Origin of the sequence: Thermoanaerobacterium sp. RBIITD (assembly GCF_900205865.1) — a bacterium.
In the GTDB taxonomy this organism is placed as follows: Bacteria; Bacillota; Thermoanaerobacteria; order Thermoanaerobacterales; family Thermoanaerobacteraceae; genus Thermoanaerobacterium.
In genome coordinates this window covers 2,191,515-2,422,200 of record NZ_LT906662.1, presented here as the reverse complement: position 1 = coordinate 2,422,200, position 230,686 = coordinate 2,191,515, and the positions used below count along the sequence as shown (strand labels likewise).

The following is a 230,686-nucleotide window of genomic DNA, read 5'->3' as shown; positions in this document are numbered from 1 at the left end:
TTTATAGGAAGCATCGTACATGCTGTAAAGTCTATGCCAATCCCCACAACATCATCTTTATTTATTCCAGACTTTATTATCACATCTGGAATTATCTTTTTCAAAACTTCTATATAATCATCAGGATGCTCTAATGCCCAATCCTGCGGCAATACTGTCCCGTCTGGAAGTCTCTCATCCATGACGCCATGCGGATAGTTCATCGTTGAAGAAGCTACTTCCTCTGCTGTATCAAGATTTAAAAGCAATGCCCTTGCGGATTCTGTGCCATAGTCAATACCTATTGAAAATTTTGCCATAATGTAACACTCCTCAAACAACATAATAAAAGTAATGTTCAATACTTCAAATGTAATTAATTATTCATATTATTACGCCATTCCATTACTTCCAAATAATAAAATCCGATTTTTTACTCTTTCTTTAATTACTTTATAAGAAGCATCAAGTATTTCCGGATATCCCACTATATTATCGTTATCATTTATTAACTCCCTTATTGCATATTTTGCGATCAATGATAATTCAGTAAAATAATTTATTTTACAAATTCCATTTTTAATACAATTTTTAAAATCATCATCAGTGAGTCTTGAACCTCCGTGTAAGACTAAAAGAATATCCACGACATTGTTAATTTTTTTCAATAAATTTATGTCTAAATTTGGCTTGCTTTTATATATTCCATGAGCAGAACCAAATGCAACCGCCATAAAGTCTATTCCAGTTTCTTTAGCAAATTTCGAAGCATCTTCAGGTGTTGTAAATAATTTCGATGTTTGAGGTAGATCGTACTCTACTCCTTCACCAACATGCCCTATCTCTCCTTCAACAGAATAACCCAATGAATGTGCAATATCTGTTACTTGTTTTGTCATCTTAACATTTTGTTCATATGGTAATGAAGAACCATCATACATAAATGAAGTAAAACCAAACTTTATCGCTTTTATAAAATTATTAAAATCTTTACAATGATCAAGGTGAAGTGCCACAGGAATCTCAACTCTATTAGCTATAGTAACAACTTCTTTTGCTATTAATTCAAAATCAGAATGCTTAAAATGTATTTCCGCAAACTCTAAAATTATTGGTGATTGTAGCTCAACAGCTGCATCTACCGTAGCTCTGATCATAACATCATTTATTACATTAAATGCCCCAACAGCATATTTATTCTTTTTTGCATCATTAAGAATATTTTTACCACTTACTAACATTTAATCATCCCTTCATAAAAATTTATTCCCCAATTTCTGGTATTCGTTTTATTCTTTTATCAGTAAATATATCCGATAAATCATCACTATGGGACGAAAATTCTGATACTATTGCTCCCTCTTCATCTGCTTGAAACCAGTGTAATGTATCGGGTTCAATTGTATACTGTTCCCCTGGATTTAATATAATTTCATGAAATGCTGTAAAACTATCCTTATATTTATCAGGAATTTTGCAATGCAAATTATTTGATTTAACACCTTCAACATATAAATATACCTTACCATACCTACAACGAAACGTTTCTTGTTTACCTAATTTACTATTAATATTTGGATGTTTATGTTCAGGACAAATTTGATTAGGAAATAGCACCATCTCTTTTGCACAATATCTATCATTATTTACATATACCACTAATTGAAGACCAATATTATTAATATCATTTAATCCGAAGTCAGCCACTTCAATTTCTCTTTTTTCTTTTTCTGTAAGAGCAATATTCGCTTTTTTAAAATAATCACAAGTTCTTTTACATATTTCCGTATACTCGTTTTTACTTATCATACAAATACCTCCATATCATTAAAAATTTAATTGAAAATTGTTACAACTAAAATAATCTTAAAATTTTTAAGACATATTTAAAATTTTATATATTTAATGTTCTACTTCTAAAGTAACGACTGACATTTTAGGCATTGAAACAATCAATTTACCGCCTATTATTTTAATTTCATCAAATTCTTCTGATACAACTTTATTAGGATTGTCAAAAGTATTGTGCGCATTCATTTCATCAGCAGTTAATATTGTACCTGTTGCTTTGTCTACATTTGTTCCTCTAAGTTCACATTCCACAGTAACTGATTCTTTAGGATTTAGGTTGCACAGAGAAATATGAATTCTTCCACTATCATCAGAAGAAACAGTTGCTGTTACTTGAGGAATACCATGTTCTGAATCACGCATATATTCTGGTGTATCAATATTAAAATCTAATAATTCTGCATCTTGATGAACTTTATACATGTCAAATACATGATATGTCGGTGTAAGTACCATTTTAGCTCCATCTGTAAGAATTACGGCTTGTAAAACATTTATAGTCTGTGCTATATTAGCCATCTTGACTCTATCGCAATGCTTATTAAATATGCTAAAGTGAATGCCTGCAACCAAAGCATCTCTCATTGTATTTTGTTGATACAAGAACCCCGGGTTTGTGCCTGGTTCTACATCATACCATGTACCCCATTCATCTACAACTAATGCAACTCTTTTTTCAGAATCATATTTATCCATTATCGTAGAGTGCTTTGTTATTAATTCATCCATGTACAACGCTTTCTTCATGGTGATAAACCATTCTTCTTCATCAAAATCTGTAGCTGAACCTTTTCTTTCCCATGTACCTGGTACTGTATAGTAATGCAAACTAAGACCATCCATTAGTCTTCCAGCTTCTCTCATCAACACTTCTGTCCAAGTATAATCGTCTGTATTAGGTCCGCAAGCAATTTTAAATATCTTATTGCTGCCAAAATTCCTGACATAGGTGGAATATCTTCTATATACATCAGCATAATATTCAGGACGCATATTACCTCCGCAGCCCCAGCTTTCATTACCAACACCAAAGTATTTAAGCTTCCACGGTTCTTTTCTCCCATTTGAGGCTCTCAAATTTGCCATTGGTGACTCTCCATCAAATGTCATGTACTCTATCCATTCCCTCATCTCTTGAACTGTACCACTTCCAACATTACCGCAAATATATGGCTCTGTATCCAAAAGATCACATAATTCAAAGAACTCATGTGTTCCAAAATGATTGTTTTCGATTACACCGCCCCAATGTACATTAATCATTTTTGGTCTTGATTCATAAGGTCCTATACCGTCTTTCCAATGGTATTCATCTGCAAAGCATCCACCAGGCCATCTCAATACAGGTATTTTAATTTTCTTCAACGCTTCAACAACGTCTTTCCGAATACCATCTATATTGGGTATTTCTGAATCTTTACCAACCCAAAAACCTTCATATATACACTTTCCTAAATGTTCAGCGAAGTGGCCATAGATATTTTTACTGATTTTGCCTTTTTTATTATCTGCATTGATAACGATTTTGGATAACATATAAATACTCCTTCATAATTAAAATTTATTTCATCATTACCAAATTCATACTTATATATACATTTAAAATAATATCTTGTATTTATACGTACATTTTATATTAATATATATTCTACATCTTTTTTAAAATTCCTTCTTTATTTTTAAATTTTTTTAAAATATTTTTATGCTTGATATCCTTCTCTTAGATTATCAACGATTATGAAGAAATTTCATCTACGTGCTTATAATTTATGTATAATTTTATTATTGTACGTACATCTTAATATAATATATTCGACGTCATTTTTAAAAATCCTTCTTAAATATAAAAATTTTTTAAAATTATTTTCTACATTAATTTTTTATTTTTTCCCGAATACTGAATAATTATTATAAATCTACTCATAAAAAAAATGCCCTCACTTTTGTAAAGGCAAAATAATAAACAAAACAATTAAAATTTATTCACTAAATCCATTATTTTTTGCTAACTCTTTAAACCAATATCCACTTTTCTTGATAGTCCTTTTTTGTGTAGCTAAATCCACAGAAACGAGTCCATAGCGGTTTTTATACGCATTTAAGAATGACCAGTTATCCATGAAAGACCACAGGTGGTATCCTTTTACGTTGCATCCTTCTTCTATTGCCTTATAAAGCCATTTTAAATGGCCTTTGATAAAGTCTATCCTGTAATCGTCTTGGATTATGCCGTCTTTTATGAAGCGCTCTTCTCCCTCTACACCCATGCCATTTTCGGAGATATATGACTCTATGTTTCCGTAGTTGTCCCTCACATTTATGAGTAGGTCATATATACCTTTTTCGTATATCTCCCATCCTCTATACGGATTCATTCTTCTTCCCGGCATGATGTACTCATCAAAGAACCAGTCAGGCGTAAATACGCCGTATGGATTGGGCATATTTTCTTTTGCTTTGACTCTTCTTGGCTGATAGTAATTTACTCCAAGATAGTCAACAGTATTGTTTTTTATAAGCTCAAGATCATCCTCAGTATACACCGGTAAATGATTGTAACTCTTTAGAAGCTCTACAAGTTTCTCAGGATATTCTCCTTTTACACATGGATCTAAAAAGCTTCTATTGAAGAGAAGATCAGCTATCTCTGCCGCCTTAAGATCTGCAGGATGATTGCTCCGAGGATATGATGGAGTAAGGTTTAATACAATTCCGATTTTTCCATCTTTTATATTTAATTTTCTGAATTCGTTTATTACCATTGCACTTGCTAAAACCGTATTGAAACACACCTGTATAGCTTTCTTAAAATCCACAATGTCTGGATAATGAAAGTTATAAAGGTATCCTCCTTCTGCTGGAACTATGGGCTCATTAAATGTAATCCACCTTTTCACTCTGTCTCCAAAAAGCTCAAAGCATGTCTTAGCATAGTTTTTGTAATTTTCCAAGACTTGACGGCTTTCAAAACCTCCAATGTGCTGCATTTCTATCGGCATATCGAAGTGAAACAAAGTAGCTATAGGCATAATACCATTTTCTAAAAGCTCATTTATTACATTATTGTAGAAATCTACCGCCTTCTTGTTTACTTCACCTACTCCACCTGGAATCAATCTTGACCACGATATTGAAAATCTAAATGAATTGTGCCCTATTTCTTTCATCAATCTTATGTCATCTTTATACCTGTGATAAAAATCGGATGTTACTTCAGGTCCAACACCATTAAAAAAGCGGTTTGGTACCTGTTTGTACCAATAATCCCATACATTCATACCTTTTCCATCTTCACTTGCAGCACCTTCTATTTGAGTTGCAGATGTGGCAGAGCCCCACCAAAAATTTTCTGGAAATTTATATTCTTTTGCCATTTTTCCTTCCTCCTCTTGTTTTGTTAGTCACATAATTTGCGATAAATTTTTCCCCACCTAGTGATATTAAAAAATAACCTATGGAAAATATTATCACTAATGGTCCAAAGAATTCTTCTAATACTACGCATATTGTCAATGCATGTGTTGCATAAACTATCAAATCGTAATAGCTTAATTCTTTTTGCTTTTTGAGAAGTGCCACAACATAAAAGACAAGTGATAGTACAAGTGACGATGCTATCAATCCAATATACAGAAATAGTAGTGAAGATACAATATTTTTAAATGATAGTTGTGAATAGCTATTTAAAAACACTGAAAAATTACCTGTAAATAGTGACATTATAAGTTTAATAAGTGTTAAATAAACTACACCAAAAATCGTCAAGATAAGATCAAACCTGAGAAGTTTGATTATAGATTCGCCTTTTAGTCTTTTGTAATTTTGAGGCATAAACAAGCTTATTTTTAGCTCTTCCAAAACACTCATAAATTTTATCTCCTTACACCTTTTAAAATGTTTAAAGCAATTAGACGATTACGACTGTAACCGCCTAATTGCAATGATATCAGCCTTTTTGGCTTTCAACAGCCATTGCTTGCTCTTGCTCAAGGTACTGCCTATCTACAACTCTTAAGAATGGCAAGTATATGAAGAATGAAATCACTAATTCAATTATCTGCCATACAGCACCACTAAAACCTGAGACCAAAAGTCCTCCGATAATAGGTGGTGTAGTCCATGGTATTACAACGCCTGTTGGATATCCAACCAAACCTATTGACATTACAATGTAAGTCAAAGTAGCTAAAATCATAGGTGTCAATATAAATGGTATAACCATTATAGGGTTCAAAACAATTGGCAAGCCAAATATTACCGGTTCATTGATGTTAAATAAACCTGGAACTATAGCAAGCTTTCCAACTGTCTTAACCTGTCTTGATTTTGAGAAGAAAAGCATAGCAAGTACAAGTCCTAATGTGCTTCCTGAACCACCTACTAGCATGTACATATCGTGGAACTGCTGTGTTATGATGTGTGGAACTGGGTGACCAGCTTGGAATGCCTGCAAGTTCTCGGCTGCAAGTGCTAACCATATTGGTCCCATAACAGATCCAACTACGTTTGCACCATGTATACCAAATGACCAGAAAAGTCCTTCGAAGAAGTTAGCAATCAACGTAGCAGGCAGTGTATCACCAAGTCTTGTCAAAGGTATCTGCAATACAGTGTAGATAAATTGATGTATTGTGCCATAAGATGTCATAGCAAACAGCATTCTTATTACATCAATGATGATAGCGACTATAGCCGCAGGTATCAATGCAGAGAAAGCCTTTTCAACTGCAGGTGGAACACCTTTTGGCATCTTTATTACCCAGCCTCTTTTTACGACAAACCTTACGATTTCCACTGACAAAATTGCTGTTAAAATACCAACAAATAAACCTTTTGAGCCCATCCAGTCAACTGGTATGCCGCCACTTACTTCAATTGCTTTTTTAGCGCCTTCAGGTGTATAATTAATTATAAACGGCGTAAATATCAAAAATGCAACAAGTGCAGTTGCAGCCGTGTTTAAACCATCAATTTTGTAATGCCCTGCGAGGCTGTATGCAATGCCAAATACTACAAATATGCTCATTATTGACATTGTAGCCTCAAAGGGCCTCATAAAGAATGTATTCCAGTTTGGTCCAAATGTCTTTGCCATAAAATCGGAGTAACCAGGTATAGGCAAAAACGCCAGCAACAAGAAAACTGCACCTATTGTGATAAGTGGAACAGCGAGCATAAAGCCATCACGAATTGATGTCAAGTACCTATTTTCAGAAATTTTACCTGCTATAGGCATCAATTTTTCTTCAAGCGAATCTGTAAACTTACTCATTTTTATAACACTCCTTATCTTAAATTTAGATTTTTGGTTTTAAAACTTATAAATGAGAGCTATTTATTAGCCATGCTTAAAGCTTGGTCTAATACTTTTTCTCCATCCATCATACCGTAGACGACTGGATTTATCACATCTACAGGTACACCTTTTTCACTGCATATTTTCTTTGCTTTTGGCAGTATGAATTTTACTTGCGGACCTAAGAGAACTACATCCGCTTCTTCAACGTATTTTTCCATCTGTGCTTCAGGGTATGCATCAACAGCGACCTCTATACCTCTTGCTTTTGCTGCCTCTTCAATTCTGCCAATTAACATGCTTGTCGATGAACCTGAAGAGCAAAAGAGAATAATCTTAAGCATTAACGTTTTCCCTCCTTTCAAAAAACTTTAGCTTGTAAAAGCAATTTTGCATTTTATCTTCAAGGATATCCCCACTTAAATAAATCACTACATACACTATTAAAACACTTCAAAAATGGGGAATCCCTTGAAACCAAAGAGATTCAATCTAAAAACACGTGTACCACCTCTTTTCCTATTCCTGTGGGAAATACCCTTCTTCTTCAGGTGATCCTATGGGTTGTCCTTGTGCCAATTTCACTGCAAATTTCGATATTTTTCTCAGAGAATCATTTAGTCCAATGCCTCCTCTATTTGGAGTCTCTATGATGTATATCTTTTTTCTAAATAATTCTGTACCTGTATTGTCCTTCGACATGGCAGCAAAAGCCGGAATGTCCAACTTTTCAATAACTGCTTCTGTCAAATATCCACAGCAATCACCGTATCTTTTGTAATTTAATGCAGGACCACATATAACTACGTCCGGATTAAATTGTTTTATCATGGTTAATATTTTTTCAATAGCTTCGTCTTTATTTTCAAGAAAATAGTTATCACCACATATTACGGTACCAATTATATCCCCACCGTTTCTCATCATGGTGTTTTTTAATAACATTCCCAATCCTATAGCACCAAATTGGGATTGAGGTTCCATATTCATTTTTTCATCTGTTCCGTATCCAGCCTGAACCTGGTTTAAGAATTGTACCGCTTTAATCATGTTACCCTCCTAAATTAGTTTTTAAATTTTTTATTTTGTCACACATGTATGAAGAACTGGTTCTAACATCTTCCTTAATTCAATGATCTCCGAGATAAGGTTTTTTTCTGATATAGCAGTCATAAGATGATCTTGTGAATGAACAAATAATATAGAAAATTCCAGTTTTTCACCTGATGCTTCCTTTTGCAACATGCTGGTCTGCACATTATGTGCTTTTTCGATAGCTTCATTGGCCTGTGACATAAGTTTTTCAGCTTCTTCAAATTCGCCTTCATACGCCTTTCTAAGCGCTTCGTGTGCATATGCCCTTGCTTCACCTGATTGTATAATGATTTCCATAACTATTTGCTGCAAATCCATATTATTTTCCTCCTTGAATTGGTTTTATCTATTTTGGGATTCACTAAATAATATATGCAAAAACCATGCCAAAACACTAAAACATGAAGAAACGCCGCATTTTACCCTATCAAAACATATTAAAATAAACAGCGTTTTTTAGTGTTTAATAAAAATCTGCATATTGTTTTATCAATTTTTCTTAGTGTTTTAATGTTTCGATAGTGTTTAATCCAGTAAATCACTATTGAAAAACTTGTCGCGAAATATATAATAGGATATAGGTATAGAAAGTTATTTATGGTAAAGGGGATCTTTAAGTTGAAAAGAAAAGACTTGATTTTAAAAAAATTAATAGAGTTAAGCAATGGGAACGGTATAGATGCTATGACATTAGCAAATGAGTTAAATATGTCTCGAGCAAACGTTAGTCATGAATTAAATCTTTTGTGCAAGGAAGGAAAAGTCATAAAGTCAGACGGCAGACCAGTACTTTTTTCACCTGTATTTAACAGCACCAACAGCAACTCAAATGACAGCAAATTGTACGAGCTGGATATGCTGATTAAAAATAATATCAGTTTGAAACAAGCTGGCGAGCAGGCAAAAGCTGCTATTTTGTATCCTCCCAAGGGAATCCACTGTTTAATATTAGGTGAAACAGGCGTAGGAAAATCTACTTTTGCGAGAATAATGCACAAGTATGCCATTGATATGGGAGTAAAAAAGCCTGACGCTCCTTTTATAGCCTTTAACTGTGCAGACTACAGCAACAACCCTCAGCTTTTGACGGCTCAACTTTTTGGGGTTAAAAAAGGAGCATATACAGGCGCTGATACAGACAAAGAAGGACTTATAGAAAAAGCAAATGGCGGAATCTTATTCCTCGATGAAGTACACCGTTTGCCACCTGAAGGACAAGAAATATTATTTACTTTTCTTGATACAGGGTATTTTAGAAGAGTCGGCGACGTAGAAAATCGGACATCTGATGTACTGATCATATCAGCTACGACTGAGGATCCTTCTTCATCCCTTTTAAATACATTTACAAGAAGAATACCGATGATAATTAAAATACCGCCACTTAGAGAAAGGACTTTAGAAGAAAGATTTTACCTTCTAAAAAGGTTTTTTAAACACGAAAGCATAAAATTAAACAGGGATATCTTTGTGTCGCTGAATTCCATGAGGGCATTTTGCTCCTATGACTGTCCAAACAACATCGGTCAATTAGAAAGCGATGTCAAGCTTATATGTGCAAAAGTCTATTCAGAATTTTTGACTAATAAGAAAAATGACATAAGGATCTGCAGTAGAGACTTGCCAGATTATATAAAGAAAGGACTATACACAGATAAACAGCATAGAATGCTGTGGAACGAAGTCATAGGTGACGATATAGAGTTTTTTAAATTTTCCCCTACAAATGAAACAGAGGAAATTCCAACCGCATCTAATGATAACAGCATTTACGAGATAATAAATGATAGATTGAGGCAGCTAAAAGCAAAAGGTATATCTGATATAGACATTGAATCAATTTTGGAAAAAGACATAGCAAAGTACTTTCACAAGCAGATATATGGTATAACTGAGGAGAAAAACAAACAGAATTTAATTCATATCTTAGGAGAAGACATAATAAACATTACAGACAGGATTGCTGAGCTCGTATCCGAACTTCTTGGGAAAGAGCTTAGCCAAAACAGCTATACTGCACTTGCTTTGCACTTAAACACGCTTATTGAAAGGGTCAACAAAAATAAGCCTATTGTAAATCCTCAACTGTCAAAAATTAAGCAATTATACCCAAAAGAATTTGAAGTAGCGATGCAATCTAAGAAAATCATCGAAAAGTATTTAAATACGTCAATACCGGAGGATGAAGCAGGATTTATAACTATATTTCTTATTTCTGACAAAGAATGCATCAGCAAACAGTTCGGAAAAGTTAAAGTTATAATAATTGCCCACGGCAATTCAACAGCGACATCAATGGCAGACGTTGCAAACAAATTATTAGGAGAAAATTATGCAATTGGAATTGACGCTCATTTAGACAAAAGTCCGCTAGAGGTTTTAGAAGCCCTCAAAAACTATGTAAAAAGCGACATGAATCAAGCAGGATATCTCTTGCTGGTAGATATGGGATCTCTTACGACTTTTGGTGAAACAATTGAAAAGGAATTTAACATACCTGTAAAAGTAATTCCGCTTATTTCAACTCTCCACGTTATAGAAGCAACAAGGAAAGCATTACTTGGTATGCCTCTTAACAATATATATATGAGTGTCCAAGCTATAAACTCGTATATAGAAAACAATATAGATTTTGCTCCACTAATAAGCGGCAAAAAGAAAATCGCAATTGTAACCGCATGCCTTACTGGTGAAGGTGCATCTGTTGCAATTAAAAGCTTTTTAAAGAACAATTTAAAATTTGATAAAGATCTCTTTGAAATTATTCCGATAAACTGCCTCGATAAGCATATAACCATGCAGAAAATAGAAGAAATACAGGAAAATATGGAAATTGCATTTATCGTATCATCATTCCCACTGGATACAAACATTAGGCAGTACAGCATGAATGACGTTTTAAGTTTAAAAGTCATTAAAGAATTACAAGAAATCGTAGATATCAAGACAACATTGCTTAAAATGGGGTATGTTCTAAAAGAAAATATAGACAACATTGACGGAGAAGAGCTGTACAGCGATATACAAAGTACCATCATGAAGCTGTGTGATACACTTTCCGTTTACTTCGATGATGACATGTTGCTGGGTATTATACTTCATTTTGCTTTCATGGTAAGCAGAATCAAAAAAGGCGAGAAAAGTATAGAATTTCTAGACAAAGAAGAATATATTAAAAACAATATATCTTTGTATAATGTTGTCAAGCAATCACTAAACTACCTAAATACTAAATATTCGATTAAAATTCCTGATGATGAAATATGCTATGTAATGAGATTTTTCCAGGAAAAAGATACATTATTTAATGTAATATAAGCCTTTATATTCGCTCTGCAACAAGATTATAATGTAAAAGTCATGAAAAATTTTTTAGTACTTATAAAATAAAGAGCATAATAACTTAATACTGTAAAAAAATAGGTATGTCAAGAGCAGATAATTCTTTTCAACAGAAATTATGATATTATACAAGTCCTGACCTACTTAAATTAGATGAATTAGGACTTAAGAAACTCAATCAAACAGTGTCGATGATTTCTATGAAATTATATCAAAAAGATATGAAAGAGGCTCAGTAATAATAACTTCGAATAAAGTTTTTGAAGAATGGGCTAAAATTTTTTATGATCTTGTATTAGCAACTGCAATACTTGATAGATTTGTTCATCACTGCCATTTTGTTGTGATTAAAAGTAAAAGCTACAGAATGAAACAACGAGAAGATGTTATTAAATCTATGTCAGAAGAAAACCCAAAAAAGAATTAAATTGATAAAATTTTTTTACCTTAAGTGAGGAATTTTTATTGACAATAACAGTTAATTTGGGTGTATTTCATATTCGACAGGGATTTCATTCAGCGTTTTTTTCCTCTTTTAAGACTTAAATAACAATCTTAGCTTTTTCTTCAGGCGTAAAATTTCTTTTCTTATTCATCTTATTCTAAATTGTTTTTCATGTTTTGTCTATTTTATTTTATGGTATTTTTATACATAATTGTTATATATTAAATCCATGCCATACTATTAGAAAAATAAAATTCATATATACATCTTCCAATATTCAACAGATTCCTTTAGTTCATCTAATACATCACTCTCTTTGTACTCAAAAGGATGTATTATTTCTAGCATAAGTATTACTTCATCTGCTCCAGATGCATTAATTGCTTCAATTACCAATTGAGGCATGATTATTCCCTTCTTATTATTTTCTTTTATGAAGGGTAAATGACTATCTGATTTTCCATCACACTGCTGAATATGTATTATAGGTGAGTAAGAACCTAATTTTTTAATCCAATTATATGGATTTCTATCATATTCAGAATTGTTATAAGAACACATATGACCAACATCTAAGTTAATATATATTGGAATATCAGATACTTCGTTAATTTCTTTATATAATTTTATTGTATCATCTATATTACTCAATATCTCCCTATCTACAGGCATGGGTTCCCATAATAAATATTTCAAGCCCTTTGATTTCGCTACATATGATAAATATTTTATATTACTAATCAAACTTTTAATAAGTAAATTTTTGCGAAATGGGTCAATAAAATCTTTCATACTCATTGCACCCATAAAACCACCTACTGCTTCGCAATTAAGCATTGATGCAAATTCAATTGCTTTTTCATACCATTTAACACTATAAGCTCGAATGTCTTCATCGGGATCTAATAAAAGATTATGGCTGTATTCACCTAATCCAGTAAAGCAACTTTGAATGTTCAGATTGTTTTTTGCCGATACATCATTGATTTTGTTGCATATTTTAAACATCGTTGATTTATCTATATTTAAATCAATTAGATCCAGTGAAAATTGAACTATATTTAATTCTAATTTATTAGCAACAATATCAACCCATGCTTCAGGCTCTGGCCATCTTTTAATCGCGAAACAATTATTAATTCCTAATTTAATTTTACTCATAATGTTTTTCCTCCGGAATATTATACCATTGTAACTTACGGCCAATTTTAGCTCTTATTTTCCACTTTAAGCTTTTAGGTACCTGTTCAATAGAAGTTTTAATTAATAATATCTTTTCTGTTATTGTCGTTATATCTTCTTTATTAAGTATATCTTTAGCCATAGAAACTGTTTTTTCAAGATTATCAAAAATAGTCGTATACCAACCCCAATCATTTTTTACTATATCGAGTATAGAATTAAGGTTTATAGTATTACAATCATTTTTATTCTCGACAGGATGATCAATGAGAATAGCAAGAATATCAAGTATGTCCTTATAGTTTATCTGAACTATTTGCAGCTTGGTAAGTAATAAATTAGCTAAACTTATCGTATAACCATTTTTTGATAAATCACCTTCAAGATTCAGCTCATGGCATTGTATAAACTTCCCTATAAACACATCAAGGTCAATATCATTTTTACTAAACAACATGCGAGTTTCTCCATGTAAAGCATTAAACCTTCGATCTGCTATAAACCCTTCTTCGTCTAAAGCTTTTTTTAAAGCTTTCACGTCATTATTTGAAACCACTATATCAATGTCATTTATATCCCTTGACAATGGCGCATATTCTGTACTAGGACATGTCAAATATACAGCAACGCCACCAAGTAATTTTGCTTTAATATTATTTTTTTCTATATGGTCCATCAACTTTTTTGCCATATCTATTATAACGGGCTTCTTTTCATATGCCATAAATAACACTCCTCATGCTAGAGATTTATTACTAACAAATTTATCTTCAACTTCTAAAAACATTTCATAGAGTTCATTATAAGTTGCATGAATTTTTAAATTCGGCAAAAATTCCTTACCATCACATACACAATTTTTAATTGCTTCTTGATAATCCTTAAAGACTCCTGAACCAATGCCTGCCAGCATAGCTGCACCAAGTTCAGCACCATCAACATCTTTTATTGCATACACCGGAACTCCAAAGATATTAGTTTTAATTTCATTCCATTCATCTAATAATGCACCACCACCAGAAATATAAATTGATTTAAATGAACAAGTCGACTTACTAAGTCTCTCAATCCTTTCTCTTATTGCGAATGCAACACCTTCTAATACTGCTTTAGCCATATCCCCAGCATTGTGATATAAATTTAAATTATAAAATCCACCCTTTAATAAGGGATTATCTCTTTCTCCTCCAGTTAGATAAGGGATAAATATTAATCCATCAGCTCCAACTTTAATTTTTTTTATATTTTCCTTAAGTAGATTATACCTATTAGAATCTTTCTTATATAAAATATTTGTCAACCATTCAAGATTTGCTCCAGTAGCATTTAATCCTATCTCTGTACACCATGCATTTGGTATAACATGCGTATAATTTCCTATATTTATATCATTAACAGGGTTTAAAACAGTACTATTTAAACATGGTGATGTACCCGACATTTCACTTAAAATCTCTGGTCTTACAGCACCAACTCCCAAACAGCAGCATTGACTATCTGCTGCTCCTATTACTATGGGTATTCCAGATGTTAAACCTACACTTTCTGCAATAGATTTTCGTAATTCGCCAACAATCTGCCACGGCATAAGCACTTTATTAGGAAATATGTTCGTATCTAAGTTTAATTCAGTCATTAATTTTTTATTCCATCTATGTTGTTTAAGCTCATATAATAAAGTAGCATTTGCATGTGTTTCATCCGTAGCTATCTGGCCAGTTAAATAGTACGCTATATAATCACGTGGCTGCAGTATATATGCAATATTTTTAAATAAACATGGTTGATTAGCTCTTTGCCATAATATTTTAGGAAGTATATAAAAAGCAAGTAATCGGTGACCTGTTATATCATGAATTAACCTGCTTCCATATTTTTTTTCGAGTTCAAATGTTTCATTTACTGCTCTGTTGTCTTGATATATAAATGCTCTTCCAACAGGATTAATATTTTTATCAACGGGTACATACGTAGGACATTGTCCAGTCAAACCGATGCCCATAATTTTATATGGTAACTTTAGATTTTCGACCATTTTTTTTAATGAAATTCTCGTTGCCATTTTCCAATCATTCGGATCTTGCTCAGCCCAACCAGGCTTATCATAATAAGTCTTATAAGTCTGTTTGCCAAAACTAATTAATTTTCCTTTAATCGTATAAGCAGATGCTCTAACTCCAGAAGATCCTATATCAATGCTTACAATCAAATCCATTTTATACCACCTATCCAGAAACCAATTGATAACTTAATAATCTATTTTTATCTAAAACAACCACAACTCCGTGTAAAACACCTTCACCATAATCACTGCCTGGATTAATACATACTGTTTTACCAATCTTTTTTATAGCATGTACTTCATGTATATGTCCATGAAGACTTAATAGGTATTGGTATTTTTTAATTGCATTTAAAACTGCTGTGCTTCCAGCAGGGGAAAATTGAACTTGCCCAAATTTAGATATTACTTGTAATGAATCTGTTAATTTTGGTGCATCATCAAGACCGGTACCATATGGTGGCACATGGGCACACAGTATTGAAGTATTGGGATTTGAAATTTCTGTCATCAATTTATCTATTTTTTCCGTTAACTCTTCCTCACTACACTCTCTTGGAGTATGCCATGGAGTAGGATTGCTTAAGCCTATAGAAATCATATCATGATAATCATCAATTGCTATAACCTTATCTTCTGGATCTATAACATAGCTTGATTGATTTATGATATTCTTAATTACTGGTGGATCATCATTGCCAATCATAATAAAACACCTTATTCCAGTATTTTTGAGTCTATTTTCGGCAATTTCCATCCATTCTGAAATTGTTTTTGACATTAATTTTATAAATAATTCATTCATTGCTTTATCATTCTTTAAATAAGTCTCTATTTCTCCTTTTTCTGCAATATATGGATAATAGCCATTTATCTTAACAAGCTTCACAAATTCATCTACTTCCGATATACTTTGAAATTTATAATGGTTCCCCATATATGTGCAATTATAATTGCCATTTTTGTCTTTTTCTATAAATATAATAGCTTTTCCGGTTATATCGCCACCCATTATTAAAACATTAACTCCATAGAACTTACCCGCGTTTATAAATTTATAAAAACATTTCTGAGAACCATGTATGTCAGCAGTAAAATATAGCTTTGTGCTTTTCTTCATTTTAATCACATCCTCTTAACTATGCTAAAATAATTATTCTACATTAAGTTAACTATTATATTTTAAATAAATAGCTAACTTTGAAATACAGCTTATATAAATATAATTTTAAACATTCTAAGTTCCTTTAAAAAATAAACAAGACCCCAACTATCATTATGTATTAATGATAGTTGGCATATTTACCGCAATTATTCAAATATTATTCTGGTGGTAATTCTTTATAAGCAAGATTAATATCTATTCCCTTTCTCTTTTGAATTATATATGAAGAATAATAAATTGCTAATCCAATTAAGATAACAGCAGCTACAAACTCTATAATTAGTTTTGGAGAACTAATACCTAATGCCGGATACATTACTAAAAGATATGTTAATAACCCCATAACCAGCAGCGATAATACTCCTGTTATTACTAAAACCGGAATACCAAATAAATTAACATTAGCCGGTGAAGATTTATACAAATCTTTTTGAACATAGGGAAACATAATTGCTGATATAGATACTATGCTTATTACTATAATCCCACATACTACGCCTAATGAAAGTAAAGTAAAAAATGACGAAGAGAACGTCGACCATGTAATTATGGCAACAACTAAAGTTGTAATAACAATTATTGCCGGAATAGGTGAATGGGTTTTTTCATTAACTTCTGAGAGTTTTTCAGGTAAAATACGATCAAATGACCATGCAAATAATGTTCTTATCGGCATAAATGTATTGCCAACCATTGCCGGAAGATTCCAAAATAAGAATGTAATTGCTATTAAAATATTTATAATTGAATTTTTAGTTATCATTCCAGCAAATAGGTTATAATATGGAGGTACAGGTAATGGATATTTTTTAGGTGCATTACTATACAAAAAATTTATTGATTGAACAAAATTATATCCTGCTACTCTAAACAAAAGCAATGCTCCTATTATTATAAAGCCTGCATCCCACAATAAAGCCGTAAGCATAATTGACAGCTGTCTTTTTCTATTACCGGCACTTTTCATTTCACCTGCAAGATATACTGACCAAAAATTCCATAACATAAAAGTCATTATACAACCAATTGTAGGCAATGTAGCTGAAAATGAATGTGAAGCCGTTAATGTAAGACCCGCAGCTTTTGCATTTTCAATTATCATTTTATATGAATTACTTGAATTAGTAAATTGTTGTGCAAAATGATTAAAATTACCTATAAAAGTAGTTTGATTGCCAAAAATAAATACTAAGAAAGCAAGTAGTGTACCGCCCATTGCAATAAAGAAACATATATTTTGAATTTTAAACATTTTTTTAGTACCTGCACTCAAAGATAATGCCAAAATTAATGTAAGAAAGATTGCAAAAAAGTATGTCCATCCAGATGTACCTGCGATTTTCCCTATATTTGCAAGGACTTTGTTATTTAATACATTGCCAAGTATAGTAAAAGATGGGCCAATACACATTGATGCCCAAACTCTTGCCCAATATGCCGCACCAATACATGCAGATAGGGCGGCAGCAAAATTACTAATAACCGCAATTGGTGGTGATATTATTCTACTAACCCATATATAGTCTCCACCAGTACGAGGCATACTTGATGCCATATATGCCATCATTATAAGAATTGGAATATCTAGTACAATACTCAATGCAGTTGCTAATACAATATCAGTACCAGGAAAGGCACCTAAAGCCCAAAATACACCAAATGCTAATGTAACACCAACTGGAGCAGAAAATGCAGCTGTGAATATTGCAGTATCTAAAAAAGATGCTTCTCTTACGAGACCTGTTGATTGCCTAACAAATATTGATGTATTTTTGTCCATTGATAAAACCCCCTCTTATTTTTTAATTTATGTTAATATTTATAATATCCTATATTTTATTAAAATGACGTCTAATTGTGTTAATAGTTCATAAGACTTTAATCCTCTATACAAAAAGTTATAATATAAGACATCAATTAAACTTTTCTCTTACTTTTTTAGCATGCTTCATAAAATTTTTAACCCGCTCTACATCAACAAAATTCTCAAATTTTCCTTCGTACTTAAAAGTAGTACCAACAATTGCTCCATCAGCAATAGTTAATTGCTGTTCTAAATTTTCTATATTAACTCCAGTGTTTGCAAATACAGTTGTCTCAGGAACTGCATTTTTTACTTTCTTGATTATTTCAATATCTGTTTCGCTACCTGCAGTCACTCCAGAAACACATAGTGCATCAGGTTTATTATTAAAAACAGTACTTTTAGCAATTTCTTCAATATCACGATTTGCTAAATATTTAGCAGCTTCAGGTACAATATTAAATAATAGTTTAACATTATCTGCATTAATTGAATACTGATGTCTAACAATTTCTCCGCAATTCGTATTCCATAATCCAAAATCACTTGCATAAACCCCAGTAAATACTTCACGTATAAATTTCGCACCCGTGGCAGCGGCTAAATCTAAAGATTTAATAGGATCCCACAGCACATTTACTCCAAAAGGAACAGTTATATCTTTGTATAGTTCACCAATTATTCTTGCCATACAAGCAACAGTTACTGTATGCACTTTAGTAAGATAAGGCATGCTGAATTCATTTGAAAACATTACCGCATCTACTCCACCATCTTGTAATGCTATTAAATCTTTACGAGCCTCATCAACAATCTTTTGCATGCCACCGTGCTTATCATAACCCGGATCTCCGGGCAGTGGTCTTAAATGACACATAGCAATAATAGGTTTATTAGTACCAAATAATTCTTTTACCCAATTCATTTCATCATTCCACCTTTTTAAAAGTCATCATTGACTTTAATTATTAATTCAGTAATACTATATAGTGATACACAATTTATTTATTAAGCCGTTAATAAAATTTACATTGTTTAATGTATGTTTTATTAAACTGGCTGTTTTTTTATAATCAACAATATATCTATATATTTATTTGAACTTCTATTAATAAAAGTGATTTTTAATAATATTTTAAGCTATAAGTATCTTAATATCCCTCTCTTTAAATAAATTTTTATAATTTTCTTGCATTTCATCAATAACAATCATATCTATATCATCTATCTTGCATATTGTAGCAAATACTTTTTTATCCAACTTACTATGATCGGCAACTAATATAACCTGATCAGCAGCTTTAATCATTGCTTTTTTTACAGCTACTTCCTCTAAAGTTCTATTTGTTATTCCATACTCTAAGCTTATTGCATCAGCACCTAAAAATAATTTATTAGCATGAATTTTAGATATAAATTCTACAGTATTCGAACCAATCGCTGTAAAAACGTATTTTTCGACTATACCGCCAGTAATAATTAGGGTTATATTTGGTTTACATGCAAGCTCTACTGCAATTTTTAAATCATTTGTTATCACCGTTATTCTTTTTTTCTCTATATGACGAGCTATTTCAAGAGTAGTTGATCCAGCATCCAAAATTATTACTTCATCATTTTTAATTAATTGGGCGGCAGCCATACCTATTTTCTTTTTTTCACTAATATAAAGTTCCGCTTTTTTTATGTATGGTATTTCAATGTTTATACCATTATCAATGGATAAGGCACCTCCATGTGTTTTATTAATTAGTCCTCTTAACTCCAGTTCATTTAAATCCCTCCTTATTGTAACTTTAGAAACTCCAAAGAAATCACTGAGCTCTTTTACTGTTACCTTTTTCTTTTCATTTACGTAATTTAATATTTGTTTTTGTCTCTCTGCTTGATATATATATTCATTATTATTTTGCTGCATATTTTACACCAACCAATCTAAACAATCCTTTCTTTTGTTTTTTTTACTTTCTTTTGATTTCTTTTAGTTTCTATATAATATTATTCTACATTACTTTTAAAATTCCTGCTTTATTTTTTAATTTTTTTAAAAAAATTTTTTTGAAGAAACAATTTATAAATTTTTTTAATATGCCATAATACTTTTCATTGATAAACATCCACAAAATAAAAGATGCTTTAAGGAATAAAATCCTCTTAAGCATCTCTACCTTCCTCATTTTCAATATTGTCCAAAAGTAATAGTCGAATGTATTAAAAAAAGGCTTGATTTAACTAGTACATTATAATAAATGTGTAGAAAATATATAAAAAAAATCCGGGATTCTTGATAGAAAGACAGCATATATATTTCTATACAAAACGGCTGATTAATAATCTAAATCATATATTCCACGGATTAAGATTAATAAATCCATACATAGACTTACCAAATGGTGAGAATAGCAATAAAGAAAAAGCAAGGAATGTTTTGGACATTTTAATCGGTTTAAAAATTTTGTTCCAACACTGGGTTTCCTTTGTAAAGCTTCTGTCTGAGAAAATAAAAAAATCCAGTGACGCTTATATTTCGATGCAAATGTGTGAATCTGTTCTCAGTAAACTCATTCTGTATTATGCAACATACCACGGTAAAAAACTCTCATCACAAAACGGTTTAAATCCCATTTTTAAATTTTTGTCTCTAAACTCTTGAAATTTATTTCATTTTCATTTAAATTTTATTCGAACATGAAAATCATCCTTTATTGTTTTATCTATTCAAATGAACATTACAACGGATGATTCATGCTTTGGGAAGGTATTTTTTGATACCTTCCTATTTTATTTTTTACCGCTTACAAAAATAAAATTATGCAATAAGTTATTTCATTTTCTTACAAATACACTCTTTCACCAGGATTTATCTTCATTGCTTCACCATCTACACCAATCCATACCGGTATGGAAGAAGGGTTAAATACAATCTTTCGATCAACACTGAATTTCAAGTTTCTCATAGCTACGACATAATCCATAATCTCAATATTTGTTGCGTACCAAACTGATTCATCATAAGCTACCATTTTGCAGAATTCCTCGATTTCACGCCAATTGTTATTTCTTTCAAATTCAAAGCTATGCCCCCAAACATAGAATAAAGGCATCTGCTCCCATTCACTTATATTTTTAAACTCCTTACATTTATCCAGTAAATTTTGATCATGATGGCATGTTGGATGCCACTCTAAAAAATTATTAGGTATCCTAAAGCTTTTAGTAGACTTAACCGTCCTAGAATACTCTATGCCAAATGATGTAAGACTATTTAGCACTATATCGTTGTAGTCCCCATATGGGTATGCCATGCCTCGCACATGATAGCCTACAAGTGATTCAAGGTTTTTCCTATCTTCCATTATTTGATAGACTAATTCTTCCGGAGGTATCAACGTCAAATACGGATGGTTTAATGAATGGACTGCTACTTCATGTCCTCTATATAGCTCTTTTATCTCTTCTTTAGATACATAAGGTTCTGTATCAAACTTACCTGAATTCAAATTGAATGTTCCTTTGATGCCGTATTTGTTGAATATCTCTACCAATCTTCTGTCAAATACCTGTCCATCGTCATAACTCATCGTCAAGGCTTTTCTCTTTCCATCATGATAATAGTCAAAACTTATATTCACTTCTATTATCTCCTTCTAAATCTTTATAATTTCAATACACCAATTCTCTTAAATCACCGGTAATTTCAAAAGTTTTCGACAACACTTTCCGTCCCATAAGCTCTTGGCTCATCTCATCTGGTTGGCTTTCGCCTTCATACACTGTAAATAATCCAGGTTCTAAGATGCACCTTCCATCATTGTCTATTAAAGCCATGTCTCTCGGCTTAAACTCAAACTTAACTGTCTTTTTCTCCCCCGGCAAAAGGTTAATCCTCTTGACTCCTCTAAGCTCATACTTCGGCACCTTTACAGATGATTCCGTATCTTTTAAATACAATTGTACAACTTCATCGCTTTTCACATGACCCACATTTTTAACATCTACATAAATATCTATGGCATCATCAACACTGATCTTTTCACTGCTTAACCAAAGATTATCGTATTCAAATTCAGCAAAGCTTAATCCAAAGCCAAATGGATACAACGGCTCTTTTTCCATATAGCGATATGTCCTGCCGCTCATGTTATAGTCCTCAAACGGCGGTATATCATCTAGTGATTTTACAAATGTTACAGGCAATCTGCCTGCCGGTGAATAATCGCCAAATATTATATCAGCAACAGCCGTGCCTCCTTCTTCACCGGGATACCAAGCTTCAATAATCGCCGGTATATTCTCTTTCGCCCAGTTTATTGTCAGTGGGCTGCCATTTAAAAGAACTAAAACTATCGGCTTACCTGTATCTTTCAATTCTTTAAGCAGATCTTTCTGGACACCCGGTAGATCAAGATTCAGTCTATCGCCGTCAGCATCCGAACCCTCTACATGTCCTTCTTCGCCTTCTAGTTTCGGAGATATGCCCATACATGCAATTACAACATCTGATTTCACTGCCGCTTCTATCGCATCTTTAAATCCTTCTTTGGATGAACCTGTAAGTTCACACCCTTTTGCGTACAATACTTCAGCGCTTACTTTATTTTTTATTCCATCAAGCATTGTGACATACTTTGATGGCGTGCCGTTGTAGTTTCCAAGAAGTACATCAAGCGAATCTGCGTTTGGCCCTATGACGGCAATCTTTTTGAGATTTTTCTGCAATGGAAGTAAATTATTCTCATTTTTCAAAAGCACTATTGATTCCAAAGCTGCTTTCAATGTCATTTTTCTGTGTTCATCGCTGTCATTTACACTATACGGTATATTTGCATATAGAACCATCTCAGGTGGATCAAACATTCCCAACCTAAACCTAGCCTCAAAAAGCTTTGTCACAGCTTTATCAATTGTCTCCTCAGAAACTAAACCTTCTTTAACTGCTGTAAGTAAGCTTTCATAGGTATTTCCACAATTCAATTCACATCCATTGTTTACAGCCATAGTAGCGGATTCTGCTGCATTTTTTGTAACCTTGTGGTGCATGTGAAAATCATCAATTGCTCCGCAGTCTGATACAACATACCCATCAAATCCCCACTCTTTTCTCAATATATCAATAAGCAATGTCTTACTTCCGCAGCAGGGTTCATCGTTTGTCCTGTTATATGCACCCATAATAGATGCTGCATGACCTTCCTTGACGCACTTTTTAAAAGCTGGAAGATACGTCTCTCTCAAGTCTTTATTATTTACAACAGCATTAAACTGGTGCCTCAACTTCTCCGGCCCACTGTGAACAGCATAGTGCTTCGGAGTCGCGACCAATTTTAGATATCTCTCATCATTTCCTTGAAGACCTTTTACAAATGCAACTCCTAATTCTCCGGTTAAAAATGGGTCTTCACCATATGTTTCCTGCCCACGGCCCCACCTTGGGTCTCTAAATATATTTACATTTGGGCTCCAAAATGTTAGACCTTTATATATGCCTCGATCATTATTGCGGACGAATTCATGATGCTTTGCACGTGCCTCATCAGATATAATTTCAGCGATTTGATATATCAGATCAGGATTAAATGTGGCACCTAAACCTATAGCCTGTGGAAAAACCGACGCGATGCCTGCTCTTGCTACACCATGCAGACACTCATTCCACCAATTATATTCAGGAATGCCAAGTCGCGGTATTGCCGGCGACTCATGTAGCATCTGAGATATCTTCTCACTTAGTGTCATCCGTGATACAAGATCTTTGACTCTTTCTTCGATAGGTAGATTTGAATTTTTATAAGGATACACCTCTGACAAAATAAACACCCCCTATTTTTAAAGTATTAAATTACCTTTTATTATTTTACCCCTTTACCGCTCCTACTACAAGGCTCTTTTGCACTTGTTCGCTAAGCAGAACATAAATTAAAATAGTAGGAATCGTAGCTATGACGAGTCCAGCACCAATTGGTCCCCAATCTGTTTGATATTGCCCTGACAATGACATGATACCAACTGTCAATGTTTTTATAGCATCATTATTTATAAAAGTATTCGCAAACATAAGCTCATTCCACGTCGACAAATACGTAAAAATCGCTATAGTCGCTAATGCCGGTCTTATAAGCGGCAATATAATGTAATAAAACGACTTGTATATGCTACATCCATCTAGAAATGCTGATTCTTCTAACTCCCTCGGTATAGTATACAGAAAACCTGTCAATATAAATATTCCCATAGGTATAGCAAAAGCAACATATGGTATTACCAGCGATGCGTACGTATTAAGCAAGTTCAAATTCTTCAAAATTATAAATAACGGAAGCAGCGTAGCATGTATCGGCACCATCATTCCGGTCAAAAATATCGTAAGGACAAGTTTGCTGTACTTCCATTTCATCCTTACAATCGCATATGCGCTTGTTGCCACCAAAATGCTGGATATGACAATAGTTAAAACAGTGACTATTGTACTATTTATAAAGTACCTACCTACATTACCGCTAGATAAAGCAACAGCATAGTTTGACCACTGCCAAATACGAGGAAATCCAAGAATATTTCCGCCGAAAATCTCAGTATTATTTTTTACAGAAAATAAAAATAGCCAAAATAAAGGATATAGCTGTATTATTGCCCAAATAACAAGCATAGCCTCCAACAAATAAAGTCCAATTTTTTTCATACCTCTTTTATTATTCTTATTTGCTATATTTTCCAATTTCCACACCACCTTTAATATGCTACATCTTTTCCGAATAATTTTTGGATAATGACTGTTCCAATTAAAGATTCTAAAATGATAAATATAGCCATTGCACTACCATAACCATATTGATATCTAAAGAATATCATGTTGTACATCAATGTTGACGGTACTTCGCTGGCATGTAATGGTCCGCCATTAGTCAAAACATAGATTAAATCAAATGCCTTAAAAGAACCGATGACGGCAAATATGACACAAACTTTCAATATAGGTTTCATAAGAGGTATTGTTATCCTGAATGCAATCTGAGATTCAGTAGCACCATCGATTTTAGCAGCTTCGTATATGTCCGTAGGTATTGACTTTGCAGACGCATACATCAACAACATGTGATAGCCAATGTACTGCCACAAAATCGGAACAAATACCGCGCCAAGTGCTGTCTTAGCATTTCCAAGCCATTGATTTGTAAGAGATTGTAAGCCAATCTTAGTCAGTATGAAATTTAATAGTCCATAATTTGGGTTGTATATCTTCATCCAAAGCTGACCTATAACAACTGTCGACAGAATAACAGGTATAAAATACACAGTTCTGTAAAATTTCTCACCTTTAATCCCTCTGGACAGTATTAAAGCAAGTAAAAGAGAAATAGGGAGTTGAATAAACACAGAAAGAACTGCCAATATAAACGAATTTTTGACAGAAATAATAAACCCATCTGTGTTATTAATAAATAAATTTTTATAGTTCTGCAGTCCAATAAAAACTCCTTTGCCAAAACCGTCCCACTTTAATAAACTGTAATAAAAAGAAAAAAATATCGGAAGCAATACAATAACCAAAAAAACTAAAAATGCAGGAAATACGAAGAGAAATATCGCTTTCTTATCGCTCAAAATTTTTTCCATAGAAAAACCTCCTAACAGAAATAGTGGAAACACATATACACTATCAATAGTAGTTATTTTTGCGCGCTGTTAAATAATTTCCTGCTAATTATCAAATAATTAGCAGGAAATTTATCAAATAATATTACTTACTTACCATTTATCTTCTGTTGCATTTGTTTTGCATAATCTTGTGGTGTAATTTGTTTTGCAAACAATTGAGCAACTAAATCCTTATGTGTCTGAGCATCATCACCCATTAAATACAGATCCCATGCAGGAACATTACCTTTCGCATTTGCAACTATATTGTTCATTATTTGTATTTGAAGCTGTGAAACTTGTGATTGATCTACATTATCGTATTTAAACATAGGTAATCCAGCACCAATCAGATACTCCATATCAGACAAATGCTTTGCAAGATATTTCGCAGCCTTAACAGCTTCATCTTTGTGCTTTGAATTTGCACTAACCATTAATGCACCTGCACCACCGCCAATGTACTCTGTTGGATCACCTTTACCACCTTCTATATTTGGGAATCTGACAGCTTCTATTTTTCCTTTTACAAGTGACGATGGATCTGAGTCAAATGCTGCAGCGTCGAAATTTCCTCCAAAGTACATAGCAGCTTTTCCTTGGTTGAATTCTGCTGTTGCTTCATCCCTCGTAAGCCCCATAAATCCAGCATCAAATGCACCTGCATCAACCATCTCTTGAAGTCTCTTTGCAGCGTCTACAAAGGCTTGATTGTCAAATGATGTTTTGCCATTTAATGCATCTCTAGTAAGCTGCACACCGCCTTCACGAAGTGCTATCATGTCGTAATACCACATGCCCGGCCATTCGTCTTTTTCACCAAGTGCAAATGGAGTTATTCCCTTTGATTTGAAAGTTTTTATTGCATCAATTAATTCACTAAATGTTGTAGGTATCTTAACATTATATTTATCAAAAAGTTCTTTATTTACGTATAGTACACTTGCCTGCTGATCATAAGTAATGCCATATATTTTCCCATTATACGTAACATTATCTAGTGCGCCTGGCAGCATCTGGTCTTTTGTACCGTCATTTAAGTAGCTGTCTAATTGAAGAACTTTACCAGCTTCAACGAATGGCTGTGAAAATCCTCCGGCCCATGTCTGAAATATATCAGGTGCTTCATTTGCAGCAATTGCAGTCTTAATCTTTGTCTTGTAAGCATCGTTTTCAGTAACGCTTTCAACAATCTGCACATTTGGATTTTCTTTATTCCACTGATCAATAATCTCCTTGACTTTTGTCTTTGCAGGTTCACCAGTGAAGATATTCCAATAGGTAAGCGTTATCTTTCCTGATGAATTTGAAGACTTCGATGAATTTGAAGCATTTGAGCTGTTTGAACCATTAGAACCACATGCTGATACACTGAGTACCAACAATAAAGATAGCACAATCAGCATCACTTTTTTGAATCTTTTCATTACTACACATCCTTTCTCAAATAATTTTAAAATTGTTTACATTTATATGATAAAATACTATACCATCATTATGAATATAAATTTTTTACTACAATCTTGAATATCTTTACCTATTTTAAACATATAAACTCTAATAAATTTGTTCAATTTAAATAATACTGCTTAATTCAATTAACTAGACTATTCAAATAATAATTACAATAATTGATGTTAATAGTTGACATCGTTTTAATATGATAGTAAATTGTACTTATAGATATTTAAATATTAAGTCTAGGGGGATTGATGAATGAATGTTAGCAGTAATGAATTAAGACATCGAAAAGGTACAAAAGCAATTAGATTAATGACTAAAGATGGCTTTCCAATTAAAAACAAAGAAGTTACAGTATCACAGACAAAACATAAATTTTTATTTGGTTGTGCAGAATTTGATTCTGTGCCGTTAGCCAACGGAGAACTAGAAGAAAAAGAAAGAATAAAAGCCGAAGAACGTTTTGAAAAATTTTTTGAACTTTTTAATTATGCTACACTTCCATTTTATTGGGGGAGATTTGAACCTAAAAAAGGCAAACCAGATACAGAAAGACTTAAAAAAGCTTCTGAATGGCTTGTTTCTAGAGGTTTGCTTATTAAAGGACATCCGCTTTGCTGGCATACCGTAACCGCGCCTTGGCTTTTAGATATGAGCAATGAAGAAATTTTGAAAGCACAGCTAAATCGCATAAAACGTGAAGTAAGCGGTTTTAAAGGATTAGTGGATATATGGGATGTAATCAATGAAGTCGTCATCATGCCTATTTTTGATAAGTATGACAATGGAATAACTAGGATATGCAAAGAATTAGGGCGCATTCACCTCGTAAAAGAAGTTTTTAATGAAGCAAAAAAGGCTAATCCTGAAGCAGTTCTCCTTATAAATGACTTTAATACATCAATTTCATACGAAATACTCATAGAAGGATGCCTTGAAGCTGGAATCCCTATTGATGCCATAGGAATTCAATCGCACATGCATCAAGGATATTGGGGCGTCGAAAAGACTTTAGAAGTACTTGAAAGATTTTCACATTTCAATATACCTTTGCATTTTACAGAAAACACATTATTATCAGGGCATTTGATGCCACCTGAAATAGAAGACCTAAATGACTACCAGATAAAAGAATGGCCGTCAACACCTGATGATGAAGAGCGACAAGCAATGGAAGTTATAAAACATTACAAAACTCTCTTTTCACATCCAATGGTAGAATCAATCACATGGTGGAATTTCTGCGATGAAAATGCATGGCTTGGAGCACCTGCAGGTCTTTTACGCCGTGACAATTCATGTAAACCTTCATACTATGAACTAAAAAAACTTATCAAAAAAGAGTGGTGGACTCATCCTACGCGTCTCGTTACAAACAATACCGGCGAGTTTGAATTTACAGGCTTCTTAGGCGAATACGAGTTAGCTATTGATAATATAAAATTACACTTTAACCTCGATAAAAACAGCACATTAATAGAAATCACAGTGTAAAATATTTAAAAGGCAGAAGGAGTGAATTCCCTCTGCCTCTTTATTTACAGATTATTTGATTTCTCTAATAAGCCGTATACTATAGCTGCTGCTTCTGCTCTTGTAGCTATTCCTTTAGGTGCAAACACGTTATTTGGCTCTCCATTTACTATTCCTAGTTTTGCTGCATTTGCTACTACATTCTTTGCCCAATCGCTTATATCCTTATCATCGTTAAATGTCGTATTTCCTATATTCTCTTCTTTATAGGATGTAAGCATATCGTATGCTCTCATGGCTATGGCTGTCATCTCTTCTCGTGTTATGCTGTCATTGGGCCTCATGTTTTTTCCGTCACCTTCTATTATTCCTGCGTTATACGCTGCTTCTATTGCATTTGCATACCAATCTCCACTCTTTACATCGCTAAATTCTCCACTGTATGGCTCTTCTTTTATGTTTAATAGCCTCAATATCATTGATGCAAATTCTGCTCTTGTGACTGTTTTATTCGGTGCATATTGGGTATCAGTCATTCCTTCTACTATGTGCCTTGATGTTAATACTTCTATGTTGTCTTTTGCCCAGCTATTTTTTATGTCATCAAATGTCTTTTCGTATTCTAATACAGCATACTGTGAGAAGTGGGTTGCGTTGAATGTTATTGTATTAGTTTCTTTATCTACTTTTCCTCCAACGTACTCCCATTGATTTGTTGTTGGATTGTAGTAGTACACTGCAACTTTTCTTGTATCGTTAGCTTTTGATATGTTTAATGTTACTTCTACTGGTTTTATTAATACTACATTTCCACTGTCTGATTTAATGCTGATGTCTAACGCATTAGAAAACGGTACGTAATTTGATACATTCGGCTTTCCATTGTCTTTGATGGATACATTGACTCCACTCGCTATCTGACTTTGATCCAAAGTATCTTTCGACAATACTATCGATGCGTTGTCAGATTTTATTACGATGTCTTTGTCACTAGTAGCACTAGCAGTCAAAATATCTTTTGGAATTTCAACAACTTTTTGTTGGCTTGTTCCAAGTGTTGTAAGGTCGAACACTACTTTCTTGTCTTTTGTATTGTTTATAAGGTCTTTCGCTTTTTGTACATCAAGAGTCAATGTAATGACATTTCCATTTTTATTGACTGTTCCAATTGCATTGTTTGTATTGCTGCTGTTACCGCTTGTAGTACTTATAGTTCCTGTATTGCTTGTAGTTCCTGTACTACCATTTGATGGCTTACCTGTAAGTAGCAAATTACCAAATCCTGAAGTATCTTGCCATGAATTGCCGCTGGGATCGCACCATGTAGCTATTCCTGTTCTTTGTCCATTATCATTTGCATCATTCACTTGCGCATCAAATCCGATTATAGCTCCATCTGATGGAACAATAACAGTAAAAGGAATAGCTTCTTCAACAATGTAACCATTCTGTGTAATGCTTGTTGCCGATTTAAATCCAGTGGAATTAGTACTTCCACCAAAGCTTTGTTCATTATCATAATTAACTCTATATTGACCATCGTCGCTTTCATAGAACGAAGTCTTATCATTATTTTGGTCAAGAAAAACTTCAACAGAATCTTGCTCGTAAGGATTTACACTAGACTTATTCAAATTACTATCTTTTACATCTGCTAATACATATAGATATTTATCATCCCACATGGCCTTAACAGTAGCCGTTGCTCCTGACGTACCTAAAACCCATGTATTGGTAGTAACCGCATCAGCCTTATTCCAGATATCATCTATTTTGCCATCTATATTTGGCGTTCCATAAATCGTATCAGCTATTTGAGCAGATTTTGAAAGTATTAGATCTCCATAATATGAAGTATTTGTATCTTGACTGTTGCTATAATCATTCCACACTGCTATAGAATCAATATTCTCAGTACCTTTATCATCATTAATCCTAATATCAAATCCTACACTTTTGCCAAGAGATGGATTTATGTCTGCAAACGGAATTGCAGCCTGTACAATATAACCATTAGCGTCAGAAGTCACATATTTCGTAATATAAGAACTCCCTGTACCATCCCTATTAATTATAAAATGTTTATCATCTGTCTGATAATTTATTGATTTATTGTCATTTTTGTCAATAAAGATTTCAATGCTATCATTGGCAGCTGGTGTATTATCTGTTACTTGTGCCAACAAATAAAGATTTTTAGAATCCCACGTTGTTTTTACACTAGCCGTTGCTCCATCAATACCTTTTACATAAGTATTTGCATATAAAGGTTTAACTAATTTCCAAGATTTATCGATATTCACACCGATTGCTGGTGAGCCTTTTAAAGCTTTTGAAGATTGAATATTTGGAGTAGCTTTACTAGGATCTACAATTGCCCAATATGCTGGTTTAGCTTGTAATTTTGAATCAAAAAGCAGCGGAGCATTTGGCTTACTAAGCCAAGTTACATCATCTGAAACTCCCCAAAAAACTACGGCAGTTATATACTGTTTCTCTGCTTTAAACAAGTCAAACAATTGTTTGTACAATCTAGCTTGCTTAAGCAATGCTTCATTTGATACATTGCCATTCATATTCATATCTAATTCAGTTACCTGTATTTTCACACCTAATGAAGCAAGTTTCTCTATAGAAGCTTTTATATTGTCTATATTAGAATTTATATTTATGTGCATCTGCATGCCTATTCCGTCTATCGGCACGCCTTCACTTTTTAATTTTTTCACTAAGTCATACATAGCTTGAGTTTTAACACCATTATTTTCAATGTTATAATCATTAATAAATAATTTCATAGATGGATCTGCATCATGTGCATATTTAAAAGCTTTTTCAATATAATCAGGCCCTATTATCTGCAACCACTTAGAATTCCTTAAATTGCCATTATCATCAAGAACCTCATTTACAACATCCCAGCCAATAATTGGATTTTGAGAAACGTATTTTGTTTTAAAATGGCCTAATACAGTTGTTATGTGTGTTTTTAATCTTTGAAGCAGTAAATCCCTTGAAGCAGGCTTAGACGGATCAGACGGGTCCTGGAAAAACCAATCTGGAACCTGATTATGCCAAAGCAAAGTATGCCCTCTCATCTTCATATTGTGTGCTATTGCATAATCAACAATCTTATCAGCATTATCAAAAGTAAAGTTTCCTTCTGTAGGCTGCAAGCTTTCTGGTTTCATAGCATTTTCTGCGACAAGCATATTAAAATGTTTAGCTGTCAATTGAGCATGTGGATCAGTATCACCTAATCTGCTTGGGTCAACCGCAACACCGATTGGAAAATAATCTTTAAATACTGAAGACAAATCCGGAATGTCATTTTGAATAGTAATTTGATTATTTGCAATTTCACCTATTACAGAGAAGTCATCAATATAAAACTCCAATGTTGGATTGGGTGACTCAACATAGATACTTATGGCACTATAATCTGCATCTGGTAAAGTGAAACTACCTTTTATTTCTGTCCATTCCCCTTTATTGACATTAGCTAAATTGTTAACTTGTATATAAGAAGTTCCTGTCGATGACGTCGCTCTAACTGTAGCTTTAAACTGTTCAGTATCATTCCCATCATTGTATTTGACCCAAAAACCCACGCTATATTGTTGACCTGCAACTATCTTACCAGTCAAATCATAACTTGGACCATTCCACCCGGCAGACCTTCCTGTTGTCAACATACTGTAACTTCCACTATGAAATTCCTGATAGACAGCTTTAACAACAGAAGTGCCAGTTCCAGTCCATCCAGTTGTATCTCCATTTTCAAATGTTCCATTGCTTATAACATTGCCTATTTCAGGTGCATTTTGAGGAGTAACTACCACATCATCAATATAGTATTCCAGCGTTGGATCGGGTGATTCCACGTACATATATAATGTTTTTAATGTTCCAGTATAATCCAATGTATAAGTCCCGTTTACAGTAGTCCATGAATTTTCAGAAACTTGTTTCTGGTAAACTATTGAATCATAATGCTGGCCATTGTCATCTTCTCTAAACATAGTCACAGTAATCAAAGGATTAGATGAATTTTGTCCAGAAACAAGTCTAACTTTAAGCGATACATTATATGATTCACCTTTCTGCATTTTTCCTAAAAAGCTATATGCAGGTCCTTCATATGTCTGTGTTCTACCCGTAACTTTCATACTGTATCGCCCAATTGCTTGCTCAGTCGTTACTGCTAATGTAGGATTACCTTGTTTAATCCAGCCATCAATTGTGCCTGTCTCAAAGTCCCCATTAGAAACCAGATTTATATTAGTGTCATCAGCAAATGCTCTTATGTGTGGAAAAAACAATGATGTTCCAAAAATCATTGTGAAAACTATAATAATAGATACAAACCTACTTACATTATTCTTCATCTTATTTCGTAAAGTTAATTATTGAAAAATTTTTATTTGCTATCACCGCACAGTCAAAAAGTCGTTCTCTAAAATAATAAATATTTTTTAATCCCCCCTTTCAACTTTAATACCAAAATTTAAAATCTTGAAAGAAATACTAACCCTTTACGCTGCCAATAGTTAAACCTTTTACGAAGTATTTTTGTAAGAACGGATAGACCATCATAATTGGTACTACCGCTACTATTGTCATTGATGCTCTTATACTTTCCGGGGTAACTGAATTAGAATTATTTCTTAGCCCCATATCAAAAGACGCTTGCTGTGTAAATTGTTGAGTTGATTGCAAAACTTTCTGCAATTCATACTGTAATGTGCTTAAATTTGGATTTGTTGAACAAAAAAGCATAGTATCAAACCACGAATTCCATTGTCCAACTGCAACAAAAAGCGTTATTGTTGCTAATACTGGCACACTAAGTGGAAATATGATAGAAAATATTATCCTTAGTTCGCTAGCGCCATCTAATTTCGCCGATTCAACGAGACTAGCTGGCAAACCATCAATATAACTTCTCACAACCATTATATTCCATGCACTTACTATCCCTGGCAATATGTAAACTAAAAAGTTATTCATAAGATGTAAATCCCTAATTAACAAATAATAAGGAATTAAACCACTTGTAAAATACATAGAATAAGTAAATATTTTTGAAACTATACCTCTTAACACAAAATCCCTTCTGCTTATGGCATATGCAACTATTATGCTTGCGATCACATTTAAAACAGAACCTATAACAGCTCTTAATGCAGAAATGATTGTCGCATTGTAAATTTCAGGATCGCTCAAAATTGAAACATAATTAAAAGTCGTAAATTTCCTTGGAAATAAATAAATTCCACCTCTCACTGTATCTATAGCATCATTAAATGAAATTGCTAATACATGTACAAATGGATACAGCGTGACTATTATTACAATCGTAAGAAGAATGTAATTAATTGTGTCAAATACAATATCTTCTGTGCTCAACCTAATTTTCTTATTTCTAGCCACTTTATAACCTCCTGAAATTTTGTAAATTAAATTAAAATGCACTTTCACCACTAAGTGCTTTCGATATCCTATTTGCTAGCGTAACCATTGCTAAAGAAACAACGGAATTAAATATACCTGCCGCTGTCGCAAATGAAAATCTACCCATTGGTATGCCATAATTGTATACATATAATTCCAATGTCTGTGAATAATCTATGACCATCGGATTTGATAATAGAAAAACTTGTTCAAAGCCCGCGTTCAATATCCAGCCTGCATTTAATATTAAAAGTATTTTTATAGTAGGTACTATTGACGGCAGAGTTATAGAGAAAATTCTTCTTATCCTACCGGCCCCATCAATACTTGCTGCCTCATACAACTCATTGTCTATGGCAGTCATCGCCGCCAGATAAATAATTGAATTCCAGCCTACTTCTTTCCATATATCGGAAAGTGCCATTAAAGGCCAGAAAAGATGTGGAACTCCTATGAAATTAATCGACTGCTTTATAATGTGAAATTTTAAAAGCAGTTGATTTATCACTCCATCTGGCGATAAAACATCAAGAACAATACTAGCTGCAACAACCCATGAAACGAAATGAGGCAAATATGAAATAGTCTGTACTGTTTTTTTAAACTTCATATTTCTAACTTCATTTATCAAAACTGCCAACGTTATTGAAGAAAAAAATCCAAGAAAATATTTTAAAATACTAATTCCTAACGTATTTCGTATTGACTGATAAAAAGTAGGATCTTCAAAAAGCATTTTGAAGTTTTCAAGTCCGACCCAAGGCGATTTGTTTATTCCAAAAGCAGGGTTAAAATTTTTAAATGCTATTATCCATCCCCACAACGGAACATAGCTAAATATAATCAGCAATACAAGAAACGGCAATACAATAAATACCAATTCTTTTTGTTGACCTAATTTCTTTAAAAATTTTTTTCTCTTATCTTTTTTATCATTTATCATTTTCCCTTCTGATAAAACTTCTACTCTAGCATCTGTAAAAGCCATGTTCAATCCTCCAAATAATATTTTAAGTGTAATGAAGTACGAATAATCGTACTTCATTACAAAAACACCGTAATTAGTTTACTTTGTTCCCCAATGCTGAATTCTCCAGTCTATTTGTTGCTGTATATAAGGCACTTCAAGGTCGTACTTGGCTTTCTGCATTTCAGATACGTATTCTTTCCAAATGCTTTCGAATTGATCAGGTTTTGCTGGAATCATCTGTGCCACATATTTTCTTGTGAGATCAGAAGCTTTTTGATTAGCAATCTTTATCTGTTGTTCGCTATCTGGTATGCTTATATCGTATACAAAACCGTAAGGTGTTTCAATTGGTGGTGCCATCATTTGTGACAAATTAGTTATATTATATGCTTTTAACACTTCTTGTTCATATGGTTTGTATGAACTTGCTATATATTCTGGACTATCTTGAGGTGATGCAAAATTGCCATCTGCAAGTTTTACACCGTCATTTGGATGTGGAAAATACCAATATTGTCCGATTCCTTCTTGTTTAGTATAATTGTTATCTTTATATTGAGCTAATTGTTCTGGTGTCATGTACATCTTTCCATCTTTTACTGTATAATCTTTACCTTCAATTCCCCAGTTTTCAAGCTTCAAAGCTTCATCACTGCACATTGCATCCAAAAATTTGAATGCAGCTACAGGGTCTTTACAACTCTTTGTTATACTAATACCTGCACTATTGCCTGTCATATTCATACTATTATAGTCTTCTTTTGTAACACCATCGAAGGTTACAGGCAAAGCAAATGGAACTCTGTCGTAAAGTTTTTGTTGCTCTAATGAATTGATCGCGTCTTGGATATCCCATCTCTGATCGTAAAATCCTAAAACTCTTCCAGAAGAAATTAAACTTAAGTATGAATCATAATTTCTAGTAAACATTTGCTTGTCAAGTATGCCTTTATTCCATTCCTCGTTTAATTTTTTATAATAGTCGTGTGCCCACTGGCTTATGGCAAATGGATGTGCTTTATTGTTATCGTCAACCCACACATCGCCTGTGTTTGCATTTCCTGCTAAGTAACTTGGTACACCAGTTAACGTGAATATCTTCCAACTATCAGTGAGAGCGGTAAATCCTATTACTGGCTGTCCATTATATGTCGGATGCTTTTTTACATAATCTTCAATTATGTTAAAATACTGATCAAGCGTTAATTTCTTAGGCCATCCAGCTTCTCTTAAAACCTCTAACGGAAGATAAAAACCAGAATATGGATATAAGTATAATGTTTTTCTTGCTGGTGTTAAATAATAAATATGTCCATCTTTCGCTCTCATCTTGTTTAAATCTTGTGGAGAATACCATCTTTTTATGTTTGTACCGTATTTGTCAATCAAATCATCAAGAGGTACCAGAACATTAGCCTCCCTAAAAAGTTCAAATGTTTCATTGCTCGTCTGAATTAAATCAGGCAATTCACCACCGCTAATCATAAGTGTCGCTTTTGATTTTTCATCTGTACCAACGAGATAACTTACTTGTAAATTAACGCCTGTCAATTCAGAGAGTTTTTTCCAGACAGGTGTTTTTGTGTAGTCATATGGTGTAGCAGTTGATGTGTTATAAAAAAGCGTGAATGTCTTCATTTGTTTAGTGCTGCTGTTATTACTTGATGTATTTTTACTTGTATTATTGCTGGTTGTTTTTGTAGTGCTACATCCTGCCAAAAGTGCCGAGATAACTATTACAATCGCCAGAATTAAAATTAAAACTTTTTTTCCTTTCATCGCTTTACCTCCTAACAAAATAAATTTTTCTTATCTAAAATTTTACTAAAACAACCACCTCTCTTTTTAATTAGTTTATCTGATTTGTGAGTAGATTTGATTAAACATTGTATTTAAATATTTTTATACAAAAATCTACTCACATAAATCAGTAAATAAACATTTTAACGTTTACTACTGTAAGCTTTTAGCATTAATCATGTTCTATAACTTCGAAATACAAAGAAATTAATCAAATCAAAATCAATAAGAAATTAACAAAATTGCAAAATAACTATATCTGTTTTTATTTTATGAGAAAATTATAGCTCAAAAATATTTTATTAAAATAGAATTTTTTTACGTAATTCTTTAATTTTTTTACTTTGTTTACCCAACAAATAAACTAGTTACATTTTCTTTTAATATGTGATAAAATATATGATAGATATTTTAATTTGTATAAATATCACAATAATAAAACTTAAAATATAGTTAAATTCATTATTTCATGTTTTTTGCAAGTAGATGTCATTAATTCTAAATTATTACTCCAAAGGAGTTAATATTATGTTGAAAAGGTTTATTAAAAAATTTAGTGATCTTAATATTTCAACTAAGATAATTTTATATTATATGTTTGTTTTAATAACTTCGATTTCTTTTCTTTCAATAGCATACAAAGAGATAAACAATAACATTACAAACAATAAAGTTATGCAGGTTTCAAACGAAATTGTTTCGAACATTAATTCTAATATTGAATCGTTAATCAATTCAGTTGATAACCAGTCAAAAATACTGATTTCGAGTCAAATACTGCAATCAGCTTTGTCAAACGGAAATGCAGGTAATTACGCTTCCTATATACAATCTATGAGCAAATATTTGGCTGATTTTTTAAACTTTAATGATTTTATTTCGTCTATATATATATTTGACAACAGAGGAAATGAATACTTTGTAGATAATGTTTCTTATAAAAATATTAATTTATCTGTGCTAAAATCAGCTGATTGGTACGATAAATTAATAAGTTTAAGAGGTGCTTATATATTAATAGCTAATAGTGGTAGTTTGATAAATGATAGCAAAGGAAACCAAGGATATGTATCTTTCATAAGAGTGATAAATGATGTAAATAGCCAAAAGCCAGCAGGATTTATGATAATAAATATTTCTGAATCTTACTTGTATAAGTATATATATAGCTCAATAAATACTTATACATCTGGTATCATAATAAAAGACGAGAATGGTAACAGTATAGTAGAGCCGACTAATATAAGCAAAAGTTTAAATAACGAGATATTCAATTATATAAAACCCAATAATTCCGCCATAAAAAAGATTGACGGAAAAGTGTACATTATTTCGGATCTTAAAAATGAATTCGGCTGGAGTATAATAAGCGTCACGCCATTTAACGAGCTTAATAGTCAATTTTTGATATACAATATAATACTTCTACTTGTTATAATAATAAATGTCATATTGCTTATTTTAGGGCTATTGTTTATATCGCTGTTTATCACACAGCCCATAGTAAAGCTGGTAAACTCCATGAAGGGAATAAAGGATGGAAAATTTGAAAAGGTAAATATTATAACCGGCAATGATGAGATAGGGATGCTAAAAGATGTTTATAACAAGATGATCGATGAAATCAAAAAATTAATTGGCGACATCATTAGCGAGCAAAAGATGAAAAGAAAATTGGAACTGGACATAATGCTATCACAAATTAAGCCGCATTTTCTATTTAATTCTTTTGACGCAATAAGCGCCCTTATATTGATGGGAGACACTAAAAATGCCAGCAAGATTGTCAAGGCATTGGGTAAATTTTATAGATCTTTTTTAATTAACGGCAATGAGGAAATCACTATAAAAGAAGAGCTTGACATAATAAACAATTATCTTACAATACAAAAAATAAGGTTTGGAGATAAGTTTAAAGTTGAAAGGGATATTGATGAGCAAACATTAAGCTATAGAATACCAAAACTTATATTGCAGCCATTAGTTGAAAATGCCTTAAACCACGGTATAAGATGTAAAGACGGTCAAGGAATCATTTCAATAAAAGCTTTATATGGTGATAATCAAATTATACTTATGGTGGAAGACAATGGAAAAGGCATGAGTGAAGAAAAGATAAGAGAAATCGAAAGTGGCATGTCTAAAGGTGTTGGCCTTAGATCGACAATTGAAAGGTTGAAGATATATTACAATTCTGCAGATATAGTAAAAATTTACAGCAAAATAGATGAAGGAACAAAGATTGAAATAACTATCCCGATAAAAAAGGAGGATCAGAATGATAAATGATAAGATAAAAGTGCTTTTTATTGATGATGAGTATCTTGAAAGAAATCTATTAAAAGGTTGTATTGATTGGAACATGCTTGGAATGGAAATAGCAGGCGAAGCATCAAATGCGGAGGAAGGATTTAAACTAATAGCTGAACTAAAACCAGATGTAATTTTCACAGATATAAAAATGCCAGGAATTGACGGCATAAAATTTAGCGAATCTATTTTACAAAAATATCCTACAATAAAGATTGTCATCCTAACTGGTTACAATGACTTTAATTATGCTCAAAAATCCGTAAAAATAGGTATATCTGATTTTTTGCTTAAACCGATAGATGAAGATGAAGTCTTAAATACTGCATCTAAGCTAAAAGCAGTCATAGAAAGTGAAAGGAAGGAAAAGAAAGAATTTGAAGAATTAAAAAGACAGCTTTACGATAATCTGCCTTATTTAAGAGAGCGGTTTTTAAATGAGCTTATTAGTGGCAATTTAGATGGCAATTTGATAAATGAAAAGTTAGAATTTTTCGATATATCTCTGGATGGCAGCATTTACCAAGTTGCCGCTTTAGAGATTATAAATTCAAATGATGTAAACGAAGAATCTCGTCTGATTCAAAATTTTAAAGTGACTAATTACGTAAAAAATTATTTTAAAGATTTGAAAAGGATCATTGTCTTCACTGACTCAATGAATAGAATTATCATCTTAAACAACGATGAAAAATTAGATCTATATAAAATCTGCATAAGGTTGAAAAATAAAATCATCAAAGATGTTGACTGCATTGTAAATATAGGCATAGGAAATATAAAAGGAGAGATAAGCGACATAAAAGTATCGTACATTGAAGCAATAGATGCATTAAACTACCACATAGCAGTTGGCAACAACAATGTCATACATTATAGAGATGTACAATTTACAGAAAGCAAAACTGGGCTTGACACTAATCATCTGTTAAACGAATTGAGATTTTACATGAAATCAGGCTTAGAAAACGATGCAATAAATATTGTAAAAGATGTGTTTTCTAATATAGATCTTAAAAGCGAAAATGTAATTAAGTTAATCCGCGTTACAGCATTAAACATTATATCAATTTGCTTCTCTGTGTCATTAGAGCTAAAAGAAAACTTTGATGATATATATTTGTCTGAGGTAGAGTCTTACAACAATATCATAAATATAGAGACGCTGCCTGACATGATTGAATATATATCAACAATTGTAAAAAGTACGATTAAGGCAGTAAACAAAGAGCAGATAAGCAATATCAATAATTTGATTGATAATGTTAAAAAATTTATAGAGGAAAATATCAGCGATAGCAATCTTTCGCTGTCGTACGTTGCTAAGCACTTTTACCTAAATCCCAGCTATTTAAGCAGGACATTTAAAAAGGAGACAGGCATAAACTTCATAGAATACCTTACAAATAAGCGAATGGAAAAAGCAATAAATTTGATAAAAGAAAAAAATATGAAATCATTTGAAATCGCCAATGCAGTCGGCATACAAGACCCAAATTACTTCTCATCGTGCTTTAAAAAGTATACAGGTTTAAATGTAAGTGAATACAAAAAATTGATAAAAAATATTGTATGAGGAGATCTGACTACATCAAATCTCCTCATACTTTTTTAATATTTAAAGCTCCAGTAAAAATTGCATAGCTAAATCATCAAATCCCCTCATAGGCTCATGTCCATAATCAGGATAAACTTTTATATCCTTCTGTGATTTTATATTGTTATACGCCGCAAAAACAGTCGATGGCGGGCAAACCTGGTCCATCAAGCCAACGCTCATTAGCACATCGCCTTTTATTCTCTTCGCTAGATTCTTAACATCTATATAACCAAGTTTAGTAAATACTTCATTTTCCCTTTCATGTCTAGGATCAAAAAGCCTAAAATAGTCTGTAATCTCTTGGTATGCGTTTTTTGCAAGGTCTAAATCCCATACCCTCTTATAATCAGATAAGAAAGGATACTCTGATACGACTTTGCGTATACGGGGTTCTAAGGAGGCGCACGCCAGTGACAGCCCTCCGCCCTGAGAAGGTCCCATTACACCTACTCTATCTTCATCAACTTCTGGCATATCCATGACTATTCCAGCCAATTGTGCAGTATCTAGAAAAATATGCCTGAATAGCAAGTTGTCTACATCATCGTCTAATCCTCTGATTATATGTCCATTAAGAGTATTTCCTTTTACACCGCCAACATCTTCAGATAGACCACCTTGGCCTCTTGCATCCATCGCCACAACTGTAAAACCTGCCGCCACGTAATTTAATTTATCATTCCAATCCCCTGAATTTGACGAATATCCATGAAATCTTATTAGTGCAGGATGCTTTCCATCTGTTTTAGGCTTTATATACTTTGCATGTATCCTTGCGCCCCGCACGCCGGTAAAGTACAAATCATAGCATTCTGCAAACGGCACTTGAAAGCTACTGGGATTAAGTTCAATTTTGGGATCAACTGACCTCATCTCATTTATAGCTCTATCCCAGTATTCATCAAAATCTTTCGGACATGGGTTTGTACCGGTGTATTCCCTAAGCTTTTCTAAAGGCATATCAAAAAGTCCCATTTTTATCCTCCTAAATTACAAAGTATACATCTTTATTAATATCCATTTATTTTGCTATCATCTAATCCTATATATGTGCTTGATTCATCTATTATTTCAGTCAATTCAAACAATGCCACAGCATTTTTCCCCAATTTAAATTTCAAATTGACATAGCCATCATTTGATGTAGCTCTACTTGTTTTGATTTCCGGCCTCGCAATATCTCTTAAAGTTCTAATTTGCTCTTTACTTGGAAATCTCGGCCTTCCCATGTGTATCCACGCACCCCAAGGATTGCCGTGTTCTTCATCAATCATCTGTTTCTTTATAAAAACATCTTTGAATCCTACAGGTATTTCCAGTTCATATTCCTTATCTGGATTTTCTGTTTTCTCCATTATCTCATTCCAGGCAATCAATGCAATCGACCCATCATCCCTTCTAGTTATAAGCATATGGTTATCCCTGTAAAGTACCTCTTCTCCTATAGAATTGAAAAATTTAAACATGTGAAAAGTCGGCTTTGGTATCTTATTCAATGCAACTAGTCCAAATCCTCCATGAAACTGCGATCTTGGAACATCCTTCTCCTCAAACACATCGCTGAATGTCCAATATGAAAATGAGTCAACGTAATCTCCGCCTTCACTTAAAATCCTCGCAAGATACGCGGCATTGAATGGCGTATCATGTACTGGATTAAGCGGACTATATGATGTATTATATTCCGTTATGTGGAATGGAAGATTAGGAAAAGGCGAATTTTTGATCATTTCCCTTACTTTCTTAAATTCATCAATCATATAAGTTGCCGGCATGATCTCTTGGTATATAAGATGCGGAGTGTACTCTCCCTGTTTGGATGTATACGCATGGCGGGACACAAAGTCAACAGGCACATTCTCCTCATTACAGAAATTCAAAAAGTCTTCTATCCAGTAGTCAGATCCGCCGCATATAGCTGGACCTCCAACTTGTAAATTTTCATTTACTTCCTTAATAGCCTTTGCAGTAACCTTGTAGAGCTTAAAATATTCCTTTTGATCTGCATCTTTCCAAAATTCTTTTAAGTTTGGTTCATTCCATATCTCAAATGGCCACTTCAAGACTTCTTCAATCCCATATCGAGAAATAAAGTGATTCACAACCGCTTTGACAAGGTTACTCCACTTATCATAATCTTTAGGAGGAGTAACATTCCCCTCCCAATAAAATACTGTCTGTGTGCCGGACGCTAATTTTTTAGGCATAAATCCGACTTCGACGAAAGGCCTTATCCCTAATTCCAAAAATGAATCAAAAATTCTATCTATATATGTGAAATTGTAAAACGGCCTTACGTCATTGCCTACTACGTCCTCACGATAAATACCTACATCGTCGCACAAAATTCCATGTCCACGGATGTATTTAAAATCGATGTTTTCTTTTACGTATTTTAATGTATCAATGTACTCTTTCTGTAGGGCCAGCCCTAGCCTCCCTGTACCTACGCAATATCTCCATCTATTTGTGAATTTTTTGACATCAGAATTTTTTGGTATCTTTATTTTTACCATGTTAAGACCCCCGATAGCAATTTTAAAAATTATTTCATCCACAGTATGCTTGTTACAAGCCTCGGATAGAGACGGCTTCCTCTAGGTGAACCTGTGTCGCTATTAACCTGGTCTGTAGCACAATCTTCACTGCAAGACACCTGTTGCCACATTGCGTGTACTCTATCCCACTCAATCTCTTTATCTCCAAAGTCTATATTAAGCACATCTTTTATGACATATTGACACAAGAATATCTTACTGTTCCATGTATTCTTGCTTGTTGAGGAAAGCTTCCAGCCACCAGATACTTCATCTATGCATATACCCGGTTTCATAATCGTCATAACATGCTTCTTCAATACCTTTATAAGCTCACCAAAAACTCCTACCTCGCTTACAAAGTCAGTATATCCTACAACATACGGATAAACCAACGCCTCAACAGCCGGTATTATCCTAGATGTATTTCCATTTTCAAATACCGCAGGGATATACTGATTTTCTGTATCAAACTTGCCAACAATTGTATTTGCAGCCTCTTTCGCCTTTTCTAGCGCTTTTTTCGCCTTTTCTTCCAATCCATTTTCTTTAAATAGTCCATGTAGTACTACATACGCTGCCCACGTCTTTACGCCAAGGTATAAATTATTTCTCGCCTGACCAAGGCTTTCATCAAGGCTGTCATAAGTAGTTATCTCTGAGCCATTTTGGCATCTTGAACTGTCCACATCCATTATCCCGTCGTTATTCTTATCCCTTGCAATGATGGAATCAAAGCATTCAGAAAAAACATCCATGTTCTTATTAAGCCATTCTTTGTCGTTCATTTTTATGGCATAAACAGAACCTGTCAGCACCCAGTTTAAAAGCTCCTCATGAGTCATATAACTGAAGCATCCTGTAAGGTTAGGAAGTTCATAAGAAGAATACCCTTTTTTAGAAAAACCATTTGCAACACCCATATCATGTGTAAATGCAAGACCTGCTTGATCCTTGTAGCTGTAATTTTCCACGTACAAGTCCAGTGTATTTGTAATAGTCCACGGGTGAAATCTCATTTCCCAGAAGACATGATCAACCGTCAAATCAAATGTGTTTATCATTATATATTCGCCTTCATTTACAACCCATAAAGGCGTACCATCGGTTCTTTTAAGAAGCTCAGTGCTGGCATAATAGCTGTGAGCAGCATGAGCTAGCAAAAACTGCCTGTATTCATTGAGTCCGCTTTTCCTAAGCTCTTCATCCCTTTCTCTAGCCAAATTTACATAATAATCAACATTGTCAAGACCAAACGCAAGGACATCCTCTAGCGACTTAAACACAGAAGTATAGTAAAACTCAGTATCAATTCCTGTCGTTATAATTCCACTTTGATAAGTTGCTAATGCAATAGTAAATGTTCTCTTGGCACCTGCAGGAACTTTAAATATCAAAGAAGGTGCTCTACCAAGACCGTGGTTTTGATAATTGCCATTGGCCCATGACGTCAAAATATCAAGTCTTGACAGTTCTCTTACATCATCGCTTTTTTTGATGGCAAAACCGTATTTTCTTTCAAAGGCACCACCTAAGTACTTTCCGTCTGTTAGCTCAGATAATATCCTTTTAGGCCCTTCAAAGCCAAATATCATCTCAGCGTCCTTATCACTGTCAGTGTTGTCCATCGTCAACTGCACAAATATAACAGGAGCCAGTGCGAGTTTTTTCTCATTTTCATCCATCACTGCAGGATCTTTGACGTATCCAAATGGAGTAAGTATTGAAAATCTAAAGTTTCCAGCAGTCCATGTGTCTGATGCCCATCCTAACTCTCTTTCTATTTCATCTTCTTTAAAAACTTTTATATTTTTTTCTTTTTTGTTTGTAGAGACTTCTCCTGTAAACTCTTCCTCAGCATTTTTTGTATCATCTTTAATAAATGGAAGTAGGTTTATCACTCCATCTATTTTGTATCCAATATAGACATTGTTCTCAGGCGGCCGCACATCATTTAGTACAACGCCACCGCCCTTACCGCATTTTCCAATCACAAAACTTGAAAAAGCTCCAAATGCGCTGTGATGCGCATAAAAAGATTTGTTTTCCAAATCACAACACTCCTTATCTATCGAGGTCCTACCAGCAGAAATATAGATAGGACCTCATTATTTTATTTATTCCACTTTTACAGCACTAGTCTGTGCATCTAATGCTAGCTCTATAGCTTTAAATATATGCTCTTGTGTCATGGCATTTTCTGTCCTGTTTAAGCAGTCCAGTATTAATTCACCAAAGAAAGGAAATCCGACTTTCCCCTTTACATCCATATGATATTCGCCATCTTTATTTGCCATGTAAACATGGTCTGTCGTATTTTCTCTAGCAACATCGATGTACTTTCTAAGCTCTATATATCCATCTGTTCCTAATATAAATAGTCTTCCGTCTCCCCATGTGCCAAGGCCATCTGGAGTAAACCAATCAAGCCTAAAATAGCCTGTTGCGCCATTGTCGCCAACTAGTGTCACATCGCCAAAGTCCTCAAAAGTGGGATACTGTTTATGATTGTAATTTGCTACTTTTGCTGATTGGACCTTAGCATCTTTTGCACCTGTAAAAAACAAAAACTGTTCTATTTGATGGCTTCCTATATCGCACAGTATTCCTCCAAATTTGTCCTTTTCGTAGAACCAGTCAGGCCTTCCCTTTCCTTCTCTATGTGGTCCCATGCCAATGACTTGTATTACTCGTCCTATTGCCCCTTTTTCTACTAATTGTCCTGCATAGACAGATGCTTCATTGTGAAGCCTTTCACCATAATAGACTGCATATTTTCTCTTCGTCTTTTTCACTTTCTCTTTAGCTTGCTCCAGTTGCTCTCTTGTTGTCATAGGCGGCTTGTCTGCAAAGTAGTCTTTGCCAGCATCCATAGCTTTTAAGCCTATAGCGCACCTTTCTGATGGTATGGCTGCACTTGCTACCAATTTAACTGAGTTATCCATCAGTATTTCATCTTCGTCTCTGGCCTTTTTGGCAGTAGGAAATGCTTTTATGAATCTTTCAACTTTCTCTGGGTCTTTGTCATATACCCATTTTACCTGTGCACCGGCTTCTATTAGTCCTTTTGTCATTCCATATATGTGCCCATGATCTAGTCCAATTGCTGCAAATTCAAAATCTCCTTCACTGAAGACTTTTTTAGCTTTGCTTTCTGGCATATAGTACATACCGTTTTCTCTGCTCATTTGGTATTCCTTCTTCCTAGATTTAAGCTACAATTTTAATACACATTTATAAGTTATATTGATTATCTAGCCTATGCTCATTTTTTAAACAAATCAAATTTCTCATAATTTTTCATATTAACCTTTTCCGTCTTCCTTCCCCAATTAACATTCATTTCGGAAAACAATTTTTTGTTTTCACTTGCGTATTCAATTATCTCTCTTATATTCTTGATATAAGTAAATTTTTTCCCATCCTCTATATTAACTTCAATAAACTCATCAGGAATATCAAAAATTTCTTTAGATGACTCAAAAGCTCCATTAGATGCAAGTACAAAATTTCTCGTAATTTCAACTGGACAATATAATTCTTTACCTTTAAATAAATGTTCTATCATGTTTTCATATATCTTAACAAATAAATCTTCTTTACCACCATCATATACTTCTTCATTCCCATCAAAATACTTTATACGAAATTTATTATCATAATTCCAATACACATTCGCTTTTTCAGCTTCAACAATTATATATGGTAACTCTTCTCGCTTATTACATAGTGTTGAATAATAATATACCTCTATTCCTTTTGTTGTTACTATTTTAACGCAAGCTGTATCCTCACCTTCAATCTTATGTCCATGATAGAGCTCTGAAATCACTTCTTTTGGTTCTCCACCTCCTTTTTCTGAGGACTCAGCTATAATTAATTCATTATTCAATAGATGAGCTAACGGATTATTAATTGACCCATCTAATACATAATTATTATTAATAACTAACTTACCTGCCCAATTGTTCCTTTGGTAATAACTATCATCTCTTTTCCAACAGCCAACACCTATAATTGTTTTAATCTTTCCTAATTTCCCTGATTTAATGTATTCGATAAGTTTTCTAAAAGCTGTACCAGAAGTATTTTGAAAATCAACTGCGCAAATCTTATTGTAATTTCTTTTTGCTTCAATTATTGCATTAATATCTTGAATTGTAACAGCAGGTGGTTTTTCTAACAATACATTAAATCCTTCCTTTATTGCGTCTATTGCCATTTGAGCATGAAAATGAATAGGTGTAGAAATAACCACAAAATCCAAATTTTTCATATCATTTAACATTTGTCTGTAGTCCTTAAAATATTTAACACCATTTAATGATAATTTATTTATTATATCTTTATTTTTCTCATAATTTACTTCCGTAATAGCTTTTAAATTAACCTTTTTCCCTTCTAAAAAATTTATTGACCTTAAATGAATACTACCAAATCCACTAATTCCTATTAACCCTATTCTTGCTATATTCAAAATTCTCGTCCTCCTAAAATTAATTCTAAGGTATCAATATAGATTTTACTGTATTTCTATTTGCCATATCCATTAAAGCTTGAGTAGCATCAGATAATTTATATTTATTTGTTATCATTTTCTTAAACAATTCCTTATTGTTTAATACTAAATTAGCTGCCATATAAAGATGTTTCGTATCACTTACCCAAATACCTTGATACCTTAAATTTTTCCTTGTTATATCATAATAACAGTCAATTGTCACTGTACCATTTGGATCGCCAAAGCCAAGCGACAAATAATTTCCTCCATTTCTAACCAACTTAATTCCTTCGCTAACCGCAGATGGATGACCTACCGCTTCAATTGCTAAGTCTACACCCTTTCCTTTTGTTATATCCATAATAATTTCTTTTCTTTGCTCTAATGTAGTTAAATTTCTATCAAGTACAATGGTTGCACCAAATTCCTTACACATATTTAATCTTTCTTTCGTACCGCCAATTACAACAATATTTTGTGCACCATATTCTTTAGCAAATAATATTGCATAAAGCCCAATAGGCCCTGGACCTTGGATTAAAACAGTATCACCAATATCATGTGAAATAGTATCAAATGCATGCGCACATGTTGCTCCTGAACATGATGCTGACACTAATATTTCGGGTTCTATATTATTATCTATTTTTAACACTTTGGTATTTTTATCAAGATATATATATTCAGAATAGCATCCTCTCAAATAAGGCGGTTGACTACACCCCACACTTATTCCATATGTCCATCTATCTTGGCATAAATAAGGTTCTTTTTTAACTGTACAATAATAACATTTGCCACAAGTTACGCCTCTATCCCAAATTATTAAATCTCCTTCTTTCAGCTCATAACCATACACATCTTTCCAATTCCCCGAAATTGTTTCAACCCGACCGACACCTTCATGACCAAGAATCATCGGTAATTTCGCTCTTGGATCGTTACCTTTGAATATATGTGCATCAGAACCACATACTCCAGCAGCTTCTATTTTAACTAAAAGTTCGCCATCTTCTGGTAATTTCAATTCAAATTCCCTCATAACAAGAGGTTTATTGAATTCTTCGAGGACCATTGCACGTGCTTTCATCTATATCGCCTCCAAATCTTGTGGCTTTATAGGTTCAATCCTATTTACTTCAATTTCGTTTTTTTTGTTATCAAGTTTGCAAACATGATAAAAATTATATTTTTCATTTCTTGGCTTCGGCAATAAATCATCAGATCTTTCAAACATAAGATGTGGTCCACGGCTTTCCTTACGCAATATACAACTTTTTACAATAGCTTCCGAAATCAAAAGCATATTTTCAAATTCTAAAATACCTGTATATTCAATTGGTTTTATTTGTTTTGCTTTTAATTCATTTATAAGACCTAATGCTTCTTGTAAGCCATCAGGATACCTTATTACGCTTGCATATAAATCCATTACATATCTAAGCTTTTCCTTTGCTTTTTCTAAATTTATTCCACTTTGGGATATAAAATCTTTATACCTTTCAAATATGTCACGTGCTTTAAGAAGTCCAACATCCTCGTCTAAATCTACACTTAAAGAAAATTCAAAAGCATTTTCCCCTGCAACTTTACCGAAAACCTGAGTATCCAAAAGTGAATTCCCGCCTGGTCTATTTGCTCCATGTTGCCCTCCTGCACATTCACCACATGCATATAAACCCGCAACATTTGTTTGAGCTTTCTGTCTTATTTTTACTCCACCTTGAAAATGTTGAATAGATGGCTTAATTTCTAATAAATCCTTTTTTAGATCAATTCCCCTTTCAGAAAACCACTTTATCGTTTGCGGATTTATTTCTTGTAATCTATCAATTGGAGTTAATCTACAACTTGTCAATTCTTTTATCTCATCATAATATTTCTTTTTCAAATCATCTCTTAAATATTCAAAATTAAATCCACTAGGGTTCTGTCCGAAATCTAGAAAAACCCTATTTCCCCTCATTATTTCCCTAAAAACAGCAACATCTATATTCCAAGTTTTGTGTTCAGCACTAATTGGCCATGTTGAACCTTTTTCAAATATGTCATTAAATGTTATACCATAATTAATTAAAAACTCTTCTCCTTTATCATTAACAAACCTTGGTATACATCTCATTATACTTCCAGAACATGCAATCTTCGTTTTTGGCGATGCTAAACCAATTTGGATGAATTCCATATTAACAAGCTCAGCACCTGCCCTTAATGCCATTGCATATCCATCACCTGTCATCCCAATTGGATAGACATTATTACCATAAATCTCCCCTGCCCCACCTGTTGCTAATATTACAGATTTTGCAAGAATAATTATTTCATGTTCATCTATAAACCCAACCGCACCAAAAATTTTATTATCTACCACAATTAAGTCACTTACCATTACATTTTCTAAAACTTCAATTTCTTTGATTTCACTAATTTTTCTCACAAGAGCCTTTTCTATTTGAACTGCAGTATCTGGTCCAGTAAAACAAGCTCGAGCATATATCGAACCATCAGTTACAAACTGAGACGGTATATCATTCTCTTTAACAAATGGTACTCCTAATCTTTCTAAATAATAATAAGCTTCTGCTGAATTTTTTGCTAAAATTTCAGCCAAGTCATAGTCGGAAACAAATCCGCCAATCTCATAAATATCTTTAGCGTGGTATTTCCAATTATCGTTTATTCGCGGACAAGTTGTAGGAAGTGTTACATGAAAAGCCATTCTATCGGAATATGCTAATGCAGTTGTACCACAAGCACCAAGTCTTCCTTTTACTGCAATAATTATTTTTATATTTTTATTTGAATTATGCGCTCTTTCATAGGCTGCAATTGCCGCTCTAAGTCCTGCGCCACCACCACCTATTACCAAAACGTCAGCTTTATATATCACTTTAATTTCTCTCCTTTTCAACCATTGAAATTGCATTAACAGGACAAACTTCAATGCATAATCCACACCCATCACAATTTTCTTTTATCATAAATTTTTCTTTATCGTTTTTAATTGCATCATATATACAAACATTAAAACACTTTCCACAACCAATACATTTATCCTTATTTATACTTGCAACTCCCCAATGTCTTCTATCAACTGATTCCATATCAAGAATTTTATCACAAACTTTGCCTTTAAAATCATTAATGGTGCGATATCCTTTCCTATCTAAATATTGTTCTAAATATTTATTTATTTGTTTTATTACTTCATAACCATTTAAAAAAACTGTTGTAACAATTTGAACAGCAGATGCCCCAGATAATATATATTTAATAGCATCTTCACCATTCATTACGCCTCCACTAGCACTTATACTACACTTTAATTTTGGCGATACAGCACTTATCCATCTCAACCCATACATAATAGCCCATGGTCCACCATGCCCTGCATATCCACCATGTAAAATTGGTATTTCTTTTTCTATATCTATATCAAGACCTGTAAATCTATTAAACATAACAAGTCCATCAGCTCCCGCTTGTTCTAGCCTCAATGCATCAGATCCTGGATTTGCAGATTGCGGTGTCATTTTGGGTATTACAGGTATCTTAACGTTATTTTTTACTATTTTCGTTGTATGCACCATTTCTTCAATAATGTTCATACCAGACATAATGTGTACTCCATGAGGGCATGAAAGATTAAGCTCTATTGCATCAGCTCCCGCTTCCTCCATTAATTTACTATATTCAATCCAAGCATCATCCGTATAGCAATTAATACTAGCGATAACAGGTATACTCAATTTTTGTTTTGCATTAAAAATAAATTCTGCATATTCTTGTGGATTCAATTCACTTGCCTGCTCATATGTGTAAAACGTAAATGTATTAGTATGTTTTACTATCTTAAATCGAGGTGTCGGTGATTTTCTAGAAATTTCCTTCTGAAATAAACTTTTAGTTACTACAGCACCTGCTCCACATTCTTCCGCTCTTTGCAACAATTCAATAGAACCAGTTATACCAGCAGAACCTACAATTATAGGCGTTTTAAGCTTTAAATTAGCATAAGTCGTAGATAAATTTAACATTTTTATTTCCCCCTCATAAGTATTTATAACTAAAAATAATAAAAATTAGTATACTATTCAGTTGGTGTAGAATACCTCTCTTGCTCTATAGAATTCTTTATTATTTTTCTTCCCTCTTTTAAATCTTTTATAAATCCCAAAGCCATAAGTTGGACTATCACGTTGCCATAGATTGACGCTTCTACAGGTCCTGTTACAACTATTTTACCCGTAGTATCCGCAGTTAACTTACACAGGAACTTATCCTGTATTCCTCCGCCAACCATATGGATAATATCTATTTCTCTTCCTACAATGTCTTCTAAATTGTTTAAGCAATTTTTGTATTGTTCAACTATACCATTGTAAGCAGCTCTCGCTATATCACCGATATCCTGAGGCAAACCCTGCCCCGTTTCTACACAATATTGCTTTATTGCTTCTGCCATATCATCGGGAGCTATAAACAATTTGTCATCGGGATTAATTATAAACTCTTCATGCTCAGCTTTAGATGCCATCTGGCTGATCTCTGGAAACTCTATTTTTATACCATTGATTTGAGTGTCATAAGTGACATTTTTTAAGCTACTAATAACAACTCTGCTTGGATTTTACCTGTTTTTGTAAGAATAAATTTGATTTCGATATTTTTATACAAACTCGCAGCCATCTCCGCTGCCATTTTTAGTACTTTTTTTGCGTTTATAGCTCCTATTTTGAATGAAAACCAGATTTTTGAGCGCACTAATCCCCTTACAGGTATCACATCTACATGATATTTTCGTCTTAGTATTGATGGTATACCCTCCACTCCATTTCTTATCTTTTGAAGTACACTGTATTTTTCTGTTGACATCTTTTTTAAATAGCTTGCTCTCTGTATTGTTTTCGCTGTTATTAATACATACGCTGATTTTTTCTGTAGCTTTGCTCCACATTTTTCTCTTAGTGGACAATGTTCACATGTTTTTTTATTAAAGGATGCTCTATATAATCCTGTTTTTTCATAGTATCTTGTTTTGTATGGTTTTTCTCCTTTTGGGCATTTGATTATTTCATGGGTTACTTCATCTAATTTAAATTCGCTTTGTATTTCATCTGGTAATTTCCCTATAAGAGCTGTTGTTATTAGTTCGATATTGTTTTTCTTTGCAAGTTCTATGTTTTCAATGCTGCTGTAAGCTCCATCTGCTATTATTGTTATTTCTTTTTCTTGTTTCCCAAGCTTTTCTATTGTTTCTTTGCAAAAGCTGCTATCGCTGTGTGTGTTTACATCATAGTCATAGCTGGTTATTATGGAGCCTTTTTCATCTATTGTTTCTACTATGTTAGCTACATAGCCTTTATGGTCTTTTCCTGCTTTTTTGCGGTATGTTGCATCTGGGTCGCTTGGGTTTTGGAGACTGTCAGGGCTTATTTTTTCTTTTTCTACTGGTACTATCTTGCCTTCTTCTGTTATTTCTGTTTGTTCTTTTAGTACACGCTGTAATAGCTGATATTCTGGTAACTCAGCGTATGCTTCTCCTAATTCTTTTATTAGCGTATAAGCATCTTCAATTATTTCTTGAAGTCTCTTTGTTATGTCTTCGTTTTTTCTATGATAGATTGTTTTGTTTCTGTCGTCTTCGTCTAAGTAGTGTTCCATGTTTTTGAGATACTCATATTCTCCTGTTTTGTATACTGCTTTGACCATATTTGCTACGCATGTGTATAGTATTTCTAATCTGGACATTTTTTTGCAACTGGATGATACCATAATGCTGTCCATTCTTTTTACTGATGGATTTATATCAAAGTATTTTACAAATACGTTTGCCATGGCTTCCATTTCTTCATGAAGAAGATCTCTTCCTGTTTCTAGATTGTAAAGATATAGCCTTTCACGGAAGCGGCTAAAAGTCCTATCACTGAAAGGTTGACTTTTGAAGCTTGTAGTGTGAAGGGCGTACTGGAAACGAACATCACATAGGATGCTTGCTAATAGTTCGTCGTCTGTAAGGTTAAACATTTCTTTTAGTATTAAGGCTCCAATTATTGCGTTTACAGGACTGTTTGGACGAGAAGCTGGATTGTCACTGTACAATACGGAAAAGCGCTTCTCGTTGATTGCTGGAAATATGATTTCAGCAAAATCTTTTGCCCATGAGTTTAAAACAAACTTTTTTGTTCTATCATCCAAGTTTAAGAATCTGTCCTCCATTGTGATTTGTTGATATTCGTTTGGTTTGAATGCCATGGCTATGTATCGCTCCTTCTATTTCCTTTTGTTTATATTTCTATTTTACCATATTTCATCTAAACTTGGATGAAAAAAATACTTTTGACACCTTAATCAAATTTTAAAGTATCAATATACTCTTTTTGCAGCGCAAGTCCCAATCTTCCTGTACCTACACAATATCTCCATCTACTGGTGAATTTTTTGCCATTAGAATTTTTTGGTATCTTTATTTTTACCATGTTAAGACCCCCGATAGCAATTTTAAAAATTATTTCATCCACAGTATGCTGGTTACAAGCCTCGGATAGAGACGGCTTCCTCTAGGTGAACCTGTGTCGCTATTAACCTGGTCTGTAGCACAATCTTCACTGCAAGACACCTGTTGCCACATTGCATGTACCCTATCCCACTCAACCTCTTTATCTCCAAAGTCTATATTAAGCACATCTTTTATGACATATTGACACAAGAATATCTTGCTGTTCCATGTATTCTTGCTTGTTGAGGAAAGCTTCCAGCCACCAGATACTTCATCTATGCATATATCCGGTTTCATAATCGTCATAACATGCTTCTTCAATACTTTAATCAGCTCGCTAAAAGTGCCTGTTTCGCTTACAAAGTCAGTATATCCTACAACGTACGGATAAACCAACGCCTCAACAGCCGGTATTATCCTAGATGTATTGCCATTTTCAAATACAGCAGGGATATACTGATTTTCTGTATCAAACTTGCCAACAATTGTATTTGCAGCCTCTTTCGCCTTTTCTAGCGCTTTTTTCGCCTTTTCTTCCAATCCATTTTCTTTAAATAGTCCATGTAGTACTACATACGCTGCCCACGTCTTTACGCCAAGGTATAAATTATTTCTTGCCTGACCAAGGCTTTCATCAAGGCTGTCATAAGTAGTTATCTCTGAGCCATTTTGGCATCTTGAACTGTCCACATCCATTATCCCGTCGTTATTCTTATCCCTTGCAATGATGGAATCAAAGCATTCAGAAAAAACATCCATGTTCTTATTAAGCCATTCTTTGTCGTTCATTTTTATGGCATAGACAGAACCTGTCAGCACCCAGTTTAAAAGCTCCTCATGAGTCATATAACTGAAGCATCCTGTAAGGTTAGGAAGTTCATAAGAAGAATACCCTTTTTTAGAAAAACCATTTGCAACACCCATATCATGTGTAAATGCAAGACCTGCTTGGTCCTTGTAGCTGTAATTTTCTACGTACAAGTCCAGTGTATTTGTAATAGTCCACGGGTGAAATCTCATTTCCCAGAAGACATGATCAACCGTCAAATCAAATGTGTTTATCATTATATATTCGCCTTCATTTACAACCCATAAAGGCGTACCATCGGTTCTTTTAAGAAGCTCAGTGCTGGCATAATAGCTGTGAGCAGCATGAGCTAGCAAAAACTGCCTGTATTCATTGAGTCCGCTTTTCCTAAGCTCTTCATCCCTTTCTCTAGCCAAATTTATATAATAATCAACATTGTCAAGACCAAACGCAAGGACATCCTCTAGCGACTTAAACACAGAAGTATAGTAAAACTCAGTATCAATTCCTGTCGTTATAATTCCACTTTGATAAGTTGCTAATGCAATAGTAAATGTTCTCTTGGCACCTGCAGTAACTTTAAATATCAAAGAAGGTGCTCTACCAAGACCGTGGTTTTGATAATTGCCATTTGCCCATGACGTCAAAATATCAAGTCTTGACAATTCTCTTACATCATCACTTTTTTTGATGGCAAAACCGTATTTTCTTTCAAAGGCACCACCTAAGTACTTTCCGTCTGTTAGCTCAGATAATATCCTTTTAGGTCCTTCAAAGCCAAATATCATCTCAGCATCCTTATCGCTGTCAGTGTTGTCCATCGTCAACTGCACAAATATGACAGGAGCCAGTGCGAGTTTTTTCTCATTTTCATCCATCACTGCAGGATTTTTGACGTATCCAAATGGAGTAAGTATTGAAAATCTAAGGTTTCCAGCAGTCCATGTGTCTGATGCCCATCCCATTTCCCTTTCTATTTCATCTTCTTTAAAAATCTTTATGTTTTTTTCTCCACTATTGTTAGAAACTTCTCCTGTAAATTCTTCCTCAGCATTTTTTGTATCATCTTTAATAAATGGAAGTAGGTTTATCACTCCATCTCTTTTGTATCCAATATAGACATTGTTATCAGGCGGCCGCACATCATTTAGTACAACGCCACCGCCTTTGCCGCATTTGCCAATCACAAAACTTGAAAAAGCTCCAAATGCGCTGTGATGCGCATAAAAAGATTTACTTATCATGTGAAACACCTCTTTTTAAGATTATAAATTTCATTCTACCTTTATTGCATTTGTTTGAGCCTCTAATGCTAGCTCTATAGCTTTAAATATATGCTCTTGGGTCATTGCATTTTCTGTCCTGTTTATTGAGTCCAGTATTAATTCACCAAAGAAGGGAAATCCGACTTTCCCCTTTACATCCATATGATATTCGCCATCTTTATTTGCCAGGTACACGTGGTCTGTCGTATTTTCTCTGGCAACATCGATGTACTTTCTAAGTTCTATATATCCATCTGTTCCTAATATAAATAGCCTTCCGTCTCCCCATGTGCCAAGGCCATCTGGAGTAAACCAGTCAAGCCTAAAATAGCCTGTGGCTCCATTATCGCCAATTAGCGTCACATCGCCAAAGTCCTCAAAAGTAGGATACTGTTTATGATTGTAATTTGCTACTTTTGCCGATTGGACCCTAGCATCTTTTGCACCTGTATAATACAAAAACTGTTCTATTTGATGGCTTCCTATATCGCAAAGTATTCCTCCAAATTTGTCTTTTTCGTAGAACCAGTCAGGCCTTCCCTTTCCTTCTCTATGTGGCCCCATGCCAATGACTTGTATTACTCTGCCTATTGCCCCTTTTTCTACTAATTGTCCTGCATAGACAGATGCTTCATTGTGAAGCCTTTCACCATAGTAGACTGCATATTTTCTCTTCGTCTTTTTCACTTTGTCTTTAGCCTGCTCCAGTTGCTCTCTGGTTGTCATAGGCGGCTTGTCTGCAAAGTAATCTTTGCCAGCATCCATGGCTTTTAAGCCTATAGCGCACCTTTCTGATGGTATTGCTGCACTTGCTACCAATTTAACTGAGTTATCCATCAGTATTTCATCTTCGTCTCTGGCCTTTTTTGCAGTAGGAAATGCTTTTATGAATCTTTCAACTTTCTCTGGGTCCTTGTCATACACCCATTTTACTTCAGCACCAGCTTCTATTAGTCCTTTTGTCATTCCATATATGTGCCCATGATCTAGTCCAATTGCTGCAAATTCAAAATCTCCTTCACTGCAGACTTTTTTAGCCCTGCTTTCAGGCATATAGTACATGCCGTTTTCTTTGCTCATTTGGTATTCCTCCCTATTTTTACTTAATATCTCTTCCAAATGTTATACGTTCGTCATTGAAATTTTCTACAAACGTTTTTTTCTCATAAAAATGAGGTACACTTGACATTATGCCATCTACTGTATAGAATGGATCATCTTTATTAAGTGGAAGCTTTACAACTTCCCTTGTTGTTGCTGCTTTGTAGATAGCCGTTATAAGCTCTAAGGCATTCCTTCCGTCGCTACCTTTTACCAAGATTTCATGTTCTGATTCTAATGCCTTTAATACATCATCTATTTGTGGAGTATGACCGCTGTACTTCGTTTCTTCCAAGCTGTCATAATAATCTTGTATCTTCTTTTCTAATTCTTCATCTCTGCCTGATGGAAAACCATTGCTTGATGCTGTAGATGCATATACTTTCCACGGTACAGATATCCTCGCCTTTTTCCCTTGAAGTATTATCTGCTGCTCCTCGCCGTGGTGCACAACTGAACTGGTTATTTGAGTTAACGCACCACTTTTATACTTAAGTATCGCTATCGATATGTCTTCAACTTCGGCGTTGTCATGTGCTACATTGTTCATGACAGCCTGTACTTCTTCAGGCATTCCTAAAAGCCATATAAGCATGTCTATATGGTGTATTGCGTGATTTAATGTGCATCCTCCACCTTCTTTTTCCCATGTACCTCTCCACCACAGATCGTAGTACGAATGACCTCTCCACCAAAATGAGTCTACTTGTGCATGTACTATATCACCTGCCAGGCCTGACTCAACGATCTTTTTTAATTTCATAAATTGAGTCCTGAAGCGATTCTGCGCTATTACCGACAAGAGTTTTTTGTTTTTCCTTGACGCTTCTATCATCCTGTCGCACTCTTCTAGTGATGCTGCCATTGGCTTTTCTACGATTACATTCTTTCTGGCATTTAAACTATCCACTGCAATGTCTGCATGTGTGTATGGCGGTGTACATATGTCAACAATGTCAACATCTTCCATCTCCAGTATCTTTTTGTAATCGTCATATACGATAGCATCATTTAAACCGAACCGCCTTTTCTTTTCTTCTGCCTTATCTCTGTAGATGTCTGATATTGCTACAATTTTGCACCTATCTTTAAACTCTAATAAGCCTTGTATGTGAGCAGAAGAAATATTGCCTGCGCCAATGATGGCTATATTAATCATAATAAACTTCCTCCAATCAATCAACTAACTTTATAATCCAAATTTTTAGATTTTTACCGTATTTCTATTGCAAGCTTTGCCTTAGACGGTTATTCATAAATTTTCCTTCCATGTTCATCTTTTATGCCTGTCTTTCTGTAAAAATAGGTATTTACAACATCTCTCCACTCTTTAGCATCAACAACCTGTATGTCTAATCTTTCTAACACGGCTTTAAATATCTCGTCGTCTATTTTCTCTTTTAGTTTCATCCAAGATTCTCTTAGCTTTTCTGCCCTTTCCACTCCTTCAAAATGGGTGTCGTAAATATGCTGTATTACAGTTTTCCCTGATTTCAATTTGTGGTCATAAGGCACATGATGGAAGAAAAGCAAAAGCTCATCAGGACACGTATCGATGTTTTCGTACATTTTCGCAACAGGCTCTTTGTACTGCGCCGTATAACCTGTCCCCGTTGCTACAGTGCGGTCAACGCCTATACCTCTAAAATCGGCGTAATGGTATGTTCCCCAATGTGAGTACTCGTATCCATCTACACTAGGTCCGTAATGATGGCCGGGGTTTACCATCCATCCTATCCCAAGAGGACTTGTATACTCCTCATATATCTCCCTAGATTCCAGCAGCATCGGTACAACCGTCTTCAAAACCTCTTCATCGCACCCAAATGTAAGTTTAACCCATTCCTCAGCAATCTCTCTTGACGAAAGGTCTGGATTCCATGAAAGCCTTCCGAAACCGAAGAGATTTGATTGTGCAAGAGGATGTCCTGTCCATGACTTACTATCGCCTATGTTTGCTACAGCGACAATTCCGCCGTATTTTGCTCCAAATAAGCTGCCATTTACCACTTTCTTTACAAAAGAGCCTTCGCCTTTCGCAAATGTATCAAAATCTAAAGCTTCCTTCCAAAGGGGCACAAGGTAGCATAAATGCTTCTGCTGTCCTGTGTACTCTTGAGTGATCTGAAACTCCATAAAAACATTTGTCTTCTCCATTGCGCCAAATAATGGCGTAATAGGTTCTCTTATCTGAAAATCCATCGGGCCATTTTTTATTTGCAAGACAACATTATCCATGAATTTTCCATCTAGCGGCTTGAAATTGTCATAAGCTGCTTTTGCTCTATCTGTAGAGCGGTCTCTCCAGTCTACCATGCAGTTATATACAAAAGTCCTCCAGATAACAATACCGCCATATGGCTTTAATGCTTCAGCCAGCATATTTGCACCATCTGCATGATTGCGTCCGTATGTGAATGGGCCAGGTCTAAACTCTGAATCTGCTTTTACTAAAAATCCTCCGAAGTCAGGAATGTAGCTGTATATTTTTGATGCTACATCTTTCCACCAATTCTTAACTTCATCGTCAAGCGGGTCTGCAGTAGAAAGACCACCTATCTCAACAGGGGAAGCAAAATTTATGCTTAGATATGTCTTTATACCGTAATCTCTAAAGACATCTGCGATCCTTTTTACATCAGGCAAAAATTCATCTGTAATAAGCTTAGTTTCTTGCTGATGGACGTTGACATTATTTATTACAACGCCATTTATTGCAATAGAAGCAAGTAGCCTTGCATAATCTTTTATCCTCGAAAGATCTTGGACTATGCGATTATCTTTAAAGAAGATAGATTTTCCCGCATATCCTCTTTCAATATTACCATCCATATTGTCCCAATGATTTAATATCCTAAAAGCATTTTGAGGATTATCAATGCACAATGTATCTTTCAGATTTTTACCACTAAATATAGACCTTATTAGGTGAAAAGCACCATATAGTACGCCTTTTTCACTTCCACCTATTACTGCCATTATTTTTCGATTATTTTTTTCTAATGTCTTTAAGGCAAAGCCTTCATTTTCAAGCTCATTTTCCAAATCAATATTAAATCCTTCTGCCTTAAAATCATCTGGAGTGCCTACAAAAATGCAATTAGACTCCGGCATGTTGCCGATAATTTCTATATCAGCATCTTTAATATTCGATAAAGCTTTTTTTAGCTCATTGGCCGCATTGCTAATAATCCTATCATTGCTTTTAACTACAATATAATTAAAATAATCCTTATATCCATCAAGTACTTTTTCGTTGCAAGGTTTAAACCTAAGCCAGCAGTCGTATATGCTGCTAACTAATTCCCTATTATTCAACGTCATAATCTTATCACTCTCCATAAAATGTTAATGATTATTAAAAATCAACTATGCTGTAAAAGGCACTTTTGGGTCTACCATCGACATCAAAAAGAAGCGGCCAATCTTTTCTATCTTTAACCGGAAAATTGTCTTTCCATGTGTGTTTATCGCTTATACCCCAAAAAGTAACACCACTAATTACATCTTTATAATACCTGAATATTTCAAATAATTTTTTATAGACTTTTGATTGTTTTTCAATCATTTCATCTGTTGGCTTCAAAATACTTCTTGTCTTATCATCAAATGAAAACATGGAAACATCAAGTTCTGTTATCTGAATCTTTACTCCTAAAGAAGCATACAATTCTATGGCAGCTTTCAGATTGTCAAAAAGGTCTCTGTCATGTATATCCCAATGGCCCTGTATCCCAATCCCGTCAATTGGAACTCCTCTATCAATCATTGATTTTAATAGCTTATGCGATTTATGTAGTTTTTCAGGCTTCTCATTGTTATAATCGTTGTAAAAAAGAACCGCATTTTGTGATGCTTGTCTTGCAATCTTAAAAGACAATTCCAAATATTCTTTGCCGATTATCTTATACCACTGGGAGTCCCTATATAAAAAGTCGCTCTTATCCTCCACAGCCTCATTTACGACGTCCCACGCGTATATCTTGTCATTGTACCTGCTGCACAATGTATTGATATGCGTTTTAAGCCTTTCTACTAAAATTTCCTTTGAAACTGCTTCACCTGATTCATCTTTAAAAAGCCATTCAGGAACTTGATTGTGCCATACAAATGTATGCCCCCTCACCATCATTTTATTTTCTGCAGCAAAATTGACAATTTTATCCCCATCATCAAACGTATATTCATCTTCTGCTGGATGTATGACTGCAAATTTAAGCGAGTTTTCAGGCGTTATGCTGTTAAAATGTTTTAAAAGAATTTCCCTCTGTCCTTCATCTTCCAAATCACTTACCGCTACAGCCGCACCTATAGGAAAATAATTCTTATATACTTCTTTTAAACTTATTATATCATTATCCATATTCGAAAATACAATTTTCCCTCCTAACATTTTTCCCTTTGAACAGTGTATCACCGTTCAAAGGGAATCATCAAAAATTTAATACCAATTTATTTCATTTTGTCTTTTGTGCTTTTGTACACATCATTAGTAAGTTTTACTAATTGGGCAACACCTTTTGCTTTGCACTGTTGTACATAGCTATCCCAATCTCTATCAATTGATGATACACCTGTTATAAACTTTAACATCATTTGTTCTACATAATCAGCTATTGGCTGGCTTAACATATTAGCCTGCTCTCTTTGGCTTTCAGTAAATGGCACAGGTGGCGCTATAGGAAGCAGTTTTCTCTTACTATTTACCTGATTTTCAAAATTTGCAATATCTGGTGTCATCATTGACTCAGCAATATCCTTTGGTCCGCCATATAATAGACAGAATACACCACCGGAGAATCCATAATCTTTCTGCAAGTTCTTTGTGCCACTTGGATTTAAGTTCATGTAGTTTACATCAGGCATAAGCTGGAACTTGCCATTGACTTTCTGATAAGTCACACCTTCAACGCCCCACTTTGTAAGTGTCTGACCTGCTTCACTGTACCACAGCCAGTCAACGAATTTAAGCAACTGATGGAAATTAGGATCATCTTTAGCCTTAGCTGATATTATTATACCGTTTTCAAGATGGCTACCTGCAATTACTCCACCTTTTGGACCTGCTAGAGGTAAAATTTGTGTAACTTTATAGTTGCCTTTGCCTAATGTTTGATCCATTTTATTTTTCATATTCTCTATTTCCTGAGTATTTGTCATGATGACAAATGACTTACCTGTTACAAATTTCTGTACTGCTTGGTCATCTGTCTGTGTGAAGCTTTCTGGATCAAGAAGACCTTCTTTTACAAGCCTGTTGAAATACGTCAACATATCTTTGTATTCAGGTGATGTCGGATAAAATTCCCAATTATCTTTTGAACTATTGTACAACACTGTTGTACTCTGTGTCCAGTCAAATAAACCATCACTGCCTGATATAGGTACACCAAATGTCGGCATTGCTTCACCTATTAAAGCTTTCCCTTGCCATCTGTCTGACAATGGTGTAGAATTAGGATATATCTCCTTTAATTTCTTTAATGCCGATTCCAACTCATCCCATGTGTTTGGAACTGGTATATTATTTTTATCAAATATGTCTTGTCTTATAGCTAGTGAATACTGCATTGTATAATCTTGATGTAACATAGGTAATACATAAAACTTACCATCTGCTTGCTTTAAAGAATCTAACTCCTTTTGAAGTCCCCACTCTTTAACTTCTCTTGAGAAGTTAGGCATCTCATTTATATAGTCACTTATGGGTAGTATTGCACCAGATGAGACGAACGGTATTTCTTGACCTGGATAAGTCTTAGGAATTATCTCTGGTGCTTGACCTGAACTTATTAAAAGGCTTCTCTTTTGAGTATAGTCGCTCATAGGTACTATTGTAAGCTTTAATGTAACGTTTGTAGCGTCTTTTATAGCTTTCCACAAAAGCCAATCTTCTTTATACGGATAATTTGGGTGATCACTGTACAGCATTGTAAACTCTAAAGGCTTATCTGATTTAAAGTGTAAGTTTTGAGGGTCCTTGCTATTTGTCGCTGTTTGTTCTTGTTTAGTTGTGTTATTATTGCTGCTGGATGATGTGTTTTTGCCACATCCTGCCAGCAAAACGCCAACTGCCAGCACAACGACTAGTAAAAACGACAGCAATCTTTTTGCATTTTTACTCATAATAAATATCCTCCTCTTGATTGAATCAAATACTTAAAAATGGATAAATTCTAAAATTTATATTTTATCCCTTCCATCACCTCCTTAAAAGTCGTCATAAATTTTTCCCTCCTTTATTAAACTGTTAACCTTTTAATGAGCCAATCATGACGCCTTGTACAAAGTACTTTTGTATAAAAGGATAGACCATCATTATAGGTATTGATGTAAGTATGACACTAGCAGATTTCAGTGTCGCCGATATTTGCGCTAGGTTATTTATATCAGAAGTGCTGCTAACTGCTGTCTGCTGTGAACCAGCTATTATATTTCTCAAATACAGGGCAACCGGAAATTTTGCACTGTCATCCAAATATATAAATGGTCCAAACCAGTTATTCCAAACACCTACCGCATAGAAAAGTGCCATGACATACATAATGGGCTTTGACAGCGGAAGAATTATCTTAAGGAGAATTCCATACGTGCTCATGCCATCTACTTCTGCAGCTTCTTCTAATTCTGCCGGTATGCCTTCAAAGAATGTCTTCATAACTATTACATTGAATGTGCTTACCGCACCAGGAAGCACAACACCCCATATTGTATTTCTCATATGCAGTGCGTTAACCAATAGGTACGTAGGTATCAAACCACCGCTAAAGAACATAGTAAATACTACAAAGCCTAATATAATTCCTCTTCCCTTAAGGCGCTTTTTTGAAAGAGGGTATGCTAAAAGCGTTGATAAAAACAATGATACAAGAGTTCCTACAATTGTATATATTATTGTGTTTTTATAACTAGTCCAGAATTCCTTTTCTGCCAAAAGGACTTGATATGTTTTTGTTGTAAATCCTCTTGGAAATACCGAAACCAATCCAGCATATACATATTTTTCACTACTAAGTGATAAACTAACTAAATACCAAAAAGGATATAATGTTGCTAAAATTACAATTATCATTATAATTGTATTTATTACTTTAAATATTTTATATTGTTTAGACTCTTTCATATATAATCACTTCCTTTACCATAAACTTGTTTCTGTCAATTTTCTTGATAAGAAGTTTGCAGTGCTTATTAATATAAGTCCTATTACAGATTCAAACATACCAATTGCAGCCGCATAGCTGAAATTGTTGGACACAAGTCCCATTCTGTAAAGATAAGTTGATATAACATCTGCAGTAGAATACGTTAATGGATTATACAGCAATAATATCTTTTCAAATCCGACTGCTAAAAGTCCACCTATATTTAATATGAGCAATATCATAATCGTCGGTAAAATACCTGGTATAGTTACATATATTGTCTGCTGCCACCTATTTGCACCATCAATAATAGCCGCCTCATATAATTCAGGATTAATATTTGTTAATGCTGCAAGGTAAAGTATTGCACCCCACCCCATGCCTTGCCATATACCTGATACGATATAAATAGTCCTAAACCATTGTGGTTCTGCCAAGAAGTTTATCGTATACCCAAAATAATGTTTCAATAGCATGTTAACAACGCCAGATGATGGTGAAAGTATCTCCATTATCATGTCTGCCAAAACGACTGTCGAAATGAAGTAAGGCAAGTACGATACCGTCTGTGTAAATCTCTTAAACCACTTGCTGTGAATCTCATTTAATAGCAGCGCAAAAATTATCGGAAATGGAAAGCTTATTACTAAATACTCAACACTCAATATTATAGTATTTCTAAAAACTCTCCAAAATGTTGGGTCATGTATAAACATATTTATATATCTTAAACCAACCCATTCAGTTCCATAAACTGGACCTCCTGGATAATATTTTCTAAATGCTATAATATTTCCGTACATCGGAATGTATCTAAATATGACGTAGTACGCAACAGGAAGTATAAGCAGGCTGTATAGCTGCCAATCTTTCTTGATAGCCTTAAGTGTACTCTTTAAAGTGCCATTTTTTTGCGGCTTGTTTTTGCTACCTTTATTTATCAAAGCTGAATCCATATAATTATCCCCTTTCTTTTGATTAATAAAACAGGTTTTTAATATATAGCATGATTTATGTGATTTGTAATAGGTGTCAACGATTTCTATATAAAAGGATAGTCGTTGCTTTAATAATTAAGAATATCAAAATATCTTAAGACATCTTCTGAATAGCCTCCCATAAACCATTTAGATAAGCTACACCAAGTGCTCTATCATATAGTCCATATCCTGGTCTCGCATTTTCATCCCATATCATCCTGCCATGATCTGGTCGTATATACCCATTAAACCCTATGTCGTAATACGCTTTCATTATTTCAAACATATCAAATGATCCATCACTTGAAAGATGAGATGTCTCGTGAAAAATCCCCTCTGATACAAACTTTATATTCCTTACATGTCCAAAGTGAATTCTGCCCATCTTTCCAAAATATCTTATAAGTTCTGGTATATTGTTCTTGGGATTAGAACCTAAGGAACCACTACAAAGTGTTAACCCATTATATGGACTATCTACAAGCTTTATTATTCTTTCAAGGTTCTCCTTACAAGTTACTATTCTCGGTAATCCAAAAACCGACCAAGGTGGATCATCTGGGTGAATAGCCATTTTTACATCATACTTTTCACAGGTTGGAATAATATTTTCAAGAAAATATCCGAGATTATTAAAAAGCTTTTCTTCGTTAATATTTCTGTACATATCAAATAATGTTTTTAATTCTTTTAGCCGATAATGTTCCCAACCTGGAAGTATAAATCCATTTGAGCCTTTTTCCATATCTTCAATAAGTTTTATAGGATCAATGCCTTTTATTTTACTTTCATCATATGAAAGTACAAAAGAACCATCAGGAAGTTCTTCCTTAAGATTAGTCCTAATCCAGTCAAATACAGGCATAAAATTGTAACATACTACCTTAATGCCAGCTTTCCCAAGGTTTTTTATAGTTTCTTTATAATTTTCAATATATTGTTCTCTCGTTGGCAATCCAAGTTTTATGTCTTCATGAACATTAACGCTTTCAATCACTTCAAGTTCTAAGTCATATGATTCAACCTTCCGTTTTAGCTCAAATATCTTTTCTAAAGGCCAAACTTCTCCTACTGGTATATCATATAGAGCTCCTACAACTCCGGTAACTCCTGGTATTTGTCGTATTTCTTTGAGTGAAACGCTGTCATCTTTATCGCCAAACCATCTAAATGTTATCTTCATATCTGCTCTCCCTTTTAGTAAAATTTAATTGCAATTTAAATATTTCCTTAGTGTTGATCTAACTGCACCTTTTCCTGCAATTAATTCTTCAAAGTAATTTTCAATCTTCTCTCCAAGTCCAATACTATATAGATTTATTCCGAATATTACTTCATTCGATAATATTGGCTTCAAACAATTATTTACGTTTTCTTTATCACCTAATTTTATTTGAGAAATACATTCTTTTAAATTATTCATTAATGGGTCAGGACTTAAGTCCATTTTATCGCCATTATCGTCAATACCCATTAAATATCTACACCATCCCGCAATAACTAAAGGTATATATTTAAGGTTTTTTACATCTAAATCCTTACTTTTATAATACGATTTTATTGTTTCACCAAATCTTATAGCTATTTTCTGTGATGTATCTGTTACTATTCTTTGTGGTGTATCAGGTATATAAGGATTTGGAAGTCTTACATTAATAACTTCATTTATAAATGATTCAGGATTTATTATTCCAGGATTGGCTACAACAGGCATCCCTTCTTCAAATCCAATTTTTTTAACTAACTCATTTAAACATCGATCTTTCATTTCATCTGCTATAGTTTTAAATCCCAGAAGACATCCAAAAACAGCTAATGATGTATGTAAGGGATTGAGGCACGTAGAAACCTTCATTTTTTCAGCTTTTTCTACTGTTTGTCTATCAGTAAAGTTTACTCCCACAAGATCAAGTGGTATACGTCCATTTGGAAATTTGTCTTCTATTACCAAATATTGTGGCTCCTCCGTATTAACAAATGGTGCGATATACGTTTTTTTATCCGTACAAATTATTTCAGTACTACCAAAACCCGTTTTATCAAGTATATCTTTAATAGCAGCAGAAGGTCTTGGAGTTATCTTATCAATCATGCTCCATGGAAAAGAAACATATTGCGGATTATTAATATATTCAAGAAATTCGTTTTCAACTAACCCATTCAATCTCCATTTTTCCACAATCGTATTTATTGCATTATATAATTTCTCACCATTACGTGAACAATTATCCATACTTACAAAGGCTAAAGGTAGTTTTCCATTTTTAAATCTTATATATGCTAGTGATGCAATTTTTCCCATTACACTCTTAGGATACATAGGACCTTTAGACATATCTTCCAGTACATCATCTAAATAGTCACCTAAAAAATTTTTAAGATTATACCCTTTTTCAGTAATGGTGAAACTCGCCATTTTAAGTGATGGCTTTGCAAATATTTCTTTTAGTCTTTCCCAATCATTTTTTCTCGATGGATCTCCAACTAAGCTTTCACATATACTTCCCACAACTGTTTTTTTTAATGTGCCATCTGGATTCATAATCACAAGTAAACTTAAATTATCATAAGGCCTGTAAATTCTATCAATGATTTCATAGTCATATGTTTCAACTGCAATAATTCCTGTTTCAACATTACCACAATTCAGAAGTTGCTGCTGCAGCATGGCTGGAAACCCTCTGAATATATTACCAGCTCCAAAATGAACCCAAGTAGGATTTTCATATGATTTATTTAGCATTGTTTCATAATCAAATTTAGGAAGTTCTATATCTGCTCTTAGCCACTCTTCAGTATTTTTTAATTTTTCTTTATTTAATATTAACATCATATTTTGCTCCTTTTTTTGATAAGATATCTAATTTCCTTCTACTTAACTATGTTCAATACTTATTTTTGATATATAATCAACAATAGTTATTTGAAATACTCTGGATATTTTTCTTTTAATAATATTACATCATTATCTATTTGTGTTAAATGTTCCTTAATTATATTTAAACCTTGATCAACATTTTTTTCTTTTATAGATTTAATTATTGCCTTATGATCTTCAATGATTGTGTCCCAATCTGGATTAGAAGATAATCTTAATGTTCTTATCCGATCATAATCACCACTTATGAATCGAATTGCTGACCATATCCTTTCTTTCTTACAGCCTTTATAAATCAGTTCATGCATTTCATTATCTAAATCAAATATTGTTATATAATTCTTTTTCATTATGCAAAATTCTTGCTGATTAATGTTAGATTCAAGCTGAAATAATATCTCGTCTGGAAATTCTGTACATGCCAATTTCATAATTTCCATTTCAAGATTTACTCTCATAAATTTTGCTTCTTGAGATCGCTTTATATCTATTAATGAAACAAAAGTACCTTTTTGAGGATAAATTTCTATTAGCTCCTCATTGGCTAATTTTGTGAAGGTCTCCCTAATAGGGGTCCTACTTGTTTCAAAGGTATTTGCAATTTCATTCTCTGAAATTGCTTCACCTGGCTTAAGATTAAAATCAATTATGTTCTTTCTTATCACTCTATAAATATAGTCTTTTTTAGATTCAAAAGAGTTATTTACTAATAATTCAAAATTCATCATTTCTACATCCTTTACATTATATTTTGCAACATGTATACTACTATATTAATATACATGTTACAAATCTATATATTCTACACCATATCTAAAATTCCTTCTTCCTTTAAATAATTTTTTATCTTAAAAGTTGATATTTTTCTTTGTATTTTTTCTTAAATAAATATACTTAGTAGAACTTCTTTCTCATATTTGTTTTCTAAATCACTTTTAAAATAAATCTTGTATACTAGTATATTAATATGTCAGCTATTATATTATAATATATTCTACATCTTTTTTAAAAATCCTTCTTTTTTTTTTAATTTTGATTTCTTTTTAGTACATATTTTTTACTCTTTTTAAATTTCCAGATTGGAATTTTTTCTAACTATTTCTAATTGCTTTTGCCTCACCTCTATTAATAAATATTTTTTACTTGTATACTAATATATTAATATGTTAGTTGTTATATTATTATATATTCTACATCTTTTTTAAAAATCCTTCTTTTTTTTAAAATATTTTTTTGAATTTTTCAAGTGAAAAAAGAAGGTGGACACCTTGGTTTGAATCAAATGTGAAAGATATCGAAGATTTCAAGTAATTTAAAAACTAGATATAAAAAGAAACTGTGCCTTCGCACAGTCTCTATATATTAAACAAATCTTCTAATTTTTCTTTGCTTTCATCACTAACAACACTTAAAACTTCATCACCTGGTAATATTTTTGTATTGCCATTCGGCAATAATACTTTATTGTCCCTTACTATCGACATTATTACGCAATCATCTGGAAGCTTTAAATCTTTTATCAATTTATGAGCAGCTTTTGAATTTTTTTCAATTATGCTTCTTACAAGGGATATTTTCCCCTCAGCGAGATTTATAATCGTTGTGAGGCTGCTTATCTCTGCTTCTTCTTCAATTAATTTTGCAATTATTCTGGCACTGCTTACAGCAGCGTCAACGCCCATATCTTTTGTAAAAAGCCACTCATTTTTAGGGTTGTTTATTCGTGAAACTACTCTTGATACTCCAAATTCGTATTTAGCAAGCTGACATATTATAAGATTATCTTCATCATGCCCAGTAGCAGCAACTACTATTTCAGCTCCAATGATTCCCGCTTTTTTTAAGATATCTGAATTGCAGCCATCGCCAATCATAATGGAGCATCTTAAATCTTTTCTTAACTTTTCAATTTTTGCCTCGTCTTTTTCAACGACAACAACCTCTTTATTCTTTTCTTCCATCAATTTAGCGAGAAATGAACCGAGGCGCCCAGCGCCAACTATCATTATCGACATATTATGACCTGTTACTCGGAAACTTTATGTACATTGTTCCCAGCAGGTTCTTTCACCTCCTACTAAAATATTTTTAAATTATGACATAAACATTTGTTTTATCTTTGATTTTCCAAAAGCTGTTGAAGCGATAAAGATTTTATCACCTTTTTTAAAAGTTGTGCTCGGTGTTGGTATAACCGCTATCCCGTTCCTAACTATACTGACTACATTAACTTCAGATGGTATGGAAATATCTCTAACATGGCGACCATCCAAAAATATAGATGCCTCTGTTTCTATTATCTCTACTTCACCATTCCCAAATGACGATACTCTAAACAAATCGGGATGACATATGAGGTCTTTTATCTTATTTGCACCCCATAATGTAGGAGAAACTGTATTTATTCCCATTTTTCTATATATCTCTGCTCGTATTGGGTCATAAATTCTTGCTACTATAGTTGGAACTTTAAACTTTTTCTTTGCAATCAAAGCTGTAACGATATTAGTATTATCGCCATTTGTCACAGAAGCTATTGCGTCAGCATTTTCAATGCCAGCCCTTATAAGAGTGGCTTTATCAAATGCGATCCCTTCTATAAATTCACCCTTAAATGTTTTTAGTCTTTTAAAAGCATTTTTGTCTTTATCAATTACTGTGACATGGTATCCATCGGCATCTAATATTTGTGTCAACTGTGCACCAAGTCTGCCGCATCCGGCAACTATTATATTCATAAATCAGGCTCATATAGAGCCTTTCACCTCCTTTTTATTTGTTTGCATTTATTTTCTTGCGCAAAATCCATTTCCTGATTTCTTCTGCACCAATAAGTAATGGTATAAATGCTAAGTAAAACAGCCAATGTTTAAATGAAACAGGATATGTGTCAAATATTTTCTGCAAAAATGGCACATATATAAGTATCGCTGTAAGTACTAATTCAAATACAACACCTATGTTTAATAATTTATTTTTAAAGAAGCCGACACTAAACATAGATGCAACTTCAGTACGACAAGCAAATACATTTGCAACCTGCATTATTACAATTCCTAAAAAGCTCATTGTAGCAGCTTTTTTAGCAAGCGGAGCCGTAAATGGAAGGGTTTCACCCCAATGCCATCCACCACTATACAATACCCAAAAATATCCAGAAAGTACTGCTACTGAACTAATTAACCCGAGTAAAACATATCCTCTGAGGAATAATGACAGATTTAGTAATTTTTCCTTAGGCGACCTTGGTGGTCTGTCCATGACACCTGGTTCAGGCGGTTCAACGCCAAGTGCAAGAGCCGGCAATGTTTCGGTACCTAAATCAATCGCCAATATCTGCATTACTGTTATTGGAACAGGTATATTAAACAGTGAAAACAAAATATACGGTATAGCTTCTGGTGTTAGATGTGCAAATATATATGTTATGAACTTCCTAACGTTATCATATACAGCTCTGCCTTCTTCGATAGCATTTACTATGCTGGCAAAATTATCGTCTGTCAATACCATCGTTGCTACTTCTCTTGCTACATCTGTACCAGATTTACCCATTGCAATACCGATATCAGCCCTCTTTAATGCCGGTGAATCATTAACACCATCACCAGTAACTGCTACAACTTCACCCATTTCTTTAAGTGCAGCTACAACTTTCATTTTATGCTCCGGTGCAACTCTTGCGAAAATAATTTCTTTATTTTTTAACTCCTTCTTTAAATCCTCGTCAGTCATTTTATCAAGTTCATTACCTATAATTATTCTCGGATGCAATCCTTTTATTATACCTATTCTCCTTGCAATAGATTCTGCTGTTAATCCATAGTCACCTGTTATCATGATAATCTTTATTCCAGCCTTATGAGCATGTTTTACAGCTAATTCTACTTCAGGCCTTGGCGGATCCATCATCGCTACCAAACCAACGAAGATTAAATCATTTTCCGTATTTTCTATTGTATATTCCTTATTTTCATCGTCTATTTTTTTGTATGCCATTGCAAGAACTCTTAAACCAGATTCTGCAAATTTGTCATTCTGTTCTATTACTTTATCAATATCTGATTGTTCTAACTTTTTTACCCCTTCTTCGCCTTTAAAAATATAATTACAAACTGAAAGTGTCTCCTTAGGTGCCCCTTTTGTGAATACATAAATATCTTTTCCAGACTTATGTATGGAACTCATTCTTTTACGTCTTGAATCAAATGGAAGCTGTGAAACTCTCGGATATTCTCTCAACATATTTTCGAGAGTATATCCTGCTTTTTCTGCCAGTACGACTAAAGAGCCTTCAGTAGGATCACCAATAATATTCCACGATGGATTCTCATTTGTAGGCCTTACTAACCGGCTGTTATTACATAATAGACCTATTTTCAATAATAATGATAATTCATCAGGAAGATTTTTATTGTCTATTTGTCTGCCATTTGCAGAAAACTCACCTTTTGGTTCATATCCAATACCGCTTACATTGTAAAATTCCAAAGGAGTCCAAATCTCTCTAACTGTCATCTCATTCTGTGTCAAAGTTCCCGTCTTATCTGTACAAATAACTGTCGCTCCACCAAGCGTCTCAACGCTTGAAAGCTTCTTTACAAGCGCATGTCTTCTTGCCATTCGCTGAACTCCCATGGCAAGTGCCAGTGTTACCGTAGGCAATAATCCTTCAGGTACATTTGCGGTAATTATACCTATTGCAAACATAAATGTATCAACTAATGATCTTCCCATCAAAAGACCAAGGAGGAAAAAGAATACCCCCATAACAAGTGATAGATATGCTATAACTTGTGCAACTCTTGTTAATTGTCTTTGAAGAGGACTCTGTTCTATTTTTATGGTTTGTGTTAATGAGGCGATTTTACCAAACTGCGTGTCCATACCTGTAGCATAAACAACCGCTGTGCCAGAGCCTGATGCAACACTTGTACCCATAAACACTAGGTTTGGTGACTGAAGTAATGATACATCTTCATCAAGTACTACATCAGAGGTTCTCCTTACAGGCTCAGATTCTCCAGTTAGTGCAGCATTGATTGTCCTCATCTCAAATGCTTCTATAAGCCTTGCATCAGCTGGTATATGATCACCTTCCTCAAGGTAAATCAAATCTCCAGGGACTAATTCTCGAGCTAATATTTGTTCCTGATGCCCATCCCTTATTACTTTAACATATGATGGTAGCATTTTTTTAAGACTTTCTGTAGCCTGTTCTGCTTTAAACTCTTGCCAAAAGCTAAATAAAGCATTTACTATAATTACCAGTATTATTGCCCAACCAAGCTGTGGCATACCACCAATAAAAGAAAGTATGCTGGCTATCCAGAGAAGTATTGCTAATAGGTGCGTAAAATTTGCCAAAAATCGCGATAGCAGTGATGATTTCTTAACTTCCTTTATTTCATTATATCCATATTTCTGAAGCCTTGCATTTGCTTCATCCTTTGAAAGACCTTTAATAGATGTATTTAATTCATTAAATATGTCATCAGCTGTTAATCTAAATATATCATCAATCTTCAATGTAATAAACCTGTATAAACAGGTTTCACACCTCCTTATAATTAGCCATTCTATAAATCATCACTTCGAATATAATAAATCATAAAACATGTTTAAATTGCTCGACTCTTACATAAAAATCACCCCGATATATATTTTCTCCAGTATATCATTATTTAATTATTTATTAAAGTTTCAAAATATCGAATTAATGTTTATTTAAAGCTATACATTCTCGTTTAATAAATAACTATTATATTTTCTGCTTATTAATCTCGATTTATTACGTAAATGCTATTTTCAATAATTTTAAAGTTAAACTGTGAATTAGCATATAAATAATAGAACCTTGTATAAAATACATCAATATGTTAAAATAATTATAATTTAATAAGACAGTTCGAAACCATCCTGTCTATAAACAAAACTATGGAAAAATTTTAAGGTAGTTTTTGTATGTATGAGCACAGGCTGTGCTCTTTTTTATTTATTAAAATTCTACTTTATACCGTATTTTGTTTAGGGGCAGATGCCCATTTTTTTAATTAATTTTTTAGGGGGTTTTTAAATGGAGGATAAAAAATTAAAAAAGCAGTACACACCTACACAAAAAATTACTATTTCTGGTGTTGTTATAGCATTGTACTTAGTAATAATGTATCTTACTCAAAATTTTGCCTTTGGACAATATCAGATAAGGATAGCGACTTCAATATATGCATTAACTGCAATTTTCCCTTTTTTGATATTGCCAATGGGTTTAAGCAACATGCTTAGCAATATTTTATTGGGTGGTTTCGGTCTTCCAGACATGCTTGGCGGGTTAGCTGTAGGTCTTTTAACGGCTTTTGCAGTTTACCAGATTAAGAAATATAAACTAAATGACTGGCTTATTTCATTACCTATAATCTTATTTCCAGGATTAATTGTACCAATATGGCTATCAGTATTACTTAAAGTACCTTATTATTTGTTAGCTACAAGTGTAACAATAGGGCAAATCATCCCTGGAATAGTTGGTGTTATTCTCGTAAAACAATTAAGAAATAGATTATGATTTTAAGAGAGGATTGAAAATTTTTATGTCAGAGAGGAACAGAAAAGAGTTAGACGAATTATCATTGTTGGGAAGGAAAGTCGCCAAATATAATTATGATTATGATCCATCTGTACTTGAAACATTCATAAATAAGCATCAAGAAAATGATTATTTTGTTAAATTTAATTGTCCAGAATTCACAAGTCTTTGTCCTAAAACAGGCCAGCCTGATTTTGCAACTATTTATATTTCGTATGTACCCGATAAATTAATGGTTGAAAGCAAATCATTAAAACTATATTTATTTAGCTTTAGAAACCATGGGGATTTTCATGAGGATTGTGTCAATATCATAATGAAAGATTTAATTAAACTCCTTGATCCAAAATATATCGAGGTATGGGGTAAATTTACACCAAGGGGTGGAATATCAATAGATCCTTATTGTAATTATGGAAAACCCGGTACGAAATGGGAAAATGTTGCAGAAAAAAGACTTTTTTATCATGACTTGTATCCTGAAAAAATTGATAATAGGTAAGTTACATCATAAAAAAATTGTTCAAATGATTATAATTATTAAGGGCTTGTCATATCAAGCCCTTAATTAATTTATTATAACTCTACAGATTTACCTGTCTCATTTGATTTGAAAGCTGCTTCTATGATAGAGTATGCCCTTTTTACTTCCTCTGGTTTTACAATTAATTCAGCCTTTCCATCTATTACATCTCTTACATTTGCGTAAAAGTCTGTCCACTGTGGATTTGCATCTGGTAGTTCTATTTCTTCTTTTACTTCATCTGGGCGTGGCGCAAATGTACGTGTTGGACCTGCAGATGTTTCCACTATTTCCGATCCAAATTCATCTGCAAGATTATTAATCTTTGTTATGCCACCATGTCCTTCAAAGTCATCGACGACAAGTGTACCATTATTGCCTCCAACAAACCACCTTGGAAGGCTCCTTAAACAGAAAGTTCCAACTTCAACTTGTGCTGATATGCCATTGTCAAATTTCATTAAGAGTTTAAAATAATCATCAACTTCCGGGTTTATTACACTAAAAAGCTCAGCATACACACTAACTACCTTATTCGGTATCATGTAAAGAATCTGGTCTATTAAATGTACACCCCAATCGAGTAGCATTCCACCGCCATATTCCTTTTTGTTGCGCCATCCATGTATTATTCCACCAGAGCCATGGACTCTATTTTCAATCGTATATACTTTGCCTATTAAACCATCCTCTACAGCTTTTTTAACTTTGCAGTAATCTTTATCCCATCGACGGTTTTGATGAACAGTGAAGACTACATTGTTCTTCTTAGATGCATCTATCATTTCATCAATTTCCTGCATTGACATTGCAACAGGTTTTTCAACTATAACATTTTTCCCAGCATTTGCTGATGCAACCGCAAGCTCTTTGTGAACATGATTCGGAGTTGCAATTAAAACAGTATTTATTTCTTTATCATTTAGAAAATCATCTAAAGAATCGTACCCCTTTAGCCCTTCTTCTTTTGCTGCTTCAACTCTGCTGTGGTCAATATCGTATACTGCGACGACATCCACACCATCGACTTTTGGTGCATTTTTTCGATGCCATCCGCCCATCCCGCCATATCCTATGATTCCAAGTTTTATCGGCATTTTTCTACCTCCTAATATATCTTTATATTTCGATTTATTATATCATAGAGCCTTAATATTTCAACAATGAATAAAAAATATTTTATATTAAAATATTATAGTGGAATTTGAAATTATTCGATTTACTCATAATGACAAAGGTTTTTTATATAATAGCAATTTTTAGGGCAAGCAGCGAATACTGCCTGCCCTTATTTCTATATGAATTGTTTTAAATGCTTGTATCCTAACTTTAAGCCTTCTTTTACTTTTTCTTCGCTTCCTTCGTACAATGGATCTTCATGTTCAATGCTTATAACATCATCATATCCAATGTCCTTAAGTGCTTTTATAAACTTACCCCAATCTACTTGGCCAAGGCCTGGCATTCTAAATCTCCAGTAACCGGTCTCACCCTTTTTAGGAAATTGCCTATTAAATACTCCATACCATGCAAGTTTATCTTCGAAAACTTCTGCGTCTTTTGCATGGACATGGAATATCCTATCCTTAAATGCAGGAACAACTTTTAGATAATCAATAAGCTGGAAAAGTAAATGGGATGGATCTAAATTGAGTCCGAAATTCTTTGATGGAACTCTTCTAAACATCTCTTCCCAAAGTTCTGGTGTAAAAGATATTGTACCTGGTAATCCTTCTTTCTGCCAGCCTTCCATGGGGCAATTTTCAATTATAATTTTTATACCCTTTTGTTCAGCATAGCCGACGATATCGCCAAATACTTTCTCAAATTCATCAAAATTTCCTTTAATATCTTTATCAACATTTCTTCCTACAAATGTTCCTACCATTGAAGTACCGAGCATAACTGCTGCATCGATACATTTCTTTGTATGATTATTTATATATGCTCTTTTTTCCGGGTCATGATCCAAGTTATTATCATAATATGCCAAAGATGATATTGTAAGTCCATATTCTTTTAAGTACTTCTTTATTTCTTCTGCTTTTTCTTCTGTCAATGTTTCAACATCTATATCACAGCTAGAATAATCCCTGCTGTTTACCTGTGGCCAGCAAGCGATTTCTAAAGATTTAAACCCATTTTCTGATGCCCATTTAGCCTTTTCTTTAAGCGGCATATTCCCAAGGCACACTGTTAAAAAACCAAGATACATTATATTTCCTCCTCACATTTTTTTAATATTTTCAAAACTTATTTTTACACTTTCAATTGGTGGTCTCTTGCACACATCCTGTTCTACTATAAACCATTCTGCACCAGCTTTTTGGGATGCTTCGATTATTTCTTTGATATTCATTGTCCCTTTGCCTATTTCCGCAAAATCTCTTGTACCCTCTTCCATGTCCTTAAGATGTACTAATGGTAACCTTCCGGAATATTTTTTGATGTAATCTACTGGATTTACTCCAGCATATTCTACCCAATAAGTATCAATCTCTGCTTTTACAAGGTCAGGGTCTGTATTTTCATATAGTAAATCAAGTCCATATTTACCATCGAACAGCTGGAATTCATGATTGTGATTATGATAACATAGTACTAACCCATTTTCTTTACACTTCTTGCCTATATCGTTGAGAAGTTTTGCTGTACTAATAAAATCATCTTTTGTTTCATACTTATTCCAAGGGCAAACTATATATTTATTTCCAATCTCTATGCTATATTCTATCACTTCATCGAGTCTGTCTTTTAATAGATCAATACCTACATGGCTTCCAGTCGGTACTAATCCAAGTCTATCGAGATACTTTTTCAATTCACTAGCACTAAATCCGCCATATCCAGCAAATTCAACGCCTTTATAGCCTATCTCTGCAACTTTTTCAAGTGTCCCTAAAAAGTCATCTTTCAGTTCATTGCGCAGTGTATACAGCTCTAATGCAACAGGTAAATCCATTTAAAAACACTCCAATCTATTTATTAAAATATACTGGCTCACCTGTCTTAGCAGATATATATATTGCTTCAAGTATCTGTGATACAACATATGCTTCCTCAGGTTTTACTACAGGTTCTTTGTCATTTATAATACTATCTATCCACTGCCTTGCCTCAATAAGTGATGCATCTTCGGTATTTCCTTCGTAGAAGTCTACACCGCCCGCACTTAAGTCTACTTTTGTCGTATAAAGCCTCCCATTCTTTTCACCATTTATTCTTAAGCCGTCTCTCATATCAGCACCGCCTTCTGTACCACAAAGTGTTGTCATTGCTTCGCCAACTTCAAGTGAATTAAGTGCCCAGCTTGATTCAAGTACTATTGTCGCACTATTTTCCATTGTTATAAAGCCAAATGCCGAATCTTCTACAGTAAATTTAGCCGGATCCCATGGTCCCCATGCATTTGCTGCATTTTTTCTATCTGCAAGTTTATGGTATACAGTACCCACAACGCTCTTTGGCTTATAATTATTCATCATCCATAATGTTAAGTCAAGTGCATGTGTGCCTATATCTATCAATGGCCCACCACCTTGCTCTTCCTCATTTAAAAATACTCCCCATGTTGGTACAGCACGCCTTCTTATAGCATGTGCCTTAGCAAAATATATTTCACCAAGTTCACCGTCTTCACATAACTTATGTAAATATTGTGAATCTGGCCTGAAACGGTTTTGATATCCTATCGTAAGCTTTTTGCCTGTTTTTTTTGCAGCATCTACCATCCTTTTAGCATCTTTAGCTGTTTTTGCCATTGGCTTTTCACACATTACATGTTTACCAGCTTCTAATGCATCAATAGTTATATCTGCATGGGACTTATTTGGTGTACATACGTGTATAACATCTATGCTTTTATCTTCCAAAAGTTCTCTATAGTCTACATATGTTTTTGCACCATCTATACCATAGTCATTTGCAGCTTTTAATGCTTTTTCCTCAATTTTGTCGCAGAAGGCAACCATCTCGACATTTTTAAGCTTTGCAAGTGACGGCATATGTTTGCCATTTGCAATTCCACCACAACCAATTATTCCAACTCTAAGCTTGTCGCTCATAACAAATTTCCTCCTTTTATTTTACAGTTGATTCTCTTATGATTAATTCGTGTTCAAGTATAATATTTTCTTTATTATCTCCCCTTTCCTTTATTTGTTTTATTAGTAATTCCATCGCTGTACAGCCAATATCATATTTGGGCTGTGATATTGTTGTAAGTGATGGATTATACATTGGCGCAAAGCTTATATTATCAAATCCAACTATCGCAATATCATCGGGAATTTTTAAGCCATTCTCATTTGCAGCTTTTATTGCTCCAATTGCCATAATGTCTGAAATTGCAAATATCGCTGTTATCTTATCAGCATCAGCGAGTAAACTCTTTGTTGCTCTAAACCCACTTTTGAATGAATAGTCGCCATATCTTACATATTGTGGATTAAATTCAATGCCAAAATCAATTAAAGCTTTTTTGTAGCCCTCTTCTCTCTGTTTTGTAGAAAGAAAATTGTTTTTACAGCTTATAAGACCAATATCCTTATGTCCAAGTCCAATCAGGTGTTTCACTGCCTTATATGCAGCCTTAAAATTATCTATTGATACATGAGAAACATTGGCACCCTCTTTATATTCGCAACATTGTACAGCAGCAAATTTCTCGCCTATTTCATTAAGCTCACCTTCATCAATTTCCGGTGCCATAAATATTACCCCATCTGACAACCTATTCTTCAAAAGTTCTAAATACATCCTTTCCCTTTTTACATCAGAATCTGTATTGCAAAGCATTACACCATATCCATTCTTTTGCGCCACATCCTCAATTCCCTTTACTATCCTTGCGTAAAATGGATTCGATATAGTCGGAAGAAGCACAAGTATCATTTTCGTCTCCATCCTCCTAAGGTTTCTGCCAAGAAGGTTTGGATTGTAATTTAATCTTTTTATGACGGAAAGCACCATTTTCCTTGTCTCATCAGATACTCCCGGACTATTATTTAAAACTCTTGAAATTGTAGCGACCGAAACACCGGCTTCTTTTGCAACATCTTTTATTGTTATCATACCGACTCCCTCGTAACGGATTACTCTAAATATCTCAAATAATGTCTTTGTAAATTATGCTGTTTATTTATTTCTTTATGCTGTAAAAAAAATTTTTACGTAACGGATTACTTTAATATTAAAACAAATAAAGATGTGAGTCAAATTATATATTTTATCCAAATGAATTATTTTAAGTCATCTATCATATCTATCATTAACTATCTGCTATTTGCTTCTATTTATTCAATTTATATATAATTTGCTTATGCCAATTTTGTTTTTGGCTTATTAATATTACTTTAAAATTTAATATTAAAAAAAGACCTTACCATATGATAAGGCCTTTTACTTTTGTTTTACTATTTAAGCAGTTTTTTCAAAACCTTTCCCGTTGGGCTTTTTGGCAATTCATTAACGAATTCAAATATCTTCGGTATCTTATATACCGTCAGTTTATTGCGGAGAAAGTTTTGAAGTTCTCTTCTATCGGCATTTTGTCCTTCTTTGAGCACGACAAATGCCTTTACATCTTCACCCTTATATTTGTCACCAACGCCTATTATAGCAACATCTTGTACAGCAGGATGCTCCAACAACGTCTCCTCTACTTCTCTCGGATATACATTAAATCCTCCAAGGATTATCATATCTTTTAACCTATCAACTATGTAGTAATATCCATCTTCGTCTTTCTTGGCAAGGTCACCCGTATGAAGCCATCCGCCTCTTAAAGTTTTTTCTGTTTCTTCAGGCATATTATGATATCCTATCATAATATTTGAGCCTTTTAATACAAGTTCGCCAACTTCCCCTATTGGCACTTCATTGTCATTTTCATCGACTATCATAGCTTCATTACATGGGAGTGGTACACCAATTGAGCCAGGTTTTCTAATATCATTTGGACCAAGAGGGTTCAATATTGCAACAGGTGCAGCCTCTGATAAGCCATACCCTTCAACAAGTGGAAAATTAAATTTAGATTCAAACCCCCTTTGAATCTCTGGTGCCAATGGTGCACCACCAGTTATAGCAAGCTTTAATGCTTTAAACTGCCCCTTTTCAGCCATTTTCATCAAAAAGGCAAATATTGACGGTACGCCACAGAAAACTGTAATATTCTCATTTATCAAAGTTTCTAAGGTGTCCTTTGGCATAAATGTATCCTTTATTGTAATGGTACTACCAAGGTAAAACGCCAAAAGCACATTGACAGACCATGAGAAGCTGTGGAAAAGTGGCAGTACACAAAGAAAATTATCATCTGGTCCAAGATCAGATACTTCGTCCATTGCAATTACATCTGATACAAAATTTTTATGTGTAAGCATTGCGCCCTTTGGTTTACCTGTTGTACCCGATGTGTAAAGATATGTACATACATCCTCATCATTTATCTCAACAGGTGCAAAATTGCTTTGACCTTTTATCTTTTCTTTTGTCTCCTCATTTAATACGACAACATTTTTTAAGTTCATCTTCTTAAATGCCGATGGATCTATCTTCTTAAGAATTATTGGATGTACTACTATAGTATTAGCACCGGATTCCATAACAACATATTGAATTTCTTCCATTGTAAGCATTAGATTTAATGGTATGGTGATAGCGCCAGCTTTTACAGCACCAATGTAAGAAAATACAAATTCAGGACAATTCGGCATGCATAAAATGACCTTATCGCCTTTTTTGACGCCCAAGCCTTGAAAGTATGATGCATAGCTATCTATTAAGTTTGGAAGTTCGCCATATGTGATAACTTCATTTTTAAATTTTATCGCTGCATGATCATTAAGTTTTATATTTTTTTCATATAGTTCAAATATTTTCATTTTCAATATCCACCTTTTATATTAAAGTATTGCTGCACCTATTATTCCGGCATCATTGCCGAGTTCTGCCTTTTTAATGTCCGCATATGGTAAATCCTTAAATAATATGTTCTCCTGAACCTCTTTCTTTAAAGGTTTTAACAAGAAGTCTCCGGCATTTGCAACACCGCCGCCAAGAATAATTACTTCTGGATCTAATATATTTATTATATTGACAATTCCGATTGCAAGGTATTTCACATAGTCATTAAAAATCATCATCGCCGTTTTATCAAACTGTTTTGCCGCATCAATAACATTCTTTGCAGTTATAGTCTCTGGTTCTCCACCAGCTAACTTTAAAATTAATGAATTTTTATCCTTCAAAGCTGCTCTTTTCCCTTCTCTTATAAGTGCTGTTGCAGACGCATATGTCTCAAGGCAACCTATCTTGCCACAATTACATCTTATACCATTATCTCCTATTACAATATGGCCTAATTCTGGTGCAAAATGATGTGCTCCATTAAATACTCTACCGTTTAAAACAAAGCCAGAACCAACCCCTGTTCCAAGAGTGATTGTAACAGAGGAATTTGTACCACGTCCCGCACCGAAAACCCCTTCAGCAAGTGCAGCTACATTAGCATCGTTATCCATGTGTATTGGTATATCAATATATTTATGTATTTCACGGACTAGAGGTACCTTTGTCCAGTAGAGGTTCACTGCTCTTAAAACAATTCCCTTCTCATTATCTGCAACACCAGGTACGCCGATTCCCATTGATTTAATATCCTCAATTTTTAAGCTGCATCTTTTTATTAACTCTAATGATATTTCACCAATGTCCTTAGCCATAGCAGCATATCCTCTTTTAGGTTCTGCCGGTCTAGAACCGGTTGCAATTATTTTCCCATTTTCATCTACCAATCCCACTGCTATATTTGTCCCACCTACATCAACACCAATCCTCATTTTCGTTCCTCCTTTTAACTTAACGAAAATATCATCTATTTAATAGTTTGCCTTTACTTCTTAAATAATCTTTAAATTTATCTACATCAGTATTCATAATAAATTCTTCATCTAAATGTGCTTTTTCAATGACCTCTAGTGCCTTGTCAAACCTGCCTACATCAAATGCTATATGTGCATCACTTCCAACGCAAATCTTCACATTCATTTTTGCAGCTTTTTTAGCAATTAAAAGGCAGTTTTCATAGCTTCCAACTCTCGATGCCACAAATGAGCTATTATTTATTTCTATACATGTATTATACTCTTTCGCGGCATCAAGAACCTTGTCAACATCAATATCAAAAAGCGGATTACCTGGATGCCCCACAATATCAACATATGGATTTTTTATTGCATTTATCATTGCCTCTGTATTTGACTCAACATCGCGATATGGAAAACAAACGTCATGTAAACTTGCAATAACGACATCAAGCTTTTTTAAAATTTCTTCCGGCATATCGAGGTTGCCATCTCTGTCGAGAATATTTGCTTCAACACCTTTTAATATTTCTACGCCATCTACTTCAGATGGTAAAACTTTTAGATTGCCAAAGTGAAATATATGTGGTCCGCCGGGCATTTTTGGGCCGTGGTCTGTCATACAAAATAGCTTTAAGCCTTTTTTTGATGCCTCCTTAGCATTCTCAATAATCGTACTGTATGCATGGCCACTTGCTACAGTATGTGTATGCGTATCAAGTAAAAGATTCATTATTTTTACATCCCTTTCAAAATATATGTCAAAATTTTGTTAATTAATAATTAAGCCCATTTAACATTATATTTTAACCGGATATCTGTTTCAACAATTTTTTATTTAATTCATGTGCTGCATTATACCCCATCTGCTTTTGTCTATGATTCATAGCTGCTACTTCAACAATTATCGCAAGGTTTCTGCCTGGCCTTACAGGAATCGTAAGCTTAGGGATTTTTATGTCGAAGAATTTGATGTAATCGTCATCAAGTCCAAGCCTATCATAGTATTTATCCTCATTCCATTCCTCAAGCTGTATTACAAGGTCTATATTCATGTTGTCTCTAACAGACCCAACACCATAAAGCGTCTTGATATCGAGGATTCCTATTCCTCTTATTTCTATATAGTGTCTTATAATCTCAGGTGAACTGCCTTGAAGCGTGTAGTCGCTTATCTTCTTAATCTCTGTCGCATCGTCTGCGACAAGCCTGTGGCCCCTTTTTATGAGTTCCAAGGCAGTCTCACTTTTACCGATGCCGCTTTCCCCAAGTAAAAGAACGCCAACACCATAAACATCGACAAGGTCACCGTGTATGGTTATCTGTGGTGCAAGTTTTTCTTCCAAATAATTAATGAGCCTGCTAATAAACTTTGTAGATGACTCCTTTGTCCTTAGAAGATATCTGTCGTGTTTTTGGGCTGATTCAATAAGTTCCCTTTTTATATTTAATCCTCTTGTAACAATTACACATGGAAGAGGATATTCAAAAAATTTATCAGCTCGTGATGCAAGTAAATCTAATGGCATCCTATCAATAAATGCAGTTTCAACCATTCCGAGTACTTGTACACGTTCATTTGCAAAATGTTCATAAAAACCCGAGAATTGAAGTCCCGGTCTATTTACATCGCTTGTCGTTATATCTATCTTTTCTTTTGCTTCTACTATCACTTCTAAACCTAAATCTTTAATTAAATCGACAACGGAAACGCTCAACAAATCAAAAACCTCCTAATCGGAACTTAATGCTTTACATACATTATTATATTATTTTATACCTTATATGTAAATAAACTTTGGGTACAAATTATTAAAAAACTATTTGTTGAAAATTATTTTTAAGGTATAATTATAATACTATAATTGATATGAAAGGAAATGAATGTATTGTTAAAGAATAATATTTTACAATTACTTAAAAATAATAAAAATAAATATATATCCGGCCAGGATTTGTGTGATACATTTAATGTATCTCGTACAGCTATATGGAAATGTATAAAAGAATTAAAATCCGATGGGTACATCATAGAGTCACAGCATAAAACGGGATACATGCTTATATCAGAACCAGATATACTAAGCTACATTGAAATATATCCATATCTAAAAACAAAATTTATAGGAAGAAATTATATTCACTTTGAAAGTATTACATCTACTAATGACTACGCAAAGGAAATAGCTTTTAAATGTGATAATGGCACAGTTATTGTTTCTGAAGAACAAACATCAGGAAGAGGCCGTCTTGGAAGGTCATGGGTCTCAAATAAAGGCGAGGGCATTTGGATGTCAATAATATTAAAGCCAGATTTAAACCCACAAGAAGCAGTTAAGTTAACACAGGTTGCAGCAGTAGCAGTTGTTGATTCTATAAAAGATGCAACTGGCTTAAGTTCTGGTATAAAATGGCCAAACGACATTATTGTTGATCGCAAAAAAGTATGCGGCATTCTTACAGAGATGAATGCAGAGCTTGATAAAGTTTATTACGTTGTAGTAGGAATAGGTCTAAATGCAAATGTAACAACTTTTCCAAAAGATCTCAATGATAAAGCTACGTCTTTATTGATCTCAGCTGGAAAAAAAATTGACAGAAAGCAGCTTACTGCATCAATACTAAATAATTTTGAAAAATACTATGGCGTGTATTTAAGCAAGGGATTTTCTTACATTAGAACAATGTGTATAAAATATTCGCTGACACTAAATAGCGATGTTAGAATAATCTCAAATAATCATGAATACATAGGACATGCAATTGACATCGATGATGATGGAAACTTGATTGTAGAATTAAAAAATGGTGATAGGAAAACTATCATGTCTGGTGATGTCTCTGTCCGTGGCATACTCGGGTATGTGTAAAATTAACTATATATTTTACCAAATATATTATTACGTTCAAAAAACGGTTTTTTATATATTTCACTTAAGATTCATGAAGGAAAATTCTATTGCTTTACAAGCCAGAATGGATGTTGTAGAACAACTCTTTTAAATGTATTGCGAGGCTTTAAATCCTATAAATTGTAATATATCCTTTAAAACAGAAAACTCCTCTAAAATGTTTAAAAAAATCGCTGATATCCCTTCAGACCCCGAATATATTAATATATTCGTTGATATATGTGCAAGTCTACGCGAAGAGGTATCAGGAAATGCTTCCTGCTACCTCTATTTTCTAAAATATTCATATAAAGCTTCTGCTGCTTTTTCATTCATCCCTTTAACTTTTTTAAGCTCATCAACATTGGCTTTTCTTATGCCCTCAATTGTTTTAAATTCGTTAAATAGTGCTTTCATCCTTTTCACACCAATACCAGGAATGTTTAATAAATCACTTTTTAATCCACGGCTTTTTCTTTCTTTGTGAAAGGTTATAGCAAATCTGTGCGCTTCATCCTGTATTTCTGCAACAAGTCTAAAGGCCCTTCCCGTCATCGGCATATCTATTTCGCCATCTGGTGAGACTAAACCTCTAGTTCTGTGTTTCGCATCTTTTACCATACCATATATAGGTATTTCTATATTAAAGCTGTTTAACACTTCTTTGGCAGTGTTAACATGACCTAATCCGCCATCGACAAGTATAAGATCCGGCATTATATTAAATTTTGCTTTATTTTCATCAAGCTCTCCATTGTCAATCATCTTTTGCTCTTCAATACCGTGCTGTAACCTTCTCTCCAAAACTTCTCTCATGCTTCCATAGTCATCTTGGCCAATAACAGTTTTAATATTAAATTTACGGTATGATGATTTGTGTGGTTTCCCATCGACAAAAACAACCATCGATGCAACATTGTCTGTACCTCTTACATTTGATATGTCGTATGCTTCTATCCTTTCAAGGTATCCCAGCCCAAGTAATTCTGATAATTCTGAAACTGCATCATTTTTTTGCTTTTCCATTTTGAAATTTACGTCATTCTTTAAAGCTTCTAAAGCATTTTGGTATACCATATCGACAAGCTCTTTCTTTTTCCCTTTAATTGGTATTGTTATCGTTACTTTTGTTCCCCTTTTTTTAGATAACCACTCTGCAAGGATGTCCCTTTCCTCCATATCGACGTCAGTAATTATCTCTTTTGGAACATATGGTGCACCTTCGTAGAACTGTTTTATAAATGATGATACAACATCACTTCTATTCATTTCTTCGGTATTTTTCATAAAATAATGCTCTCTTCCGCTTATTTCCCCACTTCTTATGAAAAACACCTGTATACATGAATCATCCGCACTTCTTGCCATTGAAATTACGTCCTGATCTTCACCAGATACAGAAATAATCTTCTGCTTTTCAGAAGTCTTCTCAATCGCATATATCTGATCGCGAAGACTTGCAGCTCTTTCAAACTCCATATTCTGTGAAGCTTTGTCCATCTCTTCTTTTAATTTTTTAAGTAAAACATCATGTTTACCTTCGAGAAACATTATTGCTTCATCTACCTGTTTTCTGTAATTTTCTTTTGAGATTTTTCCAGTACATGGTGCCGTGCACAAACCTATATGATAATAGAGGCATTCCCTGTATTTGCCTATATCCCTTTCTATATTTCGATTGCATGACCTCAATGGGAACATACGCCTTAAAAGCTTTATCGTTTCCCTTACAGCAAATGCACTGCTATATGGCCCAAAGTATTTTGCACCATCTGGTTCAACTCTCCTTGTAAAAAGAATCTTGGGATAATCTTCATTTATCGTTATTTTTATATATGGGTAATTCTTGTCATCTTTTAATAATATATTGTATTTTGGCTTGTGCTTTTTTATGAGATTGCACTCCAGTATAAGTGCTTCAAGTTCTGTATCCGTAACAATATATTCAAAATCATTTATGTGCTTCACCATTATCCTTACCTTTGGAAGCTGGTTCGCTTGACTTTGAAAATACTGCCTCACTCGATTTTTTAAGATTACCGCTTTACCAACATAGATGATTTTACCACTTATATCCTTCATTATATAAACACCGGGTTTCTCCGGCAGTAATTTTAATTTCTCCTCAATATCAACCATAACATCACCAAATAAAATTATAACACAATCTAGTCACTTTGGGTCATTTTTTTCAGATCTGATATTCTTCGGTTCACATCAATCATCTTAAAATGACAGGAAGTATTTTTTAATGTGCTAAATATGCCTGCATTACTTCACGAGCAATTGGTGCCGCCACAGCACCACCGGCACCTCCGTTTTCTACAATGACAGCAACTACGATTTTGGGATTTTCTGCTGGCGCAAAGCCCACAAACCATGCATGAGCCGTCCCATGTGGGTTTTCTGCTGTGCCTGTTTTCCCTGCAACGGTTATCCCTGGTATCTGTGCTGCAGTACCTGTACCTTGCTGTACAACACCTATCATAAGCTGCTTTATTTTATCCGCTACATCAGCTGTTATTGGGTTTAAGTATTTTTCAGGTATCGCCTTCTCTAAAATTTCCCCAGAAACAGGATCTTGCACATATTTCATCAAATGAGGTTTCATTATAACACCACCATTTGCAGGTGCAGATGCCATCAATGCCATCGTAAGTGGTGTTACAAGCATTTTACCTTGACCAATAGAGCTTTCGGCTAATTGTACTTTTCCTCCAATTAATGGTATGGACGGAAACTGATTCCTTTCAACAGGTATATCAAACGGAATACTATCATTAAGCCCATATTTTCCTGCCATTGCTTCAAGGCCGCTTCTTCCTACTTCAAGGCCTATTTTAACAAATGATGAATTTGATGAAACATAAAAAGCCTTTTTAAAATCTATGGAGCCATATGCGATGCTATCATAATTAGTTATTTTATTCCCATCAACAATTACATAACCCTTATCGTCAAATGTTTGGTTGTAAATATCCGGTTTATAAGTTAATGCCGCAGATGTCGTTATAATTTTAAATACAGAGCCAGGTGGATATAGTCCTTGTGTAGCCCTATTTAATACTAAATGATCAGGGCTATTCATTACATTACTCCAATTCTCACCAAGTGTATTTGGGTCATATGATGGCGATGAAACCATAGCGAGAACATCCCCCGTCTTTGGATCTATAGCTACAACAGCGCCCTTTCTGCCGCCGAGGGAATTATATGCAACATCCTGTAAATTTTTATCAAGAGTCAATATGACATCATCGCCCCTTTGCCCCTTTCCAAGAACTGTCTCCCTTAAAAATGTCATAGGATCTGTATTCACCATTCCAAGAAGCTCTCTGTCATAAGCATTTTCTATACCCGTACTTCCTTGCTGATATATTCTCCGGCTATAACCTGTTATATTTGCAAATGCAACACCATCGGGATATTGCCGTATTTGCTCACCATTTACTAAAGTACTTTTTGCAAGAACATTTCCATTTCTATCGAGAATGCTTCCTCTAAAAATCTTCTTTTCTTGTTCAATAAGCCTCTTATTATATGCACTGTATGAACTTGTTATAAGCTTATTTTTTTCGTAAAGCTGAAAATACGATAAATAGACTATTAAACTAATAAATAATGCGGAAAAAACTATAAAAAGTATCTTAATGTTGCGGTTCATACTGTTCAACATTCTCATCCTCTCTTACAGCTATACCATTTAGCATTCCCAATGTAATAAAACTCATTATCATTGAACTCCCGCCATAGCTGACAAAGGGAAGTGTAACACCCGTTAATGGTATAAATTTAATTACACCACCTATTATCGTAAATACTTGTAAACTAAACATGCTAATTAATCCTATTGCAATTAATGCGCCAAAATCGTCCTTGGCATCAAGGGCAACTCTTATACCCCTATACATGATTACAAAATAAACCAATATAATCGCAACAGAGCCTAGCATGCCAAATTCCTCGCTAATGGCCGAAAAAATAAAATCGCTGGCAACAACTGGTATATACTCTGGGTGTCCCATACCAAGGCCTGTACCAAAAAATCCTCCCGCACCTATCGCAAAAAGGGATTGTGCTATCTGATATGTCTTGCCGGGAACATCCATCCACGGATTTAGCCATGCTTGAATTCTTACTCTTACATGATTAAAAAGAAAATATGATACAACACCGCTAAAGCCAAGAAATATTAGACTTACAGATGTATACAGCAAATTCGACGTAGCTACAAATATCATAAATGTCGTTGTAAGATAAAATAATAATGCAGTACCCAAATCTTTTTCAATTACCAGTATCCCTACAATTGCTATTGTTATTATACCGACTTTTATTATATCCTTAGTAGTCTTGTGATCTTTAAGATACCTTGCAAGAAATATAATATAGATAATTTTTACTAATTCAGATGGCTGTATTGAAATAGATCCAAATGTCAGCCAGTTTTTCGAGCCACCTATTTCTTTGCCTAATACAAAGGTTGAAAAAAGCAATATAAATGATATAGCAAGGTATACAAAGTTTCCATACCTTACTTTATAAAAGAAATCATAATATTTTGAAACATACGACGCTATAAAATACAATATAAAGCCAATAAATATCCAGACTATCTGCTTTAATATCAAATCCGGTGCTACCCTGTATATCATAATCAATCCCATTTCTGCGAGAAAAGAACTTAAAATAATAAGTTGGATTTCCCCCATAGGAAATAGGCGTACATGCATATAATATACTATATATATAAGTAGCAAAAAAGCTACTGTAAAATATATTGTGTCAAAGCCTTTTGGTTTATGATAAATAAAAAGTAGCATAAATGCTATGAGAAATATCCAAAAAATATTTCTCATAGCTTTTGAACCGGTCTTAATATATTCTTCCATTAATATTCCACCTTAAGCTATAAATCTATATTCTTCATTGCCAAGTCTTATTATATCGTTATTTTTTATTCTGACAATATTTTTTATGCGATTACCATTTACAAATGTTCCATTTGTACTGTTTAGATCCTGTATCACGTATTTGTTGCCTTTTTTTCTTATCATAGCATGTTTGCTCGATACATATGGATTCTCTATGACAATATCACAGTCGTCCGCTCGTCCAATCGTAGTTACTTCAAATAAATTGAAACTGCCGGCACCAGAAAGTGATACAAGCTTAGCTTTCATCACTTCTCTTTCTTTTCTAACCCCTTTAATGTCTAAATAAATTATCTTAAATACTCTAAAAAGAAAAAGATATATTAGTGCTATAAGAACATATTTTAATATATTTGCTGCCAGTGTATACATAAAAACACCTCATTATCTGGCAAGGATTTTTTTCAAAAACTGCCCTGTATATGAAATATTATTATTTGCAATCTCTTCAGGTGTACCTGTAGCAATAACTTCTCCACCTCGATCTCCACCTTCTGGCCCCATATCAATAATGTAATCAGCAGATTTTATTACATCAAGGTTGTGTTCAATAACTATAACTGTATTACCACCTTCTACGAGCCTGTTTAAAACATCCAGTAGCCTATCTACATCTGCAAAGTGGAGACCTGTCGTTGGTTCATCCAATATATAAATTGTCTTTCCTGTTGAGCGTCTTGAAAGCTCTGTTGCAAGTTTTACCCTCTGTGCTTCACCACCTGATAATTGTGTAGAAGGCTGACCGAGTTTGATATAGCCAAGGCCAACATCATTTAATGTTTCAAGCTTGCTTTTTATCCTCGGTATATTCTTGAAAAACTCTAGCGCTTCCTCAACAGTCATATTCAGTACATCTGAAATATTCTTTCCTTTATATTTTATTTCAAGTGTCTCCCTATTGTACCTACTCCCTTTGCATACTTCACATGGCACATATACATCCGGGAGGAAATTCATCTCTATTTTTATAATGCCATCACCACTGCATGCTTCGCATCTTCCGCCTTTAACATTGAAGCTAAAACGGCCAGGTTTGTAACCTCTCATTTTAGCATCCGGTGTATTGGAAAATAATTCTCTAATAGGATCAAATACACCTGTATATGTCGCAGGATTTGACCTTGGTGTCCTACCTATAGGTGATTGATCGATATTTATAACCTTATCGACGAATTCAATTCCTTCTAATGAGTCATATTTGCCCGGAATATCTTTAGCTTTATATAATTTTTGTGCAAGTGCCTTATAAAGTATCTCATTTATAAGTGTACTTTTACCAGAGCCCGACACACCTGTTATACAGATAAAAATCCCAAGAGGAAATTTCACATCTATATTCTTAAGATTGTTTTCACTTGCACCATGTACTATTATATTGTGTCCATTTGGTTTTCTTCTAAACTTTGGTACTTCAATTTTCTTTTTGCCGCTTAAATATTGGCCCGTCAGTGATTCCTTACAAGCCATTATCTCATCAACTGTACCAGCTGCTACGACTTTACCACCATGTGCACCAGGTCCTGGTCCCACATCGACTATATAATCGGCTGCAAACATGGTATCTTCGTCATGTTCTACGACGATCAAGGTATTCCCTTGGTCCTTAAGCTTTTTCAATGAATTCAAAAGCCTTTCATTATCCCTTTGATGTAGTCCAATGCTTGGTTCATCAAGTATATATGTCACACCTACAAGACCTGAACCTATCTGGCTTGCGAGCCTTATTCTTTGAGATTCTCCACCGGATAATGTGCTGGCACTTCTTGAAAGTGTAAGATAGTCAAGTCCTACATCCTTAAGAAAATTAAGTCTTGCTTTTATTTCCTTTAATATCTGATGTGCTATAAACTCTTCTCTCTGTGTTAATTTTAGTTCATCTATAAATTTTAATAGTTCAATAACAGAAAAATCTGTTACTTTATTTATAGATTTCCCACCAACAGTAACAGCTAAGACCTCTGGTTTTAAGCGAGCACCGTGGCAGTCAGGACAAGTTATTGGCCTCATGTATTTTTCGATTTCATCCCTCATAAAACTGGAATTAGTAGAATTATACCTTCTTTCAAGATTATTTACAATTCCTTCAAAACCATGTCTCTTGCCACTTTTATCCTTCCCATATAAAAGGATATTTATTAAATCATCGCTAAATTTATCAAATGGTGTTCTTTCTGTGTAACCATAGTACTCAACAACCCTCAATATATTCTGATATGTGTAGCTATCCTGTGATGCAATAAATCCTGATAAAGCCCCTGATTCAAGTGATTTGCTTTTGTCAGGTATTAATAAGTCTGGGTCAACCCTCATAAATTCTCCAAGCCCCGTACATGTAGGACATGCACCATATGGGCTATTAAAGGAAAACATCCTTGGCGACAGTTCCTCTATCCCTATATTGCAGTCAGGACATGAATACTTTTCTGAAAGTGTGAATTCTTCGCCATTTATTACATCTATAGTAACTATGCCATCTGCAAGCTTTAAAGCGGCTTCAATTGAATCTGTAAGGCGTGATTCTATATTAGGCTTTATAATTACTCTATCAATTACCACCTCTATCGTATGCTTTTTATTTTTCTCTAATTTTATTTCTTCACTAATGTCATACAATATGCCGTCAATTTTTACTCTAACATATCCGCTTTTCTTGACATCTTCTATTAGCTTTTGATACTCACCCTTTCTTCCCCTTACAATTGGTGAAAGTATCTGTATCCTTGTTCCCTCTTTAAGTTCCATTATCCTATCAACCATCTGGTCAACTGTCTGCATCGATATTTCTCGTCCGCACTTTGGACAATGTGGTATGCCTATCCTCGCATAGAGCAACCTAAGATAATCGTATATTTCTGTGACAGTACCGACTGTCGATCGAGGGTTTCTATTAGTCGTCTTTTGGTCAATTGATATAGCTGGTGAAAGTCCCTCTATATACTCGACATCCGGTTTATCCATCTGTCCTAAAAACTGTCGGGCGTATGCAGATAATGACTCAACATACCTTCTTTGCCCCTCTGCATATATGGTATCAAATGCAAGCGATGATTTGCCAGATCCAGATAAACCAGTTATGACTACAAGTTTATCACGGGGTATCTCAACATCTATGTTTTTCAGATTGTGTACTTTCGCACCTTTAATGATTATTTTATCTATTGCCAATTTAGTTCTCCCTTTCAATAATGAGAAAGAATTTATATTGCATTTTTAAGCATCTTCTTAAGCTCAAATATTCTGTCTCTCAGTTTTGCTGCCTTTTCAAACTCAAGGTTTTGAGCAGCTTTTTTCATCTCATCTTCAAGTGTATTTATCGTATTTTCTATCATTGTTCTATCTATAATATCTGCCTTCTTAGTCACATATGGCTTTTTATCCTCAGCTACTTTTGTCGCCTCTATTACATCTCTAATGCCCTTTACAATTGTCTTCGGCGTTATACCGTGCTTTTTATTGTATTCCATCTGTATATTTCTTCTTCTATTTGTCTCATTTATTGCGTTTCTCATAGAGTCTGTTACAACATCTGCATACATTATAACATGGCCATCTACATTTCTCGCTGCACGTCCAATAGTCTGTATAAGAGATGTTTCCGAACGTAAGAATCCTTCTTTATCCGCATCAAGAATAGCTACAAGAGCGACTTCTGGTATATCGAGTCCTTCCCTTAAAAGATTGATACCTATCAATACATCAAACTTGCCAAGCCTTAAATCCCTAATAATCTCCATCCTCTCGATAGTTTCAACATCAGAATGGAGATATTTTACTTTAATCCCCATATCATTGAAATAATCTGTCAAATCTTCTGCCATCTTTTTAGTCAATGTTGTAACAAGTACACGATAGCCCTTATCAACAGTTACTTTAATTTCACTCAATAGGTCATCAACCTGACCTTTTACAGGTTTTACCTTTATCTCAGGATCTATTAATCCAGTTGGACGAATAATCTGCTCAACAATCCTTTCAGAATGCTCCATTTCATACGGACCAGGTGTTGCAGAAACACATATAAGCTGATTTATCCTCTTTTCGAATTCTTCAAATTTTAAAGGCCTATTGTCAAAAGCTGATGGAAGTCTAAATCCAAATTCTACTAAAGACTCTTTCCTTGCCCTGTCACCATTATACATTCCTCTTATTTGTGGCAATGTTACATGTGATTCATCGATAAACATGAGAAAATCCTTAGGGAAGTAATCTAGCAATGTATACGGTGGACTTCCTTTTGGCCTTCCGGATATATGCCTTGAATAATTCTCTATTCCTGAGCAATAACCGACTTCTTGGAGCATTTCAATGTCATAATTTGTCCTCTGTTTTAACCTTTCCGCTTCAAGTATTTTGCCTTGTTCTTTTAGCTCTTTATACCTTTCTTCTAACTCCTCTTCAATGCTTACAATTGCTCTTCTAAGTTTCTCTTTTGATGTTGCATAGTGGGAGGCCGGAAATATAGCCACATGACTTCTTTCACCTACAACTTCGCCTGTCAGGACATCTATTTCTGTTATCCTATCTATCTCATCACCAAAAAGTTCAATTCTAATAGCTCTTTCAGATGATGATGCAGGGAAAACTTCTATAACGTCCCCTCTCACTCTAAACTTGCCTCTTACAAAATTTATATCATTTCTCTCATAATGTATATCAACAAGTTTTTTAAGTATCTCATCTCTATCTTTCACCATGCCAGGCCTTAAAGACAGCATCAAATCTTCGTAATCCTCTGGATCACCAAGACCATATATACACGAAACACTTGCAACGATTATGACATCTCTTCTTTCAAAGAGTGCCGCCGTTGCAGAGTGCCTAAGCTTATCAATTTCTTCATTTATTGATGCATCCTTCTCTATATAAGTATCCGTCTGCGGTACATATGCTTCAGGCTGATAATAATCATAGTAACTTACAAAATATTCAACAGCATTATCTGGAAAAAATTCCTTAAATTCAGAGCACAATTGTGCCGCTAATGTCTTATTATGGGCTATCACAAGTGTCGGTTTATTTACAGTTTTAATTATATTTGCCATAGTATATGTTTTTCCCGAACCAGTAACACCGAGTAATGTTTGACATCTTAGGCCCATATTTACTCCTTCTGTCAATTTCTCTATAGCATCAGGTTGGTCACCTGTTGGTTTGTAATCTGAAACAAGCTTAAAATTACTCATAATAACACCTTCTAAAAATAATTCTTTCCGAATACCATATATTATTATATCACAGGTGCAAAATCAACACAAACATATGTTTTAAGCCGGCACACGCCGGCTTATATCAATTTGACTACACCATCTCTATATTTAGGAACTACTGAAAACATATCTATCGTTGTACAAAATTTTATATCATCGTGAAATCCAAGCTTCTCAATCCTATTTAAATGATAACCATATTTCATGATATCCATAATATTGTTCTCAAAAGATTTATATAAGAAGTAACAAGCTTTTGACAAGTCGTCACTTTCAAAAGAAGTTTTGCTTCTAAGCCTATTTATAATTGCACCTGCTGTTATAACATCATCAATAGAAAACTTCCCTTCTGTACCGGCACATATTATCAAAGTATCTTTATTTTGACTGTATATATAATCTGCAACTGCCGAAACATTTAAAAGGCAACCAACAACGACATCGTCTGATGATGAAGCTTTCTTAAGAGCTCTTGTTCCATTTGTAGTCGTAATAATAATCGTCTTTCCTTTTACAACATCACTCATATATTCGAGAGGTGAATTAGAAAGATCAAATCCATCTATTTTAACAGCATTTCTTTCGCCCCCTAAGAGAAAACTACCCTTTTCAAGGCGATTGGACATTTCAATGGCATCCTCAATCTCTGAAACAGGTATAACTTCCCTTGCTCCATTGACAAGTGCAGTCGTTATAACACTTGTAGCCCTCAAGGTATCTATAACAACAACAACCTTATCTTTTAGTTTTTTATCTATAACTGCATTGTGTGTTTCATATGTTTCTAAAAACATGTTTTTGCCTCCTAGTTTCTTTTTTTAAATTTGTTTATTATACTTCTTATTAATCCTCCGTTTTCCATATCCTCTAATCGAAATACTGTTTTGGCATATCGCGGTACCACTAAAACACCCAGCCATTTAATCCCTCTACAGTTTCTGTATTCATAATTTACATAATTTCCATCAGGTTCTTTTACCACAATATATATAATTGTTGGTTCAGCAATAAGCATCCTTTTTATATCTTCTTCACTATTAATTGTAATATCATTTATCCTCATAATGATATCACCGGGTTTTATACCGATCTGCTCAGCAGGAGAATTTCTCATAGTAGCAAGAACCATTAATCCTGTTTCCTGTGCTTCAAATAATGGGCTTTTACTTTTTTCCTCTTTTTGTCCTATTATTATAAGCATCTCATGGGCTAAAGGCCCAAATATCGCGGCAATCCATTTAAATATATAATACTTACTTCCTATAAGCGATAACAATATTAAAACTATGCTGAATGCTAATAGTCTTATGGCAGATTTTTTTGCTCTTTTTTGTGGCATCTCAGTAAGGGCAATATCGCCATATCCTAATGCCGCAACAACAGGTAACAACATAAACATTATATCCTTAATATTTGAGGATGGTCCAAGTAAAGGCCACCAATCGGGCATATTTATAGATGATGCACCACCTGTTACTGCAGTAGTTGTAGCTAAGGCTACAAATGGAATAGGCCAGAATTTTCGCATTGTATACCCGCCAATAATTTTACCATTTTTCTGTTCTACGAATATCGGTATACTATTAACTGCTCCATCAACATAAATAAGTATACTCTCCATAAGATGTAGAATACCAACGATAGCCATAAGCCCCGCAACATTTACCTTTGGAAAACCTGTCAATAAACTTACAATAGACACTATCCCACCGGCGTATGAAAAACAGATATACCTTGGATTAATAAGCAGTAGAAGTATAGCTAACGGAAATACATATTCTATGCCTATATTGTCTAAAGTTATTCCAAGTGATACAATTATAATACTTCCAAGGATCCCAGTTAAAAAGCCATATATAACAGAATCAAGCGTTTGATCCTTTAGTGAATTCTGCTCCTTCCCTATTATTTCTCTCTCTAGTTCAATATTTTTTTTATACTGTAATACTATAAACCCAACTACTAACCACATCAATGGATTTAATATCATTAATGAAACAGACTTAACAATCAACCAAATCAATTTTATAAATACCATATCAACACCTTATTTAACCTCTGACTTTACGATGTCATAAGCTTTAATCAATTGTGTATCGCCTTTTAAATCAGGTTTATCTGTAACGACATAGTTTTTAGGAAGCTCAACAACATAATTTGGCTCAATACCCTTTCCCTGTATATTAACACCACTTGGGGTATAATATCTTGCAGAAGTATATTTCAATGCAGTACCATCACCAAAATCGATTATTGATTGTACGAGCCCCTTTCCAAATGTCTTAGTACCGACGAGTACACCTACGTTTCTATCTTTTATAGCACCAGATAATATCTCAGATGCACTAGCACTACCACCATTTACAAGCAATGCAATTGGTTTGCCCAGGCCGGGTCCCTTTGCATAAATCACTTGATTATCCCGCTTATTTCTCCCTTTAGTTGAAACAATAAGACCTTTTGGCAATAATTCATTAGCGACATTAACGCATTGTTCAAGGATTCCTCCCGGATTATCCCTTAAATCTATTATCAAGCCATTTAAACCTTGAGCTTTTAATTTGTTCAACGCTTTAGTAAAATCTTCTGAAGTATTCTCATCGAACATAGTCATCTTTATATACCCTATATTATTAGGAAGCATTGTGCTGCTTATTGTCTCAAGCTTTATTATCTCTCTCGTCAATGTCTTATTTATCATTTTATTATCCCTTAATAATGTTATTGAAACATTTGTGCCTTGTGGTCCTTTCATAAGTGATACAGCCTGATCAAGATTATTGCCACTGACTTTTATATTGTTGACAGAGAGAATTATATCACCCGATTTTATATCTGCTCTTTCACCAGGAGTATTTTTTATAGGGGAAACAACAACAATATGTCCATCTTTATCAACAGAAACGACAATACCTACGCCAGCATAGGAACCTGTCGTCTGTGTCGTAAAATCTTGATAGTCTTTTTTATCCATATAAACCGTATATGGATCACCAAGTGAACTTGCGAGTCCTTTTATGGAACCATCCACAAGCTTTGATTGATCAATTTTGTCGACATAATCATTGTTTAATATGTTTTTAACCTGAAAAAGTTTATTGTATTGCTTCATTAATTCGTATTCTTGCCGTGGCACTATGGCAGAGCCACCAAATATTAAAGGTATCCCCTTTGTCAAATAAAATGTTAATATACTTGTTATTAATACTAGTAATACCGCCCCGGTAAAAATTTTACGTCTATTCATATTTAAGCTTTCATTCCTTTCTACATCGTTTAGTCATAAAATCTGTAAAAACATTACTTTCAATCTTTCCACTTTTTTAACAGTCTTATAAATTATATGCCATTACATTTTATTATACAATAAGATATCGATAAAAAAAATAGACCGGTTATTTTAACCAGTCCATAGGATTCACAGGAACACCGTTTTTACGTACTTCGAAATGACAGTGTGGACCTGTAGAAAGTCCTGTACTTCCGGCTTTTGCGATCTGCTGGCCTCTTTTAACTGTATCACCTACACTTACAAGAAGCTCGGAATTGTGTCCATACAATGTCGATATTCCGCCACCGTGGTCTATTATCACGGCATTACCATATCCACCATAATATCCAGCAAAAATGACTTTGCCATCACCAGCTGCAACAACTGCTGCACCATAAGATGCAGATATATCTATACCCGTATGTGTCTTATATTCATGCAATATCGGATGGTACCTTGTCCCAAAAGGTGATGTAATAATTGAACTGCTTGGAACCGGCCAGCCTAATTTTCCTCCTGAATATACAACACTAGATTTTGCTTGAAGGCTCGCAATAATGCCCTCCAATTGTTTAGATTGGTTCAATAAGGCTTGTTCTTGCTCTTCGTACAGTTTTTGCTGTCTTTCCAAATCCCTCATAATTCCTTGTCTCGATACCATTGCAACCTCTATATCTCTTTTTCTCAATGCTACCTGGTTTTTATAATTTTCTGCATCCTTTTTTACAAGTGCAAGCTGCTTAGCCTTATTTTCTACAATTTGCCTTTGTTTTTGATATGAATTGAGGAGATTAACATCAAATCCTACAAGCTTCTTGATGACATCTAGCCTCGTAATAAAATCTGCAAAGCTCTTAGAGCTCAATAGTACATCGAGGTATCCTGTCTCGCCACCGCCTATGTACATAGCCCTTACTCTTTCTTTTAAGGTATTCTGCTGCTTTTCTTCAACTTTTTTTGCCTCATCTAAGTCTTGTTGTGTTTTGTTTAATTTTGCGATAATGTCATTAAGCTTATTTTGTGCATCATTCAATTGTTTTGTAGTGTCATTTAACTTCATATCAAGATTTTGAAGCTCATTTGCGAGGTCTTTCTTTTGTTCCGCTATCTGATTTTGCGCAGCCTTGTTTTGATTTATAGAATTTTGGACATTATTAAGCTTATTTTTAGCATCCTGTAACTGGTCTGCCTTCGGAGATGATGAAATAAGAATAGATACCGAAAGCAAAACCATAAAAGCAATTCTTCGATATCTGCCTTCCTTCAATAATATACCTCCTCACACATTCAAAAATCTCTTAATTGATATACCACTTCCAAGTGCCCCTATCACTGATCCCATAAGCAAGAAATACAGCAGAGATTGCCTCAGTATTTTACCAACAGGCAATAATGTAAATATTATTAGCTTGTTATTTACTATATCGGTAGCATAACCATATAATAAACCCAATACTATGATTGACAAAAGTGCCCCGAAAAGGCCAAGCACAATTCCTTCAACAAGGAAGGGCCACCTTATAAACCAATCTGTAGCGCCGATGTACTTCATGATGTTAATCTCTCTTCTCCTTGAAAATACACCAAGTTTTATAGTATTTGAAATTATAACAACTGAAATTATAAAGAGAATAAGTATTACGCAAAGCCCTACTATCCTTATTATCTTTATAATTCCAAGCAGTTTGTCGACTACATCTTGTCCATAACTAACTTGTGTTACACCATCAATCTTTTTTATCTCATTTGAAATTTGTTTCATCATATTTGCGTCGGATACCTGAACAATAAAAGATTGTGGCATTGGGTTATCATCCTGCAACCCATTTACTAAATAGCTTTTATCTCCTAACTGCTTTTTGAAATTATTTAGTGCATCCTCTTTTGATTCAAATTTAATAGACTTTACACCATCTATCGCCTTTATCTTGTCTCCTACTTCCATAGCCTTTGTTGTATCATAGCTGTCATTTATAAATGCCTTTAATTGAAGCTGTGATTCAACTTGGTCCGCCATAGAATCAACATTTAGTATGATCATTAAAAACAAACCAAGTATCAAAAGCGCTGCTGTCACAGATGTAATAGACGCTATAGTCATTGCTCTATTCCTTTTTACGTTTGTTAAGCCTTCCTTTATATAGTAAACTACTGTATTAAACCTCATATCCGTAAACACCCCTCATTTCATCTCTTACGATATTTCCTTTTTCAAGAGCAATAACCCTCTTTTTCATAACATCGACAATATCTTTAGCATGTGTTGCCATAATTACGGTTGTACCTCTTTTGTTTATTTCTGAAATCAATTTTACAATTTCCCAAGATGTATCCGGATCAAGGTTTCCCGTTGGCTCATCGGCGACAAGTATTGATGGCTCATTTACTATTGCCCTCGCTATTGATACTCTTTGCTGTTCACCACCTGATAGCTGCTGTGGATATGAGTTGGCTCTATCACTTAACCCTACAAGCGACAAAACCATAGGGACTCTTCTCCTTATATATTTTGGCTCTGCCTCTACTATTTGCATTGCAAATGCGATGTTTTCATACACAGTTTTGTTTGGTAGAAGCCTAAAATCTTGAAATACAACACCCATTGTTCTTCTTAAATATGGTACTTCTCTTTTTTTTAATGTCGTTATATTTTTTTTGTCAATAAATATACTTCCTGTTGTCGGAATTTCTTCTCTTAATAAAAGTTTTAATATCGTCGATTTACCTGCACCGCTCGGTCCAACCAAAAAGACAAATTCGCCATTTTCAATAGTAAAATTTATATTTGAAATAGCTATAATATCATTTTTATACTTTTTTGAAACCTCACTAAATCTTATCATGCAAGCTTACATTCCTTTCAAATTTTTACTGCAATAATACTCTAATCTTTAAAAAGTTTAACCAACAGCATAATTATTTTTAACATCATCGCATCATCAAATTGTTTCGGATCAAGTTCTGTCATTTTATGTATCTTGTCAAGCCTGTAGACTAATGTATTTCTGTGTATATATAAATCTCTCGATGTTTCACTTAAATTGAGACTATTTTTAAAAAATGCATTCAATGTCTGCATAAGCTCATCATCATTAAAACAATCTAATTTACCTTCTGCCATGACATTTAAAAATCTCTTTATTATATCTTCTGGTAGTCCCATTAAAAGTTCAGCTAATACATAATTGTTATAGAAGTATATACCTTTTTCATCATTGTCAAGCTTTTTACCTATTTCTAAAGCAGTGCATGCTTCTTTATAGCCATAATTCATGTTAATCAAATCCAGCGGCTTGTTTGATACACCTATACTTACCTTTATATATACTTCAGATTCAATAGTATCTTTTAAAATCCTTGTTGCTTTATCTATGTCAGTATCAGCCACATCTAATAGTAATATCGCAAACCTGTTTGTACTTAATATTACAGTATAGTAACTATTCTTATCAAATATATGCCCTACAATTTTAACTGCATCATCAATTACATCAGATGACTCTATAATTATTATTCGATACAAATCTTTTTTATTAAATTTATATTTTTCAATATAGTAGAGAATCTCGTCTTTCTCAATATTTCCAGTAAGCAGTTCAAATAAGAAATCTTCTTTTGATAATTGATTGTTTAAATGTTCAAATGCTTTTGACAAAATTAGTAGCAAATTTTCTGTTTTTTCGCCAGTGCCATAGATGCCAACAGTCAAGAAAAGCCTATCTTCAATAAATATGTTGTTAAATGTTATATTTTGCCATTCAAATATATCTCTTTTCTCCATATATTCTCTATTTACATCAAAAAATCCTTCTTTTTTTAAAATATTTTCATCACCTGTGTAAATTATTTTGCTATTTTTGTCGAGAAGGAATAGAGGTACCTCTAAATATTTTTGAAAATCCCTAGCAGCTTTTTTTATATTTTCGTACATATTCATATTAGACCACCTTATTTATTAGTATACATTAATTATACAATATTTTGTAGAAGAAAAAATAGCCAGTGTAGAATTTTCTAATTTTTTGTCACAAAATGTCACTAATTTATTGTGATTTAATTCTAACGTAAATTTTATTATGAATTTTTATCATTTATATATTGCAATTTTTATAAAATGTAATATAATATTGATAATACTTATAATGGATGCAAATCCCTATAAAATACGTGATTTGCGGACAGATATATATAGTAAACATTTTCGTTAATTGCAATTTACAAAAATATTCTTTCACATAAAAATTTTTAAGGGGGTTATAAAATGTTGAAAGAAGGCAATATAAGGATACCTTCTGGCTGCGCCATCAGCGGCATTATAGATCAAACAGGCGCAGTATTTACAGGTCAAACAATAGCAGATTCCATTGCAACGATGCATGATAGATCAAATGGTCTTGGCGGAGGATTTGCCGCATACGGTATTTATCCGGAATTTAAAGATCACTATGCTTTTCACATGTTTTATGATGGCTTAAAAGCAAAGCAGGAAACAGAAGATTTATTAAAGGCTAATTTTGTTGTGGCATTTGAAGAAAAAATACCTACGAGAAAGACGCAAGGTATAAACAATGCACCGCTTATTTACAGATATTTCGCATTGCCGAAATTTGAGAAACTGAATGCATTAGAATTAAGTGACGACGATTTTACAGTTAAATTTATTTTTGATGTAAATAAAAATATAAATGGTGCGTATATCTTCTCAAGTGGTAAAAATATGGGTGTATTTAAAGCTGTAGGATATCCTGAAGATGTGGCAGAATTTTACAAACTCGAAACGTACAGCGGCTATATGTGGACTGCCCATGGAAGATTTCCTACAAATACACCCGGATGGTGGGGCGGTGCACATCCCTTTAATCTATTAAACATTTCCGTCGTTCATAATGGCGAGCTTTCATCATATGATACAAACCGTAAATACTTAGAAGAGTTTGGATATGTATGCACACTCCAGACAGACACAGAAGTCGCTGCATATATATTTGATTTGCTTTTAAGAAAGCACAATCTTCCAGTTAACTTAGCAGCAAAAGTAGTAGCGTCACCACTTTGGAAGCAGATTGATCGCATGTCATCAAAGGAAAGGGCTCTTTACAATAGTCTAAAAATGATATACAGCAAGGCCTTATTAAACGGTCCATTCTCTATCATAGCAACTTATGAAGGTGGATTTATAGCGATTAATGATAGAATAAAATTGAGACCATTAACAGCAGCTAAAAAGGGTGATATGATATATGTAGCAAGCGAAGAATCGGCAATAAGGGAAGTTTGCAAAAGCCCTGATAAAATCTGGATTCCACGCGGTGGAGAACCTGTAATAGCCGAGCTTGAACAACAAAATGCTTTAGAACTGTATGAACAAAAGGAGGTTACCGCATGAGTTTAAACTACCTCACGCCAGAATTTAAAGTATTAAGAGATTATGATAGATGTATTAATTGCAAAGTTTGTATGAGGCAGTGTGCTAATGAAGTACACCGCTATGATGAAGACCTCGATAAAATGGTTTCGAATGACTTAGAATGTGTAAATTGTCAGAGATGTGTCGTCATGTGCCCGACACAGGCTCTGACAATTATTAAACATCCACAGGTTTTTCGCGAAAATGCAAACTGGACATATGATGCAATAAGAGATATATATAGACAGGCTGAGACAGGTGGGGTACTCCTTTCTGCTATGGGAAATGATAGGCCATATCCTATATATTGGGACAAGATGGTCATTAATGCGAGTCAAGTTACAAACCCTTCTATAGACCCTTTAAGGGAACCTATGGAGCTTAGAGTATTTATAGGTAGGAAGCCAGACAAGATTGAACTTGATGAAAACCTGAATGTCAAGACAAAGATACCGCCACAGCTTAAGTTGGAATTTCCTATAATGTTTTCCGCTATGTCATACGGTTCTATAAGCTACAATGCACACGCATCATTGGCAAGGGCTGCTGAAGAACTCGGTATTTTTTATAATACGGGTGAAGGCGGGCTTCACAAAGATTTTCGCAAATATGGTAAAAACACAATTGCACAAGTTGCATCTGGGAGGTTTGGTGTTGATAGAGAATATTTAAACACTGCTGCAGCAGTAGAGATAAAAATCGGTCAAGGTGCAAAACCTGGTATTGGCGGACATTTACCAGGAGAAAAAGTCAGCGAAGATGTATCTGAAACGAGAATGATACCTGTAGGTAGTGATGCCATATCTCCAGCACCACACCATGATATATATTCGATAGAAGATTTAAGTCAACTGATATATTCACTTAAAGAAGCAACAGATTATAAAAAACCTGTTGGTGTTAAAATAGCTGCAGTAAACAATGTCGCTGCTATTGCATCAGGTATAGCAAGAGCAGGTGCAGATTATATCGCAATAGATGGTTTTAGAGGTGGAACAGGCGCAGCACCTAAGAGGATAAGAGACAATGTTGGTATTCCAATAGAATTTGCAATCGCATCTGTCGATTCAAGGCTTCGTTCAGAAGGCATAAGACATACGGTTTCCTTGATTGCGGCAGGTAGCATAAGAAATAGTGCGGATATAATAAAGGCAATCGCACTTGGAGCAGATGCAGTTTACATTGGTTCCGCTGCTTTAATTGCCCTTGGATGTCATATGTGTCAAAAGTGTAATACAGGAAAATGCAATTGGGGTATCGCAACACAGGATCCAAACCTCGTAAAGAGATTGAATCCGGATATCGGATATAAAAGGCTTGTAAATCTCATAACAGCATGGAGCCACGAAATACAAGAAATGCTCGGTGGCATGGGAATAAATGATATAGAAAGCTTAAAAGGCAACAGGCTGATGCTTAGAGGAATAGGTATGACACAGAAGGAACTTGACATACTGGGTATACTTGCCGCCGGAGAATAGTATGAAATCGTGATATGCTTTGCATCTGGCGCCTTCGCAGTTAATAGTTGTCTAAAAGGTCATGAAGATTTAAAATATTGAGAAATTTGGAGGTTTGTTATGAAGAAAGTTTATGCAAGAGAAGAAGTTTGCATTGGTTGCAAACTTTGCGAAGTATATTGTATAACGTCCCACTCAAAATATAAGGATGTATTAAAAGCCTATAAATTTGAAAGTGTACGGCCTACGCCAAAAATTATAGTAGAAGAGAATCGTCCTTTATCATTTTCCCTTCAATGCAGGCATTGTGATGATGCACCCTGTGTAAAAGCTTGTATAACAGGGGCTATGCAAAAAGACCCCATAACTGGCGTCGTAACATGCAATACTGATAAATGTGTAGGGTGTTGGACATGTGTCCTTGTATGTGGTTATGGTGCAATAATAAGAGATTTAAATAACAAAGTTGCTTCGAAATGTGACCTTTGTGCTGAAGCAGGTGAACCAGCTTGTGTAAAAAATTGCCCCAATGAAGCTTTAGTATACAGTGAAGGAGGTATATAGATGAAGATTGTTATAATAGGAAATTCAGCAGCAATGGTCGGTGCAGTCGAAGCAATCAGGAAACATGATAAAGCGTCAAATATTATAGTTATATCTGATGAAAAATATCATGTGTATTCAAGGCCACTTATATCATATTACCTTGCAAACACTGTTACGGAAGAAAATATGTCATATAGGGATAAAGACTTTTACCGTAAAAATAATGTTGAAACAATACTAGGTGTTAAAGCAGCCTCCATTGATGTAAATAATAAACATGTAATATTGGAAAACGGCGATTATGTACTATATGACAAATTGCTTATAGCAACTGGTGGAAAGCCATTTGTTCCACCAATAGAGGGCTTAAATAAGAAAAATATCCAGACATTTATTAAACTTGATGAGGCGAAAAAGTTAAAGGCATCAATTAAACCTGGTTCTAAAGCAGTTATAATCGGCGGAGGTTTAATAGGTTTCAAAGCTGCTGAAGGGCTGCATGCACTTGGTGCAGATGTAACAATTGTAGAACTTGCAGACAGAATATTAAGTACGATACTTGATAATGAGTCAGCCTCAATTGTAATCAAAAGGCTTATGAAAGATGGCATCAAGATAAAAACAGGTACAACTGTTGATAAAATAATTGGCAATGAATATGTCGAAACTGTTCATCTAAAAAATGGTGAAGAACTACCTGTAGATAACCTTATATTTGCAATCGGCGTAATACCAAATACTGACGTTGTCAAAAATACACCTGTAAAAATAAATCGCGGCATCGTAGTTGATAAAAATATGAAAACTAATATTGATGATATCTATGCAGCTGGTGATGTTGCAGAAGGCTACGATATGCTTTTGAAATCAAATAGGGTAGTTCCGATATGGCCAAATGCTTACATGCAAGGTGAAACAGCTGGTCTAAATATGATAGGAATTGAAAATGTTAATAAGGGTATATTTCCCATGAATTCTATAGGCTATAAAGATACCTATATAATAACAGCGGGTATAATAAACCCTCTAGATGATTCATACCAAGTTATGGTTAAGACAGATTTTGATAAGGATTTGTATAAAAAAATTGTTTTAAAAGAAAATAAGCTTGTTGGATTTATATTGATTAATGATGTTGATAGAGCAGGAATATACACTGGTTTAATAAGAGACAGTATTGATGTGACACCATTTAAGGATTATTTATTAAAAGATGATTTTGGATATGTATATTTCCCAAAGGATTTCAGAAAATCAAGGATGTTGGGACAGGAGGCTGCTGTATAATGAAGGCAATAAATGCACAGGGTATTTATTACAAAGAACTTAATGAAATGATAAAAGAATTAGTCAGATCTGGTGAAGATATAATTAATCTAAAAAATGTTAATGGCCAAAGGTATATAGGTGACAACTTAACAGGAAATACAAAAATAAATATCGAGGGCACTCCTGGTAATGATTTAGCTGCTTTCATGGACGGCTTAACAATTGAAGTTTTTGGTAACGGTCAAGATGCAATTGGCAATACGATGAATGATGGCAATATAATCGTTCATGGACATGTCGGTGATGTTGTAGGTTATGGCATGAGAGGCGGCTCCATGTATATTAAAAGTGATGCGGGTTACAGAGTCGGTATACACATGAAACAATATAACGATAAAATTCCTGTCCTCGTTATAGGCGGCACACCTGGTGATTTCTTTGGTGAATATATGGCAGGTGGATGTATGATAGTTTTAAATCTTAAAAACAATAAAGACATCGTTGGAGAGTATTGCGGAACTGGAATGCACGGCGGTGTGATATTCTTAAGAGGCGATGTAGAAGATTATAAGCTTGGCAAAGAAGTAATAAAAGAAGATGTCAATGACGATGACATTAAAGTAATTCAAAAATATGTTAAAAATTTCTCCCAGTATTTTGACTACGACTTTGATAAAATCATGAACCATAAATTTATAAAACTTCATCCGGCAGGAAGCAGACCGTACGGAAAATTGTATGCATAAAATAAAGCCTACCAGAATAATAGGTAGGCTTTATTTTATCTATTGAGTATTGTATTTTCTGTTTCTTTGTCAAATAGGTGGAGTTTGTTTACGTCAAGGCCAATCTTAATTATGTCTCCAGCTTTTGCTGTTGATCGTGGATCAACCCTTGCTGTCAATGGTTGTCCTTTTAGATCTAGATAGAGATATGTCTCAGAACCCATAAGCTCTGTCACATCAACTCTGGTCTCAATAACACTTTCCGGATATGCATCAAGGAATACTTCCTCATCGTGGAGGTCTTCTGGTCTGATTCCTAGTACTACGTCTTTCCCTATATAGCTTTCATCTTTTAATCTCTTTACAATCCCATCTGGTACAATAACTCTGAATCCCTTGAATGCAGCATATACTTTTCCATCGGATTTTTCCAATTTTGCATCAATAAAGTTCATCTGTGGGCTTCCAATAAATCCTGCAACAAATAAATTATCTGGATGTTCATAGATTACCTGTGGTTTATCAACTTGCTGTACAACACCATCTTTCATGACAACAATTCTTGAACCCATTGTCATAGCTTCTGTCTGGTCGTGTGTTACATAGATAAATGTCGTCTGTAATCTATCATGAAGCTTTGCTATTTCTGTTCTCATCTGAACTCTTAATTTAGCATCCAAGTTTGATAATGGTTCATCCATAAGGAATACCTTTGGATTACGAACAATAGCACGTCCTAATGCGACCCTCTGTCTTTGTCCACCTGATAATGCCTTTGGTTTTCTCTTAAGATAATCTTCAATTCCAAGTATCTTTGCAGCCTCTTTAACCTTTTTATCAATTTCTGCTCTTGGTACTTTCCTAAGCTTAAGTCCAAATGCCATGTTATCATATACTGTCATATGTGGGTAAAGTGCATAGTTCTGGAAAACCATAGCTATATCTCTGTCCTTTGGTGGAACATCGTTGACTAATTTCCCGTCTATATATAACTCACCCTGGCTAATCTCTTCAAGTCCAGCAACCATCCTTAATGTCGTTGATTTTCCACATCCTGATGGACCTACTAAAACAATAAACTCCTTATCTTTTATTTCAAGGTTAAAATCTTTAACTGCTGTTACTCCACCTTGATATGTCTTGTATACATGTTTGAGAACAACATCTGCCATTTCTAAAATCCCCCTTAATATTAGTAAACGTTTGATACTTATATTATAATATTGTTTTCTCATATTTCAAATATGCAATACCAATGATATTTATTAATATTTTTTGTACATTATTTATCATATTAATCATCTCTTTTACTAATATTGTCAAGATATTCAAACCATAAATAAACTAGTATTGCGTCAACTACAATAATCATAATAAATATAACCAAATTAGCATTCATTCCTTTCTCTGCACTCAGGGTACAAGAATTTATAAAATCATCAGACATAAACTTAGGCATTCCCTTTTCTCATCCATGGTGCCAATTTAAATATTGTAATCAGATTCCCCATAGACATCAATGCTAAAATATCAATAGGTATACTATATAGGTAACCCCAATGGATATATCTTAATGCACCTATAAAATTAAGAGCATATTCCATAATAAAAAATAATACAGTCGAGACTATAATATCGATAAGCCTCATTAATCTATTCTTTGGATATGTCTGTGCAAATAAAATACCAATGGCAAATGGTGCCCCAACAGTAAAGAAAAGTGCTGAATGGATAATTTTTGCTATTGTAAATTTAAATTCATATAAATGCAAATGAACAGCCATATTGTCAATAATTAACTGGCATAGTAAAGCGAATAATCCACTCCAAAACGTGTATTTTAATTGTTTCAAATCAATTAGTAAAATAAGTATCACCCATGCAGCTACAGTTGTAATAAGCCAAGGCATACTTTTTCCTCCTCGTAAAAATTCTTTAATATATTATCTCCAAAAAATGTATAACTATGTTGACACATATTAATATTAGTGTTATTATATTTAAAAATAAATATGTACCTCATCTTCCTTGAAGGTGAGGTAGAGGAGCGGAGAATCAAGAGTAGTATACTGTAGGTTTTAAGGAACCGTTGATAGTATATGAAAGGGATAAATCCGCCGAAGCGTGCAAATACCTTAATATTTGCAAAGCTGGGCCTATGCTTAAGAAGTATAGGACTGTCACAAGTAGCTACCCTAATTACTTGTGAAGAGCTATCTCGCTTAGGGAAAGGAGGTATTGCTATGTCTTTTGATAGAATCCAGCTACTGAGAATACCTTAGCTGTTTTTATTTATATATTAATTTTCATAATTTAAACTATAAAAATAAATGGAGATGATTTTGTGCTGAAAAGTAGCATGCATATAAATTCGAGAGGACACCTTGAAATAGGTGGATGTGATACAGTTAAAATTGCAAGACAATATGGTACGCCATTATATGTAATTGATGAAGAATTATTAAGAAAAAATTGTCGTTCTTTTTATAATGGATTTAAAAAGGATTATCCAGGAAACGAAGTTATATACGCCAGTAAGGCATTTATGACGACTGCGATATGCAAAATCATAGAGGAAGAAAATTTAGGTCTTGATGTGGTATCTGGCGGTGAATTATATACTGCATTAAAAGCAGATTTTCCCGTTAAAAATATTTATTTCCACGGAAACAATAAATCCAGTGAAGAGCTCACAATGGCATTGGAATACAATATCGGATGTATCATCGTCGATAATTGGTTCGAGCTTAATATGTTAAATGAACTTTCTTTTAAGATGAAAAAAAAGCCTAACATATATTTAAGGATTTCACCTGGCGTTGAAGCCCATACCCATGAATATATAAAAACAGGACAGATCGATTCAAAATTTGGTTTTCCACTATTTAATGGAGATGCACTTGATGCCATAAAATATGCATTGACACTCGAAAATATTAATTTAAGAGGATTACATTGTCATATAGGCTCTCAGATATTTAGTTATGATTCATATAAGGCTGAAATTGACATCATGATGAATTTTCTTAAAAAAGTAAAAGAACATACTGGATGGGAAGTTGATGAATTGGATTTAGGTGGTGGATTTGGTATTGCATATGTCGATGAGGATGACCCACAACCAATAGAATTGATAGCCCGGGAAATCATGAAATCAGTCGAGGAGTATTCAACTAATTTAAATATCAAAATGCCCCGTATCATCGTTGAGCCTGGTCGTTCAATTATAGGCAATGCCGGAACAACTTTATATACAGTCGGTGCCATAAAAAATATACCAGGCGTCAGAAAATACGTTGCTGTTGATGGTGGTATGGCTGACAATATAAGGACAGCATTATATGGTGCAAAATACAATGCAATAGTTGCTAACAAAGCCAGGAAGATTAACCTTGAGAAAGTTTCGATAGCCGGTAAATGTTGTGAATCCGGTGATATGCTTATATGGGATATAGAGCTTCCACAGCTTGAAAGTGGTGATATTATCGCTGTTACATGCACAGGGGCATATAATTACTCAATGGCAAGCAATTACAATCGCCTTCCACGTCCGGCAGCTGTATTAGTTAATAATGGTGAATCAGATTTAATAGTTGCGAGAGAAACATATGAAGACTTAGTCAAAAATGATGTCATTCCAAATAGACTCTTAAATGAAAATAAAAAGATAATAAATTATTAAAAAAGGAGCAAACCGCTCCTTTTTTATTTAACACCTTCATATGCATTTATATACATCTGCTTGATCTCTTCAATCAATGGGTATCTAGGATTTGCTCCTGTACATTGGTCGTCAAAAGCAGATTCACACATCTCATCGAGTGTAGCATAGAATTTCTCTCTTGACACACCTGCTTCACTTATTGTCTTAGGCATATTTATCCTATTCTTTAAATCATCTATGGCTTTTATTAATAGTTCAACTTTTTCATCCTCTGTAGTACCGCCAAGCCTTAAATAATCAGCAATGACACTGTATCTCCATTTTGCATTAGGATATTTGTATTGAGGAAATGCCGTCTGTTTTCTAGGGTTGTCAGCAGCATTAAATTTAATTACTTCGTCAATCAAAAGCCCATTTGCAACACCATGTGGTATACGATGCATTGCACCTAACTTATGTGCCATTGAATGGCATATACCAAGAAAAGCATTTGCGAAAGCCATTCCAGCCATTGTGGCAGCATGTGCCATCTTTTCTCTTGCCTTTACATTATTTGGGCCATCCTCATAAGCTTGAGGCAAATACTTAAATATAAGCCTGATTGCTTCCAGCGCTAAACCATTAGTATATTCTGACGCGAGTACAGATACATATGCTTCTATCCCATGTACTAAAGCATCTATACCAGATGCAGCCGTCAATCCTCTCGGCATATTCATCATAAGCTCAGCATCAACGATTGCCATATCTGGTGTCAATTCATAATCTGCTAAAGGATATTTTATACCAGTTTTTTCATCTGTTATAACCGCAAATGGTGTAACTTCTGAACCAGTACCGGCAGATGTGGGAATTGCTATTAGCATTGCTTTCTCACCCATTTTAGGGAATGTATAAACTCTCTTTCTTATGTCCATAAACCTTAATGCTAAATCTTCAAATCGGACTTCTGGATGCTCATATAATACCCACATAATCTTAGCAGCATCCATCGGTGAACCACCGCCTACAGCTATTATTACATCAGGCTTAAAATTAAGCATTTCCTGAGCGCCTTTTCTTGCCGTTGCGAGAGTTGGATCGGGTTCTACATCGAAGAATATACGGTAGTCCACTCTAATTTCTTCTAGTATTTTTGTAACCTTATTGACAAAACCAAGGTCATACAAAACCTTGTCTGTTACTATAAACGCTCTTTTTTTATTGCTGCTATCAAGCTCCCTAAGTGCAACTCCAAGGCTTCCATATTTAAAATATATCTTCTCTGGAACCCTAAACCATAGCATGTTTTCTCTCCTTTCGGCAATGCTTTTGATATTTAATAGATGTTTTACACCTACATTTTCGGATACAGAATTACCTCCCCATGTACCACATCCAAGCGTTAATGAAGGAGTCAATTTAAAATTATAAATGTCACCTATTGCACCATGTGATGATGGCATATTTATTATGGTTCTCCCGGTTTTCATCGTTGCACCAAATTTTTGGATCCTGTCACTCGACCTAATCTGATCTGTATAAAGAACAGACGTATGCCCAAATCCACCAAGCTCAATAAGCTTTACAGCTTTATCTAAGGCATCATCAAATGTATTTGCTCTATACATCGCGAGTATTGGCGAAAGTTTTTCATGTGCGAAAGGTTCGTCAAATGAAATTGAATCAACTTCGCCGATTAAGACTTTAACATCTTCCGGCACATTTAAACCAGACATATTTGCTATCTTATATGCACTTTGACCAACTATCTCAGAATTAATAGATCCATTTTTAAATATCACATCTCTTACTTTATCTATTTCATCACCTTTTAAGAAATAAGCACCTCGTTCTTCAAATTCCTTCTTAACTTCATCATAAATAGAGTCAATAACAATTACAGACTGTTCCGATGCACATATAACTCCATTATCGAAGGTTTTAGAGAGAAGTATTGAGCTAACTGCCATTTTAATATGAGCAGTTTCATCTATGATAACAGGTGTATTTCCCGGTCCTACGCCTATAGCTGGTTTTCCCGATGAATATGCCGCTCTTACCATTCCCGGTCCACCTGTTGCAAGTATCATATCAGATTCTCTCATGACCATCTGTGTTAACTCAAGTGTAGGCTCATCTATCCAGCCAATTATGCCCTCTGGTGCACCAGCTTTTACAGCTGCTTCATAAACTATCTTTGCTGCTTCAATTGTACATTTTTTTGCTCTTGGATGTGGTGAAAAAATTATACCGTTTCTTGTTTTAAGAGATATCAATGCCTTAAATATTGCCGTCGATGTTGGATTTGTTGTGGGTATAACTGCAGCTATAACACCTATTGGTTCAGCAACTTTTATTATTCCAAACGATTCATCTCTTTCAATAATACCACAAGTTTTCTCGTCTTTATACTTGTTGTATATATATTCGGCCGCGAAGTGATTTTTTATGACCTTATCCTCAACAATGCCCATACCAGTCTCTTCTACTGCGGCTTTTGCAAGATTTATCCTATTATCATTTGCAGCCATTGCCGCCTGCCTAAATATCTCATCAACTTGTTCTTGTGTGTATGTCGAATATATCTTCTGGGCAGCTCTTATTTCTTTAAGTTTTTGTTTTAATTCATCAATATTTGTAACCATACAATTACCTCGCTTTATTAAAATTTTTTCAATATTGCGCTTATCGTAATTTATTATTTGATAAATAATTTTTTACTATGTATTTTTTTTAATTTTTTAATGTCATATATGAAATGTATATATTGAAGTTAAATATCTTTAAAAGTATTCAGAAAAGCAAAAAGGAGCTATAGGCTCCTTTTTATTTATTTTCATCTGTATTTCCAGTTGTTGTATCAGAAGTTTCCTCTGTTGTTGTCTCAGGAACGTCTGCATTCTTTGGTACAACAACAGTTAATACAACTTCGTCAGGTGCATCGAGTTTATCAACACCTTCTGGAACATTTATGTCTTTAACATGCAGTGTGTCACCAACATTCATTCTTGATACATCAATGGTTATTTCTTCTGGTAATGAACCAGGCAATGATTCAACATGCAATTCCCACATTTGATGTTGAACAAGGAATCCTTTGCTTTCAATAATCCCAACGCCTTCAACCTTAAGAGGTACTGTAGCTTCAATCTTCTCATTCATATCAATCCTCTGAAAATCTATATGTATTACCTTCCCAGAGAGTTTATCTTTCTGTTCTTCTTTCAAAATAGCCTGATGTGTTGCACCATTTACTATTATATTGAGGAGGGCATTCCTGCCGTGCTTTTGTACAATTGTGCGAAGCTTACTAGTTTCTACAGCCAGTGGAATGCTCTCCATGCCCTTACCGTATAAAATGGCAGGAATGTAGCCCTTTTCCTTTAATTTACGGGCTGCATTCTTACCCGGCTCTCTCAAAACAGCTTCAAGATCGACATTTTGCATTGTCTCTCCTCCTTCATAAGTTATTGTTATTAATTTTAATTAATTATAGCACTACTGGGTTGAAATAGCAAATTCTTATTGGGGCCTATCTTTTTCTTATTAAATTTAATGTTTCTTTAGTAAGATCTGGTACTTTAACCTTGTTATAGCCGTACACTCCTGTCATTGCGGTATCGCATATAGGCTCTATGAATCTATCAGGCAATCTTTTTGCTCCAAGCATAAGTCCAACAATTGAACCTACCGTAGCAGCATTACAGTCTGTATCTAATCCACTCATAACAGCTAAACATATAGATTTTCCAAAATCTTTATTACCATAAATTAATGATAAAGCAACTATACAGGCATTATTTATTGTATGAACAACATTATAATGTCCATATTTCTCATATATTCTATTTAGGCATTTTTCCCAATCAGGTTCGATTTTACTCCAATTGATAACATCCTGTATTGCTAATGAAAGACGACTCAACTTTGGTATTACACAAAGCCCTGCATTAATAACATCTATTGGATTATCAAATACATATGCAGATGCTAACATAGCAGACACAAACATTTCGCCATATATTCCATTTTTAATATGTGATACAGATGCATCACGATATGCATATTCAGCCGCTTCCCACGGATTTCCTGGGTTAATATAACCCCAAAAATCTCCTCTAATCATTGCACCGATCCATTCTCTATAAGGGTTTCGATATATTGCAGACTCTGGTGGCATAATAAGTTGACATAAGTTGGAATATGCTACACGTTCAGCTGTACATGTATGCAATATAGGAAGACAATTTAACCATGCTTCAGCAACATCTTCAGAAGTAAAATCATATCCATACTTTTTTATAATTTCAAGGCACAACACTGTATAATTAATATCGTCATCCTCTGGGCTATGTCCTTTATCATAACTATATTTCTTTAAATTTTTATCAAGTTTAAATTTCTCATAAATCATATCATCTAAATCAAAATCTATATATTCATTTAACGGCCACTTTCCAATCTCTTTTAAAAAAGCTTTTATGCTATTTTTACCCATAGCCATACTATATACTTCTAATGGTTGTCCAAGCCAATTTCCTGCTATCCTACCTAGCCATGCACCATAGATTTTATCATATATAATTTCATCACTAAGATTTATGTCTATTTTTGGCACTTCTATAATATTATTTTTAATTTCTTCTAATGTATTTGGTTCTTTATATGGAAAATCATCTTTTACGGGTAATTGATTCAATTCGCCAAGTAGTAGACCCGAATATTTTTCTCTCTTGTCATATGGTTCATTTTCAATAGATTTTACTTTTTCATTATAATCTTTTATGTCTTTTCCTTCTTCATCGGCCTGTATTAATTCCAATTGTACTCTTTCCCAGTTCGTTAAATACCATGTCTGCATGTTACCATCACCTATACCTTATTATAAATTTATTAACTTTGTCTCTATAATGAATTGATACTTGGCCACCTTCCCTCGTCACTGCTATTGCAGATGCATATGTTGCATCAATGCTTTTATTTTCACTAAGTAATGTAGCTAATGCACCTATATAGGTATCACCCGCAGCGGTTGTGTCAACTGCATTAACTTTAATTAAAGAATAATATTTGATAATTTCATTATTCATTAAGAAGGAACTTTCTCGCCAAGCGTTGTAATAACGTTTTTTACACCCTTATTAAGTAAAACACACGATGCATCATTTAAAAATTCTTTATTAGTAATAATCTTTTTTGTTAAGATAGATAATTCCATTTCATTTGGTACAATCAAATAAATAAATTTATATTTTTTTCAGTAATGTGATAGCTGGCGCTGGATTTAATATTACTTTTATACCTCTTTTATAACAATCCATTTTGCACATTATCGTCTAAAACAATACCTTCAACATTAATACCATATTTTTTAAGTCGTTGTACAAATATTTTACCATTTTCATCTCTACCAACTCGACCAATCATATAAACATTACCGCCTAGTTTAGCATATGCTACCGCTTGATTTGCTCATTTTCTTTCTCCACTTTTTTACATGTTTTTGCGATTATCGTTTCTCCAATCGATGGGATATGAGCGACCTTTAAGATTATATCCATGTTTATACTTCCTACAACCATAATTTTGCTCATATTACCTTCACCCCAATTCATCAGCTATGTTATTATAAAAATTATATACAGTTTTGTCCAAATATTTATTTTCAATTTTTGTACTTTCATTTAGTAATTCTTTTAGAGCACATACATTTTCTTTTCCTTTTATTACATTTATAGCTACTTTCCCTATTTCACCATCTAACTTAATTCTTTTATACCATGGTCTTATATCTTCTAAAAATCTTTTATTATCTACGAACATTTCTAAATTTTCCGGTAACTTATATATGTCTTCAAATAAATTACTGAGTTCTTCCAGCACCGTATTATTTTTTGTTAGCTTATATTTTTCTATTAACCACCCTACGTGAGTCATTAAAGGCCACATAGGCGGATTTTCTGCATTTTCACACAATATTTTAATATAATGCCATCCATCCCCACCAATATCCTTATATGCTTTTTTAAGTGCTATTTCGGGATTATATCCTTCAGGATTCCACATATAATATGAATACGTAATAAGAGAAATCTTCGATGCTTCTGCCTGATTCATAGGGTTTGATAGAATAAACTGGTTATTGTGCTTATACAAATCACGGCTCCTATTTATTACTGCTCCTAAATACAAATTATTCTTCGAATAATCATTTACAGGATAGTTATCCCATAATAAAAGCTTATGTTCATATATACTTGATATTTTGTCGGCATCATCAGATGATATCGTCGGTGCACATACGCCTATTCCTGTCCAAATAACTAATATATTTTCATCGAGATTTACTCTGAGACTTTTTCTGTATTCAGAATCCCCAGTTTGATGATATTCCGTTGGACATATTATAAATTCAATATTGCCGTATTTACCTTCAAGATAATTAAAAATCTTATTGCATAAATATGCATGTGCATTTCCAAGCGTTATAAACTTATCAACATCCTCTTTATATTTTAATTTATAATCAATATCATCTAATAGTAAAGCAAATTTCCTTATGCCTTTATCTGCAATTGCATTGTATTTTTCACATAATAATCTAAAGTCATTTTCATCAGTGTATTTTATAGAGTTACCTGGGCTTATAGAAAAAATAAAGTCCACACTTTCGTCTTTGCACTTCTTAATAAGATTATCTAATTTATTAAATAGCTCATCAGAATATTGTTCCCTCCATTTTTCCCTATGGAATGGATCATCCTTTGGCGCATAGAAATATGTGTTCATCTTGCATTTTCTCAAAAATGATATCATTTCGAGCCTGTCTTCATAGCTCCATGGTTTACCATAAAAACCTTCAATAACGCCCCTCATCTTAAATGAAGGCCAATCGATTATTTCTATTTCGGGCAAAATAATATAATCTCCAGTTTTCTCAAACAAACTTAAAAATGTGTCAACGGCAAATTGGCATCCTCTATCATCGCCATACTCTATAATGACATCATCTTTAATAGTTATTTTGTAACCTTCGCTTGGTATTGTATCATTTTTATTTAATATTAACTTTATGTCCCCATTCATTTTGACTATTTTTATAAAGTCGGGAAATTTTTTAAAAACAGCATTTCTATTAAGTAGGATTTTTACAGATTCTTTATATATCTTTTCTTTACCTGTATAAAATATTTCTTTAGGTTCTGGAATAATATCAAACATCTTTATCCTCCAATCTTTATACCAACTTCAAACATCCTATTCCAAGGCATATATACATCAAAGTCATAATGAAAGTCGTTTAAATATCTATCTCTAAATTCATAAAGCTTCTTTTTTATTATATCAGATATTAGGTTGCCTTTATCCTTCAAGCTAAAATAATTAAGACCATATATGCTTAATAAATCTGTTACAGATGACCTTACAAAATGTTGATAACCCCAATCTTCAAGATACCTAAGAAATAGAAATTTTTCGGAAGCAATCATTTGTTCTTGTGTATATATGTTTTTGTTTAAATAGCAAGATGAAATCATGCTATGGGATATAACTGTCCCCAGCGTATTTGATGATGTATTCCATCCTCCATATGAAAGAAGCTTATTTAATAGCTTATATTTCTTAATTAGCATCATTAAACGATTATCAGCACCATTTGGCATAGCAACATCTGCCACTGCACATAATTTACCTTTCTTAATATAATAATCAATCGTTTCTACAAATTCATTTAGATTTCTTTCAGGATCATTGACATCCTCTTTACTCAATATCGACTGCCAATTATCTGCTAATTTCAATGTAATATCAGATGGTGGATTTATCATTAAAATGAAATCAGCTTCGGAGCTATCATTTACAATTATTCCACCTGAAGATATAACTTGGTATTTCACAGTTTCATTAAGAGATCTGTCTTCATATTTAGGTATTAATGTACTGCCTATATCTGATGAATATCTTATGAAAACCGTTGGTTTTATGCCCTTTATATTATTAAATACTCTTGCAGTGAGTACACATCCCACTTCGTCTGCACCAGGATATGAATATATCCTATCTGTTAAATCAAGGTCGTCAACATATTTCATGACTTTTCTGCGTTCTCTTGCAGAAAATCCATACTTCGAACAATCATCCATGGGAATAACTAAAAAATCAATTATTCCTTCTTTTACAAAGTCTACAACTTTCAAATTGATTATATGATTTACTTGCCTTCTATTTAATAAGTCTTCAAGAGCATCTTCAGGAATTTCATTTTTGATTTTATTGAGATTGCTAATATCATCATCCGACGCAATATTAAGCTCTAATTTATCTGATATAACCCCATATTGAAATATTTTTTCACCGTAATTTTCATAGTAATCTGGTTCTTCATCAGAACTATTATATGATGGTGCCCTCATGATAAGATTGAACCCTATTATTTTTAGATTTTTATTTATTGATTTTAATTTTTTCAATGTCTCAAGTCTTTTAATACAATCTTCTGTTGTTTTCTTATGAAGTCTCGATGGAACAATTCCTCCATATAAAAGCATATCAATCGATAATATAAGATAGCTTACATTATTGATATTATTAATAATCCATCCCGAAAGCTTATCTATATCAGCAGGAATCTTTTTATTACCCAGTATGTCTAAAGGAGGTTCAATCATTTCAATATCACTTATATCCATTATCATTTTAGGATATATGTAATTGCACGGCCTTTCATCAAGTGGTATGTACATTACTTTATTGCACATTTAGAATTCCTCCAATTTCTTTAAATCCACTTTTAAAAAACTTATATGGTTTGAAGCCAAATTGTCCATAAAATTCTTTAAGAATTGTCCAATCTATAAAAACATTTTTTGTACCTCTCGATTTTAAGAATTTTAGTGACTCACATAAAAGCTTATTCCCTAATTTTTTGCCTCGATAATTTTTATCAATTCCAATTGGTCCAAGTGAACCATTTTTATTTATATTAATATCAATTTTACAAAAACCTATTATATCATTTTGATTCCATAACAATATTACATTTCTTAAATCGCCGTTATATTTAATATAATTATTAATTTCATATTTCCACCTACCAGGAAAATTTTTATCGAAAAACTTGTTAAGCTTCTCTATATTATTTAATTGAAGTTCTTTTACTAAAAAAACACTTTCCATATTAATCTCTATATCTAACTTGTTAAAATCTAATTCTGAAACATCTGCCATTAAATCATAGTGAAATTCATTTAACTTAAAACCTTTCTTCTTAAAGAACAATTCTACATCGCTTTTCGGTTCCGGAATTCCAGAAAAGAAATTATATACATCACCGCCAAGCAATATTTTTTTTATTCCTAAATCTTTAAGCTTTTCTTCGGAATTTCCATAAAGTAATGAACCATAACCATGTTTTCTAAATCTTTTGTCAATCAGCAGAGTATTTAACCATGCACAATTATCATACTCTTTTATATTCCTATTATTTAATTTAATTATTATAACTCCAATGATTTTCCCATCAATTTTCAGAATAAACGAATCGTCATAATAAAAATCAATATCATCAAAAACTTTCTTTATAAATGTATTTTTATCGATATGATATTTTTCATCAAAATTATTTTTCCATAGATGTAATATCTCATCAACATCCGCTATCGAGATATTATCAATTACTATCATATTTTTCCCCCTTAAATATTCGGTTTTATATATTATAACCGTAAGTTCTCATAATTTTCCTTATGTCACTTCCTTCTATTTCACTTACTTTAATATTATATTTAATACAATGGGCAGCAGCAATTCCTGCGGCTTCACCTGTTGCTCTGCACGTTGGTTGAATTCTGATGGATGATTGGGCTATAAAGGTTGAAGATATACATCTTCCGGCAACTAATAACCCATCTATATTTAACGGTACAAGACATCTAAATGGTATTTCGAAGTATTCGTTATTTTTAAGTGGAATTACCTCATACTCCGCTCTCATACCATGTATGTCAACAGGATATGCCGTTTTTGCAATTGCATCATCAAATTTTGACCTATTGTTATAATCATTAATGCTTAAAACATACTTTCCTCTAATTCTTCTTGATTCTCTTATTCCTATCATAGGTGCAACAGACAATATATAACTTTCTTCAAAACCTGATAAATATTTTTTTAAGAATTTATAAAGCCTTTGAATCATTTCTCTGCCTTTTTGGTATGAATAAGATATTTTTTCTGCATTAATTGAATCATTAATATCTGGAATCTCCGGACAATTAAATGACATTACACCTGGCATACCAGGTATAGAAAATGCTTGAAAGTAAGCCCCATCCTCGTAATTAATTTCTTTATTCTCAAGGCCTTTTTTAAAAATACTTTCGAGAGGGAAGCCGCTCTTCCATACCATTGCAGTTTCAATAAGTGGATAGTCTAATCCCCAATTCTGGCCAATATCTTTAAGAAATGACTGAAACCTTATAAGATCAATATTTCCTATCATAAATCGTAAAGAAATTGCCTGATTTTTGCCTGTTTTTTCATCACCAATAAAGCATGGTACACCAGAAGAAAATGCCACATTAGCATCACCGGTACAATCAATTACTATCTTTCCCATTATTGCATTTAGTCCAGATCTATTATTTACTATAATACCATTTATTGTATTTTCGTCTACTATCGCATCTATAAAATCAGTATCATATAAAATTATGCCACCATATTCTAGAAACATCTCTTCAAGGACAAATTTCATCATTTCAGGATTAAACCATCCATCGTTTCCATATGGATCTTTCGCACCATACCCGGAATTCATAAGTCGTTTCCGGATTTCTTTGTCGATTGATGACGCAGGGTTGCTTTCTATATTGACATGCATCATTGGCATAACTTGTGACGCTGTCGATGAACCACCAAGAAATCCATATTTTTCAATTAGTAGTGTTTTAAGACCTTCCCTTGCTGATGCAATTGCGGCTGTAGAGCCAGCTGTACCGCCACCAACAACTATAACATCATATTTATCAATTATAGGAATTTGTCTTTTGTCAAAATTATATATATCCATTTATTCTCACAGCCCTATCTTTTTATTAGATTCCACCAATTATAATCATCTATATAACATAAATCAAAAATCATACAACCTTGTGATTTATTTAAGCACATATTAATTGCCTTATTAAACTGATAAGGATTATCTTCATATTGTTTTACAAAAAGGCTCCCAATAATTGGTGTAACACCCATTGTAGCTTTTTTTGCTATAACAGATGATCCTTCAACACTATACCAGTAAGCGGGTCTATTATTCTTGATTGCCTCATCTATAGTCACTTCGGGATAATAAAAACCTGACATAAGTTTATCAACATATTCTGCATATCCTGTTTTTGAATATTCTTTACTAACCCATGGATAATCCTCAGGAATATATTTTTCACTAGCCCAGTTTGCACCAACCTGATAATATAGAGAGTACCACGAGCCCACATAATCGATAAATTCCACCTTTTTATTCAGGTTATTAATTATACTTCTAATTTTAAGTATAAATCTCTTTATAATATAAGCTTTAAAAGTTATCCATTTTCCAAAAAGACTTCCATATAAGACATGTTTTTTTCCATGTTCATCCATTTTAAGCTTATATATATCTTCAGGCCAGTTATTTACTTTCTCACCAATAAATTCTTCAAATTTGTCTTTGGTATATTCGCTAAAATCTGCCGCAAGGCCTATAAATCTAACTCTATCAAGTACGATACCATCTATATCATAATTCTCGACTACTTCCTTTATTATATCTGCCTCATATTGCTGAACATCATCTCTTACCGGATTCACAAAAACATCAGAAAAATCATCGATAGAATCAAACGTTTTTAGCCCATTTACTCCTATTATAGGTCTTATAGAAACATTACCAAAATTATCTATTCCATACATATATGTCTGCCATCTAGGTTTTTCAAAGCCTTTTGACAAAATATTTTTCTTATCTTTATTTCCCTCTGAAAATACATCTATTGCAGCAAAAATTTTTAAATTTTTATCATGTGCCATCTTAATATACAAATCCAGATAATCTTTATCTTTCTCAAATTCCTCATCAAAAACGCTATAATGTGGAACAATATTGCTATTAAATATGCCAAAGCCGGATGTATCTTTAACACTTAGTATTATTGAATCAATACCCGAATTAATACATTTATTAAGGATATTTTCAAAATATTTAACATCTATTATTCTATCTTTATTTGCCTGTATCTCTATCCAAAGATAATAATCTTTAACCAATATAATCCACCTCTAACCTTTTAGTGCTCCTGCAACCGCATTTATAAAGTATTTTTGGAATGCTAAAAATACTATTATAACCGGTATAATCGATATGACTGTTCCAGCAGCTACATAGCCAAACTTATAATTGAACTGACCTGATAGGTATTTAAGTGCTGTCGCTAATGGGTATTTATTAGGGTCTTGCAATACAACTATCGGCCATAAGAATGAATTCCAAAGTCCAATAAAGTCAAAAATTACAATTGTTGAAACAGCAGGCATAACTTCAGGTAGCATTATCTTATACCATATCTTAAATTCTGATGCACCATCTATCTTAGCAGCATCCATTAATTCTTTGGGTACAGTCAAATAAGACTGTCTTAAAAGGATTATACTGAAAACTGATACAGCTCCTGGGATAATAACACCAGTTAATGTATCAAGTAGTCCCATTTTAGATACCGTTAGGTAGTTTACAATCAGTCCTGCAGCAGCAGGTAAAATCATTGTGCTAATCAAAGCCGAAAATATAAACTTTTTGCCATAGAAATCCATACATGCAAGTGGATATGCAGCAAGCGATGCTAGTACAACATCAAGTAAAATTCCCGATACAGTAATAATAATGGTGTTTAGTATATATTTAGGAATTGAAACAAAGTTAATTACACCAATATAATTTGCTAGACTAAATGGATGTAGAATTAAATTCATAGTATATATGTTTTGCCCAGTTTTAAAAGATGATGACACTAGCCAAACAAACGGTCCTGCTAAAAAAATTGCTATTACTATAAGTATCAAATAAATTATTGACAAGCCAAATATCTTTTTAATAACTTTTATCTTTTTGCAATTATTTAATTTTTTATTTAAAGTTTCCATATTAATAATAACTCATTCCTCCTTTTCTACCTCCATAAATAAATACCATAATACTTAATGCAGTTGTAAGAATGGCAACTAATAAACCTATTGCAGATGCATAACCAAAGTTAAAGTCTGTAAATGCTTTTTGAAAAGAATAAAGACTTGTAACCATAGTCGCATCACCTGGGCCGCCATTTGTCAAAACATATACAACATCAAATACTCTAACGGCAGATAAAATACTCATAAAAGTACACAACCATATATATGGTTTCAATAGTGGAATAATAATTTTAAATAATGTTTGCGTTTTTGTTGCACCATCCACATAAGCTGACTCTTCTAATTCTTTTGGTATTGACTGAAGACCTGCAAGGTATATCATCATATAATAGCCGAGTCCTTGCCAAATAGTAATGAACATCAATGATAATAGTGCAAATCTTGGATCATTAAGGAAAGATATCGGCTTACTAAATATACCGTGCTTCACCATGAAAGTATTAAGTAGACCTTGCGGATCAAAGATCCATCCCCATGTTATTGATACAGCTACCATTGATGTTACAACAGGTATATAGTACAAAACTCTAAAAAAAGAGATTCCTTTTATTTTTCTGTTAACTAATATTGCTAATAGAATCGACAAAATCTGTAGTGGGGGAACAACTCCAACAAATAGTATTGAATTCTCTACTGATACCCAAAATTCGTGATCGTGTATAGCCCTTACAAAATTAGCCCATCCTACAAATTTTGACTGACCTACAGCTGAATAATTATAAAATGCCAATGGAATACTTGCCACTATTGGATAAAAAACAAAAATTATAAGAAAAATCATAGCTGGCAAAATAAATATATAAGCTATCAGCGATTTTTTTAATTTATTCTCCATTTTCAAAACTCCTTATAGAGCAAGGCTAAAAAGCCCTGCTCAATATTGTATTATTTCTGACCCGCGAGCATTTGATTTATATTCTTTTCTGCATCATCTAGTGCCTGCTTTGGTGCCTTTTGACCATGAAATGCTTCATCTGTCTCTTTAATCATTTCTGTATTTATATCTGCACTATTTGGAACACCAAGTGTCTTATCTGCAGATTTATCAAGAAAATCAGCTGCAATTGATACTGCCAAGCCTTCTGGTGTAGTAGTATTTGATTTAAAGTATGGATCTTTAGAAGCTTTAATAGTTGACGGAAAAACTTGTGCTGCTTTTGCAAATGCGAGCTGATTAGCGTCATTTGTCACAAAATTTGCAAAGTCTATGGCCTCTTTATGATGCTGACTCTTTTGCATTACAACAAGATCCATTATTGCATTTTCTACAATACCGCTTTTACCAATTATCGGCTGTGTAATGCCTATATTTTTATAAATATCTGGTGCTTCATCTTTGATACGAGACAAAGACTGAGCTCCAGAATTTATCAATCCAAGCTTTCCTGTCGAGAATAATTGCAACATTTTCGCCCAATTTCCTTCTGCATCTAATGGGAAAATATCATTTTGATAAAAGTTCTTATATTTCTCCAGTAATGCTAAAGTCTCAGGCGTATTAAATGCAGCTTTTGTCTTATCCTTGTTAAGTGTATTTATTCCACTACCGAAAAAGGCATCTGATGCAAAATAATCCGGAACATATAGATAAGCACCTGTCTTATCTTTAAATTCTTTTGCCATTTGATATACTTCATCATATGTCTTAGGCGGATTCATTCCTGCTTTTTCAAACAACGATTTATTATAAACCAAAACAGATGGTGCACCATACCAAGGAAATGCATATATTCCATTATTTATTTTTGTTGATTCCCACAATGTCTTTACATATATATTCTTTTGTTCCGCTGTAGCTTCTTTATTGAGATCAACAAGAGCTCCTTTTGAAGCTAGTTGCAAAGCCATATCTGTATTCAAGTTTACAACATCAGGTACATCGTTACCTGCTGCCGATGCAACAAGTTTATTTTGAATAGCATCATAAGGCATATCTGTCCATTTAATTGTTACATTAGGATGCAACTTTTTATATTGGGCAAATAAATCATTAAAGTAATTATCAAATTTCGGTCTTAACGAAATTGTCCAAAATTGTAGTGTTATTTTCTTGTTAGTATCGCTATAGCTTGATTTTGATGAATTGCTCCCACATGCAGTAAATGTTGTTATGACCATAACCAATGCAAGTAATATGCCTAAAATTTTCGAATATTTAGCCTTAACCAATTAAATTACCCCCATTTAATAAAATTAATTTTGCTGCTCCAAACATTGTTGCATAATTATTTAGTTTTGCAGGAATTATATTTATGTCACTTTTTAATGATAATTTTAATGCATCCCACCATAGATCTTTTGAGTTTATTACACCACCCCCTAAAATAATCACTTCTGGATCTATAAAATTTCTTATGTTTAAAATTAATAATGATAGCGATTTTAGAAACTCATTTATAACTATTTTTGAAGTATTATTGCTTTTTTTAAATAGACTAAAAACTTCCTCTGCATCATTTACCATATTATGTCCTATAATTTTATTATATCTTTTATAAAGTGCGGTTCCTGATATATATTGTTCGGCACATCCTTTATGCCCACAATTGCATTTTCTTCCATCTGGGAATAAAACAGTATGTCCAATTTCTCCTGCGCTCCAGTTATAACCTCTAACTACTTTGCCGTTAAGCATTATCGCACCACCAACACCCGTGCCAAGAGTTAACATAACCATATTTCTAAATCCTTTTCCTGCTCCAACCCAGCTTTCACCAATTGCTGCTGCATTGACATCATTGTCAACAATTGTTGGTAAGCTATATTTTTCTTCGATTATATTTTTTAAATTCAAACCTGTCCAACCTGGTAAATTATCTGTTGCATATACAACTTCACCTGTATTAAAATTGATTCTACCTGCTGAGCCTATGCCTATTCCTTCTATATCTTTATCAATTAAAGTATCTATAATGCTAAATAATTTTTTTAATATATGATCTCTACCTAATTTTGCCTCTGTTAAAACTTCATTAGATTTTAGCAAATTTCCATATGAATCAATAACACCACCAAGTATTTTTGTACCACCAATATCTATACCAATAACTTTATTCATTATATAAACACCTTTCATTAATACAATTTATCGAGCACTGCTTTAGCAGTTTTATTCAGACCTTGAACCGCTTTATCCTTCATTTTTATTGCTACACAAGTATATAAAATATCAAGTATATGAAGCTGAGCAATTTTGGAAGTTAATGCACCACTTCTTAGTGGAGTTTCTTTTGCAGATGTAAGAAGGATTATATCCGCTACAGCCGTAATTGGGGATCTTGCATAATTTGTAATGCAAATAATCTTTGCACCAGATTCTTTAGCTAACCTACATGTTTCTACAGTATCTTTTGTACTACCTGAAAATGATATCCCAATAGCAACGTCATTCTCATTTAGGTTTACTGCTGATATAGCCTGTATATGTGCGTCAAGATTCGCATCAACATTTAACCCAAGCCTCATAAATTTATATTTTGCATCAAGTGCAGTATAACCAGATGCGCCTACACCATATATTTCGATTTTATTAGCTTTTGTGATTTCTTCAACAGCTCTTTCAAGTTCACTAATAGACAGCATTCTCATTGTATTAGAAATTGCCAATGTGTTTTCTGTCGTTATTTTTTGTACGAGCACATTAGTCGTATCATTAAATGTTATATTCTCGTGTATGCTTGTCTCCGGGCTGACTGTCTCTTTTGCTATATTCAATTTAAAATCCTGAAACCCAGTTAAACCTATATGACGGCAAAATCTTACAATAGTTGTTTCACCTACATTAATTTTCTCTGCAAGTTCCGTCACTGAAGAATAAATAACTTCTTCAGTATTGTTAAGAACATAATCGGCTACTTTTTTTTCTGCATTTGTTAATGAATTATATACGCTTCTTATTTTTAATACGACGCTATTTTGTTCCTGCATCTTTTTACCACCCTTTTTTTAATTGCTTCAGTAAAATGTTTTGTTATCTCCTGTGGTCTTGTTATGGCTGTACCAACTACTACTGCGTATGCTCCAAGATCCAAAGCTTTAATAGCCTCTTCTGGTGTCCATATTCTTCCTTCTGCTATTAGTGGTACTTTGATATCTTTAGCCAAACTTTCTATCAAATCAAAATCCGGTTTATCATTTTTCTTACTATAATCCGTATAGCCTGAAAGAGTAGTTGAAACAATATCAAATCCTATCTTTTCCGCCTCAAGCCCTTCTTCATATGTTGATATATCTGCCATTACTAATACATTTGGGTATAACTTCTTAATTTCTTTTAAAAGATCATTTGTAGTAATATTACCTGGTTTAATAAGCTTCGTCGCATCTATAGCTACAATATCCGCACCTGCTTTTATTACTTTATCAACCTCCTCTATTGTTGGCGTTATATATGGTATATAACCACTATAGCTTTTTTTTATAAGACCAATTATGGGGAGTTTCACTTCTTTCCTTATTGCTTTTATATCTTCATAACCATTAGCTCTTATTGCTACCGCTCCCCCCATTTCCGCTGCTTTTGCCATCTTCGCCATTATAAATGGGCTATGGAGTGGTTCATCTTCAAGCGCCTGACATGAAACTATAAGTCCATTTTCAATATCCTTTAGTACCTTCATTGGCATCTCCTCTTTCTCTTTTTCTTTTTTCATTATTGTTATATATATTCGACATAAATTGAAAAATTCCTCCTTTATTTTATTAAAAAGTGAAATATTTTTTTAATTTATCTTAGTTGACTAAAAAGACTATATAAGTTTATAATGTTAATGGTAATGTGCGCCTGTAGCTCAGTGGATAGAGCATTCGGCTCCGAACCGAAAGGTCGCAGGTTCGATTCCTGTCAGGCGCACCATTTTTCACAGCCAAGCGGTTTTTATGAGTTTCACGCATATTAAAAGCTTAAATTCTTTGAAATTTTTTCAATTTAATATTTATAGAAAGTGATAAATCAAAATGACCCTTTATGTGAAAAATAAAAGAAAAAGCCCGCTTATGATGTCAAATCCAATGATTGGCGGTATGTGTAATTACAAAGAAATGGCTGATGCAAATGCACAACTAAATATAGATATGCCTGATGATAAACCAATGAAGTAACGGTATGACATAAAGCCTTGAATACTTTATTTTTTTGCATTTTTAAAACTTTCTTCATATTTTGTTAACAATTTATTAATAATACTTGACTATAATTAAATAGTATATACAAAAAGGAGGTTTTGGCTCTTATGATGATAGAAGTAAATAACATCACAAAAACCTACGGAAGCCGTAAAGCCGTAGATAACATCAGTTTTTCCGTCGATACTGGAGAAATTGTCGGCTTCTTAGGACCAAATGGTGCTGGAAAAAGCTCTACCATGAAAATGATAACTGGTTTTATGCCACCTACTTCTGGCACTGTAAAAATCGCTGGTTATGACATCATTGAAGATGCGATAAAGGCTAAAAAACATATTGGATATCTACCAGAAGTTCCACCACTATACCTTGATATGACAGTCGAAGCATATCTTGCATTCGTATGTGAATTAAAAGAGGTGCCTCGAAAAGATCGTAAATCTACAATTGACAAGGTCGTAAATGAGATAGGATTAAAAGATGTAAGGAATCGTCTTATTAAAAATTTGTCAAAGGGATTTAAACAAAGGGTAGGTCTTGCACAGGCAATAGTCGGTGACCCCGATGTTCTTATCCTTGATGAACCAACAGTAGGACTTGACCCTAAGCAAATTAAAGAGATAAGAGATATAATAAAAAAATTAGGTGAAAAACACACAATAATACTAAGTACCCATATATTACCTGAAGTCAGCATGATATGTGATAGAGTTATAATAATAAACAAAGGAAAAATCGTCGCAATAGATACTACAGAAAATCTAACAGATAGCTTGAGTAAATCAAAAAGATATTTCCTTAAAGTTGCAGGGCCACAAGATAAAATTAATCCTATACTTAAAGAATTAAGTGGAATCAAGGATTTTAAAACTGTGGAAAATAAGGGTGAAAATTGCATCGACATTAATATTGATACCGTAGTTGATAAAGATTTAAGAAAAGATATCTTCTTTTCATTTGCAAAATGTAATATACCAATTATCGAATTCAGGCCGGTAAGTTATAGCCTCGAAGAAATTTTCTTACAACTAACGACAGATGAGGAGGTAAAGAACAATGAAAATCCTGACAATATACAAAAGGGAGCTTAAATCATATTTTCTTTCACCGTTGGCATACGTGCTTATAGGATTTTTCCTACTTATATCAGGATACTTTTTCGCTACATTCGTGCTTTCATCACAATACGCACTTATGACCCCTGTGTTTGGCAACATGATTTTCGTATTCATGTTTATAAGTCCTATTTTAACAATGAAACTATTATCAGAAGAAATGAAAAATGGCACAGATCAGCTTCTTATGACGTCGCCATTAACAGTCACAGATATGGTATTAGGTAAATTTTTTGCATCACTTACTGTCTTTATATCTGCATTAGTAATATCTTTTATATACCCACTATATCTAAAAATATACAGCACACCAGATTTTGGCCCTATACTAACAGGCTATATTGGAATACTTTTAATGGGTGCGGCATTTTTAGCTGTCGGAATATTTGCATCATCATTATCTGAAAATCAACTTGTTGCAGGTGTTATAGGCTTTTCGCTGCTTATTATATTCTGGATAATAAGCTGGCTTGGCGATGTATTTCAAGGCAAAACCAAGACGATCGCAGAAAATATTTCACTTTTGCAAAGGTTCAACAACTTTCAAAACGGCATATTGAATTTAAATGACATTGTCTTTTACCTAAGTTTTATAATCTTCTTTATATTTCTTACAATAATGGTTGTTGATAAAAGACGCTGGAGTTAAGGAGGTAACATGATTGAATAAAATTAGATTAAAATACGGCAGCAACATGTTTTTAGCAATCATTATTTTATTGGGCATTTTAATTATCGGAAACCTTATATTAGCACAAAAACCGATAAAATGGGACTTGACAAAGACAAAACAATTTACATTATCTGATAAGACAAAACAGGTTTTAAAAAATTTAAAAACTGATGTAACAGTATATGCATTTTTCAAAGATGACAGTGCAAAGACACAGGTGCAAAACCTACTTGATGAATATACGGGAATATCAAAAAGAATAAAGGTTAATTTTGTAGACCCCGATAAAAATCCTTCATTAGCTCAAAAATATGGAATTACCGATTACGATACTACTTTATTCTTGAATAGCAAAGATGAGAATAAAAGACAAATCGTTAATTCATATGATACCTTCACGCAGTCACAGGAAACAGGCCAGACAGTGTTCAACGGAGAGCAGCAATTTACTCAAGCCATAATAAATGTAACAGAAAATAACAAGATAAAAGCATATATCGTCCAAGGCCATAATGAAGTAAACAGTACAGGATCTTTAACGAATTTTCAAACCGCATTACAAGGTGAAGGATATGAAGTAAGCGACTTAAATATAGGTCAGTCCGGAGGTATACCAAAAGATGCAGGTCTTATAATAATTGCAAATCCCCAAATGGATTATACTGACCAAGAAATGAATGCACTTAAGGATTACTTTAATAAGGGCGGAAAAGCAATCATTATGATGGGTGCTGAAAATGGAACCTTAAAACAAAAGTCAATAAATGATTTATTGTCGACATGGAATATAAAAATCGACAATGATGTAATAGTCGATCCATCAAGAAATTATTTTATGGATGCATTATCACCCGTACCTGTATATGGTTATCACCAGATAACCGATAAATTAGAGTCGGCAAATTTAGCTTCTGTTGCCCCAAGCTCAAGGAGCATCACGTATAAGGAGACAAATGACGGAAACCTATCAATACAATCATTTTTAACAACAAGCGATAAAGCATGGGGTGAAACAAACTTCAACAGCAAACAGGCAAGCTTTGACAGCAATGATATAAAAGGTCCTCTTACGCTGGGTGTTACAATATCTGACAAAAAGACAGGAATGAAAATAGTCCTTCTTGGAAATGACCTCATTGCAACGAATAAAGTTATAGGCATAGAGGGAAATAAAGACCTTTTGATGAATAGTGCCAATTGGCTTTCAAATAAAACTTCTCAGATATCTATAAGTCCAAAAACCCTTGACTATGCAAGGCTATTTATGACAGGAAAACAAGCAAATTCAATGTTTTTAGTAACAGTTGTTGTTATTCCTTTAGTCATATGGGTCATAGGCGGATATGTCTTCTTCAGAAGGAGGGCACTATGAAGACTTTTAGAAATACGATAATATTGTTCATTGTCTTTGCAGCACTACTTGGATTTTATTACTATAATAAAAGTACAAAAAAACCAACAGCAACGGCCAATGTAGTAAGTATTAGTAAAAGCAATATTGAATCAATAGATATTAAAAGCAACAACAATGAAGTTACTTTAAAAAAGTCCAGTGGCAACTATGAACTTGTCAAACCTATAAACTACAAAGCTGACAGTATAAATGCTGATGATACATTAAATTCACTGACACAATTAAAGTATAGCAGGAAATTTTCTGACAGCGATTTAAAAAAATATGGGCTTGATAATACCAGTTTTACAATTAAAATTGCTTCAAATAAAGGTGAAACAGAAAATATTATTATTGGCAATAAATCACCTGTAGGTAATGCATACTATGTAAAATCATCAAAGTCTCCTGATATATATATCGTTGATGCAAACTCAGTTGAAAAGTTTTTATTGTCAGGTGATTATGTTTTTAACTATATTGATAAAGGTATATTCACTATACCAAAAGATAAAATAGCTAAAATCACTTATATAAATTCATCGGGTACTCATGATATTCAAAAGGACAAAAGCGGGAAATGGAAATATAATGGAAAAGAAATTAACAAGGATACCACTGATAAATTATTAGATGATGTAGTATTATTAAATGCTTCTGGTTTAGATTTAAATAAAAAAGCAAAGGGCAATAATTCAAGCTTTACCCTGACAATATCTGACGGAAATAAAAGTGAAGAAGTTAAATTCTTAACAGATGATAATTCAAAATACTATATAGAAAAAAACAATGAAAACATTGGTCTATATATAACAAAAGACCAGCTAAATGGGCTTATATCTGATACAAATAGTGCAATTAAATAAGGGGTATTACGCCCCTTTTATTTTTTCTGCCATTTTGATTATTTCATTATATATCATATCTTTAAATTCTTGAGGCCCAAGGACTTCCGCATCTGATCCAAATCCCAAAACCCATCTTTTTATCTCATCAAGTTGTGATACTGTCTTAATAAATATGATGGAGCCATCTTCATTTTCTATCAAATCATCTGCCCTATATCTATCATACTCCTTGACAAGCCTTGCGGCATTACCTGTAAATTTTATTTCTATCTTGTATCTTGTACTTCCCTTCAAAATATTCCATGTGTATTTATAATATTTAGTTTTGTCGAATTCGGGTAAAATCTCGAAAGATTTATTTAGAACCTCAATTTCCTTCATCCTAGATATCCTGAAATCCCTTATTTCATTATGAAGTTTGCAAAAGCCCGTAAGATAATAATGGCCATCTTTTTCATACATTATGTATGGATTAACTTCTCTAACAGTTTCTGAATCTGACGTAAATGAATAATATCTTATCTTAATGCATTTCTTTTCTACAATGGCATCATTTATCATCTTTAAAGTCTCTACAGTTACGTTCGTATCAGAATCTATATCTTTCTGTATCAAAAATGTCTTATATAATCTATCGATATAGTCGTCATATATAGATGGAATATATGATATAATTCTCTCTAAAAGTTGTAGCGCTAACTTGCCAGGCTCCGATGTATCATACTTTCTAATTATTTCTCTTAGAAAGAATAGAGAAAAAAGCTCCTGAACAGAAAAAACAAAATCTTCAATTTTGTATTTTTCTAGCGCATATGTTGTCCCTCTACCTTCACCGTCTTCATATATAGGAAAAACCATTGTAAGGTCATCTAAATCTCTCTTTATCGTCTTTGGCGATACCTTCTCACCGAAATTTTTAGCAATGCGGTTATATATTTGGTTTATCGTTACGCCTTTATTCTCCCATGATAGGATAGATAAAATCTTCCACTGCCTTTCTAACTGAGTAGAATCACTATTTTTAATCATTATTACCACCCCACACAAATACTTTTAAAACATTCATAAAAAAATTAATAACCAATATCCCTTTCGGGAAATAAATTCAAGAAAACTTTTTTGTTTGCATCTTATGAAAATCTCTATACTTTCCCATGCGAAATAAAAAATGTATAATATAAAAGAAATCTTAATAAAATTATACAGCATTAAAAAATTTATTAAAATATATTTTTCGATATACGATATATCTTTCGGGGGTATTGTAATGTATGATAATGTTATTTTTGCACTTGATATAGGTACAAGAATTGTCGTAGGTATAGTCGGTGTACCTGATAAGGATAAATTAAAGATACTCGCAGTAGAGCAGATGGAACACACCGATAGAGTTATGTTTGATGGTCAAATACATGATATAGATAAAGTATCAATAGTTGCTAATAAAATCAAGGAAAAACTTGAAAAAACTCTTGGAATGCAGCTAAAAAATGTATGCTTAGCTGCTGCAGGTAGGTCTTTAAAGACGCAAATTGTTAGAACTGAAAAAAGTATCGATGATAAACATGTGATAATGGAGAGCGACATAGACAATCTCGTTTTGTCAGCTTTAAATACAGCAAAAGAACAGATTTCAAGGCAAAGCTTCACAATAAAATATCATATGGTTGGATACTCTATATCGAACTTTTACTTAGATGGTCTTCCTATTACAAACCTCAAAGACCATACAGGGCATGAGATCGCAGTTGAAATAATAGCGACATTTTTACCATATGATGTCGTTGAAAGTTTATATTCTGTCGCAAAAAAAGCTAATTTAGATGTTACATACCTTACATTAGAACCTATAGCTGCTATAGGTGTTGCTATTATGCCAAAGATTAGAATGCTTAATATTGCACTTGTAGACATTGGTGCAGGTACATCTGATATAGCAATATCAAGGGATGGCAATATTATTGCGTATTCAATGGTACCATTTGCTGGCGATGAAATAACTGAAGCAATTCAGCAGCATTACCTTACAGATTTTAATACTGCCGAAAAGATAAAGACAAGCAATAAAAAAGAAATAAAATTTAAAGATGTGATCGGTGATGAACATAAAATAACCAAAAGTGAAGTTGTAGAACTTATTAATCCGGAAATAAAAAAGCTATCTAAGAAGATCTGTGATGAGATTTTAAAATACAATGGTAAAAGTCCATCTGCAGTATTCTTAGTTGGTGGCAGCAGCAACCTCCCGAATATTGCAGATGAAATTGCAAAAAATCTATCCATACCTAGTGAAAGGGTATCTGTAAGAAATATTAATTCTGTAAATGTTATTAATTATAAAGGAAGAAAGCTAAAAGGCCCAGAATGCATTACCCCAATTGGTATTGCATATTCTGCGTTAATTGATAGGAAAAATAATTTTATAAATATAAATTTTAATGGTAAGAAAATAGAGTTATTAAATGTAAAAGAAATCTCCATCATGGATGTTCTTTTAAGGGTAAATTTTGATGCCAAAAAATTAATGGCGAGGAACGGCAAGAAATTAAGTTTTAATCTGGATGGTAAAAAAGTTGTGATAGACGGTGAAATAGGAACTCCTGCCAAAATACTTAAAAACGGTAAGATTGTAAATCTTAAAACCATTGTACAAAATGGTGATAATATAGTTATTGAAGACGGTATAAATGGTAAAGATGCATCTATTACAATTAGTGAACTTAAAAGAAAGTATAATGCATCTAAATTTACTGTCAATGGTGATGCTGTAGATGATAATTATGCCATAAAAAATGGTGATGATATAAGAACATCGCCAAAGTATACCGATTTTTTTGTTTATGTTAATGGAGATAAAACAATACTTTCCGGTAAAGAGCAGTATATTTTTATTGATATATTTAACTTCATAAATTTTGAATTACCAAAAAATAAGCTTCCGGAAATGATATTAAACGGCAGGAAAGCTTCATATACTGATGTGCTTAAACAAGGGGACAAAATTGAGATTTTGATATGATTATAAGGGTTCAATTAATTGGACCCTTATAATCATATATATTTTATTTAAGACACATGCTGTGAAAATATATTTTTGTTGGTGGAATTAGCCCATTTACCGCATTTATCGCCCCAGCGGGATAATACTTCATCATCTTTTATAAATTCTACAACTTCACAGTGGTTTGGACAGCCATCACATTCGAAACCCTGTGCTCTGAAATCAAAATCAGTCACTTCAAATCCTTTAAAAGTGCTAAATCCTTTTTTCTTTACCGCCTCTTTTGCGAGGATAGCCGCACCTATTGCCCCCATAACACTATAATATTTGGGTACATAAACCTTCATGCCCAAAGCTTTCTCAAATGCTGCTTTTATACCTTTATTTGCTGCGACACCACCTTGAAAAACAATAGGTTCTCTTATATCCTTTCCCTTACCAACATTATTTAGATAATTTCTCACAAGTGCCTCGCATAGTCCGCTTATAATGTCGGGTAATGTATAGCCCATCTGCTGTTTATGAATCATATCGGATTCTGCAAAAACGCCACATCTTCCTGCGATGCGAACAGGACTTGACGATTCTAATGCAATATCGCCAAACTCTTCAATTGGGATATTTAGCCTAAATGCTTGTTGATCTAAAAAAGAGCCTGTTCCCGCTGCACAAACGGTATTCATAGCAAAGTCAACTACAACACCATCTCTCAATATTATTATTTTTGAGTCTTGACCGCCGATTTCGAGGACTGTATGCACATCTTTAATAAGATTTGATGATGCAACAGCATGGGCAGTTATCTCATTTTTTATTATGTCTGCACCAACTATAAGGCCTGTCAGCTGCCTTGCACTGCCTGTTGTACCTACACCTTTTACAACTATATCAGAACTTATTTTATCCTTAAGCATAAGCAGTGCTTTTTGAATAGCCTTTATTGGCTGCCCCTGTGTTCTAATATAAATAGAATCTACAATATCGTGATTTTCATTAATTAGGGCGACATCGGTGCTTACAGATCCAACATCAATTCCCATATATACATCCATATAATACGCCTTCTTTCATGAATTATTTAACATTTTTACCTTTAAAATCTTACTATATCGCTACCTTTTTTTACGTATAAATTACCATAGTACGTAAAAACTATTTTTAGTAAATTACTGGGGGCGATGACAATGAAAAAAAACTTACATATAATATTATTAACTTTATCATTGTTAATAAACATAATTTTTGGGATCTCCTTGTATACGTCGAAGGTAAATCACATAGATTTTATTATTGTATCAACACTATCCTTTTTACTTATAGGGTATATTCTGTATAAAAACAATATATCTGAAATGTTGCCTGTAAACTATAAAAATGAATTTTTAAATAAAGAAAAAGAATCAAATACAAAGGTCAATATAACATTTAGAGATGTTGCAGGACTTGATGAGGTTATAGATGAACTAAAGATAATCATTGATTTCATGAATAACACTGAAAAATACAATAAGATGGGCGCCAAGATACCAAAGGGAATACTCTTTTACGGCCCACCTGGGACTGGAAAAACTCTTTTAGCAACGGCACTTGCCGGTGAAACAAATTCGTCATTTATCACAGCATCAGGCTCAGAATTCGTTGAAAAATATGTAGGTGTTGGTGCCAGCAGAATAAGGGCATTATTTGCAAGAGCGAAGAAAACTACTCCGAGTATAATTTTTATTGATGAAATCGATGCGGTTGGCAGTAAAAGGAACAATGATAACAATTCTGAAAAAGACCAGACATTAAATCAGCTTTTAGTAGAGATGGATGGCTTCAACAGCAACGATGGTATTATCGTCATAGGTGCTACAAACAGGCTCGATATGCTTGATGAAGCACTATTGAGGCCTGGTCGGTTTGATAGGACTATCCACATAGGAAATCCAAATGTCAAAGCAAGACTTGAAATTTTAAAAGTCCATACAAGAAATAAACCTCTTGATAGTTCAGTTGTACTTGAAGAATTGGCAAAAAAGACCCATGGGATGACAGGTGCACATCTATCGTCAATCTGCAATGAGGCAGCTATTTTAGCTGTAATAAGGCATAAGCAAAAAATAGGAAGAGAAGAATTTGATGAAGCCATTGAAAGAGTTGTCGCAGGACTTCAAAAGAAAAACCCTGATGTGCTTGAAAAAGAGCGAAAAATTGCAGCACATCATGAAGCTGGCCATGCTATAATTGGTAAAATCCTCAATGCAAGTACTGTCGAGAAGATATCGATTGTTCCTCGTGGTGAAGCATTGGGATATGTTCTTAACTTTCCAAAAGACGATGCCTTTTTGATGACCAAAACGGAATTAAAAAATAAGATAACTATGCTTTTAGGTGGAAGAGCTGCAGAAGAGATCATGTTTAATGAAGTTTCCACAGGTGCAGAAAACGACCTAAAAGAAGCTACTAATATCTCATATCAGATGGTATGTAATTATGGTATGAGTGAACTCGGAAACAGAATATTTGACATGCGAATGATGAAATCAACTGATAAAATTGATGTGGAAGTAAATAAGATTATAAATATGTGCTACACAAATGCCAAAAAGATACTCATAGAAAAGAAGGATAAGATAGTCCAGATAGCTGATAGACTTCTGTCAAATGAAATAATAACAAAAGAGGAAATCGATGAATTAATGGACGATGAAAAACAGATGTGTGTATAAAAATAGGCTTCTAATTGAAGCCTATTTTTTATCATCTTTATTCTTTAAAAGATATGAGATAAATCCAATAATTAAAAATACAATGACAGAGTTCCTTATAGTAAAATATGAAATATCACTAAAAAAGCCTTCTGGTAACATCTGTATAAGCCTATCCTTTGTTATATCAAGCTCCCATAAATCATTATTAAAAAAGATAAGGTGAAAATATGTAAACCATCTATTAAAATCCAAAGAAACAATAATAGTCGCAACAATAATAATGCCGATTATCCACAGCATACCATGATATATAATATTAAATGTATCTTTTTTACTAAAATACAAAAAGAAAATTGACAAAACAAATAAAAATATAACAATATTTTTAATAAAAAATCCCCTTTTAAAGAGCTCTCTCACATCTTTCATATGTTTTAGTTCTCTTTCATTAAATACATTTTGATTCTGACCATATATTACTGCGTTTGTTTGAAGGCTGTCAACTTTACCTGATAGATAATCCTGTATTCTTGTTGCAACCTTTGATAGTTGATATTTATCCATACCAGTAACGTTGGTAATATTATATTTTGAAAATTCCATATAATAAAAATCACTATTAAATGCCATGTACTGTAGATTTGACAACATTATAAAAATAAACAAAAAAATAACCATGAATATGGGAACTATCTTATTCAAAATCCTCATACATTATAATCCTTCCTTGACGTTTTTTATAAGTGCCTCATAAAGATGCTTGCTATTCTTCATATCTCTATATAATTTTATCCTTTTATCTACACTCTCTATGATAGCAGCCTTTACATTTGCTGTCGTATCAAATTCAAGTGAGCTTTTTAAATAGTTTAAAAACTCATTTTCGAAATTCCCCGGCACTGGTATAATACCCAATAGTCTTCTCATACGGGCTTTTCGATAGTCTGGGTTCATATTCTTGCTTATGTCATCTATCATTGAAATCAGGTTCTCAATTTCTTCGTCTACAATTCTTCCCTCAATGATATCACCTGGCATGTCATCAAATGCATCACTATCATCATTCATGAGGTTTTCATATTCTGCCAATGTCTCTATGTCATTTAAAATATCATCATCTATTATGTTCTCTATATCAGACTCTAAATAATTCATTTCATTTAAAAGTCTGTTGTAGCTATACAATTCGAAATACCAATCAGATATATCGTCATTTAATCTCCTTAGGCATTCCTTTATTTGCTTTTTATTATATCTACCAGAATGTATATCCTCGTAAATATCTATAAAAATCTTTATTTTCGGTTCTCTTTGCATTGCATCTTCTATCCGATTATCAGATTTATACAAAATTATAAGCCTATTTACAATCCTTATAAGTGAATATGATACCTCTCTTATATCCTGGATTTTGCTTATAATCATTATACATTCTTTTAAGTACGATTCTAATTCTTCTTTTGTCGCATATTTTAAATTCAATGCCTGAAGATTTTCTATCCTATCCGCTATGTCAACGAATTTTTCACCATAACCTTCGATTAATTTCCCGTAAAAATTCTCTTCAATCTCAAAAATATTTTGAATAAGCTTATCATATCCATTATACTCGTGTGTCAATCCATTTTTCATATAATCAAAAAATCTCTTTTTTGATAGTGCAAATGGAATAGATGATATAACTTCCTGCATTCTCTCCCGCTTTTCTTCTTCATTTTCAAATACAAAATCCTTGATATTTCTATAAAATTCCTCTATGCTCACATCGCTATGGCCTATATTAAAATTTTTAAGCTTATCATTAAGAACGTCGCTGCAATAACGGGCTTCTATAAAATACCCATAAAGCACGTCAAGGTCAGATTCTAAATTTTCTTTTTTATTTTCAAGTTCGTTTATTATATTCTCTTTTATTTTAAAATCAATCTGTTTATAATATTTGATTCTATTTACTACATCTCTAAAGCTTTCAATATTATCGCAAATATCATTATCAATAGATTTAATAGACTTCAAAACACCATTTTTTTTGAGCATAACATCGTACATATAAATCGATTCATATATAAGCTCTAATACAGAAATAATCATAATAATACCTTTTTGTTTTTTGAATATTTCTTTGAGTGTATCAGAAATATTTAAACTATTATTATTCGCTAGTATATTTTTAAATCTTTCAATTTCGTCATGATGCATTTTTACACCTCGCAGTTACGAATTTTTTAACATCTTAGACAAATCATCAAGCAATGAATAATCATTAGCTTCCAAACTTACTGCAGATTGTTCATTTGACACATGTTTATCAATCAATTTAATCTCTTCAGATATCTTATTTAAGGATTCCTTTAACTCCACCAAATAACTCTTTATTTCATGATTTTCCTGTTTTAGGTCCATAAACAATTTATATATAGATACCTTTAAATTCTCATTGTTTCTTTCCTTTGACACACTGTCTTTAATAAGCTTTGATACATGCTTCTCAAACTCCAATCCAATATGTTGCAGTGTCATCTCGAGACGCCTTTTTTCTTGCTCTAAATCATCGACCTTCTTATTTAAACTTAATATCTCATTATCTTTATGTTCTATAACCCTTTTTAAATTTTCTACCTCAATTATATTCTTTTTTTCTTCTTTTATCAATTTATCTTGTAACTTTTCTATCTCTTTTTCAAGTTTTAAATATTTTTTATCGATGCTATCATTGTTTTGTACATCTTTTGGTTCACTCTTTTTACTATTTTCATTTATATCTAATTCAATAGCATCATTTATTATATTAATTATATTTTCTCTATTGTCAATAAGTAGTCCAGATATAATTAATTTTGTCCCATATTCAGTACATAAATTTTGAAGGTTTGATTCTATTTCTTTTACACCCATGTTACTTAATTTTTTTTGAACATCTTTATGCAATATAATCCATTCTTTTATAAAATTATCATATTTAAAATTATTATTTAATATTTCCTGTCTCAAAATAGGTATAATTTTCTTTAGTGGGCTCGATTTCTCATTTAACCTGAAGCCGGCCAATTTCTTTTGTAGTTTATTATCTAATTTAAATGGTTTAATTAATATACTATATGGCAGTGTAGATAAAAATATATCTATACATTTACTTTCATCAATACCATTTTTGTTGAACAAAATACCTCTTCCCTTCATGCCTTAATAAGTTTGTCGCGGTCTTTGTAGTTTTTCTCAATAATTTTCTGTGCAAGGTATCTGATTCTTGTGCTCGTATTTAATGTAGCATCAATAAAAATCCTCTCATTTATTATGTTATTTAATATGCCAGTATTTTTCCCAAGAATCTTATATATTGCGTATTGAATTTCTTCTTTCTTAGTAGTTTTCAATTTCGCAATTAACTCTTTTGCAATAGAATCATCAATGTCTGTATCAAGTATTCTTAATGTATTTAAACAAGCATAGCCGTCATCATTCCTTATTAAATATTTTATCCCTTCTATAATCTCATAGCTGATTTTATTTTCTTTAAAACCTTTAAGTCTCTTAAGCTCTTTAATTGCACATGTTATCTCACTATAGGTCTTATTTGGTACAATCAAATATTCAAAAAGGCTGCCAAGGTATCTTAACTCATTAAGCTGTATCAGTGCTGACATAGCACTTATGCATAAATCCTTATCAGTTAAATACTCTTTAATTATATCTTTTGCTTCATAGGCTTCGAGATTTGCAAGGGATGTAATTATACACGCCTTGATTTCTTTACTTATAGCCTCTTTTTTTAACAACTTGATTAAAAAATTTATTGCATTCGGATCCTTTGTGTATCCTATCCCGATTATAATATTAATCTTATTTTCGATCAGGGGGCTATTTAAAGCCTCTATCAAATAATTCGTTGCCACACTAGTCCTCATTTTTCCGAGTGTAATTGCTGCCTTTTGATTGTACTCTTCATTGTAAAGCATCTTTGAGAGGCTCTCGATGGCTATCTCTTTTGAACGTGATATGACATTTGAGTAAACCGTATTTAGGCTTTTATTCACATTATTCATATAGCACTTTATTATCGCAGATATTGCTTCATCGCCAAAATGTGAAAGCTTATCAATTATTCTAAATGCGATATTTCTTTCATTTATATTAAAACCATTAAAAGTATTTACCATATTAAGAACAGGTTCAATGCATCTTGTATCACCCAAGTCTATCAAACACTCTGCGGCACAATCTTTTAAATTGTCATTATTAAGCAGCGTTAAAAGACTATCAAAGGCAGACTTCTCTTTGATTGTTCTAATTGTCTCTATAGCAAGTTTTAGCTGATTATCCCAAGTCCAATTTTTTAATATACAAATTAAGGCATCTCGACCAGCCTGACTTGAATTGCAAACACTTATTAAAATTCTCTGAATTGACTGAAATACAGCCTTTTCTTTTAAATCAAGTGCCTTTGTGCTATATAAAAATATTTCAACAGGGTTTTGACCTTCCTCAAATATGCTCTTTAAAAGGTCTATTATTTCGATTTCTATTCTATTTAATGTTTTTACATCCATATTTTTAATCTTTGTTGTTTTTTCAAAAACTAATTTTGCATTAACATCTGATATATAATTTTCAAAAATATTTTCATTTAATATTTTTTCTTTTTGGACATTTATCTTTGCTCCAAGAAAATTTTTACCATCTTCAATATCATCTTTATGTATATTAAAGAATAAATCCTTATTTTCTTGAAGAAGGCTTTTCCAGTTAACGGCCATCATGTAACACCCCTTTACCGATGGTTACATCTATCTTTTGCTTTTCATCATTTGTAATCCATGCTTCAAGATGTAGAATCCTATTCTTATCAAATGTTACTTTCAGTGATATAGGCGTTCCGGGCTTTATAACATTCGTAAAGGTAAGCTGTGCAGACCTTAACCTTTTCATTTTTGGGTCATAGATACTTTTACCAGAATATATATCAAGTTTTATACCTGTAGCATTGTCAACTTTGACTATATTATCATAGATTCTTTCGTAAGGTGCCTTTGTCCCTTGTTTTACAAGTAACACTGGTAAGCCATTCTTTACATCAAGGTAAATATTCTCAGCCACGACAGGATATATAATAATTTTACCTTTTTCACTTTTCTTTTTATTTTCACTGTAATAATTATATACTGCAGCACCTTTTGCAACAGAATATACAGGGTTAAGACATCTTATAGTCTTTTTTCCGAAAAAACTTTCAATCGCTTTTTGTACAGAATTATAAGCTGTCATACCTCCAACGAGAAAGACCTCATCAATATCCTCCTTTTTAAGGTTTGCCTTGTCAAGTGTATCTATTATTGGGTCTATAATATTAACACCTAAATTTCCTCCTTTAGTTAAAAGCGGCTTTATGCATTCATCGTATTCTTTTTTACTAAGCGTAAAATGGAAAGGCATATCATCAATAAATTTTTCAATATAACCATCATATATGACATCATTATCATAATTGGTATTAAAGTGCATATTTTCCTTCGTAGAAAACATCATCTTAGCTTTTTCTACTTCAAGCGATAATATGCTATATACATACCTTTTTATATCATCGTCAATAGTAATTCGCTTAAAATCGATGCTATTTACTATCGAATACTTATGTAGTAGGTATATAACACCACATAAATCAAAATTAATCCCACCTAGCTGTGTATGAGGCGATATTGCGATTTCTTCAACATTATAATCGTCATCCGTTATTTCGACCTTCATTATCGAAACATCACATGTCCCGCCACCAAGGTCGAATACAAGTACTTTATTAGGTTTTTGAAAATCAAATATCCTTTCCTTCTGAGATATTAAACTTTCTTCGTTTATTAATTCCAACAATGCGGCAGTCGGTTCGGATATAAAAATAAGTTCATTTTCCGCAAATCCTGCTGCTCTTGCGGCATTTTTAGTTGCCTCAATCTGGTCATGATTGAAAGAGGCCGGCACAGTAATAACCGCACCATTTACATCTGTGTTAAGTGACCTTTCAATATTTTTTTTAACAACTCTTAATATCTTCTCTGCTACAACTTCAGGTGTATAATTCTTACCATCAATTTCCCATACATGATTATGACTGCCAATGTAGTTCTTACTGTTGTATATGACTCTGTCATATCTTTTGGCCTTCATTTTTTTCGCTAATTCACCTATATATTCTTTCCCGTCATCATCGACATACAAGCAAGATGGCAACGTTTTTTTATATGTTATAGAATACATGCTATCATCTACTTGTTCCATATCTATTATATCTGTTTTAAGGCTTCCATCTGGCATTACATTTACACATGCTGCAACAGTATTTGTCGTTCCAAGGTCTATACCAACATATGGTTTCATTTTTTCTCCTTTATCTCCCGTATTTATTTTTATGGAGTAATAACTGATATGTCATTAAACCATTTTAATACTTCTTCGATATTAAACTGAATATTAGACTTAGCACCTCTATGGACAAGATAAACCTGCCTCGGGGTAAGCTTTAAAAAAACTTCAATAATATCCTGTACTATCCCATGATTTAATAAAGGTATATTTTCTTGTGACATAGCAATAGGTTTTCTTAAATTATTGCTTATATTTAATAAAATAGCATTGTTGAAACACATCAGTTCCCGACCATATATTAATGATGTGCTTCCGTCTGTAAGGTTATCCGAGCTTGTCATAACAAGACAGTTTCCCAAAGATATCTCTTTTTTTATAAATTCCCTCTTGCTCGAATAAAGCTTAATATCATTGGCATTTAATATACCATTTCCATAAATTGTTCCAATCATTTTTTCGTATAATGTTGTTATATATGAAAGTGCACCGTCAACATAAACATTATATGGTATGTAATCATAACTTCTCTTAAGCAACAAAAGCATATCTTGAGCTTTTCCGACCGCAAATACAGGTATAAAAACAATCCCATGGTCTATTAGATCAGATATTGTATTTAAAATCAATTGGTCCTGTATTTCTTTGTTGTATACGCTAAAATTTGATGTATATCCAAAAGTCGCTTCTGTTATCAAAACATCCGCATGCATTCCATCAGGTATACTTAAGCCATTATTTGATTCTACATCCTTAACAGTAAAATCGCCTGTATAGAATATAGAAAAACCGTTCACATCAATATATGCCGCACAAGCTCCTATTATATGTCCTGATGGAATAAGTTTTATCCGTACCTTTTTATTCTTAATTACACTTTCATAATTCAATCCAGTAAAAACCATATCATTAAGCATATTAAATGATAACTGTTCATCAATGTTTATATTCAAATCATGTATATTGTAGTTTTTTGAAAATATGCCATTTAAAATATGCAATGTCTCCTTTGACATAATAATAGGGCAATTTAATCCATTATTTATAAAACTTATAATTCCTCCACAATGATCCAAATGGCAATGTGTTACAATAAGCAAATCGATATTCTTTATGTCTATCTCTAATCCTTTTAAATCACTGTAAAATATCTTACCATCTTTAAAATTAATACCACAATCCAATAGTATGTTAATGCCTTGATATGTTATCAAGTAGCTACTACCACCGGTACTACCTCCTTCAATTAAACTAAATTTAAAATCTTCCATGTCACGGTATGGTTCTTGTTTATATATATCATAGTATAGCCTTAAAATGTTCTTCTTATCAGGAAAATATCTAAAATACTTGTTTTTTTTCAGGTCATTAGTTTCTATAAGTCCCCAATCAATCTCACATCTTAGCATATATAAATTATGTGGATTTAATACCTTTGCTTTTTTTAGTTCATCTTTCCACCTTTCATCTCCTTCAAGCTTTAATATTTCTGCCATTATAGAATGTAGCAATGATAGCAAAAGTTTGTCATCAATATTTTGCATCATATATAATAGTTCGTCTTTAATATCATAATTCCTTCTTTTATTTTTCAAAGTTAACAAAAAAATGTATATATTTATCCAAAGGTTTTCATCCTCATAATTCATTAGTTCGTCGTAAAGTTCTTTAATTTTTAGAGACATATCAAATTCGTCAAGTAAAAGTACACATTTTATAAAAAGAACCAAATTCCTTTTCGTTATAGATACATTATTAAAAATATTTAAAAAATGCTCTTTTGCATCATCAATAATGTCAAGATAAATTTCAGTTAATATTTGCCACAAAATAAGGTATGAATAAATGTTTTTGTCAAGGTCATGAACTATATTTTTTTGCTTGAATATATATTTATATGCATCGATATACCTCCCTTCATCAAAATATTTCGTCAACCTGGTATCGTATTCACGCATTATATCATCATGAATTTGTCCCACCCCCTTATATACATATTTTAATATTTTTTTATAAAAATTTCTACACAAAAAATAAGCCCGGTTTTTGTCCAGGCTTATCAAAATTTTACAAGGTTTTTTGTAGCCTCAGCTACTTTTAAAACTTTGTCAATGTCACTTCCGATTGATGCTTCAACACTTGCTGCAATTGCTCCTTCTATTAGCGGTGCATCGGCTATTTTTACCTTATTGGCATATTCTTCACCAAGTAATTCCAAAGCCATCTGTGCACTCATAACAGAACTTCCTATATCAACTAAGACTAAAACCCCGTCTCCGCTCTCACACCTTTTTATTTCCTCCATTATTTCATTAATATTCGTACCAAGGTGGCCATCTTCTGTGCCGCCTGATATTCCTATCTCAATTTTTCCTGCTGTCATCTGATTTATTAGTTCATACAGTCCTTCAACTATTTTTCTTGAATGTGACACGATAACTATGCCTACCATTTAATCTTTCAACCCTTTCACTTTATTAAAGCAAGTTAATTACTTCTGCCGCGGCTTTTAACATTAAATATGATGAAGTCGCACCAGGGTCTTGATGCCCTATGCTTCTTTCACCTAGGTAACTGGCTCTTCCCTTTTTTGCTGCAATTTCTTTAGTGAACTCAACACCATAACTGGCGGCATTTACTGCTCTATTTAAGGCCTCAGGCAGCTCAAGGCCGTTTTTTAAGGATTTTTTTAATTCATTCAGAGCAGGCTCCAATGAATCTATCATGGTTTTATCACCGGCTTGGGCTTTCCCCCTTGCCTTAATGCCTTCAATGCCAGACTCTAACATTCTCACTATATCATTTTCATCTATAGTCATTTTTCCAGATGTTGCTTGACCCATCCTCATAAATAATGTTCCATATAATGGGCCAGATGCACCACCGACGGTTGATACTAGGGCCATACCAACACCTTTTAGCATCGTGCCTAAATCTTTATTTAAAAACTGTGGCAGCTTTTCTTTAACTGCTTTAAACCCTCTATCGAGATTTATCCCATGGTCTGCATCACCAATTGCCGCATCAAGGTCAGTAAGATACTGTTTATTTTCTTCGATTACTGCTGCAATTTTATCTATAATTTTTGCTACTACATCTGTTGTAAGTTCCATTTTTTTAACCATCCCTTTCAATTATCCATGATTTATTAAAATTGTCTAAATGCTGGTGTATCTGCTTTAGCGTCAAGTAATGATTTAAGTTCATCATCAAGTTTCAATAGCGTTATTGAAAATCCACTCATCTCTAAGGATGTCATGTATTCACCTACAAATGTCTTATATACCTTGATATTTTTTCCCAAGAGATACTCGTTGACTTCCTTATTCGCAACAAATAACTCTGAAAGTGGTGTAGACCCTAATCCGTTTATCATTAAAGCGACTTCGTCATTTTCCTTATATGGCAAATCCGTTATGATTTTATTCATTAGTTCTGTTACGATGCCCTTTGCATCTTTTATTTTTTCCCTATGTGTACCAGGTTCTCCATGTATTCCTATCCCTATCTCAATTTCATCATCTGCAAGTGTAAAGCTAGGTTTTCCGGCAGCCGGTACTGTACATGGTGTAAATGCCATCCCCATAGACCGCAAATTTTCAATAACCTTCTTTGCAACTCTTTTAACTTCTTCGAGTTCTGCACCTTCTTCCGCCTTTGCACCCGCTATCTTATGAACAAAAATAGTCCCGGCAATGCCTCTCCGTCCTTGTGTATAAGTGCTATTTTCAACAGCAACATCGTCGTTTACGATTACTTCATCGACTTTAATTCCATCCATTTCTGCCATTTCTTTTGCCATCTCAAAATTCATTACATCTCCTGTATAATTTTTGATTATAAGTAGAACACCCTTACCACCGTCTACAGCTTTTATTGCTTCATAGACTTGATCTGGTGTCGGAGATGTGAAAATAGCACCACAGCAAGCCGCATCAAGCATGCCATATCCTACATATCCCGCATGTGTTGGTTCATGTCCACTGCCTCCACCACTTACAAGACCAACTTTGTCCTTAACTGGTGATGACTTTCTTACTACAACATCTACATTATCGAGCTTCCTCAAGTATGATGGATACGCATATAAAAGCCCTGAAATCATGTCTTTTACAACGTCATCCGGATTATTAATAAGCTTTTTCATATTATTTTACCCCCATTTTATATTTTCATTAATTTATAATGCAAAATGTGTGCCAATTTAAATAAAAAATGGCATGGTCTTAAATTAATTATACCATGTCATGTATAAATCTAAAATGGCCGTATATTGACAAAGTTGAAACAATAAATTTGTTAAAGTTTTATCACACCATATTTTCATTGTTTGGTAAAATGTATCAAGCTTTTATTTAGGTTGTTCCTAATTTTCAACAAGATGATATTTTCTTGCCTTTGATGCAACTGTTTTATGTGTTAAGCCTAAGGCTTTACCTGCCTTATTAAAACTTTTATATTTTGATAGCGCGGCTTTAATTATCTTGTACTCATAGTCTTCCATCTTTTCAAGGTCGTAATTTCTACCAAGATATATGATATCATCTTCTTTATTATCTTTTACATTTTTTATATATGACGGTAAGTCCTCAAGGTCGATGTATTCTTTATCGCACAATGTTATACATCTTTCGATTAAATTCTCAAGTTCTCTTATATTTCCAGGCCAATCATACTTTATTAAAGCTTTTATGGCTTTATTTGTAACAAATTTGATGTCTTTACCAAGTTTTTTATTTATCTTTTTTATAAAATGTTCGATTAATATTGGTATATCCTCTTTCCTATCTTTTAAAGATGGTAGAAGTATAGGTATCACATTTAACCTATAATAAAGGTCTTCTCTAAAAGTGCCATTTTTTATGGCTTCTTCGAGATTTTTATTTGTCGCAGCAATTATCCTGACATCTACTTTTATAGTCTTAATACCTCCAACTCTTTCAAATTCTTTATCTTGTAATACTCTTAAAAGCTTTACTTGGGTCTCTATCGGAATATCTCCTATCTCGTCTAAAAAGATGCTTCCACCATCTGCTAATTCAAATTTGCCCATTTTTTGTGTTACTGCACCTGTAAATGCACCTTTTTCATGCCCAAAAAGCTCACTTTCAAGCAGCGTACTAGGTATAGCTGCACAATTTACTCTTATAAAAGGTTTATTTTTCCTTTTGCTAGAATAATGTATCGCATTAGCTACCAATTCTTTTCCAGTACCACTTTCTCCTCTTATTATTACATTTGAATCAGTTTCAGCAGCCTTTGATGCAATAGTCAAAGCATCTTTTAATTTGCCGCTATTACCTATAATTATGTCAAATGCTTTATCTAGTTTCCTGCTCCTTTTAAGCTCTCCTTCAAGGTACTCAACCTGCGGGAAATCTTGAAAAACTATTAGGGATCCGCTTATTTTCCCTCCAACATAAATAGGCGTTATGTTAATAAAGAGTATCTTATCTTCTATCATGAATTTTTTATTTAGAAGTTCATCACCATTACTTAAAACATCTTTGACATCAATATCCGGAATAACATCGCTTATAGCTTTTCCTATTGCCTTATCAAGGTTAAATCCTGTAACTTTTTCAGCAGCTTTATTAAATATAGTGATTATACCATTTTCATCAGTAACGATAAGTCCTAGTGCGATAGAGTTGAATATTTCTTCATATGCGATAGATGTATTTTTTAGAAGCTCATATGTTCCACTTTCATCATCTACATGCTTTAAATCCTCTATAAAAAATTTCTTTATTTCTTTCATTGCGATACTACAATCATCACCTTCAATGATTATTTCTACTTCGTTACCTTTTGATACAAAGAATGTTGCCATAGAAAGCATGCTGCTGGCAGGTATAAGCCTTATACTTCCTGATTTTCTGAGCATCACTTTTACATTGTAATTTATACAGATCTCATTGACTTTTCTGACTATCTTAGCAGATATTTGCGAATGTATATTTATTGGAGACTTTATTATTTCACTTATTTTCTCCATTTAACCTACATTCCTTTCTGTATAATGCGTTAAGAATTATTCACTATAAGAGTATTGGTATTTGTTAAAAGCACACATTACTGTATAATTGGCTCTATAAATACCAACGCTCACATAGTGATACGCATCTACATCTATTTACTGTAAAGAGCTCTTGTTGCAACTACATCAACACCTGTGTTTAAGATATTTTTAACTATAATATCTCCGACGTTTATAGGAGGCTTAACAGTGATTTTTGCCAGTTCTAACATAGCATCTTTTATCATTTCCTTGGGAATTGGTTCCTTTGTCCTAACAGCTACCAATGGTAGATGTCCGCTTTCTGCTTTTACTGTCGTCGTCAAAGTCCTTTTCGGCATTATAATTTCATCTTCAGCATATTTCAAACCTCTTTTGCATGCATACCCCCTTAAACTTACAATCTTTCCCTCCTCAATTTCCGCTGTTATGTGGCATCCGTTCGGGCATACGATACATGTTATTTCGCGTTTTTCCATATCAATCCACCTCTACTTCAAATGTTATGCTATCTATGGGACACGAACCCGTCCCCTGTCCTATGATTTTATCCTTCTTAATCTCTATCAAGACCATCTCACCAGGTGTAAGCCTCTGCATTTTTTTACTAAGTATCTCTTTGTCGCCCAATTTTACTTTTACATAACCATTTTTATATACACCTGTCGGCCTCATATGAAATTTAACTTTGTCATCAATATTTTCATAATTTACGATTTGTGGCACTACATATCTTATTCCATTTCCAGCTTTTACAGTGATCATTTTCCCCTCTTTTAATAAACCTTTAATATACTTTACTGCCGAATCTGCCGCAAGACGTGATTCCGCCGTTACATTGTCAACAAGATCATGTACCTGTAGTACATTGCCACAGGCGAATATTCCATCGATATTTGTCTCCATACTCTCATTCATAATAGGTCCACCTGTTACAGGGTCAAGTTTTACACCAGCACCTTTTGAAAGCTCATTTTCCGGAATCAAACCTACTGATAATATCAAAGTATCGCAGCTTATATACCTTGCAGTCTTTAAAATCGGCCTTCTATTTTCATCGACTTCCGCTATTGTAACACCTTCAACGCGATCTTTCCCATGTATTTCAATTACTGTATGGCTTAAAAGGAGAGGAATTCCAAAGTCATCAAGGCATTGAACTATGTTCCTTGTTAATCCGCTGGAATATGGCATTAACTCTACAACTGCCTTTACCTTTGCACCTTCTAGGGTAAATCTCCTTGCCATTATAAGCCCTACATCGCCAGAACCAAGTATTACGATTTCTTTCCCCGGCATATAACCTTCCATATTTACATATCTTTGAGCCGTTCCTGCTGTAAAAATGCCAGCCGGTCTTGTACCTGGTATGCTAATAGCACCCCTAGGCCTTTCTCTGCACCCCATTGCTAGGATGATAGCTTTTGCTTTGATGTTCATAACACCATTTTCTGGATTGACAGCTTTGACAATTTTATCTTCTGAAATATTTAATACCATAGTATTAAGCATAATATTAATACCATATTTCTTAACTTTTTCAATAAAACGTTCAGCATATTCTGGCCCTGTAAGTTCTTCTTTAAATTCTACAAGGCCAAAACCATTGTGTATGCACTGCTCAAGTATACCTCCTGGATATTTATCCCTTTCAATAATAAGGATATCTTTTATGCCTCTTTCATAAGCTTCAACCGCCGCGCCAAGCCCTGCAGGACCAGCACCTACAATTACTATATCATGTGTCAGCATCATTTACACCCCACTTTTTAATATTTCTTTACAAGCGTTAATTACATATTCTTTAGCTTTTGCTGTAAGAATTTTTGACTTTCCTCCGAATTTCGTAACATCAAGCGGATTGATATTAAGTTCCCTTGAAAGTATTTCAAGAACTCTTGGACTGCAGAAACCGCCCTGGCACCTACCCATTCCAGCTCTTACACGCCTTTTTACACCATCAAGGCTCTTTGCACCAACAGGCCTCTTTATCGCGTCTATTATTTCACCTTCTGTTACGGTTTCACATCTGCATATAATTTTCCCATACGCTGGATTCTTTTTTATCAACTCATTTTTCTCATCATCTGATAATTCATTAAACCTTATTACAGGTTTTCTCTTTGGATTAAAATCGTCTTTTTCAATGAGTTTAAGTCCACTGTCAAGTAAAATTTCCGCTACCATCTCTGCAATAGCAGGTGATGATGTAAAACCAGGTGATTCAATGCCAGCTACATTTATAAATCCCTTAACTTGGGATTCGCCTATAATAAAATCTTCACCTTCAACATCTGGTACAGATCTCAAACCGGTAAACTGCGTTATCGTCTTTCTTTCATTAAATTTGTCGACACTCTTTTTAGCACCTCTTATAGCCTTTTGCAGTCCCATAACAGTTGTTTTACGGAATTCCTTATTCTTTATATCCTCAGATGTTGGGCCTATTAAAAGATTTCCATCCACTGTCGGTGCAACAAGTATCCCCTTCCCCATTTTTGTAGGTACTTGGAATATAACTGTATTTGCAAGGTATCCTTCTTCTTTATCGAGTATAAGGTATTCACCTTTCCTTGGATGCACCGTGAACGGCTTAGCGCCAACCATATCATTTATAACATCTGAATATAAGCCGGCAGCATTTATTACATATTTACTTAAATACTCTTTATCTTGTGTTTTGACAATAAATCTATCTTCTTCCTTTTCTATGGAAACGACTTCCTGATTAAATATAAATTCGACACCATTTTGTGCCGCATTTTCAGCTAATGCTATTACATATCCATACGGGCAGATGATCCCTGCTGTTTTTGCATACAGTGCAGCAACAATTGTATCATTAATGTTTGGCTCCAATTCCTTAACCATGTCCTTTGAGATTATAGACATCTTCTTTACACCATTTTTAAGGCCTCTATCGTATAGCTTATAGAGGCTATCAACTTCATCGTCTGCGAATGCAGCGACTAACGAGCCTACCCTTTTTATCGGCACATCAAGGTCTTTACATATGTCATCAAACATCTCATTTCCTCTTACATTAAGTTTGGCTTTCAATGTGCCTGGTACTGGGTCATAACCTGCATGAAGTATAGCACTATTCGCCTTTGATGCACCACCAGATGCCACATCATCCTCCTTTTCTATTAATGCGGTTTTGAGCTCATATTTTGATAATTCCCTCGCTATAGAACAGCCTATAACACCGCCGCCAATTATTAAAACATCATACATAGTGTTCATCCCTTTCATCATTTAATAATCATCTATAAAAAGGCAGAGCCACATATAGCCGGTTTTATCCCGGTTATATATGGCTCTCATTTTCTCCGCCATACTAATATTTAATTTTATCTTAAGTTTCTTAATTTAATTATACTACAAATCTTCAGATTTGTCCTAAGAAATTCTTGACTCATTTTTGTAATCTTTTTACTCTGTCCAATTTCTTGACCTTTCAACTGCTTTCTTCCATCCTTTATATAATTTCTCCTTTGTCTCTTCATCCATTGTTGGTTCAAAGTGCCTGTCAACGCCCCAGTTTTTCGCGACTTCATCTCTATCCTTCCAGAATCCCGTTGCGATACCTGCAAGGTATGATGCTCCGAGTGCCGTTGTTTCAATTACTGTTGGTCTATCAACAGGTACACCTAATATATCTGACTGGAATTGCATTAAGAAATTATTAGCACATGCTCCACCATCGACTTTTAATGCACTAAGTTTAATTCCGGAATCTTCTTGCATTGCTTCGAGAACATCTCTAGTCTGATATGCTAAGGATTCCAATGTAGCCCTTATTATATGTTCCCTCTTTGCACCCCTTGTAAGGCCTAAAATTGCACCTCTTGCATACATATCCCAATACGGTGCACCAAGTCCTACAAATGCAGGAACAACGTAAACGCCGTTTGTATCCTTAACCCTTGTTGCATATTCTTCACTTTGCGGTGAATTTTCAATTATCTTAAGCTCATCTCTTAACCATTGTATAGCTGCACCAGCGATAAATATACTGCCTTCAAGAGCATATTCAACTTTTCCATCGATTCCCCATGCAATTGTTGTAAGTAATCCATTGTGTGACGGAACAGCTCTTTCACCAGTATTCATAAGCATGAAACAACCTGTACCATAGGTATTTTTAGCCATTCCGGATTTATAACAAGTCTGTCCAAACAATGCCGCTTGCTGGTCTCCAGCACATCCTGCTATAGGTATTTCTACGCCAAATATGCTCTTGTCTGTATATCCATATACATAGCTTGACGGCTTAACATCTGGTAACATTGATGCAGGAATGTTAAGATTTTTTAATATCTCTTCATCCCATTTTAATTCATGTATATTAAAAAGCATTGTACGAGATGCATTTGAATAATCTGTTACATGGACTTTACCACCTGTTAGATTCCAGATTAGCCATCCATCAATATTACCAAACAATAAGTCTCCCTTCTCCGCTCTATCCCTTGTACCTTCCACATTATCAAGAATCCATTTTATCTTTGTACCTGAAAAATACGCATCAACAACAAGACCGGTCTTCTCAGTAATCTTCTCGTCAAAGCCGCTCTTTTTTAGTTCATCACATATAGGTGCTGTCCTCCTGCACTGCCATACTATAGCATTATAAACGGGTTTACCCGTGTTTTTATCCCATACAACAGTTGTTTCTCTCTGATTTGTTATACCTATTGCTGCAATATCTTCAGGTTTTATACCTGTCTTATTAAGTACTGCTTTTGCAACATCTATCTGAGATTTCCAAATTTCCATTGGGTCATGCTCTACCCAGCCCGGATTTGGGTAAATCTGAGTAAACTCTTTATTTAATGATGCCACAATATTGCCGCCGTGGTCGAAGATAATAGCTCTTGAACTTGTTGTACCTTGGTCTAATGCCATTATATATTTTGCCATAATCATATCCCCCTATTTTATATATTTATCCTAATTAGCTTAAGGAGTGGGAGTAAATGCTACTCCCACCTATCTATTCATTAAATCATGTTAATAAAGGCCTGATATATTACTGCACCAAGTATTCCGCCTACAATAGGTCCAAATAAAGGAACTATGAGTCCATAACCCCAGTCAGAATCCCTCTTGTCTGGTATAGGCAATACCGCATGTGCAAATCTTGGGCCTATATCCCTTGCTGGATTGATTGCATATCCGGTAGGTCCACCAAGTGTAAGACCAATTACCCAGATTAAAATACCAACTAAGAATGCACCTATTGCACCAACCTGATTATGTTCATTCGATATTCCAAGTATGCCAATCAATAAAACCGCTGTACCAATAACCTCTGTTATAAAATTATTGAAAAGATTTCTAATTGCAGGTATTGTACAGAAAACACCAAGTTTTGCATCTTTGTCATCTGTTACAGCAAAATGATCTCTATACGTTATATATACTAAGATTGCTCCAACAAATGCGCCTAAAAATTGAGCTACAATGTACCCCGGAACTTGTGCCCAAGGGAATTTCCCTATTACTGCCATTCCTATTGTTACTGCAGGATTGAAATGTGCTCCTCCTATCCATCCTGTGATGTATACAGGTATACCGACAGCAAATGCCCATCCTGTTGTTATAACAATCCAACCACTGTTTTGGCCTTTTGTCTTGTTCAATACAACGTTTGCAACGACACCATCGCCGAGAAGTATAAGAATCATCGTACCAAAAAACTCCGATAAGATCTTACCAAATACTGATATTTCCATTGAAACCCCTCCATAAATTTTTTTAGATTATAGTCCCTAAATAATTGAAATTATGGTTATGAAATATTTTTTAACGCCCCCTTTCAATCGATAAACCAAAGACTCTTTTCACTTGTGGAAACAGCGACAGCCCCAGCACTAAGAGCATTTATGACATCTTCTTTTGTTTTGACTAAACCCCCCGCAATTATAGGATGATATACTAAAGTCGTAAGTTCTTTTGTTATTTTATGAACTATTCCTGGCATAACCTCAATTGCGGTTGGCTCAATCTGCTTTATTGAATTCAATCCTGTTTTAAGTGCTTGTGTGTCAAGAAGAAATATTCGCTCAATGCTACACATACCTAGTTCCTTCGCATACGTTAAGATATTATTTCTTGTTGATATAATTCCGTCTGGTTTTACCTCTTCTTTTAGATATTCTACAGCCTTGAAATCTTTTCCGAGACCTTCAATTAAATCAAAATGGACAAAAACAGTTTTATTGTGTTCTTTGATATTGCTTATTGTATCTTTCAGTAATAATATATTGCTTGTCAGTAAAAATATTACTTCTGAATTTGATTTATAAACATCTTCTAAGTCATTGATATCTCTTATAGCTGCGATAATTGGAAAGCTTTTTATCTTTTCAAGTATAAAATTCCCCACAACTATTCCTCCTAATTTGTAATTACTGCAAAAATCATGCCATTATCTTTATTGTTTAAAAAAATCATCATCTGAATAAATATGTTTTTACTAAAAAATATACTTTTGATAATTTATATCAAAAGTTATAAATACCATGGGAATATTTATCAAGCAGATTTTCTATTTCCTTTTCTTACCATAAAAATAAATCCAATGCCTGATATTATTAAATACACATAGTATGTAAAGAACCTCCAAATGCCTATAAATATTCCTAATAATTCATGTGGAACAATATTTGAAAATATACTGGCAAACCCGACTTCTACAAAGCCTGCCCCACTAGGTATAACATTGTATGCAAGCACATCGTAAAATATAAATTGCCTCGATATAACAGCGAGCAAACTAAAGGGTATATTCATAGCTATCATTAAAATAGGCGCTATACTGTAAAATAAAATCCAAAAAAGTATCGCATAAAAAAGCTGTGACAGCAAAAGTTTACCGCCAGAGCTCACCAAGAAAAGTTCATTGAATCTTTTATTATACTCGATTACCTCTGTCTTCGCTCTTTCGAAATATTCACTGTAATTCATACTTTTTATAAAGCTTAACTTACCGATCCAATCAATTATCGCAATAATTAAAGCAGGTTTTAATATTATGTATATTAGTACTATTAAAAGTATTAAAAGCAATGCCGACACAAGAATTGCAAATACTGAAAGTGCATGTGTCAATTCTAATTGCTCTCTGAAAAATATAAGAAGTATAGGTGGAATCGTTCCAAAAAATATTCCTGAAAATAATAGTTTGGCTGTAATTATCATCAGTCCCTTATTTGGCGCAACATTTTTCTTGTTTAAAAGGTATATAGAAAGAGGCAAAGCCCCTGAACCAAATGGCGTAACATAGGCTATAAAAAATGTTGCCAAGTTAAACTGAAACAAATATCCTATTGATAGGTCTTCACCAAGGGCATTTAAAAGTTCCTTTATCCTAATAGTATCAACTAAAAGGCTTAAAAACACTACAAATAAGACAATTGCTATATATATAGGATTAATATTCAATACATCTTTTAATCCTTGATATCCGGAAAACTTCATTATGATAGCTATTGCACCAAAACTTAATAAAAGTGCAATAGCCATCATGTAAAGATTCTTTCTTTCCAAAATATGGTTCAAAACAATCCCCCCAATTTACAGTTTTACTTTAAATCATCGAGGGATTTGAATACATATCCCTGTGATTTTAGGTCTTTTAAAATCCTGTCAAGGGCCATCGTATCATCTTTAGAAACGGCATGCAGCAGTATTACAGCACCGGGATGTATGCGCTTCATAACCGTATTATAACTTTCCTCAGAGCCTCCAGGAAGTGGCTGCCAGTCTGCAAAAGCAAGGCTCCAAAATACAGTTTTATATCCGAGGGATTTTGTTATATAAAGTGTCCTTTCACTATACTCTCCCATAGGCGGCCTAAAATAATGCATATCTTTACCTGTAAGATTTTTAAACATTTCACCAAGCTTTGTTATTTCTTCCTTTACCCTCTCATCAGAAACCTTTGGCAAGCTTGGATGATTTACAGTATGATTACCAACTATATGACCTTCATCTACCATCCTTTTTACAAGGTCACCATGCTCTTTTATATATGGTCCTGTTACGAAGAAAGCTGCTTTTACATTGTTTGCCTTGAGAATGTCAAGTATTTTTGGCGTATATCCATTTTCATACCCTTCATCAAATGTAAGATATATAATTTTCTTTGTGGTATCACCCGTAAATATGCCATCGTATTTTTTGATAAGGCTCATTTGCTTAGATGTTATTTCTGGTATTTTATGGTCAGGCATGACCCTCATGCCCCAACCATATAGTGTATTATCAAGTCCGTCTGTCTTCAAAGTGCCTTTATAGATATTTTCATTGACTGTCTCGGCCTTAGGCTTTTCACCCGAATTATTAGTAGATTTTTCATTTTCAGCGGCTTTATTTTCTTGTGCTTTTAAATCAATTTTCGGCTTTTGCACTGCTTTTTTTGTAGTTATATTATTTGAAGGCTTTCTGACCCTTAATAAACTGCAAGATGTAATTGATAATAATAATGTTATAATTATAGCTAAAGTAGTAAATTTCTTGAACACTTTATCATCCTCATTTCTAATCTATCTTCTTTTGTATTTTTTGCAATATTATCTTTAGTATTCTTAATTTAAATTTTTGCTTTACTGTCTTTGTATACCTCGCATACCGTATCTCTACAAGGGCAAAATCTACATTTTAAAAAATCCCCTTTTTCTTCGGGGAAAAATTTGCCTGATTCTAAAAGCCTCATCTCTTTTAATATTTCAAGCAAATCTTTCCTCAATTTGGCTGTATTGTAAATTTCAAACATAGTATTCTGATATACAATTCTACCTCTTAAAACTTTTTTGCCAAATTCCTCCTCTATTATAAGAAAATATGCCGTTAATTGCATAACATCTTTCAATAATGGTGAATTATCTTCAACCCTCGTGCTCTTTAATTCAAGAGGTATCAATTCACGGCCAATATCATATATATAGTCGGGTTTTCCGCATATCCCGTATTTCTCAGACTTTAAGAGTTTACTGTATATGACGCCTTTTCTTTTAACTTCTTCCTGTTTATCTATGTAAATTAACTTGCCACGTTTAAATCCTATTGACCTTTTCATTTCTTTGTATGCCGGCCTTTTTTCAAATATCTCTTTTGCTATTATGTAAAATACCAATAGTGTAAAAACTGTATTTAATAATATCATTTAAAAAATCCTATCCCAATTAAAATTAAGGCCAAAATAACAAAAATCCATATGGCTATCTTTTTATATCTTATGAATATTATATCTTTATAATACTTCTCATGGTATTCCATGCCTTTTTTAAAATTACTAAGCTCAGGTTTTGTATCAATTTTATCACGAAGTTCATTTATATACTTATGGCCGTACTTTTTTTCATAATACCATTGATATGGGCAATACATGTATTGATTTATTTCAGATGCCGATATATATTTATTTGCCATTATATCACCAATTTCAAATTGTTTTAATTAAAAAAACAAAAGACATTGCAAAATTTTCGCGCTATCCACTATTTACTATATCAATTTTTAAGATAGTCTGCAATGTCTTATTCATTAAATTTTTATTAATTATTGTTCGTATCCCCATTAATGATGCTATTTACTGATTCGATATACTTGTTTAATAGCAATTCTGCCTTTTCTTTCGTCGGTGCTTCCGTATATATTCTACATGCCGGAAGCTCTGAATCTGGCATAACAAGCACCCATGAGTTGCCATAATTAAATCTTATCCCGTCAAGAAACTCAGCTTTCGCATTTCCGGGATTTTCATAAAATTTCCTTATTATAAGCCCTTTATCCTTCCATTCGCAATTAATCATTTTATTCAGCTTAAACCTCTTCGGTATAGCCTTTTTTATCTCAGATAATTTTAATTTATTTTTTCCTAAATAATCAATTAATTTGAAGGAAAAATTTATTCCATCAAAGCTTAAATTAAACTGGGAATTCTGGTCATAATTATTTTTTTCTATTTCCATCATTTTTTTCATCTTTTCTGATAAAGAAATCTTGCTAGATATTATTTTAAAATTAAGCTCATCTGATATCTCACTTAAAAATAGTGAGCTGTCAAAAGGTAAAACAAATTCGTCTTTACCATTGTCTTTTTCTATCAATATTCTTAAATAGTTAAGCTCATCCTCGTCAAATTTCTCTCCTTCATTGTCATATAATTCTATGCCTTCACCGTCATTAGATATTTTTATCCCTACATCATATTTTGCTATAGCAGGCTCTTTAAAACTATTTTGACTCACTATATGAAATACATTCCTCGTTGTGTCATCCATCAGCTTTACTTTCAAATCGATGTTTTTCTTAAGTCTACTATTTGTAATGAAATCAGAATATTCCTTATTTATATCTTTAAATTCTTCATCTTTTAAATCAAATGACATTTTGTAGTCATTTATTTTAAATTTATTTAGGATCTTTTTTTCGATACTTTTATCCACATCACATCCATTTTTATCTATCAAAATGATATTGAGTATATCTTCATCATCATTTTTGATGTATATACCTGCACTATAACCATTTTTTCTAATTGAATATCTCATGGCAGGTAGTATTGTTAAACCAGCTATTAATGCCTTTTGACCTGATGCCCTTATTCCATCCTTGACACAATCAAATGCAAATTTTGATTTAGATGTGTTATCATAACCGATAAGAATATCCCCAACAAACACATTGCCAAGTACTTCACCGATTTTAACTAAATTTTCCGGTGTTAGATTGTCATTAAGTTTACCTTTAATTCCTCTTTCACCAAAAATTGAAGTTTCATCACTATAGCCCCATACTATATCTTTGTCGATAATATTTCCGCTTCCTATAACTCTTTTCGGCCATATTTTTGTATTAGGCTTTATCTCGCTAAAACTATTTAACTTTGATTCTTCTCCTATTACAGAATTGTCGAATGTTCTCACATTGTTCTCGGTTTTCACGCCATTACAAAAAATCGTTCCTCTTATCTCGTTATTAGGCCCAATACTTACTCTATCCCATAGAACGCTATTTTTAATTGTACTGCCAAATCCGATATAATTATCCTTGCCTATTATTGCATATGGTCCAATGATAGTATTGTCCTCGATAGAAGTCCCATCACCTATTATTAATGGGGGGATCAGTTTGGCATCTTTTGAAATATTCACATTTTTACCAATAATAATCCCATCACATTTTACCTTTTCTTTAAAACCTATATCAACATCGCCCTTTAGCAAATCAAGATGGCTTTTTAGATATTGTACACCACTTCCTATATCACACCAGTATTTATCACTTACATATCCGTACATAGGTATTCCTTTCTCTAGTAATAGCGGAAATAGATCTTTGCTGAAATCAAATTGTTTGTTTTCAGGTACTAATTTTAAAACTTCCGGTTCGATTATATAAATACCGGTGTTAATAGTATCACTAAAGACTTCACCCCATGATGGCTTCTCGAGAAACTTCACAATTTTACCTTCACCATTTGTTATTACTACACCATATTCCAGTGGTATATCGACTCTTGTCAATAAAAGCGTCGCCATTGAACCTGTTTTTTTGTGAAAATCGTACGCTTCATTTAAGTCAATATCTGTAATAACATCGCCGCTCATTACAACAAAAGTTTCATCGAGGAAATCGTTAGCATTTTTGACGCTACCAGCAGTGCCAAGCGGCCTATCTTCTATATAATATCTTATCTTATCACCATATTCGTCATATAGATAATTCTTTATTTTATCAGGTAAATAAAAAAGGGTAACACCCATTTCATTTATACCATGATTTTCGAGATGTTTTATAATATGGCAAATTGCCGGCTTACCTGCTACAGGTACCATTGGCTTTGGTATACCGCATGTAAGTGGTCTAAGTCTACTTCCTTCACCGCCTGCCATTATTATTGCCTTCATCATATCACCTTCTATGAATATTCGACTATTATTTAGTATCTTGAAAAATTATTTTTTTATTCAAGGAGTGTGATAAGGGGACGTTGTTGTTGACACAAACACATTTGTAATATTTTTTAATTTAAATAAATATGTATAAACAAAAACATGGAGGACCAATATGTTTAAAATAATATTTTTTGTATGCCTCGGTATTGGAATTTTTATTTTAGGTTTAATAATATTAACAGCAGCATTAAAAAGCTTCTCAAAAAATAGAATACGGAACATAATAGACAATTATACAGGGAATATTTACATATCTCTATTGATAGGCTTTGTCTTAACCGTAATAATTCAAAGCAGCAGTATGGTAACGGTTATTTCAGTAAGTATGGCAGATGCCGGTCTATTAAAACTATACAATGCCGCCGGTATCATAATGGGTGCCAATATTGGTACGACTATTGCTGTACAGCTCTATGCTTTTGACTTATTTGCTTTAACACCATATGCTGTTTTATTAGGTTCTATTTTGCATTTTCAAAAAAGTACCCGTTTAAAATTTTTAGGTGATATTATACTTGGATTTGGAATAATATTTGCAGGTTTAAAAATAATGGACATCGCCGTTGAGCCATTAAGGAAGATTGATGAAATAAGAGGTTTTATGGAAATGATGGCAAATCCGATTTATGGTGTTTTAACAGGAATAATTATAGCTCTTATTATGCAATCAAGTACTGTGGGGATTGCTATGCTACAAGTACTCGCAACTGCAAAGTTATTGCCTGTATACAATGCCTTATTCATAATTTATGGCCTTAATATCGGCACATGTTCTGAAGCCTTCATAATGAGCTTTGCAACAAATAAAGAAGGAAAAAAAATTGCAATATTTAATATTTTATTTAATATAATTGGAACTATTTTATTTATACCAATGACAAAATATTACTATTATATGCTACAATATATAACACCAAAAAGTTTGTCACATCAAATTGCTAATGGGCACATGTTTTTCAATATTATTTCAACTATAATAATTATCCCGATAATCAAATATATATTTAGGTTTATTGAATTACTAATGGGAAAAGATATTTAATGATTAAAATAATAAAATATCCATAACATAATAATAAGATTTATTGACCAGGATGTGACTTAAATGAAGAGTATTACAATTAAAGAGCTTTTTTCTACGATGTTTTTATTTGAAATTGGAAGCGCAATATTATTTGCATTGGGAATCTCTGCAAAGCAGGATGCATGGATCGCTATTATAATAGCCACATTGGCAGCGTTTCCCCTTATATATTTGTATTTGACATTATTTAAAATATACAATGTAAATCTTGCCAAGATACTTGAAGCAACCTTTGGAAAATTCTTAGGCAAAGTTTTGTCAGCAATATACGTAATTTATTTTTTATATATTGCTGCCCGTGTCACAAGAGATTTCGATGAGTTGAGTGTAGGTTCAATATATCCGAAAGCGCCAATCATAGCTATTTCATTGACAATGGGAATCGTTGTACTTTATTATCTTTTATTCGATATAAGTGTTACAATGAAATCAGCACATTTATTGTTGCCAATTATGCTATTTTTAATCATTTTCAAATTATTTGCCTCGTTTACTACTATAAGTGGTATTAATTTAACAAAATTAACTCCCGTACTTGAAAATGGGATTTTACCCGTATTAAAAGCAGCTTTCCCGGAAATATTAACATTCCCATTTGGAGAACTAATCGCATTTATGATGATATTTCCAGAAATGTCTAATAAAACAGGTTTAAATAAATGTTGCTTTCTTGTTGTAGCAATAACAGGGTTATTGCTTACATTAAATATAATTAATACTTTGTCAACCCTCGGTATTGTCGAAACTGAAAGAGCCAATTTCCCATATTATCAAATAGCATGCCTTATAAAGTTTGGTAATTTCAAAAATTTAGACTCATTTTATGTCGTTGAAATTATAATTGGAGGCATAATTAAAGTTATTGTCTTTACATATGCGGGCATAAAATCCATTCAATCTATCTTTAATTTACAAGAATACAAATTTTTACTTCTACCTATTGGTACAATTGTTTTTGCGTTATCGATTATTATAGCAGATTCATATCCTATGCATATTGCATTGGGATTAAAATTGACACCATTATACATACATGTACCACTGCAAATAATTATACCGTTAATAATATTGATAATATCTTTCATAAAAAAACCGCAAAAACAGCAGTAGATTTATGAGATATGGTATCCCTCATTTAGGTTACAATACCAATAGCGAACATGCGTCATAATACTAAACTTAAATATATTTAGTTAAATGAAGAAATAAAAAAAATAAACCCGCACAATGCAGGCTTATTTATCTTATTTATATAGCGGGTACCTCGCTAATAGCTCCTTTACCCTTGTTTTTGCTGTATCAACATAATTTTCATCTTTTAAAACATTGTAAATAATATCCGCAATAATATCCATGTCATCTTCCTTCATACCCCTTGTCGTAACCGCCGGTGTGCCAAGCCTTAGACCTGATGTCACATTTGGCCCTAATGGGTCATTTGGTATAGCATTTTTATTTGCGGTTATTCCTACATCATCAAGGCGCTTCTCTAGGTCTTTACCAGTTATCCCCGTATTTCTCAAATCAAGAAGTAATAAATGATTATCTGTACCACCTGATACAAGATTTATGCCTCTTTCTAAAAGCCCTTCTGCTAATGCTTTTGCATTTTTGATTATTTGCTTTTGGTATTCCTTGAAATCAGGTTTAAGAGCCTCGTTAAAGCATACAGCTTTTGCTGCGATAACATGCATAAGTGGGCCCCCTTGTATACCCGGGAAAACTGCTTTATCAATTGCTTTTGCATGTGTCTCTTTTGAGAGTATGATTCCACCTCTTGGTCCTCTTAATGTCTTATGTGTTGTAGATGTTATAACATCGGCATATTCTACTGGATTTGGGTGCAAACCTGCTGCAACTAATCCTGCAATATGTGCCATATCTACCATGAGATATGCACCAACAGAATCTGCAATATCTTTAAACTTCTTAAAATCAATTATTCTTGGATATGCACTGGCACCTGCAACGATAAGTTTTGGCCTATACTCCTTTGCAAGTCTTTCAAGTTCATCATAATCGATGTATCCTGTATCTTCTCTTACCCCATATGGTATAATATTGTATATTTTACCAGAAAAGTTGACCTTACTTCCATGTGTAAGATGACCCCCATGTGCGAGATTCATCCCCATTATCGTATCTCCAGGCTTTATAAGTGCAAAATATGACGCCATGTTTGCCTGTGCGCCAGAATGTGGCTGCACATTTGCATGCTCTGCGCCGAACAATTTTTTAAGCCTTTCTCTTGCTAGATCCTCTACAATATCAACAAATTCACATCCACCGTAGTACCTTTTGCCAGGATAACCTTCCGCATACTTATTTGTCAGTGGAGACCCCATTGCTTCCATAACAGCAGGACTTACAAAATTCTCTGATGCTATCAATTCAACTTTGTTTCTTTGCCTTTCAATCTCCTTAGAAATAGCGTCAGCTACCTCCGGATCCGTTTCCCTTATGACATCGATGTTCATCACTTTACCTCCTGTATTAATTAAATATTTTCACGCTACTATAATAAAGTGTCATATTAATATTATAAATATTTTGATATAATACTTCAACAAAAAATGCTCTAAAAGTTAACATGCAATTTACATAATTAACATTGATTTAATTAACATTTTTAATTTATCTAGTATAATATAAATGAGCTCCCTAATACAACCCCCTATCCCTAAAAAATTTTATATTTTCTCTTGATTTTTTTTTGCAAAAAATGTATAATGTATACTTGGTCAAAACAATGACTCCCCCTTTAACATATGCAAGCCCCATGGAAAGTTCAGGGGCTATTTTTTATGCCAAGATATTTTTAATGACTCTCTCAAAATTTCCATGGGAAATAAGATCTATATCGCTATCGCTATAACCTCTTTGCTTTAAACCATCAATAATCTTTGGAAAGCATGTTACATCATATAGTTCTTCAGGTGTTTTTTCTATTCCATCAAAGTCAGAACCGAATCCTACATGTTTCATACCGACAATATTTACAATGTGATCAATGTGGTTTAAAACATCATCGATTGATGAGTTCCCATCGTCTCTTAAGAAATACGTGCAAAAGTTTATTCCTATAACACCACCTTTATCTGCAATTGCCTTTATTTGATCATCATTGAGATTTCTCGGATGTTTGCAAAGTGCCTTGCAGTCAGAATGTGATGCGATAACAGGCTTCTTACTTAATTCTACAGCATCCCAAAATCCTTTTTCATTGAGATGTGATACATCGACAATCATCCCAAGCCGATTCATCTCTTTTATAACTTCTTTCCCAAAGTTTGTGAGCCCTGAGTTTTCGTTTCCTTCAACGCCATCTCCTAGGTCATTTCTCAAGCTCCACGTCAGTGTCATAGCCCTAACACCAAGTTTATAGAACATTCTTAAAAGGGCTAAATCACCTTCTAAGGCTTCACCGCCTTCAATCGATAGAATAGCACCTATTTTATTTTCTTTTTTGATGATGCCAATATCATCGCCTTTTAAAATTAATTTTAATTTATCTGTTTTATCCATCAATTGGTATAATTTGTCTATCATCTTAAGAACCTTTGTAGCAGCATTTTTCCTCATATGTTCTGGATCGACAAATGCGGCAAAAACCTGAAGATGTACCATTCCTTCTTCGAGTCTTATTAAATCAATATGACCTTCTAAATTCCTCTTTGTTAAATCTCTATCATGTTTTTCAAGCAAATATAGTGTATCACAGTGAAAATCTACGAACATAATAGCGCCTCCATTATAAAATTTTCCATTAAAATACATATTCAGAATATATAACCTTAATGGATATTCATTACATAAAATATATTACATTAAATTTTTATTTTGTAACAAATTATTAATAAATTTATGATACAATTATGACATAATTGGAGGGATAGGGCAATGAAAAAGAAGTACATTTTAATAATTTCTTTAGTTATATTAGCAATAATAGTATCATATGTAATGAATTTAAAAACGACTTTTGCAAATTTTACTGAAAAAAAGCCCGTACCAGAGTATGATGACCCTGGCCAAAGAATCCTCGTCATTGTTCCACATCCAGACGATGAATCCTTGGGAATGGCGGGTGTAATTCAAAGAGCCGTAGAACTTAAAGAACCTATTAAAGTAGTTATTGCAACAGACGGTGAAAGCTATAAAAAAGCTGCTGCGCTATACAGTGGTCATACTGAACCTACATCATCGGATTTTTATAAGCTTGGAATTCAAAGGCAAAGGGAAAGTATTGCTGCTATGGCAGAGCTCGGTCTACCAAAAAATGATGTAATATTCCTTGGCTTTGCAGATGGCAGTACAAGATTTTTATGGAGCGATTATTGGGATAATACACATCCAAGGGTGAGCGGCGGAACCCATGTAGCATATTCGCCATACAGCAATGTATATAAGCCAGGTATTGCTTATACAGGTAACAACCTTGAAAATAGTATACAGGAAATTATAAAGTCATTTAATCCGACTGATATATATTATCCAATTGCGGATGATGTGCACCCAGACCATTGGGCTGTTAGTAATTTCGTAAGGTACGCTATAACGGCCATGAACCTCAATGTAAGACAGCATATGTTTTTGGTTCATCATCCCCAATGGCCGGTTCCATGGCTTTTAGAACCCAACAAACCACAACTTCCGCCAGTTGATATGAAAGACAGCAATACTAACTGGCAGATCTTTAAACTAAAGCAGAGTGAAATAACAAAAAAGGAATTGGCCCTTAAGAAATATAAAACACAAGTTGATGCTATGGGACCTTTCTTAATGGGATTTGTAAGAAAAAATGAGCTTTTCGGCACTAAGCCTGTACTGATTATACCTGTGACACAAACAATTCCTGACCTAAGACAAAATGAATTGCCGTACACACTAATCAGAATACCAACGGGTGGTATTTTAAGCCAAGAAATATATAGAAGCGCAGATCTAACAAAGCTTGCCGCTTTTTACCATAAAAATCATGAACTTTATGTAGGAATGCAATCTGTAGCACCTTTCTCTAGAGACGTGTCATACCACTTGGAGATGAGATTGTTCTATAAAAATAATATTAAAAGGGTTGATCTAGGTTTAATTAAAGGAAAAATGTATGAATATAAGAGCGCGGAAAATTCTCTCACGCATGTCCTTATATCAAAGCCTTTAATATATAAGAATAGAATATGGGTAAGAATAAATATACCTGAAAGGCAAGATTTAAATTATATATTCATGGGAGCTGATTCTATTTACAAGGGTAGATTAATAGATAAAATACCATGGAACATGTATAAAATACAATAAAATTGTAATAAATTAGCTATACACTATAGCATATTTTGATTTGAAATAAAAGTTGGAAAGAGGGCTGTTTCCTTCCCAACTTTTTCATTTTATTTTTGTATATTGGTTTCATAAGGTTTAAATCCAAATTCAATTTTTTTAACAGCAAAGTTCAAGCTATTCCTCTTAGTTTCCTTTATAGACCATAACGATGCATTGATAAACCTTTTTCTTCACCACTAAATTGATTTTCATACAAAATGCAAGTCTTATCAGAAATGCAAGTAACTGTGGTGATTTTTTATTGTTACAAAAGAAGATGCAGTAATGCAAATCACTTTATATCTTTCCTCTTTTTATGTTCCTCTCTGAATTCATCAGTTTTGTAATATCTTTTGGAAAGTTCATTAAAAATCTCATCAAGTTTTACTTCTTTCTCAACCATAAGAACCATAAGGTGATATAAGTAATCTGCAATTTCGTAAATAACTTCGTCTTTTGAATCTTCTTTTGCGGCAATAACTATTTCTGTGTTTTCTTCGCCGATTTTTTTAAGAATCTTATTAAGCCCTTTATCAAAAAGATAATTTGTATACGACCCTTCAACAGGATTTTCTTTTCTTCCCTTTATTCTACCATAGAGATTATAAAGTATCGATGCATCGCTATTATTTATATCTTCGCTCTTTAATATATCTCTATAAAAGCAGCTTACATTTCCGGTGTGGCATGCAGGTCCTTTCGGTTCTACCTCTATAAGAAGTGTATCACCATCACAGTCATATGAGATTTTTTTAATCTTCTGCGTATTCCCTGATGTCTCACCTTTATGCCACAGCTCTTGTCTGCTTCTTGAAAAAAAATATGTCTCGCCCTTTTCTATGCTTAATTTAAGACTTTCTTTATTCATATATGCCATCATAAGGATTTCTTTTGTATTGTAATCTTGTACTATCGCAGGAATAAGCCCTCTTTCATTGAATTTTAACTCTTCTATATTCATATGCATAATTCCTTTCATATTATTCTAACTGGTACACCACATTCTCTTAAATACTTTTTAAGTTCACTTATCTTAAGCTCACCATAGTGAAATAATGACGCTGCTAATGCTGCATCAGCTTTACCATCGGTCAATACTTCCCTAAAATGTTCCCTTTTCCCTGCACCACCAGATGCTATAACAGGAATCCTCACTTCTTCGGCTATAATCCTCGTAAGTTCTACATCATAGCCGTTTTTTGTACCATCAGCATCCATGCTTGTTAAAAGAATTTCACCTGCTCCAAGGCTTTCAACTTTTTTTGCCCATTCAACCGCATCAAACCCTGTATTAACTCTCCCGCCATTAATATAGACATCATATCCGGTATTATCCTTCCTTTTTTTGGCATCTATTGCAACAACAACACATTGACATCCAAATTTCACTGCCGCATCCTTTATTAAATCGGGATTTTTGACAGCCTCCGAATTTATTGATATCTTATCTGCGCCAGATTTTAATATCTTTCTAAAATCATCAACTGTGCGGATACCACCACCAACAGTAAGTGGAATAAAGACTTTTTCAGATGTTCTTTTGACAACATCTATCATTATGTCACGTTTTTCATATGACGCTGTAATATCAAGAAAAACTATCTCATCTGCACCTGCTTTGTTGTAGACTTCTGCAATATCTACAGGATCACCAGCATCTTTGAGATTTACAAAATTAACCCCTTTTACAACTCTTCCATCTTTTACATCAAGACATGGTATTATTCTCTTTGAAAGCATCATACCGCCTCCAGTACATCTTTTAAATTAAGTTTCTTAGTATATAGCGCTTTGCCAAGAATTGCTCCATACGCTTCTATCTTTTTTAACTTTATTATGTCATCTATAGTTGTAATGCCACCAGATGCAACAACATTAACACCTGTTTTAATAATTTTTGTAATAGAATCAAAATTTGGTCCGTTCAACATGCCGTCTTTTTTAATGTCTGTATATATAATTGTATTTACACCGATCTCCTTCATGTCAGATGCAAGTACATCATCTTTTATATCGCTTTTTTCTATCCAGCCTTTTACTGCAACATACCCGTCTTTGGCATCTATGCCAACTATAATCTTATTTTTATATTGTGATACCAAATTACGAACAAACTCTCTATCATAAACAGCGATGCTTCCAAGTATTATATAGTCGATTCCCATATCAAATAGCAAATCGACTGTTTTCAAATCCCTTATTCCTCCACCAACCTCAATCTCGGCATTACAGGATTTTCTTATATCTTCGATAGCTTTGATATTTATTATATATCCATTTTTCGCTCCATCTAAATCAACTACATGAATCCTCTTCGCGCCATAATCACACCACATTTTTGCAGCTTCTGCAGGGTTCTCATAATAAACTGTACTTGTATCATAATCACCTTTAGTAAGTCTAACACATTTCCCATCGATTATATCTATAGCAGGTATTATTAACATTAAATCCCTCCGTTAAATTCAATCATGACATTACAGCATATCTGCAAAATTTCTTAATATTTGAAGACCAATATCTCCACTTTTTTCGGGGTGAAACTGGCACGAAAATATATTGCCTTTACATACGACAGCCGGTATTTCTACGCCATATTCTGCTACAGCGCAGATATCTCCTTCATCACCATTTACAAGGCAATATGAATGAACAAAGTAAACATTGTCACCATCTTTTAATCCCCTCAAAAGGGGTGTATCCCTTTTGATTAAAAGAGAATTCCACCCTATGTGAGGAATCTTTAAATCTGTCTCAATCTCCCTTATCTCTCCTTTTAGAAAGCCCAGTCCTTTCACTTCCTTTACTTCATAGCCTCTCTCAAATAAAAGCTGCATGCCGAGGCATATGCCAAGGAAGAGCTTTCCCTTTTTTACTTCATCTTTTATTACATTTGTAAGACCTTTTTTGTCAAGTACTTCCATAGCATCTGGAAATGCACCTACACCAGGTAGTACAAGTGCATCAGCCTCTTTTATCATGCCTACATCATCGATTATTTTAGCATCTTCTCCTATATACTGAAAAGCCTTTTCGACACTTCTTAAATTTCCCATGCCATAATCAATAATACCTATCAAAATAACACCACCTTTTAAGAAAAGATAGTTTAATTATAAGATTCCCTTTGTGGATGGTACCCCATTAATTCGTTCATCGATTTTCACTGCTTCATCAAGTGCTCTGCCTAATGCCTTAAAAGCTGCTTCAATAATATGATGTGTATTCTTGCCGTGAAGTAGTTCTACATGAAGTGTTATGCCCGAATTAAGTGCAAATGCCCTCAAGAAATCCTCAACCGTCTCTGTTTCAAAATTTCCAAGCACTTGCGCATTTAAATTCATATCATAATATATATAAGGTCTTCCGCTTATATCAGCAACTACTCTTACCAAGGTTTCATCCATTGGAACATATGATACACCATATCTCTTAATAGATTTTTTATCACCGATGGCTTTTAAAAAAGCCTGTCCCAACGTTATGCCAATGTCTTCAACAGTATGGTGAGAATCAACATATAAATCGCCTTTTGCTTTGACATCCAAATCAAAAAGTCCGTGTTTTGAAAATAGTGTAAGCATATGATCAAGAAATCCGACCCCTGTATCGATATCGGAATTTCCACTGCCATCTATATTTATCTTGACTTTTATATCCGTCTCACCTGTTTTTCTTGTGATTTCCCCATATCTCATATTAACTTTCTTCCTTTCAAGATTGCTCAAAATGACACAGTGTTTACATTCATTGCAAAATTTCTTTCAAACATTTTACAAGATAATTATTGGCTTCCCTTGTGCCTATAGTTATGCGAAGTGTTTCATATAGTCCCGGATCTTTTGAGAAATTTCTCACAAGTATGCCACATTTAATAAGCTTATTGTACACATAATCTGCATTATTAAACTTAATAAGTATAAAGTTGGCATTTGAAGGGTATATCTTAATCCCCTGTATTGTATTTAGCTCATTTAAAAGATATTGTCTTTCATTTTTGATGTATTCTACTCTATTTTTTATAACATCACTTTCCAATACATTTAGTGCAATTGCCTGTGATATGCTATTTACATTATATGGCGATTTAACCATGCTAAGGCATTTTACTGTTTCAACATTTGCAACAAGGTAGCCAACTCTAAGGCCAGCAAGTCCATATGCCTTTGAAAGTGTCCTTAGGACAATAAGATTTTCATAATCTTTTATTAAATCAACAACTGTTTCACCATAAAACTCATAATATGCTTCATCAACAACAGTAAGCCCATGATTATGTTTTAGTATCTTTATAATATCTTCTTTACTAATGACAGTGCCAGTAGGATTATTAGGAGTGCATAAAATTGTAACTTTTGGATTATATTTTTTAATAGCATTTATGAATTTATCTGCATCGTATGAATAATCATCATTTAAACTTATCTCAATTCGATTTGCACCAGCTATCTGTGCATATACTTTATACATGCTAAATGATGGCATAGGATATATTACATAATCATTAACATCGACAAAGGCATTCATAATAATGTGGATAAGCTCATCAGAGCCATTGCCAACCATTATATTTTCAGGCAAAACACCACAATATTCAGAAAGTCTCTTTTTTAATTTCATACTAACAGGATCAGGGTATCTATTGACATTTGCATTACATACTATTTCTTGCAGGTTTTCAATAGTTGTCTCGGGGAGTTTAAAAGGAATTTCATTTGCATCCATCTTGTACTTACACTCAATATTGTAAACTTCATAATTCTTAAATCTCTTTATTTCTTCTCTCAGTAGATCGCTAATCATCTTTTATACCTCACTTTTATAGAATTAGCATGTGCATCAAGGCCCTCTGATTCCGCAAGTTCTATAATGTCATCTGATACACTTTTTAAAGACTCCTTATCATAGTATAAAATGCTCATTTTTTTTATAAAATCATCAACAGAAAGTGGTGAAAAAAATCTTGCCGTCCCGCTTGTCGGCAGTACATGATTTGGTCCTGCCATATAATCACCAAGGGGTTCCGGTGAATTCTCCCCAAGAAATACTGCACCGGCATTTTTTATCCCGCCAATCATTTCAAATGGATTTTTTATATCAAGTTCGAGATGCTCTGGTGCGATCTGGTTTGCTATCTCGATTGCATCATCTAATTCCTTGACAATTATTATAGCTCCATAATCTTCTATAGATTTATTAATGATATCTTTTCGCTTTAAGTATTGCATTTGTCTTTCAATTTCTGATGATACATCCCTCGACAATTCATATGATGTTGTTACAAGCATCGCCGATGCCATAGGGTCGTGTTCAGCCTGTGAGAGGAGATCTGCTGCAACATATGTTGGATTTGCATATTCGTCTGCAATTACAAGTACTTCACTGGGCCCTGCCACCATATCAATATCTACATATCCGTACAACGATCTTTTTGCCATTGCAACATATATATTCCCTGGGCCGACTATTTTATCTACTTTTGGTATGGATTTTGTACCGAAAGCAAGTGCAGCAACAGCCTGTGCACCACCAACTTTATAAATTTTACATATTCCGATTTCATTTGCCGCAACAAGCACATATGGATTTAGCCCATCTTTACCAGGTGGAGTAACCATAATAATCTCCTTTACACCAGCGACTTTGGCAGGTATTGCATTCATTAAAACAGAAGATGGGTATGAAGCGGTCCCACCAGGAACATATATCCCTACTTTTTCAAGTGCCCTAACTTTCTGACCGTAGACTATGCCACCTTTAAAATCCATCCATGTTTTTTGTTTTTGATTTTCATGGTATTCTGTTATATTTTTTATTGCCTTTCTAATCGCATTAATAAAGCTCATGCCAACTTTATTGTATGCATCATCTATCTCTTCTTTCTCAACCTCAAAAGAATTGTCATCAATTGTAACACCATCAAATTTTAATGTATAGCTAGATAAAGCCTTGTCACCATACGTTTTTACATTTTCTATGATTTCGTCAACACTCTTAACTATATCTTTTCTTTCGAGTTTAGACCTGTTTGATAATCTTTTAAAAATGCTTTCATCTATTTTATCTCGAAAATCATATATTTTTATCACGTTATATTCATTCCCTTCGCTATGCAAAAATTTTTTATTAGTAAATATTGCTTTAATGCCACATTTTTATAGTTTCCATAAAACAACAAAATTAAATTAAGTATTATCTAATTATCAACAGCATTTTTTAATATATATATGATTTCTTTCACTCTGTCGCTTTTTGTTTTCATACTAGCTTTATTCACAATAAGCCTTGCACTTGATGAAAATATTTCTTCATAGATTGTTAAACCATTTTCCCTAAGGGTAGTACCTGTTTCGACAATATCGACAATTACTTCAGATAATCCTACAATCGGTGCTAATTCGACAGATCCATTGAGTTTAATAATCTCGACATTCTCACCTTTTTTTCTATAAAATTCTTCTGCTATTGCTGGAAATTTAGTTGCTACCCTTTTATTGCTTAAAAAATTATCTTTTCTCGCTTTAGGACCTGCAACAACCATTTTGCATTTGCCAAATTTTAAATCCAACACTTCATAGCAATCACGGTTTAATTCTAATAATACATCTTTTCCGCAAACACCTATATCTGCTGCACCATGCTCAACATATGTTGGTACATCTGTGGGCTTAACCAATATAAATTTTAGATGACTTCCCATATCATATATAACAAGTTTTCTCGATATATCATTTAAAAGATTTTGCGAAAGTCCGCAAGACGTAAAAAGCTCAAAAGACTTTTCCGCCATCCTTCCCTTTGGTAGAGCAATCGTTATGTTATCCATCATATTCACCTATTTCTATGATTTCATCAAACTTTTTCTTCTTTAAATAATTCATATCATCATTATTAATAAGTTCTGCAATCTTTCCTTCTTTCCTCAATTTCAATGCCAACTTATATGCTTTTTTCCTATTTTCATTTGTATGGATAATTCCAACACTGTAGGGTTTCTTTGTATAATCTACACTTTGATTTTGAAGTGCTAACATAGCTCTCTCTACGCTTATGGCAAATCCAGTCGCGGGAAGATTTTTACCGTAATTGTATAGAAGATTATCATATCTACCGCCTGCACAAATGGCATAGCCCAGATCTTTTACAAATATCCTGAAAATGAGACCTGTGTAATAGTCAATGCTCTGTACCATACCAAGGTCAAACATTACATAGTCCTCCATACCATAATCTTTTAACATATCATACACATGCTCTAAATATCCAAGTGCTTCCTGAGCTTTTTCTATCTTATATACATCTTTTGCCTTTTTTATAACTTCAATATCACCGAAAAGCAGTGGGAGGTTCACAATATATTCAAAATTAACTCCTTTAATATTATTCTTTTCAAGGAAATACTCTATTTCAGACTGATTCTTCTGCTCTAACAATTCTTTTAGGACTTGTTCATCATCCTTTTTAAGATTTAATTCAGCAAGAACCGATTTAAAAAATTCAACTTGTCCTATATCAACCTTAAAATCCTTTATTCCTACGTTTTTTAAAGATTCTACCGCAACCGCTATACATTCAGCATCTGAATATTCGTGATTCTTACCTATAAGCTCGATTCCCGCCTGTGTGAATTCCCTCATTCGGCCAACTTGAGGATTATCATAGCGAAAAACATTCGCTATGTAGCAAAATTTTACAGGATAATCACTATACTTCGTTGCAGCAATTCTTGCAATCTGCGTCGTGACATCCGGCCTCAATGCTAAAATATTTCCTTTTTTATCGAAAAACCTATAGAGATTATTTTTATCAAATATAAGTCCAGAAGTATTGCTAAAATTTTCACTGTATTCAAAAGTAGGAGGCATTATTTCCTCATAGCCGGAAGTCTCAAAAGTTTTTCTCAATATTTCTTCTATATTATGTTTAAACCTGTATTCCTCAGGTAGAAAATCCTGTACACCATCAGGTAAATAATTCATTAAAACACCTCACAATCAAATTCCATATAAGCATTGCACTTTAATATGGTAAATTGATAAAGTGCGGAAATTTGTTATATTAATTTTAAATTATTTTATTAGATGTGTCAAGTAGTTTTAAAAGACACGTAAATAAGAGGACAGGTGCAACGTTTGATGTAAAAACAAGATACCTGTCCTCTTATTTGAATTTAAATTGTCAATGATGTTATCACAGGGAAATGGTCTGATAGATCCGTTTTAATCGCTTTAATTGATTCAGCCATTATATCTCTTGAATGCATTATATAATCTATTCTGACTGGTTTATCACCATCCATATATGAAAAATAATCAGATTTTGAACTATAAATTGCATCAATAAGAGTGTCTTTTAGAATTGAATAGGCTTTTCCAGATGGTGTCTCATTAAAATCACCAGTCAAAATTATATTCCCCTTAAAATTTTCCATCGCCTTTATTATATCTTCAACCTGCTTAACTCTTTCATCACTATTTAATCCAAGATGTGCCGTCATGAAGCATAATTTTTCACCATAAAGTTCTATTAATGATGTTAGCAATCCTCTTCTTTCACCTTTTGAATATAGATGATAGTTTTTATTTTCCTTAATTTTATATCTGCTTAATATTCCATTTCCGAAAGATCCAAACCCTAGCCTAATATTTGGTCCATATGCATAGTACATTCCTAGCTTCTTTGATAAGTATTTTATCTCATTTTTAAAATAGGAACGATTAACATGGAAATCTACTTCCTGGAGTCCAACTATGTCTGCTTTATTTTCTCTTATTAAATTTGCAATGCCATATAGTGTAAGTCTATCATTAATGTCCTTTCCACCGTGGATATTGTATGTCATTACATTTATCTTCATAAATATCCCTTCATTTAAATCCTAATTAATTCAACAATCTTTATTTACAGTTATATTTTATGATATTTTTTAGATAACAGTATTAAAATTAGAATTCGATAAATCGAACTCCTATAAACCATTTTTCTATTCCTCATTATTACTGTTTTGTTCGGATAGTTTCTTAAATACGTTCAAAAGCTCTATTGGAAGAGGAAACAATATAGTAGAATTCTTTTCAGCTGCTATTTCAGGCAATGTCTGTAAATATCTTAATTGGATTGCAGCTGGTTCTTTTGAAATAACCTGTGCTGCCTCCATAAGTTTTTGTGATGCTTGGAATTCACCATCAGCAGATATAACTTTTGCGCGTCTTTCTCTTTCTGCTTCAGCTTGTTTTGCCATAGCCCTCTTCATTGTATCGGGAAGCTCTATGCTCTTTATTTCAACCATAGTAACTTTAATGCCCCATGGATCTGTTGCCTCATCAAGTAATTGCCTCAATTTTTCATTTAGTTCCGCACGCTTAGAAAGCATCTCGTCAAGTTCATGCTGACCAAGTATAGACCTTAGAATCGTTTGTCCCAATAATGTTGTACTCTGTGTGTAATTTGCGACCTTGGTTATTGCAAGAATAGGGTCAAATACATTGAAGTATACAACAGCATCAACGAAAACAGGAACATTATCCTTTGTTATAATCTCTTGTTTTGCGACGTCTATTGTAAATGTCCTTAAATCTACTTTTATAACTCTATCGATTCCAAAGGGGAATATTACGTTAAAGCCAGGTCCTAACAATCCTGATAATTTACCAAAACGGAATAGGACGCCCCTCTGATATTCTGTTATTACTTTTACCATGCCAGGAAGTATTATAAATGGTACGATTGCTAATATGAAATCAACAATTGCAAAAGCCGGATTCATATTTTGTAGTGATATTATGTCAATTATACACCAAATTATAAAGGTTATGAGCATGAAATAAAAATTAGCAAAGATCTTTCTTGCAGCAGCTATTGCCATCCACACGATCCACCATATGCCCTCAATGGCAAATATGACCATAAAGACCGTACTTATAATCGTAATAGTTGAACTATCCATAAAATCTCTCCTCTCTAAAATATTATCCCTTTATACTAATACTAGCCTTATAAATATTTATGTCAATAGACTATAAGTAAATTTTTCGTAAATTTATTCTTTTCGATAGATTTCAACTCAAATTATCATATCAACTGTTAAATTGTTCCATATGAAACAATTTTGTAACTTTTTAGAGACTATTTGTACCTGGTTTTTCAAATATCATTTTTTGATTTTATTATATAGGCATACGATAATATTGCCATTATAAATAAAACTATCTCAACTATAAAAATACTTGTAATTACTTTGGCTTGATATAAACCTGCCACAATATCTGTTATAAAGTGTGCTAATAAAGCATATATAAAATACCTATATTTTCCACTCCTAATGCTGTATAAAACTAAAATAGATAAAGCAATTTGCAGTGTAAAAGCAAATAATCTCTCTAAACCGTTTAGTAAAAATAGAAAAATGTATTACTTATCATTATAAATTCCCCCTAATCAAAATTATTTCATCAAATACATTGGAAGTAATATTATTGCCACCATTATAAGTATAAAAATAATCATTCCAATCCATACGATAGGGTTTCCATAGTTTACCGTCCAACCAACGCCAAATCTTTTTTCGAGAAATATTGCGGGATCATCAGGATTATAGTAAAACAAACCCAATTTCCAATATTTATCATCGTCTCTGTTAAAAGATTTTGTGCTTTTATCCTCTCCTTCGATCCTAATTCTTTCACCACCTTGGCCAGTTATTATTGCTAAAACTATCGGAACAATAATAATGATGGTTGTTACTATGACGATTAACATATTTGCTAAATTTATTTCCTTTAATATACCCCATACCATAAATGCAGCTAGCATAAAAATTTTACTTATTATTACGGCAGTAATTATTATCATTCCCGACCATAACTTCCTAAATCTCAAATTTTTTTCTATAGAAGCCTCTGGATTTGATGGATCCACCTGCTGCTTTGCACTTTCGATTGCTTTATAACATACAAACATTATTCCAATAATAAAAAATTGGATAATATTTATAAAAAAAGCTGAGCCTATGGATTTCTTTGCATATGAATCAACAATACCTTGTGAATTAAAATGCATTGGTATCTTGGAAGGCAAATATGGATACACATAAATTCCTACAATAACAGTAAAAATAAAAATTAAGGCAGGTATTATAAACCATAATGGCGATACAACGACAGGTTTCTTTCTAAAATCAATATCTACAACAGCTGCTTGTTTTTTGTCTTTGCTCCACTCTTTTTCAGCTTTCAACGCAGCCACCTGTGAATGTGCTCTTAAATAAGATATATACATTAAAATTATTTCAATGAAAAAACCGCCAATTGCTATATTGATATTTTTAAGTTTTAATACTAATATAGCAAGCAAAACAATGCTTGATATCAAAAAATTATAGACATAGCTTCTTCTTATCTTTTGAATTTCTTTATCATTCGAGTATTCTTTTGGTACATAAACACCGAATATAATATTTTTTCGTGTAACATATGGTGTTATACACCCTACTATAATTATTACAACATATGTTATAAATATACTAATATAACTTAAAACATCCAATTTATGATACCTCCTAGTATTCATTTAATTAAATAAGATTATGATATTGACATAAAGTATTTCACCCTTTAAATTGTCTTAATATCTCTCCACATATTTTCATTATCTCCTCATGTGTCATTCCTCTACAATATGCATCAGCCAATATTGGACTAATTTGATTCTTATAATTTCCTATAAACTTCTCATCTACAACAGCATTTTTGCAAACGACATATCCCTTCCTCCTGTGCACAATCAGATATCCTTCATCCTTCAATATGTCAAATGCCTTTTTTACTGTATGAAGATTTATACCAAAATCTCCTGCCAATTGCCTTATAGATGGTAATGAATCACCTTCCTTTATTTTTCCTAATGCAATACCCTCTACTATTTGATTTCTAATTTGTACATATATAGGTATCTCTGATTCGAATTCTATCTTTAAAAACACCGATTTTTCACCTCAGTTGTTCTATCTGTTATATATATGATATAACAGATAGAACAAAAAGTCAATAAGAATATAAAAATAAATTAAAATAAATATAAATTATAAAACTTATTTGTTTCGCATTTATAAAAAGCAATAATAGACGAAATATTTTCCAATGCGAAATAAAAAAGTAGGACAAAGAACAGTCCTTGTCCCACTACTATATCTTTGCAGCTACCTTTGTTCCAAGATTAACTACTACACTATGAACTTTATTATCATCAATTAGTTTTACCTTTTTATCATCAATAAGTTTTTCATCAACATATACCTCCTGAACACCTTTATTTATGCCTTCAGGATTATTTACCTTGATGATATACTTTGTTTTGTCCTTATACATATATTCAATTTTGTAATTTTTCCATGACTTATTAATGCATGGATCGATAATTAAGGTATCACCTATTTTCTTAAACCCCAGTATATGCTCGATGCCGACTCTATACATCCAACCAGATGAACCCGTATACCATGTCCAACCACCTCTGCCGACATTTGGTTCGACTGCATAAACATCAGCTGCCATTACATATGGTTCAACTTTGTATTTTGCACATTCGATAGGCGTCCTTGTATGATTTATGGGGTTTATCATGCTATAAAGCTTACAAGCCATATCACCATCACCGATCACAGCATATGCCATTATAGCCCAAATTGCTGCATGTGTATACTGTCCCCCATTTTCTCTTACACCTGGCACATACCCTTTAATATATCCTGGATTAAGGTCGCCTTTATCAAACGGAGGTGACAAAAGCTTTATAAGAGCATTATCATAATCAATCAAGTAGTTTTCTAATGCATCAAGCGCTTCTTTTACCCTCTCTTTCTTAGCCGCACCTGATATAGCAGCCCATGACTGTGCAATTGAATCTATCTTGCATTCACTGTTTATACTTGAGCCAAGCGGTACACCATCATCAAAGTATGCTCTTCTGTACCAGCTTCCGTCCCAACCATTTTCTTCTATTGAGTTAATTATATCCATGGCTATATTTTTATATTTTTCTGCTTTTTCATTATCATTATTTTTAAAGCATAAAGGAATAAATTTTTTGAGTGTAACATACATAAACCATCCAAGCCATATGCTCTCACCTTTCCCTTTATTTCCGACCATGTTCATTCCATCATTCCAATCACCAGAACCCATTAGCGGTATTCCATGTTTACCAAATCTCAATGAATGTTCAATCGCCCTAATGCAGTGTTCATAAACCGTCCCTGTCTCTTCTGCAATCCTCGGTTTATTATATCTTTCATCTTCACCATCTTTTAAAGGTTCATCTTCAATGAAGGGCATCTCAACATCTAGAACTTTATTGTCACCAGTTACATTGACATAGTCTGCAACAGCATATGGTAGCCACAATAAATCATCCGAGTACCTTGTTCTTATACCCCTGTCTGTTCCCGGATGCCACCAATGCATTACATCTCCTTCTTTGTATTGATGTGCACAAGCATTTAATATTTGCGCTCTCGTAAGCTCCGGTGCAATATAAACTACATTCATGGTATCCTGCAACTGGTCTCTGAAACCATATGCGCCGCCAGATTGATAAAATGCTGACCTTGCCCATATTCTGCATGATATTGTCTGGTACAATAACCAACCGTTTAGCAAAAGGTCCATTGATTTATCAGGTGTGCTTACTTTTATTGTACTCACAAAATTTCCCCAAAAAGTATCAACATATTTCAAAGCTTCTTTTGAATTATTTAAATCTTTGTAATATTTTATAATTCTATTCACATCCTCATTGGATGTACCAGTACCAAGCATAAATATAATCTCTTTTTCTTCATCCTCTCTTAATTCGACATCAATTTGTATAGCTGCACATGGATTATATCCGGCACCGGCATTATTCGATAAGGATTCTTTTTTTAATGATTCTGGTCGTTTGATGTCAAAATCTGATCCAAGAAATTCCGACAAATTTCCCGTATATGAACGTATATTGCCAGATGTGCTAATGAAAGATATCCTATTTGGAAAATCTTCATTGTACATATTCCTTATTAGAAGTGCACCCAAACCTTTATCCATTTCCGTCACTATATATGGCGATGTCATACTATCAAATACACCAAGTACAGGCTTTACATAGTAGTAGAGGCTCAATTTTCTATTTTTATGGCTTAAATTTTTGAGCTTTACCATAGTTATCTTAACAGTATCATTCATTGGTACAAACTCAAGCATATCCTGCTTTATTTCCGAGCTTACATGTCTAAAAACGGTATGACCAAAGCCATGCTCAACAATATATGGTTCATCTTCTCTTATGGGCTTTGGTGTGATTGTCCAATATTTTCCTGTAAAATCATCCCTTAAATATAATATCTCACCACTTTCATCTAAAACAGGATCATTCGACCATGGTGTAAGCTTATACTCCCTGCTATTTTCGGACCATGTAAAACCACTTCCTGACTCTGATACCTGAAATCCAAATTTATAATTCGAAATAACATTTATCCATGGAACGGGTGTTTCTTTTTTATCTTCTAAACATATGATGTAACTATGTCCATCATCAGAAAATCCACCACATCCATTATCATATTCCAAGTAAACATGCGTTTGTAGCACAGGATAATTAACATCGACTTTTTCCGGCCATTCAATATACCTTTCATCATCATTAGCTATATCGAGCTTTATTTGCTCAGATATTGGCATATCACCTTTTAACGATAGCCTTGCGACAGTATTTAAAAGCACAATATCTTCTTGGGGCATACTGCTCTTTTGTAACAAGAAGATGCCACCATAACTTCCTACAATATTGTACGCAAAACTTCCGTTTATCACGTCTTTTATCTTGTCATTTAATGCATCGATATAACCGCCTTTATCGCTATTTAAAACGACAAGGTCCACAAGAATGCCTTTCATCCTCCAATATTCATGTGCTTTTAAAAGCTGTTTCAATATTGGAAGTTCTTCCTTTTTGCCGATCTCCATAAGTACAATAGGAATATCACCAGAGATTCCATATGCCCAAAGTCCGGATTGTCCTTTTTCGTTCTTTAATATATATTCTTCCTTCTTCATCCTTATAGGGCTTAAAAAGATTATATGCGGCAGCATACGCTGGAAAAGATTAAGCTCATCCGATTTTAAGTTGAGATAGTCAAGCTCGACTTTTCCTCTTGATAAAGACATCTCAAAAGCTCTTTCGGTAGCTCCAACATCTTTGTATTTTTCTGCAAGTTTTAAAACCTCATTTTTTGAATCTCCTATTGCAGTAATAAAAATTACCATCGCCGTTTGGCCTGGACTTAATCTTATCCTTTTTCTTAATGACATAATAGGATCAAGTACAGACCCATCCGAATTTGATAGGGGTCTATCTGGCTCAAGTGCAATTGGATTTTTAAGTGTCCTTCCTCTGCCTATAAACTTTACCCTATCTGTTTCAAACTGTGTATCGCCTACTGTTTCACCACCTTCTACAGTTACCGCATGTGATGCCCAAACAGATGGTTTACTTAAGTCCCTCGGCCGTCTTTTTGCTATTATTGTGTCACTGCTGTATAAATTTTCAGTTTTTATGAATAACTTATTAAAAGCTGGGTGCGCTATGTCAGCATTAATATCACTTAAAACAGGTTCCAAGTAACTGGTTATTTCTAATGTCCTGGAATGCTGGCTGTGGTTTTTTAGCGTTACACGTCTTATTTCAGCATTATCTTCAGGGGAGACTATAATCTCTGTCTCTGTATCAATATTCCCAACCCTCTTGTAAAACTTCGCCATATCTTGTGTAAAAACAACTTTATACTTTTCATTTTTCTCCAAAAATGGTGCATGTGTAGCAGACCAAGTTGTATTCGAATTTATGTTCTGTATAAATATAAATGTCCCGTCTAACTCACCTAATTTATTTCTCCACCTTGTAACTGATATCCCTTCTTTTTTGCTGTAACCAGTACCTCTATCTGTTAACACTACTGAATAGTCGCCGTTAGAGATAATATGAACTTCTGGAAGGGGCTTTTCAAACTCTTCTATCACTCTTACGGTCTTTACATCTTCCTTTGATAGCTCTTCGAATTTCCTTTGTGCTTCTATCTCTTCCCTCATCACCATCGTTCCATCGGGTATTCTCTCTTGTAACAATATTTCAGCTGCTTTTATATGTGGATCCGAATGAAACCTTCTCTGCATTATATTCCCATTTATAAAATTATTCAATGCCAATAAGCTCATGCCTAAGTGATGCGACATAAAGCTTTTGACTATCGCATATTTTTTCCCATATGGTATCCTCTCAGGTGTAAAATCAATAGCTTCATACAATCCGTATTTTCCCAGCATACCAAGCTTATTAAGTTTCTCTATATTTGTAACGACAGATTGCGGATCAACTGGCAAAGCCAATATTGTTCCATATGGTGCTATTACAAGGTCATGTGATAATCCTCTTTTTAGGCCAAGGCCTGGAACACCAAATGCTTTATATTGGTAATTTAATCTAATGTCGAAGGAGTAAAAGCCTGATTCTGATATTCCCCATGGTATATTATATTTTTTGGCGTATTTCTTCTGCATTGTTACAACAAACTTATATGTCTCATCTATGAGAGTATTTTTGTAATTTCTCATTATTAGAAGCGGCATAAAATACTCAAACATAGTTCCTGACCATGAGACAAGACCTTTTAAGTTACTCTCGGCTGTCACCATTCTTCCCATCCTAAACCAATGCTTCATGTCAACTTCCTTTTTTGCTATCGCTATAAAGCTTGCTTGCCTTGCTTCAGACGCAAACAAATCATAATATGATTTTGTCAGTTTTTCATCCTCTATATTGTAGCCGATAGAAAAAAGCTGTCTTCTCGAATCAAATAGTGGTCTAAATTCGGTTGCATCTATCAAATTCTGTAATCTATCAATCAAATGGTGAATTCTCTCTAAGATTTCATTTGTCTTATTAAATGCCGTCATTATTTTATTATTGTCATAATTCTCATCTGAATCTATTAGCTTTTTATATGCCAAATTAAGACCTTCTAATGAAAGGTCATCTAATAAATTCTTGTATATTCCGTGATTATCAATGTTTTTGGTCCACGGTATTAACTCATCTATTTCTTTTTTATATAAAGCAATAGTATCCTTTGTTTTTTGATACCAGCCATTCTCATCATCTGTTTTAATTCTTTCAATTTTATCCTCCAACATATCCAAATAATGGTTCCAATCGTATATATTAAAATCATCTTTTAAATAATAATCTTTTATCTTCAAATCTGGTATATCCTCATTGAGGATATCAATTAAATCCACTAATCCTTCATACAGACCTTCTATCAAAGGCTTTTCTATAATCTCCTTCAGTCCTTCTTTAAGCACAATCAAATACCCTACAAGATTTCCGCTATCAACCGTTGATACATACAAAGGCCTCAGTGGTTCTAATGTATCTGTTTTATACCAGTTGTAAAGATGACCATGCCATTTCTCCATCTTCTCAATCGTTCTTATTGTATTTTCTATTCTATCGATCATTTCTACTGTGCCAATAAATCCAAAATCCCTTGCAGCTATTGTAGATGAAAGATATAAGCCGATATTTGTTGGTGACGTCCTTTCGGCTATACCGGCATATGGGTCTAGCTGAAAATTATCTGGTGGAAGATAATTTTCTTTTTCCGTCACAAAATCTTCAAAATATCTCCATGTCCTTCGCGCTATTTTTCTCAACTCTTTAATATTTGATTCTGATAATTCGACATCATGGTCTACCTTAGGATAGCTTACAATATATGCTACATATGGCGACATTATCCATAAAACAGAGATAGCAAAAACGTAATAAAACATATTGGGTTTAAAATACCCACTAGCTATAATAAATGCTAATGCAATTGTGATAGATATCCACATTTTGCTTAAAAAACTAAGAAGATCGTTTTTAAGACGCCTTTCCATGTCTGCTGCAGTAACCCATTCAAGCAAATTGCGTTTCGATACAAAGACCCTATACAATGTTCTAATTATAGCATCTGTCATCATATATCCTTGATATGGAAGGAAAGCAAACTGTAACAAACTACTGTAAAATGAATTCTTTATTCCAGTAGTAATCACATTATCGCGGCTTCCTGTATTCACTCTTACTTTACCTATACATGTATCTAATACGCTAGCTAAAAACGGCATAAACATTACTAACATTGATAACCCCAAGCTTAATAATCCATTAATTGGCGACAAAACACCTAAAAATAATAGTAATATAGTAAAAGGCGCAACAAGGCTTCTCCTTAGATTATCTATAATTTTCCACTTAGATATAGTTGATAAAGGATTTTCAATCAATTTTCCCTCTCTATTTCTAATTCTTTTGAAAAGCCATGGTATAAGCTGCCAGTCACCCCTAACCCATCTGTGAAGTCTCATCATGTATGAATTGTACTTTGCTGGAAAACCGTCAATTAACAAAATATCTGTAACAAGGCCAGCTCTTACAAATGAACCTTCTAATAGGTCATGGCTTAAAACAGCATTATCTGGTATCAAATCTCTAAGTATGTTTCTAAATACATCCACATCATATATGCCTTTTCCTGTAAATATTCCCTCGCCGAAAAGGTCTTGATACACATCGGATACTGCAGTTGTGTAAGGATCTATCCCACCTTGACCTGCGAAAATCTTTGAAAATCTTGTTGTATTGGCAGATACAATATCTACACCAATTCTCGGCTGCAAAAGCCCATACCCTTCAACGACAATATTTCTTTCTCTGTCAATTACCGCCTTATTCAAAGGATGCATCATTGTTCCTACGAGCTTTTTAGCTGTATCCATTGTAAGATTTGTGTCTGCATCAAGAGTTATCACGTATTTTATATGTGGTAATTTATCTATTTCTTCTGTACTTTTTATATTATAACTTGTGTCATTTGAGCCATTCAAAAGCTCGTTAAACTCAACAATTGCACCTCTTTTTCTTTCCCATCCCATAAATGACTCTTGCATTTTGCAAAAGATTCTCTTCCTATGAAAGTAGAAAAATACATCTTTCTCAGGAGAATATTTTTTATTTAGCTTTTTAATCCCATTTAGAGCACTCTCGACTATTTTATCGTCATCTGGTAGTTTTTCTTCCTTAGTATCTTTAAAATCCCCAACCAGTGCAAAATATAGATTCTTTTCCTTATTTGCAATATAGATTACTTCAAGCTGCGACAAAAGTTCTTTAACCCTTTTTACACTTGTGAGCAATGTCGGTATTATTACCATTGTAGCAGAATCATCAGGTATGCCATTTTTTAGCTCAATCTTTGGTATGATTGTAGGCTTATTTATGTGCATCAAAGTCCAATTTACTGCTTGCACTGCTATTTCGCTTACGGGTATTAAAGATACAGCCACCATTATTACAAGATTTGATGCACTTATACCTACTTTCATTGACAACAGTGCTATAGCGCAAATAAAAATGACTGTTAACGCTATTATAGAAGAAATATAAAATGCTGCAGGATATTTTTTAATAAGCCTTCTAATTCTTATATTGCTTTTGTTGTGGTCAAGTTTACTTTCCAGTATGCTTTTACCTTTACCTATTATATAAAACCCAACATGATTTATATAACCCGGCTTATTATTGTCATTTAATACTTCCTTCGCACATTCAATTGCTTTTCTTGCAACAAATGTCTCTGATGTATTATACCTTTTGGCGATCTTCTCTACCTCATGTCTATAGTAGTCCCTTGATTCAAAATCCATCGCGGGATATGTACCATCTGGGTCCTGTCTTAAAATCTGTTCAACATTGCTAAGCCTTTCAAAAATCTGTGCCCAGTCAAGCGTAGAAACATATTTAAGGCTTGTAATGGCATTTCCAATAGAAACCTGTCGTGCCGCCAGTATCTGATGGTCAATCTCTACAATGTTAGTTATATTTGTATCATATTCCTGAAGAATCCTATCTATATATTGAATCAATATTGTGGTATCATCGCTATTCATCCTTATTCTTTGTAGCAGTCTTTCAAAAAATGATGTAGGTATCCTTTCAACTGTAATTACTTTTTCATGTATTAATTTTTTAACATCTTCAAAAGAAATATTTTTATTTGATAATAAAATATTAGCTACTTCATCCGCTTTATGCCATTGTTTTTGAGTAACGATTATCTTCTCTGAACTTCTCTTTATATTTTCAATTAGTGCAATGCGGATCATCAACCCAAGTGCCCATAGCTCACCACTTGATAAAAGAGATTTAGATTGATATGCATTGATGAAATTCAAAACAGTATCTTCATCAATCCTACCATCTGTATGTGATACTAATTCAAGCGCAATTGCATATACCCTTGGATATCCTTTTAAAATGCTGTTTTTAAGCCCTGGCAATCCTGAATAATATCCTTTTGATAGGCTTCTCCTTATCTCCTTTACCTGCTCTTCAATTATGTAAAAATTATCCAACAGCCATTCAGCATCTTGTGATATTGATTGTGTATCTTCACCGGTATTTATACTTCTATATACGGATTTTATGTAATTATAGCTTTTATTCATGCGGGGTATTAGCATATAGTTAAGCTTTGTATCTTTTATTAAATAATGATTTTGTGCTAAATCCTGTGCGTGTTTCATTAATTCTTCTTGATTTAGCAAAACATCATTTAATTCTCTTTCATCGACAATATCTCTTCTAAAATATTTATCTAAAATCATTAATAATACAAATGCAAGTAAAACCCCAATCGATACATGTGCTAATGTTGTAAAATCCAAGAAAAACTCATCTCCTTTATCCCAAAATATTACGATAAAATTATTATTCCCAATTTAATATTATTTTTAACTCAAAAAGGCATAAAAATAAGGCACATATTATTATGTACCTTTTTTTCATAAAATATTTATCTTCTCAAGCATTTAGGATAGTAATTCTTTAAAATTCCTTTTGTAATTTTTCCCCATCCTATTGGAAATTCATCAGCTAAAACAAGAAGCCATCCATCCTCCATGTCAACATTTAATGTTTCACCATGAAGATATTTATCTAATTCAAAATCTTTAAGTTTATAATATTGCCTCGATTCATCTTTTTTTAGCGCCATTGCAAGCCAATGTGAAGGCTCAAATCGATTTTTCTTGAGAATGCCAAGGTCCCATCCATTTCTATATACTTTAATTCCATTTAAATGCGGCAATTGATATGGTATGTGGTATATATGGTCACCTATGATTTTTAAATTTAATTTATTTACATCAATATCAAGATAATTATTTGCGAAATCATAGAAAAAATTTATATCTTTATCTAAAATCTTTTTAATTTTATTTTCACCTTTGTAGTCATTAATGCCTTCTTTTTTAAGTTTTGTAATAAAGTGTCCTTCACCTTTTATCATATGTGGCCAAAGTCTAATACATTTTTTTAATTTATCATTACCATTTACCCATTCAGGGTGGCCATAATCAAAGCCAGAGTATACATTACTTTCAACAATATCATAATTCTCATGTTTTATAAGAAAGTCTGAAATAACTCCTTCATCTTCTTCCGGCGAAAATGTACATGTAGAATAAACCAATATTCCTCCAGGTTTAAGCATTTTTGATGCACTATCAAGTATATTTTTCTGCCTTGCAGCACATCTTGCAACATTCTCTTTTGACCATTCTTTCCTCGCGATTTCATCTTTTCTAAACATCCCTTCCCCGGAACAGGGTGCATCAACAAGGATTTTGTCAAAGTACTCTCTAAATTTATCAGTAATCCTGTCAGGTGATTCATTAAGTATTATAGCATTTTTTATGCCCATTCTCTCTATGTTTTCCGCAAGTATCTTTACCCTCTTCGAATTAATCTCATTTGCAACAAGGATGCCCTCACCATTAAGTTTAGACGCAATATGTGTTGATTTTCCCCCAGGTGCAGCACTTAAATCTAATACAAATTCACCAGGCTTTGGATCCAAAACTTCTGTAACCGCCATTGCACTTGGCTCTTGTATATAATATAACCCAGCATCATGATATACATGACTTCCCGGTCTTTCATTATTATCAAAATAAAATCCCATATCACACCATGGTACAGGTTTTAATGAAAAGGGAGAAATCCTTTTAAATTCATCGGTTGTAATTTTTAGTGTATTCACTCTTAATGCTCTATATGGCTCTTTATCTAATTCTTTTATAAATGATTCAAAATCCTCTTTTAGTAAGACTTTCATCTTCTCTATAAAGTCTTTATTAAGTTCTAAATCCATTTAAACCACCATTTATATATCATTATTTTAAATTTCCTTATAACACCATAAACCTATTAAAATATATTTCCATCATAAGTAATAATTATATTATATTACTTTTTATAAAAACAAAAAATGCAAAATAAAATATTTGTAATTTTATAGAAAGTAATAAACCTACGAAAATAAAAAAGAGATAGTCTATTTAAAACAGACCACCTCTTTTATGTAAATTTTCACCGGCAGCGACCTACTCTCCCGCAATAGCAGTACCATCGGCGCTGGAGGGCTTCACTTCCGTGTTCGGTATGGGAACGGGTTTTTAACCTCCGCTATTGCCACCGGATATCTTTTGTTCATTTCTTTGCATATATGTTGATTCTTCTCTTAGAATATATTATTTCCGTTCGCAAATTGTGTTTTCTATATACTTTCGGCTCACTTCGTTTGTTCGGCTAAAGCCGTCTATGCGTTGTGACGTCTTTTGACGCCTCACTGCACTTCGTTCGCCGAGTATATTACGAAAACGCAATTAATCGCTCTCTCCAATAATATTTTCTTCTTTTGATTCTTCACATATATGCTTTTTCTAAATGAACTTTGAATACTGCACAATGCTTCTTTGGTCAAGTCCTCGACTTATTAGTACCGGTCAGCTCAAAGTATTTCTACTCTTACACCTCCGGCCTATCTACCTCGTCTTCTTCAAGGTGTCTTACTCCCTTTCGGTTTGGGAAATCTTATCTTGAGGTGGGTTTCACGCTTAGATGCTTTCAGCGTTTATCCCTTCCGAACTTGGCTACCCAGCTGTGCGTACGGCTACGCAACTGGTACACCATCGGTTCGTCCACCCCGGTCCTCTCGTACTAAGGGCAGCCCCTCTCAAATTTCCTACGCCCGCGACGGATAGGGACCGAACTGTCTCACGACGTTCTGAACCCAGCTCGCGTACCGCTTTAATGGGCGAACAGCCCAACCCTTGGGACCTACTTCAGCCCCAGGATGCGATGAGCCGACATCGAGGTGCCAAACCTCCCCGTCGATGTGGACTCTTGGGGGAGATCAGCCTGTTATCCCCAGGGTAGCTTTTATCCGTTGAGCGACGGCAATCCCATTCTCTACCGCCGGATCACTAAGCCCGACTTTCGTCCCTGCTCGAATTGTTTTTCTCACAGTTAGGCTACCTTCTGCCTTTGCACTCTTACGCGCGATTTCCTTCCGCGCTGAGGTAACCTTTGGACGCCTCCGTTACTTTTTTGGAGGCGACCGCCCCAGTCAAACTGCCCGCCTGTCAGTGTCCATATGCCGGCTTACGGCTCCTATGTTAGAATTTCGGTAATCTCAGGGTGGTATCCCAACGTCGGCTCCAGATAGGCTTGCGCCCATCTTTCTCTGCCTCCCACCTATCCTGTACAGGGATTACTAAAATCCAGTGACAAGCTGCAGTAAAGCTCCATGGGGTCTTTCTGTCCTGTCGCGGGTAACTCGCATCTTCACGAGTACTACAATTTCACCGGGTCCCCCATCTAGACAGCGCCCAAGTCGTTACGCCTTTCGTGCAGGTCGGAACTTACCCGACAAGGAATTTCGCTACCTTAGGACCGTTATAGTTACGGCCGCCGTTTACTGGGGCTTAAGTTCTATGCTTCTCCGGCACTCAACTCTATCTACTAAGAGTTTTTACTTTTGGCTATTCTTTCTTTTAACCATCTTCTTGCGTTATGAGATTCTTTTAATTGTTTTTCTCTTTTTATTGCATCTTCTTTCGCTTTGTATGCTTCATAATAAATTATTTCCCATTTATGCTCTTTTGTGTACTTGTTTAATCCTTTATTATGTGCCTCTACTCTTTTTCGTAGATTCTCTGAATAGCCTGTATATATGCCTCCTTTTTCATTCTTTATTACATAGACATAATACATCTTTTTCACTCCTAATAGGTATAGTTGAGTGCCGGATAACATTTCCCCTTAACCTTCCAGCACCGGGCAGGCGTCAGCTCCTATACTTCGTCTTTCGACTTAGCAGAAACCTGTGTTTTTGGTAAACAGTCGCTTGGGCCTCTTCTCTGCGGCCTTTCGGCACTCCTTCTCCCGAAGTTACGGAGTCTTTTTGCCGAGTTCCTTAATGAGGGTTCTCCCGCTCGTCTTTGGATTCTCTCCTCGCCTACCTGTGTCGGTTTGCGGTACGGGCACCTTTATCCTCGATAGCAATTTTTCTCGGCAGCCCCTTTGAAACTTCGCCTTTCGGCTCCCCGTTACAGCTCTTATGGTATGTGGTACTTCACTCACATCCCTTTTCGTCGCTGCTTGGACGTGCTCTACCAACCGCACGCTTTTCTTATCTCGCTGCGTCCTTGCTTCTCTTTTATCGGATATTGGTGGTACCGGACTCATTACCGGTTGTCCATCGCCTACGCTTTCGCCTCGGCTTAGGTCCCGACTTACCCTGGGCGGATTATCCTTCCCCAGGAATCCTTAGGCTTTCGACGGTAAGGTTTCTCGCCTTACTCTCGTTACTTATACCGGCATTCTCTCTACTGTATTGTCCAGATTCGCTTCCGCTTATCCTTCCCCCTATACAGTACGCTCCCCTACCATTTTTCATCCGAAGCTTCGGTGTCATGTTTTAGCCCCGTTTATTTTCGGCGCAGGATTTCTCGACCAGTGAGCTATTACGCACTCTTTGAATGTATGGCTGCTTCTAAGCCAACATCCTGGTTGTCTTGGAAGTCCTACTTCCTTTCCCACTTAACATGCTCTTTGGGACCTTAGCTGTCGGTCTGGGCTCTTTCCCTTTTGACCACGGATCTTATCACTCGTAGTCTGACTCCCAGGTATCAATATGGCATTCGGAGTTTGATAGGGTTCGGTAGCCTTTTTGGCCCCTAGCCCATTCAGTGCTCTACCTCCATATTTACTCCCTGAGGCTAGCCCTAAAGCTATTTCGGGGAGAACCAGCTATCTCCGAGCTCGATTGGAATTTCTCCTCTACCCACAATTCATCCCATGACTTTTCAACGTCAACGTGGTTCGGGCCTCCACCAGATCTTACTCCGGCTTCACCCTGATCATGGGTAGGTCGCACGGTTTCGGGTCTATGATATGCAACTTCCGCCCTCTTTAGACTCGCTTTCGCTTCGGCTCCGCTTTCGCTTAACCTTGCTGCATATCTATAACTCGCCGGTCCGTTCTACAAAAAGTACGTGGTCGTCTGGCACTCAACCGGACACGCTAGTTCTTTTTTCTCCTCCCTAACATGTTCAGTTGAGTGCCAGACTTCCACTGCTTGTGGACATATGGTTTCAGGTTCTTTTTCACTCCCCTCCCGGGGTTCTTTTCACCTTTCCCTCACGGTACTTTGCGCTATCGGTCACTTAGGAGTATTTAGCCTTGGGAGATGGTCCTCCCGTCTTCCCACCGGGTTGCCTATCCTGTGGTACTCTGGATCCCACCTTTGTATCTTTCTTTCGCCTACTGGGCTTTCACCGTCTTTGGCCGGCCTTTCCAGGTCCGTTCGGCTTCGTCCGATACTCATTTTGCGTGGTCCTAAACCCCATCACCATAGGTGATGGTTTGGGCTCTTTCCTGTTCGCTCGCCGCTACTTGGGAAATCGATTTTTCTTTCTTTTCCTCGCGCTACTTAGATGTTTCAGTTCGCGCGGTCTCCCTTCCTCATGGCTATGTGTTCACCATGGGATGCTTAAGTATTACCTTAAGCGGGTTTCCCCATTCGGATATCTCCGGATCTCTGCCTGCTTGCAGCTCCCCGGAGCGTTTCGCCGCTCGCTGCGTCCTTCTTCGGCTCTAAGTGCCTGGGCATCCACCATACGCCCTTTGTAACTTGACCTTCTCTTTTTTATACATCGCTTTTCTTTGGAAAATTATTATTAACGCTCACAAATTCCGCTTATCTAATATATCATCGGTTCTCTTCGCTTGTTTGGCTAACGCCGTCTATGCGTTGTGACGGCTTTCGCTTTCGCTCATACGCCAAACTGCGCTACGTTCATCGTGATATATTACGAAAGCTTCATTAATCGTTCGCTTTTAATAATATTTTCCGGACAATGTATATCGGTTCTCATTGTAACTCGTTTTTCTCGTTACCCTTTTTTTTGCATTGTGCAGTTTTCAAGGTTCACTTTGAGGGTTTAACCCTCAAAACTGAACAGTGAGATATGCTCATTGTAATTATTATCGATCGACAAATTGTGCTTTCTATATACTTTAGGCTCCTTACGCTTGTTCGGCTAACGCCGTCTATGCGTTGTGACGGCTTTCGCTTTCGCTCATACGCCTCACTGCGCTTCACTCGCCTAGTATATTACGAAAGCGCAATTAATCGTCATCTCTTAATAATTACAATTCGCCTTTTAATACTTTTTGTAGGATTTTCTCCTTAGAAAGGAGGTGATCCAGCCGCACCTTCCGATACGGCTACCTTGTTACGACTTCACCCCAATCATTTACCCCACCTTCGGCAGCTGCCTCCTTTCGGTTAGCTCACTGACTTCGGGTGTTGTAAACTCTCGTGGTGTGACGGGCGGTGTGTACAAGGCCCGGGAACGTATTCACCGCAGCATGCTGATCTGCGATTACTAGCAACTCCGTCTTCATGCAGGCGGGTTGCAGCCTGCAATCTGAACTGGGACCTGTTTTTTGGGATTCGCTCCGGATCGCTCCTTCGCTCCCCTTTGTTCAGGCCATTGTAGCACGTGTGTAGCCCAGGGCATAAAGGGCATGATGATTTGACGTCATCCCCACCTTCCTCCGTGTTGTCCACGGCAGTCTCGGTAGAGTGCCCGTCTTTACGCTGGCAACTACCAACAGGGGTTGCGCTCGTTGCGGGACTTAACCCAACATCTCACGACACGAGCTGACGACAACCATGCACCACCTGTCTCACAGCTCCCCTTTAAAGGGCACTCGAGTATTTCTACTCGATTCTGTGGATGTCAAGCCCTGGTAAGGTTCTTCGCGTTGCTTCGAATTAAACCACATGCTCCGCTGCTTGTGCGGGCCCCCGTCAATTCCTTTGAGTTTCAGCCTTGCGGCCGTACTCCCCAGGCGGGATACTTATTGCGTTAACTCCGGCACGGATGATTCCTCACCCACACCTAGTATCCATCGTTTACGGCGTGGACTACCAGGGTATCTAATCCTGTTTGCTCCCCACGCTTTCGCACCTCAGCGTCAGTTCAAGTCCAGAGAGCCGCTTTCGCCACTGGTATTCTTCCTGATCTCTACGCATTTCACCGCTACACCAGGAATTCCGCTCTCCTCTCCTTGACTCAAGCTATATAGTTTCAGTTGCATCCCCTCGGTTAAGCCCAGGTTTTTTACATCTGACTTATATAGCCGCCTACGTGCTCTTTACGCCCAGTAATTCCGGACAACGCTCGCCCCCTACGTATTACCGCGGCTGCTGGCACGTAGTTAGCCGGGGCTTTCGTATGGTACCGTCATTTCTTTCTTCCCATACTATTGAGCTTTACGACCCGAAGGCCTTCTTCGCTCACGCGGCGTTGCTGCGTCAGGGTTCCCCCCATTGCGCAATATTCCCCACTGCTGCCTCCCGTAGGAGTCTGGACCGTCTCTCAGTTCCAGTGTGGCCGTTCACCCTCTCAGGCCGGCTACCCATCGTTGCCTTGGTGGGCCTTTACCTCACCAACTAGCTAATGGGCCGCGGACTCTTCCTTTAGCGGATTTCTCCTTTCTTCACAAGATGATGCCACCTCGTGACATTATCCGGTATTAGCACCCCTTTCGGTGTGTTATCCCGGTCTATAGGGTAGATTGTCCACGTGTTACTCACCCGTCCGCCGCTAAGTAAATACCGTAGTATTTACTCCGCTCGACTTGCATGTGTTAGGCACGCCGCCAGCGTTCGTCCTGAGCCAGGATCAAACTCTCATGTTTAAATCCTTACCTCTTTTTTATTCTCTGGCTTTTTTCTCACTGTTCGGTTTTCAAGGTTCAACCTGTCGCATTGGCGACATTGTCTATATTATCATATTTCATTTTTTATGTCAACTATTTTTTTGCTGTCATATTTCTTTGGACTACTTCTTTCGGATCCTAAGATCCTTCGCCTCAGTTCATTCGGCTCAGAATTGCATCAACCTATTGTCCCGCTCTTGCAGCGACAGTTATTAATATACCATGTATTATTTCATATATCAACTTTGTTTAAAGCTTATTATGAACATATACGGTAATATATCACGCATATATTACCGTATACTTAAGTATACTCGAAATTTCTTAGTAAAGCAATTTTTTATTTCTATTTTATAAATCTTAAATAATCTAAATCCTATACAAGAGAATAAAATTTATCATATTTTTTATATTTCTATTTCTTTACTATTATCATTTACTGATTGTAAAATTTTATCTATTATTGTCTGGCTTTTATAAGCTTCTTCAAATGTTGGTGTTTCTTTAAATATTATTTTGCCTTCAGTAATATTTAAAAAATAATTTGTAAGGCTTGCCATATGCATATCAACCATCCAGCCAAGTGAGTACTTTTCTTCAGGATATATTGTATCTAGATATTTTGAAAACTCACTCTTTTTATTGTATTTACCCATTACAAATTGATTTTCTTGCTTTTTATAAAGTGATGCATATCGAGGTTGTTTTGTAGAAACGACTATGGAACCCTTTGTACCATATATTAAAAAGCGCGTTTCCTCTTCTAAATTAGCCGATATTCTTGATGTCTCCATAGTTCCCCATGCACCATTTTGCATTACTAAATATGCCATTGTCCAATCATCAACATCAACATCTTCATATACGTCAGATCCATTTGATTTTGGTCTACTTTTAAAATATGTCTTCGATTCTGCTTTTAAAGATTTTACTTCACCAAGCATAAATCTAATTGAATCAATGAGGTGTATGCCAAGGTCAATAACTGCACCGCCGCCAGATGTATTAAAGCGCATCTTCCATGACATAGGTCTTTTTGGATCGAGATAACCAGAATGCAGCATCATAGCTTTAAAATTCAGTATCTCACCTATCTCACCATTATTTATCATATCTCTCGCTTGATTTACTGCAGGCATGAATCTGTACATAAGTGCAGCCTGGTTAATAATTCCTCTATCATTTGCAGCTTTCATTATTTCATATGCTTCATTGCCGTTTAGTCCAATAGGCTTTTCAAGATATAGATTTAAACCCTTTTCTATAACTTTGATTGCTTGACCGTAATGAAGGTAATTTGGTGTACATATATCAACCGCATTTAAATCATTGTCCTGTAATAATTCTTCAACCGTTTTTACACCACCTTCAAAGAAATGTGGTATATCTTGAATATTATTTTTACACACTTTACCAAGTCTAACTTCATATGGTAAACTTTTAAATATTAATGGCATAGCAAAGCACGCAGTCGCATGTAATGTACCAATAAAACCAAGCCCTACAAACCCCAATTTTATTTTCTTCTTCATAAAATATACCTCCTTTTATCTTTTGCAATTTACATCGCAAGCATATATCCATTCTTCTTAAGCCATTCACGCCGTAATTCATAGTCTGGCAATATTGAATGAACAAGATTCCAAAAATCCTTCGAATGATTCATTATTTTTAAATGGCATAATTCATGTACTATAACATAGTCTATTATTTTAATTGGTGCCATAATTAGTCTCCAATTTAGATTAATATTGTTTAAACTGCTACAGCTTCCCCACTTTGTTTTTTGCTCTTTTATATTTATATTTTTAGGTAAAACACCTATTATTGCAGAATATTTTTCGACACTATAAATAACTACATTTCTAAAACGTTCAATATACCAATTTCTCAACAAATCCTTTATCAATTGATTTTGTTTATCGCACATTAAATCTTCTGGCATACTTATAACTATATTTTTGTCCTCTATTGAGATTTTCGGACTTCTTAATTTAGTTTTCACTAATTTTAAATGATATTCGTCCCCTAGATAGAGAATTTTTTTACCATCAGAATATACTTTATCGAGTCTTTGTTTAATCTTAATCATTTGATTTGACTTTTCTATAATCCATTTAGCTTTTTTATTTATTATCTCATCAATTTGGCTATTGCTTATATTAATAGGTGCAAATATTTTTATATTCCCATTATTATCTATTTTTATACCTAAGGTCTTGCGATAACTTCTAATTAAATCATATGATATAGTGATATTATACGCATTTATATAATAATTTTTAATCATGTCATGCCTCACAATCATATTAACCCGTGTTTTTAGAATAACGTATTTTATGTTCTTTATATAAATTATATTGAAAATCCCAATATGAAAACTTATGATTATTCATTCTTTGAATCTTTCTCATTCGCATTGTCACATTCAGGCTTACTTTCGAGAATTTCCTTTGCTTTATCAAAAAACTTTGAAGGTACATATATATCAATTCCCAGTTTGGTTTTGCCCATAAAAACTTTCATATATACACCTGCTCCTTTATATTTTTTTAGAACTGGAATATCATATGAATTCAAAAGTGATTCAACAATGTCCGCTTCAATATCATCATAAACAGATGTTAATAAAGCCTCTTTATCGTTATTTTTGCTTTCGCTATTTGATGACATTTCCTTCACATCTTCCAAGTCAACATTGTGTACATCATCATTATATTCTTTTCCGTATTTAGGGCATCTTGACATAAAGATCCCTCCTTTTTATAAGCTTCTACCTAATTATACACCAACACCTATTAGATTAACATATCATATTTAGCAAAAACAAGTTTCTTATATGCATTTTCATCAGGATTTTGATAATTAAATTTATACTCTGATAATTGAATTTGTGGAAGATTGTTATAAATCTAAAGGTTTAGTTTTATATTTATAGAACTTAAATAAATTATAGATTGTCTATTTTTTATTCTACAATAATTAATAATCCTTTCAAAAACTTTATGACGTAAAAAGGATTTATTGATTTTTATTAAGATGTACTGCTATAATATATATTGTAAATAAATAATATCATAGAGAGGATTGAATAATATGGATAAGTGGGAATGCACTGTATGCGGGTACATATATGACCCTGAAGTTGGCGATCCGACACAGAATATTGCACCTGGAACAAGATTTGAGGATTTGCCTGATGATTGGGTATGTCCTGATTGCGGAGTCGGAAAGGAACAGTTTGAGAAGATATAAAATAGGAGCTCATTGCTCCCTATTTTTTTGACAGATATAGTAAATCATTGTTTTCATATATTGCGAGAAGAACATCACGATAATCATTAATGCTGTATGCTAAGAGGTTTTCTTTAAGCCACATTTCAATACTGCTATCGCTCTTAATGCCCATGAGGAAACTGTTAAATCGGTATATGTTCCTCAAAATTTTTGCATTTTATCACCTCATGGTTATTATGTCAAATAAAATTACTTTATAAATCGTAACTTATGTCAAGCGCTTTAACAGAGTGTGTTATGGCGCCTACCGAAATAACATCTACACCTGTTCTTGCCACATCGAGAATATTATTTTCATTTATATTGCCAGATGCTTCTAATATTACTTTCCCACTTGCTATTTCCACAGCTTCTTTCATCATTTCGATTGTCATATTATCAAGCATTATTATATCTGCACCGTATTTCAATGCTTCTTTAAGCTCATCGATTGTTTCAACTTCTATTTCAATCTTCATAGTATGTGAGATGTTCTCTTTAATTTTTAAAAGGGCATTTTTTATTCCTCCTACAGCTTTTATGTGATTATCTTTAATTAGGATACCGTCTGAAAGATTGTACCTATTGTTTATTCCTCCGCCAACACTTACAGCATATCTATCAAAATATCTAATGCCTGGCATTGTTTTGCGAGTGTCTGTCAATCTCGCTTTAGTTTCCTTTATGATATTAGAAAGCTTTCTTACATATGTAGCTATACCTGACATCCGCTGTATCAAATTTAATGCGGTACGTTCTGCCTTAAGACATGAATTAAGATCACCATAGGTCTCTAAAATTATATCGCCCTTTTTAATTATATCTCCATCATTAAAATTACTTTTTATCACGATGCTATTATCAACTGTTTTAAAAACCATTTTAAAGACATCAATGCCTGCCAATATACCATCTTCTTTGGCATACGCATAACCTTTTGATATGGTACCTATTGGTATAAGTAAGTCTGTAGTAATATCTCCCCATGAAAGGTCTTCTTTCAGAAAATTATCGATTAATCTTTGTGCTATCAATCTGTCTATCAAAATAAAGCTCATCTCCCTTTATCAAAATATGTTTTCTATATTTATCACTTTTTTCAGGAAAATCTGATCTAAAATGACTTCCACGGCTCTCTTTCCTTAAAATTGCAGCCATAACCATGTATTTGCTTACAGTGTATAGATTTAAAAGCTCACTTTTCTCTCTATTATCAGCATTAATATTTAATATATCTCTATGTAGAGTAAACCAATGAAACATGGACCTTAAACTCTTATCGCTTCTAATTATTCCTGCATTTTGTTCCATAAGACACTTTAATTCATATTTAATGCTCTCCACATCAAGCTGTTTGTCAATTTTACTGTCATTATAAAAGTGCAAAGGCTCAATTTCTTCATAAAGGTATTTCTTCGCATCGTAAACTGCTCTTGTCGAAAATACTAATCCCTCAAGAAGTGAATTGCTGGCAAGTCTATTAGCACCTTGTACACCTGTACATGCACATTCACCGCAGGCATATAGTCTATTTATAGATGTCTCTCCATTTATATCTGTCATTATGCCACCCATATAATAATGTGCAGCAGGTGATACCGGTATATAGTCCTTTCCAATATCTATTCCCATTTTACAACATTTATTATATATAGACGGGAAACGTTCTTTAAATATATCTTTGCCAATACTTGTTACATCAAGATAAACATACGGTATATCGCTATTTTTGATCTCGTTTAATATTGCTCTTGCTACAACATCCCTAGGCGCAAGCTCTTTTAGCTTATGGTACTTCAGCATAAAACGCTCACCTTTTTGATTTCTTAAGATACCGCCTTCACCTCTAACAGCCTCTGATATTAAAAACCTTTCACCGGCTTTATCGTATAATACCGTAGGGTGAAACTGCATAAATTCCATATCCTTCAATACTGCCCCTTGCCTTGCTCCAATTGCTAAGCCATCACCGGTTGCTATCGTCGGATTTGTCGTATTCAAAAACAAATTGCCAGCACCACCTGTTGCAAGTATGACTACTTTTGCCCATATAATATATAATTTATCTAATATTTCGTTCTTTACCAAGACGCCTCTTACAGTATTATCTGAAACAAGTATATCGTGTATCAATGTATTTTCGTGAACATCAATGCCTTCTATAGCTTTTAATAACCCTTCTATAATCATCCTACCTGTGTAGTCACCTGCGTGTAAAATCCTATTATGGGAATGTGCTCCTTCTTTTCCGAGTTCAAATGTGCCGTTTTTTTTATCAAATTCGACACCCAAATCTATTAGTCTTTTTAAATTAATTGGTGCTTCTTTTACTAAGATCTCAACGGCATCTTCGTCACATAAGCCCACACCGGCATATAGTGTATCTTTTATATGTGATTCAAAACAATCTAAATCTGATACAACGCAGGCTACCCCACCTTGTGCCAAGACAGAATTCGAATCTTCTAACCTACCTTTTGTTATAAGACATACATTACCAAAACTTTTTGCGAGATATGCGGCATTAAGCCCAGCAATACCGCTACCTATTATTACAAAATCACTGTATTTCTGTTCAAGTTTTTCTGAATCAAAATTAATACTATAACTCATTTTATCTCAAGCATCCTTTTTATAGGAATAATCGCCATTTCTCTAATATCATCAGGCACTTTCACTTCTGGTTTCATGTTTTCAAGGCTATAAACTATATCCTCTATCCTCGTTTTTTTCATATTCGGGCAAACTAATTTATTCGACGGTATAAAAAAACTTTTATTAGGAAATCTCTTTTCAAGTTGATGTATTATGCCTTCCTCCGTACATATAATAAATTCTTTTGCATCACTTTCACCTACATAATTTATCATTCCTGATGTTGAAAAGATTCCATCCGCAAGTTCCAAAACTTCTTCTTTGCATTCTGGATGTGCGACTATTTTTGCTTCAGGATGGTTTTCTATAGTTAGTATTACCTCCTCAGCTGTCAATTTATTATGTGTATTGCAGTAACCTTGCCATAATATCATTTTTCTCCCGGTCATCTTTTCTACATAATGACCCAGGTTTTTATCCGGCACAAATATGATTTCTCTATTAGGCGGTATCGAACTCACTACTTTAATCGCATTTGCTGATGTGCAGCATATATCACTTAATGTCTTTACATCTGCAGTTGTATTAACATAGCTTACAACAGCCGCATCTGGATATTCCTCTTTTAGTTTTAATAGTCCTTCATAATCAGCCATATCAGCCATTGGACAACCTGCACTGGCATTCGGTAATAATACTTTCTTATCGGGTGATAAAATGCTAGCTGTTTCTGCCATGAAATGAACACCGCAAAATACGATAACATCTGCATTTGTTTCTGCAGCTTTTCTCGATAATTCTAATGAATCACCTATAAAATCTGCAACATCCTGTATCTCTGGTCTTTGATAGAAGTGACTTAATATAACAGCATTTTGCTTATTTTTTAAGTCTATTATTTTATTTAAAACTATATCATCCATTTTTATTTCCCCTTTATCGAATTCAATACTATTTTATCATTTGTATAACTCAATGTCTATACCAATGTATATACAATGGTAAATTAAAAAAATAATAACCTCTTTTTGTCGAGGTTATTATTCCATAAAAGATTATTTTATATTGCTTTTTCTCCACGTTCACCTGTTCTAATCCTTATGGCATCTTCAATATCAAATATAAATATTTTCCCATCGCCGACATTGCCAGTTCTCGCAACTTTTGTTACTGCATTGACAATATTTTCAACACTTGCATCATCTGTGACAATTTCTATTTTAACTTTGGGAAGGAGGCTTATTTCTATTTCTTCACCTCTATAAATCTCTTTTTTACCTTTCTGTAAACCACAGCCAAACACCTGTGAAACCGTCATGCCATGTATTTTTAGCTTATTTAATTCGCTTTTTACTTCTTCGAGTACATCTGGCCTTATAATACAATCAATTTTCTTCATTATTTTCCCTCCCTGCTCAAAGTAGCATTTTTGATAATTTCAGGGCTTTCCACTTTCTTTTCAAGTACGCCATTTGAGTATATAACAGGTGTTAATTGAAAGTCAGGATATGCAAGAACACCCATCTCTGGTAAGTCAAGACCCGCAATCTCATCTTCAGGCTTAACTCTTATACCCATTATAGCATCAAGTGCTTTATAGAACAAGTAGCTTAAACCAAAGCCATAGATAACTATAACCACCATATCAATAAGCTGTGCTATTAATTGTCCTGAGCTACCATAAAGTATCCCTGTTACAGCACCTTGTACTCCATTCAAGCCAGCACCATATGTGCCATCTGCAAATATACCCACACTTAGAATACCCCACAGGCCATTTACGCCATGTACTGAAAATGCACCTACTGGGTCATCGATCTTCAGTTTATTTTCAACAAATGCAACTGATAGACAAACTAAGATGCCAGCAACAGCACCAATTATAAATGCCGATATACCATTTACAAAAGCGCATGGTGCCGTTATTGCCACAAGTCCAGCAAGTGAGCCATTACATGTCATAGATGGATCAGGTTTTCCATATCTAATCCACATATAAAACATTGCAACAAGTCCTCCTACCGCACCAGCAATCATAGTATTTGTTGCAACAACAGCAAGTCTTAAGTCTGTACCATTTAATGTAGAACCCGCATTAAATGCGAACCATCCAAAGAATAGTATGATTGTACCAAGAATAGCCATTGGTATATCGTGCCCTGGTATTGGCACAGGTGTCCCATCTTTTTTAAATTTTCCAAGCCTTGGTCCTATTACTAATGCACCTGCAATTGCCATCATGCCCCCCATTGCATGGACAACGCCTGAACCTGCAAAATCAACTACACCATTTCCGAGTCCGAGTTTAGCTCCAAGTTGTGAGAGCCAACCTCCTCCCCAGACCCAGCCGCCATAGATTGGATAGTAAATCATCGAAACAAAGAATGATCCAATAACAATTGCAAGAAATTTAACTCTTTCTGCCATCGCTCCTGTTGGAATAGTAACTGTTGTATCCATAAACACCATCTCAAAGAAGAATAGCGCATATACACCGACATCATATGTTCCACCACTTGATAAGCAAAATCCATTTAAACCAAGTAAATTCCATCCTCCTACACTCAATGCATGGTTTAAAGGTGCTGTACCTCCTAAACTTGAAAATGTTCCTGATCCTCCCATCATAAATGCAAAACCTGTTAAAAAGAATCCTACAGTACCTACTAAGAATACCATGAGATTCATCGCCATAGTATGCAATGCATTTTTGGCTTGTGTAAAACCAGTTTCAACAAGTGCGAATCCTGCCTGAAAGAAAAATATTAAAAAGGCAGTTAACATAACCCATACGAAGTTAATTCCGAGTTTATTTTTTGCAACCTGTGTTATTAGTTCATCTTGTGTTGGTTTGCCTGCAACTGCACTTGTAATATCATTAGCAGTACCAAGATTTGCTCCTGTTGGATCCCCACCTGCAGCATATACTATCCCTATTGACATTGCTAAAAGCATAACCAAAACAAGACCTATTATTATTTTCTTTTTCATAAAAAACACCTCCAAATTATTTTGTTTTTAATATTTTTCTAGCCCTAAAATTACTTATTGAAAATTCCTTATCCCTTATACTTTTCGAAAGCCTATGCACTCGTACGAAAGAAATGATACCAAGGTAAACAATTGGTAATCCCATTATAAATGCTGGTACTTGCCTTGAAAAAATTATTATTGTATTATGTGTTGCAATGCTGTATAATATAAACGCAAAACTTAAAGTTAGAATTATTGTATTTATTGTGTATAATGTGATAATAGACATTTTTTTCACTTTTATCATCACCCCCTTTTAAAAAATGAAGGTGCTTATATCGTTTCAGATTAAGCACCTTTGCTTTTCAATTGCCAAATAAGTTATTAACTTTTTATAATATTTACTAATTTACACTTATTTTTATTTGGCAATATTTTATTTATCTTAAAGCTCCTAACTTATTGATTAAAGTTAATTGCTTTAAAACCGAGATTATATGCTTCTTCACCATGTTCAACAATGTCAAGCCCTGCTTCTTCTTCTTCTTTTGTGACTCTAAGATCCATAAATAAGCTTATAAATTTAAGTATGATAAATGACATCAATCCCGCGAAAACATATGTTACGATAACACTTATAAGTTGAGTTAACAATTGATTTGGATTCCCATAAAATAATCCATTTGAACCTGCAGGATTTATAGCTTTCGTTGCAAATAATCCTGTCGCTAATGCACCCCATGTACCACCAACACCATGTATTCCAAATGCATCTAGTGAGTCATCATATCCAAACTTATGCTTAATATAATTGACGGATATGAAACATATTATTCCTGATATAATACCTATAACAATTGCTGCAACAGGTGTAACATATCCTGATGCTGGTGTAATTGCGACAAGCCCTGCAACAGCACCACTTACGGCTCCTAAAAGTGTAGGCTTTCCACTTAACTTCCATTCAGTTAACACCCATCCTATTGCAGCAGCTGCAGCCGCTGTATTTGTTACAACAAATGCATTAACTGCGATTCCACTTACAGATAATGCACTCCCTGCATTAAATCCAAACCATCCAAACCACAAGAACGCAGCTCCCATTAATACCATTGGCATATGATGTGGCACCATCTTCATATTTTTTCTTTTGCCAAGCACTAAGGCTGCGACAAGCCCTGACACACCGGAACTTATATGAACAACTGTACCACCAGCAAAATCCAATGCGCCTAAGTTCTTAAGCCATCCTCCATCGCCCCATACCCAATGTGCAAGTGGATCATATACTAATGTTGTCCAGAGTAATGTAAATATTATGAATGCTGCAAATTTCATTCTTTCTGCAAATGCACCTGTTATTAAAGCCGGTGTTATTATGGCAAACATTAATTGATATACCATAAATGCTAAAAGTGGAATTGTTGATGAATATGTATTATCAGGCCCATAGCCTATGTTACTTAATCCTGCCCAATGTAGATTGCCTATAATATGACCTATATCTCCACTAAATGATAATGAAAAACCAAATAATACCCATTGAACAGATATAAGTGCGATTATTGTAAAACTCTGCATCATTATGCTTATAACATTTTTTCCACTAACCATACCACCATAGAAAAATGCGAGTCCAGGAGTCATAATCATAACTAAAGCTGATGAAAATAAGATAAATGCAGTATCACCTGTGTCAATTTTGCCTGCTGCGGCAAATGCTATGTTCGGTATTAATACTAATAATAGAGTTGTTGCTGAAATTATTATGCTTTTTTTCAAAATAATACCTCCTTGTATTATTTGCAAAAATAGGCGCTCTAATACATAGATATATCCCATGTATTAGAGCGCCTTTGCTCTGTTACCTTAAAGTTAATTATTTATTCATTATTATACTATAGATTTGCAATATGTCAACAGATAAATTTCATCTGTAATCCTTTTTATATAAAATATTTCATGATAAATTTAACCCATTCATATAATTTATTTTTATAGTGTACATTTTAATGAATTATCATTTTTGCGTGTTTGATAAAATAAACCACTATATTTACATTTTTAACTTATATTTTGAAGTTATACATTATTGAATTATAATATAATAGAAATAAAATTAAGATTTTAGGAGGAATATAAATGAATGTTATTGAATTAGCTGGTGAATTGATGTCACTTTCTGCGAGAACCGCCCCAAAAGCATCTGGTCAAGATTTTGTAGAAACAAAAGTTATCGTTGGAGAAGATTTAAAAAGATTAAATGAAGATATGGTAAAGTACGGCAATGAATCAGGTAAAAAGAATTTCGATAGGGATGGTAGAAATGTCGAAAACTCTGGAGCAGTTTTGCTTATTTCACTAAATAAGCCCAAGAAGGCAGGTTTAAATTGTGGTGCATGTGGATACAACAGATGTGATGAATTACCTGACTTTAAAAAGGGTAGCGAATTTGACGGTCCAATATGTGCATGGAGACTTATAGACCTTGGAATAGCTATAGGTTCAGCCGTAAAAACAGCAAGTATGCTAAATGTAGATAATAGAATAATGTATAGGATTGGCATCTGTGCAAAAAGATTAAACCTTATCGATGGTGAAATAGTTGTAGGCATTCCCTTATCCGCAACAGGTAAAAATATATATTTTGACAGATGAATATAAATATTTTTACTTGTTTTATTAGTAATGTTGTAATTAATGGGACATATCAATAAGCGATATGCCCCATTTTTGTATTAATTAAATTACAAATTATTTAATATGCCGTAAATTATAAAAAATTTTATAATCGATAAGTCACTCATATATTTCTAAAACCTTCACCAAGCACTTCATGAGCAGTAGATAGTATAACAAATGCCCTCGGATCTGTTTTCTTTACAACATTTCTTAATATGGTGACTTCACTTCTATTAACAACTACTAATAGCACATTCTTGTCCTTTTTTGAATATGCACCAACTCCTTTTAATTCGGTTACACCCCTGTCCATATCATAAAGAATGGATTTGCTTATTTCCTCATATTTATCTGAGATTATTATTGCAATTCTTTCGTAATCAGTTCCTTCTTGAATGACATCTATAACTTTTATCGCAATAAATTCTGTTGCAAGAGCATATAAGGCAAGTTCTGGGCTAAATTCGATACCTGCCATAGCTATTATAATAAAATCTATAATCAATAATATCCTTCCAACAGTTAAAGATGGTATGTATTTATGTAGTGTCATAGCCGCAAGGTCTGTACCGCCTGTCGTAGCACCATATTTGATAACTAATCCTAGTCCTAACCCCATAAGTAGTCCTCCATAAACAGATGCAAGCATTGCATTATGTGTAAGTGGCTTTAAAAAAGCAAGTGCATCAATTGAAATGCCAAGCAATATTGTAGAATACAAAGTTTTTGCACCAAAAACCGATCCCAAAACTTTAATCGATATCAAAAATAATGGTATATTTATTAAAAGTGTTACAGCACCAACCGGCCAACTAAAAATATGGTTTAAGACAATAGCAAGTCCACTCACACCACCAGGTGCAATTTGATTTGGAACCAAAAATAGATCTAGTGACAATGTAAGTAAAAGTGTCCCAATCGTAACCCAAATAAAATCAAATACAATCTTCTTTACTTTTGTATTCATATTTAACTAAGTCCTTTCAAACTTTTATGCCAAGTATATTATGATTGTTTTTTTGAAAATAGAACCTTTATTGCAAATTTTGGTAATGCCATCATTCTTTTATATCTCCAAGGCTCTTTTAATAGCCTGTAAAGCCATTCAAGTCCCAATTTGCGATACATTTCTGGTGCTCTTTCGACTTTTCCAGCGATAACGTCAAAACTTCCACCAACGCCAATTGCAACTTTTACATTTAGCCTATCCTTCATCTTATATATCCATTTTTCTTGTTTTGGTGCACCTAGTGCTACAAAAAGCAAATCAGCTTTTTTCTCATTTATATCATTTACTAATTCTTCTTCATCATCATCTTTAAAATATCCATCGTGAAATCCAACTATATCTATCTCAGGATATTTTTTAATAAGATTTAAATAAGCATCTTTAACAACATCAGATTTAGCACCTAGTAAATATATCTTCTGCTTCTTTAATGAAGCAATTTTAATTAGCTCCATCATAAGGTCAAAGCCTGCAACACGTTCAGGAAGATCTTCCTTATACACTTTTGAAGCAAATACAACACCACTGCCATCGGGCACATTCATATCGGTTTTATTTAGTATATCTTTGTATTCTTCATCATTTTGTGCCATCATTATTATTTCGGCATTTGGTGTTGCAACAATATGAAGCCTGTCCTCTTTTAAGAAATTCTGTACCATGTCTACCGCATCTGCCATTGTAACCTTATCAATAGGCACTCCAAAAATGTTAAGTCTATCTCTCATTTTTGCACCTCATTATCTAAATATTCATCAAACACTTTAAAATTATTATCTGCAAGAGTCTTTAATTTTTGTAGATGTTCATTTAGATTTTTCACAATCTCTTCTTTATGTTCTAATATATACTCTGCATAGTTAACTAATTCATCTGACGAAAATTTATCTATCTTAAAAGCCTTCATTCCAACCGATTTTAAAAATCCATCTATTTTTGGGTCATATGATATACCTATAAATGGTACTATAGCCACAAGAGCAAATATTAGTGAATGAAGCCTGACACCTATTAGCAAATTGCTATTTTTTATGATCCCCAAAATTTCTTTTGGATCATACTTTCCTCTTATAATTTTATACGGGGTCTTTAGATAGTTAGCTACTTTTTCGCTCTCTTCCTCATCTTTCTTATAATAAAAAGGTAAAAACACTACTTTGTAACCATATTCTTCAGATATTTTATCAATGGCTTTCGCCAGTTCTACCCTCGATAACTCTGTGTTTTCCCATTCCCTCGTACATATAACCATATATTTTTCGCAGTTAATGTCTTCTTTTGCTAATATATCTTTTAGATGATCATCATCATAGGAATCAAGGTTGACAACGGGGTCCGCTGCTAATACCACATTTTTCTTAATATTAAGTTTTTCTAAAAATAATTTAGAATCTTCATCTCTTACTGTAATTCTATTTATTCTTCTTAATATAACCGCTGTAAGCCATCTATTGTACTTATGTTCTATTGGGCCTATCCCTTGTCCTATTATAAATACTTTTTTTCTAAAAATAAGTGCAAATGCGATTATGGCAAGATAATACCATAGACTTCTGCTACTAGTTTTATCTTGTATGAGACTACCCCCACCACTAATCAACACATCAGTATTTTTTATGGCATTTAAAACTTTTTTAAATGAATTCCTATATACTGCATTAACACCATAATTATTTTTCGTTTCATCTGGAGAATTTGAAAGCACTGTTATATCATTTATTCCAATCTTTCTAAATCCAGCGATGATGCATTCTAAAACCGCATCATCACCACAATTTTCAAAGCCATAATAACCGGATATTAAAACCTTCATTTTTATTCCTCCATGGCAATAATGCCACATATATTTTTCTCTTTGATTAATTTCAAAGCAGTGCTCTTTTCTTATTAATTAAGTTAATAAGATAATTTATGATGATAGTGACAATTATTCCTATAATTACTCCAAAAACCCAGCTTATTATAGTTCTTTCAAGAGCAATTGTAAGTACACTTTCAACATGACTCATAGTGTTTGGCATTGAAAGAATTCCTATTGATGCAAATATACCCAATATAAAATTCCATACCTTTGATTTTTTAAATGCCGCATAAACAGCTAATACCAAAGCAGGGTAGCCTACAAGAAATTCTTTTGTCCTCGGCCTTGCAACCAAATAATGTTCTAAAAGGCTTCTAAATTTTAATTCTACCCCAGAAGGCTTCACAATTGGTGAATTACCTGTTCTTGATATATATATTATGCCTATCACACCAGCTATCATAACCGCAATAATATGCCAAATCTTTATGTTAGTATTCAAAATTTTTATAGATGCATTTAAAAGCTTTTTTAAATTATTTATATTCCATACCTTATAGCAATAATATGCAATGTATACTAAAACAGGTATTGTAAACGAAAGTTTAACACCTCTAAAATAATCTAATTTAAGCATATATTTGCTGTCTGCCATAATCGCAGCAATTATAAGTCCACCAATCAAGGATATTAATACCGTTTTTATAAATATCACAATAGACTTTCTAATGAAGTGATTGTTACCATCATTTTCAATAATTTTGTTGCTGCCATCAATAAAATATCCAATTGCAAGTGATGGATATATTATTGATGAAGCCAGTGCAATAGTTTTGACGCCAAGATCATTAAATCTGCTTAATAAAACAAGTGACGTAAATACAATGCCGATTATTGTTAGTATCATAGAAGGCGTCCTCTTTAAGCCAAACAGCATTAAAAGCAATATACCTCCAGCAATGACACCCAATGAAATCAATATCTCGATTAATTTTGTCTGATGTATTTGACTCATTGGTTTAACAATACCTAATTTAAGTCCTGCATATTCTGATAGTGTATTTATCCTTTTTAACATGGTTATATTTTGATTCATGTTAAATGCTGCCGTTTTAGTTGTATCAACTTTAGCCCTCATGTATATTATTCTTACATCTCTTTCTATTATAGACCTATACCATCTATCGACAATCCCATTTAAATCGTATTTGTCCGTTTCCGCTTCTGATAAACCATATATTTTAGCGCCCCTATATCCATCGAATTTTGTAAACTTCTCTGTTCCTGCCTGCAGCTTTTTACCCATAGGAGTATCTATGATACCAATAGTTATGCCATTCTTCTTGAATTTTGATGCAGCATATGAAATTTTCTCGGGATTTCCCAAGACATCATTTCCACCAAAAATAACTGTTTTAACATTGTATTGTTTTAAAAGATTAACATAATTATTTATATCGCTATCTTTAATGCCATTAAAATTTTCGATCCTTGGTATCAAATCAAGCCCAAGGGATTTTACCATATCCAAATCATCTTTATTAAATCCGAGTCCTTGTTTTGTAAAAGTATCCATATTTTCGTTAATAACAAATGCATAACTACCGCTTTTTTCTAATGTCTTGAGTTTATCACTTGGTACTCTTCTCACTAAAGATTCTTTTAAAAATCTGTAAGTTTTTTCATTATTAGTTGATACAACAATATAGTCTTTTTGAATTCTTTTTTCACTATCACTTAATCCTTTTAAATATTCTGTTATCGCAGCATTTCCTGCATTGTTTGATAAATTATATATGTTTTCTACATCTGACATTTTATCAAGAAATATATCACCAATTTCCTGAAGTCTTTCAAGCGATACTTCTGGAACCGCAACACCAGTAAGCCCATTTGATTTAAACATATTTAATGTATCCTTTATACTATTTTCATTATTTGCAGCAAGTTTTTCAAAATTATAAAGATCTGCCACGGTCTCGACTGTGTTATAATTATTTTCTACATTGATCCTCGTTACATCAACATATACTGACATGATTACCGAAATTGCTATTAAAATTATTAGCATTTTTTTAAAGCCCAAGAAAATCGCTCCTTTATCTATTTGTTAATTTAATACCATTTAAATTATATCACTTAAACAACAAATAGAGCAATACCATATTTTACAAAAAAATAAGGCGCATAGCGCCACTTAATTTTTCGTGTATTTTCCCATTACGACAATAATCGTATAATTATTAGCTTTTATACCTCTTCCGTCGGACCTTGGAAATAAGAGAAGGTGATTTGCAGGTATTAATGTATCATTTTTCAGGTCTTTTCCACCAGTAAGGTCTGATACACCGTCGGTTTTTGTCACTATAACTGAAGAATTATTTGTTCTAACGATTGCTTCAGAGCCTTCGTATAATGTAATGCTTTCACCCGCTTTAAGTTCAACTATATCATAACTACTGCCTACAGCTCCACTGCCTATTTTGCTATCAACATAGCTTTTTACTTCATCATATTTATTATCTACATAACTTTTACTTACTAATGGATCCTGTTGGCTTCCAGGATCGGAGGATGAATCTGCATAGCCTATTCCAAGTGCAGCCAAAATTACAACAAAAGTCAAAATTAGTGCGTAAACTTTTTTCACTATGTAAAACCTCCTTTTATTCTATTTTAAACTCAAATTCTACCTTTTTCAACAATAAATCTTATATCATTATCTTATAGTTCCAAGCAAAAACAAAAGGACTATTTTCACACTTTAGTCCTTTAAAAATCTATTAATCCGAGACTTATCTGCAATGCCTCATTTACCTTATCCATCATCTCTTGATCAAAATGTCCTATTTTTTCCCTTAACCGCTTTTTATCAATAGTTCTAATCTGTTCTAATAAAATAACAGAATCTTTATTAAGTCCGTATTCCGTTCCATTTATCTCTACATGTGTAGGCAATTTTGCCTTATTAATCTGTGAAGTTATTGCTGATACAATAACAGTAGGACTGTATTTATTGCCTATGTCATTTTGTATTACCAGTACGGGCCTAACACCACCCTGTTCAGAGCCAATTACAGGGCTTAAATCTGCATATAAAATATCTCCACGTTTTATAATCATATCAATCACACTTTTTTAGTTTTTTTTCATAGCCATTAAAGCACTCATTATCAGCGGTTAGGCCCAATTCCGCAAGTTCTGCATTTATTGCAGCCATCTCAAGGTATCCCTTTTTCATACTTTCTCTTATTTTCATCTTCTTTCTTTCCTTGATGTATAATCTCATTGCTTCTCTTATAAATTCGCTACGATTCCTATTTTCCATAGCTGCAAGTATGTCAACTTCTTCTAGTAAGCTCTCTGGCAAACTGACGAGGATCCTTTTTGTCTCGCCCACAATTATGACCTCCTAACACACTTATATAATTTATTATATACTGCTATATATATTAATGTCAATCTTTATTATTTTTATACATATTTTTTAATGTTTTAAATAATTTTCTACTTTTGTTATCTCTCCATTTAATATATATATTCTTGGTACCCTTCTAGATATTCCACAATATACTTCATATGAAATAGTTTTTAATTTTTTTGCTATTTCATCAGCACTTATACATATACCATCAGATTCACCCATGATTGTAGCAATATCACCTTCTTGTACATTATCTATTGAAGTGACATCAACCATGCACTGGTCCATGCATATCTTCCCTACGATCGGTGCATATTTCCCTTTTATTATAACATTATGGTTATTTGATAACAATCTATTTAAGCCATCCGCATATCCAATTGGTAATGTCGCTATTTTACTTTTTTTACTTGTTCTATATGTCCTGTTATAACTTATATATTCCCCTTCTGGTACATCTTTAATATATACTATTCTTGTCCTTAATGATATAGTCCTTTTTAAATCAATCTTTTTTTCAACTTCATCTGACGGATAACTGCCATATAATATTATACCGGGTCTTACCATATCAAGATGTGTAATAGGCATATCTATAATCGCTGCACTATTTGCTATATGTCTTAATGGTATATCAATACCGCGCTTTTTTATTTTTTCATTTATGCTTTTAAAAATTTCAAATTGCCTCATAGTATATTCCTTATCTTTTTCATCAGATGACGAAAAATGGCTAAATATGCCCTCCAAAAATATTCCTTCGATTGAGGCCATCTCAAAAATTTCATTCGCAGCTTTTTCCATATCATTGTATCCGATCCTGCCCATTCCTGTATCAATTTTAACGTGAACTTTCGCCGTTTTCCCTTGTTTTTTTGCTTCTTTCGAAAGTTCTTTTACATAACTTAATTCAAATACAGTTTGAGTAATATCGTATTTTACAATCTCATTTGCAAAATTAGAAGGGGTGTATCCCAATATAAGTATCGGCTTTAATATACCATATTCTCTTAATTCGATGGCTTCATCAATTGTTGCAACAGCAAGGTAATCAACACCACAATCGATTAAAGCCTTTGAAACTTCATATGACCCATGTCCATATGCATTGGCCTTGACAATAGCCATAATTTTAGCTTTTTTATCTGTTATCTTCCTTATCTCATTGTAATTGTGTCTTATATTATCGAGATTAACTTCTGCCCATGTGGGCCTATATAAATCCAACACTTTTATACCTCCAACATTATTTGAATGATTTTAAAATCATTATAATTTTATCAGAACTTACATTATTGTTTGACAGTACTTTTATCATAAGTCCATTTTTATTTATGATATATTGATTATCTTTTTTATAATATATTGTGTCACCACTGGTTTTTTCTTCATAACCTAATCCATCAAAATTTGTGACATTCTCAATAATCTTTATTATATCATTTCCGTTTAAATATGTTAAATTTATTGCATTGTCATTCATCTTATCTATATTGACATTTGCAAGCACATATCCTTTTGGTAAATATGATGGCAGTATAGGATTTATCCCGGAATATTTGTATACATCTTTTATATCAACAGATACATCATTTGATGAATTTATATAAGTACTAAATGTGGAAATATCACCCTTATTAAATAATTCATCATTTATGTCAGGATTATATTTAAAGTTTTTGTATTTTATATCTGCAAATAGCTCCCCCTTAATGTCGTAAATCTTTAATGCTGTAGGCATATATCCTTTTTTTGAAAACTCCATGATTTCATTATACATAAATGTATTTCCTTCAGGTATTGGAGCTTCTATCATATACGTGTCAGTAGTTGATTCTTTTTTTAATTCTCCTGCAATCTTGAAATTATTTATAAATGATATGACAAGAGAATATGCTGGTATATTCTCACTATTATCCTCTATAAAGGTTTGATTAACCTTTGAAAAATAGACATAGCTTTTACTTCCGTCATATACAATAATTTTATCTGGTTTTCCAGATACATCATATATTTCCATCCTGTATTTTTCGCCTTTGTAAAACTGCTTCATGGAAAACTTTTTGACATTTTTATTGTTGTGTAATTCTACTTCTACATCTGAGATATAAGTTTTTAAATTATTTAGAGACTTTTTTATTATAGAAAATTCATCTTCCTGAGATTTTCTCATACAACCTGTTACTATAAAGCATATCATCAGCAGAAGAGCAATAAGTCTCTTCAATAAAATCACCTCTTTTAACCTGATTTTATGGCTTCATGGATATATTCAATGATATTAGATGCAGTAAGGCTGTATTCGCCATACTTATATGATGCTAAATCACCAGCTTTTCCATGATAGTAGGCACCATAAATAGCTGCCTTAATGTTGCTTAATCCTTGTGCTAAAAAAGACGAAATCATACCTGTTAATACATCACCAGATCCTGCCGTTGCCATACCTGGATTACCTGTATTATTTATATATATGCCACTATCACTATTTCCTATTACTGTTCTTGAACCTTTTAAAACAAGTGTTACCTTATACTTATTTATAAAATATTGTGTAACCCCAAATATATCATTTTTTATTTCATCTATTGTGATGCCTATTAGGCGGGACATTTCACCTAAATGTGGGGTCAATATTATATCTCTTCCTTTTATTATGTCAATTATGCTCGATAATACATTTAATGCATCAGCATCGATAACAAGTGGCTTATCTATGCTTATTATTATATTTTCAACAAATTCTTTAATATCACTACAATTTGTTAGCCCTGGGCCTATTGCAACAACATCCGCGTCCTTTGATATTTCTAATATTTCATCTACAGAATCTTTATAAAATATCCCATCTTTATCTTTTATACCATATGTTATAATTTCTTTTAAACTTCCCTGTAAAACTGGTTGAATTTTTTGTGGCACCGCAAGCCTGACAATCCCACATCCCGTTTTAATGGCACTCATAGCGCATAATGCTGCAGCACCTGTCATATTCTTTGAACCTGCAATGATAAGCAATTTTCCATAATCACCCTTATGGGTATTTCGATTTCTTTTTGTTATTTTCACATCCTCATGTGTAATAATGTTATAAGTATTTTTGTATTGCTCAATAATATTTTTCGGAATCCCGATATCTGCTATGACTATATCCCCAGAGTACTCTACACCGGGGTATATAGTAAGACCTTTTTTTATAAAACCCATCGTTATAGTTTTATTTGCTTTAACAGCACAGCCTTCAATATGTCCGGTATCACCGTTTATTCCAGAGGGGATATCGGCAGATATGATGTATTTCCCAGATTTATTAATTATATCAATAATCTCCTTCGTAGTACCGCAAATCTCTCCACTTAAACCTGTTCCATATATTGCATCAATTATTATGTCACAATCCATTATATTTTTTTCGAGTAATTTTATCTGCTCCTTTTGGATTATTTCCGCAACAAAAATACCCATATTCATTATTATGTCAAGATTTTTCTTTGCATCACCAGTAATTGCAGCACTACTTGTCGTTATAAATACTTTTACGTCAAATCCACTATTATATAGGTATCTTGCAGCAACATATCCATCGCCACCGTTATTTCCTTTTCCACATATGACTAAAGCATTTACTTTATTATTCATTAAAAGGTATTCCTTAGTGTATTCCGCGACAATTCTACCCGCATTTTCCATAAGACAAATTGAAGGTATTCCTATAGTGTTAATCGCAGTACTTTCTAAATCCTTCATTTCCTTATTTGACAATACTTTCATACAACCATCTCCACATAAAACTATTTTTTATTATTATCATTATGTATATTATAATCCGAAAAATTGCATAAAAAAAGAAGGCTGCAAGCCTTCATATAGCGATCCTACATTCCTTAGCATATTCATCATAATCAGCTATGTATATGTAATACACATCATCTATTATGTCCGATAAGTGTAAAGGTGATAAGTCCTTGTCCCGCAAAAGTTTTGCGATATCTTCAACCTTATCATGATATGGACTTATGTGTGCCACAACATCGCCAAATTCTTTTTGAACAACATTATTTACAAATACTTGCTCAGAAATTTCGATCCCATATGAAGGAACTTCGACGTTTTCACCACCATTAAAAATATTTACCTCTGATTTTACAACACTATATTTCCGTATAATCGTTTTGTCACCAACGTTTTTTGTCGATACATATTCGCTTACTCTTTTGTAATACATTTTAGAACCCCCTTCAATTATTTTATACCTTAAATTTTTATCAAAGATTTATTATTATTGTATAAATTATATTATAATATTCTATTTATCCCTCAAAAATCCTTCTTTTTTCCGAAAATTTTTTATCGACAGAAAATGATAAAATCTTTCATTTGTAAACATTTAATACCTTGTCAATAAGGGATTCAACTAGTTTATGAAAATAAATCTTTTATATTAATAAATGATAATGGCGAAATTTGTCGAAAAGTTTTTTTATTTTTTCTTAAATATTTTGCTGACATAAAAAAGGATTCCTAAAATAGAAATCCTTTTTCTTTCAATGGCTTCTCATGTAATCAATAAACTGCCTTGCAGACCTTGGAGACCTTCCATTATGCCATGTACACCATCTAAGCGATTTTTCTCTAAGTGTATGTAGGTCAACGTCAATATTGTACTTCTTTGCAAGTGATTCCACAATTCTTAGGTACTTCTCCTGATCCGGTGATGTAAATGTAATCGTAATGCCAAACCTATCAGAAAGTGAAAGCTTCTCTTCTTTTGTATCCCTTAAATGAAGTTCATTTTGCTCACTATCATCAAGGTACTCCCTTACCATATGCCTCTTGTTTGATGTTGCATAAATAATTATATTATCTGGTAATTTTTCTATACCGCCTTCTAAGGTTGATTTCAATATCTTATACTCTGTCTCATTTTCTTCAAATGAAAGGTCATCGAGAAATAAAATAAACTTTAATCCCCTCCTGCTTATTGTACTTATTATTTTGTTAAGTTCCATCACGTCTTCACGAGTTACTTCAATTAATCTTAATCCTCTTTCGCTGAACATATTAAGTGTAGCTTTTACCGTCGAGGATTTGCCTGTACCCCTATCACCATAAAGAAGAATATTTGATGCGGGAAGCCCTCTAATAAATGCTTCTGTATTATCTATCACAATCTTCTGTTCTTCTTCATATCCTATTAAATCATCAAAAAGTATAGGATCAGGATTGTCTATTCCAGCCAATTCGCCATTATTCCATCTAAATGCCTTATACTTATTAAATAATCCACAGCCATTTGTACTATAGTAATCAGAAATTTCTTTTACAGTCTTATAATTGAGGATGTCGATATTATTCTCGTGACAAATGCCTCCCACAATACTTTCCCATGAAGGTATCTCTATAGATAAAACATCTTTTATTACCTCTTTTAAGTCTGTATCCGCAAGTTCTTTTATGACACTAAGCTCTGACATAACCGTGATTTTAAGTGATTTTTCAATATATTCAGAGCCATACTTTTCTGATAAAAGGCTAAAAATATTTTCATCTTCTTTAATCAATTCATTTATTTTCGATCTCCACAGATTTTTATAGACAGCATTTTTAATAGCGTACTTTGTTAGAATATCATATAAGTCCCCATATAATTCGTATATAGCTTCTTCTTGAGGTTTATCTTGACATAAAGTATCAATAATTTTGATAAATTTTTTTACTGCATCATCGTTAAAAATATTCCTGTAGATAATAATCTTTCTGATATTAAATAATATTTTCTTTAATTCATCTTTGGTCATAACAATTATCCCCCTTAAACACATTATACAAAATTGATATATATCTTTCTCCTTCTAGGCCCATCAAATTCACAAAAATATATTCCTTGCCAAGTGCCAAGAACAGGTCTTCCATTATCAATTATTAAATTCACAGAACTTCCTATAACTGAAGCCTTAATATGGGCGTCTGAATTACCTTCCATATGTTTAAAATGTATATTCGGTATCATTTCTCTTAATCCTTTTACTATATCATCTTTAACATCAGGATCAGCATTTTCATTTATAGTAATCCCTGCAGTCGTATGCGGTACAAATATAGTACATAATCCATCAACAATTCCTGATTTTTTTATTTCATCATATATTTTGTCTGTTATATTAATCATAGCTTCTCTATATGGCGTATTTATCTCAAGTACAGTCATACAAACACTCCCTCAAAATTAAATTTATATAAATTATAGCACATATTAGGTTTTAATCGAAAAATTTTTTTGGAATATTTTAAATCAAACTACATTCTTCCTTGTATAATCTCTTTGGTATAATTGACATTCTTTTTTAAAAAGTCGGTGATTTCGCCAGTGTAGTACAGCATGAGCCTATGTAGTGCCCTTGTACATGCTACATACAAAAGCCTTCTATCATAAACGGTTTTGTAATTTTCTTTTGAAACATTGAAAACCAAGACAGCATCAAATTCAAGGCCCTTTGCTGCATATGGTGTAATAACATTGACACCTTCCAATATCTCATTATCACCCGAATCCACAATCCTTAATCTAATATCTTTCTTAAGCTTTTCATAAACCTCCTTAGATTCCTCTTTAGTTTTACAAATTATAGCGATGGTTTTATAACCCGCCTTAAGAAGCGCCTTAATATCCAATATCATTTTTAGATATATTTCATCATTATTGTCTTTATATATTATAGTCGGCAAATCTTCATGCCTATCGAAGGGGACAATACCTGGGGCTTCCTGTAATAGATTTTGATTAAAGGCATTTATTTCAAATGATGACCTATAGCTTCTCTTTAAAAAAACTTTCGTAGCCTTACTTTTATTAAATATTTTTTCTATTTCATCATAAAAAGTATTGTCAAGCTCTCTATCAAATGTCTGGTATATATCCCCAAGTATTGTATAATTTGCATTGCTAAAAAGCATGTTAAAAACCTCGTAAAATAAAGGAGAGTAATCTTGGGCCTCATCGATTACTACATGTCTTATATCTTCATACATTTGGCATCCTTCTAATTTAAATTTCATGTACAGCAGTGGTCCGCAATCTTCATAGCTTATAAAGCCTTTCTCCAAATTTTCTATTGTCATTTGAATAATTTCATCTATGTCATCGGTAAGCTTAATTCCATATGAAAGTTTTTTAAATAAATTTTTATTTGAAAATAATAACTTATATACTTTAAGATAGTCAATATTTGTAAATTTATTAATTTGACTCATTAAGACCTTTGTTTCTTTAATAGATAGGAGTCTGCTATAGGCCTTTACTTCAAATTTGTGCTCATCGGATTTTTCGACAAACTTTTCAAGCTTTGAAATCCTCCTATGTTTCATAGAATGGATTCTCTCAAATATAATCTTCTTCAATCTTTCTAACCTTTTTTGAGCTGGTCGTTTGATTTTGTTATTTAGAAATATGTTTTTCAAGTCCTGCCTCGTGAAAATCACTCTACCGTCATAATATATATCTGTAAACTGTATCAATTTCCTTTCATAGTAAGATATAAATCTGTCTAACAATATTGCAAATTCTCGTGAGCCCTTAAATTTGATAGAATTTTCTTTAATTTTATCATTATTTTTACTAATAATCAGATTTTCTATATATGTGCCCCTTTTTTCAACAACACCTTTACCTTTTAGAATGTCATAAAGAAAATCTTCAAATACAATCTGGTTGACATTCTCTTCTCCTAATTCTGGCAAAACATCTTTTATATATTCACTAAAAATTCTATTTGAGGAAATTAAAAGTATATTGCGCTTATTTATATTTTTATCTTTTCCAAAATATAAAAGATATGCTATTCTATGAAGCGCAATTGAGGTTTTACCGCTCCCTGCAACACCCTGCACCAGCAACAACTCATTTTCAGTATCCCTTATAATCATATCTTGCTCTCTTTGGATTGTTTCAACTATGGTTCTCATTTTCGTCGATGCATTGCGGCTTAATACCTCTTGTAAAATTTCATCATCAATCTTTATATTACAGTCAAAAAAATATTCAAGCTTAGAATCTTTTATCATATACTGACGCTTAAGTGTGATATTACCTTTAATAATTCCACTAGGTGCTTTAAAATAAGCTCTGCCCTTTTCAAATTGGTAAAATACACTTGAAATAGGCGCTCTCCAATCATAAACAATGATATTAAAAGTCTCTGGATCCCTTAAATTATGCAACCCAATATATATCTTTTCTTCTTTATCGTATCCATCTTCGATAAAATCGAATCTACCAAAGTATGGTGAATAAAGCATCCTTTTATAGATTTTTATTTCTTGCAATGTTTTATTGTAATATATAGACTGTCTTTTTACTTCCATAAGATACTGGTTTGCCTCAATAAGCTTATCAAAATCATTAGTAAAATGTGAGCTATTTTCCCACATCTCTCTAGTTGATTCTATAAGATTTTCTTTTCTTAGCACCAATAATTGCTTAAGCTTATATAATTCATTATCAATAAGGTCAATAGTTTTTTTTAAATATGCAAGTTCATCATGATAATCATCTTCAGATCTCACCATCTTGTCACACTCCCGAATACTTTCTATTGACACAATGTTTAAATTAAATATATAATGATAAATAAAAAGATAGTTATAAGGTTTCTTATAACTATCTTTTTATTATATACTTTTTTGACTGCTATTTCAAGTTTAAATGACTGCTGAAATGCCAATATTCTAAATTCCCTTAAACTAGACTGTAAAAATACTAATCATGTTAATATAAAAACTGTGGATAATGTGGATAAGTTTGTTAATAACTGATTTTAGATATATTATGGTGTTTACAACCTGTTAATATTATTATTTACTTACTATAAGCTTATCAGCTTTCAATATATGATTTTCTATCCAGTCAACAATGAAATTTAATAGTTCCATTATATATTCATCTTGGTTTTCATCAATTTTATCAAGATCTATATTATTTATTTTCTCCTTAAAATCATCATGGACTACTTTGTGAGAAAAATACCTTTTATACTCTATACTTCTCATATATGCTTCTTCAAATCCGAAATGGTATATCGTATAATTCCTTAAATCTTTTATAATCTTTATGATCTGGTCATACTTGTCAAAATAGAATTCATCTTTTAAAAGGTTATAAGCCTCATTTGCAATTGCAAATAATTTCTTGTGCTGTTCATCTATTTTGTCAATGCCAAGACTAAATTCTTCTCTCCATGTTATCATCTGTTTTTCCTCTTTCCTCTTTTAAATTAACATATTAAAGGCGCTATAAATAAAATACACAGAAAATCCAGTTATAAAAACGCCTAATAAAATAATAACTAAGCGGTATATGTCATCATTTATCAATTTTTTGCCCTTTGATATAGCCATAGATACTGCCGAGAACCATGTAAAATCCGATAGAATATGTCCAATATAAAATATTATAAGCCCTATTATGCCTATCGTCAGCGACTGTCTAATCATTTCAATGCCTGTTGTTGCCCACCACATGATAAAATAAGGATTTGTAGCACTTGTAAGTATACCAGCTAATATGAGGTTTGTTCCTACAGTCTCTTGTGTCTCTATATTAAGTGAAACCGTCCTTAATATACCGGACCGTATCATTCCATACCCCATCCAAAGAAGATATATCCCTCCAAAAAAACCAATTAAACCGGCAACAATTGGATTTGATAAGAAATCTTTTAAACCCAAGACCAAAATTACGACAATTGACAATTCTAAAAGAGCATGCCCAAAGACTATCAGCGGTCCCGCTAAATAACCCTTTTTAAGGCTGCCATCAACTGTTACACCTAACATAGGGCCTGGCATCATGGCACCAGAAAATCCTATTAAAAAAGCACTAATAAATATACCCCACAATAACATAGCATACCCCCTTTAACAATTTATGTATTATGCTTAATAATTTTATTATAACATAACAATGTTAATAGAAATTATTAAAAAAAATTTAATTTATTTTATATATTTATGGTCCAATATAATCGAAAATGCAATCCAAAATGTCAATATAAAAACTGTGGATAGTGTGGATATCTCTGTTCATAAGTGAATCTCAATGTATTTTAATTGTTAGTAAGTATGTTATCTTGTAATAAATATTTTTTATTAAATTGTATATTTAATATTAATTTACAAAAGACATATAAAAATACTAATGCCAAAAGAGGTTAATTATGGCTATTGATAAAACAAGTATTTAAAAAATAATCCGCAATTATATTGGATAGCATCAACACCTGAGACTCATTATCCAGTTTTAGAAAATGACTTAAAAATTGATATTGCAATAATTGGTGGTGGTATGGTAGGTATATCCTGTGAGTATTTGCTTAAAAAAGATGGATATAATGTCGTCATCTTAGAAGCCCGTCAAATATTACACGGTACAACAGGATATATAACAGCTAAAATTACCTCACAGCATTATCTATATCTGAGGAAAAATTGACAGAGATAAAAGAAGAAATAGAACTATGAGCAGCAGATGTAAATAAGAAGATAAAAAAACAAAGACATATAATATACAAAGAGGTGGTATGCCGTTTGAAGGTTGTGCAATGACAAACGGCCGAAAAACAATAAGGGAAATACTTAGATACAAATGTTTAAGTGAGCTAAAAGTTATATAGAAAGTAGTAATCTGAAGAGAAGGATTACGTAAAGACAATTGTATGAAAATTCATGATATGTTAAACATTATGTGGATACTATTTAAAGAAAAAAAGTGCCAACAACTACTTGACACAAATGTTTTTTTTTAAAGTCAAGTGTATAGGGAGAGGGGAAAACTGTCCCTGCTACTTCATCAATAGTTTCAGAAGAAGTAACTATAAGCCATTCCCTACAACAGAGGTGCAAAATCGCCATCTCAATCAGCCCTTAAGACAAATGTATTGCTAGTCTCAAAGTTCTTAAGACCCCGCGAAAAAATAATATACCCCATTGCATTCAATAATAAGCCAACTCCAGCACTCCCTAATATCCACCAATATATATGGTTATAAATAACTTGAATAGGTACATAAGAAATAAAACCTGCCGGTATAACAGTGAATATTATCCACTGAGCTATCCCTCTAAATATCCAGTTTGGATATGTACTAAAAGTAATAAGAGCATTATACAGTTCTGTACCTACGCCATCAGCAGATTTAAAGAAAAAGCCCAAGGAACCCAATATGAGAAGAAAACCATGTATAATCAAAGCTGATAATACCGTCATTAACACAAACAAGAGAATTAATCTCAGTTGCTGTTTTAGTATAATGAAATTAATAAACCAAATGATAGATTCTATTAGATCTACCAACTGCATCCGTGCTATTAAAAGATGGAATAACGCATTTTTAGGCCTTATAAGATAATATTCAAGTTTTCCTTCATTAATAATTAATGGTATCTCATATACATTGTAAGCAATACTGACCAATCCTAAAGAAGCGTTGAGTCCAGCCCATATCGTAAACAAATGTTCAAACTGCCATTCTGAAATATTCGGAAATTTCCTAAAAAATACCCACCAGAAAACAAGCCAGATAGCACTGTTAAGCAATGAACTACACAGGGCTGTAAAGTTACTAACTCTGTATTCTAAAAGTTCTTTTTTATTAATATGGAAATAGCCAGCAAAAAGATTTAAACATTTACCCACCATTGACATCTAAGCGTTTCACTCCCATCCGGTATATTGATATTGAAATAAGAAAAAGTAAAATGCAGAGAAAAATCTGTTCCCCTATCAGGCTGACAGCTTCCTCAAACTGATCAGATACAAACAGTTTTGCAGGAGCATACACCATAAACTTAAAAGGAAGCCAATAAGATAGCTTGTAAAGAAAAGATGGAAAGAAAGTAATAGGAATTATCATTCCTCCTAGTAACATCTGCAACCTAGAATACACCAAGAAAAAGGGCGATACCTCTTCCACCCAAAACGCCAGTAATCCAATAGCAATCATTCCTATTAAATCGGCTACTAATGCCAGCACAACAGTTATTACTATAAAAGGTAGGAAAGATATAGCAGGGAAATACGGTCCAATCATAATACTCATAACAACATAACCAACTAAAAGAGTAGATATAAATCGTACCATACGCTCTCCTAAACTTACACTCAATTGAAATAAAAGATAATTATAAGGACGAGGAAGAGTGTAGCTCACAGTACCTGTTCGGATATCTTCTTCTACTTTCTGATACACTCTGGGCCGAGAAATAACAATAGATTCGGTAAATACCAAATACCACAACATTTGTTTAAGGTCAAATCCCGCAATTACTGGAGTCCCAGAACGGTTATAGGTAACTGTCCATAAATTAACAAAAACAAATAAAATAACTACCAGAAACCCTGACCTAAAGATCATCTCAAAAGTATACGCCATATAATTTTTGACACTTAATGCAATAGTAGTCAAATATTTGCCTAATGACTTAGACATTTCAATTTCTCCCTTCCTCTGTTGAATAATCAGAAAGATAGATGTGCTGTATTATAGACTCTAAAGGAGGGTCCTGTATGGTTATATCACATATAGGATAATTATTTATTATGTAGCTTACAATTTCGTTTACCTCTGCCATTTTCAAATCAACTTTAAACTTGACCACATGCCCAATTTTTTCTATTATTTCAACACTTGATGGCAGGCTTAAATTATTGGGAAATCCATAGAATTCTACTTCGATGACCTTAGATTGGAAAAAGTTCCTTTTCAATTCCGCAATTTTTGATTTAAGTATAATTTTACCTCTATTAAGGATAATGGCGTCATCACAAATGCGCTCTACGTCGCTAGTATCATGTGAAGTGAGAATTATAGTCACCTTTCTATGTTGGTTAAGATATTTCAGAATATCTATCACCGTAGACTTCGC

At 33.7% G+C, this 230,686-nt stretch carries 189 protein-coding genes, 1 tRNA gene, 3 rRNA genes, 1 pseudogene and 1 riboswitch (2 of these 195 only partly in view); of the genes and pseudogenes, 28 read left to right on the top strand and 166 right to left on the bottom strand.

Features of this window, described 5'->3' with window-relative positions; translation table 11 throughout:
* From CPG45_RS11590 to CPG45_RS11545, 10 genes are all read right to left on the bottom strand, one after another.
* On the bottom strand, window positions 1-299 hold the 5' portion of the coding sequence (locus CPG45_RS11590) for a ribulokinase (protein ID WP_096232076.1). The gene continues 1,396 nt to the left of window position 1, outside the view; only the first 299 of its 1,695 coding nucleotides appear in the window; the start codon lies at window positions 297-299; the stop codon falls past the left edge of the window.
* A gap of 72 nt (window positions 300-371) precedes the next feature.
* Window positions 372-1,220 (bottom strand): class II fructose-bisphosphate aldolase, encoded by an 849-nt coding sequence (locus tag CPG45_RS11585; protein WP_096232075.1) that lies wholly within the window; start codon window positions 1,218-1,220, stop codon window positions 372-374.
* Window positions 1,221-1,242: 22 nt separating this feature from the next.
* Window positions 1,243-1,788 carry a D-lyxose/D-mannose family sugar isomerase gene (locus CPG45_RS11580; protein ID WP_172856554.1) on the bottom strand — a complete coding sequence of 182 codons (546 nt, stop codon included), beginning with the start codon at window positions 1,786-1,788 and terminating at the stop codon, window positions 1,243-1,245.
* A 93-nt stretch (window positions 1,789-1,881) separates the two neighbouring features.
* Window positions 1,882-3,366, bottom strand: a complete 1,485-nt coding sequence (locus CPG45_RS11575; protein ID WP_096232074.1) for an alpha-N-arabinofuranosidase — start codon at window positions 3,364-3,366, stop codon at window positions 1,882-1,884.
* A gap of 443 nt (window positions 3,367-3,809) precedes the next feature.
* Window positions 3,810-5,204: a 6-phospho-beta-glucosidase GmuD gene (gene gmuD / locus CPG45_RS11570; RefSeq protein WP_096232072.1), complete on the bottom strand. Its 1,395-nt coding sequence runs from the start codon at window positions 5,202-5,204 to the stop codon at window positions 3,810-3,812.
* Complete coding sequence (locus CPG45_RS11565) at window positions 5,188-5,697, bottom strand: hypothetical protein (RefSeq protein WP_094043862.1); 510 nt, start codon at window positions 5,695-5,697, stop codon at window positions 5,188-5,190. The genes gmuD and CPG45_RS11565 overlap by 17 nt, the downstream gene beginning before the upstream one ends.
* Window positions 5,698-5,776: 79 nt before the next feature.
* Window positions 5,777-7,102, bottom strand: coding sequence for a PTS cellobiose transporter subunit IIC (celB, locus tag CPG45_RS11560; RefSeq protein WP_094397614.1), 1,326 nt, complete (start codon window positions 7,100-7,102; stop codon window positions 5,777-5,779).
* A 59-nt stretch (window positions 7,103-7,161) separates the two neighbouring features.
* Window positions 7,162-7,470, bottom strand: a complete 309-nt coding sequence (locus tag CPG45_RS11555; protein ID WP_013787347.1) for a PTS sugar transporter subunit IIB — start codon at window positions 7,468-7,470, stop codon at window positions 7,162-7,164.
* Between the two features lie 175 nt (window positions 7,471-7,645).
* Window positions 7,646-8,176, bottom strand: coding sequence for a glycine/betaine/sarcosine/D-proline family reductase selenoprotein B (locus CPG45_RS11550; RefSeq protein WP_094043858.1), 531 nt, complete (start codon window positions 8,174-8,176; stop codon window positions 7,646-7,648).
* Between the two features lie 30 nt (window positions 8,177-8,206).
* Complete coding sequence (locus tag CPG45_RS11545; protein WP_094043856.1) at window positions 8,207-8,539, bottom strand: PTS lactose/cellobiose transporter subunit IIA; 333 nt, start codon at window positions 8,537-8,539, stop codon at window positions 8,207-8,209.
* Window positions 8,540-8,839: 300 nt separating this feature from the next.
* Here CPG45_RS11545 and CPG45_RS11540 point away from each other — a divergent pair, with 300 nt between their 5' ends.
* A complete protein-coding gene (locus tag CPG45_RS11540; protein ID WP_172856552.1) occupies window positions 8,840-11,539 on the top strand; it encodes a sigma-54-dependent transcriptional regulator in 2,700 nt (899 codons plus the stop codon).
* A gap of 223 nt (window positions 11,540-11,762) precedes the next feature.
* A pseudogene (locus CPG45_RS18235) lies at window positions 11,763-11,990 on the top strand (ATP-binding protein); the annotation flags it as partial.
* Between the two features lie 273 nt (window positions 11,991-12,263).
* Here CPG45_RS18235 and CPG45_RS11530 read toward each other — a convergent pair.
* The 12 genes from CPG45_RS11530 to CPG45_RS11475 all read right to left on the bottom strand — a co-directional run bounded on the left by CPG45_RS11530 (window position 12,264) and on the right by CPG45_RS11475 (window position 27,283).
* Window positions 12,264-13,169, bottom strand: a complete 906-nt coding sequence (locus tag CPG45_RS11530) for a sugar phosphate isomerase/epimerase family protein (RefSeq protein ID WP_096232068.1) — start codon at window positions 13,167-13,169, stop codon at window positions 12,264-12,266.
* Entirely contained in the window at window positions 13,162-13,914 is a 753-nt protein-coding gene (locus CPG45_RS11525) for a nucleotidyltransferase family protein (protein ID WP_096232066.1), read from the bottom strand. Before CPG45_RS11525 ends, CPG45_RS11530 begins: the two co-directional genes overlap by 8 nt.
* A gap of 12 nt (window positions 13,915-13,926) precedes the next feature.
* The gene (locus CPG45_RS11520; protein WP_096232064.1) at window positions 13,927-15,405 is read right to left on the bottom strand and encodes a xylulokinase; all 1,479 of its coding nucleotides are present in this window, start codon (window positions 15,403-15,405) and stop codon (window positions 13,927-13,929) included.
* A 10-nt stretch (window positions 15,406-15,415) separates the two neighbouring features.
* On the bottom strand, window positions 15,416-16,372 hold the full coding sequence (locus CPG45_RS11515; protein WP_096232062.1) for a metallophosphoesterase family protein: 957 nt from the start codon (window positions 16,370-16,372) through the stop codon (window positions 15,416-15,418).
* A 202-nt stretch (window positions 16,373-16,574) separates the two neighbouring features.
* Window positions 16,575-18,197, bottom strand: a complete 1,623-nt coding sequence (locus tag CPG45_RS11510) for an APC family permease (protein WP_096232060.1) — start codon at window positions 18,195-18,197, stop codon at window positions 16,575-16,577.
* Between the two features lie 133 nt (window positions 18,198-18,330).
* On the bottom strand, window positions 18,331-19,146 hold the full coding sequence (locus CPG45_RS11505) for a BtpA/SgcQ family protein (RefSeq protein WP_096232058.1): 816 nt from the start codon (window positions 19,144-19,146) through the stop codon (window positions 18,331-18,333).
* A gap of 210 nt (window positions 19,147-19,356) precedes the next feature.
* Window positions 19,357-20,139 carry a DeoR/GlpR family DNA-binding transcription regulator gene (locus CPG45_RS11500; protein WP_096232057.1) on the bottom strand — a complete coding sequence of 261 codons (783 nt, stop codon included), beginning with the start codon at window positions 20,137-20,139 and terminating at the stop codon, window positions 19,357-19,359.
* A gap of 916 nt (window positions 20,140-21,055) precedes the next feature.
* Window positions 21,056-21,853 (bottom strand): polysaccharide deacetylase family protein, encoded by a 798-nt coding sequence (locus tag CPG45_RS11495; protein ID WP_096232055.1) that lies wholly within the window; start codon window positions 21,851-21,853, stop codon window positions 21,056-21,058.
* Window positions 21,854-21,884: 31 nt separating this feature from the next.
* Entirely contained in the window at window positions 21,885-24,020 is a 2,136-nt protein-coding gene (locus CPG45_RS11490) for a glycoside hydrolase family 3 C-terminal domain-containing protein (protein WP_231969110.1), read from the bottom strand.
* A gap of 55 nt (window positions 24,021-24,075) precedes the next feature.
* A complete protein-coding gene (locus CPG45_RS11485; RefSeq protein WP_231968727.1) occupies window positions 24,076-24,945 on the bottom strand; it encodes a carbohydrate ABC transporter permease in 870 nt (289 codons plus the stop codon).
* A 5-nt stretch (window positions 24,946-24,950) separates the two neighbouring features.
* Window positions 24,951-25,835 (bottom strand): carbohydrate ABC transporter permease, encoded by an 885-nt coding sequence (locus tag CPG45_RS11480; protein WP_096232052.1) that lies wholly within the window; start codon window positions 25,833-25,835, stop codon window positions 24,951-24,953.
* Window positions 25,836-25,963: 128 nt separating this feature from the next.
* Window positions 25,964-27,283 carry a sugar ABC transporter substrate-binding protein gene (locus CPG45_RS11475; RefSeq protein WP_096232051.1) on the bottom strand — a complete coding sequence of 440 codons (1,320 nt, stop codon included), beginning with the start codon at window positions 27,281-27,283 and terminating at the stop codon, window positions 25,964-25,966.
* Between the two features lie 289 nt (window positions 27,284-27,572).
* Between CPG45_RS11475 and CPG45_RS11470 the strand changes: the two genes are divergently transcribed.
* On the top strand, window positions 27,573-28,811 hold the full coding sequence (locus CPG45_RS11470; RefSeq protein ID WP_096232050.1) for an endo-1,4-beta-xylanase: 1,239 nt from the start codon (window positions 27,573-27,575) through the stop codon (window positions 28,809-28,811).
* 44 nt (window positions 28,812-28,855) lie between these two features.
* Here the strand turns inward: CPG45_RS11470 and CPG45_RS11465 are convergent, their stop codons facing one another.
* The 4 genes from CPG45_RS11465 to CPG45_RS11450 form a co-directional block, all read right to left on the bottom strand.
* Window positions 28,856-33,178, bottom strand: coding sequence for an endo-1,4-beta-xylanase (locus tag CPG45_RS11465; protein WP_096232049.1), 4,323 nt, complete (start codon window positions 33,176-33,178; stop codon window positions 28,856-28,858).
* A 139-nt stretch (window positions 33,179-33,317) separates the two neighbouring features.
* The gene (locus CPG45_RS11460; RefSeq protein ID WP_096232047.1) at window positions 33,318-34,223 is read right to left on the bottom strand and encodes a carbohydrate ABC transporter permease; all 906 of its coding nucleotides are present in this window, start codon (window positions 34,221-34,223) and stop codon (window positions 33,318-33,320) included.
* Between the two features lie 31 nt (window positions 34,224-34,254).
* A complete protein-coding gene (locus CPG45_RS11455) occupies window positions 34,255-35,232 on the bottom strand; it encodes an ABC transporter permease (RefSeq protein ID WP_096232045.1) in 978 nt (325 codons plus the stop codon).
* Between the two features lie 78 nt (window positions 35,233-35,310).
* Window positions 35,311-36,993, bottom strand: coding sequence for an ABC transporter substrate-binding protein (locus tag CPG45_RS11450; protein ID WP_096232044.1), 1,683 nt, complete (start codon window positions 36,991-36,993; stop codon window positions 35,311-35,313).
* Window positions 36,994-37,542: 549 nt separating this feature from the next.
* On the opposite strand from CPG45_RS11450, the gene CPG45_RS11445 reads away from it, so the two are divergent.
* Both CPG45_RS11445 and CPG45_RS11440 read left to right on the top strand, forming a co-directional pair.
* A complete protein-coding gene (locus CPG45_RS11445; protein ID WP_096232042.1) occupies window positions 37,543-39,303 on the top strand; it encodes a sensor histidine kinase in 1,761 nt (586 codons plus the stop codon).
* Window positions 39,293-40,900, top strand: coding sequence for a response regulator (locus tag CPG45_RS11440; RefSeq protein ID WP_096232040.1), 1,608 nt, complete (start codon window positions 39,293-39,295; stop codon window positions 40,898-40,900). Before CPG45_RS11445 ends, CPG45_RS11440 begins: the two co-directional genes overlap by 11 nt.
* Window positions 40,901-40,942: 42 nt before the next feature.
* On the opposite strand, the gene CPG45_RS11435 is transcribed toward CPG45_RS11440, so the two are convergent.
* The 25 genes from CPG45_RS11435 to CPG45_RS11320 form a co-directional block, all read right to left on the bottom strand.
* A complete protein-coding gene (locus CPG45_RS11435; protein WP_096232038.1) occupies window positions 40,943-41,899 on the bottom strand; it encodes an acetylxylan esterase in 957 nt (318 codons plus the stop codon).
* A 35-nt stretch (window positions 41,900-41,934) separates the two neighbouring features.
* Window positions 41,935-43,440, bottom strand: coding sequence for a GH39 family glycosyl hydrolase (locus tag CPG45_RS11430; RefSeq protein WP_096232024.1), 1,506 nt, complete (start codon window positions 43,438-43,440; stop codon window positions 41,935-41,937).
* A gap of 29 nt (window positions 43,441-43,469) precedes the next feature.
* The gene (locus tag CPG45_RS11425; RefSeq protein ID WP_096232022.1) at window positions 43,470-45,512 is read right to left on the bottom strand and encodes a glycoside hydrolase family 52 protein; all 2,043 of its coding nucleotides are present in this window, start codon (window positions 45,510-45,512) and stop codon (window positions 43,470-43,472) included.
* A 66-nt stretch (window positions 45,513-45,578) separates the two neighbouring features.
* Entirely contained in the window at window positions 45,579-46,649 is a 1,071-nt protein-coding gene (locus CPG45_RS11420) for a Gfo/Idh/MocA family protein (RefSeq protein WP_096232020.1), read from the bottom strand.
* Between the two features lie 77 nt (window positions 46,650-46,726).
* Complete coding sequence (locus CPG45_RS11415; RefSeq protein ID WP_096232018.1) at window positions 46,727-47,938, bottom strand: Gfo/Idh/MocA family protein; 1,212 nt, start codon at window positions 47,936-47,938, stop codon at window positions 46,727-46,729.
* Between the two features lie 25 nt (window positions 47,939-47,963).
* Complete coding sequence (locus CPG45_RS11410; protein WP_096232017.1) at window positions 47,964-49,052, bottom strand: zinc-binding dehydrogenase; 1,089 nt, start codon at window positions 49,050-49,052, stop codon at window positions 47,964-47,966.
* Window positions 49,053-50,852 carry an FAD-binding protein gene (locus tag CPG45_RS11405; RefSeq protein ID WP_231968725.1) on the bottom strand — a complete coding sequence of 600 codons (1,800 nt, stop codon included), beginning with the start codon at window positions 50,850-50,852 and terminating at the stop codon, window positions 49,053-49,055.
* 1 nt (window position 50,853) lies between these two features.
* The gene (locus CPG45_RS11400) at window positions 50,854-51,999 is read right to left on the bottom strand and encodes a 4Fe-4S dicluster-binding protein (protein WP_096232015.1); all 1,146 of its coding nucleotides are present in this window, start codon (window positions 51,997-51,999) and stop codon (window positions 50,854-50,856) included.
* Window positions 52,000-52,052: 53 nt separating this feature from the next.
* A complete protein-coding gene (locus tag CPG45_RS11395; RefSeq protein WP_052409915.1) occupies window positions 52,053-52,499 on the bottom strand; it encodes an FGGY-family carbohydrate kinase in 447 nt (148 codons plus the stop codon).
* Window positions 52,500-52,561: 62 nt separating this feature from the next.
* Entirely contained in the window at window positions 52,562-54,217 is a 1,656-nt protein-coding gene (locus CPG45_RS11390) for a transposase (protein WP_096232014.1), read from the bottom strand.
* 92 nt (window positions 54,218-54,309) lie between these two features.
* A complete protein-coding gene (locus CPG45_RS16875) occupies window positions 54,310-54,441 on the bottom strand; it encodes a GH39 family glycosyl hydrolase (protein ID WP_157732389.1) in 132 nt (43 codons plus the stop codon).
* Between the two features lie 29 nt (window positions 54,442-54,470).
* Window positions 54,471-56,513, bottom strand: a complete 2,043-nt coding sequence (locus tag CPG45_RS11385; protein WP_096232013.1) for a glycoside hydrolase family 52 protein — start codon at window positions 56,511-56,513, stop codon at window positions 54,471-54,473.
* 30 nt (window positions 56,514-56,543) lie between these two features.
* Window positions 56,544-57,614: a Gfo/Idh/MocA family protein gene (locus CPG45_RS11380; RefSeq protein ID WP_096232012.1), complete on the bottom strand. Its 1,071-nt coding sequence runs from the start codon at window positions 57,612-57,614 to the stop codon at window positions 56,544-56,546.
* Between the two features lie 19 nt (window positions 57,615-57,633).
* A complete protein-coding gene (locus tag CPG45_RS11375) occupies window positions 57,634-58,794 on the bottom strand; it encodes a Gfo/Idh/MocA family protein (protein ID WP_096232010.1) in 1,161 nt (386 codons plus the stop codon).
* A gap of 89 nt (window positions 58,795-58,883) precedes the next feature.
* The gene (locus CPG45_RS11370; protein ID WP_231968724.1) at window positions 58,884-60,959 is read right to left on the bottom strand and encodes an alpha-glucuronidase family glycosyl hydrolase; all 2,076 of its coding nucleotides are present in this window, start codon (window positions 60,957-60,959) and stop codon (window positions 58,884-58,886) included.
* A gap of 34 nt (window positions 60,960-60,993) precedes the next feature.
* Entirely contained in the window at window positions 60,994-62,028 is a 1,035-nt protein-coding gene (locus CPG45_RS11365; RefSeq protein WP_197702802.1) for an endo-1,4-beta-xylanase, read from the bottom strand.
* A 59-nt stretch (window positions 62,029-62,087) separates the two neighbouring features.
* On the bottom strand, window positions 62,088-63,761 hold the full coding sequence (locus tag CPG45_RS11360) for an ABC transporter substrate-binding protein (protein ID WP_096232008.1): 1,674 nt from the start codon (window positions 63,759-63,761) through the stop codon (window positions 62,088-62,090).
* Window positions 63,762-63,885: 124 nt separating this feature from the next.
* The gene (locus CPG45_RS11355) at window positions 63,886-64,758 is read right to left on the bottom strand and encodes a carbohydrate ABC transporter permease (protein WP_096232007.1); all 873 of its coding nucleotides are present in this window, start codon (window positions 64,756-64,758) and stop codon (window positions 63,886-63,888) included.
* 15 nt (window positions 64,759-64,773) lie between these two features.
* Window positions 64,774-65,736 (bottom strand): ABC transporter permease, encoded by a 963-nt coding sequence (locus CPG45_RS11350; protein ID WP_096232005.1) that lies wholly within the window; start codon window positions 65,734-65,736, stop codon window positions 64,774-64,776.
* Window positions 65,737-65,872: 136 nt separating this feature from the next.
* Window positions 65,873-66,943 (bottom strand): mannonate dehydratase, encoded by a 1,071-nt coding sequence (uxuA, locus tag CPG45_RS11345; RefSeq protein ID WP_096232003.1) that lies wholly within the window; start codon window positions 66,941-66,943, stop codon window positions 65,873-65,875.
* Window positions 66,944-66,967: 24 nt separating this feature from the next.
* Window positions 66,968-68,590 carry a mannitol dehydrogenase family protein gene (locus CPG45_RS11340; protein WP_096232002.1) on the bottom strand — a complete coding sequence of 541 codons (1,623 nt, stop codon included), beginning with the start codon at window positions 68,588-68,590 and terminating at the stop codon, window positions 66,968-66,970.
* Window positions 68,591-68,679: 89 nt separating this feature from the next.
* Window positions 68,680-69,363, bottom strand: coding sequence for a GntR family transcriptional regulator (locus tag CPG45_RS11335; RefSeq protein ID WP_231968723.1), 684 nt, complete (start codon window positions 69,361-69,363; stop codon window positions 68,680-68,682).
* 630 nt (window positions 69,364-69,993) lie between these two features.
* The gene (locus CPG45_RS11330) at window positions 69,994-70,653 is read right to left on the bottom strand and encodes a potassium channel family protein (RefSeq protein ID WP_096232001.1); all 660 of its coding nucleotides are present in this window, start codon (window positions 70,651-70,653) and stop codon (window positions 69,994-69,996) included.
* Window positions 70,654-70,731: 78 nt separating this feature from the next.
* Window positions 70,732-71,376: a potassium channel family protein gene (locus CPG45_RS11325; protein ID WP_096232000.1), complete on the bottom strand. Its 645-nt coding sequence runs from the start codon at window positions 71,374-71,376 to the stop codon at window positions 70,732-70,734.
* 34 nt (window positions 71,377-71,410) lie between these two features.
* Entirely contained in the window at window positions 71,411-74,167 is a 2,757-nt protein-coding gene (locus CPG45_RS11320) for a cation-translocating P-type ATPase (protein ID WP_157732388.1), read from the bottom strand.
* 547 nt (window positions 74,168-74,714) lie between these two features.
* On the opposite strand from CPG45_RS11320, the gene CPG45_RS11315 reads away from it, so the two are divergent.
* On the top strand, window positions 74,715-75,203 hold the full coding sequence (locus CPG45_RS11315) for a QueT transporter family protein (protein ID WP_096231999.1): 489 nt from the start codon (window positions 74,715-74,717) through the stop codon (window positions 75,201-75,203).
* A gap of 25 nt (window positions 75,204-75,228) precedes the next feature.
* Window positions 75,229-75,726: a preQ(1) synthase gene (gene queF / locus CPG45_RS11310; protein WP_096231998.1), complete on the top strand. Its 498-nt coding sequence runs from the start codon at window positions 75,229-75,231 to the stop codon at window positions 75,724-75,726.
* A 74-nt stretch (window positions 75,727-75,800) separates the two neighbouring features.
* Here queF and CPG45_RS11305 read toward each other — a convergent pair whose 3' ends face one another.
* The 9 genes from CPG45_RS11305 to hprK all read right to left on the bottom strand — a co-directional run bounded on the left by CPG45_RS11305 (window position 75,801) and on the right by hprK (window position 85,336).
* Window positions 75,801-76,844: a Gfo/Idh/MocA family protein gene (locus CPG45_RS11305; RefSeq protein WP_096231996.1), complete on the bottom strand. Its 1,044-nt coding sequence runs from the start codon at window positions 76,842-76,844 to the stop codon at window positions 75,801-75,803.
* A gap of 197 nt (window positions 76,845-77,041) precedes the next feature.
* The gene (locus CPG45_RS11300) at window positions 77,042-77,962 is read right to left on the bottom strand and encodes a sugar phosphate isomerase/epimerase family protein (protein WP_096231995.1); all 921 of its coding nucleotides are present in this window, start codon (window positions 77,960-77,962) and stop codon (window positions 77,042-77,044) included.
* 12 nt (window positions 77,963-77,974) lie between these two features.
* Window positions 77,975-78,709: a sugar phosphate isomerase/epimerase family protein gene (locus CPG45_RS11295; RefSeq protein WP_096231993.1), complete on the bottom strand. Its 735-nt coding sequence runs from the start codon at window positions 78,707-78,709 to the stop codon at window positions 77,975-77,977.
* Between the two features lie 16 nt (window positions 78,710-78,725).
* The gene (locus tag CPG45_RS11290) at window positions 78,726-79,811 is read right to left on the bottom strand and encodes a Gfo/Idh/MocA family protein (RefSeq protein ID WP_096231992.1); all 1,086 of its coding nucleotides are present in this window, start codon (window positions 79,809-79,811) and stop codon (window positions 78,726-78,728) included.
* A 16-nt stretch (window positions 79,812-79,827) separates the two neighbouring features.
* The gene (locus CPG45_RS11285) at window positions 79,828-80,820 is read right to left on the bottom strand and encodes a LacI family DNA-binding transcriptional regulator (protein ID WP_096231991.1); all 993 of its coding nucleotides are present in this window, start codon (window positions 80,818-80,820) and stop codon (window positions 79,828-79,830) included.
* 341 nt (window positions 80,821-81,161) lie between these two features.
* Complete coding sequence (locus tag CPG45_RS11280) at window positions 81,162-82,634, bottom strand: long-chain-fatty-acid--CoA ligase (protein WP_096231989.1); 1,473 nt, start codon at window positions 82,632-82,634, stop codon at window positions 81,162-81,164.
* A 21-nt stretch (window positions 82,635-82,655) separates the two neighbouring features.
* Window positions 82,656-83,591: an ROK family protein gene (locus CPG45_RS11275; protein ID WP_096231987.1), complete on the bottom strand. Its 936-nt coding sequence runs from the start codon at window positions 83,589-83,591 to the stop codon at window positions 82,656-82,658.
* Window positions 83,592-83,622: 31 nt separating this feature from the next.
* Window positions 83,623-84,348 carry a phosphatase gene (locus CPG45_RS11270; RefSeq protein ID WP_096231986.1) on the bottom strand — a complete coding sequence of 242 codons (726 nt, stop codon included), beginning with the start codon at window positions 84,346-84,348 and terminating at the stop codon, window positions 83,623-83,625.
* Window positions 84,349-84,421: 73 nt separating this feature from the next.
* On the bottom strand, window positions 84,422-85,336 hold the full coding sequence (hprK, locus tag CPG45_RS11265; protein WP_096231985.1) for an HPr(Ser) kinase/phosphatase: 915 nt from the start codon (window positions 85,334-85,336) through the stop codon (window positions 84,422-84,424).
* 168 nt (window positions 85,337-85,504) lie between these two features.
* On the opposite strand from hprK, the gene CPG45_RS11260 reads away from it, so the two are divergent.
* Window positions 85,505-86,485, top strand: a complete 981-nt coding sequence (locus tag CPG45_RS11260) for a biotin--[acetyl-CoA-carboxylase] ligase (protein ID WP_096233583.1) — start codon at window positions 85,505-85,507, stop codon at window positions 86,483-86,485.
* A gap of 309 nt (window positions 86,486-86,794) precedes the next feature.
* Here the strand turns inward: CPG45_RS11260 and uvrC are convergent, their stop codons facing one another.
* From uvrC to CPG45_RS11195, 13 genes are all read right to left on the bottom strand, one after another.
* Window positions 86,795-88,645 (bottom strand): excinuclease ABC subunit UvrC, encoded by a 1,851-nt coding sequence (uvrC, locus tag CPG45_RS11255; RefSeq protein WP_096231983.1) that lies wholly within the window; start codon window positions 88,643-88,645, stop codon window positions 86,795-86,797.
* Between the two features lie 109 nt (window positions 88,646-88,754).
* Window positions 88,755-90,182, bottom strand: a complete 1,428-nt coding sequence (locus CPG45_RS11250; protein WP_096231982.1) for a peptidoglycan D,D-transpeptidase FtsI family protein — start codon at window positions 90,180-90,182, stop codon at window positions 88,755-88,757.
* Window positions 90,154-91,398: an FtsW/RodA/SpoVE family cell cycle protein gene (locus tag CPG45_RS11245; RefSeq protein ID WP_096231981.1), complete on the bottom strand. Its 1,245-nt coding sequence runs from the start codon at window positions 91,396-91,398 to the stop codon at window positions 90,154-90,156. Before CPG45_RS11245 ends, CPG45_RS11250 begins: the two co-directional genes overlap by 29 nt.
* 12 nt (window positions 91,399-91,410) lie before the next feature.
* A complete protein-coding gene (locus CPG45_RS11240) occupies window positions 91,411-91,812 on the bottom strand; it encodes an FHA domain-containing protein (protein WP_096231979.1) in 402 nt (133 codons plus the stop codon).
* 12 nt (window positions 91,813-91,824) lie between these two features.
* The gene (gene uvrA / locus CPG45_RS11235) at window positions 91,825-94,605 is read right to left on the bottom strand and encodes an excinuclease ABC subunit UvrA (protein ID WP_096231978.1); all 2,781 of its coding nucleotides are present in this window, start codon (window positions 94,603-94,605) and stop codon (window positions 91,825-91,827) included.
* Between the two features lie 32 nt (window positions 94,606-94,637).
* The gene (uvrB, locus tag CPG45_RS11230; RefSeq protein WP_096231977.1) at window positions 94,638-96,623 is read right to left on the bottom strand and encodes an excinuclease ABC subunit UvrB; all 1,986 of its coding nucleotides are present in this window, start codon (window positions 96,621-96,623) and stop codon (window positions 94,638-94,640) included.
* Between the two features lie 101 nt (window positions 96,624-96,724).
* Window positions 96,725-97,441, bottom strand: coding sequence for a 2-phosphosulfolactate phosphatase family protein (locus tag CPG45_RS11225; protein ID WP_096231975.1), 717 nt, complete (start codon window positions 97,439-97,441; stop codon window positions 96,725-96,727).
* A gap of 11 nt (window positions 97,442-97,452) precedes the next feature.
* The gene (locus CPG45_RS11220) at window positions 97,453-98,685 is read right to left on the bottom strand and encodes a PDZ domain-containing protein (RefSeq protein ID WP_096231973.1); all 1,233 of its coding nucleotides are present in this window, start codon (window positions 98,683-98,685) and stop codon (window positions 97,453-97,455) included.
* A gap of 9 nt (window positions 98,686-98,694) precedes the next feature.
* Window positions 98,695-99,894, bottom strand: a complete 1,200-nt coding sequence (locus tag CPG45_RS11215; protein WP_096231972.1) for a S41 family peptidase — start codon at window positions 99,892-99,894, stop codon at window positions 98,695-98,697.
* Between the two features lie 148 nt (window positions 99,895-100,042).
* Window positions 100,043-101,185, bottom strand: coding sequence for a murein hydrolase activator EnvC family protein (locus CPG45_RS11210; protein ID WP_096231971.1), 1,143 nt, complete (start codon window positions 101,183-101,185; stop codon window positions 100,043-100,045).
* A 12-nt stretch (window positions 101,186-101,197) separates the two neighbouring features.
* Window positions 101,198-102,085, bottom strand: coding sequence for a permease-like cell division protein FtsX (gene ftsX / locus CPG45_RS11205; RefSeq protein WP_096231970.1), 888 nt, complete (start codon window positions 102,083-102,085; stop codon window positions 101,198-101,200).
* Window positions 102,075-102,761, bottom strand: coding sequence for a cell division ATP-binding protein FtsE (gene ftsE, locus CPG45_RS11200; protein WP_096231969.1), 687 nt, complete (start codon window positions 102,759-102,761; stop codon window positions 102,075-102,077). Before ftsE ends, ftsX begins: the two co-directional genes overlap by 11 nt.
* A gap of 41 nt (window positions 102,762-102,802) precedes the next feature.
* On the bottom strand, window positions 102,803-103,855 hold the full coding sequence (locus CPG45_RS11195; protein WP_096231968.1) for a PucR family transcriptional regulator: 1,053 nt from the start codon (window positions 103,853-103,855) through the stop codon (window positions 102,803-102,805).
* Window positions 103,856-104,179: 324 nt separating this feature from the next.
* On the opposite strand from CPG45_RS11195, the gene CPG45_RS11190 reads away from it, so the two are divergent.
* The 5 genes from CPG45_RS11190 to CPG45_RS11170 all read left to right on the top strand — a co-directional run bounded on the left by CPG45_RS11190 (window position 104,180) and on the right by CPG45_RS11170 (window position 109,346).
* Entirely contained in the window at window positions 104,180-105,304 is a 1,125-nt protein-coding gene (locus CPG45_RS11190) for a class II glutamine amidotransferase (RefSeq protein WP_096231966.1), read from the top strand.
* Window positions 105,301-106,806, top strand: a complete 1,506-nt coding sequence (locus CPG45_RS11185; RefSeq protein WP_096231965.1) for a glutamate synthase-related protein — start codon at window positions 105,301-105,303, stop codon at window positions 106,804-106,806. The genes CPG45_RS11190 and CPG45_RS11185 overlap by 4 nt, the downstream gene beginning before the upstream one ends.
* Before the next feature lie 99 nt (window positions 106,807-106,905).
* A complete protein-coding gene (locus tag CPG45_RS11180; protein ID WP_096231964.1) occupies window positions 106,906-107,349 on the top strand; it encodes a 4Fe-4S dicluster domain-containing protein in 444 nt (147 codons plus the stop codon).
* Window positions 107,350-108,618: an NAD(P)/FAD-dependent oxidoreductase gene (locus CPG45_RS11175; RefSeq protein ID WP_096231962.1), complete on the top strand. Its 1,269-nt coding sequence runs from the start codon at window positions 107,350-107,352 to the stop codon at window positions 108,616-108,618.
* The gene (locus tag CPG45_RS11170; RefSeq protein ID WP_096231960.1) at window positions 108,618-109,346 is read left to right on the top strand and encodes a GltB/FmdC/FwdC-like GXGXG domain-containing protein; all 729 of its coding nucleotides are present in this window, start codon (window positions 108,618-108,620) and stop codon (window positions 109,344-109,346) included. The genes CPG45_RS11175 and CPG45_RS11170 overlap by 1 nt, the downstream gene beginning before the upstream one ends.
* A 35-nt stretch (window positions 109,347-109,381) precedes the next feature.
* On the opposite strand, the gene CPG45_RS11165 is transcribed toward CPG45_RS11170, so the two are convergent.
* From CPG45_RS11165 to CPG45_RS11160, 3 genes are all read right to left on the bottom strand, one after another.
* The gene (locus CPG45_RS11165) at window positions 109,382-110,497 is read right to left on the bottom strand and encodes an ABC transporter ATP-binding protein (protein ID WP_096231959.1); all 1,116 of its coding nucleotides are present in this window, start codon (window positions 110,495-110,497) and stop codon (window positions 109,382-109,384) included.
* A 122-nt stretch (window positions 110,498-110,619) separates the two neighbouring features.
* Window positions 110,620-110,784: a hypothetical protein gene (locus CPG45_RS16870; protein ID WP_157732387.1), complete on the bottom strand. Its 165-nt coding sequence runs from the start codon at window positions 110,782-110,784 to the stop codon at window positions 110,620-110,622.
* The gene (locus CPG45_RS11160) at window positions 110,777-111,235 is read right to left on the bottom strand and encodes a hypothetical protein (protein ID WP_096231958.1); all 459 of its coding nucleotides are present in this window, start codon (window positions 111,233-111,235) and stop codon (window positions 110,777-110,779) included. Before CPG45_RS11160 ends, CPG45_RS16870 begins: the two co-directional genes overlap by 8 nt.
* 122 nt (window positions 111,236-111,357) lie before the next feature.
* Window positions 111,358-111,549: riboswitch (Lysine riboswitch) on the top strand.
* Between the two features lie 135 nt (window positions 111,550-111,684).
* Here CPG45_RS11160 and lysA point away from each other — a divergent pair.
* A complete protein-coding gene (lysA, locus tag CPG45_RS11155) occupies window positions 111,685-113,007 on the top strand; it encodes a diaminopimelate decarboxylase (RefSeq protein WP_502695820.1) in 1,323 nt (440 codons plus the stop codon).
* 23 nt (window positions 113,008-113,030) lie between these two features.
* Here lysA and adhE read toward each other — a convergent pair whose 3' ends face one another.
* The 17 genes from adhE to CPG45_RS11080 form a co-directional block, all read right to left on the bottom strand.
* Window positions 113,031-115,616 (bottom strand): bifunctional acetaldehyde-CoA/alcohol dehydrogenase, encoded by a 2,586-nt coding sequence (gene adhE, locus CPG45_RS11150; RefSeq protein ID WP_096231956.1) that lies wholly within the window; start codon window positions 115,614-115,616, stop codon window positions 113,031-113,033.
* A 181-nt stretch (window positions 115,617-115,797) separates the two neighbouring features.
* Entirely contained in the window at window positions 115,798-116,418 is a 621-nt protein-coding gene (locus tag CPG45_RS11145; RefSeq protein WP_096231954.1) for a 50S ribosomal protein L25/general stress protein Ctc, read from the bottom strand.
* 85 nt (window positions 116,419-116,503) lie between these two features.
* Window positions 116,504-117,832, bottom strand: coding sequence for an ADP-ribosylglycohydrolase family protein (locus CPG45_RS11140; protein ID WP_096231953.1), 1,329 nt, complete (start codon window positions 117,830-117,832; stop codon window positions 116,504-116,506).
* Window positions 117,833-117,839: 7 nt separating this feature from the next.
* The gene (locus CPG45_RS17555; RefSeq protein ID WP_231968722.1) at window positions 117,840-118,061 is read right to left on the bottom strand and encodes a PfkB family carbohydrate kinase; all 222 of its coding nucleotides are present in this window, start codon (window positions 118,059-118,061) and stop codon (window positions 117,840-117,842) included.
* Window positions 118,062-118,278: 217 nt separating this feature from the next.
* Complete coding sequence (locus tag CPG45_RS17550) at window positions 118,279-118,398, bottom strand: hypothetical protein (protein ID WP_231968721.1); 120 nt, start codon at window positions 118,396-118,398, stop codon at window positions 118,279-118,281.
* Window positions 118,399-118,427: 29 nt separating this feature from the next.
* Complete coding sequence (locus CPG45_RS17545) at window positions 118,428-118,565, bottom strand: hypothetical protein (protein WP_231968720.1); 138 nt, start codon at window positions 118,563-118,565, stop codon at window positions 118,428-118,430.
* Window positions 118,566-118,572: 7 nt separating this feature from the next.
* Complete coding sequence (locus CPG45_RS11130) at window positions 118,573-120,192, bottom strand: glycoside hydrolase family 84 protein (protein ID WP_096231952.1); 1,620 nt, start codon at window positions 120,190-120,192, stop codon at window positions 118,573-118,575.
* Window positions 120,193-120,194: 2 nt separating this feature from the next.
* Window positions 120,195-121,730, bottom strand: a complete 1,536-nt coding sequence (locus tag CPG45_RS11125) for a DUF4127 family protein (RefSeq protein WP_096231951.1) — start codon at window positions 121,728-121,730, stop codon at window positions 120,195-120,197.
* On the bottom strand, window positions 121,720-122,655 hold the full coding sequence (locus CPG45_RS11120; RefSeq protein ID WP_096231950.1) for a GNAT family N-acetyltransferase: 936 nt from the start codon (window positions 122,653-122,655) through the stop codon (window positions 121,720-121,722). The genes CPG45_RS11125 and CPG45_RS11120 overlap by 11 nt, the downstream gene beginning before the upstream one ends.
* Before the next feature lie 25 nt (window positions 122,656-122,680).
* Window positions 122,681-124,042 (bottom strand): FAD-dependent oxidoreductase, encoded by a 1,362-nt coding sequence (locus tag CPG45_RS11115; protein WP_096231948.1) that lies wholly within the window; start codon window positions 124,040-124,042, stop codon window positions 122,681-122,683.
* Between the two features lie 14 nt (window positions 124,043-124,056).
* Window positions 124,057-125,277 (bottom strand): alpha amylase family protein, encoded by a 1,221-nt coding sequence (locus CPG45_RS11110; RefSeq protein WP_096231947.1) that lies wholly within the window; start codon window positions 125,275-125,277, stop codon window positions 124,057-124,059.
* A 12-nt stretch (window positions 125,278-125,289) separates the two neighbouring features.
* Window positions 125,290-126,150 carry a carbohydrate ABC transporter permease gene (locus CPG45_RS11105; RefSeq protein WP_096231945.1) on the bottom strand — a complete coding sequence of 287 codons (861 nt, stop codon included), beginning with the start codon at window positions 126,148-126,150 and terminating at the stop codon, window positions 125,290-125,292.
* Between the two features lies 1 nt (window position 126,151).
* On the bottom strand, window positions 126,152-127,033 hold the full coding sequence (locus tag CPG45_RS11100) for a carbohydrate ABC transporter permease (protein WP_096231944.1): 882 nt from the start codon (window positions 127,031-127,033) through the stop codon (window positions 126,152-126,154).
* 50 nt (window positions 127,034-127,083) lie between these two features.
* A complete protein-coding gene (locus tag CPG45_RS11095; RefSeq protein ID WP_096231943.1) occupies window positions 127,084-128,367 on the bottom strand; it encodes an ABC transporter substrate-binding protein in 1,284 nt (427 codons plus the stop codon).
* Window positions 128,360-129,256 carry an ROK family protein gene (locus CPG45_RS11090; protein ID WP_096231942.1) on the bottom strand — a complete coding sequence of 299 codons (897 nt, stop codon included), beginning with the start codon at window positions 129,254-129,256 and terminating at the stop codon, window positions 128,360-128,362. The genes CPG45_RS11095 and CPG45_RS11090 overlap by 8 nt, the downstream gene beginning before the upstream one ends.
* 17 nt (window positions 129,257-129,273) lie before the next feature.
* Window positions 129,274-130,125, bottom strand: a complete 852-nt coding sequence (locus tag CPG45_RS11085; protein ID WP_096231941.1) for a MurR/RpiR family transcriptional regulator — start codon at window positions 130,123-130,125, stop codon at window positions 129,274-129,276.
* Complete coding sequence (locus CPG45_RS11080; RefSeq protein WP_096231939.1) at window positions 130,098-130,817, bottom strand: N-acetylmannosamine-6-phosphate 2-epimerase; 720 nt, start codon at window positions 130,815-130,817, stop codon at window positions 130,098-130,100. Before CPG45_RS11080 ends, CPG45_RS11085 begins: the two co-directional genes overlap by 28 nt.
* 160 nt (window positions 130,818-130,977) lie before the next feature.
* Between CPG45_RS11080 and CPG45_RS11075 the strand changes: the two genes are divergently transcribed.
* The 6 genes from CPG45_RS11075 (at window position 130,978) to CPG45_RS11055 (ending at window position 135,369) form a co-directional block, all read left to right on the top strand.
* A tRNA-Arg gene (locus CPG45_RS11075) sits at window positions 130,978-131,053 on the top strand.
* 113 nt (window positions 131,054-131,166) lie between these two features.
* Window positions 131,167-131,298 carry a hypothetical protein gene (locus tag CPG45_RS17920; RefSeq protein WP_255405057.1) on the top strand — a complete coding sequence of 44 codons (132 nt, stop codon included), beginning with the start codon at window positions 131,167-131,169 and terminating at the stop codon, window positions 131,296-131,298.
* Window positions 131,299-131,429: 131 nt separating this feature from the next.
* Window positions 131,430-132,413, top strand: a complete 984-nt coding sequence (locus CPG45_RS11070; RefSeq protein ID WP_096231938.1) for an ABC transporter ATP-binding protein — start codon at window positions 131,430-131,432, stop codon at window positions 132,411-132,413.
* On the top strand, window positions 132,379-133,086 hold the full coding sequence (locus CPG45_RS11065; RefSeq protein WP_096231937.1) for an ABC transporter permease: 708 nt from the start codon (window positions 132,379-132,381) through the stop codon (window positions 133,084-133,086). Before CPG45_RS11070 ends, CPG45_RS11065 begins: the two co-directional genes overlap by 35 nt.
* Window positions 133,087-133,099: 13 nt before the next feature.
* On the top strand, window positions 133,100-134,482 hold the full coding sequence (locus CPG45_RS11060) for a GldG family protein (protein WP_096231936.1): 1,383 nt from the start codon (window positions 133,100-133,102) through the stop codon (window positions 134,480-134,482).
* Window positions 134,479-135,369 carry a DUF4340 domain-containing protein gene (locus CPG45_RS11055; protein WP_096231935.1) on the top strand — a complete coding sequence of 297 codons (891 nt, stop codon included), beginning with the start codon at window positions 134,479-134,481 and terminating at the stop codon, window positions 135,367-135,369. The genes CPG45_RS11060 and CPG45_RS11055 overlap by 4 nt, the downstream gene beginning before the upstream one ends.
* A gap of 6 nt (window positions 135,370-135,375) precedes the next feature.
* Here the strand turns inward: CPG45_RS11055 and CPG45_RS11050 are convergent, their stop codons facing one another.
* Window positions 135,376-136,380 (bottom strand): helix-turn-helix transcriptional regulator, encoded by a 1,005-nt coding sequence (locus tag CPG45_RS11050; protein ID WP_096231934.1) that lies wholly within the window; start codon window positions 136,378-136,380, stop codon window positions 135,376-135,378.
* A gap of 238 nt (window positions 136,381-136,618) precedes the next feature.
* On the opposite strand from CPG45_RS11050, the gene CPG45_RS11045 reads away from it, so the two are divergent.
* Entirely contained in the window at window positions 136,619-138,370 is a 1,752-nt protein-coding gene (locus tag CPG45_RS11045; protein ID WP_096231933.1) for a cell division protein FtsA, read from the top strand.
* Window positions 138,371-138,417: 47 nt separating this feature from the next.
* Here the strand turns inward: CPG45_RS11045 and CPG45_RS11040 are convergent, their stop codons facing one another.
* Window positions 138,418-139,404 (bottom strand): acyl-CoA dehydratase activase, encoded by a 987-nt coding sequence (locus tag CPG45_RS11040; protein WP_096231931.1) that lies wholly within the window; start codon window positions 139,402-139,404, stop codon window positions 138,418-138,420.
* A gap of 132 nt (window positions 139,405-139,536) precedes the next feature.
* Here CPG45_RS11040 and CPG45_RS11035 point away from each other — a divergent pair, with 132 nt between their 5' ends.
* On the top strand, window positions 139,537-141,063 hold the full coding sequence (locus tag CPG45_RS11035) for an ATP-dependent metallopeptidase FtsH/Yme1/Tma family protein (protein ID WP_096231929.1): 1,527 nt from the start codon (window positions 139,537-139,539) through the stop codon (window positions 141,061-141,063).
* 21 nt (window positions 141,064-141,084) lie between these two features.
* On the opposite strand, the gene CPG45_RS11030 is transcribed toward CPG45_RS11035, so the two are convergent.
* From CPG45_RS11030 to CPG45_RS10930, 21 genes are all read right to left on the bottom strand, one after another.
* A complete protein-coding gene (locus CPG45_RS11030) occupies window positions 141,085-141,756 on the bottom strand; it encodes a TIGR01906 family membrane protein (RefSeq protein WP_096231928.1) in 672 nt (223 codons plus the stop codon).
* A 3-nt stretch (window positions 141,757-141,759) separates the two neighbouring features.
* Window positions 141,760-143,244: a hypothetical protein gene (locus tag CPG45_RS11025; protein ID WP_096231926.1), complete on the bottom strand. Its 1,485-nt coding sequence runs from the start codon at window positions 143,242-143,244 to the stop codon at window positions 141,760-141,762.
* 15 nt (window positions 143,245-143,259) lie between these two features.
* Entirely contained in the window at window positions 143,260-144,207 is a 948-nt protein-coding gene (locus CPG45_RS11020) for a hypothetical protein (protein ID WP_231968719.1), read from the bottom strand.
* 14 nt (window positions 144,208-144,221) lie between these two features.
* Window positions 144,222-145,799 carry a HEAT repeat domain-containing protein gene (locus CPG45_RS11015; RefSeq protein WP_172856548.1) on the bottom strand — a complete coding sequence of 526 codons (1,578 nt, stop codon included), beginning with the start codon at window positions 145,797-145,799 and terminating at the stop codon, window positions 144,222-144,224.
* A complete protein-coding gene (locus CPG45_RS11010; protein ID WP_096231922.1) occupies window positions 145,789-147,411 on the bottom strand; it encodes an Hsp70 family protein in 1,623 nt (540 codons plus the stop codon). The genes CPG45_RS11015 and CPG45_RS11010 overlap by 11 nt, the downstream gene beginning before the upstream one ends.
* A gap of 29 nt (window positions 147,412-147,440) precedes the next feature.
* A complete protein-coding gene (locus CPG45_RS11005) occupies window positions 147,441-149,378 on the bottom strand; it encodes an MBL fold metallo-hydrolase (RefSeq protein ID WP_231968717.1) in 1,938 nt (645 codons plus the stop codon).
* Window positions 149,379-149,455: 77 nt separating this feature from the next.
* Complete coding sequence (dhaM, locus tag CPG45_RS11000; RefSeq protein WP_096231921.1) at window positions 149,456-149,848, bottom strand: dihydroxyacetone kinase phosphoryl donor subunit DhaM; 393 nt, start codon at window positions 149,846-149,848, stop codon at window positions 149,456-149,458.
* Window positions 149,849-149,873: 25 nt separating this feature from the next.
* Window positions 149,874-150,509, bottom strand: coding sequence for a dihydroxyacetone kinase subunit DhaL (dhaL, locus tag CPG45_RS10995; protein ID WP_096231920.1), 636 nt, complete (start codon window positions 150,507-150,509; stop codon window positions 149,874-149,876).
* A 35-nt stretch (window positions 150,510-150,544) separates the two neighbouring features.
* A complete protein-coding gene (gene dhaK, locus CPG45_RS10990) occupies window positions 150,545-151,543 on the bottom strand; it encodes a dihydroxyacetone kinase subunit DhaK (RefSeq protein ID WP_096231919.1) in 999 nt (332 codons plus the stop codon).
* Between the two features lie 219 nt (window positions 151,544-151,762).
* On the bottom strand, window positions 151,763-153,394 hold the full coding sequence (locus tag CPG45_RS10985) for a sigma 54-interacting transcriptional regulator (protein ID WP_096231918.1): 1,632 nt from the start codon (window positions 153,392-153,394) through the stop codon (window positions 151,763-151,765).
* Between the two features lie 134 nt (window positions 153,395-153,528).
* Window positions 153,529-153,894 carry a DUF1667 domain-containing protein gene (locus CPG45_RS10980; protein WP_096231917.1) on the bottom strand — a complete coding sequence of 122 codons (366 nt, stop codon included), beginning with the start codon at window positions 153,892-153,894 and terminating at the stop codon, window positions 153,529-153,531.
* A 1-nt stretch (window position 153,895) separates the two neighbouring features.
* Complete coding sequence (locus CPG45_RS10975; RefSeq protein ID WP_096233579.1) at window positions 153,896-155,167, bottom strand: NAD(P)/FAD-dependent oxidoreductase; 1,272 nt, start codon at window positions 155,165-155,167, stop codon at window positions 153,896-153,898.
* A gap of 3 nt (window positions 155,168-155,170) precedes the next feature.
* Window positions 155,171-156,661, bottom strand: a complete 1,491-nt coding sequence (locus CPG45_RS10970) for an NAD(P)/FAD-dependent oxidoreductase (protein ID WP_172856648.1) — start codon at window positions 156,659-156,661, stop codon at window positions 155,171-155,173.
* A gap of 189 nt (window positions 156,662-156,850) precedes the next feature.
* A complete protein-coding gene (glpK, locus tag CPG45_RS10965; RefSeq protein WP_096231915.1) occupies window positions 156,851-158,341 on the bottom strand; it encodes a glycerol kinase GlpK in 1,491 nt (496 codons plus the stop codon).
* Between the two features lie 80 nt (window positions 158,342-158,421).
* A complete protein-coding gene (locus tag CPG45_RS10960; protein ID WP_096231914.1) occupies window positions 158,422-159,156 on the bottom strand; it encodes an MIP/aquaporin family protein in 735 nt (244 codons plus the stop codon).
* Window positions 159,157-159,239: 83 nt separating this feature from the next.
* Complete coding sequence (locus tag CPG45_RS10955) at window positions 159,240-159,809, bottom strand: glycerol-3-phosphate responsive antiterminator (RefSeq protein ID WP_096231913.1); 570 nt, start codon at window positions 159,807-159,809, stop codon at window positions 159,240-159,242.
* A 149-nt stretch (window positions 159,810-159,958) separates the two neighbouring features.
* Window positions 159,959-160,984 carry a lysylphosphatidylglycerol synthase transmembrane domain-containing protein gene (locus CPG45_RS10950; RefSeq protein WP_231968715.1) on the bottom strand — a complete coding sequence of 342 codons (1,026 nt, stop codon included), beginning with the start codon at window positions 160,982-160,984 and terminating at the stop codon, window positions 159,959-159,961.
* A 23-nt stretch (window positions 160,985-161,007) separates the two neighbouring features.
* Window positions 161,008-161,949, bottom strand: coding sequence for a delta-lactam-biosynthetic de-N-acetylase (pdaA, locus tag CPG45_RS10945; protein ID WP_231968713.1), 942 nt, complete (start codon window positions 161,947-161,949; stop codon window positions 161,008-161,010).
* A gap of 68 nt (window positions 161,950-162,017) precedes the next feature.
* On the bottom strand, window positions 162,018-162,590 hold the full coding sequence (gene cas4, locus CPG45_RS10940; RefSeq protein ID WP_172856546.1) for a CRISPR-associated protein Cas4: 573 nt from the start codon (window positions 162,588-162,590) through the stop codon (window positions 162,018-162,020).
* Window positions 162,587-162,856 (bottom strand): hypothetical protein, encoded by a 270-nt coding sequence (locus CPG45_RS10935; protein WP_096231912.1) that lies wholly within the window; start codon window positions 162,854-162,856, stop codon window positions 162,587-162,589. The genes cas4 and CPG45_RS10935 overlap by 4 nt, the downstream gene beginning before the upstream one ends.
* Before the next feature lie 125 nt (window positions 162,857-162,981).
* On the bottom strand, window positions 162,982-165,339 hold the full coding sequence (locus CPG45_RS10930; RefSeq protein WP_096231911.1) for a sugar phosphate nucleotidyltransferase: 2,358 nt from the start codon (window positions 165,337-165,339) through the stop codon (window positions 162,982-162,984).
* Window positions 165,340-165,499: 160 nt separating this feature from the next.
* Between CPG45_RS10930 and CPG45_RS10925 the strand changes: the two genes are divergently transcribed.
* Both CPG45_RS10925 and CPG45_RS10920 read left to right on the top strand, forming a co-directional pair.
* A complete protein-coding gene (locus CPG45_RS10925; protein ID WP_096231910.1) occupies window positions 165,500-166,429 on the top strand; it encodes a Na/Pi cotransporter family protein in 930 nt (309 codons plus the stop codon).
* A 63-nt stretch (window positions 166,430-166,492) separates the two neighbouring features.
* The gene (locus tag CPG45_RS10920) at window positions 166,493-167,581 is read left to right on the top strand and encodes a GerAB/ArcD/ProY family transporter (RefSeq protein ID WP_096231909.1); all 1,089 of its coding nucleotides are present in this window, start codon (window positions 166,493-166,495) and stop codon (window positions 167,579-167,581) included.
* 134 nt (window positions 167,582-167,715) lie between these two features.
* On the opposite strand, the gene glyA is transcribed toward CPG45_RS10920, so the two are convergent.
* A complete protein-coding gene (gene glyA / locus CPG45_RS10915) occupies window positions 167,716-168,948 on the bottom strand; it encodes a serine hydroxymethyltransferase (protein WP_096231908.1) in 1,233 nt (410 codons plus the stop codon).
* Between the two features lie 325 nt (window positions 168,949-169,273).
* Window positions 169,274-170,209 carry a dipeptidase gene (locus CPG45_RS10910; protein WP_096231907.1) on the bottom strand — a complete coding sequence of 312 codons (936 nt, stop codon included), beginning with the start codon at window positions 170,207-170,209 and terminating at the stop codon, window positions 169,274-169,276.
* Window positions 170,210-170,371: 162 nt separating this feature from the next.
* Here CPG45_RS10910 and CPG45_RS10905 point away from each other — a divergent pair, with 162 nt between their 5' ends.
* Window positions 170,372-171,772, top strand: coding sequence for a PIG-L deacetylase family protein (locus tag CPG45_RS10905; RefSeq protein ID WP_096231906.1), 1,401 nt, complete (start codon window positions 170,372-170,374; stop codon window positions 171,770-171,772).
* Between the two features lie 313 nt (window positions 171,773-172,085).
* Here CPG45_RS10905 and hisIE read toward each other — a convergent pair whose 3' ends face one another.
* The 22 genes from hisIE to CPG45_RS10795 form a co-directional block, all read right to left on the bottom strand.
* Window positions 172,086-172,754: a bifunctional phosphoribosyl-AMP cyclohydrolase/phosphoribosyl-ATP diphosphatase HisIE gene (gene hisIE / locus CPG45_RS10900; protein WP_096233571.1), complete on the bottom strand. Its 669-nt coding sequence runs from the start codon at window positions 172,752-172,754 to the stop codon at window positions 172,086-172,088.
* Between the two features lie 14 nt (window positions 172,755-172,768).
* A complete protein-coding gene (gene hisF / locus CPG45_RS10895; protein WP_096231905.1) occupies window positions 172,769-173,533 on the bottom strand; it encodes an imidazole glycerol phosphate synthase subunit HisF in 765 nt (254 codons plus the stop codon).
* Window positions 173,533-174,240 carry a 1-(5-phosphoribosyl)-5-[(5-phosphoribosylamino)methylideneamino]imidazole-4-carboxamide isomerase gene (gene hisA, locus CPG45_RS10890; RefSeq protein WP_096231904.1) on the bottom strand — a complete coding sequence of 236 codons (708 nt, stop codon included), beginning with the start codon at window positions 174,238-174,240 and terminating at the stop codon, window positions 173,533-173,535. Before hisA ends, hisF begins: the two co-directional genes overlap by 1 nt.
* A gap of 30 nt (window positions 174,241-174,270) precedes the next feature.
* Window positions 174,271-174,873: an imidazole glycerol phosphate synthase subunit HisH gene (gene hisH, locus CPG45_RS10885; protein WP_096231903.1), complete on the bottom strand. Its 603-nt coding sequence runs from the start codon at window positions 174,871-174,873 to the stop codon at window positions 174,271-174,273.
* Window positions 174,874-174,906: 33 nt separating this feature from the next.
* On the bottom strand, window positions 174,907-175,491 hold the full coding sequence (gene hisB / locus CPG45_RS10880) for an imidazoleglycerol-phosphate dehydratase HisB (protein ID WP_096231902.1): 585 nt from the start codon (window positions 175,489-175,491) through the stop codon (window positions 174,907-174,909).
* Between the two features lie 49 nt (window positions 175,492-175,540).
* Window positions 175,541-176,596, bottom strand: a complete 1,056-nt coding sequence (gene hisC, locus CPG45_RS10875; protein ID WP_096231901.1) for a histidinol-phosphate transaminase — start codon at window positions 176,594-176,596, stop codon at window positions 175,541-175,543.
* Complete coding sequence (hisD, locus tag CPG45_RS10870; RefSeq protein ID WP_096231900.1) at window positions 176,593-177,882, bottom strand: histidinol dehydrogenase; 1,290 nt, start codon at window positions 177,880-177,882, stop codon at window positions 176,593-176,595. The genes hisC and hisD overlap by 4 nt, the downstream gene beginning before the upstream one ends.
* Before the next feature lie 107 nt (window positions 177,883-177,989).
* Window positions 177,990-178,619 (bottom strand): ATP phosphoribosyltransferase, encoded by a 630-nt coding sequence (gene hisG / locus CPG45_RS10865; RefSeq protein ID WP_096231899.1) that lies wholly within the window; start codon window positions 178,617-178,619, stop codon window positions 177,990-177,992.
* Entirely contained in the window at window positions 178,612-179,772 is a 1,161-nt protein-coding gene (hisZ, locus tag CPG45_RS10860) for an ATP phosphoribosyltransferase regulatory subunit (RefSeq protein ID WP_096231898.1), read from the bottom strand. Before hisZ ends, hisG begins: the two co-directional genes overlap by 8 nt.
* Window positions 179,773-179,963: 191 nt before the next feature.
* Entirely contained in the window at window positions 179,964-180,650 is a 687-nt protein-coding gene (locus CPG45_RS10855; protein WP_096231897.1) for an endonuclease/exonuclease/phosphatase family protein, read from the bottom strand.
* Window positions 180,651-180,776: 126 nt separating this feature from the next.
* Complete coding sequence (locus CPG45_RS10850; protein ID WP_096231896.1) at window positions 180,777-181,739, bottom strand: slipin family protein; 963 nt, start codon at window positions 181,737-181,739, stop codon at window positions 180,777-180,779.
* A 197-nt stretch (window positions 181,740-181,936) separates the two neighbouring features.
* Entirely contained in the window at window positions 181,937-182,200 is a 264-nt protein-coding gene (locus CPG45_RS10845; protein ID WP_096231895.1) for a YhfC family glutamic-type intramembrane protease, read from the bottom strand.
* A 36-nt stretch (window positions 182,201-182,236) separates the two neighbouring features.
* Window positions 182,237-183,337 carry a DUF1648 domain-containing protein gene (locus tag CPG45_RS10840; RefSeq protein ID WP_096231894.1) on the bottom strand — a complete coding sequence of 367 codons (1,101 nt, stop codon included), beginning with the start codon at window positions 183,335-183,337 and terminating at the stop codon, window positions 182,237-182,239.
* Window positions 183,338-183,398: 61 nt separating this feature from the next.
* Entirely contained in the window at window positions 183,399-183,773 is a 375-nt protein-coding gene (locus tag CPG45_RS10835; protein ID WP_096231893.1) for a GntR family transcriptional regulator, read from the bottom strand.
* Window positions 183,774-183,975: 202 nt separating this feature from the next.
* Window positions 183,976-192,537, bottom strand: coding sequence for a glycoside hydrolase family 94 protein (locus CPG45_RS10830; protein ID WP_172856646.1), 8,562 nt, complete (start codon window positions 192,535-192,537; stop codon window positions 183,976-183,978).
* Between the two features lie 188 nt (window positions 192,538-192,725).
* Window positions 192,726-194,084 carry an RsmB/NOP family class I SAM-dependent RNA methyltransferase gene (locus tag CPG45_RS10825; protein WP_096231891.1) on the bottom strand — a complete coding sequence of 453 codons (1,359 nt, stop codon included), beginning with the start codon at window positions 194,082-194,084 and terminating at the stop codon, window positions 192,726-192,728.
* Window positions 194,085-194,303: 219 nt separating this feature from the next.
* Window positions 194,304-194,412: ribosomal RNA gene (gene rrf / locus CPG45_RS10820) — 5S ribosomal RNA — on the bottom strand.
* Between the two features lie 276 nt (window positions 194,413-194,688).
* Window positions 194,689-197,915, bottom strand: a 23S ribosomal RNA gene (locus tag CPG45_RS10815).
* Between the two features lie 556 nt (window positions 197,916-198,471).
* Window positions 198,472-199,987, bottom strand: a 16S ribosomal RNA gene (locus CPG45_RS10810).
* Together the 16S, 23S and 5S rRNA genes form the textbook arrangement of a ribosomal RNA operon.
* Window positions 199,988-200,415: 428 nt before the next feature.
* Window positions 200,416-201,540 (bottom strand): Gfo/Idh/MocA family protein, encoded by a 1,125-nt coding sequence (locus CPG45_RS10805; RefSeq protein ID WP_096231890.1) that lies wholly within the window; start codon window positions 201,538-201,540, stop codon window positions 200,416-200,418.
* A 29-nt stretch (window positions 201,541-201,569) separates the two neighbouring features.
* The gene (locus tag CPG45_RS10800; RefSeq protein WP_157732386.1) at window positions 201,570-202,298 is read right to left on the bottom strand and encodes a M48 family metallopeptidase; all 729 of its coding nucleotides are present in this window, start codon (window positions 202,296-202,298) and stop codon (window positions 201,570-201,572) included.
* Window positions 202,299-202,396: 98 nt separating this feature from the next.
* On the bottom strand, window positions 202,397-202,756 hold the full coding sequence (locus tag CPG45_RS10795; protein ID WP_096231888.1) for a putative signal transducing protein: 360 nt from the start codon (window positions 202,754-202,756) through the stop codon (window positions 202,397-202,399).
* 348 nt (window positions 202,757-203,104) lie between these two features.
* Here CPG45_RS10795 and rd point away from each other — a divergent pair, with 348 nt between their 5' ends.
* Window positions 203,105-203,263, top strand: coding sequence for a rubredoxin (rd, locus tag CPG45_RS10790; protein WP_096231887.1), 159 nt, complete (start codon window positions 203,105-203,107; stop codon window positions 203,261-203,263).
* Between the two features lie 236 nt (window positions 203,264-203,499).
* Here the strand turns inward: rd and nadC are convergent, their stop codons facing one another.
* The 7 genes from nadC to CPG45_RS10755 all read right to left on the bottom strand — a co-directional run bounded on the left by nadC (window position 203,500) and on the right by CPG45_RS10755 (window position 210,622).
* Window positions 203,500-204,330 carry a carboxylating nicotinate-nucleotide diphosphorylase gene (nadC, locus tag CPG45_RS10785; protein WP_231968712.1) on the bottom strand — a complete coding sequence of 277 codons (831 nt, stop codon included), beginning with the start codon at window positions 204,328-204,330 and terminating at the stop codon, window positions 203,500-203,502.
* The gene (nadB, locus tag CPG45_RS10780; protein ID WP_096231885.1) at window positions 204,293-205,897 is read right to left on the bottom strand and encodes an L-aspartate oxidase; all 1,605 of its coding nucleotides are present in this window, start codon (window positions 205,895-205,897) and stop codon (window positions 204,293-204,295) included. The genes nadC and nadB overlap by 38 nt, the downstream gene beginning before the upstream one ends.
* Window positions 205,894-206,802, bottom strand: coding sequence for a quinolinate synthase NadA (nadA, locus tag CPG45_RS10775; RefSeq protein WP_096231884.1), 909 nt, complete (start codon window positions 206,800-206,802; stop codon window positions 205,894-205,896). Before nadA ends, nadB begins: the two co-directional genes overlap by 4 nt.
* Before the next feature lie 137 nt (window positions 206,803-206,939).
* A complete protein-coding gene (locus tag CPG45_RS10770) occupies window positions 206,940-207,278 on the bottom strand; it encodes a P-II family nitrogen regulator (RefSeq protein ID WP_096231883.1) in 339 nt (112 codons plus the stop codon).
* Window positions 207,278-208,870, bottom strand: coding sequence for an ammonium transporter (locus CPG45_RS10765; protein WP_096231882.1), 1,593 nt, complete (start codon window positions 208,868-208,870; stop codon window positions 207,278-207,280). The genes CPG45_RS10770 and CPG45_RS10765 overlap by 1 nt, the downstream gene beginning before the upstream one ends.
* A gap of 16 nt (window positions 208,871-208,886) precedes the next feature.
* Window positions 208,887-209,159: a hypothetical protein gene (locus CPG45_RS10760; protein WP_231968711.1), complete on the bottom strand. Its 273-nt coding sequence runs from the start codon at window positions 209,157-209,159 to the stop codon at window positions 208,887-208,889.
* Between the two features lie 152 nt (window positions 209,160-209,311).
* Window positions 209,312-210,622 carry an ammonium transporter gene (locus CPG45_RS10755; protein WP_502695819.1) on the bottom strand — a complete coding sequence of 437 codons (1,311 nt, stop codon included), beginning with the start codon at window positions 210,620-210,622 and terminating at the stop codon, window positions 209,312-209,314.
* Between the two features lie 372 nt (window positions 210,623-210,994).
* On the opposite strand from CPG45_RS10755, the gene CPG45_RS10750 reads away from it, so the two are divergent.
* Window positions 210,995-211,510, top strand: coding sequence for a ferredoxin domain-containing protein (locus tag CPG45_RS10750; protein ID WP_096231880.1), 516 nt, complete (start codon window positions 210,995-210,997; stop codon window positions 211,508-211,510).
* A gap of 145 nt (window positions 211,511-211,655) precedes the next feature.
* Here CPG45_RS10750 and CPG45_RS10745 read toward each other — a convergent pair whose 3' ends face one another.
* The 16 genes from CPG45_RS10745 to CPG45_RS10670 form a co-directional block, all read right to left on the bottom strand.
* A complete protein-coding gene (locus tag CPG45_RS10745; RefSeq protein ID WP_096231879.1) occupies window positions 211,656-212,501 on the bottom strand; it encodes a YitT family protein in 846 nt (281 codons plus the stop codon).
* Window positions 212,502-212,539: 38 nt separating this feature from the next.
* Window positions 212,540-213,271 (bottom strand): WecB/TagA/CpsF family glycosyltransferase, encoded by a 732-nt coding sequence (locus CPG45_RS10740; RefSeq protein ID WP_096231878.1) that lies wholly within the window; start codon window positions 213,269-213,271, stop codon window positions 212,540-212,542.
* A complete protein-coding gene (csaB, locus tag CPG45_RS10735; protein WP_096231877.1) occupies window positions 213,268-214,356 on the bottom strand; it encodes a polysaccharide pyruvyl transferase CsaB in 1,089 nt (362 codons plus the stop codon). Before csaB ends, CPG45_RS10740 begins: the two co-directional genes overlap by 4 nt.
* Window positions 214,357-214,408: 52 nt before the next feature.
* Window positions 214,409-216,430, bottom strand: coding sequence for a DUF5693 family protein (locus CPG45_RS10730; RefSeq protein WP_096231876.1), 2,022 nt, complete (start codon window positions 216,428-216,430; stop codon window positions 214,409-214,411).
* A gap of 111 nt (window positions 216,431-216,541) precedes the next feature.
* Window positions 216,542-216,994: a hypothetical protein gene (locus CPG45_RS10725; protein ID WP_096231875.1), complete on the bottom strand. Its 453-nt coding sequence runs from the start codon at window positions 216,992-216,994 to the stop codon at window positions 216,542-216,544.
* Window positions 216,995-217,116: 122 nt separating this feature from the next.
* A complete protein-coding gene (locus CPG45_RS10720; RefSeq protein WP_096231874.1) occupies window positions 217,117-217,467 on the bottom strand; it encodes a type II toxin-antitoxin system PemK/MazF family toxin in 351 nt (116 codons plus the stop codon).
* Between the two features lies 1 nt (window position 217,468).
* Window positions 217,469-217,744 (bottom strand): CopG family ribbon-helix-helix protein, encoded by a 276-nt coding sequence (locus CPG45_RS10715; protein ID WP_096231873.1) that lies wholly within the window; start codon window positions 217,742-217,744, stop codon window positions 217,469-217,471.
* 87 nt (window positions 217,745-217,831) lie between these two features.
* A complete protein-coding gene (alr, locus tag CPG45_RS10710; protein ID WP_096231872.1) occupies window positions 217,832-218,998 on the bottom strand; it encodes an alanine racemase in 1,167 nt (388 codons plus the stop codon).
* Window positions 218,999-219,014: 16 nt separating this feature from the next.
* Window positions 219,015-219,995, bottom strand: a complete 981-nt coding sequence (locus CPG45_RS10705) for a LolA family protein (RefSeq protein WP_096231871.1) — start codon at window positions 219,993-219,995, stop codon at window positions 219,015-219,017.
* A 14-nt stretch (window positions 219,996-220,009) separates the two neighbouring features.
* Complete coding sequence (locus CPG45_RS10700; RefSeq protein ID WP_096231870.1) at window positions 220,010-221,539, bottom strand: NAD(P)H-hydrate dehydratase; 1,530 nt, start codon at window positions 221,537-221,539, stop codon at window positions 220,010-220,012.
* A 91-nt stretch (window positions 221,540-221,630) separates the two neighbouring features.
* On the bottom strand, window positions 221,631-221,993 hold the full coding sequence (locus tag CPG45_RS10695) for a DUF6514 family protein (RefSeq protein ID WP_096231869.1): 363 nt from the start codon (window positions 221,991-221,993) through the stop codon (window positions 221,631-221,633).
* 319 nt (window positions 221,994-222,312) lie between these two features.
* Entirely contained in the window at window positions 222,313-223,566 is a 1,254-nt protein-coding gene (locus tag CPG45_RS10690; protein WP_096231868.1) for an ATP-binding protein, read from the bottom strand.
* A 23-nt stretch (window positions 223,567-223,589) separates the two neighbouring features.
* Entirely contained in the window at window positions 223,590-223,976 is a 387-nt protein-coding gene (locus CPG45_RS10685) for a secondary thiamine-phosphate synthase enzyme YjbQ (RefSeq protein WP_096231867.1), read from the bottom strand.
* 89 nt (window positions 223,977-224,065) lie between these two features.
* Entirely contained in the window at window positions 224,066-226,333 is a 2,268-nt protein-coding gene (locus CPG45_RS10680) for a HelD family protein (protein ID WP_231968710.1), read from the bottom strand.
* A gap of 285 nt (window positions 226,334-226,618) precedes the next feature.
* Window positions 226,619-227,011: a bacteriohemerythrin gene (locus CPG45_RS10675; protein WP_096231866.1), complete on the bottom strand. Its 393-nt coding sequence runs from the start codon at window positions 227,009-227,011 to the stop codon at window positions 226,619-226,621.
* A 21-nt stretch (window positions 227,012-227,032) separates the two neighbouring features.
* Complete coding sequence (locus tag CPG45_RS10670; RefSeq protein ID WP_096231865.1) at window positions 227,033-227,668, bottom strand: LysE family transporter; 636 nt, start codon at window positions 227,666-227,668, stop codon at window positions 227,033-227,035.
* Between the two features lie 361 nt (window positions 227,669-228,029).
* Here CPG45_RS10670 and CPG45_RS18230 point away from each other — a divergent pair, with 361 nt between their 5' ends.
* The gene (locus tag CPG45_RS18230) at window positions 228,030-228,254 is read left to right on the top strand and encodes an NAD(P)/FAD-dependent oxidoreductase (RefSeq protein WP_096231864.1); all 225 of its coding nucleotides are present in this window, start codon (window positions 228,030-228,032) and stop codon (window positions 228,252-228,254) included.
* A 420-nt stretch (window positions 228,255-228,674) separates the two neighbouring features.
* Here the strand turns inward: CPG45_RS18230 and CPG45_RS10660 are convergent, their stop codons facing one another.
* The 3 genes in view from CPG45_RS10660 to CPG45_RS10650 are tightly spaced (at most 1 nt apart) and all read right to left on the bottom strand, a layout consistent with a single transcriptional unit that may run on beyond the window.
* A complete protein-coding gene (locus CPG45_RS10660; RefSeq protein ID WP_096231863.1) occupies window positions 228,675-229,466 on the bottom strand; it encodes an ABC transporter permease in 792 nt (263 codons plus the stop codon).
* A complete protein-coding gene (locus CPG45_RS10655) occupies window positions 229,450-230,250 on the bottom strand; it encodes an ABC transporter permease (protein WP_096231862.1) in 801 nt (266 codons plus the stop codon). The genes CPG45_RS10660 and CPG45_RS10655 overlap by 17 nt, the downstream gene beginning before the upstream one ends.
* Window position 230,251: 1 nt before the next feature.
* On the bottom strand, window positions 230,252-230,686 hold the final stretch of the coding sequence (locus CPG45_RS10650; RefSeq protein WP_096231861.1) for an ABC transporter ATP-binding protein. It continues 543 nt past the right edge of the window; 435 of the gene's 978 nt are visible here — the last part of the coding sequence; its start codon lies beyond the right edge, outside the window; its stop codon occupies window positions 230,252-230,254.

Coding starts and splice junctions, on each gene's coding strand:
- CPG45_RS11440 (WP_096232040.1), top strand. CDS start 39,293: ATGATAAATGATAAGATAAAAGTGCTTTTTATTGATGATGAGTATCTT.
- CPG45_RS11585 (WP_096232075.1), bottom strand. CDS start 1,220: ATGTTAGTAAGTGGTAAAAATATTCTTAATGATGCAAAAAAGAATAAA.
- CPG45_RS10670 (WP_096231865.1), bottom strand. CDS start 227,668: ATGTTATTGTGGGGTATATTTATTAGTGCTTTTTTAATAGGATTTTCT.
- hisIE (WP_096233571.1), bottom strand. CDS start 172,754: ATGAATATAGAAGAGTTAAAATTCAATGAAAGAGGGCTTATTCCTGCG.
- CPG45_RS11465 (WP_096232049.1), bottom strand. CDS start 33,178: ATGAAGAATAATGTAAGTAGGTTTGTATCTATTATTATAGTTTTCACA.
- CPG45_RS11220 (WP_096231973.1), bottom strand. CDS start 98,685: ATGGTATTTATAAAATTGATTTGGTTGATTGTTAAGTCTGTTTCATTA.
- CPG45_RS11380 (WP_096232012.1), bottom strand. CDS start 57,614: ATGAGCAAAGAAAACGGCATGTACTATATGCCTGAAAGCAGGGCTAAA.
- CPG45_RS11300 (WP_096231995.1), bottom strand. CDS start 77,962: ATGTATCTTGGTTTTTTAACAGTGTGCCTTGGGAATATGCCGCTTAAA.
- CPG45_RS11470 (WP_096232050.1), top strand. CDS start 27,573: ATGAATGTTAGCAGTAATGAATTAAGACATCGAAAAGGTACAAAAGCA.
- gmuD (WP_096232072.1), bottom strand. CDS start 5,204: ATGGCAAAAGAATATAAATTTCCAGAAAATTTTTGGTGGGGCTCTGCC.
- CPG45_RS10935 (WP_096231912.1), bottom strand. CDS start 162,856: ATGGCAAATAAATATATATCGGCATCTGAAATAAATCAATACATGTAT.
- CPG45_RS11170 (WP_096231960.1), top strand. CDS start 108,618: ATGAAGGCAATAAATGCACAGGGTATTTATTACAAAGAACTTAATGAA.
- CPG45_RS11280 (WP_096231989.1), bottom strand. CDS start 82,634: ATGAAAATATTTGAACTATATGAAAAAAATATAAAACTTAATGATCAT.
- CPG45_RS11580 (WP_172856554.1), bottom strand. CDS start 1,788: ATGATAAGTAAAAACGAGTATACGGAAATATGTAAAAGAACTTGTGAT.
- CPG45_RS11025 (WP_096231926.1), bottom strand. CDS start 143,244: ATGCATCATGACGAAATTGAAAGATTTAAAAATATACTAGCGAATAAT.
- cas4 (WP_172856546.1), bottom strand. CDS start 162,590: ATGATATTATTAAATACAGTTTTTACACTATTGGTATTTTACATAATA.
- CPG45_RS11400 (WP_096232015.1), bottom strand. CDS start 51,999: ATGTTAAATTTATCTACGACTTATGCTAATTTAAAGCTTAAAACGCCT.
- CPG45_RS10910 (WP_096231907.1), bottom strand. CDS start 170,209: ATGTTCGTAGATTTTCACTGTGATACACTATATTTGCTTGAAAAACAT.
- CPG45_RS11035 (WP_096231929.1), top strand. CDS start 139,537: ATGAAAAAAAACTTACATATAATATTATTAACTTTATCATTGTTAATA.
- hisF (WP_096231905.1), bottom strand. CDS start 173,533: ATGCTTTCAAAGAGAATAATACCATGTCTTGATGTAAAAGATGGAAGA.
- CPG45_RS11115 (WP_096231948.1), bottom strand. CDS start 124,042: ATGGATATATATAATTTTGACAAAAGACAAATTCCTATAATTGATAAA.
- hisC (WP_096231901.1), bottom strand. CDS start 176,596: ATGATTAGCGATCTACTGAGAGAAGAAATAAAGAGATTTAAGAATTAT.
- celB (WP_094397614.1), bottom strand. CDS start 7,102: ATGAGTAAGTTTACAGATTCGCTTGAAGAAAAATTGATGCCTATAGCA.
- CPG45_RS10795 (WP_096231888.1), bottom strand. CDS start 202,756: ATGTCAAGATGCCCTAAATACGGAAAAGAATATAATGATGATGTACAC.
- CPG45_RS11295 (WP_096231993.1), bottom strand. CDS start 78,709: ATGGATTTACCTGTTGCATTAGAGCTGTATACACTGCGCAATGAACTG.
- CPG45_RS10970 (WP_172856648.1), bottom strand. CDS start 156,661: ATGAACACTATGTATGATGTTTTAATAATTGGCGGCGGTGTTATAGGC.
- CPG45_RS11275 (WP_096231987.1), bottom strand. CDS start 83,591: ATGAGGATTGGTGTTGATGTAGGTGGGACAAATATAGCAGTGGGATTG.
- CPG45_RS11325 (WP_096232000.1), bottom strand. CDS start 71,376: ATGAATATAATAGTTGCCGGATGCGGCAGACTTGGTGCACAGTTGACA.
- CPG45_RS11520 (WP_096232064.1), bottom strand. CDS start 15,405: ATGGATTTGATTGTAAGCATTGATATAGGATCTTCTGGAGTTAGAGCA.
- nadA (WP_096231884.1), bottom strand. CDS start 206,802: ATGGATGATATAGTTTTAAATAAAATAATAGACTTAAAAAATAAGCAA.
- CPG45_RS10830 (WP_172856646.1), bottom strand. CDS start 192,537: ATGATTTTAGATAAATATTTTAGAAGAGATATTGTCGATGAAAGAGAA.
- CPG45_RS11385 (WP_096232013.1), bottom strand. CDS start 56,513: ATGATAAGTAAATCTTTTTATGCGCATCACAGCGCATTTGGAGCTTTT.
- CPG45_RS11375 (WP_096232010.1), bottom strand. CDS start 58,794: ATGATTAATATAGCCATCATTGGCGCAGGCAATATTTCTTCTGCTCAC.
- CPG45_RS16870 (WP_157732387.1), bottom strand. CDS start 110,784: ATGCCTAAGTTTATGTCTGATGATTTTATAAATTCTTGTACCCTGAGT.
- CPG45_RS11175 (WP_096231962.1), top strand. CDS start 107,350: ATGAAGATTGTTATAATAGGAAATTCAGCAGCAATGGTCGGTGCAGTC.
- CPG45_RS10975 (WP_096233579.1), bottom strand. CDS start 155,167: ATGCTGACACATGATATAGTAATTGTAGGTGCTGGTCCTGCAGGGCTT.
- CPG45_RS10850 (WP_096231896.1), bottom strand. CDS start 181,739: ATGGATAGTTCAACTATTACGATTATAAGTACGGTCTTTATGGTCATA.
- CPG45_RS11450 (WP_096232044.1), bottom strand. CDS start 36,993: ATGAAAGGAAAAAAAGTTTTAATTTTAATTCTGGCGATTGTAATAGTT.
- nadB (WP_096231885.1), bottom strand. CDS start 205,897: ATGAGTTATAGTATTAATTTTGATTCAGAAAAACTTGAACAGAAATAC.
- CPG45_RS11030 (WP_096231928.1), bottom strand. CDS start 141,756: ATGAGGATTTTGAATAAGATAGTTCCCATATTCATGGTTATTTTTTTG.
- CPG45_RS11305 (WP_096231996.1), bottom strand. CDS start 76,844: ATGCCGATAAAACTTGGAATCATAGGATATGGCGGGATGGGCGGATGG.
- ftsX (WP_096231970.1), bottom strand. CDS start 102,085: ATGAGGTTTAATACAGTAGTTTACTATATAAAGGAAGGCTTAACAAAC.
- CPG45_RS11225 (WP_096231975.1), bottom strand. CDS start 97,441: ATGTTTTTAGAAACATATGAAACACACAATGCAGTTATAGATAAAAAA.
- CPG45_RS11285 (WP_096231991.1), bottom strand. CDS start 80,820: ATGATAACAATAAAAGATGTTGCAAAAGAAGCCGGTGTTTCGGTCGCT.
- CPG45_RS17545 (WP_231968720.1), bottom strand. CDS start 118,565: ATGAGCAAAATTATGGTTGTAGGAAGTATAAACATGGATATAATCTTA.
- CPG45_RS11505 (WP_096232058.1), bottom strand. CDS start 19,146: ATGAATTGGGTAAAAGAATTATTTGGTACTAATAAACCTATTATTGCT.
- hisG (WP_096231899.1), bottom strand. CDS start 178,619: ATGGATAACATAACGATTGCTCTACCAAAGGGAAGGATGGCGGAAAAG.
- CPG45_RS11515 (WP_096232062.1), bottom strand. CDS start 16,372: ATGAAGAAAAGCACAAAGCTATATTTTACTGCTGACATACATGGTTCT.
- CPG45_RS11085 (WP_096231941.1), bottom strand. CDS start 130,125: ATGCAGGAACAAAATAGCGTCGTATTAAAAATAAGAAGCGTATATAAT.
- CPG45_RS11120 (WP_096231950.1), bottom strand. CDS start 122,655: ATGATAGTAATTGATAATATCTCGATAGCGGATGTTGATGAGATATTA.
- uvrC (WP_096231983.1), bottom strand. CDS start 88,645: ATGGTTGATATTGAGGAGAAATTAAAATTACTGCCGGAGAAACCCGGT.
- CPG45_RS11575 (WP_096232074.1), bottom strand. CDS start 3,366: ATGTTATCCAAAATCGTTATCAATGCAGATAATAAAAAAGGCAAAATC.
- CPG45_RS16875 (WP_157732389.1), bottom strand. CDS start 54,441: ATGGTAAAAATAAAGATACCAAAAAATTCTAATGGCAAAAAATTCACC.
- CPG45_RS11250 (WP_096231982.1), bottom strand. CDS start 90,182: ATGTTGAACAGTATGAACCGCAACATTAAGATACTTTTTATAGTTTTT.
- CPG45_RS10760 (WP_231968711.1), bottom strand. CDS start 209,159: ATGATAAAAGTGAAAAAAATGTCTATTATCACATTATACACAATAAAT.
- CPG45_RS11180 (WP_096231964.1), top strand. CDS start 106,906: ATGAAGAAAGTTTATGCAAGAGAAGAAGTTTGCATTGGTTGCAAACTT.
- CPG45_RS10855 (WP_096231897.1), bottom strand. CDS start 180,650: ATGAAGATAAATGTAATGACATACAATATCCACGGTGGAAAGGACATT.
- CPG45_RS11565 (WP_094043862.1), bottom strand. CDS start 5,697: ATGAGTGTTTTGGAAGAGCTAAAAATAAGCTTGTTTATGCCTCAAAAT.
- CPG45_RS10925 (WP_096231910.1), top strand. CDS start 165,500: ATGTTTAAAATAATATTTTTTGTATGCCTCGGTATTGGAATTTTTATT.
- CPG45_RS11090 (WP_096231942.1), bottom strand. CDS start 129,256: ATGAATAAAGTTATTGGTATAGATATTGGTGGTACAAAAATACTTGGT.
- CPG45_RS10960 (WP_096231914.1), bottom strand. CDS start 159,156: ATGGAAATATCAGTATTTGGTAAGATCTTATCGGAGTTTTTTGGTACG.
- CPG45_RS11410 (WP_096232017.1), bottom strand. CDS start 49,052: ATGAAAGCACGTGCAATGGTCCTCGAAGAATTCAATAAACCTCTTGTT.
- CPG45_RS10930 (WP_096231911.1), bottom strand. CDS start 165,339: ATGAAGGCAATAATAATGGCAGGCGGTGAAGGAAGTAGACTTAGACCA.
- CPG45_RS11045 (WP_096231933.1), top strand. CDS start 136,619: ATGTATGATAATGTTATTTTTGCACTTGATATAGGTACAAGAATTGTC.
- CPG45_RS11185 (WP_096231965.1), top strand. CDS start 105,301: ATGAGTTTAAACTACCTCACGCCAGAATTTAAAGTATTAAGAGATTAT.
- dhaL (WP_096231920.1), bottom strand. CDS start 150,509: ATGGAACTTACAACAGATGTAGTAGCAAAAATTATAGATAAAATTGCA.
- CPG45_RS10770 (WP_096231883.1), bottom strand. CDS start 207,278: ATGAAGAAAATTGATTGTATTATAAGGCCAGATGTACTCGAAGAAGTA.
- CPG45_RS11010 (WP_096231922.1), bottom strand. CDS start 147,411: ATGAAACCATATGTTGGTATAGACCTTGGAACGACAAATACTGTTGCA.
- CPG45_RS11530 (WP_096232068.1), bottom strand. CDS start 13,169: ATGAGTAAAATTAAATTAGGAATTAATAATTGTTTCGCGATTAAAAGA.
- CPG45_RS11395 (WP_052409915.1), bottom strand. CDS start 52,499: ATGGCATCTAAAGCTGAGCATGAAGAGTTTATAATTAATCCCGATGAC.
- hisZ (WP_096231898.1), bottom strand. CDS start 179,772: ATGAATTATTTACCTGATGGTGTACAGGATTTTCTACCTGAGGAATAC.
- CPG45_RS11070 (WP_096231938.1), top strand. CDS start 131,430: ATGATGATAGAAGTAAATAACATCACAAAAACCTACGGAAGCCGTAAA.
- glyA (WP_096231908.1), bottom strand. CDS start 168,948: ATGAACATCGATGTCATAAGGGAAACGGATCCGGAGGTAGCTGACGCT.
- CPG45_RS11140 (WP_096231953.1), bottom strand. CDS start 117,832: ATGCAGACATGGTATTTAACGAACTGGGAAAGAGTACAATTGGAATTA.
- CPG45_RS11355 (WP_096232007.1), bottom strand. CDS start 64,758: ATGAAAGAGTCTAAACAATATAAAATATTTAAAGTAATAAATACAATT.
- CPG45_RS11195 (WP_096231968.1), bottom strand. CDS start 103,855: ATGAATATGTACGAAAATATAAAAAAAGCTGCTAGGGATTTTCAAAAA.
- CPG45_RS11340 (WP_096232002.1), bottom strand. CDS start 68,590: ATGTTAATATTAAATAAAGAAAAATTAAAAAATACTGAAGAGTGGCTA.
- CPG45_RS10800 (WP_157732386.1), bottom strand. CDS start 202,298: ATGATTAAAAATTATTATATAAATGCGTATAATATCACTATATCATAT.
- CPG45_RS10720 (WP_096231874.1), bottom strand. CDS start 217,467: ATGATTATAAAACGTGGAGATATTTTATATGCAGATTTAAGCCCTGTA.
- lysA (WP_502695820.1), top strand. CDS start 111,685: ATGCATATAAATTCGAGAGGACACCTTGAAATAGGTGGATGTGATACA.
- CPG45_RS11365 (WP_197702802.1), bottom strand. CDS start 62,028: ATGTTAGGAGGGAAAATTGTATTTTCGAATATGGATAATGATATAATA.
- CPG45_RS11050 (WP_096231934.1), bottom strand. CDS start 136,380: ATGATTAAAAATAGTGATTCTACTCAGTTAGAAAGGCAGTGGAAGATT.
- CPG45_RS11360 (WP_096232008.1), bottom strand. CDS start 63,761: ATGAGTAAAAATGCAAAAAGATTGCTGTCGTTTTTACTAGTCGTTGTG.
- dhaM (WP_096231921.1), bottom strand. CDS start 149,848: ATGGTAGGCATAGTTATCGTGTCACATTCAAGAAAAATAGTTGAAGGA.
- CPG45_RS10750 (WP_096231880.1), top strand. CDS start 210,995: ATGAATGTTATTGAATTAGCTGGTGAATTGATGTCACTTTCTGCGAGA.
- uxuA (WP_096232003.1), bottom strand. CDS start 66,943: ATGAAGATAACATTTAGATGGTTTGGCGATAAAGATGACAGCGTTTCA.
- CPG45_RS11105 (WP_096231945.1), bottom strand. CDS start 126,150: ATGGAAACTTTAAATAAAAAATTAAATAATTGCAAAAAGATAAAAGTT.
- CPG45_RS11445 (WP_096232042.1), top strand. CDS start 37,543: ATGTTGAAAAGGTTTATTAAAAAATTTAGTGATCTTAATATTTCAACT.
- CPG45_RS11525 (WP_096232066.1), bottom strand. CDS start 13,914: ATGGCATATGAAAAGAAGCCCGTTATAATAGATATGGCAAAAAAGTTG.
- CPG45_RS10745 (WP_096231879.1), bottom strand. CDS start 212,501: ATGAATACAAAAGTAAAGAAGATTGTATTTGATTTTATTTGGGTTACG.
- CPG45_RS11130 (WP_096231952.1), bottom strand. CDS start 120,192: ATGTTTGATATTATTCCAGAACCTAAAGAAATATTTTATACAGGTAAA.
- hisA (WP_096231904.1), bottom strand. CDS start 174,240: ATGTTAATAATACCTGCTATAGATATAATCGATGGGAAATGTGTTAGA.
- CPG45_RS11555 (WP_013787347.1), bottom strand. CDS start 7,470: ATGCTTAAGATTATTCTCTTTTGCTCTTCAGGTTCATCGACAAGCATG.
- csaB (WP_096231877.1), bottom strand. CDS start 214,356: ATGAAGGTTTTAATATCCGGTTATTATGGCTTTGAAAATTGTGGTGAT.
- CPG45_RS11500 (WP_096232057.1), bottom strand. CDS start 20,139: ATGCAGCAAAATAATAATGAATATATATATCAAGCAGAGAGACAAAAA.
- CPG45_RS10655 (WP_096231862.1), bottom strand. CDS start 230,250: ATGTCTAAGTCATTAGGCAAATATTTGACTACTATTGCATTAAGTGTC.
- CPG45_RS10740 (WP_096231878.1), bottom strand. CDS start 213,271: ATGAGAGATAGACTTAACATTTTTGGAGTGCCTATTGATAAGGTTACA.
- CPG45_RS10825 (WP_096231891.1), bottom strand. CDS start 194,084: ATGGATTTAGAACTTAATAAAGACTTTATAGAGAAGATGAAAGTCTTA.
- CPG45_RS11315 (WP_096231999.1), top strand. CDS start 74,715: ATGGAGGATAAAAAATTAAAAAAGCAGTACACACCTACACAAAAAATT.
- CPG45_RS10920 (WP_096231909.1), top strand. CDS start 166,493: ATGAAGAGTATTACAATTAAAGAGCTTTTTTCTACGATGTTTTTATTT.
- CPG45_RS10690 (WP_096231868.1), bottom strand. CDS start 223,566: ATGACCAAAGATGAATTAAAGAAAATATTATTTAATATCAGAAAGATT.
- CPG45_RS11335 (WP_231968723.1), bottom strand. CDS start 69,363: ATGAATTTTGAATTATTAGTAAATAACTCTTTTGAATCTAAAAAAGAC.
- CPG45_RS10695 (WP_096231869.1), bottom strand. CDS start 221,993: ATGTATTACAAAAGAGTAAGCGAATATGTATCGACAAAAAACGTTGGT.
- CPG45_RS11455 (WP_096232045.1), bottom strand. CDS start 35,232: ATGGCTTTTACAGATGCTAGAGTAGAAGTTTTATCAGAAGGGAAAATG.
- CPG45_RS11270 (WP_096231986.1), bottom strand. CDS start 84,348: ATGAATCTTTTACTTGATACGCATACACATACTGTAGCAAGTGGCCAT.
- ftsE (WP_096231969.1), bottom strand. CDS start 102,761: ATGATAAGATTTAGTGAGGTTTCAAAAAAGTATAAAAATGATATTATA.
- CPG45_RS10905 (WP_096231906.1), top strand. CDS start 170,372: ATGAAAAAGAAGTACATTTTAATAATTTCTTTAGTTATATTAGCAATA.
- CPG45_RS11065 (WP_096231937.1), top strand. CDS start 132,379: ATGAAAATCCTGACAATATACAAAAGGGAGCTTAAATCATATTTTCTT.
- CPG45_RS11475 (WP_096232051.1), bottom strand. CDS start 27,283: ATGAAAAGATTCAAAAAAGTGATGCTGATTGTGCTATCTTTATTGTTG.
- CPG45_RS11550 (WP_094043858.1), bottom strand. CDS start 8,176: ATGATTAAAGCGGTACAATTCTTAAACCAGGTTCAGGCTGGATACGGA.
- hisB (WP_096231902.1), bottom strand. CDS start 175,491: ATGAGATATGGGGAAATCACAAGAAAAACAGGTGAGACGGATATAAAA.
- queF (WP_096231998.1), top strand. CDS start 75,229: ATGTCAGAGAGGAACAGAAAAGAGTTAGACGAATTATCATTGTTGGGA.
- CPG45_RS11215 (WP_096231972.1), bottom strand. CDS start 99,894: ATGAATAGACGTAAAATTTTTACCGGGGCGGTATTACTAGTATTAATA.
- CPG45_RS11125 (WP_096231951.1), bottom strand. CDS start 121,730: ATGTGCAATAAAGTAATGTACATACCACTTGATGAAAGGCCGTGCAAT.
- CPG45_RS11165 (WP_096231959.1), bottom strand. CDS start 110,497: ATGGCAGATGTTGTTCTCAAACATGTATACAAGACATATCAAGGTGGA.
- uvrB (WP_096231977.1), bottom strand. CDS start 96,623: ATGAGTAATTTTAAGCTTGTTTCAGATTACAAACCAACAGGTGACCAA.
- CPG45_RS10700 (WP_096231870.1), bottom strand. CDS start 221,539: ATGAAAGTATTGTCAAATAAGGAAATGAAGGATTTAGAAAGTACTGCG.
- CPG45_RS11330 (WP_096232001.1), bottom strand. CDS start 70,653: ATGTCGATAATGATAGTTGGCGCTGGGCGCCTCGGTTCATTTCTCGCT.
- CPG45_RS11390 (WP_096232014.1), bottom strand. CDS start 54,217: ATGGCATTCAAACCAAACGAATATCAACAAATCACAATGGAGGACAGA.
- CPG45_RS11160 (WP_096231958.1), bottom strand. CDS start 111,235: ATGCCTTGGCTTATTACAACTGTAGCTGCATGGGTGATACTTATTTTA.
- CPG45_RS17555 (WP_231968722.1), bottom strand. CDS start 118,061: ATGAATAATGAAATTATCAAATATTATTCTTTAATTAAAGTTAATGCA.
- rd (WP_096231887.1), top strand. CDS start 203,105: ATGGATAAGTGGGAATGCACTGTATGCGGGTACATATATGACCCTGAA.
- CPG45_RS11080 (WP_096231939.1), bottom strand. CDS start 130,817: ATGAAGGTACTAAAGGATATTGAAAATGGACTTATAGTTTCATGTCAG.
- CPG45_RS10805 (WP_096231890.1), bottom strand. CDS start 201,540: ATGAAGAAGAAAATAAAATTGGGGTTTGTAGGGCTTGGTTTTATTGGT.
- CPG45_RS10765 (WP_096231882.1), bottom strand. CDS start 208,870: ATGAAAAAGAAAATAATAATAGGTCTTGTTTTGGTTATGCTTTTAGCA.
- CPG45_RS17550 (WP_231968721.1), bottom strand. CDS start 118,398: ATGATTGGTCGAGTTGGTAGAGATGAAAATGGTAAAATATTTGTACAA.
- CPG45_RS11350 (WP_096232005.1), bottom strand. CDS start 65,736: ATGGATTCAGCTTTGATAAATAAAGGTAGCAAAAACAAGCCGCAAAAA.
- CPG45_RS11430 (WP_096232024.1), bottom strand. CDS start 43,440: ATGGTAAAAATAAAGATACCAAAAAATTCTGATGTCAAAAAATTCACA.
- CPG45_RS11420 (WP_096232020.1), bottom strand. CDS start 46,649: ATGAGCAGAGAAAACGGTATGTACTATATGCCAGAAAGCAAAGCTAAA.
- CPG45_RS11290 (WP_096231992.1), bottom strand. CDS start 79,811: ATGAGCGACAAGCTTAGAGTTGGAATAATTGGTTGTGGTGGAATTGCA.
- dhaK (WP_096231919.1), bottom strand. CDS start 151,543: ATGAAAAAGCTTATTAATAATCCGGATGACGTTGTAAAAGACATGATT.
- CPG45_RS11370 (WP_231968724.1), bottom strand. CDS start 60,959: ATGACGTTGAATAATAGGGAATTAGTTAGCAGCATATACGACTGCTGG.
- CPG45_RS11480 (WP_096232052.1), bottom strand. CDS start 25,835: ATGGAAAAAATTTTGAGCGATAAGAAAGCGATATTTCTCTTCGTATTT.
- CPG45_RS11055 (WP_096231935.1), top strand. CDS start 134,479: ATGAAGACTTTTAGAAATACGATAATATTGTTCATTGTCTTTGCAGCA.
- CPG45_RS11545 (WP_094043856.1), bottom strand. CDS start 8,539: ATGGATTTGCAGCAAATAGTTATGGAAATCATTATACAATCAGGTGAA.
- CPG45_RS11190 (WP_096231966.1), top strand. CDS start 104,180: ATGTTGAAAGAAGGCAATATAAGGATACCTTCTGGCTGCGCCATCAGC.
- CPG45_RS10680 (WP_231968710.1), bottom strand. CDS start 226,333: ATGGTGAGATCTGAAGATGATTATCATGATGAACTTGCATATTTAAAA.
- CPG45_RS10985 (WP_096231918.1), bottom strand. CDS start 153,394: ATGGAGAAAATAAGTGAAATAATAAAGTCTCCAATAAATATACATTCG.
- CPG45_RS11040 (WP_096231931.1), bottom strand. CDS start 139,404: ATGGATGTATATATGGGAATTGATGTTGGATCTGTAAGCACCGATGTC.
- CPG45_RS11015 (WP_172856548.1), bottom strand. CDS start 145,799: ATGGCCGTTAACTGGAAAAGCCTTCTTCAAGAAAATAAGGATTTATTC.
- CPG45_RS11245 (WP_096231981.1), bottom strand. CDS start 91,398: ATGGAAGAATATATTAAGACCGGTTCAAAAGCTATGAGAAATATTTTT.
- adhE (WP_096231956.1), bottom strand. CDS start 115,616: ATGGTTACAAATATTGATGAATTAAAACAAAAACTTAAAGAAATAAGA.
- CPG45_RS10675 (WP_096231866.1), bottom strand. CDS start 227,011: ATGATAACATGGAGAGAAGAATTTAGTCTTGGCATTGACAAAATAGAT.
- CPG45_RS11240 (WP_096231979.1), bottom strand. CDS start 91,812: ATGTATACACTGGCAGCAAATATATTAAAATATGTTCTTATAGCACTA.
- glpK (WP_096231915.1), bottom strand. CDS start 158,341: ATGGCAAAATATATAATGGCATTAGACCAAGGTACAACAAGTTCAAGA.
- CPG45_RS11100 (WP_096231944.1), bottom strand. CDS start 127,033: ATGGAGAATAAATTAAAAAAATCGCTGATAGCTTATATATTTATTTTG.
- CPG45_RS10685 (WP_096231867.1), bottom strand. CDS start 223,976: ATGACTGTACTTGAGATAAATACGCCATATAGAGAAGCTATGATTAAT.
- CPG45_RS10660 (WP_096231863.1), bottom strand. CDS start 229,466: ATGTCAATGGTGGGTAAATGTTTAAATCTTTTTGCTGGCTATTTCCAT.
- CPG45_RS11145 (WP_096231954.1), bottom strand. CDS start 116,418: ATGCAAAATGTCGATCTTGAAGCTGTTTTGAGAGAGCCGGGTAAGAAT.
- CPG45_RS11435 (WP_096232038.1), bottom strand. CDS start 41,899: ATGGGACTTTTTGATATGCCTTTAGAAAAGCTTAGGGAATACACCGGT.
- CPG45_RS10980 (WP_096231917.1), bottom strand. CDS start 153,894: ATGGAAAAACGCGAAATAACATGTATCGTATGCCCGAACGGATGCCAC.
- CPG45_RS11510 (WP_096232060.1), bottom strand. CDS start 18,197: ATGGACAAAAATACATCAATATTTGTTAGGCAATCAACAGGTCTCGTA.